The organism is Streptomyces sp. TAA204 (assembly GCF_000424965.1).
This window is the reverse complement of the sequence record NZ_AUKW01000010.1, coordinates 115344-341263: the sequence shown is the minus strand read 5'-3', so window position 1 is coordinate 341263 and position 225920 is coordinate 115344. Positions and strand designations below refer to the sequence as shown.

Genomic DNA, 225920 nt, shown 5'->3' with positions numbered 1-225920 from the left:
GGGGCGGGAGTTGTACGGGCGTTTTCCGGTGTTCGCGGAGGCGTTCGATGCGGTGGCGGCGTATGTGGATGTGGAGTTGGAGCGGCCGCTGCGGGATGTGGTGTGGGGTGGCGACGCGGGGGTTCTGGACCGGACGGGGTGGGCGCAGCCTGCGTTGTTCGCGTTGGAGGTGGCGCTGTTCCGGTTGGTGGAGTGGCTGGGTGTGAGTCCGGATCATGTGGCGGGGCATTCGGTGGGTGAGATTGCTGCTGCGCATGTGGCGGGTGTGTTGTCGTTGGAGGACGCCTGTGCTCTGGTGTCGGCGCGTGCGCGGTTGATGGATGCGTTGCCTTCGGGTGGTGCGATGGTCGCGGTCGAGGCGACGGAGGAAGAGGTCCGGCCGCTTCTGACCGCTGAGGTTTCTCTTGCGGCGGTGAACGGTCCGTCGTCGGTGGTGGTGGCCGGGGACGAGGCCGGTGTGCTGGAGGTCGCGGAGCGTTTTGAGGGTGAGGGGCGGCGGACGCGGCGGTTGTCGGTTTCGCATGCGTTTCATTCGCCGTTGATGGATCCGATGCTGGACGATTTCCGTGCCGTGGTGGAGGGGTTGTCCTTCTCCGCGCCGCGGATTCCGGTCGCGGCGTGGGGGGATGTGACCTCGCCGGAGTACTGGGTGCGGCACGTGCGTGAGACCGTCCGCTTCCACGACTCCGTCCGCACCCTGCACGACGCCGGAGTCAACGCCGTCGTCGAACTCGGCCCCGACGCCGTCCTGTCGGCCCTCGCAGCCGCAGTCCTGCCGGAGAACGCGCTGACCGTACCGGTGCTGCGCGAGGGCCGGGGTGAGGAGGCGGTCCTGGCCACCGCGCTGGGACTGCTGCACGCTCCGGGCACGGCCGTGGACTGGGAGGCCTACTTCGCCGGCACCGGCGCCCGCCGTACCCAGCTGCCGACCTACGCCTTCCAGCGCGAGCGCTACTGGCCCAAGACCGCCCCGGCCCCCGGTGCCGCGGCCGGCGACCCCGCCGACGCCGAGTTCTGGGCGGCCGTCGAGAACGAGGACCCGCAGTCGGTGGCCTCCGTCCTCGACCTGGACGAGGAGACGGCGAGCGCCGTAGCCCCCGCACTGGCCAGCTGGCGCCGCAGGCGTCACCAGGAGTCCGCCGTCGACGGCTGGCGCTACGAGGTGACCTGGACGCCGCTCGCCGCACCCGTCGCGTCGCCGGCGGAAGGCCGCCTCCTGGTGATCGTCCCGTCCGGGTCCGCCGCCGGGGACTGGACCACGGCCGCCGCCGACGCACTCGGCCCGGACACGCTGCGCGTACCGGCCGACCCGGCAGGGAGCGGCGAACTCGCCGACGCTCTGGCGGAGTTGGACGAGGAGGAACGGGCCGCGTTCACCGGTGTCGTCTCACTCCTCGCCACCGGCGCCGAGGATGTGCCGCCGCGGCAGGCATGGCCCGCGGAACTGCTGGCCGTCCTCGCCACGTCCGGCATCACCGCCCCGCTGTGGTGCGTCACGCGCGGTGCCGTCGCCGTCGGTGACGAACCCCTCGTCCACACCGGACAGGCCGCCGTATGGGGTCAGGGACGTGTCTCGGCGATCGAACACCCGGAGCGCTGGGGCGGACTGATCGACCTTCCCGCGGACCTCGGCCAGGGAACGTCCGGGCGGTTCGCCTCCGTACCCGTGCGCGGGGACGGCGAGGACGAGATCGCAGTACGGCCCTCCGGCACCTTCGCCCGGCGCCTGGTCCGCGCCACAGCCGACGGCAGCACCTGGACACCGTCCGGAACGGTGCTCGTCGTCGGTGGCACCGGGCCCACGGGCGGCCGCGTCGCCGCCTGGCTCGCCCGGCAGGGCGCCGGACACCTCGTGCTCACCGGCCGGGACGGTGACGGCGCGCCCGGTGCGCACGCCCTGAAGAAGGAACTGACCGCCCTCGGCGCCACCGTCACCATCACTGCCTGCGACGTCGCCGACCGCGACGAACTGGCCGCCGTGCTCGACGGCATCGGGGACGAACCGCCGCTGACCGCCGTCGTCCATGCCGGCGAGGAGGACACCGACGGCCCGGCCGCGGCGGACGGGAAGACCGGTGCCGACGACGCCGCGGGAGAGGCCGACGCAGACCCCCGCAGCGCCTTGAAGGCGTCCCTGGCCGGTGTGACCAACCTGGACGCACTTCTCGGGGACCGTCCCCTGGACGCGTTCGTCATGCTCGGCTCGGTCGCCGGGACCTGGGGCCTGCGGGGACAGGGCGCCCGGGCGGCTTCCGCCGCCTGCCTGGACGCGCTCGCCCGTGCCCGACGGGACCGCGGCGCCCCGGCCCTGTCGATCGCCTGGGGCCCGTGGGCGGAGACCACCGACGCCGGCATGGCGGCACATCTGCGGCTGAGCGGTCTGCCGGTCATGGACACCGAGTCCGCCCTCGCCGCGCTCGGCCGGGCCGGGACCGGCGCTGCCGGGGCCGTGACCGTCGCCGACGTACGGTGGGAGACCTTCGCGCCGGCGTTCACCGAGTCCCGTAGCGGGGCCCTCTTCTCCGCGCTGCCCGAGGCCCGCGCCGCGATCGAGGCCGCCGGCGGCGACGGCGGCGCCTCACCGGCCGCGGAGGAACTGCGCACCCGGCTGCTGGCCCTGCCCGGGAGCGAACGCGGCCGTGAACTGCGCGCCCTGGTGCAGGACAAGGCCGCGCGCGTCCTGGGCCACGGCAGCGCCGACGCCGTCGAGGCCGACGTGCCCTTCCGCGACCTCGGGTTCGACTCGCTGGCCGGGATGGACCTGCGCAACCAGCTCGTCGCCGAGACGGGTCTCAGCCTGCCCGCGACCCTGGTCTTCGACCACCCGACACCGCAGGAACTGGCAGCACACCTCGGTGACACGCTACTCGGCAAGCAGCCCGGTACGGCCGTTCCCACGGCCGTGAACGCCGCCGGCACGGCCGACGAGCCCATCGCCATCGTCGGCATGAGCTGCCGCTACCCCGGCGGTGTCCGCTCCCCGGAGGACCTGTGGCGGCTGCTGACCGCGGAGACCGACGCCGTCAGCGAGATGCCCACCGACCGCGGCTGGGACCTCGACGCGCTCTTCGACGGCCAGAGCACGACGCGGTACGGCGGATTCCTGCACGACGCCGCCGAGTTCGACCCGGACCTCTTCTCCATCTCGCCGCGTGAGGCACTGGTGATGGACCCGCAGCAGCGCATCATGCTGGAGGCGGCGTGGGAGGCCCTGGAGCGGACCGGAATCACCCCGGCCGCCCTGCGCGGCACCGGGACCGGCGTCTTCATCGGCGGCGGCAGCGGAGAGTACCGGGCGCCCGCCGAACTCGTCGGCCAGGAATGGCAGACCGCGCAGTCGGCCAGCCTGCTCTCCGGGCGGCTCGCCTACACCTTCGGCCTCGAGGGGCCCACGGTGTCGGTGGACACGGCCTGTTCGTCCTCCCTGGTGGCCCTGCACCTGGCCGCACAGGCGCTGCGCTCGGGCGAATGCGACATGGCTCTGGCCGGAGGCGTGACCGTGATGGCCACCCCGGTGGGCTTCGTGGAGTTCAGCGCCCAGGGCGCGCTGTCGCCCGACGGACGGTGCAAGGCGTTCTCCGACGAGGCGGACGGCACCGGCTGGGCCGAGGGCGCGGGCATGCTCGTCGTCGAGCGGCTCTCCGACGCGCGGCGCAACGGCCACGACGTGCTCGCCGTCGTCCGCGGATCCGCCATCAACTCCGACGGCGGTTCCAACGGTCTGACGGCACCCAGCGGCCCCGCCCAGCAGAAGGTCATCCGCCAGGCCCTCGCCAACGCCGGGATCGCTCCGTCCGAGGTGGACGCCGTCGAGGCGCACGGCACCGGCACGACCCTGGGCGACCCGATCGAGGCGCAGGCCCTGCTGGCCACCTACGGGCAGGAGCGCGAGAGGCCGCTGCTGCTGGGCACCGTGAAGTCCAACATCGGGCACACGCAGGCCGCTTCGGGCGTCGCCGGCGTGATCAAGATGGTCATGGCCATGCGTCACGGGGAGCTGCCCAGGACCCTCCACGTCACGGAGCCCTCGACGCACGTGGACTGGTCCTCCGGCGCGGTCGAACTGCTGGCGGAACGCACACCCTGGCCGCAGGCCGGACGTCCGCGCCGTACCGGCATCTCCTCCTTCGGCGCCAGCGGCACCAACGCCCACCTCATCATCGAGGAGGCCGAGCCGGCCCAGGCACCGGAGCCGACGTCCTCGCGCACGCCCGCGGTACTGCCCGTACTTCTCTCCGCCCGCACACCCGCCGCCCTGCGGGACCAGTCGCAGCGGCTGCTGGCCGCGCTGCACGGGACGGGAGAAGGGAAGAGCCGGCCGGGCCTCACCGATCTGGCGTTCTCCACCGCCACCACACGCGCGGCCTTCGACCAGCGTGCGGCCGTACTCGCCGCCGACCACGGCGAACTTCTCGACGGCCTCGCCGCGCTCGCCGCCGGCCTCGCCTCGCCGCACGCCGTACGTGGCGAGAGCGCCCCCTCCGGCAGGACCGCCTTCCTCTTCTCCGGTCAGGGCAGTCAGCGGCTGGGCATGGGGCGGGAGCTCTACGAAGGCTTCCCCGTCTTCGCGGAGGCGCTGGACGCCGTGCTGGACGGTCTGGACCCGGGCCTGCGCGAGGTGATGTGGGGCGAGGACCCGGACGCGCTCAACCGCACCGGTCACGCGCAGGTCGCCCTGTTCGCCCTCGAGGTGGCGCTGTTCCGGCTCCTGGAGTCCTGGGGCGTACGGCCCGACTTCGTGGCCGGGCACTCCATCGGAGAGATAACCGCCGCCCACGTGGCGGGAGTTCTCACGCTGCCCGACGCGTGCACACTGGTCTCCGCCCGGGCGGGCCTGATGCAGAAGCTGCCCGCATCGGGAGCCATGGCAGCCGTCCGCGCCGGCGAGGAGGAGGTGCGCGCACGGCTCGTCGACGGAGTGTCCGTCGCCGCCGTCAACGGTCCGGACTCCGTCGTCATCGCCGGTGACGAGAAGGCCGTCGAAGAGATCGCGGGACACTGGGAGTTCAAGCGTCTGCGGGTCTCGCACGCCTTCCACTCCGCGCACATGGACCCGATGCTGGAGGACTTCCGCACCGCCGTACGGGGCCTGACCTTCTCCGAACCGCGCATCCCCGTCATCACCACCGGTGAGGTCACCTCGCCCGACTACTGGGTCCGCCACGTACGGGACACCGTCCGGTTCGCCGACGGGGTGCACGAACTCGCCGAGCGGGGCGTGACCGCCTTCGTCGAACTGGGCCCCGACGCCTCGCTGTCGGCCATGGTGCCGGAGTCCGCGCCGGGCGCACTGGCGGTTCCCGTGCTGCGCAGGGACCGCGGTGAGGAGGCCACCCTCGTCGCCGCACTCGCCCGGCTGCACACGGCCGGGGTCGGCGTGGGATGGCGGGAGTTCTTCGAGGGGACCGGCGCGCGCCGCGTGGACCTGCCGACATACGCCTTCCAGCATCAGCGGTTCTGGCCCGAGCACTCCCCGAACCCCGCCGCGCCCTCCCGGCCCGGCGGCAGCGACGGCGCCTTCTGGTCCGCGGTGACCAGGCAGGACTTCTCCTCCCTGGAGTCCGTGCTGCAGGTCGACAGCGACTCGCTCTCCACGGTCCTCCCGGCGCTGCTGGAGTGGCGCACACAGCAGGAGAACCAGGCTGTCGTGGACAGTTGGCGCCACCGCATCACCTGGAAACCGCTCGGACGCCTCTCCGGCACCCTCTCCGGCACGTGGCTGGCGGTCGTGCCTCCCGGCGCCCCGGACGACGGCTGGGTCACCGCGGCGCTCGACGCGCTCGGGACGCACGGCGCCGACGTCGTGCGGGTCGAGGCTCCCGGACCCGACCGGGCCGCGCTGGCGGACGTCCTGCGCGGCGCCGCCGACGCGGCATCCGCGGACTTCGCTGGAGTGGTGTCACTGCTGGCAGCGCCGCATCCTCCCGCGGAAGGCGCGGGCGCCGGCGGGGCAGCCGCGGTGCGGGCGGCGGTGCTCACCGCCGGCCTGGTCCAGGCCCTCGGCGACGCGGGAATCGCCGGGCCGCTGTGGTGCGTCACCCGCGGAGCCGTCTCCGTCGGCAGGTCCGACCCGCCGGAGGCACCGGCACAGGCAGCCGTCTGGGGGCTCGGCCGGGTCGCCTCGCTGGAGTACCCCGAGCGCTGGGGCGGACTGGTGGACCTGCCCGGCACACTGGACGAACAGACCGCGAGCCGGTTCGCCTCCGTCCTGGCGGGAGAGGACGGCGAGGACCAGGTCGCGGTGCGTGTGAGCGGAGCGTGCGGACGCCGTCTGCTGCCGGCTGCCGCGGCGGACGCGGAACGCGTCTGGAAGCCCCACGGCACGGTGCTGATCACCGGTGGCACCGGAGCGCTCGGCGGGCACGTCGCGCGCACCCTCGCCCACGAAGGCGCCGGGCACCTGGTGCTGGCCAGCCGGCGCGGCATGGAGGCACCCGGCGCTGACGAACTGCGCAACGAACTGCTCAGCGCCGGTGTCGGCGTCACCGTCGCCGCCTGCGACGTCGCCGACCGCGACGCCCTGCGGTCGGTCCTGGCGGCCGTCCCCGAGGAGCATCCGCTCACCGCGGTCGTCCACGCGGCCGGAGTCCTCGACGACGGCGTCCTGGACCGGCTCACCCCCGACCGGTTCGAGGAGGTCTTCCGCACGAAGGTCGACTCCGCGTTCGTCCTGGACGAACTGACCCGGGAGCGCGACCTGTCGGCGTTCGTCCTCTTCTCCTCCGCCTCCTCGGCGGTGGGAAACCCCGGCCAGGCCAACTACGCGGCCGCCAACGCCGTCCTGGACGCCCTCGCGGAGGACCGCCGCTCCCGCGGACTGGCCGCCACCTCCATCGCCTGGGGCCCCTGGGGCGGAGGGGGCATGGCCGACGACGCCCGGGCGGACCACAGCGCACGGCGCGCCGGAGTCGCCGCGATGGACCCCGCGCTGGCGTGCACGGCGATGCGCCAACTGGCCGCGGAGAGCGAGCCGACCGCAGTGGTCGCCGCCGTGGACGGAGCACGCGCCGCGAGCGGCTCCGGCCCCGGCGCCCTCATGAGCGACCTGCCCGGAACGGCCGCCGGGACCGCGCCGGACGCGGCCTCCGCCGACGGCGCGCCACGGGAGAAGCTGCTGCGGCTGCCGCAGGGCCGCCGCGCCGAGGCCGTGCTGGACATGGTGCGCGCGTGCGCCGCAGGAGTGCTCGGGCAGCCGGACGTGGAGGCGGTACGGGCCGAGAGGCCCTTCCGCGACCTCGGGTTCGACTCCCTGGCCGTCGTCGAACTGCGCAACCAGCTCAGCGCCGCCACCGGACTGAGCCTGGCCTCCACGCTGGTCTACGACCATCCGACGCCCGCAGCCCTGGCCGGCCACATCCTCGAACAGCTCTTCCCGGACGACGCCGCCGGCGCCGGGGCGGAGCCCGAGGAGGCCGAGATCCGGGAGCTGCTGGCGGCCGTGCCGCTCGCGCGGCTGCGGGAGATCGGCGTGCTGGAACCGCTGCTCCAGCTCGCGGGCCGCGACGGCACCGCCGACGCGGACACGTCCGCACCGCACGACGGCAGCAGCTCGATCGATTCCATGGCCGTGGACGACCTGGTGCAGGCGGCACTAGAGACCCCCCACCTGTCGCAGGACTGACGGAGCAGACGATGAACACCTCCAGCGAAAAAGTTGTCGAGGCACTCCGTGCGGCCCTGAAGGAGGCCGAGCGGCTGCGGCGGCAGAACAGGCAACTCGTCGCCGCCGCCACGGAACCCGTCGCGATCGTCGGCATGAGCTGCCGCTACCCCGGCGACGTGGCCACCCCCGAAGACCTGTGGGACCTGGTCGCCTCCGGACGGGACGGGATCACCGGTCTGCCCACCGACCGCGGATGGGACGTGGACGCCCTCCACGGCAGCGGCGTCGACGAACGCGGCACCAGCCTCAGCCTCCAGGGCGGATTCCTGCGCGGCGTCGCCGAGTTCGACCCCGGGCTCTTCGGGATCTCGCCGCGCGAAGCACTCACCATGGACCCCCAGCAGCGGCTGCTGCTGGAGTCGGCGTGGGAAGTGATCGAACGGGCCGGCATCGACGCCACGACCCTGCGCGGCAGCCGCACCGGCGTCTTCGTCGGCACCAACGGCCAGGACTACGCCCACCTGCTCATCAGGTCGGTCTCCGACGCCACGGGCGACATCGGAACCGGTATCGCCGCCAGCGCCGAATCCGGCCGCCTCTCCTACGAACTGGGCCTGGAAGGCCCCTCCGTGACGGTGGACACCGCCTGCTCCTCGTCCCTGGTCGCGCTCCATCTGGCAGCTCAGGCCCTGCGCAGCGGCGAGTGCTCCCTGGCGATGGCGGGGGGCGTCAACGTGATGGCCACGCCCGGTTCGCTCGTGGAGTTCAGCCGCCAGGGCGGCCTCGCCCGTGACGGCCGGTGCAAGGCGTTCGCGGAGGCCGCCGACGGCACAGGCTGGGCCGAGGGCGTGGGTCTGCTGCTGCTGGAGCGGCTCTCCGACGCGGAACGCAACGGGCACGAGATCCTGGCCGTCGTACGGGGCAGCGCGGTCAATTCCGACGGCGCGTCCAACGGATTCACCGCCCCCAACGGACGGGCCCAGCAGCGTGTCATCCGTCAGTCCCTCGACCGGGCGGGCCTGGAACCCTCCGAGGTGGACGCCGTGGAGGCGCACGGCACCGGCACCCCGCTGGGCGACCCGATCGAGGCGACCAGCCTCCTGGCCGCCTACGGCCAGGGCCGTGAACGCCCGCTGCTGCTGGGCTCCGTGAAGTCCAACATCGGACACACACAGGCCGCCGCGGGCGTCGCCGGTGTCATCAAGATGGTCATGGCCATGCGCCACGGAGCGCTTCCCCGGACGCTTCACGTCGACGCGCCCTCCTCCCACGTCGACTGGGACCCGGGTGCGCTCGAACTGCTCACCGAGCACACCGACTGGCCGGAGACCGGACGCCTCCGCCGTGCCGCCGTCTCCTCCTTCGGCGTCAGCGGCACCAACTCCCATGTGATCGTCGAACAGGCCCCCCAGGTCCCGGTGGCCGAGGACGTCCGCTCCCCGGCCGGTGCGGACGCGGCAACCGCGACCACGCGGGAGCCGGGGCCCGCGTCCGTCCTGCCCTGGGTGGTCTCCGGTGCGACGGAGGCCGCGCTGCGCGACCAGGCCGCCGCGCTCGTGTCGTGGCTGGACCGCCGCCCGGACCAGCGCCCGGCGGACGTGGCACTCTCGCTGGCCACCTCCCGTACCCGCTTCGAACACCGGCTTGCGGTCGTGACGCCCCACGGCGGCACGCCGCGCGACGCCCTGGCCGAGTGGGCGGCGGGCCGTTCCGCGCCCGGTGTCCTGGAAGGCGCCGCCCCGGGCCGCGCGAAGCTCGGCGTGCTCTTCTCCGGTCAGGGCAGTCAGCGGCTGGGCATGGGGCGGGAGCTCTACGAAGGCTTCCCCGTCTTCGCGGAGGCGCTGGACGCCGTGCTGGACGGTCTGGACCCGGGCCTGCGCGAGGTGATGTGGGGCGAGGACCCCGACGCGCTCAACCGCACCGGTCACGCGCAGGTCGCCCTGTTCGCCCTCGAGGTGGCGCTGTTCCGGCTCGTGGAGTCCTGGGGCGTACGGCCCGACGCCGTGGCCGGGCACTCCATCGGAGAGATAGCCGCCGCCCACGTGGCGGGCGTCTTCCCGCTCGCTGACGCCTGCGCCCTGGTGACGGCGCGTGCCCGCCTCATGGACGCCCTGCCGGCCGGCGGCGCGATGGCCGCCCTGCAGGCGTCGGAGGAGGAAGCCGGTTCCGCGCTGACGGAAGGAGTGTCCCTCGCGGCCGTCAACGGCCCCCGGTCGGTGGTCGTCTCCGGTGACGAGGCAGCTGTGCTCGCCGTCGCCGCCCGTTTCGAGGAGCAGGGCCGGAAGACCTCGCGGCTGAGGGTCTCGCACGCGTTCCACTCCGCGCTGATGGAGCCGATGCTGGAGGAGTTCCGGCGCGTGGCCGGGACACTCACGTACGCGGAACCGGAGATCGACGTCGTCTCCAACCTCACCGGCGAGGTCGCCACCGGCACCGAACTGTGCGACCCCGACTACTGGGTGCGGCACGTGCGGGAGACCGTCCGGTTCGCGGACGGCGTGCGGACGATGGAGCGTGAAGGCTTCCGCGCCCTGCTCGAACTCGGCCCGGACGGCGCGCTCTCGGCACTGGCGGCCGAGTCGCTGCCCGCGGGCGTGGCGGCGCCGGCGCTGCACAAGGACCGCGGCGAGGAGCGCGCCCTGGTGACCGCGCTCTCCCGGCTGCACGTCACGGGTGTGCCCGTCGACTGGGCGCCCCTGTTCGACTCCACCGGCGCACGGCGGGTGGACCTTCCGAACTACGCCTTCCAGCACGAGCGGTACTGGCCCTCGGTGTCCGTCACCGCGGGCGACGCGTCCGGTGCCTCAGGTGAGGGCCACCCGCTGCTGGGCGTCTCCGTGTCCGTGGCGGCCTCGGAAGAGATGATCATGACCGGCCGTCTGTCGCGGGCCGCCCACCCCTGGCTGGGCGACCACGAGATCGACGGAACGGTGCACTTCCCCGCCACGGGATTCCTCGAACTCGCGCTGCGCGCCGCCGACGACATCGGCTGCGCATCGGTGGCCGAACTGGCCCTGGCCGAACCGCTGTCGCTGCCCGAGCACGGATCGGTGCAGATCCAGCTCCGGGTGGGAGGGCCGGACGAGAACGGCCGCCGCCCGCTGCGGTTCTTCTCGCGCCCCGCGGAAACGACGGACGGGGAATGGACCCGGAACGCCACCGGACAACTCGAGGGAGGCCACGGCGCCCCGGACGAGGACGACGGTGCCGACGCCTCCCTCGCGTCCCTCGACACCCGGGCGTGGCCGCCGCGCGGCTCCACCGTCGTCGGACTGGACGGCTTCTACGAGGAGTTCGCCGACGGCGGACTGCTCCACGGGCCGGTCTTCCAGGGCGTGAGGGCCATGTGGCGACGGGGCCGGGAGATCTTCGCCGAGGTCGCCCTGCCCGAACAGGTCCAGGACGGCGACGCGTTCGGCGTGCACCCCGCACTGCTCGACTCCGCGCTGCACCCCGCGGTTCTGCTGGGCCCGGACGGCGGCGCGGGAACACCGCACACCCCCGCGGAGTGGAGCGGCGTCCGGCTGCACGCCTCGGGGGCCTCGGTGCTCCGCGTCAGGCTGCTCGCCGAGGGAGACTCCTTCTCCCTCACGGCGGCCGACGTCGAAGGGGCTCCGGTGATCTCGGCCGAGTCCGTCGCTCTGCGACCCGTCACCGCTCCGACGGACGACGGCCACCGCACGGAGCGGGACTCACTCTTCCGGGTGGAGTGGTCCGGCCACACCGTCCCGGCGGTCCACGACGCGGGCGACGCGTCCGGTGCGGCGGTCTGGGAGCTGCTGGGGGAGGACACCCTCGGACTCGGCGGCCGGCCCGTCGACCCGTGGGCGCAGAGCCCCGTACCGCAGGTCGTCCTCGTGCCCGTGGTCGGTGACATCGACGGCGGACCGGGATCGGTGCACACCCTCACGGCGAAAGTGCTCGGCCTGCTCCAGCAGTGGCTGACGGAACAGCGGCTCTCCGGCTCCCGGCTGGTCTTCGTCACCCGCGGCGCCGTCTCCGGCGAGGACGTCGCCGCCGCGGCCGTATGGGGACTCGTGCGGTCCGCGCAGACGGAGAACCCCGGCCGGTTCCTCCTCGTCGACCTCGACGACGCCGCCGAGTCCGCCGCCGTACTGCCCGGCCTGCCCGCCCTGCTGGACTCCGGTGAGACCCAGGCCGTCGTACGCGACGGGCAGGTGCGCGTCGCACGACTGGCCCCGCGTGCCGCCCCCTCCGCGCAGGACAGCGCCGCACGGCACTGGGCGGCGGAGGGAACGGTGCTGGTGACGGGCGGTACGGGCGGTCTGGGTGCGGTGGTGGCGCGCCACCTGGCCGCCGAGCACGAGGCGCGGGATCTGCTGCTGGTCAGCCGTCGCGGCCCGGAGGCGGACGGTGCCGGTGAACTCGCGGACGAACTGTCCGCGCTGGGGGCCCGCGTCGAGGTCGCGGCGTGCGACGTGAGCGACCGGGACGCGCTCAAGCGCCTGCTGGAGCAGCACCCGGTGCGTGCCGTCGTCCACACCGCGGGCGTCCTGGACGACGGCGTGATCGGTTCGCTGACGCCGGATCGAGTCTCCGGGGTGCTGCGGCCCAAGGTGGACGGGGCGTGGCACCTTCACGAACTGACCAGGGACCACGACCTGTCGGCGTTCGTGCTGTTCTCGTCGGTCTCGGGCGTGCTGGGGGCAGCGGGGCAGGGCAACTACGCGGCGGGCAACGCCTTCCTGGACGCCCTGGCCGCCCACCGGCGGGGACTGGGACTGCCGGGCGTCTCACTGGCGTGGGGCGCGTGGAACCCGGGCACGGGGATGACCAGCGGCCTGGACGAGGCGGACCTGCGCCGCATGACCGACAGCGGCGCGCCCGCACTCACCGTCGAACAGGGCCTGGCACTCTTCGACACCGCTACCGCTCCCGGGACGGACGAACCGCTGCTGGTGCCCCTGGCTCCCGGCACGGGCACCAGCCGCGCCGGTACTGCCGCCGTCCCCGCCGTCCTGCGCGGCCTGGTCCGACCGGGACGCCGGCGTGCCGCGAGCGGAAGGGAGCTGACGCGCGAGGGCATCACCGAGCAGCTGGCCGCGCTCTCCGGGGCCGAGCGTGAGCGTTTCCTGCTCGATCTGGTCCGTACCGAAGGTGCCCGCGTGCTCGGGCACTCCTCGCCCGAACCAGTGGGTGCCGACCGGGAGTTCCGAGGGCTCGGCTTCGACTCGCTGACCGCCATCGAACTGCGCAACCAGCTCGCCCCGGTCACCGGCCTCAGCCTGCCCGCCACTCTCATCTTCGACTACCCCACACCCCGTGTCCTGGCCGGTCACCTCCTGGCCGAACTCTTCGGCGAGAGCGAGGAGCAGGGCGCCGCCCCGCAGGCCGTCCCGCTGACCGACGACCCCGTCGCGATCGTCGGTATGAGCTGCCGCTTCCCCGGGGGCGTCCGCTCCCCGGAGGAGCTGTGGCGGCTGCTGGCCGACGGCGGTGACGCCATCTCCGGTTTCCCCGCCGACCGCGGCTGGGAGTCGGGCTTCCTCCACTCGGACGGAACCGCCGAGGGCGGATTCCTCGACGGGGCAGGGGACTTCGATCCGGCCTTCTTCGGGATCTCGCCGCGTGAGGCGGTGGCGATGGACCCGCAGCAGCGGCAGCTGCTGGAGACGTCCTGGGAGGCGGTCGAACGGGCGGGCATCGACGCCGCATCCCTGCGCGGCAGCCGCACAGGGGTGTTCGTCGGCACCAACGGACAGGACTACACCAACCTCGTCCTGCAGGCGGGCGGAGACATCGAGGGCCACGCGAGCACCGGCCTGGCGGCGGCCGTCATCTCCGGCAGGCTCTCCTACACCTACGGCTTCGAAGGCCCCGCGCTCACCGTCGACACGGCGTGTTCCTCGTCCCTGGTCGCCCTGCACCTCGCCGTGCAGTCACTGGGCAGCGGCGAGTGCTCGATGGCGCTCGTGGGCGGCGTGACAGTCATGTCCACTCCGATGAACTTCGCCGGCTTCAACGCCCAGGGAGGTCTGGCGCCCGACGGACGCTGCCGGGCCTTCTCCGACGACGCGGACGGCACCGGCTGGTCCGAGGGCGTCGGTGTCGTGGTGGTCGAACGCCTCTCGGACGCGCGGCGCAACGGACACCGGGTACTGGCCGTCGTGGAGGGCAGCGCCGTCAACCAGGACGGCGCCTCCAACGGGCTGACCGCCCCCAACGGCCCGTCCCAGCAGCGCGTCATCAGGCAGGCGCTGGCCGGCGCGGGGCTCTCACCCTCCGACGTCGACGCGGTGGAGGCGCACGGCACGGGTACCTCGCTCGGCGACCCGATCGAGGCGCAGGCGCTGCTGGCCGCCTACGGCCAGGACCGCGAGCGGCCGCTGCTTCTCGGCGCGGTGAAGTCCAACCTGGGGCACACTCAGGCCGCAGCCGGTGTCGCCGGGCTCATCAAGACCGTAATGGCCCTGGAACACGGCGAGTTGCCCAGGACCCTGCACGTGACGGAACCCTCGACCCATGTGGACTGGTCCTCCGGCGCCGTCGAGCTGGTGACCGAGCAGACGGCCTGGCCGGAGACCGGACGTCCGCGCCGCGCCGGCGTCTCCTCCTTCGGCCTCAGCGGCACCAACGCCCACGTGATCATCGGGCAGCCGCCCCTGCCCGAACCCCCCACGGACGGCACGGACGATCCCGCGGCATCCGAGCCCGAGGCCGGCGGACCCGCCAGGCCCGCCGTGGTGCCCTGGCCCGTGAGCGCGAGGTCCGCCGCCGCACTCGACGCCCAGGTGGCCCGGCTGCGGTCGTTCGCGGAAGCACCCGGCAGCCCCGCCCCCGCCGACACCGGCCGCGCGCTGACCACGGGGCGGTCCGTGTTCGAGCACCGCGCCGTTCTCCTGGCCACGGACGAGGGGGTCACCGAAGCCGCCAGGGGAGAGGCAGCCGAGCGCTCCCTCGCGGTGGTCTTCTCCGGTCAGGGAGCACAACGCCTCGGCATGGGACGGGAGTTGTACGACCGCTTCCCGGTCTTCGCGGAAGCCCTGGACGCCGTGCTCGACCGGCTCGGCCCGGCCGTGCGCGAGGTGATGTGGGGCACCGACCCGGATGCCCTCGACGACACCGGACACGCCCAGCCCGCCCTGTTCGCCGTCGAAGTGGCCCTGTACCGGCTGGCCCGGTCCTTCGGCATCACTCCCGACTGCGTCGCGGGACACTCCGTCGGCGAGATCGCCGCCGTACACGTCGCGGGCGGGCTCTCACTGACCGACGCCTGCACGCTGGTGACCGCGCGGGCACGGCTGATGAGCGCGCTGCCGCCCGGCGGCGCCATGGTCGCCGTCGACGCCGCCGAGTCCGACGTGCTGCCCCTGTTGAAGGACGGCGTCGACATCGCCGCCGTCAACAGCCCGTCCTCCCTGGTGCTCTCGGGAGCCGAGACGGCCGTGCAGGAGGTCGCCTCCGGGCTCGAGGCGGCAGGCCGCAGGACGACTCGTCTGTCCGTGTCGCACGCTTTCCACTCGCCGCTGATGGACCCGATGCTCGAGGAGTTCCGCGACGTGGTCGCCGAACTCGCCTTCGCGCCCCTGTCCATGCCCGTCGTCTCCAACCTGACCGGCCGGATCGCCACCGACGCGGAGCTGAGCACCCCGGAGTACTGGGTACGCCACGCGCGCCGGACCGTGCGCTTCGCCGACGGCATCACGGCGCTGCACGAGGCGGGCGTGAACGCGCTGTTCGAGCTCGGCCCGGACGGCGTGCTCGCAGCGGCCGCACAGGAGTCGCTGCCGGCCGGCACCCCCGTGACGCCCGCGCTGCGCAAGGACCGCGGCGAGGAGCCGGCGCTGCTGGCCGCCCTTTCCCGGCTGCACGTCGCCGGCGTGGCCGTCGACTGGGCGCCGGTTTTCGCCGGGACGCGGGCCCGGCATGTGGACCTGCCCACCTACCCGTTCCAGCACGAGCGGTTCTGGCCGCAGCCCCCGCAGGACTCACCCGGCGCCGGACCCGCCCAGGACCCCGTCGATGCGGCGTTCTGGGCGGCCGTGGAGAGCGAGGACCTGGAATCACTCGCGGACACACTCGACCTCGACGGCGACACCGTCTCCGCCGTCGTGCCCGCGCTGTCCGCGTGGCGCGAGCGCCGCCTGGCCCGGTCCACCGTGGACTCCTGGCTCTACAAGGAGACATGGCAGCCGCTGACGGGCGCCTCCACGCACGCGCCACCGGCCGGCAGCGCCGGGTCGTGGCTGGTCGTCATCCCTGTCGGACTGGCCGACGACGAATGGGTGGCGGAGGTGACCTCCGCCCTGGGACCGGATGTCACACAGGTCGAGGTCATGGGCGACCGCGATCACATGAGGGCCCGGCTGGAGAGTGTCCCCGCCGGGGTCGGCGGTGTTCTCTCGCTGCTCGGACTCGTCGAGGCCCCCGGCCTCCTCGCCGAGCCCGCGCCCGCCGGGGTCGCCTGGACCCTCAGCCTGATCCAGGCGCTGGGGGACGCCGCCATCACCGCTCCGCTGTGGTCGGTGACCCGGGGAGCGGTGTCGGCCGGCCGCAGCGACGTGGTCACCAACCCCCTCCAGGCAGGAGTGTGGGGCCTCGGCCGGGTGGCCGCCCTGGAGCACCCCGAACGCTGGGGCGGACTCATCGACCTGCCCGAGGTACTGGACGAACGAGCCGTGCGCCGACTGGCCTCGGCGCTGACCAGCGACTCCGGCGAGGACCAGGTCGCCGTGCGGCGGTCCGGCCTCTTCGGCCGCCGTCTCACCCCCGCCCCGCCCCGGACGGCGTCCGGAGACCGGGAGCTGTCGGGGACCGTGCTGATCACCGGGGGGACCGGCGCTCTCGGCACACACGTCGCCCGCGACCTCGCCCGTCACGGTGCCGCACACCTGCTGCTCCTCAGCCGCCGGGGTCCCGACGCCCCCGGCGCGGACGCCCTGCGCGAGGAACTGGCCGCGCTGGGCACCGAAGTGGACATCGTCGCCTGCGACGTGGCCGACCGTGCCGCCCTCGTCGCGGCACTGGCAGCCGTTCCCCCCGAGCGTCCGGTGTCCGCCGTCGTGCACACCGCGGGAGTTCTGGACGACGGCGTGCTGGAGAGCCTCTCGCCCGAGCGCTTCGCGGAGGTCTTCCGCTCGAAGGTCGTCTCGGCCATGCTGCTGGACGAGCTGACCCGCGACCTGGACCTGTCGGCCTTCGTTCTCTTCTCCTCGGTGGCGGGTGCCGTCGGCAACCCCGGGCAGGCCAACTACGCGGCCGCGAACGCCGTCCTGGACGCGGTCGCACAGGCACGGCACGCCGAGGGACTGCCCGCCACGTCCATCGCCTGGGGCGCCTGGGCGGGCGAGGGCATGGCAGGCGGCACGAAGGCCGGCGACGCGATGCGCCGCAGCGGGTCGGTGACGCTCGACCCCGAACTGGCCGTCCCGGCACTGTGGCGGCTCGTCGCCGAACCCGAGGCCACCGCCGTCGCCGCGGATCTGCGCCAGCCGCACATGCTCGGCGGGCTGCTCAGCCTGCGGCCCGCCCCGCTGCTCTCCCGGCTCCCCGAAGCCCAGCAGGTGATCGACCGGGTCGAGACCGCCCGCCGGGAAGCCGAGTCGGCCGCCTCCGACTTCCACCGCAAGCTGCGCGGGCTGGCCGAGGACGACCGCCTGGCCGCGGTCCTGGACCTGGTGCGTACGCAGGCCGCCGCCGTGCTCGGCCACTCCGGGAAGCAGGACGTCAGCCCCGGCAAGGCCTTCCGCGACCTCGGATTCGACTCGCTCACGGCGATGGAACTGCGCAACCAGCTCGGAGCCGTCACGGGGCTGACCCTGCCCGCCGGCCTCGCCTTCGACCACCCCACCCCCGCTGCGCTCGCCGCGCACCTGCTGGACCAACTCCTCGGCGGGTCCGGCGGCCCGCGGACGGAGGAGCCCGGGCCGTCCGCCCGGGCCGCCGTCGAGGACGAGATCGCCCTCGTCGCCGCGGCGTGCCGCTTCCCCGGAGGGATCACGTCACCGGAAGACCTCTGGCGCGTGCTCGCCGACGGACGCGACGTGATCGGGGAGTTCCCCTCGGACCGGGGCTGGGACACCGGCGGACTCGAGAGCGCCACCGGCCGCGGCGGCTTCCTCGACGGCGTCGCCGACTTCGACGCCGGCTTCTTCGGCATCTCGCCGCGTGAGGCACTGGCGATGGACCCGCAGCAGCGTCTCCTGCTGGAGACCTCCTGGGAGGCCGTCGAACGGGCCGGCATCGACCCGGTGTCGCTGCGCGGAAGCCGCACCGCGGCGTTCGTCGGTACGAACGGGCAGGACTACCAGCACGTGGTGATGGCCTCCCGCGAGGACCTGGAGGGCCATGCCGGAACGGGACTTGCCGCCAGCGTCCTCTCCGGCAGGCTCTCCTACACGCTGGGCCTGGAGGGCCCCGCCGCCACGGTCGACACGGCGTGTTCCTCCGCGCTGGTCGCGATGCACTGGGCCGCCCAGGCGCTGCGGGCGGGGGAGTGTTCGCTCGCCCTGGCCGGAGGCGTGACGGTGATGTCCACCCCGACGAGCTTCTCCGGCTTCTCCCGGCAGGGCGGGCTGGCTCCCGACGGCAGGTGCAAGGCGTTCTCGGACGGCGCGGACGGTACGGGCTGGTCCGAGGGTGTGGGCGTGCTGGTGCTGGAGCGGCTGTCCGACGCGGAGCGCAACGGACACCGGGTGCTGGCGGTGCTGCGTGGGTCCGCGGTCAACCAGGACGGTGCGTCGAACGGTCTGACGGCGCCCAACGGCCCGTCCCAGCAGCGCGTGATCCGGCAGGCGCTCGGCAGCGCGGGACTGTCCCCCTCGGACGTGGACGCGGTGGAGGCGCACGGCACGGGAACGGCTCTGGGCGACCCGATCGAGGCGACCAGCCTCCTGGCCTCCTACGGGCAGGAGCGCGGCGGCCGGCCGCTGCTGCTGGGCTCGGTGAAGTCCAACCTGGGCCATACGCAGGCGGCCGCCGGGGCGGCCGGCGTGATCAAGATGGTGCAGGCCCTGCAAAACGGCCGGCTGCCGCGGACCCTGCACGTCGACGCGCCCTCGTCGCACGTGGACTGGGACACGGGCGCCGTCGAACTGCTCGTGGACGAACGCGAGTGGCCGCAGGTGGAGCGGCCCTGGCGTGCGGGTGTGTCCTCCTTCGGGATCAGCGGCACCAACGCCCATGTGATTCTGGAACAGGCTCCCGGGGCCGCGAACGCGCCGGAGGCCCCGCGGCCGCGCCCCGGCGCCGTGCCGGTGCAGGTGTCGGCCAGGAGCGCCGAGGCGCTCGACGAGCAGGTGGCACGCATCCGCTCATGCGCGGAAGAGCTCGCACCGCTCGATGTCGGCTACTCCTCGGCCGTCTCCCGTTCCGTCTTCGAGCACCGTGCCGTGCTCCTCGCCACGGACGGGGGCGACCTCCCGGAGATCGCCAGGGGAGAGGCCGCCGAGCGGACCCTGGCCGTGCTCTTCTCCGGGCAGGGCAGCCAGCGGCTGGGCATGGGACGGGAGCTGTATGACCGCTTCCCCGTCTTCGCGGAGGCGTTCGACGCCGTGCTGGCGCATCTCGACCCGGGACTGCGCGACGTCGTCTGGGGTGACAGCGAGCGGGAGCTGAACCGGACGGGCTGGGCTCAGCCCGCACTGTTCGCGCTCGAGGTGGCCCTGTTCCGGCTGGCGGAGTCGTGGGGCCTGCGGCCCGCGTCTCTTGCCGGGCACTCGATCGGCGAGGTCGCCGCCGTGCACGTGGCAGGCGTGCTGTCGCTGGCCGACGCCTGTGCGCTGGTCTCGGCCCGTGCCCGGCTGATGCAGGCGCTGCCCGAGGGCGGTGCCATGGTGGCCCTGCGCGCGGCGGAGGAGGAGGTGCTGCCGCTGCTGACCGACGAGGTCACCGTCGCTGCCGTCAACGGACCACGGTCCGTGGTGATCTCGGGCGCCGCCGAAGCCGTGACCCGGGTAGCGGAACGGTTCTCGAAGTCGACGTCGCTGACGGTCTCGCACGCCTTCCACTCGCCGCTGATGGACCCGATGCTGAACGGCTTCCGCGCGGTGCTGGAAGAGCTGACGTTCGCGGAACCCCGTATCCCGGTGGTCTCGAACCTGACGGGACGGACGGCGTCCGCCGAAGAGCTGTGCTCCGCGGAGTACTGGGTGCGGCACGTACGTGAGACCGTGCGCTTCGCCGACGGCATACGCACCCTGGAGGACCAGGGCACCACCGCATACGTCGAGTTGGGCCCCGACGGCACCCTCTCGGCCATGGCCGCGGAGTCCGCCGCCGCAGACGTGCCGATGGTCCCCCTCCTGCGCAAGGACCGGCCGGAAGCGGCGGCAGCGGCGACCGCCCTGGCCCGGCTGCACGTGAGCGGCGTCGGCGTGGACTGGGCCGAATGGTTCGCCGGCACCGGAGCCCGCCTGGTGGACCTGCCCACCTACGCCTTCCAGCGTGAGCGTTTCTGGCCCGCCGTACGCGGCGCGGGCCGTGGCGGAGACATATCGGGGCTGGGCCTGGCACCGGCCGGGCATCCGCTCCTGGGAGCGGCGCTGATGGTCGCCGGTTCCGACGAGGCCATGCTCACCGGGCGGCTCTCCGTGCCGACCCACCCCTGGCTCGCCGATCACGTCGTCGGCGGACAGGTGCTCTTCCCCGGCACCGGATTCCTCGAACTGGCCGTCCACGCGGGCGACGTCACCGACTGCAACCGCGTGGAAGGGCTCACCCTGACGGCCCCGCTCGTCCTGGGCGAGCACGAAGCGGTCGATGTGCAGGTTCGCGTCGGTGCCGCCGGCGAGACGGGCCGCCGCCCGGTGAACGTGTACGCCCGCAGCGCCGGTGCCGCCGACGGGGAGTGGACCTCACACGCCGAGGGCACCCTCGCCGCCGCGGCGCGACGGGAGGAGCCGGGAATCACCGGCCAGTGGCCGCCCGCCGGCGCCGAAGAGATCGATCTGAGCGGGTTCTACCCCCGCCTGGCCGACGAGGGCGGACTGGTCTACGGCCCCCACTTCCAGGGGCTGCGGGCCGCATGGCGGCTGGGCGAGGAGGTCTTCGTGGAGGCCGCGCTGCCCGAAGAGGCGGAGGACGCGGGCGAGTTCGGCCTGCACCCGGGCCTGCTCGACGCGGCGCTGCACGGCATCGGGCTCGTCGACGGCGGCGGCGAGGGCCTCCCCTTCGACTGGACCGGTGTGTCGCTGCACGCGGCAGGGGCGTCGGTGCTGCGTGCCCGGCTGGCACGTACGGGCGCCGGCACGGTCGCTCTCAGCGCCGTCGACGTCGAAGGCCGTCCGCTGATCTCAATCGAGTCGCTCGCCGTACGCAGGCCCGCCGCGCCGCAGGCCGCTGCGGCCCACGACGACGGCACACGGGACTCCCTGTTCCGTGTCGAGTGGGTTCCGGTCACCGTCGGCCCGGCGCCGGACGCGGACGCCGCGGCCATGGCCACGCTCGCCGCCGACACCCTCGCCGGTACCCTCGCCGCCGTCGCCGAGGGCACCACGGCACCGGACGTGCTCGTGATCCCGGCAGGCAGCGACGAGAGCGGGCCCGACGCGGTGCACGCGCAGACCCGGCGCGTGCTGGCGCTCCTCCAGGAAGCCCTCGAGGACCCGCAACTGGCCCGTACACGCCTGGTCTTCGCCACGCGCGGCGCGGTCGCCGCCCTCGGCGAGGAGACCGTGACCGACACCGCCGCCGCGGCGGTATGGGGCCTTGTGCGCTCCGCGCAGGCAGAGAACCCCGGCCGTTTCCTGCTGATCGACCTGGACGCCGCGGCAGCCGTCACACCGGAACTGCTCGTCACGGACGAACAGCAACTCGCCGTGCGCGACGGCGACGTGTACGCGGCACGGCTGGCACGGCTCGCCTCCGGGCCGTCCCTCACCCCGCCCTCAGGCGTCCCCTGGCGGCTGGACACCGCGAGCAAGGGCAGCCTCGACGACCTGGCACTCATGCCCTGCCCCGAAGTGCTGGAACCACTGACCGGACGTCAGGTGCGCGTCGCCGTGAGGGCGGCCGGCCTCAACTTCCGTGACGTGCTCAACGCACTGGGCATGTACCCCGGGGAGGCGGGGCTGTTCGGAGCCGAAGCGGCGGGCACCGTCGTGGAGACCGGGCCGGAGGTGTCCGGTCTGCGTCCGGGCGACCACGTCACCGGCATGGTCATCGGCGGAATGGGACCGCTCGCCGTCGTGGACGAGCGGTACCTCGCCCACGTGCCGCCCGGCTGGTCGTGGGAGGAGGCGGCGTCGGTGCCACTGGTCTTCCTGACCGCCCACCACGCACTGTGCGACCTCGCCGCCGTACGGCCCGGGCAGAAGGTCCTCATCCACGCCGCGAGCGGCGGCGTCGGCATGGCCGCCGTCCAGCTCGCCCGCCACCTCGGAGCGGAGGTCTTCGCCACCGCAGGAGAGAGCAAGTGGGACGCCGTGCGTGCCCTCGGTGTCGCCGACGACCACATCGCCTCCTCCCGCACCACGGAGTTCGAGGAACGGTTCCGCCGGGTGACCGGCGGTGAGGGCGTCGACGTCGTGCTCAACGCCCTCACCGGTGAATTCGTCGACGCCTCACTGCGGTTGCTGCGCCAGGACGGCACCTTCCTGGAGATGGGCAAGACCGACCTGCGAGACCCCGCGGAACTGCCCGGCGTGCGCTACCGGGCCTTCGACCTCGGACTGCTGGACCCCGACCACATCCGGCGGATGCTCGACGAGGTCCTCGACCTCTTCGGCCGGGGCGCCCTGCGGACGCTGCCCATCCGCAGCTGGGACGTACGCCGCGCCCGCGACGCCTTCCACCACATGAGCCGCGCCCAGCACACCGGCAAGATCGTGCTCACCCCGCCGCGGGCCTGGGACCCGCAGGGGACGGTGCTGGTGACGGGCGGAACGGGCGGTCTGGGCGCCGAGGTCGCCCGGCACCTGGTGGGCGAGCGGGGCGTGCGCCACCTGCTGCTGGCCTCACGCCGGGGCGAAGAGGCTCCGGGCGCGGTCGCGCTGCGCAAGGAGCTGAACGCACTGGGGGCAGAGGTCTCGGTGACGGCGTGCGACGTGGGGGACCGGAAGGCCCTCGCCGCGATGCTGGACGCTGTTCCGCACCGGCATCCGCTGACTGCCGTGGTGCATACGGCGGGAGTGCTGGACGACGGTGTGATCGGGTCGCTGACCGCGGACCGTCTGGAGGGCGTGCTGCGGCCGAAGGCGGACGGCGCCTGGTATCTGCACGAGCTGACGCGGGAGCAGGACCTGGCGGCGTTCGTGGTGTTCTCGTCGGTGTCGGGACTGCTCGGTACGCCCGGGCAGGGCAACTACGCCGCCGGCAACGCCTTCCTCGACGCGCTGGCCACCCACCGGCGGGGCCTGGGGCTGCCAGGGGTCTCCCTCGCCTGGGGCGCCTGGGAGGCCGGCGCCGGCATGACCAGCGGCCTCGACGACGCCGCGATGGAACGCATGAGGCGATCCAGCATGCCTCCGCTGTCCGTCGAGGCGGGACTGGCACTCTTCGACGCCGCCACCGGCGCGGACGAAGCCCTGGTCGTTCCGGCACGCGTCGTGACCGGCGAGGTGAAGGGCCGGGCACCGCACCCCGGTCCGGTGCCTCCCGTGCTGCGCGGGCTGCTGCGCACCGGCCGCCGCACGGCCGCGGGCGGCGAACGGGCCGCCGGGGCTCTCCACGACCTCCAGGCCGTACCTCCGGCCGAACGCGCACGCCACCTGACCGGACTCGTCCAGGCCGAGGTCGCCAAGGTGCTCGGCCACGCCGCGCCCGAAGCCGTCGACACCGGACGGGAATTCCGCCAGCTCGGCTTCGACTCGCTCACCGCCGTCGAACTGCGCAACCGGCTCGGCTCGGCCACCGGTCTGATGCTTCCCGCCACACTCGTCTTCGACTACCCGACGCCGCGGATGCTGGCCGCGCATCTCCTCGGTGAACTCTTCGGCGAGGAGCAGGAGGAACTCGACGCGGCCCAGCCGCAGACGTACACGGCCGACGACCCCGTGGTCGTCGTCGGCCTCAGCTGCCGCTTCCCCGGCGGGATCGACACGCCTGAGGACCTGTGGAAGCTGCTCGTCGAAGGACGGGACGCCATAGGGGAGTTCCCCACCGACCGGGGCTGGGACCTGGACGGCCTCCTCGGGGACGGCCCTGGGAACAGCATCACCTCGGAGGGCGGATTCCTGCGCGGGATCGGCGACTTCGACGCCGGCTTCTTCGGCATCTCGCCGCGTGAGGCGGTGGCGATGGACCCGCAGCAGCGGCTGCTGCTGGAGACCTCCTGGGAAGCCCTCGAACGGGTGGGCATCGACCCTGTGTCGCTGCGCGGCGGCAGGACCGGAGTGTTCGTCGGCGCCAGCGGCCAGGACTACGCCCACCTCGTCCTGGCCTCGCAGCAGAGCATGGAGGGCTACTCAGGCATCGGCACGTCGGCGAGCGTCATCTCGGGCAGGCTCTCCTACACGCTCGGGCTCGAGGGCCCGGCGATGACGGTGGACACGGCATGCTCGTCGGCGCTGGTGTCGCTGCATCTGGCGGCGCAGGCGCTGCGGGCCGGGGAGTGTTCGCTCGCCCTGGCCGGCGGTGTGCAACTGATGGCGACGCCGGGCGCGTTCATGGAGTTCACGCAGCAGGGCGGCCTGGCGCCGGACGGACGCTGCAAGACCTTCTCCGACGACGCGGACGGCACCGCCTGGTCCGAGGGCGTCGGCGTCATGGTGGTCGAACGGCTCTCGGACGCCCGGCGCAACGGCCACCGGGTCCTGGCCGTGGTGCGCGGCAGCGCCGTCAACCAGGACGGTGCCTCCAACGGGCTGACCGCCCCCAACGGCCCCTCGCAGCAGCGCGTCATCCGTCAGGCACTGGCGGGCAGCGGCCTTTCCGCGTCCGACGTGGACGCGGTGGAGGCGCACGGCACCGGCACCACCCTGGGCGACCCGATCGAGGCGCAGGCGCTGCTTGCGGCGTACGGGAAGGAGCGGCAGGAGCCGCTGCTGGTCGGCTCGGTCAAGTCCAACCTGGGACACACCCAGGCCGCGGCGGGTGCCGCGGGGATCATCAAGATGGTGATGGCGCTGGAACACGGCGTGCTGCCCAAAACCCTGCATGTGACGGAGCCTTCGTCGCACGTGGACTGGTCCTCGGGAGCGGTCGAGCTGCTGACCGAGCAGTCCGCGTGGCCCGCGCGTGAACGTCCCCGCCGGGCAGGCGTCTCCTCCTTCGGTATCAGCGGCACCAACGCCCACGTCATCCTCGAACAGGCCGGGCCGCCGGAAGGACAGCACGCCGACGAGCCGGAGGAACCAGCGGTGACCCCCGCCATGGTGCCGCTGCCCGTGTCGGCCAGGACGGACGCCGCGCTCGAGGCCCAGGTCGCCCGCGTCCGGGCCCGCACCGGGGAACAACCCGCCCTCGACGTCGGGTTCTCGCTGACGACGTCGCGTTCGCTCTTCGAGCACCGTGCGGTGCTGCTGGCCACGGACGAGGGCGCGGCTCAGATCGCCCGGGGTGCGGCGAAGCGGCGTCCCACGGCCGTGCTCTTCTCCGGCCAGGGTGCTCAACGTCTCGGCATGGGACGGGAGTTGTACGACCGCTTCCCGGTGTTCGCGGAGGCGCTGGAGACCGTGCTCGGCCGGCTCGACCCGGCCGTACGTGAGGTGATGTGGGGAGCGGACGAGGAGGAGCTGAACCGGACGGGGTTCGCGCAGCCCGCCCTGTTCGCGCTGGAGGTGGCCCTGTACAGGCTGGCCCGGTCCTTCGGCGTCGAGCCGGACTTCGTCGGCGGGCACTCGGTCGGTGAGATCGCCGCCGCGCACGTGGCGGGGGTGCTGTCGCTGGAGGACGCGTGCGCACTGGTCTCCGCACGGGCGCGGCTGATGCAGGCGCTGCCCGAGGGCGGCGCGATGATCGCCCTCGAAGCCGGCGAGGACGAGGTGACCGCGCTGCTCGGAGACGGCAGCACCGTCTCGCTCGCCGCCGTCAACGGCCCCATGTCCCTGGTGGTCGCCGGAGACGAGGACGCCGCGACGGACATCGCGCGGCGGTTCGAGGAGAACGGCCGCAAGACTAGGCGTTTGCCGGTCAGCCATGCATTTCACTCGCCCTTGATGGAACCGATGCTGGACGACTTCCGCGCGGTGGTCGAGGAGCTTTCCTTCTCACCGCCGCACATCCCGGTGGTCTCGAACCTCACCGGCCAGGTGACCGCCGGGGATGAGCTGTGCTCGGCGGAGTACTGGGTGCGGCACGTGCGGGAGACCGTCCGCTTCGCCGACGGCGTGAACGCTCTCGCGGCCCGGGGCGTGTCCGCGTTCCTGGAGTTGGGCCCGGACGGAGTGCTCTCGGCGCTTGCCGGAGAGGCCGTGCCCGACGCCGTGGCGGTACCGCTGCTGCGCAAGGACCGCGGCGAGGAACGCGCGGCCCTGTCCGGACTGGCCCGGCTGCACGCGTCCGGCGTCGACGTGGACTGGACCCCCTGCTTCGCCGGTACGGGCGCACAGCGCGTGGACCTGCCCACCTACGCCTTCCAGCACGAGCGTTACTGGCCCACCGGAACGGCCGCCAAGGGCGACGCAACCGGTCTCGGCATGGTCCCGGCGCAGCACCCGCTGCTGGGCGCGGCCATGCCCGTCGCCGGTTCCGGCGCGGTGGTCTTCACCGGCAGGCTCTCCGCGTCCACGCTGCCCTGGCTGAGCGACCACGCCGTGCACGGGGCGACGACGTTCCCGGCGGCCGGGTTCGCCGAACTCGCGGTACGGGCCGCGGACGAGGTGGGGTGCGACCACGTCCGGGAACTGCACGTGAGCACGCCTCTCGTTCTCGCGGAACGGGACGCGGTGGCCGTGCAGGTCTGGGTCTCCGAACCCGGGGAGGAGGGACACCGCACCCTCACCGTCCACTCCCGGCCCGCCGACGTCCCGGGGCAGCCCTGGACCCGGCATGCCGGCGGAGTACTGACCACCGGCGGCCCGGCTGCCGGCTTCACCGCCGAGCAGTGGCCGCCCGCCGGGGCTGCACCCGTCCGGCTGGAGGGCTGGTACGAGGAGTTGGAAGAGGCCGGGATCTCCTGCGGGCCCGTCTTCCAGGGCCTGCGCGCAGCATGGCGGAGCGGTGACGAGATCTTCGCCGAGGTCGAACTGCCCGAAGAGGTCTCCGACGCGCGCTCGTACGGGCTGCACCCCGCGCTCCTGGAGACCGCGGCCCGTGCCGCGGACGCCTCCTCCGGCACCGGCGCCGCCAGGGTCCCGGTGTCCTGGGAGGGCATGTCCCTGCACGCCTCGGGCGCCTCGCTGCTGCGGGTCAGGCTCGCGGCGAGGGGAGCGGACACCGTGTCGCTGGCCGCGGCCGACCACGAGGGCGCCCCGGTGATCTCGGTGGACGCACTGACTCTGCAGGCCCCTCCGGCGGAGCACGCCGGCCACGCCGCCCGGCAGGCGGCCGCGCCCGAGGCGATGCTGCGGCTCGAGTGGATACCCGCCGACGCCGAAGCGCGGGCGGCCACCACCCGCTGGGCGGTGGTCGGCAGCGACGAGTTCGGCGTCGGCGCGGCGCTGGAGGACGCCGGCCACACCGTCGGCGACCCTGTCACGGCGCTGGCTGAGACGGTCACCGACACCGGCGGGGCACCCGACGTGGTGGTCGCACCGCTTGCCGGGTCCGGTACGGGCGAGGCCGGCCGCGAGGCACGGAGGACGGCCGCTGCGGCACTGACTCTCGTGCAGGAATGGCTGGCGGACGAGCGGTTCGCCCACTCCCGGCTGCTGTTCGTCACCCGCGGCGCCGTCACAGCCACCCCCTTCCGCAACACCGCCGACGCCCTGACCGGTCTCGGCACGGCCACCGCCTGGGGCCTGGTGCGCTCCGCCCAGTCGGAGAACCCCGGAAGCATCCTCCTGGCGGACCTCGACGATGCCGGTGTCTCACTCGGCGCCCTGCCGTCCCTGCCCGGACTGCTCGACTCGGGCGAGACGCAGGCCGCGGTGCGCGAAGGGACCGTACACGTCGCACGCCTGGCCCGCCTCGACGCGCCCGAACCCGCCGCGGAGCGGGCCGAGACCGCCGGGGGTGCCACCGGGGACGAGTACGCACGTCCCTGGGACCCCGACGGCACGGTCCTCATCACCGGAGGCACAGGCGGACTCGGTGCGGAGCTGGCACGCCATCTCGTCGCGGAACGCGGCATGAAGCACCTGCTGCTGAGCTCCCGGCGCGGCCCCGACGCACCCGGCGCGCTCGAGCTGCGGGCCGAGCTGACCGCGCACGGCGCCGAGGTGACCGTGGCCGCCTGTGACACCGCCGATCCCGCGGCCGTGGCCGGACTGCTCCGCGCGGTCCCCTCCGAGCACCCGCTCACCGCCGTCGTGCACGCCGCCGGCGTCCTCGACGACGGCGTCATCGCCGGGCTGACCACCGAGCGGCTGGAGAGGGTGCTGCGCCCGAAGGTCGACGGCGCGTGGAACCTCCACGAGGCAACCCGCGGACTCGGTCTGGCCGCGTTCGTCCTCTACTCCTCCGTCGCCGGCGTGATGGGCGCCGCGGGCCAGGGCAACTACGCGGCGGCCAACGCGTTCCTGGACGCACTGGCCCACCACCGCCGCGCGGAGGGGCTTCCGGGGCTGTCCCTGGCCTGGGGCCCCTGGGCCCAGGCGGAGGGCACCCGCACGGGCGGGCTGACCAGCACGCTCGGCGACACCGGCATGCGCCGCATGGACCGCTCCGGCATGCCGCCGCTGACCGTCGAAGAGGGCCTCGCGCTCTTCGACTCGGCCACGGCGCGCGAGGACGCACTCCTCATGCCCGTCAGGCTGAACCCCGACTCGGGGCGCACCGGCGCTCCCGTACCCGCGCTCCTGCGCGGGCTCGTGCGCACCGGCCGCCGTGCGGCGGGTGAACGGGCCTCCGGTGCGGGCCTCGCGGAGAAGCTGACCGGGATGCGCGAGAGCGAACGGGTGCCGTTCCTGGTCGACCTGGTGCGCCACCACGCCGCGGGTGTGCTCGGGCACGCCTCTCCCGAGGCGATCGAAGCCGACCGCGAATTCCGCCAGGTGGGCTTCGACTCGCTGACGGCGGTGGAGCTGCGCAACAGCCTCGCCGCCGCCACCGGAGCCCGCCTGCCCGCCACGCTCGTCTTCGACCATCCCACCCCCGGTGGCGTCGCCGAGGAGCTGGCGGCCCAGCTGCTCGGCGCGGCCGGTGACGGAGCACCGCTCCTGGCAGAGCTGGAGCGGCTGGAGGCCGCGCTGTCCGCCCGAGGCGCCGAGGAGATCGCCGAGGCAGGAGTCGCGACACGTCTGCGGCAGCTCCTCGCCCAGTACGGCGGCAACGGTGCCCAGACGGAGGAGGCCGCCGTCACGGAGCGGATTCAGGCCGCGAGCACCGACGAGGTGTTCGCGTTCATCGACAACGAACTCGGCCGTCGCACAGACGCTGATCCCGACCCTGGATGAGGAAGGTTCCTGGCGATGCCGGACGAAGAGAAACTCGTTGAGTACCTGAAGTGGGTCACCGCCGATCTGCACAAGACCCGCCAGCGCCTGGACGAGGTGGAATCGGGCCGGCACGAACCCGTGGCGGTCGTCGGCATGGCATGCCGGTTCCCCGGCGGGGTGCGTTCCCCGGAGGATCTGTGGGAGCTGGTCGCCTCCGGCGGCGACGCGATCGGCCCGTTCCCCGCCGACCGCGGCTGGGACCTGGGCACCCTCGCCGGTGACAGCAGGGGACACAGCGCCACGCTCCAGGGCGGGTTCATCGACGGCGCGGGCGACTTCGACCCCGCCTTCTTCGGCATCTCGCCCCGCGAGGCGCTGGCGATGGACCCGCAGCAGCGGCTGCTGCTGGAGACCTCGTGGGAGGCGGTCGAACGGGGCGGGATCGACCCGGTCTCCCTGCGCGGCAGCAAGACCGGGGTGTTCGTCGGCACGAACGGGCAGGACTACGGCCACGTGCTCATGGCCTCCCAGGAGGACGTGGAGGGCCACGCGGGCTCGGGCACCGCCGCCAGCGTCATCTCGGGCAGGATCTCCTACGCCCTCGGGCTCCAGGGCCCGGCCGTCACCGTCGACACGGCGTGCTCGTCGTCGCTGGTGGCGCTGCACCTGGCGGCGCAGGCGCTGCGCGGAGGAGAGTGCACGCTGGCACTGGCGAGCGGGGCCACGGTGATGGCCACCGCCTCCAACTTCGCCGGCTTCACACGGCAGGGGGGCCTGGCGGCGGACGGCCGGTGCCGGGCGTTCTCGGACGACGCGGACGGTACGGGCTGGTCCGAGGGCGTCGGCGTGCTGCTCGTCGAACGCCTCTCCGACGCGCAGCGCAACGGCCACCGGATCCTGGCCGTGGTGCGCGGCAGCGCCGTCAACCAGGACGGCGCCTCCAACGGGCTGACCGCCCCCAACGGGCCCTCGCAGCGCGAGGTCATCCGGGCCGCCCTGGCCGGGGCGGGGCTCTCCGCGTCCGACGTGGACGCGGTGGAGGCGCACGGCACCGGAACCACCCTGGGCGACCCGATCGAGGCGCAGGCACTGCTTGCGACGTACGGACAGGACCGGAAGACGCCGCTGCGGCTGGGAGCCGTCAAGTCGAACCTCGGGCACACCCAGGCCGCCGCCGGTGTCGCCGGTGTCATCAAGATGGTGCAGGCGCTGCGGCACGAGACGCTGCCGCCGACGCTGCACGTCAACGCGCCGTCGTCACACGTCGACTGGGATGCCGGCGCTGTCGAACTGCTGACCGGGCCCGTCGGGTGGCCGCGCACCGAGCGGCCCCGCTGCGCGGGCGTGTCCTCCTTCGGGATCAGCGGCACCAACGCCCACATCATCCTCGAACAGGCCCCCGACGCCGAGGAGGAGACCGAATCCCGCGGCACGTACTCCGGGCCGGTGCCGCTGGTGGTCTCCGGCAGGAACGCGGCCGCGCTGGACGCCCAGGTGGAGCGTGTCCGGGACGCGGTCGGGCGCCGCGAACACCCTGCCGTCGATGTCGGGTTCTCGCTGGCCACCGCGCGTTCGGTCTTCGAGCACCGTGCCGTGCTGCTGGCGACGGACGACGGCGTACGGGAGCTGGCCCGCGGCGTGGCGGGCCGGCGGTGCAGCGCCGTGCTGTTCTCCGGCCAGGGTGCCCAACGGCTCGGCATGGGACGGGAGCTCTACGACCGCTTCCCGGCGTTCGCCGAGGCGTTCGACGGCGTCGTGGCCCATCTGGACATGCCGCTGCGTGAGGTGATGTGGGGCAAGGACGAGGAGGAGCTGAACCGTACGGGGTTCGCCCAGCCCGCCCTGTTCGCTCTGGAGGTCGCACTGTTCCGGCTCACCGAGTCCCTGGGATTCACCCCGGACTTCGTGGGCGGGCACTCGATCGGTGAGGTGGCGGCCGCGCATGTGGCGGGCGTGCTCTCGCTTGAGGACGCGTGCGCGCTGGTCTCCGCGCGGGCGCGGCTGATGCAGGCGCTGCCCGAGGGCGGCGCGATGATCGCCGTCGAGGCCGGTGAGGACGAGGTCACACCCCGGCTGACCGCTCAGGTCTCCCTCGCCGCGGTCAACGGGCCCCGCTCACTGGTGATCGCCGGAGACGAGGACGCCGCACTGGAGATCGCCGCCGGGTTCGAGACCGAAGGCCGCAAGACCTCGCGTCTGCGGGTGTCGCACGCGTTCCACTCGCCGTCGATGGACCCGATGCTGGAGGACTTCCGCGCGGTGGTGGAGGGGCTGACCTTCTCCGAGCCGTTGATCCCGGTCGTCTCGAACCTCTCGGGCGCGGTGGCATCGGGCGAGGAACTGCGCACGCCCGGGTACTGGGTCCGTCATGTGCGGGAGCCCGTCCGATTCGCCGACGGCATCCGTGCGTTGGCGGACGAAGGCGTCACCGACTTCGTGGAGTTCGGCCCCGACGGTGTGCTCTCCGCGATGACACAGGAGTGCCTGGAAGCGCCGGAACAGTCCGGCGGCTCCGGTCCGGCGGTGGCCACCGTGCCCACGCTGCGGCGCGGGGCAGATGAACGGGCCGCCGTGGCCGCGGCGTTGGCACGCCTGCACGTGGCGGGTCCGCGGGTCTCCTGGGCGCAGTGGTTCACCGGGTGCGACGCGCGGCCTGTGGATGTGCCGACGTACGCCTTCCAGCGCGAGCGGTTCTGGCCGTCCGGGCGGGTCGCCGGCCCGGCAGGGAACGTCGCCGGGCTCGGCCTGGCACCGGCCGATCATCCGCTGCTGGGCGCGGCGCTGTCGGTGGCGGGCTCCGACGAGACCGTGCTGACAGGGCAGTTGTCGCTGGCGGCTCTCCCGTGGCTGGGCGATCACGTGGTGGGGGGCGTGGTCTTCTTCCCCGGCACGGGGTTCCTGGAGCTGGCCGTCCGTGCGGGGGACGTCGTGGGCTGTGAGCAGGTGGAGGAGCTGACACTTCTCTCGCCGCTCGTGCTGGCGGAGCGGGAAGCCGTGGACGTGCAGGTGCGGGTCGGCGCCGCCGACGGCACGGGCCGCCGCGGGTTGAGCGTGCACGCGCGTGCGGCGGGCGCGGCACAGGCGCCGTGGGTGACGCACGCGGAGGGGACGCTGTCCTCCGGCGTCCGGGCGGGGGAGCCGGGTGCGCAGGCGTGGCCTCCCGCAGGCGCGGAGGAGATCGGACTCGAGGGCTTCTACCCCCGCTTGGCCGACGAGAGCGCGCTGGTGTACGGACCGCTCTTCCGCGGACTGCGGGGCGTGTGGAGGGACGGCGGCCACGTCTTCGTGGAGGCCGGACTGCCCGAAGACGCCGAAGGGGCAGAGCAGGCGGCCGGATTCGGACTGCATCCGGCGTTGCTGGACGCGGTGCTGCACGGCATCGAGTTCGTCGAAGGGGCAGCTCAGGGCCTGCCGTTCGAGTGGTCGGGCGTCTCGTTGCACGCGACGGGCGCGGCGGCGGTCCGGGCTCGGCTGACGCGCACGGACTCCGGCGCCGTTTCCGTGGCCGTCTTCGACACCGAGGGCCAGCCGGTGATCTCGGTGGACTCGCTGACGCTGCGCGCCCCCGCGGCCGGTCGCGGCGCTGCCGCTCTCGCCGGGGGCGACGGCGTGCCCGAGTCGCTGTTCCGGGTGGAGTGGGTTCCGGTCGGGGACCTCTCCGCGTACGACGGCGCACCGTTGCGGACACTGACGGGCGATTCGCTGGCGGACGCGTTCGGTGCGGACGGTGCCGTGCCCGAGGCCCTGGCAGTCCCGGTGGACCCGGGCACCCCGGGATCCACGGCGGCGCACGCCGAAACGGCGCGCGTACTGAAGCTGTTGCAGGAAGCGGTGGACGACGAGCGCTTCTCCCGTCTTCGGCTGGTGTTCGCCTCGCGTGGCGCGGTGGCCGTCGCGGACGAGGCGGTCTCGGACGTGGCAGCCGCGTCGGTGTGGGGACTGGTGCGGTCGGCGCAGGCGGAGCACCCGGGACGCTTCCTGCTGGTGGACGCCGACCCGCAGCTCCCGGGCCGCCCGGGTGAGGTGCCCTCGGGCGTACTGGAGGCGGACGAACAGCAGTTGGCGGTGCGTGCCGGAAGCGCGTTCGCGGGACGTGTGGTGCGGCTGGGCTCCGGAGGGCTGAGTGTCCCGCCCCCGGGTACGCCGTGGCGGCTGGCCGTCCGTGCCTCCGGAAGTGTGGACGGCCTGGGGTTCGAGGTTCTCCCGGAGGCGCTGGAGCCGCTTTCGGGGCGACAGGTCCGGCTGTCGGTACGGGCAGCCGGTCTGAACTTCCGCGACGTGCTGAACGTGCTCGGTATGTACCCCGGTGAGGCGGGAGCACTGGGCGCGGAGGCGGCGGGCGTGGTCGTGGAGACCGGGCCGGAGGTGTCGGGTCTGCGTGTGGGGGACCGGGTGCTGGGGATGGTGCCGGGCGCCATGGGCCCGGTGGGAGTGGTCGACGAACGGTATCTGGCGCGAGTGCCGGAAGGCTGGTCGTGGAGCGAGGCGGCATCGGTGCCCCTGGTGTTCCTGACGGCGTACCACGCGCTGGTGGACCTGGCGGACCTGCGCGCGGGCGAACGGGTGCTGGTGCACGCAGGTGCGGGCGGCGTCGGCATGGCGGCCGTACAGCTTGCCCGCCACCTCGGCGCGGAGGTCTTCGCCACGGCGAGCGAGAGCAAATGGGAGGCCGTGCGGGCGCTGGGAGTGCCTGGGGACCACATCGCCTCCTCGCGGACGACGGAGTTCGAGGAGCGCTTCCGTGAGGTCTCCGGCGGCGCGGGCGTGGACGTGGTGCTGAACGCGCTCACGGGTGACTTCGTGGACGCGTCGCTGCGGCTGCTGGGGGAGGGCGGCCGGTTCCTGGAGATGGGGAAGACGGACGTGCGCGACCCGTCGGCCCTTCCCGGTGTCGAGTACCAGGCGTTCGATCTGGGATGGGTGGAGCCGGACCGGATCGGCCGGATGCTGGAGGAGGTGCTGGAACTCTTCGGGCAGGGGGACCTGGCGCTGCTTCCGGTGCGTTCGTGGGATGTGCGGCGCGCGGGAGAGGCGTTCCGGCTGATGAGCCGGGCCGAGCACGTGGGGAAGATCGTTCTGGAGGTCCCCGCCGGTTGGGCCGGCGCGCGTGGCACGGTGCTGGTGACGGGCGGCACGGGCGGTCTGGGTGCCGTGGTCGCGCGGCATCTGGTGGCGGAGCACGGCGTGCGGGACGTGCTGCTGACCTCTCGTCGGGGCCCGGAGGCGGAAGGCGCCGGGGAGCTGCGGGAGGAACTGGCGGCGCTGGGAGCCTCGGTCTCGGTGGCGGCGTGTGACGTGGCCGACCGGGACGCGCTGGCCGCCCTGCTGGACGGGCGCGACCTGTCGGCGGTGGTGCACACGGCGGGTGTGCTGGACGACGGGGTGATCGGCTCGCTGACTCCGGAGCGTCTGGGGACGGTGCTGCGCCCGAAGGCGGACGGAGCGTGGAACCTGCACGAGCTGACACGGGAGTCGGAGCTGTCGGCGTTCGTGCTGTTCTCGTCGGTCTCGGGCGTGCTGGGGGCCGCGGGGCAGGGGAACTACGCGGCGGGGAACTCCTTCCTGGACGCCCTGGCCTCGCACCGGCGGGGGCTGGGACTGCCGGGGGTCTCGCTGGCGTGGGGTGCCTGGACTCCCGGCACCGGCATGACCAGCGGACTGGACGAAGCGGCGATGGAGCGCATGCGGCGTTCGCTGATGCCGCCTCTGAGCGTCGAGGACGGCCTGAGGCTTTTCGACGCCGCCACCGGCGCGGACGAACCCCTGGTCATCCCCGCCCACATCAACATCGCCGGCGCCGCGGGCGGTGCCGGCGGCCAGGCCGGTTCCGTGCCGCCCCTCCTGCGGTCCCTCCTGCCCACCCAGCGTCCCACTGCCGCCGCCGGAGCCAGGCCGTCCGCCGATACGGTCCGGGACCGTCTGCGTGAGAGCGATCCCGCCGAGCAGGAGCAGATCCTGTGCGAACTGGTCGTCAAGAGCGCCTCGGCCCTGCTCGGTCACACGGACTCCGGCGCGGTCGATCCCGAACGGGACTTCCTGGAGATGGGCTTCGACTCACTCATCGCCGTCGAACTGCGCAACCAGCTGTCGGAACTGCTCGACATGCGACTGCCCAGCTCGATGGTCTTCGACAACGGGACACCCGCAAAGCTCGCCCGTTCGCTGCGTGACGAGCTCACCCGGACCGGCGCTGCCGGGACGGGCCCCTCCGTGACGGGTGAGGTCGCCCCGGAGGACACGGTGCACGGGTTGTTCATGAACGCCGTGAACTCCGGCAACGCGCTCAAGGGACTGCGGATGCTGACGGCGGTGGCAGGGCTGCGGCCCATGTTCGACAACCCGGCCGAGCTGGAGGAACTCCCCGCCCCCACCACGCTCGCGGAGGGCCCGCAGAACCCGAGGCTGATCTGCGTCAGCGCCCCCGGCGCGAGTGCCGGTGTGCATCTGTACTCGCGTCTGGCGGCGCACATGCGCGGAACACGCCATGTCTCGGCGCTTCCCCTGATGGGGTTCGCCCACGGCGAGAGTCTTCCGGCGACGTCCGAGGCCGCGGCCCGCGTCGTGGCGGAGAGCGTCGTGCACGCCTCCGACGGCGAGCCGTTCGTGCTGGCCGGACACTCCTCTGGCGGCACAGTGGCCTTCTTCGCGGCCGCCGTCCTGGAAGAGACCTGGGGCATCAGGCCCGAGGCCGTCATCATGCTGGACACCCTGAGCCTGCGTTACGAGGGCAGCGAGGACATCAACTTCGTCGAGGTCTCCGACAGTTACTTCAACACCATGGACTCACCGGCCGTGAGCATGAACAGCGCACGCCTGTCGGCCATGGCCCACTGGTTCCTCAAGGTCACCGAAATGGATCAGGAACCCAAGGCACCCAAACTCCTCATCCGGTGCGGGCGCGACGTCGAGGGAGTCGACTTCGAGACGGCGTCCTCGGTGCCGGTGGCCGTGCCGGCGGACGACGTCCGTGTGATCCCCACCGACCACATGGCCATGGTCAAGGAGGACTCCCACCTGACGGCCCAGGTGATCGAGGAATGGCTCGGGACCCTGCCGGCCCTCGGGACGTGACGGTGGAGGTGGCTGCCGTCACGAGCCCCGCGGCCTGCGTGACGGCAGCTCCCAGGACCTTGTCCGCACGTCGTCGTGACGGCGGCACCCAAGACAGAGAGGTATCAGCATGACCACTTCGACCGATCCGCCGCTCCTGCCCTTCGGCCAGCCCGCCATCCTGACGTTCAGCCAGCTGCGGCTGGACCTGCAGGCCACCGCGCCCGTCTGCCGGATCAGCACCCCCGCGGGCGACGAGGGCTGGCTCGTGACGCAGCACGCCGAGGTGAAGTCGCTCCTCCAGGACGAGAGGCTCGGCCGGACCCACCCCGATCCGCCGTCCGCACCGAGGTACCTGAAGGACCCGATGCTGGACATGCTGATCACCGACACCGACGCCGAAGCCGAGCGCAAACTGCACGAGCAGAAGCGCATGCTGTACACGGCCAGCTTCGCGGCGCGGCGGATGCTCGCACAGCAGCCGAGGGTCCAGAAGATCGCCGACGCCACGCTCGACGCGATCGAGGCCAAAGGGCCGCCGGCCGACCTGCACACGGAGTTCTCCGCACGCTTCGCCCGCCAGTCCCTCGGCGACATCCTCGGCGTGCCCCTCAGTGAACTGACCACGCTCCTGGACCGCATGGAGTACGTCGGCACCGTGGACGAGGAAACCGGCCAGGAACGCGGCATGGACAGCGTCTTCTCCTTCACCGCCGAGCTGTCCCGCCAGAAGCGGGAGCAGCCCGGTGACGACGTGATGTCGCACTTCGCCGAGGCCGGGATGACCGACGACGAAGTCGGCATGCACGTCACGATGCTGCTCTTCACCGGACTCTCCGGCACCGCGGCCCATCTGGACTTCGGGACCCTGCTGTTCCTTCGGAACCCCGAAGAGCGAGAGAAGGCCATGCGCGACCCGGAGATCATGGCCCGCGGCGTGGAGGAGGTCCTGAGGGCCACCGTCGGCAGCCCGGTGCTACCGCGGTACGCCGTCGCGGACATCGACATCGGCGGCGTGACGATCCGCGAGGGCGACCTCGTCCTGCTCGACTTCTCCCTCGCCAACTTCGACCACCGCGTCTACGAGGCCCCGGACAAGTTCGACGTCTCGCGGTTCCCCAACCCCCAGATGTCCTTCGGCCACGGCATGCGGCACTGCACCGGTGCACCCCTGGTACGGATCCTGCTGAAGTCGGCGTTCACCACGCTCTTCGACCGGCTGCCCGGTATCCGGCTCGCGATACCGCAGGAGGATCTCAGGGCACATCCCGGAGGCCGTCTGGCCGGCGGCCTCGCCGAACTGCCCGTGAGCTGGTAGCCCGTAGGGGCACGGCGGGGAGGGAGACCCCATGACGGCTGTGCACGGGCCCCCTGCCGTACGGGCCCGGAGGGCGTTCCGGGCCCGTACGACGCGCACGGCCGCGCCGCCCGGCTGAGAGCTCTGCGGGAGAGGTACTGAGAGGACCGCACGAGCGTGCGGCCCGGGGCCATCGGGAGCGGGGCAAACCGACCGCGCGTGAAGGCACCGGCCTGCGGCTCGATCCCGGTTCCTTCCACGGGACCGGGCCGCTGCGGCGCCACCGCCGCGCCGGCGGATTCGGCACGGAGTACACACACCCCTGCCCGGACGGCGTCATCACCGGCTGGGGCGACGGCATGATCGACCCGCCCGGCCGAAGCCCGGTCCGCACCGACGGGCGCGCTCACGATGCTGCGCACCGAGTACGCGTCCCCGCCCGAACGCGGGCACGGCAACCCGCCCGTGTGACACGTCGCACCGCGGCGGCGGTGCGACGAGCGCGTGCCTCGTCAGCTCTGCTGAACCGGTGCCCGGCTGAGCACCCGTGTCAGAGCGTCGGTCAGCTCGGAGACGGGGTCCTCCGCCGGACCGTGCGACCGCCAGGCGACGAAGCGGTCCGGGCGGACCAGGACGGCGCCCTGAGGGCCGACGCCCCGTCGCGTGATCCAGGCGGAACGCGGGTCGAGGAAGTCCCCGTCGAGATGACCGATGCGCACCGCCTTGAGCGGAACCCCGAGCAGACTCGCGGCCTTCTCCGCGGCCGTCGTCCATTCGGCGTCCTCCTCGCCGGCGATGAGGAGGAAGCCGCCGGGCTCGAGCAGGTCCATGACCGGCAGCCGGGTCCCGCCGGCGTCCTCGAGCCACGCGTGCGGCAGCGGCGCGCCCGGCCGTGTGCCGGGCTGATAGATGCGGACGGGGTCGGGGTTCTCCGGCTCCGGGGTGCCGTCGCCGACGACGGCCGAGGAGACCTCGTAGGTGTAGCCGTAGTCGAGGTTGAGCGCGTCGAACTCCATCGACTGGCTGGCGATCGCCCGCCGCGCGGCCGCACGGAACTCCGCGTCCTCCTCTCGGCCGCTCCACAGGCGGCGCAGCGCGGCCCAGTTGGCGCCGGGATCGCTGCCGGGACCCATCCCCATGGTCTGAACCGCGACGAGATGGTTGATGGCGTTGTTCACGGCATGCTGCACATTGCGGCCCGCGATCCGCTTGCGCTCGTCCTCATAACTGTCGAGCAGAGTGTCACCCGCATGTCCGTACAGCACGGCGGCCAACTTCCATGCCAGGTTGTGGACGTCCTGCACCGCGGAGTTGAGACCGAACCCGCCCGTCGGGGGGTGCCGGTGCGCCGCGTCACCGAGAAGGAAGATCGGCCCGTGCCGGTAGCGGTCGGCGACCACGCCCTCCAGTCCCCAGCGGGTGATCCCGTGGATGTGCAGGTCGAGGTCTTCGAGACCGAGTGAGCCGCGCAGCTCGGCCACCACTGCCCCGTCGTCGAGTTCGGCGGTGGCGTCGTCGGTGTCGTTGAGGTGGATCACCCACTCCTCCGAGTCCGGACCCCAGCGCGTCGGCCCCATGGGTACGAGTGCGACACCGACCCCCGACTCGGGCAACCACAGCCACCGGACGAGCACTTCGGGATCGTGCAGCAGGTGCGACAGGTCGGCGGAGAGATGGATCGACACCATGCGGGCGATGTTCTCGGCACCCTCCACGCCGATTCCCAGGGAGGGGCCCACCAGCCGCCCCCCGTCACAGGCGAGCAGATACCGGCTGCGGACCCGGTATACGGTCCCGGCCTTCCTGTCGAGCACGGTCGTGGTCACGCCGTCCTCGGTCTGCTCGAAAGCGGTCACCTCATGGCTGAAGCGGACACGGCCCGGGGCGAGTTCCTCGGCACGCTCACGCAGCAGAGGCTCCAGCCGGATCTGAGGAAGGTTCGTCGGAGGGCAGGCGCTGGCGGTCGCCCACGCCGGATTCGTCCCGCCCGCGCCCCACGCCTCGATCTTCCCGCACAGCCGTCCGTACTCCTCCTGCGGGCCGCCGAGTCCCGCATACCACCCGGCGTGGGACATCTGCTCGGGAGGCGTACCACGTTCGTAGACCCGCTCCGCGAGGTTCACATCGCGCAGGATCTCCATCGTCCGCTGGTTGAGCACGTGCGCCTTGGGAAGTACGGAGGTGTCCTCGGACGCGCTGACGAGCCATGTCTCCACGCCGAGTTGGGACAGCAGCATCGACGCGGTCAGCCCCGCGCACCCCCCTCCCACGATCAGCACGGGCACGTCGAGGTCCGCGGCGGACGCCGCCGGGCCGCCGGACCCGGTGCCGCCGTCGGACGGGGTAGCCGTACCGTGACGGTCCGGGGGAGTGGCTGAGTCGGACACGGAGCCTCCTCGCGGTGTGACTGACGCGGCGAGCCTAGAACGCGGCGGGCTAGGTGAACGCTCAGTATCCGGCGCCGGCCGGCGGCTTCCGCCGCGAGGGCTGCGCGAGGGCCTACGGGATTTGTCAGACACCCCTTAGGGGTTTTCCGGTCCGTACTCCGGTGGACTGGACGGCGGCGCGTCCGGGCCAGAGATCTCCGGGCCGAGGATCCCCCGACGGCGAAGTCAGGAAGGGCATGCATGAGCGAGCGGACAGAGCCCGAGGACTCCCGGACGCAGGACGAACAGGAGGACACGGAGTCGCCGTTGGCGGGCGGACTCGCACTCCTGCTGGACGTGGGAGTGCCCGTGGCGTCGTACTACGTTCTCAGCAAAGGCGTCGGCCTGAGCGTTGTGGCCTCTCTGGCCTGGAGCAGTGTGGTCCCCGCGGTCCGCACCTCCTGGAGCGTGCTGGTGAGCCGCAGCACCAACCGCTTCGCCCTGACCGTGCTCGTGGTCACCCTTGTCGGTCTCGCGCTGAGTCTCTGGACGGGCGACGCCCGGCTGATGCTGGCCAAGGACAGCGGCGCCACGGCCGCGCTGAGCATCGCCGTACTCGTCTCGGCCGTGCGCGGCACGCCGTTGATGTCCGCCGCGCTCAAACCCTGGCTCATCAGGGGCGATCCGAAACGGAGCGCGGCATGGCGGCGACTGTCGGCCTCCTCGGACAGCTTCCGCAAGGCCGAGCGCCGCTACTCCGTCGTATGGGGCATCGCGCTGTTCACCGAATGCCTGCTGCGGGTGATCGGGGCGTACACGCTGCCGGTTGACTTCATGGTCTGGTTCAGCACGGTCATTCTCGCCGTGTGCGTCGTGATCGCCGTGCTCATCTCCACCTACGTGTCCACGAAGCCCATGGAACGCATGGTGGCGGCCGCGATCAAAACCCCGGCCGCGGCCCCCGGAGGCGCCGGGCCGGCCTGATAGAGCGCGACGGGGCGAACCCGCGGGGAGGGGCGCTGGAGGGGCCCTTCATTCCGTGGCCTCCGCAGGAGGGTTCATCGCCTCTCCGCCCGCCGGGCCGCGCCCGGGAACGGACCGGAGCCCTCCCGCAGCGCGTTCCGGAACGCCTCCGACGGCCCGGAGGCGTTCCGGCCTCCGCCCTACGCCTCCGCGGCTGCGGGCTTGCGCGCGACGACGGCCCCGTTGGCTCCCGCGGCCTCGAAGCGCACGACGTACGGCTCCTCGAATCCCGCGCCGGTGAGCCAGGAGGCGTACTCCGTCTCGGAGTAGTTCTGACCACCGGGGTGCGAGAGGAGCATGTTCATTCCCATGAGGGCCGCCGTCGACGGGCCGGTGCGGTCGGCGTTGAGCAGCAGTTCGCAGATCAGTACGGCTCCGCCCGGCTCCAGCGCATCCCAGCACTTCTTCAGCAGGGCACGGTTGGCTGCCTCGTCGCCGCAGTGCAGCACCTGGCTCAGCAGTATCGCGTCGTGTCCGCCCGGCAGTTCGGGATCACTCGTGAAGTCACCCGGCACGGAGTCGATGACGTCCTGCATGCCGGCCGCCTCGACCTTCTCGTTCACGATCTCGCAGACATGCGGCAGTTCGTAGACGGAGGCCACAAGGCCCGGTGTGCGGCGGCAGATCTCGATGGGGAAGCCCCCCGAGCCGCCGCCGACGTCGAGCAGGCGACGGTGCTGCCCGAAGTCGTAGACGCCAGCCAGCTCCCGTGCCGTGAAACCGGCGAGCGCGTGCATGGCGTTCCAGAAGAAGTCCATCAGGAAACGGTCCTCGGCCGAGTCGAAGACGCTGTCCTGCTTGTCGGAGTCCATGAACATCGGCCGGTTCGTGCGCAGCGAATGGACGACGTGCTGCCAGCCGGGATACATCGCGTGGTTGTAGAACTGGAGGTAGCCGCCGAAGAAGTACGGGCGCCCCTCGACCAGATACTCCTCCGCCACGGCGGAGTTGCGGTACCGCTCGCCGTCCTTCTCCAGCAGCTCGATGGAGGTGAGGGCGGTGAGGAGGACATCCGCCGGACGGCGGTCGATGCCGACGAGTTCGGCGAACTCCTCCACGGTGACGGCACGTCCGCCGGCAAGCCGGGTGAAGACGTTCAGCTCGACCCCGGCCGCGAAGGTCTTGAAGCTCATGAAGCCGTTGGTGAGTTCCAGAAGCGGCAGCTGCGACGGGCCTTGTTCCGAGCGTTCCATGACTTTTCTCCTTGCACTGCCGCGACCGATGGACACCGCTCCGATTGTCCGGACGAACCTACGGTGCGCCCGGTTAGTGGAATCCCTACATCGGCGGGCCGCTACGCTTGGCCGGGTGAGCGAGACGTGGGACCGGAGCGGCGCCGGAATCCTGCGCCTCCCCTCGGGACGGCTGGTGCGCGGCCGAGGACTGCGCCGCCCGCTCCCGCCCGGCCCCGAACCCTCCTTCTCCGTCTTCCTCCTGGGCCGGCGGCCGCCCGAAGTCCCCTGGGACGCCCGATGGCTGCGCTGGCCGGACTTCCGCCTGCCCACGAGCCGCATGCAGGCGCAGGCCCTGCTCAGCGAGGCGTGGTCCCGCGCGGAAGCCGAACGCGTGGAGGTGGCGTGCGGCGGAGGCCGCGGCCGTACGGGTACGGCGCTGGCCTGTCTGGCCGTACTCGACGGGGTGCCGGCGGCCGACGCCGTCTCCTTCGTGCGGCGCAGATATGACCCCCGAGCTGTGGAGACCCCGTGGCAGCGCCGCTTCGTGCTCCGCTTCACCGAGTGATTCCGCACCAACCGCGACACGCTCCGGAACTGCGGGGGCGCCCCGGCCCGTTCCGCCCGTCCGCCGCCGCCGACGGGCAGCGTGAGCCGTGACGCAGGCGGCTTCGTGGGGGCGCGGGCGGACGATCGCCCGCCTTCGTCAGGACGCGGGCGCTGCGGTCAGCGGGCTTGCCCGCCTCGTTCCGCCTGCTGCTTCGCCCGGTTCTTCTCCTTGATGCGCGCTGTTTCCTTCCGGACCTCGGCCTGGGTGGCGCGTTCCTGCCGCAGCCACTCGGGAAGTTCCTCCTTCAGCGCCTCGATCTGCTCGGTGGTGAGAGGTTCGGTGACTCCGCCACGCGCGAGACCCGAGGCGGAGACTCCCAGCTTCGCCGCTACGACCGGGCGGGGGTGCGGCCCGTTGCGGCGGAGCTCCACGAGCCACTGAGGCGGATCGGCCTGAAGTGCGTTCAGCTCGCTGCGCGAGACGACACCCTCCTGGAATTCGGGGGGCGTGGCCTCGAGGTACACACCCAGTTTCTTCGCCGCGGTCGCGGGCTTCATGGTCTGGGTGTTCTGGCGGGACGTCATGTGTCCAGGGTATCGAGTGAGTGCCGGGCCTCGGACCAGCGCCCGGTATTCTGGCGGCGTGACCAGCTCTGAGGCATCCCAGTCGTTCCGGGTCGCCTACGTGCCGGGCGTGACGCCGGCCAAGTGGGTGCGCATCTGGAACGAGCGGCTGCCCGACGTTCCGCTGGCCCTTGTCGCGGTGAGCGCCGCCGAGGCGTCGGATGTGCTGCGGGACGGCGGCGCCGACGCGGGCTTCGTACGGTTGCCGGTCGACCGTACGTACTTCAGCGCCATCCCCCTCTACACCGAGACGACGGTGGTCGTGGTCCCCAAGGATCACGTCCTGACGGTGGTCGACGAGGTGACGACCGAGAGCCTGGCCGACGAAGTCGTGCTGCACCCGCTCGACGACACCCTCGACTGGGAGAGTCTGCCGGGCCGGCCGGCGATCGAGCGGCCCGCCACGACAGCGGCTGCCGTCGAACTCGTGGCGGCGGGAGTGGGCCTGCTCGTCGTGCCGCAGTCTCTCGCCCGTCTGCACCACCGCAGGGACCTCACCTACCGGCCGGTCACGGACGCACCGCAGTCACGTGTCGCACTCTCGTGGCCGGAGGAGATGACCACCGACATGGTGGAGGACTTCATCGGCGTCGTCCGCGGGCGGACCGTCAACAGCACACGGGGGCGCGCAGCCAAGGGACGCGCAGCCACCCCGGCGCAGCCGAAGCGCGCCCCGGCAGGCGGTGCGCAGGGCAAGCCCGCGGGAAGGAAGCCACGCCAGGGGACCGGCCCTCGGGGCGGCAAGCGCCGCGGGCGTGGCCGCCGGTAGCAGGCCCCCGTGCCCGGCACCTGGACGGCCGGCACCTTGCGTGCTTGGCCCCGCCCCCTTCGGTGAGGCGGCGGGGCCGCGGTTCTGCGTTGGCGCCCGAGCCTCCCATGCCCTTCTGCACCGTCGGCGGCCTGGTCACCGCAGTACGTCTTCGGTCTCCGGTGGCCGGGGCGTCGGGTCACGGACACCGGTGTTCCGGAAAGTTGACACGCCCCCATGAAGAAACTACTTTCCTGACAGGAAACAGAGGCTGAGCCTGCTGCCCCTCTCCCCGATTTCATGGAGGTAATCATCATGTCCGCACATCAGACCCCCACGCCGGACGAGGCCGCACGTACTCTCCGGGACGTCGAGCAGCGCCGGATACAGGCTGCTGAGGACAGCGGAGGCGCGAGGTGGGTGTACGTCGTCCTCGGTCTTGCGGCCTTCCTGCTGCTGGCCGCCCCCGACTGGGTCGGCGATGAGGCGCAGGTCCTGGTGTCGATCGGATACGCGGCGCTTGCCGTGGCTTACGTCATCCTGTTGCGCACGCGGCGGGGCTCGGCGCTGCTCGGCCACCGCACGGGCCGCCGCAAGGAGGAACTGGACGGAGCGTTCCTGCGCAGGAGGCGGCTCGCGCTGCTCGCGGTGATGGCGGTCGGCTTGGTCCTCTCCGTGCTGGGCAGCCGCGTCTCGCTCGACCTGGCCTACTGGCACACCGCTACCGGGGCACTGCTGGGTGCCGCAGTCATCTTCCTGGGGCCGGCGTGGGACCGGGCGGTGAGGACCCGAGCAGTGCGCGGGGGCCGCACCGTGGGGGAGGGGCCCGGTGTCGCGAGCTGAATTCGATTCCGTGCTCCTGGACTCCACACGGCTGACCATCGTGTCGTTGCTGGCGGGTGCCGAGTGGGCGGAGTGGTCCTGGGTCAGAGAGGCGGCGGAGGTCTCGGCCTCCGCCCTCTCCAAGCAGATCGGCACCCTGGAGAACCACGGCTACGTCGACGTGAAGAAGGGCTACGTCGGCAAGCGCCCCCGCACCTGGGTGGCCCTGAGCAAGGCCGGGCGCACCGCACTGGAGAAACACGCCGCGGCCCTGCAGCAGATCGTGGACTCATCCCGCCGCGCGACGGGACAACTACCGGGCGAGGGGCGAGCGGAGAGCCCATGACCCTCCGCCCGCACCGGCGCGCAGGACCGCGGCGTGGAGGAACGGCCGCGGCCTCCGCGTACGCCCGGCGGATCAGCCGGGACGCCGGGACGGGGCGGGACCGGCAGCGGCACGGGCGCTCCGAAGACGGGACAGCGACCGGCCGGTGGCGGCTGCCGCCCCGCTCTTCGCAGGCAGAGCTCACGACAAGCGGGGCGGTTACAGCCGGGTGGGGCTCTTCGTTGCGGCGGGCAGTGCTCCTCCGCCCTGCGGCGGAGCGGCGTTCACCGGCTCCCGTAAGGCAGCAGAGCCATCTCGCGGGCGTTCTTGATCGCCCGTGCCAGCTGCCGCTGCTGCTGGGCGGAGACGCGCGAGACGCGGCGGCTGCGGATCTTGCCCCTGTCGGAGATGAACTTCCGCAGGAGGTCGGTGTCCTTGTAGTCGATGTAGGTGATGCCGGCTGCGTCCAGCGGATTGCGGCGCGGCTTGGCGGGCTTGCGGGCGGCGTTGTTGCGGGACACGGGATCTCCAGGGGCGGGGTGCGGGCGTCGGTGGTTTCCGTGGCGTCAGGTCGCGCGGTCGAGAAGCGGGGCGAAGGCGGGCGGCAGCCGTCGCCACCCTTCGGGGCCTTCGGCGTATTCGGCGTCGGTCAGCAGGCAGGAGTCGAGGGCTTCTTCGAGTCCGTCGCGGTCGAGGGCCGGTGAGGTGAAGACCAGGTGCTGGCAGCGGTCGCCGTGTTCGGGGTGCCAGTCGAGTGCGGCGGCGGCCGTGCGCTCCGCTGGGACCATTTCCCAGGCGGCGTCCGGGAGTGCGGCCAGCCAGGGGCCCGCCTCCTCGACGCTGAGTGCGCCTCCGGCGGCGTCCCATGCCAGCAGGGTGTCGGGGCGGTCGGCGAGCCAGAAGCGGCCTCGGCTGCGGGCGGCCGCGCAGGTGAGGTCCTCCAGTGCCTGGTAGAGCCGTTCCGGGTGGAAGGGACGGTCGCGGTGCCAGACGTAGGTGCTCACGCCGCTCTGGTCGGCATCCTGCGGCAGCAGGGCGCAAGCGGGTTCCTGGGCCGCTGCGGCGGCGCGTACGTCGAATCCGGCCAGGGCGGCGGCCGGCAGTTCCAGTGAGGCGGGATGTATGTGCCGGGCCGTGGGGTGGAGTTGGCTGAGCAGGGCCGCGTCCTCCTCGTCCGCGTCGTCGCTGTCGACGAGGGCGAGTACGGGGGCGTATTCCAGCTGACGGGCGAAGGTGTCGGCGACGGTCCGCTGGTCGGTGGGGGCGGCGGCGAGACCCGCGTCGGCCAGGTCGTCGCCGTTGCCGAGGCAGGGCAGAACCAGCGCGGGGTCGACGGCCGTGACGACATTGGTGAGGACCGCGTCTTCGGCGTGCGCGGCAACGACTTCGGCCATGGCCTGGGGCTCGACCGAGTCCCACAGTTCCACGACGGCGAGACGGGCCATGCCGTCCGCGGCCAGCCGCTCCAGTTCGGGGATCAGGTCCTCGCGCAGTGCGCAGCAGGCGCAGCCGTTGACCAACGGGGCTTCTCCTGCGTGCAGTTCGCCGGAGGCACTGCGTATGGTCCGCCGCACCGTTCCCTGTGAGGCCCTCGAGTGGTCGTGGTGCAGTGCGACGCTGCCGGGCACGGCAAGCAGCAGACGCTGTACGACCTCGGTGCGGGCCTCGGAGTGCAGACCGCACACGATGACGACGGGTAGCTTCGGCGGGCTCTCCATCAGCGGGCCTCCCGGCGGCCGTAGCGGCGCTCGAAGCGCTCGACCCGGCCTGCTGTGTCAAGTACGCGGGCCGTACCCGTGTAGAACGGGTGGCTCTCGGAGGAGATCTCGACATCGATGACGGGGTAGCTGTTGCCGTCCTCCCAGTCGGTCGTCGTGTCGCTGGTCGCGGTCGAGCGGGTGAGGAAGGCGAATCCCGCGGCCTTGTCCCGGAAGACGACGGGACCGTAGGCGGGGTGTATGCCCGGCTGCATGGCGCTCTCCTTTGCGTTGGGGGTCAACGGGTTTCGCGGAAGTCGACGTGCCGGCGGGCTATGGGGTCGTACTTGCGCAGGGTCAGGCGGTCGGGGTCGTTCCGGCTGTTCTTGCGGGTCACGTAGGTGTAGCCGGTGCCGGCGGTGGACCGGAGTTTGACGATCGGACGCTGGTCGGTGCTTGGCATGCGTGTAGTATATGGAAATGATTTCCATTAACAAAACCACCGACCATGAGAGGCAGGTCCCCGCTTGTCCGCCCGCTGCCAACTGACAGGCGCCGAGCCCCGATTCGGCAACGCCGTGTCCCACTCGCACCGCCGCTCCCGCCGCCGCTTCGACCCCAACATCCAGCGCAAGCGCTACTGGCTGCCGAGCGAGGGCCGCCACGTGCGGCTCACCCTCAGTGCGAAGGGGGTCAAGACGCTCGACGTGATCGGCGTCGAAAGGGCCGTCGCGAGAATCCGCGCACGAGGAGGGAAGGTCTGATGGCCAAGAAGAGCAAGATCGCCAAGAACGAGAAGCGAAAGGCCGTGGTGGAGAGGTACGCCGCGCGCCGGTCCGAGTTGAAGGAGATCCTTTCCCGGCCCTCCTCGGCGGAGGCGGAGAAGGAGGCCGCCCTGCGTGAATTGCGCCGTCAGCCCCGCGATGCCAGTGCCACGCGGGTCCGCAACCGCGACGCGGTGGACGGGCGGCCGCGCGGACATCTGCGGACCTTCGGGCTGTCACGCGTGCGCGTGCGCGAAATGGCGCACAAGGGATACCTGCCGGGAGTGAGCAAGTCCTCCTGGTGACCCTGGGGCCGGCGTCAGTGCGTTCCGCCGGAGCCGGCGGATCACATAGCGCTGACGCTCTTCGGTGGAGCGTTTCCTGTGGAGGCGCTCACCGGAGGCTCCGTTCCGTACGGCAACTGAGGGTTCAGGGGGCCGCACCCCGTACGGACCCGGCTGCGGGCCGTACGGGGGCGGGGTGACCAGAAGTGCTCTTGACAATCATTTCCATCTGGTCGATGCTCACTGACGCGAGGCAGCCGCTCGGATTCAGCCGTCCCGTATCGGGGCGTGCGCTGCTCCGGGCCGTGAGAACTGCGGCGGGCTGCCTCGGAGTTCACCTCCTGCGGGAGGCGCGCGTCGTGACGGAGCAGTGCAGCCGGACCGGCCGGACCCCGCAGGAAGTACCCCAGCAGGAGGAGCCATGGGCGAGCAGAACCGTACGAGGACAGCACTCTTCGCCGACGACCCGGCAGTGGCCAGGGCGTGGGCTCTTCACGAAACCCTTCCGCACACGCTTCCCGCGGACGAGGTGCAGACCCTGCTGTTCAAGTTGCGCCGAAGTGCAGCAGCCTGACGGGCGCCGGGAATGCACACACACATAGCGGAAGCGATCAAGCAGCCCGACCTGATCCGTCTTGAGCCGGGCCTGATCTGCCTGCGTTTCGAGACGATGAAGATCTACTCGGCCCTGGGAGCGGTTCGCCATCTGCTCGACTCCGGGGCCGTGAAGCCGGGCGACACGCTCATCGACAGCTCAAGCGGCATCTACGCGCAGGCGCTGGCGCTCGCCTGCCACCGCTACGGGCTCAAGTGCCACATCGTGGGGTCCACGACCGTGGACCGGACGCTGCGCGTACAGCTGGAGATCCTCGGCGCCACCCTGGAACAGGTCGAGCCGTCGAAGAATCTGCGGCTGGACCAGGAACTGCGGGTCCGCCGGATCGCGGAGATCCTCGAGGCGAACCCGTCGTACCACTGGATGCGGCAGTACCACGACGAGATCCACTACTACGGCTACCGCGAGGTCGCCGACTTCATGGTGGGGGAAATCCCCGCGGGGCCGGTCACCTTGGTCGGCGGCGTCGGCTCGGGTGCGTCGACAGGGGCCATCGCCACCTACCTGCGGGAATCCGGCAGGGACGTTTCCGTCGTGGGCATACAGCCTTTCGGCAGCGTCACGTTCGGGTCGGAGCACGTCTCCGACCCGGACATGATCATCGCCGGCATAGGCAGTGCCATCGAGTTCAAGAACGTCCGGCATGACCTGTACGACCGGATCCACTGGGTCAACTTCGAATGCGCGCTGTCGGGATCTGTCGAACTGCTGCGAAGCACCGGCATATTCGCCGGGCTCTCGGCCGGGGCGGCGTACCTGACCACCCTCTGGGAACGACGCGGGGACAGCTCTCGCACGTACGTCTTCATCGCGGCCGACACGGGTCACCGCTACGTCGAGGACGCCTACGCCCAGCACCGTGGCGCCAAGGGCATCGAGACTCTGAGGCCACACGAGATCGCCTCTCCCGGCGAGCTGCGACCTCCCTGGTCGGCGGCTTCCTGGCGTGACATGTCCCGGGCAGCGCCCGGCAGTTGAGACCACGCCGAAAACGAAACCAACCCGGCCGGGCCCCGAACGGCCGGCCTCCTGCTCGCAGAGCAGCCAGCAGCACACCCGCCATTGGACGAGAGAACTGAGAATGCCGTACCCGAAGCCGCACACCGTCGCGGAACTGACCGAGGGAATACTGAAGGGGGCCCATGGCCCGGATCCGAAGGACGTGACCGTCACCAGCGCCTTCTGGCTCTACCACACCACGCGGCTCGCGGGCGGCGACGTCACGTACCACAACCACTACCTCCTGCTGCGGGTCGGAGAAGGGTTTGGCGCCTGCTCCTTCGAAGCGGGCGAGGTGCGCCCCGATTTCTGCGAGAACGCCTCCGGCTCCACCCTGGATACACTCCTGCGCAGCGAGACCGCCTCCATACGTATCGCCGCACTGGACGCCTACCTCTCCCGCGTGCGGCCGCACCGGGAGGCCGGTGAGGCCGAGCCGGTCACACTCCCCACGGGAAGCCCGGAAATACGGGCAAGGGCGCGGGACGCCGCCGTCGCCGGGCTCCTCGACCTTGAGCCGGGCGCCAGGGTGGCTCTGATCGGTGTGGTGAATCCACTGATCGAAGCGATACGTGAGCGGGGCGGCGTCGCTCTGCCCTGCGACCTGAACCTGCGCACCACCCAGTGGGGTGAGCCCGTCTCGGACGACATGACCGAGGTTCTCGAGCAGGCCGACGCGGTGGTGGCCACCGGAATGACCCTCGGCAACGGCACGTTCGACCTGATTCTCGAGCGCTGCAGGCTGCACGACCTCCCGCTTGTGATCTACGCACAGACCGGCAGCGCCGTCGCCCGCGCGTTCCTGTCCAGCGGTGTCACCGCCCTCTCGGCCGAGTCCTTCCCGTTCTCGCAGTTCAGCGCTGACGCGACCGTCCTGTACCGCTACCGGGCCGACAGTTCCGCGGCGGCACTCGAGGAGGCATCGTGAGCGCCGGCACCGGGACTTCGCAGATGAAGCGGGACGACCATGACTCCGGTGAGCAGCTTCCGGGCGACCTGAAGATGACGCGCATGCTGTGGCCGATCCTCCTGGCCTCGGCCGTCGGGCTGCTGCCGTTCACCATCTTCAGCACGTATCTCGTACCGATCGCGGACGAGTCCGGGAGCAGCGTCGCGGCGATGGGCGGGCTCCGCGGACTCGGCGGGCTCGCGGCGCTGCTGGTGGGTACGGCACTGGCGCCGCTGATAGACCGTGTTCCGAAGGAGTGGGCGGCTGCCGGCGGGCTCGGCGTCCTTGCGGCCTCGGCCGCTCTCGGAGCGAGCGGAGAATACATCCTTCTGGTGGCGTTCTGCCTGCTCGTGGGGGCGGGGACGGCCGTACTCAACCCCGCTCTGACCGCGGCCGCCGCGGACCGGTTCGGTTCCGGGAAGGCGGCCGGCAGAGCGGCGACGCTGGTCACGGCAACCCAGTCCATGACCGCCATGCTGGCGGCGCCCCTGATCGCGCTGCCCGCGGTGTTCTGGGGATGGGAGGGGGACCTGCTGGCGGTCAGTGTCATCTCGCTGCTGCTCGCGGCCGTTCTGCTCTCACGGCGCGGGTGGTCCGGCGTGGACGGAGAGGGAGAGGCCGGCAGCGGTGAGAGGTTGACCTACCTCGCCTCCTTCAAGGCACTCGCCGCAGTGCGTGGTGCCGTGCCGCTGCTGCTGATCTCCTTTCTCCGCACGGCCGTGTTCATGGGGTATCTGGCGTATCTGGCCGCGTACTACGACAGCCGGTTCCAACTCGGCCCCGGCCTCTTCTCCTTCGTCTGGACGCTCAGCGGTGCATCGTTCTTCGTGAGCAACCTCCTCACGGGACGCCTGACGAACTCCGCCCGGCCACGGGTGCGTACGGAGCACTTGCTGGTCCTCGGCCTCGTCGCGGCTCTGGCGTCCGTGGTCGGTTTCTACTTCACGCACCGGCTTCCGCCGGCTCTTGTGCTCACCTCGCTCCACGCAGCCAGTCACGCGGTTGTCGCCGCGTGCGCCGTGAGTCTGCTCGTGAGGCGCTGCGGGACGCTGCGCGGATCCGCATTGAGCATCAACGCCGCCGGGATGAGCCTCGGCGTCTTCGTCGGCGCCTCCCTCGGCGGCGCCGGGCTCGGCCTCGCCGGTTACCCCGGAATCGCTCTGGTCTTCGGGGCGCTCATGGCGGCCGCGCTGGGAGCGGCCTTCCTGGTCTCGCGTCTGTCCCGCGACGAACACACCGGCGAGGACGGCACGGAGAACCCCGAGTCGTCCGGCACCTCCACGACCTCGTGACGGGCTCACTCGCGACGGTCATGTCGTCCACCATCCGTACCGGAAAGGACTGCGTATGCGCCCGTCAGCATCCTCCGCGCCGACGGTGAGCAGAGATTCCCGCATCCCGGAGGGGAAGGGGGGTCAGGCCCCCGGCGCCCGTGGTTCCCCTGCCTCACGCATGCGGTTGATGTTGGGCTGCGTCGCGCTGGCTGCCCTGCTGCTGGCGTCCGTCGTTGTCGCGATCGGGCTGGGAACCGCGGTGATCACTCCCGGCGACACGGCCCGGTACCTGTGGGCGGCCCTGAGCGGCGGGACGATCGGCGCGGGTGAGGCGACGGCGTATCAGATCGTCTGGGAGATCCGCACTCCCCGAGTGCTGCTGGCGGCGCTGGTCGGGGCAGGGCTGAGCGCCGTCGGGGCCGCCGTCCAGGCGATGGTGCGCAACGCGCTGGCCGACCCCTACGTCCTGGGCGTCTCCTCGGGAGCGTCCGTCGGCGCCGTCAGCGTCTCGGTCACCGGGGGGCTCGCGGGCCTGGGGATCTACGCGATGTCCGCCGGGGCCTTCCTGGGGGCTCTGGCGGCATCCGCTCTGGTGTACGCCGCAGCCGCCGGCCGGGCCGGGATGTCCCCACTGCGTCTCATCCTCACCGGCGTCGCCATGGCGCTCGGCTTCCAGGCCGTGATGAGCGTGATCATCTATCTGGTTCCCGACAGCGAGGCCACCAGCACGGTCCTGTACTGGACCATGGGCAGCTTCGGCGCCGCGACGTGGGCAGCACTGCCCGCCGTGGCCGCGGCGGTGCTGCTCGGCCTGGTCGTGCTGCGGCGCTACAGCCGCGCACTGGATGTGATGGCGCTCGGCGACGAGACGGCGGCGAGCCTGGGCATCGACCCCGACCGCCACCGCAAGCAACTCCTGCTCCTGGTCTCGCTCGTCACTGGCGCCATGGTCGCCGTGAGCGGTGCCATCAGCTTCGTCGGCCTGGTGATGCCGCACCTGGTGCGCATGGTCGTCGGGTCCGCCCACGCACGCGTGCTCGCCGTCACGCCTCTGGCCGGAGCGGTCTTCATGGTGTGGGTGGATCTCGTGGCCCGGACGCTCCTGGCTCCGCGGGAGCTTCCCCTCGGTGTCATCACCGCACTGGTCGGCGTCCCGGTCTTCATCACCCTGATGCGCCGCAGGGCCTACATGTTCGGAGGCCGCTGACATGCAACTCACCCTCGACCAGCTCTCCGTCGTCACCGACGGCAAGAAGCTGTTGAGCGACCTGTCGCTGACCGTGGCGGACGGCCGGTGCGTCGGCCTGGTCGGCCCCAACGGGAGCGGCAAGTCCACCGCCCTCAGGTGCATCTACCGTGCCCTGCGGCCGAGTTCCGGCACGGTGCGGATCGGTGAGGAGGAACTGCCGCGGCTGAGCATGCGCCGCAGTGCCCAACTGGTCGCCGCCCTGGCGCAGGACGGGGAGATCGATCTCGACTTCACCGTGGAAGAGGTCGTCGCGCTCGGCCGTACGCCCCACATCCGAGGCAATCACGCGCTCAGTTCCCGGGAGCGCGAGCTGTGCGAACAGGTCATGCGCCAGGTCGACATCAGCCACCTGGCCCGCCGCGGCGTACTGACGCTCTCGGGCGGGGAACGTCAACGGGTTCTCGTGGCCCGCGCTCTCGTCCAGGAGCCGAAGATCCTCGTGCTCGACGAGCCGACCAACCATCTCGACGTACGTCATCAGGTGGAGCTGCTGTCGCTGCTGCGCGGCACCGGCCTGACGACCCTGGTCGTCCTGCACGACCTCAACCTCGCCGCCGCGGCCTGCGACACACTCGGCGTTCTCTCCCAAGGACGCCTGGTCGCCTCCGGACCTCCCGGGAAAGTCCTGACGCCGGAAATGGTGCACGACGTCTTCGGCGTGCGGACCACGGTCGTCAGCCACCCGCTGACCGGCGATCCGCAGCTGCTGTACTCCCTCACCCCTCCATCACCGAACGGAAGTGACACCTCATGTCCCTCACCCGGCCACTGAACCACGCACGGCGAGGCGCCGTTGTCGGGTCGGCTGCGGCTGCCGCTCTCCTGCTCACCGGATGCGGTGCCGACGTCGCGACCGACGGGAAGAAGTCCGAGAAGGCCACCGTCAAGAGGTGCGGCGAGCCGGTCGAGTACACCGTCCCCGAGCGCGCGGTCGCCTATGAGGGCGGCAGCGCCGACAAACTCTTCAGCCTCGGACTGACGAAGCACGTCCACGGCTACGTGATGCCACCGGCCAACCCGCCTGTGAGCGAGTCGCCGTGGGCATCCGAATACGCCAAGGTCAAGAAGCTGAGCGACGATCTCCTCAACAAGGAACTCGTCGTCGACGCCAAGGCGGACTTCGTCGTGGCCGGCTGGAACTCCGGCTTCAGCGACCAGCGCGGCATCACCCCGGAGATCCTCGACAAACTCAGGATCCAGAGCTTCATGCACACCGAGAGCTGCTACAACTACCCGGGGTACCCCGAGAAGAAGACCCCCTTCGAAGCCCTCTACACCGACCTGGAGCGGCTGGGGAAGATCTTCGAAGTGGAGAAGAAGGCGAAGAAGGTCGTCGACGACCTCCGGCAGCGCGAGAAGGCCGTGTCCGCGAAGGCGCCCGAGGGCAGCTCCGTACCGGTCTTCCTCTACGACTCCGGCACGGACCAGCCCTTCACGGCAGGTAACCAGGTGCCGCCCAACGACATCATCGACAAGGCCGGTGGGAAGAACGTCTTCTCGAATCTCGACCAGCGCTGGACACAGGTGAGCTGGGAGAGCGTCACCAAGGCCGAGCCCGAGGTCGTCATCATCCTCGACTACGGGGACAAGCCTGCCGAGAAGAAGATCGAGTTCCTGAAGAACTCACCGCAGAGCAGGAACATGCCCGCCGTGAAGAAGGACAACTTCTTCATCCTCGACTACAACGAGGGCATCAGCGGACCGCGCAACATCGGCGGTCTGGAGAAGTTCGGCGAGTACCTGCGGAAACTGGAACGCTGACGCGGCAGGCGGCAGGCGGCGGGCCCACCCGGAGGGGTCAGGGTGCGTGCAACCGCATCGCCGCACGCTCCGCGCCCTCCGGCGGCACCCCGCGCCAGGACACCACGATCATGGTGAGGAAGGCCAGCGGCACCGTCCAGCACGCGGGCTGCGCCAGCAGCACCGTGACCACCCCGGAGTGCCAGTCCGTCGCCGCGGAGAGAAACGCGGCGCCCGTCGCCGCCGCCGCGCCCACCCCGAGCCCGGCGCCGGCCCCGGCGACCGTGAGCCGGGGCCACCAGATACCCAGCACCAGCAGCGGGCAGAACGTGGAGGCCGCCACGGCGAAAGCCCAGCCCACGAGGACGTTGATGTCCAGATGGGCGGCGGGCAGGGAGAGCAGCACCGCGACCAGGGCCCCCGCGGCGACGGCCACCCGCAGCCGGGAGATCCCGCTGCCGAAGAGGTCGTGCGACAGGCCGCCCGCCAGGGCGAGCAGCAGCCCGGAGGATGTCGAGAGGAAGGCGGCGAATGCTCCGGCCGCTACCAGGGCGGTCAGTACGCTGCCGAGCGCCCCGGGCACCGCGACCCCGGGCACGACGACGGTCACCGTGTCCGTGGCGTTGTTGAGCACCAGTTGCGGAGTGAGCACCCGTCCCAGCAGCCCGTAGACCACCGGGAAGAGGTAGAAGACACCCAGCAGGGCGATCACCCGGACCGCGACGCGTCGGGCGACCTGGGCACTGGAACTGGTGTGGAAGCGCATGATCACATGCGGCAGCCCGATCGCTCCCAGCGTCGTGGCCACCAGCACCGACCAGGTGGCCAGAAGCGGGTGGCCCGCACCCCCGATGTCCAGCAACGGACGGCTCCACCCCTCCGGCACCCTGACCGGTGTGAAAGCCTCCGCCCGCGTCTCCGCTCCGACATGGATCATCAGGAACACCGCGGGCACGGCGATGAACGCCAGCTTCACCAGGTAGTGGAAAGCCTGCACGTACGTGGCCGAGCGCATGCCTCCCAGCGCGATGGAGCCGCTGACCACCAGTCCGGCCAACACCACCCCCACCCAGTAGGGCGTGCCGCTGACCAGGTGGAGCACCACGCCCGCGCCCTTGAACTGCGGCACCAGGTACAGCCACATGATCACCAGCACGATCAGCCCGCACAGCCGCCGGATGCCGGGGGAGCCGAGCCGGTACTCCGCGAAGTCGGGCACGGTGAAGGCGCCCGAGCGCCGCATCGGGCCCGCGACCAGCGCCACCACGGCCACATAGCCCGAGGTGAAGCCCACCGCGAACCACATCGTGCCGATCCCGTCCTTGAGCAGCAGCCCGGCGAGCCCGAGCACCGACGCGGCCGAGACGTACTCCCCGGCGATGGCCATGGCGTTCCAGCCCGGTGCGACACGTCGGGAGGCGACCAGGAAGTCCGGTGTCGTACGGGCCGCGCGGACCCCGTAGAGGCCGATCGCCAGGCTCGCGGCCAGCAGGAATCCGATGGCCAGCAGTCCCGTCACGGTGCCACGCCCCCGAAGCCGTGCTCCTCCCCGGACCCGTCGTGCGCGGTGTCCGTGTCACGCGGCCCGGGCAGCACGATGTCCGGGCCCCGGTCGTGGGCGTCGGCGGAGTCGCCAACGTCCGGTTCGCCGCCTTCCCCGGCCTCCGTACGCTCCGCCACCCGCACATGCGCGATGGCGATCAGCAGCAGAAGCGGATAGGTCGCGATGGCCAGCAGCAGCCAGGAGACGGGGACACCGCCCGCGGTCACCCGGTCGAGCACGGGCAGGGCAGCGATCACCCCGCTGGTGCCGAAGAGCACCACCCCGAGCAGGCCCATGGTGCGCAGGGCCGTCCGCCGCTGGGCGGCGAAGACCCGGCGGGCCCGCTCCGGGTCGGCGGGACCGGGCAGCGGCAGCGGCCGGGGCCGCACCCGGTGGCGGCGTGCCAGAGCGATGCGGGTCTGCGGGCTGGTGACCTTCGCCCGGCGGGGCCCCGTCACTGCGCGGCCCGTCCCAGCTCTCCGCTGCGCGCCGCATCCATCAGCCGTTCGCGCAAGCCCCGCGCGTGCCGGCGGCTCACCGGTACGTCGCCGGCGGGCGTGCAGGCCACCAGCCCCGAGGAACTGGTCACGCGCAGGTCGTGCACCCAGCCGACGGCGACCAGGTATCCGCGGTGCGCCCGCACGAAGCCGACCGGCGCCCACACCTCCTCCAGGTAGGACAGCGACAGCCGGATCAGATGCGTGCCGTCGGCCGTGTGCAGCCGCACATAGTCGCCGTGGGCCTCCGCGAACTGCACCTCGGCGCGGCGGACGAAGACGGTGTGGCGGCTGTGCTCGATCTGCACGACGTCCAGATCGTCGTGCGGCGCCTCGTCCTCGGCCGTGCCCCCGCTCTGCCTGAGGACACGGGTGACGGACTCGGACAGCCGCTCCGGCCGCACAGGCTTGAGCAGGTAGTCGACCGCGCCGATCCCGAACGCCTCGATCGCGTGGGACTCGGAAGCGGTCACGAAGACGATGGCGGGCGGCGCGGAGAGCCTGCTCAGCACCCGTGCCAGGTCCATTCCGTCCAGACCGGGCATGGAGATGTCCAGGAAGACGGCGTCGAAGGCGGGTGTCCCCAGCAGCCGTACCGCCGCCTCGCCGCTCTCCGCGGACACCACGTCGGCGATCTCCGGCATGCCGCCGAGCAGCACCGCGAGCTCCTCCCTGGTGGAGGGTTCGTCCTCGACCACGAGGACGCGCAGCCGCGGGGACGTGTGGGCCGTGCCTGTCATTCCGCCAGCACTCCTCGCATGAACCGGGGCACCCGGATGACCACTTTGGTTCCGCTGCCGGGCGCCGTCTCGATGAGCAGACCGTGTTCCGGCCCGTACACCGCCCGCAGCCGCTGGTCCACGTTGGCCATGCCGACGCCGCGGGCCGTCGGGCCCTTCCCGGCGAGGATCGCGCGGGCGAACTCCGGCTCCATGCCGACCCCGTCGTCCTCGATCTCGATGATGCACAGCGGTCCCTCGCCGAAGCCGGACACGCTGATGTGACCGCGTCCTGACCGGCGCTCCAGCCCGTGCCGGACGGCATTCTCCACTATGGGCTGCACCACCAGGAAGGGGATGGCGACGGGCAGGACCTCCGGAGCCATGTGCACGGTGATGTCGAAGCGGTCGTCGAAGCGGGCCCGCTGCAGCTCCAGATACGTCTGGGTCGCCTGAAGCTCGGCCGCCAGGGTCGCGTAGTCGCCCTGCGTGGAGAAGCTGTACCGCAGATAGTCGGCGAAGTCCGTCAGCAGCCCGCGGGCAAGGTCCGGATCGCTGTGGATGCGGGCGGCGATCACGGCCAGCGCGTTGTGCAGGAAGTGCGGTGAGATCTGGGCGCGCAGGGTGCGCAGGTCCGCGGCGGCGATACGGGCGCGCGCGGTGCGCAGCTCGGCATGGTCCAGGGCGTCGGCGACCAGGGCCGCGGTTTCGGTCAGGTCCTCTTCGGCGATCTCGCCTGCGGCGATCAGGCAGCCCGCCAGGTCGTTGGCGACGAGCAGCGGGGCCGCCGACAGCGGGGGACGGCGCAGCACCGTCCCGTGTTCGTACACCTGGGAGAGGAGCGCGTCCGGCTCGCTGCCCGGCGGCAGCGCCCCGTGCCGGGCGACCGGCCCGTCGAGGTTGGCCAGGACGACGGCGTCGGCGCCCAGCAGCCGCCGTATGCGGCGCGCAGCCGCGGTGTTCCGGCCGCCGCGCAGTCCGTCCTGGAGGTCGCTGCCGAGCAGCCGGAGCTCGCGCAGCACGCCGCTGGTCGCGGCACGCGCCGCCGACGGCGGTGGCGCTCCACGTCGCCGGGGACGGCGGGCGAGGTGGTACCAGGGGGTCCTGTTCACGGGGCCGACGGTAACCCAGTGAGGGAGGAATGGAGCTGGTCGGGATGGGCGAAGGAGTGCGGGACCGTGCCGGCCGTCCGTACTCGTGGGAAGCCCGGGTCCGACGGGGCTCCGGGGCGCCGGCGCGGAGGGAGTGGCGCGATCCGGAGGGGGGTCACCGTCGGACCCGGACGTGTGGGCCGGTGCCGGTCCGTCAGTGCTGGGAGGCCCGTTCGGCGCCCGCACCGGTCAGGGCCCGCACCTGGAGCTGCGCGAAGCGGCGCGGGTCGTTCTCCCCGGACATCAGGGTTCCGACGATCGCGCAGAGCAGACCCAGCGGGATCGAGACCAGCCCCGGGTTGGCCAGCGGGAACCAGCTGAAGTCGGCGCCTGTGACCAGCGCCGTCTCCGAACCGGAGACCACCGGCGAGAAGATGACCAGGCCCACGGAGCTCACCAGACCGCCGTAGATTCCGGCCACCGCGCCCTGGGTGTTGAACCGCTTCCAGAAGAGGCTCAGCAGCAGGGTGGGGAGGTTGGCGGAAGCGGCGATGGCGAACGCCAGCGCCACCAGGAAGGCGACGTTGAGGCTCTGGGCGAAGATCGCCAGGACGATCGCCGCTGCGCCGACCCCGAAGGCGGCCAGCCGGGCGACCTTGACTTCCTCCTGTTCGGTGGCCTTCCCCCGGCGGATCACGCTGTTGTAGAAGTCGTGCGCCAGCGAGGACGAGGAGGCGATGGTCAGGCCGGCCACCGTGGAGAGGATGGCGGCGAAGGCCACCGCCGCGATGACGGCCAGCATGATCGCGGCCAGTCCGGCACCGCCGAAGTGGTCACCCGCCGCCTCGGCCAGCTGGGGAGCCGCCGTGTTCCCGGCGGGGTCCTGCTTGGTGATCGCGTCCTTGCCGACCAGCGCCGCCGCACCGAAGCCCAGCACCAGGGTCATCAGGTAGAACGTGCCGATCAGGCCGATGCCCCAGTTCACCGACTTACGGGCGGTCTTCGAGTCGGGCACCGTGTAGAAGCGGATCAGGATGTGCGGAAGGCCCGCGGTACCCAGGACCAGCGCCAGCCCCAGGCTGATCATGTCAAGCTTGTTCCACAGCGTCTGCAGTGCGTCACCGGGCACCTCGGTGCCGAACCTGAGCCCCGGTTCCAGGAACGCCTGGCCGAATCCGCTGGTTTCCGCCGCGTCGCCCATCAGTTCGCCGAAGTTGAAACCGTAGATCGCCAGCACCATGACCGTGAGCAGGAACGCGCCGCCCATGAGCATGCCGGCCTTGATGATCTGCACCCAGGTGGTGCCCTTCATGCCGCCGAAGGTCACGTAGACGATCATCAGGATTCCGACGATGACGATGCCCGCGACCTTGGCCGTGGCCGCGTCCATCCCCAGATAGGTCTCGCCGGGCTGGATGCCCAGCAGCAGCGCTATCAGCGCGCCCGCACCGACCATCTGGGCCAGCAGGTAGAAGACGGACACCGTGATCGTGGAGACCGCGGCGGCCGTACGGACCGGGCGCTGCCGCATCCGGTACGACAGCACGTCGGCCATGGTGAACCGGCCGGAGTTGCGCAGCAGTTCCGCCACCAGCAGAAGTGCCACCAGCCAGGCCACCAGGAAGCCGATGGAGTACAGGAAGCCGTCGTAACCGAAGAGCGAGATCATGCCTGCGATGCCCAGGAAGGACGCCGCCGACATGTAGTCGCTGCCGATGGCGAAGCCGTTCTGCATGCCGGTGAAGCCGCGGCCGCCGGAGTGGAAGTCGGTGGCCGAGCGGGTCTGTCTGCTCGCCCACACAGTCACCCCGAGGGTCACTGCGATCATCGCCAGGAAGAGCACCACGGTCCAGGTGCGGCCGCTTGACTCGGACGCCTGCGCGAGGAAGTTCATGCCCGCACCCCCTCGTCGCCGTCGCCGTCGAGTTCGCCGCGGAGCTGCCCGGCCAGCGGGTCCAGCCGGCGGGCGGCGAACCGCGAGTAGAGGACGGCGATGCCGAAGGTGGAGGCGAACTGCAGCAGTCCGAGGACGAGCGCCAGATTGACCCGGCCGAAGAGCACGGTGGACATCGCGTCCCGCATGTAGGCGGACATCAGGACATACAGCAGGTACCACGCGAAGAACGCGATGCTCATGGGCAGGACGAAGGTCGCGAGCCGGCGTCTGAGGTCCCGGAAGCGCGGATCGCTGTGCATCGCGACGGCGGGCTCCACCGCCTCCCCGGGGGAGTGTGGCGGTGCGGGGGGCTGGGTCGACATCTGCGCCTCCTGGTCGTCAAACGGGCGGCTTGAGCCCATCGAATGGAGGCAACGTAGGCAGCGACACCCCCGCGGGGAAGCGGCGCACAGTGCCGTGCGGCGAACGTTTCGGGTACGCGACGAACGGTCGGGGGCCGTGCGACGGACGGCCCATATCGGCGCCCAGCGGTCGTCGCACCGGCCGGGCGGCCTCCTGCGGGGACGGGCCGGGGCGGGGGCAGGCGCTGATCCTCACTCAGCGGGCGGGCCCTGCCCCGCGGCGAGCGCCCGGCGGGTGAGCGGCAAGCCGGGCCGCGCGGCAGGCTGTGCGCCGGGCCACCAGCCGTCAGGGCGAGGTAGCGTGGCCCGACAGCGCACTGCACTTTCGGGCTGCCCCCGCCCTACCTGGTTCGGTATGCCCGAAGAAAGGTCCGCACTCCCTCGACGACGAGTGGCCGGACGCGGGTGTCCTCCGCAGCGTTGGCGGAACCGAGCCTGTCCAGCGCGACGCCGAAGGTCAGCGCGATGAACTGGTCGGCCGCGAGCCGGGGGTCGGGGACGTCGAGCAGCCCGGCCGCGGCGAGGGCGGCGAACCGCTCGGCAAGTGCCTCGTCGGGGGTGTCGGCCATGGAGTTGTAGCCCCGGTGCGGCAGGTGGCCCGATTCCGAGCGGACCAGTCGTTGCAGCGTTGCGTACTCCGCCGAGCCGAGCATGTCGGTCGCGATGCGCATCGAGAACGTGACCAGTGCGTCCTCGAGTTCGGCGGCCTCGGTGGAGTCGGTGAGGAGGTCGTCGAGGGTGCGTCGGATCGTGGTGATCATCGACTGGCCGACGGCGTCGACGACTGCTTGCAGCAGCGTCTGCTTGTCGCCGAAGTAGTCGTAGACCGTCCGCTTGGACACCTGGGCCCGGGCGGCGACCGCGTCGACGCTGGACCGGTCGAAGCCTTCGGCGAGGAACAGTTCCCGGGCCGCCGAGAGGATGGCGGCCCGCTTCCGCGTGGACCCCTCGCGCAGTGTCTTTGTGGTCGGCATGGGCACATCGTAGCCGTCGGCCGACCTACACTGCACGGTGTAGTGTAATGTCGCTCCGGTGGGGTGCCGCACCCGTACACCCGCTCCGTCCGGACGACCTCGGACCTGTCCACAAAGCACCGTGCACACCGCGCCCTGCATGAATTGGTCGCTCGGCAATGACGGAAAGGACGACCATGACTGCAACCGCAACCCTGGCTCCCCCGGTCCGTATCGGGAAGGCCGCTGTCTGGGCTCTCGGCTTACTGGCAATCTCCACCGGTGCCCTGGAATCGGTGGTGGCGCCGACGCTCCCGCTCCTGCAACGCGAGCTGGACATCAGTCCATCCGCAGGGGCGCTGCTCAGCATCGTGCTGGCTGTCACCGGCGCGCTCGTCACACCGCTCGCAGGCAAGCTCGGCGACCGCTACGGCGGGAAACGAGTCCTGATCAGACTGATGGCGGTGGTCTCGGTCGGTGGACTCGTGTCAGCGCTGGCGCCCAACCTGCCGGTGTTGCTGCTCGGTCAGGTTCTGCAGGGAGTAATGATCGGCGCACTGCCCCTGTCGTTCATCGTGGTGCGCAAACACCTCCCCGCGGGAGAGTCGAAGGTTGCCATCGGGCTGGTCAGCGGGATGTTCGTGGGGGGCTCGATGGTGGGACTCCTGACGGCCGGGCCCGTGGCGGAAGCGCTCTCCCGGCACTGGATGTTCGCGGTGCCGACGTTCGCGGTCATCGGGTTCACCCTGCTGGTGAACAGGCTGATGCCGTCTGATCCGCCGGGCCGCACGGACGATGCCGGGATGGACTGGCCGGGCCTGCTTCTCTTGAGCGGGATGCTGGTCACGCTCATGCTCGTGTTCGTGGTGGCGCCCGAGGCCGGCTCGCGACCTCTCGTGCTCGGCGTCCTCATCGTGCTTCTGGCCGCCTTCGCGACCGGATGGGTCGCCGTTGAACGCCGTGCGGCCTCGCCGATGATCGATCTGCGCATGCTGGCACGGCCTGTGATCTGGAAGTCGTGTGCGCTGACGTTCGTGATCTGCCTCGGTACGGCGATGGGGGTCTTCCTCATTCCGCAGCTGCTCGGCGAGTCCGGCGACGGGTACGGATTCGGGGCCAGCGCCACCGGGATCGGCTTCATCCTCCTGCCCGGCGCCGTGGCCGGGACGCTGGCCGGGCCGGCCGGTGGGCTCGGGGAGCGGCGTTTCGGCTCGCGTGCCGTGGCCGTTGCCGCGGTCGTCATCATGGCCACCGCCCTGCTCGCCCTGTCAGTCGCACACACCGAGGTCTGGCACATCGTCGTCGGCAAGGCGCTGATCGCGCTTGCCAACGGCCTGTGCGTCACGGCCATGGTGACCAGCATCGTCTCCTCCGTCGACGAAAGTGACACCGGTATCGCCACCAGCCTCGTCCTGGTGACCCGCGTGTTGGGCTCCGCCGTGGGCGGGATGCTCGGTGGCGCGCTCCTCACCGCCGGGACCCCTTCCGGGTCGGACGTCCCGGCCGAATCGGCCTTCGTCACCGGCTTCCTCATCGCCGGCGTCGTCGCGCTGCTGTCCCTGCTTGTCGTCCGGACCATGAGCAAAGGAGCCAAGGAATGACCCGCGCTGACCTGATGACGGATACCCGTACGACGCCGAGGCGCAAGGTTCTGATATCCGGGGCCAGTATCGCGGGGCCCGCACTCGCGTTCTGGCTGAACCGCCACGGATTCGCGGTCACGGTGGTCGAGAAGGCGGGCGCGCTTCGTGACGGTGGTTACCCCGTGGACGTGCGCGGCACCGCACTTGAGGTCGTCCGGAGGATGGGGATCCTGCCGCGACTGCGGGACGCGCACATCGACCTGCGCCGGCTGACCTTCCTCGACGGGGACGGCAGCGAGGTGGCGTCGGTCAGCCCGCACACCGTCACCGGCGGGCTCGCGGGGCAGGATCTGGAGGTGCGGCGCGGTGATCTGACCGGCGCTCTCCACGCAGCGGTCCGTGACGATGTGGAGTTCTTGTTCGACGACTCCATCGACACCCTCGACCAGTCCGGCAACGGGGTCGACGTCACCTTCCGCGGGGGCAGCAGACGTACGTTCGACATGGTGTTCGGTGCGGACGGTCTGCACTCACCTACCCGTGAGTTCGTGTTCGGCCCCGAAGAGCAGTTCCACCGGTATCTCGGCTACTGCTTCGCCGGGTTCACCATGCGCAACACGTTCGGGCTCTCCCACGAGACCGTGATGTGGAACGCCCCGGGCAGGGCCGCGGCACTCTACGCCGTGGGGGACAACGACGACGTGCACGCCTTCCTGAACTTCGCCCAGCCGGAACCACCGTTCGACGCGTTCCGGGATCCGGAAGCCCAACGGGACCTGGTCGCCGCGGTCTTCGCCGACGCGGGATGGGAGGTCCCGGGCATGCTTGCCGCCATGCGTGACGCGGATGACCTGTTCTTCGACGCCGTCAGCCAGATCCGCATGCCCCGCTGGTCCAGCGGCAGGGTCGCGCTGGTGGGCGACGCCGCGTACGCGCCCTCGTTCCTCACCGGACAGGGCTCCAGCCTCGCGCTCGTCGGCGCGTACATGCTCGCCGGTTCGCTGGCCGACCGGGACCACGCCGCGGGCTTCGCTGCCTACGAACACAACACCCGTGAGTTCGTCACCGTGAACCAGGAGCAGGTCGGCGAGGGCGACGCCACACTCTTCCCGACCACCGCTCGAGCCCTGGAGCAGCGCAACGACATGTTGCGCAATCTCAGAGCCATGCCCTCCGCCGAGGGAAGACCGGCCCATTCGGCCCTCACCTTGCCCGAATTCGTGCCCACGACGTGAGCCCGGGCACGCGCGCCGACGACGGGCGTCACCGGCGGTCGGGCCCGCACTCCGGACCACCGGAACGCGGGCCGACCGGGACGGCGGTCCCGGCGAGGCCGGCGCGACCCGGCGACGTGGCCCGCCGCCGGGCGTCGTGCCGGTCAGGGGCGCAGAAGCGGTTTGACACAGCGCCGGGCGTCCATCGCGTGGAACGCCTTCGACGCGTCGGCCAGCGGGAAGACCGAGTCGAAAACGCGCTCCGGCCGCAGTGTGCGGTCGAGTACGTCGCCGAGCAGTCCGGGCATCGTGGCGCGCACGTTCGAGCCGCCGCCGCTGAGGGAGAGGTTCTTGGCGAACAGTTCCCACAGCGGAAGCGTCACGTCCCAGGGCAGGCCCACGTAGCCGATCCGGCCTCCCGGGCGTGCGCACCCGATCGCCTGCCGCACCGACTCGAGCGTGCCGACCGCCTCGATGACGTGTCCGGCTCCGCCGTCGAGCAGGTCGGCGACCTCCGCCGCGCCCTCCGCGCCCCTGCCGGTGACCACGTCGGTGGCCCCGTGGGCGCGGGCGAGTTCCTGCCGCCGCGGGTCGCGCGACATGGCCACGATCCGCCCGGCCCCGAGCCTGCGGCATGCCATGACCGCGCACTGACCCACGGCGCCGTCCCCGACGACCACGACCGTGACTCCCGGGCCCACCCCCGCGTGCAGGGCGGCCTCGTGTCCCGTGGAGAGCACGTCGGTCAGGGCCAGCAGCGGCGGAACCAGTTCGTCGGGTGGGGGCTCCGGGACGGCCAGCAGGGTGGTGCCGGCCAGCGGCACCCGGACGAACTCGGCCTGACCGCCGTCGAGCGCTGAGCCGTCCGGCCCGAACTCGCCGAACAGCCGGCCCCGTTCGCAGGCGATGGGCACCCCGCGGCGACAGTGCGGGCAGCTGCCGTCGGAGGTGCTGAACGGGGAGAGGACGAACTGCCCCTGGCGCAGGCCGGCCACGTCGGCGCCCACCTCCTCGACGACCCCGACGAATTCGTGCCCGCTCCGGACCGGCCGCGGCAACGGCGAGAGGCCCCGCAGCACGGAAAGGTCCGACCCGCAGACGCCGGCCGCCACCACCCGCACCAGCGCGTCCGTCTGCTCCTCGATGCGTGGTTCGGGCACCTCCTCGACACGTACGTCGCCCGGGGCGTGGATGACCACAGCACGCACAGCGTGTCCTCCTTTCAGATACGGGTCAGCGCGGTGCTGCGCATGAGGAACTCGGCCAGGAACCCGTCGTGCGGCATCCCCGGCGGCAGCCACCAGGTGGGACGGTCCAGGCCGTAGACATTGCGGACGGACGGATCCTCCAGCAGTGCGTCCACCAGTCCTGAGTCCTCGGTGGCGACGCCCACCACGAGCGAACCGCGCAGGGGTGCCGCGCCCTGCTCCGAGGACCAGGGCGCGACCCACGCACAGGGGAACGGCAGCTCCACACCGGTCTGTTCGGCCATGGCGTCCTCCAGCAGGTGCACGGCGGGCCGCAGGGCGGCGCTGCCGTCCCCGAGGTCGTGCACGCCGCCGCCGAGCACGGCTTCCGCACCGTCCGCGCAGTGCCGCAAGGAGTCCACGACCGAGCGGGCCTCGGCAAGCGGCAGGCACGGGAGCCCGGCCTCCTCCCGTTCCGGAGGCAGCGGCCGCAGCTCCGAGAGCCGCTGCGCGAGGGCCTCGGCGAAGCCGCGGGCGTCATGTTCGACCAGCACCGCGGTGGCGTTGAGGCAGGAGACCCCGCCGAGCCCGCAGACCGACTCGGCGATGACGTCGAGATGCGGCTCCCACTGCCCCGTGACCAGCACTTTGACTCTGCCGGGTCCCTGGGGCAGCACCGGTGTCCGGGACCAGCCGCCGGCGTACCGGTTCACCGTCTCGTCGCCACCGAAGACGATCGCGAGGTCGCCGCCGCGGACCAGTTCGTCGGCGGCGCCGTGGTCGCACGGCAGCAGGAGCACGTCCTCGTCGGCGAATCCCGCCGACCGCAGGGCGAGCACCAGCCGGTGGGGCGTGAACGGGTCGCGGCGGGAGGGCCGCACCGCGACCCGGTAGCCCAACGCCAGAGCCTCCGGCCACAGCGAGTGGACCGCGGGGTGGTTGCCGGAGGCGTTGACGCTCAACAGCCGTCCCCGCCGGCGCCACACGACGGCGCCCCCGTCCGGCACGTCCCGCGGGCCCCGCGGCAGCGCCGCCCGGGGGCGGGCCCGCTCGGTGGCGTCGACCGCGTTCGCCAGCACCCCGGCGACGGTCGCTGTCGCATCGCGGACCACCGCCACCGGGACGCCCGTCGTACGGGCCACCCGCACATGGTGCTCGTCGGGCGTCAGCCCGCCGAGCGTGCCCGAGGCGAAGAGCGCGGCCGCCGCCCGGAGCCGCTCGGCGAGCTCGGACCGTGGCTGGTCCGCCGCGTGAGCCGGCCGGCGCCGTGACCGGTCCAGAGCGCGGGCGACGAACAGGGCGGGGGCGAGCGTCAGTTCCGCGACGGGGACGCCCGCCACGTCCCGGACGGTCTCCCGCCTGCCCGTGCGATACGTGCCCTCCGGAGCGAGGGCGTCGATGAAGTACGGTGCTGCGGCTCTCTCTTGAACGGGCTCTTGCGCTACCACCGTCATCAGTAGGCTCCCGTGATCACGGGGACGCCGGTGAAGGTCTCCAGCGGGTGCACGTCGGCCACGGAGTGCCCCGGGGAGCCGTCCGGCGCGACCACCCGCCGTGCTGCGTCGCGTTCGCGGTTGTTGGGAAGCAGCGCCGACTTGCTCAGGTGGTGCATGACGACCTGGCCGGTCTCTCCCACCGCGACAGGCTTACCGGTGTCCGGGTCCACGACGGTGTACGAAACGTGCGGTGAGGGCGAGTCGAAGACGGAGTCGCCGTCATCGGTGGCGGTCCGCTCGAACGCGGCGCCGAGCGCCATCGTGCTGCCGTAGAGCCCGTACAGCGGGATGCCGGGGAAGACCTCGTCGCGCAGCAGATCCCGGGTGTCCCGGTCCATGCTGGCCCCGCACCAGGTGATCACCTCGACCTGGTCGCGCACCATGTCCACCAGCCGCCCGTCCCGTGCCAGCCGTTCCAGCAAGGGCGGGGGCGCCTGTATCGCCCCGATCCGCTGGCTGCTCAGCACGGTGGCGGTCTGGGCGAGCACGTGGTCCAGGTACCGCTCGGATTCCCCGGCCCGCCCGTCCCGCAGACACAGGCGCACCCAGCGGGGGTCGAAGTCGACGGCGAAGCGGACGCCGCCGCGGCGGCGCGCGTGCTGGCCGGTCAGTTCGGCGTAGTCGTGCGGGCCTGCGGGGCCCAGCGACAGCCAGTGCACCCCGCGTGGATAGCCCCGCTCGTCCATGGCACGCATGGCGCCCACCATTTCGCGTTCCATCCAGTCCGCGAGGTAGAGCACGCGCTTCGGGGCGCCGGTGGTGCCGCCGCTCTCGAAGACACCGATCACCTCGGCTGCCCCGCCGTATCCCCGGGGCAGCAGATCCTCCACCGGCACGTGGCGGAAGTCGTCGACGACTTGCGGGAACAGCAGCAGATCGTCGGCGGTGCGCACATCGGTGCGCGGGTCGAAGTCCAGCCGCTCCAGCCGGTCGAGCCAGAACGGCGTGCCCGTCTCCGGGGAGAAGTGCCACTCCATGGCCGCCCGGACGAGCTCGTCCGGGTCCACGTCCGCGTCAGGCGGTGCGTCCAGCACGGCCAGGGCGTCCTCCGTCTTCATCCTGCCTCCCGTCCGCCGTGGGGATGATCCGTTGCCGGGTGCGTGTGCTCGGTCACCGCAGCGTGATCCCGGCCGAGTTGACGGCGTGCAGGAAGTCGCCGCGCTCGACGGCACCGGCGACAGCCTCCAGTTCATCGGACATGTACCGGTCACGGTCGAGGGTCGGCGCCAGCGCGCGGACGGTGTCGTAGGTGGCCCGGCCCGCGGGGCCGAGCCGGTCGTAGCAGCCGTTCAGGTCCACGGCCTGGGCGGCGCCCAGGAACTCCACGGCCAGGATCTTGGTGTTGTTGGTGAGCACCCGGCGCGCGTTGCGCGCGGAGATCAGGCCCATGCTGACGATGTCCTGGTTGTCGCCGTTGGAGGGGACGCTCTGGGTGCTGGCCGGGCCGATGGTCCGGTTCTCCGCGATCAGCGCGGTGGCTGGGTACTGGGCGCCGGCGAAGCCGCTGTTGAGACCCGGTTCGCCGGCGACGAGGAACTCCGGGAGCCCGTAGCTGAGGTGCCGGTTGAAGAGGCGATTGCTCTGCCGCTCGGAGAGCACGCCGAGCTGGGTGAGGGCGATCGTGGTGAAGTCCATTGCGAACGCGACCGGCTGGCCGTGGTAGTTGCCGCCGTGGAAGACCTCCTTGCCCGGGAAGAACAGGGGGTTGTCGGTGGCGGAGTTGAGTTCGGTGTGGAGCGTGCCGGCTGCGTGCCGCAGGGTGTCCCGGACCGCTCCGAGCACCTGCGGTATGGCCCGCAGCGTGTACGCCTTCTGGAGGTAGACGTCGGTGCGGGTCACGTCGTCACCCGACCGCTTGCGCTCCACCTCACCGCGGAGCTCCGCGTGCGGGACGGCCAGCCCGCTGTCGGCCAGCAGCGCACGCAGATTGGCGGCCGAGTCGATCTGGCCGCTGTGCGGACGTGCGAGTTCGTGGCCCTCGGCCAGGAACGGGCTGGTGGAGCAGCTGAGAGCCTCCAGCAGCAGGGCGGAGACGATCTCCGCCTGGTGGAGCTGGTCGAGGGCACGGCTGACCACGAGGGACCCCAGTCCGGTCATCCCGGAAGTGCCGTTGATCAGCGCAAGGCCCTCCTTGAACCGCATCTCCAGCGGCTGGATGCCCCGTTCGCGCAGCACCTCGCCGGTGGGCACCGGAACGCCGTCGCGCAGCACGTAGCCCTCGCCGATGACGGTGACGGCGATGTGGGAGAGGGTCGCGAGGTCGCCGCTGGCGCCGAGTGAGCCGATCTCGGGAATCGCGGGGGTGATCCCCTCGTTGAGGTAGAGCGCCAGGCGCTCCAGCACCTCGGGCCGCACGGCGGAGTAGCCACGTGCGAGGGCGTTGAGCCGGGCGGCCAGGATGGCGCGGGCCTCGTGCTCGGCGAACAGCGGCCCGACGCCCGCGCTGTGGCTGCGGATCAGGTTCGTCTGAAGCTCCACCTCCTTCGACGGCTCCACCTGCATGTAGATCATCTCGCCGTATCCAGTGGTCACCCCGTACACCGAGGCGCCCTGGCGGACGATGTCCTCGAACTGCTTCCGGCTCGCGTCGGCCTTGGCCAGCACCTCGGGATTGACGGAGCAGGAGGCCTGCTCCTCCGCGATGCGGCGGACGTCCTCGATGCCGAGGGTCTCCCCGTCGAAGGCAATGGTTTCCGTGGCCGTGTCGATAGTGGTCATGGCGTGTCTTCTCCCTGGAATCGGAATGCAGGATCCGCTGATCCCCTGCGTCGGTGAAATTCCGGCGGACGTGGCGTGCCACCGGCCGGGCGGAATTCTCGTGCAAGCCGATCCCATCACCGAAGCCGCAATCCCCGGAACGGCCGCAGGGACACTCTGAAGTGGCTTTCCGGCCCCGCCAGTTCCGAGGAATGAGGACATGTGTGTGACCGTCGGGGCACACCCGGACACCCGAAAGGACATGCATCTCGGGCACTTCATCCGACATGCACTCGGCTCTGAACAGCGAAGATGCGTACACCGCGAACAGACGGACGGCAGCTGCCCCGGTGGGGTCTCCGATTTCCCGGTCTTTTTCCCGTGGTCGGCGGCGGGCTAGCATGCGGCCGGGCGCATCTCAGCGGACACGAACCCGTGCAATCGAATCCCGCAGTCGTCCGAATTCGCCCGGCGGAGCCTCTTCCGAAAGGTGACGGATCTCATCCGTGTGCCTGGGGATTCCCGCCGGTGCGGTCCCGTTCCATTCACGACAGGGAGGACCACCGTGAAACCCGAAGTCACCGACCGGTTCGACAAGGACGCCGGTCTCCCAGAGGTGATGCACAGCCTCCACGAGAACGGCTACGCCATCGTCGAGAACGTGCTGCCGCACGAGACGGTGGACGCGCTGCTCAGCGAGATGGAGTCCTGGATCGAGGCCACACCGTTCGGCCCGGACGCGTTCGCCGGGCAGCGGACCAAGCGGACCGGCAGCCTCGTCGCACGCTCGGCCGCCGGCCGGGACCTGATCACCCACCCGCTGTGCATGGACGTCGCGCGGGAGCTGCTGAAGTCCTCCACCGAGTTCCAGCTGTCCCAGACGCAGCTCATCAGCGCCTACCCGGGCTCCGTCGCACAGAAGATGCACAAGGACGAACTGATTTGGGACTTCTTCCCGTTCGCGGCCGACCACCACGTGATGTGCCAGTTCTTCTGGGCGCTCACCGACTTCACCGAGGAGAACGGCGCCACCCGCATGGTGCCCGGGAGCAACGCGCTCTCCCCCGGTGAGGTGGGCGAGGAGGAGTCCATACCCGCCGAAATGCCGAAGGGCTCGGTGTTGATCTTCACCGGGAAGGTCGTGCACGGCGGCGGCACCAACCGCTCCGACGCCGTCCGGCAGGGTCTGATCCTCAGCTACTGCTCGGGCTGGGTCCGTCAGGAGGAGAACCAGTACCTCGTGGCCCCGCCGGAGCTGGCCCGTACGCTCCCCGAGGATCTGCTCAAGGTCATCGGCTACCAGCAGGGCTGCTTCGCCATGGGCTACGCCGGCGACATCGAGGAGCCGATGGACGTGCTCTTCGGCCGCAAGGCAGCCACCCCGATCGTGCCGTCGGAGGCCACGCGCAACGCCGCCAACGATACGGCCCGCGAGTGGAGCCAGGACGTCGTACACCGCACCGTCTGACACGCCGCTCGACCCAACGAACCCGCGGCCGGACGGAGTTATGGATGGTGCCGGCCGTGACGAGACCCCCGCGCCGAGCCGAGAAGGTGACGATGACTGCTTCGCAGGAACAACCCGTGTCCGTTATGCCGATCATGAAAATGGTCTACGGCCTGTGGGTGTCCCAGACACTCGTGACCGCGCACGAACGCAACGTGTTCGGGCGCTTCGCCGAACGCCCTGGCATGACCCCTGCCCAACTGGCCGATGTCCTCGACCTGCAGGAGCGCCCGGTCGAGCAACTGGTCACCGCCTGCGCCGCGCTCGGCCTGCTGCAGCGCGACGGAGAGGGGTACCGCAACACCGCGATGACCGACCGGTATCTGCTCCGCGGCGGCGAGCACTACGTTGGCGGATGGGTGGAGATCGTCTCCCGCCACGACTACCCGGGCTGGCTCCGGCTGGATGAGGCGCTGCGCACCAACCGTCCGACCGCCTGGGACAGCGAGCAGCGCGATTCGCTGTTCGACGATGAGAACCCCGTGGTCGTGGAGTCGTTCTGGGAGGGCATGAGCGCGATCTCCCGGCCGACGGCCAGGGCGTTGGCGGAGACCGTAGACCTGTCGGGCGGACTGTCACTGCTGGACGTGGGCGGCGGCGGGGGCGCCTACGCGACCGAACTGAGCCGCGCCGTCCCCTCCCTGCACACGACCGTCTTCGACCTGCCCTTCGTCTGCGACCTGACACAGAAGAAGGTCGAGCAGGCCGGCCTCGCGGACCGCATCTCCTTCGCCCCCGGCGACTTCTTCGCCGATCCACTGCCCACGGGGCAGGACGTGGTACTGCTCTCGATGATCCTCCACGACTGGGACGTCGACCAGTGCCGGCACATCCTGCGCCGCTGCTACGACGCTCTGGCCCCCGGCGGGCGTCTGCTGATCAGCGAACTCCTGGTGGCCGACACCAAGGACGGCCCTCTCGACGCCACGCTCATGAGCCTGTCCATGCTGGTGGAGACCTTCGGCCGGAACTACACCGGTGCCGAGTACCGCTCCTGGCTGCTGGAGACAGGCTTCACGGACGTCGAGATCCGCCCGTTCGAAGCGCCGGCCGCCAACGGCGTCGTCATCGGCCGGAAGCCGTGACCGCACGGGGACAGGAATCCGACCCGCCGAGGCCGGTGTCCGCGATGTGCGATTGACGGAGCCGGTGTCCGGGCTGCGAAGTCGGGGACGACCCGTTCCGGTGTTCGTCGCCGACTTCGGCCGGCGGCTTTCCGAGGTCTCCGTGGTCCCCCTGGCCGGCGCATGCGCACAGGCCCCTCAGATGTATCCCTGCCGCAGCGCGTATGCCACCGCATGGGCGCGATTGCGCAGGTGGAGGCGGGTGGTGAGGCGGTGGATGACGTTTTTGATCGTGCGTTCGGAATAAGACAGGCTGGTGGCGATCTCGGCGGTGTCCAAGCCCTCGGCGATCAGGCGCAGGACGTCGACCTCACGGGCCCCGAGTACCGGGGCGGTGATGCCGGACCGGCCGCCGCCGGTGGTGCGGGACGACGGCGTTCCCATCTGGCGGATCAGGCGGCCGAGGAGGTCGGCGGGCAGGTGTCCGTCGCCGCGTGCGGTCGCCAGCACGGCCTGAACCAGGCTGTGCTGAGTGGCCTCGTGCCGCCAGACGACGGCGCCGACGCCGCATGCCAGGACACTGCGGAAGTCCTCCTCCCGCAGTGTTCCCACCACGAGAACCACTCGTGCTCCCTGCCTGCGCACGGCCCTGCGCAGGCGCGTGAGCCCGCCCCGGTCGAGTACGTCGTCGACCAGGAGAGCCACGGTGCCCGGCCCGGGCTCCTCACGCAGCTCGATGTGCGGGTGCCGCCGGAGCTGACTCAGGGCGCCTTCCCGGGAGATGGGGTCCGGGGCGTGCACGGCCACGGAGACCGGTAACGCGGGCCGCGCAGCCGAGGAGTGCCCGGAATCCTCCGGTCCTGCGGGGTCTGTGATGCTCAAGCTGGACAAACGGTTCCTCCGCGTAGAGATCCGTGTACACGCCACCGACGAGAGACAGGCGACAGGCAGGTCAACAACACCCTTGTGGGACACGAGTGGTGGGCACCGCCGTGGAGCCAGCGGCGGAACCACGAGTTCAGCCGTGAATGGTGTAAGGCGCTCGCGCCGACAGCCACCGGCGCCGAGCACGCCCACAGCGGCACCCGACGGCTCGTGGTACTGCGCGGGCTATCGGCACCGGCCGGACCGCTGTGCTGGACGCCGCGATTCAGGACGCGGCGGCAGACGGGTGCGGCAGACATGGGCCCGCGAGACGAGTGCACCGTGGCCATCACCGCGGTGCATCATCTTCTCCCGGCACCGGACTTCCCCGCCCCGCGGCGGCCGGACAGCCGACGAGCGTGACCACGCCGGCTTGTTGTGGGGGAACTGGGCACGCACACCGCCGGGGAGCTGCTGCTTCCGGCCGAGGACGACGCTCTGCCGGCAGAGACAGCAGACGCCACATGCAGGTCCGGATCTGCTCGCGGGCGCCTCACCGCTTTGTGCCCGCGACCAGCTCCAACAGCCCCAGCTTGCGGAACATTTCGACCTCCGACACCGACTGTTCAATGAATGGAAGACACGGATTGCCGTGTCAGACCGGATGCCGGGAAAGGGGTCTGAAACCGGCCGAAGATGCCGGCAGTGCTCCTGGAAACGCCCGCGCGGGGCCAGACGGCCACGGTGGGGGCACCGCGGTGGGAGAAACGGCAATCAAAGCGCCTCCTGGTCTGGTTATGTGAGGAGGCTACCCTCGCCCGCACAGTGAGCCAAGTCGTTTCCAGGAAATTCAGGACGTTTGCCGAGAGCCTGGCTGAAATCAATGCCCTGGAAGGCCGCACCGAATACCCGTCTTCGGTCTCCAAGTTTATCGACGGAATCGAGGAAACGATTACAAGGCCCTGGTGAACTGGAAATGCCCAGTTCAGGGGGTGGATCGGCCGGGGGCACCGTCTCGGGCAGCAAACGGGCACTTGAGCAGCACGAACGGACATGGCGGGCCCCCGAGTGGGTCCTGTGCCGGCACCCGTCGCGCCGGTCTCCGCCGCTGCGGCACGCCGGAATCGCGAGATCGCAGCGACGGACAGTTCTCTGCATTCTTCGCGGAGAAAGCAATCAGGCACAGACGGGCCGCCGGGAAAGAATCCGCCCCGTTAACCCCCGGTGGACAATAATTCAACAACCATTCCCGCCTCAGGGTTTCCCTGTTCCCGGGGATATTCCTGCCGGCCCCGAGGGAGACAGCGCTGCCGAACTGGGCGCGTACGTACGGCAGTGCAGGGCGAGGCGCCCAACGCTGGGACGGCCATGACGTGTTGGAGGTCCCGCGCATCGCCGAGGCGTGCGGACCATACCGGCGGGAGGGGCGCCGCCGGAATCGGAACCGGTTCGAGGGCGGGGCCAGCGCCGGGACCGGGCGGGCGGTCGGCGAGGAGGGCTCGGTGCCGAGGGACGCGGGCGGGCTCGTCCAACAGGGCGGGCGGGGCGGTCAGTTGCGCCTCGGGACATCGACCATGCGCCCGTTCGGGCTCTGACGAAGAAGCGGCGCACCCCCACTCCGGCCCGTGTGGAAACCGGCACCACCTGGAGGCCCGCACGGACGCTTACCCATCATGGGGCCCAACTCGCCGCACTCCGCCGGCGATCTTCTCGCCTCGTCGGCGGAGCGGATCCCCGGCACCGAGTACCACGCACGGGGAGAGAACGAAGGAGTCCTCACCCAAGGAGACGTGGGCCACGTGCTCACCCGCGCGGGCGGGCGAGCACGAGATGCAGGCACGCAAGCAGTCTCAATGGCCACGGGGCCCGGATCGCTGCGGCGCCGTTGACGAAACACCGGCAGACCTCATGCTCTGCAGTGCGTGCCTGAGTGCCCCCACCGCATCGACACTACCGGGCGCCGTCACCTTCCGCCTGGCGACTGACCATCAACCCCAGCCGCGACCACCAGCCCACCCGCCGAGCACCCACAGCAGCGGCACATGACAAAACTCCCGAACCCACAACCGTGGGTTCGGGAGTTTCCGATGTCCTGAGACATCACAGCGTCGGGACGGCGGGATTTGAACCCACGACCCCTTGACCCCCAGTCAAGTGCGCTACCAAACTGCGCCACGTCCCGGTGCCCGGTGGCTCGGGGTGGAACCCCTCGCCGCTCGCGCACAAAGAACAATACATGACGTCCGGCGGTGCTCGCGCACCCCTTCCGGGCTGTTCAAGTGCGTCACGCGTGGTCGGCGCCCAGGGCCGGGGCGGGGGGTTTCAGACGGGAGGCTGCGGGAACCGCGGGCAGGGTCGCGATGGTTCCCGAGGTCTGGAGACCCGACCGTGAGCCGGTCCCGCATTGTCATCGTCGGAGCCGGATTCGCCGGCTACCAGGCAGCCCGGACACTGTCCCGCAAGCACCGTGGTGTGGCAGACGTCGTCTTGGTGAATCCGAACGACTACTTTCTGTATCTGCCCCTGCTGCCCGAGGTGGCCGCCGGCGTCCTTGAGCCCAGGCGGGTGTCGGTGTCGCTCGCGGGGACGCTGCCCGGTGTGCGGCTGGTGCTCGGTGAGGTCGACGGTCTCGATCTCGCGTCGAAGAAGATCACGTACGTGGATCCCGAGGGCCGTGGCGGCGAATTGCCCTACGACCGGCTCGTGCTGACCGTCGGCAGTGTGAACAAGCTGCTGCCCATCCCGGGAGTCGCCGAGCATGCGCACGGCTTCCGCGGCATGCCGGAGGCGCTGTACCTGCGTGATCACATGACGCGCCAGGTCGCCATGGCCGCCGCGAGCGAGGACCCCGCCGAGATCGACGCGCGCTGCACGTTCGTGGTGGTCGGCGCCGGCTACACCGGCACGGAAGTGGCTGCACACGGAAAGCTGTTCACCGACTCGCTCGTGCGGCAGCACCGCAGGACCGGCAACGGCCTGAGCGGCGGCCGGCTGCCCCGCTGGCTGCTGCTGGACATCGCACCGCGAGTGCTGCCGGAGCTGGACGAGCGACTGTCCAGGACGGCCCACCGGGTGCTGGCCAAACGGGGCGTCGACGTGCGAACAGGCATGTCCGTCAAGGAGGCAACCGGGGAAGGAGTGCTCCTGGACGACGGTGAGTTCATCCGTACGCGGTCACTGATCTGGTGTGTGGGCGTGCGTCCCGACCCGCTGGTGGAGGATGTCGGGCTGCCCTCCCGCAAGGGCCGTCTGGTGGTCGACGAGTATCTCCAGGTGCCGGACCATCCCGAGGTGTTCGCGTGCGGGGACGCCGCCGCGGTGCCGGACCTCACGCGTCCGGGAGAGTGCACGCCGATGACTGCCCAGCATGCTGTGCGGCAGGGGAAGAGCGTGGCGCACAACGTCGCCGCCTCGCTCGGTGAGGGTGAGCGGCGCCCGTACAAGCACCACGATCTCGGCTTCACCGTGGATCTCGGCGGCCTCCAGGCGGCGGCGGACCCGCTGGGGGTGCCGTTGTCCGGGCCGGTGGCCAACGCGGTGATGCGTGCGTATCACCTGGCGGCGATGCCGGGGAACCGGGTTCGGGTGGCCACGGACTGGCTGCTGGACGCGGTGCTGCCGAGGCAGGCCGTGCAGTTGGGGCTGGTGCGGTCCTGGTCGGTGCCGCTGGAATCGGCTTCGCCGGAGCTGGCACACTCGCCTGCTTCCACTGGAGGGCCGGGGGATGACTCCGGAACGGAGAAGCGCCCTGAAGGGTGACTGCCGTATCCACACCGACCTCCCTGTCCACAGAAAGTAGCGGGTCGATACCTTCCGTGACGGTCGCGGGCTACCTTCTGCAGCATGCCCGGCGAGAGCCGCCGGGCGGGATGCGAGGGGGAGGTGGCCCATGCACGGGGGACTGCCCGTCATCGGGCTCAGTGTGCTCGTGTACGGGGTGGTGGGAGCCGTCGTCATTGCGCGCGAGGCGCTGCGCCGGTGCCGTCCGTGGCAGGGGAGAGGCCAGGCGGCAGCGCCGGGGGCGAAGAAGGGGGCGAGGGCATGCACAGCGGTGTCACGGTGATCGTCCCCGCGCACGACGAGGAGGAAGGTCTGCCCGCCACCCTGGAGTCGGTGCTCGGGCAGACGGTCCCGCCGGAGAAGGTCATCGTCGTCGACGACGCCTCACGGGACGGTACGGGTGAGGTGGCGCGCCGTTACGGCGTGCAGGTGCTGCGGCCGCCGAGGAACCTGGGCAGCAAGGCCCGTGCGCAGAACTACGCGCTGCCGCACTGCACCTCGGAACTCGTGCTGGCGGTCGACGCGGACACCGTTCTGGCACGGGACTACATCGAGCAGATCGCTCCCGTCTTCGACGATCAGCGAGTGGCCGTCGCCGCGGGCAACGTGCAGACGCGCTTCGCCCGGACGGTGTGGGAGCGCGGCCGGTCGGTGGAGTATCTCTTCGGCTTCCACTGGCACCGGCCGATCCAGCAGCGTGCCAACAGCCCGATGGTCTGCTCGGGCTGCTGCTCGGTCTTCCGCAGGAGCGTGCTGTCGGACTTCGGCGGGTTCCCCGAGCGGACGATCGTGGAGGACATGGACTTCACGTGGTCTCAGCAGATCGCGGGCCTGCGAGCGCGCTATGTCGCGGACGCGGTCGCATGGGCCGCGGACCCGGAGACCCTGCTGTATCTGCGCAAACAGGTGTGGCGGTGGATGGCCGGGTTCTGCCAGAACGTGCGGCTGCACACCGGGCAGTTGCTCCGCAGGAAACCGATGCTCGCGGTCTGGGTTCTGCTGGCGATGCTGGAGATCCTCACGGCACCGCTGTGGTGGAGCCTGCCGTTCGTACTCGTGCTGGGCCTGGACCGCCCTGCGGGGGTCACCGCTGTGTGGTGGTTCGGCGCGGAACTGCTCTTCACCCTGCCGCCGCTGGTCTATGCGGCACGCAGACGCAGAATCCCGCTGAGGCGCGTGCTGTTCAACATCCCCTGCGTCTACCCCGCCAAGATCGTGAACCTCTGGTACGCGTGGAAGGCAGTGGCGGTGGAGCTCGTGCTCGTGCCGTTGCGGCTCTCTCCTGGCCTGACCGTCTACGAGAAGGGCAGAGGTTCTTCGTTCTCGCCGGCGGGTCCTCGCGGGGGCCGAGCAGGGCAAGTGCCGCGTAGTTCCGGGTGAGTTCGGTGGCCTCGGGGTGAGAGGAGGGATGCGTTCCAGCGGGCTGAGAGGGTGAGCGGGACGAGGGCGGCGGCCTGACCAGACCTTACGGAACGCTGACACGCCATGGCGGAGCGTCCCTCCACCCGCTCTGCGGCCGTAGCGTGGCCCCATGCGTGTACTGGTCACAGGCGGAGCGGGATTCATCGGCTCTCACATCGTTTCCGTTCTCGAGGCTGCCGGGCACGATCCCGTCGTCCTCGACGCGGCGCCGGGGGAGCACGGCATCAACGGCGACGTACGGGACCCGGAGACCGTCGCGCGTGCCCTCAGAGGCGTCGGCGCCGTCTGCCACCAGGCGGCGATGGTCGGTCTGGGCAAGGGTTTCGCGGACGCGTCCGGGTACGTCGGAAGCAACGATCTGGGCACCGCGGTGCTGCTGGAACAGATGGCCGAGGCAGGCGTGGGCGAACTGGCCCTGGCCGGTTCGATGGTGGTCTACGGGGAAGGGCGCTACGACTGCCCGCTCCACGGCCACGTGCAGCCTGGCCCCAGGGCCGTGCGCGATCTGGACAACGGCCGTTTCGAACCGCCCTGTCCGCGCTGCGGCGCCGCGCTCGATCCCGGACTCGTGGGCGAGGAGGCGCCCGCCGACCCGCGGAACGTCTATGCCACGACCAAACTCGCCCAGGAGCATCTGGCGGCGTGCTGGGCGCGCGCGACGGGGGGCAGAGTGATCAGCCTGCGCTACCACAACGTCTACGGTGACGGGATGCCGCGGGACACCCCCTACGCCGGCGTGGCTTCCTTCTTCCGCTCCGCGCTCGAGCGCGGCGAAGCACCCCGTGTCTTCGAGGACGGGGCGCAGAGGCGCGACTTCGTCCACGTCGACGACGTGGCGGATGCGAACCTCGTCGCGCTGGAGGCCCTGGCCCAACGGCCGCCGGGGGAGCTGCGCGCGTACAACACCGGCAGCGGAGTACCGCACACCGTCGGCGAGATGGCCCATGAACTGGCGGACGCCTTCGGCGGGCCCAAGCCCGTGGTGACGGGCGAGTACCGCCTCGGCGACGTCCGACACATCACTGCCTCCTCCGAGCGAATCCACCGCGAGCTGGGATGGCGCGCGCGTGTGGAGTTCGCCGAAGGGATGGCACGGTTCGCCAAGGAGGACCTCGCCGGTGCCGGGGGCACTGCCATGGACAGGCGCTGAACAGCCGAGCACTCCGAGCATTCCGATCGCCGCCGAGCACTCCGAGCATTCCGATCGCCGCCGAGCACGCCGAACGCTCCGAACGCTCCGAACGCGCCCGTTCCGCTCAGTGCGCTCCGGGGAGGGTGACCTCGAAGCGGCAGCCGCCCGGAACGTTGCGCACGGCTGCCCGGCCCTGATGTGCCTCGACGATGCCGCGTACGATCGCCAGCCCGAGCCCGGCGCCGCCGGGCGGGGTACGGGCGTCGGTGCCGCGCCACCCGGTGTCGAAGACCCTCGGCAGGTCGTCGGCGGGGATGCCTCCGCACCCGTCGGTGACCGACAGCACCACCCTGCCCTCCTCCTGCCGTGCGCTGACCGCGACCGTGCCGTCGGCGGGGGTGCGGTGTATGGCGTTGACGAGGAGGTTGGCCAGGACGCGGGTCATCTCTTTCCCGTCCACCTCCACCGGCACCCGTTGCACGCCTTCGTCGGCGAGCCGTACCCCCCGCTCCAGGGCGAGGGCGTCGGCTCCCGCGATGGCGTCGCTGACGAGGTCGTAGGCCGACATGCGGGTGGGGGTCAGGGTGAGCGAACCGGCCTGGATGCGGGAGAGTTCGAACAGGTCTCCGACCATGCCGGTCAGTCGTTCCACTTCGCCCCGTATCTGGCGGTGGTAGCGCCCGGGGTCCTCGGCGATGCCGTCCTCCAGCGCTTCGGCCATGGCGCGCAGTCCGGCCAGGGGCGAGCGCAGATCGTGCGAGATCCAAGCCACGAGTTCACGCCGCGACGCCTCCAGCGCCCGCTCGCGCCCGCGTGAGGCGGCGAGTCTCGCGCTGGTGTCGGCCAGTTGACGGGACAGGGACGCCAGTTCGGCGGGCATGGGCGTGGTGGGCTCCTGGAAGCCGCCGCTCCCGTTACGGGCCTCACCGTCGCCCCGGTGCCCGCGCCGGCTCGCGTGACGTCCGTGGGTGGCGGAAGCGCTGTCGATGTGGGCCACGGGAGCGTTGCCGCCCTCGTCTCCTGGGTCCTCCGCGTCACCGAGAGCCCGTGCCGCCTGCTCGAGGGCGCGGTGTCCGCCGATCACCCACCGTCCGAGCAGCAGGGCGGTGACAGTCGCGGTGACGCCGGCCACCGCGCACACCGTCGTCACCACGCCCAGGTCGTGCTTGTTCAGCAGCATCGCCCAGCTCACGGACAGCGTTCCGGCCATCATCGAGCCGACCGCCACCGCGGTCAGCACGGCGAGAGAGGCGGCCACCGAGCGCCGCCGCAGCGCGCGCAGCGCCAGCAGGCCGGCCAGCCCCACGGCCGCCGCGCCCAGCGCCGCGTAGAGCGCGATGAAGAGCAGATCACGCACCTCGGCCTCCGGCACTGTCGTCGAAGCGGTAGCCGACACCCCAGACCGTGGTGATCAGCCGGGGATGTGCGGGGTCGGTCTCGACCTTGTGCCGCAGCCGCCGTATGTGCACGGTCACCGTCGACAGGTCGCCGAAGTCCCAGCCCCACACGTCGGCCATCAGTTGCTCGCGGCTGAACGCGCGGCCCGGATGGCGCAGGAAGTGTGCCAGCAGGTCGAACTCGCGCAGCGTCAGTGAGAGGGAGCCGCGTGCGTCGCGGACCGTACGGGCGGCGGGGTCGAGCGAGATGCCGCCGCCGCGCAGCAGCGGACCCCCTGGCGGCGGAGCACCGGCACGCCGGAGGACTGACTCCACGCGCAGGACCAGTTCACGGGGGCTGAACGGCTTGGTGACGTAGTCGTCGGCACCGACCTCGAGCCCGAGGATGCGGTCCTCCTCGTCGCCGCGTGCCGTGAGCATCACCACCGGTACGGGGCGCTCCTCCCGCAGCTGCCTGCACACCTGGAGGCCGTCCAGGCCGGGCAGCATCAGGTCGAGCACGACGAGGTCGGGGGGCGTGTTCCGGGCGTGGGCGAGTGCGTCCATGCCGTCGGCGGCGCGGTCGACGACGAAGCCTGACCGGTCGAGGTAGCCGGCCACCACTTCGGTCACGGTCGGATCGTCGTCGACGACGAGGACGCGGCGGGGCGGTGGCGTGGGCTGCGTTCGCATACGGAGGAGTCTGGCACCCGGCGTGGCGCCCCGGCGGGGTCGTGACGTCGCGGGGGATCGGATGTCAGTCTTCCGTAAGGTGCGTCGGTCCCCTATGTCCGTTCTGTGTTCGTAGGGTGAGGCAGATGACCAACTCCCAGTCCTGGCAGGGGGACCTCGTGCTCCCCTGCCTCAATGAGGCCGAGGCGTTGCCCTGGGTGCTGGAGCGTGTCCCTTCCGGCTGGCGGGCGATCGTCGTGGACAACGGTTCGAGCGACGGCTCCGCCGAGATCGCACGGGCGCACGGCGCCACAGTGGTGCACGAGGAGCGCCGTGGGTTCGGGGCCGCGTGCCATGCCGGACTGCTCGCGGCCGAGGCCGAGTTCGTCGCCTTCTGCGACTGCGACGCCACCCTCGACCCCGGCGCGCTGCCGCGTGTCTCCACACCGGTGCGCACAGGACAGGCCGATCTCGTACTGGCGCGGCGGCGCCCGACCGCGCGCGGGGCCTGGCCGCTGCATGCCCGGGTCGGCAACCACGCTCTCTCCCGGATGGTGCGTCGCCGTACGGGCGTGCGGCTGCACGACCTCGGGCCGCTGCGGGCGGCACGCCGCAGCGCACTGGTGGAGCTGGACCTGACGGACCGCCGCAGCGGATATCCCCTGCAGATGGTGGTGCGTGCCGCCGACAAGGGCTGGCGGATCACCGAGACGGAGGTCGAGTACCGGCCCCGGTCGGGAAAGTCGAAGGTGACGGGCACCTGGCGCGGCACCTGGCACGCGGTGCGGGACATGCAGGCGGTGCTTCGGTGACCCGTCCGCCGGGGGCGCGTGACGCGCGGCCCTCCTCCACGACCGTACTCGTGATCGCCAAGGAGCCTGTTCCCGGCCGGGTCAAGACGCGTCTGACACCGCCCTTCCGGCCGGAGGAGGCGGCCCGGCTCGCCGAAGCGGCGCTCAGAGACACCCTGGAGACCGTCGCCGGACTGCCCGCGCGCAGGCGCGTGCTGGTGCTCGCCGGGAGCCCCGGACCCTGGCTGCCCGACGGGTTCGAGGTGGTACCCCAGTGCCAGGGCGGCCTGGACGAACGTATCGCCGCCGCCTTCGCACTGTGCGACGGCCCCGCACTGCTGATCGGCATGGACACCCCGCAGATCACCAGCGGACTGCTGGCCCCCGCCACCCGCGCTCAAGCCTGGGACGACTGCGACGCGTGGTTCGGCCCGGCGGCGGACGGCGGCTTCTGGGCGCTCGGGATGGCCCGGCCGCGGCCCTCTCTGGTCCGCGGGGTGCCGATGTCCACCGACCGTACGGGCCAGAGGCAGCGGCAGCGGCTCGTGGAAGCGGGCCTTGCCGTACGGGATCTGCCCGTGCTGCGCGATGTGGACACCGCTTCCGATGCCGCCGAGATCGCGGCTCTCTCAGCGGGGCGCTTCGCCCAGGCCCACGCGGACCTGTACCGGGCGGTGGCGCGGTGAGCGCACCGGCGCCCCCCTGGTGCGCGGACCAGGACCCCTATGCCGACGCGCTGCGGGCGGGACGCGGCCCGCTGTTCCTGCGACGGTCCGACGGCTGGCTCCTGCCGCTGGAGGTCGAGCGGTGGTGTGCGGGTGCCGACGCGGCGGACATGAGTGTCCTGCGGCGCTGTACGGGCGCCGTGCTCGACATCGGCTGCGGTCCGGGCAGGCTGGTGACCGCGCTGTCCGGGCTCGGCGTGCCGGTGCTGGGCGTCGACACCTCACCGGCGGCCATTGTCCGTACCCGTCAGGCGGGCGGAGCGGCCCTGCAGCGCTCGGTCTTCGAGCCTCTTCCGGGTGAAGGCCGCTGGCAGAGCGCCCTGCTGCTGGACGGCAACATCGGTATCGGCGGCGATCCGTCCGCGCTGCTCGCCCGTGCACGTGAACTCATCGCTCCGGACGGACTGTTGTTCGTCGAGGCGGCGGCCGCCGAGGTGGAGGAACGGATAGAGGTCCGTCTGGACGACGGAACAGGAGGGCACGGCCCGGCCTTTCTGTGGGCGAGGCTGGGCCGTGAGGCGCTGCGCCGGCGCTCGGAGAACACGGGATGGAGGGTCGCGGAGGAGTGGCAGTGCTACGAGCGGCCGTTCCTGTGCCTGCGGCCCGTCCGCGCGCTGCGCACCGTTCGCACCAGCAGCACACAGACTGCCCCGATGACCGTCCCTGCCAGAGTCACTCCCCAGTTCAACCCGTAGTCGAGCGGCAGCACGGACGGATTGCCGCCCGAGCCGGCGCGCAGCACGAGCGGCAACGCCAGAAGGGTGAGGCAGCCCCCCGTCAGCAGAGCCCCCCGCCACACTGTCCGGGCGGGGGCCCGCCGCAGTGCCGCCCCGGTCAGCAGCACCAGCGGCACCAGCAGGAAGTCGTGCAGCGCGACGCTCCCGGCGAGCCACAGCAGCAGCTGCGGCACCGTCCCCTGACGCGTGTCGAAGAACAGCAGCCCGAGGCCCACGGTCAGCAGCACAACCCCCGTCGCCCCGAGTACCGCGCGCACAGCCGTCATCGCAGCACCTCGATCCGTCGCACCCATTTCGTCTGCAGCACCCCCGGACGGCCGGGCGCCATGACGCGCGCCGGGTAGCCGTGGTCGAGGTTGAGCACCTCGCCGTTGAGGCCGAGCGCCAGCAGGGTGAGCGGATCCCGTGCGTACTGCGGCCCCATCTCCGTCACGGCGAAGGCGCCGCCTCGCTGCATGGAGACCACACGCAGCGAGGTGCCCGGCGGTATCCCCGCACGGTCCAGCAGGTCGCTCAGTCGCACCCCCCTCCAGCGGGCCGACTTGCTCCAGCCCTCCACGCAGGCGATCGGCAGCTCCGCCTCGTGCTGCGGCAGTTCATGCAGGCCGGCGAGGGTGAGCGTGTAGGGGCGTGGTCCCTCCACGGATAGCCGCCACTCGCGAAGCTGTGCGGTGGACAGCCCTGCCGCAGCAGCGGTTCTGTTGACCGGAAGCCCCTGAGAGCCATGGTCGGCATGGCGGGGGGCGAGCAGAGTCAGCGGGCGAAGCGGTGTGAAGGTCTGTCCGGCCGAGACCACAGTGAGGGCGCCTGCCGCAGCCCCGGCCCCCAGCATCAGCGATCTGCGGTCGGGGCCGCTCTGCGGAGGAAGCCGCAGTGTCGCCGGGGCCTCCCGGCGCCAGTGGGCGGCTATGAGGGGTGCTTTGACCGCGAGGTGCAGCAGCAGCGAACCGGCCATCACCCAGGCCAGCCCCCAGTGCACCTGCCGGAACGAGAACGGCCACGGATACCACTGCAGGGTGTTGAGCAGCCCCATGAAGATCTCCAGCAGCACACTCGACACGAGGACCGCCACCGATATTCGCTCCAGCGCGTGCCGCACGCCGCGCACCGGCGGCCATGCGAACAGCCGCGGATAGACCGCCCACAGCTTCACCAGAAGCAGCGGGATCGCCGCGATACCGGTGGCGACGTGCAGCCCCTGAGTCAGCCGGTAGCCCCACAGCGGACGCGGCGGCGTACGGGTGGCCAGCCATCCGGGCGGCTCCTGGAGGACGTGACTGATCAGTCCGGTCACGAAGCAGACCACCAGGGCCGCCCCCAGCAGCCGGCCCGTCACCGTCGCCGTACGGGGGTCGTGCAGCGGGCCTTTGAACCGCGGAACCACTCTCGGCGTCGTCATCACACTCACCAGCCCGTGAACAGGAGATGGTTGACGGTCAGCGCGATGGCCGCCTGGGCGCCGAGCCACCAGCGCGCCGACCGGCGGGGCAGCAGCGCCGTCGCGGGCAGCAGCCACAGCGTGAAGGGAAGCCAGATGCGTTCCGTCTCCCCTTTGCTCATCCCTGACAGGTCGGCAGCCAGCACGCAGCACACCCCCGCCGCGACGAGTACGAGCAGTGCACCGCTGCGCTTCCTGAGATCCGAACGGAAGCCTGCGGCGCCGGCTCTGCGCAGCGCCGCGACGACGGCCGGGCCGGTGACGGCTGCCTGAGCCGCCAGGTTGGCCCACACGAAGTAGGCGTACGGCCGCACTCTGGCCGCCCCCTGGTAGTAGCGCTCGACGAGCGTGAAGTACCCCTCGAACCACCAGAATCCGGCGACGGTGAAGAGCACGAACCAGGGGAGGGCACCCAGCACCACGTACGGGACCGGCCGCACGGTCCGGGCGGCGACCAGCACACCCACGGCAAGGAGCCCGGTCAGGACGAGCCCGTACGACAGATAGCACGTCAGCCCGAACAGCACGCCGGAGCCCAGCGCGGCCGCTCTCGGCCACCGCACCTTCCGGCTCGCCGCCAGGGCCAGCAGTGCCAGGGCCCAGGCGCTGACCGCGGCGAAGTAGCCGTCCGCCGACACTCCCATCCACACCGCCGCGGGAGCGAGCACCAGGTACGGGGCGCACTTTCGGGCCGTCTCCTCCGTCGCCAGCGTCCGTACGGTCACCAGCACGGCGGCGACGGCCGACGAGCCGGCGGTGATGACGAAGGCGGCTGCCCATCCGCCGCCGCTCAGCCCGATCCGGTCGAGTCCGACGAACGTCAGCAGCGCGGCGGGCGGATGACCGGCGACGTGCGGGGGCCAGTTGTCCGGGGCGTCCATGAGGATGCGTGAGGTGAACTCGCGCAGCGTCGCACCGATGTCGTCGACCTCGCCCACGGACTGCAGGTACTCGTACTTGGCCTTCAGCCGCCGTGCAACTCCGCGGTGCCAGCCGTCGATGAGCGCCAGCGACCAGCTCCAGGCCATCGCACCCGCCCAACTGGCGTGCAGCAGACCGCGCCAGGGCAGCGCCCGTGCGAGAGCCGGCCCGTGGACGACGACGAGGACGGCCACGGCCACGGCGGCGAAAGTGCCGGGCCCCCAGTGCGGCATCCAGTACCCGTACAGCGGCGGCCAGCGCAGACGGAGCGTTTCCTGACTGTTGTCGTAGGAGCGGCCGGCCACCACGGCCGCGGTGAACAGCACAGCGGCCACCGCGACGGCGCTCAGGTCGAGGAGAGATCCGCGCCGGGCGGCGCCGCGTCCGCCCGCAGCGCCCGCACCTTTTGGGCGAAGGTGGCGGTGGCCGGTTCGGCGTTCAGGGCTGTCGGTGCCGCCGGCTGTGCCGCCCGCGGCTCGGGTGGAAGTGGTCACACGCTCACGGTAGGCCGCTGACCAGCCGACTCCCGGCTGCACAGGCCAGACGTCACGGAGACGTCAGATCTCCGCCGGACCCTGCGCGGGGTGCGGTCCGCAGGGGGTGCCGCCCGTCCCCGAGCCCCGCGGCATCACTCAGCCCGGCGGTTCCGCCTCGCGGACGCCGGCGGCCCGTACCGGCGGCAGGAACTCCCGTACGAGCGTGCGGTGCCACCACTGGCCCGTCTCCCGCCGCTCCTGCCACGTCGTGAAGCGGTAGCGGTACAGCAGCGCCCGTACGTGGGCCGGCGGCGCGTCCGGGAAGGGGTTGTGACGCAGCAGCCGCAGTGTGTCGCGGTCGCCCTCCAGCAGACGGGCGACGAACCGTTCGAACCAGCCGCCCGCGTAGCCGGGGGAGAGCGCGGCGAACCACATCTGCCAGTCCAGGCGAAGATGGTACGGGGCGAACTGGCGGGGAAGCCGCCGTACATCGCCGGGTTTGCCGCGGAAGCCGTACTCCCGCCAGACCGTCTCCCGTCCGGGCCGCTCCTCGTCCGTGCCCTCGACGACGATCTCGTGCCGCACGCGGGTCACACTGCCGAACGCCCCGTAGGTGTTGACGAGATGCAGGGAGTTGAAGGAGGCGTTCATCTGCTGGCCACGGCTGACCATGTTGCGCACGGGCCAGTAACTGAGCACCACCACCAGGGCCGTGACGGCGCAGACCAGCACCACGTACCACATCGGCGCGGGGGCGTACGTGCGTGTCCCGCCGGCGGCTGAGCTGTCCACCGCGGCGACGGCGAGGACGATCGTCAGCCAGTTCAGCCAGGAGAAGTTGCCCGAGAGCACCAGCCACAACTGGGTCACGATCACCACCGCGGCCGCGATGGTCGCGACGGGCTGCGGCAGCAGGAGCCCGAAGGGGACGACGAGTTGGGCGACATGGTTGGCGGCGGTCTCCACACGGTGCAGCGGCCTGGGCAGCCGGTGGAAGAACCAGCTCAGCGGCCCCGGCATCGGCTGCGTCTCGTGGTGATACTCCAGGCACGTCAGTTCGCGCCAGCAGGGATCTCCGCGCCATTTGATCAGACCGGCCCCGAACTCCACCCGGAAGAGCAGCCAGCGCAGCAGCCACAGCACCAGCACCGGGGGAGCGGTCTGCGCGTTGCCGAGGAAGATCGCGAGAAAGCCCGCCTCCAGCAGCAGAGACTCCCAGCCGAAGCCGTACCAGATCTGTCCCACGTTGACGATCGAGAGGTACACCAGCCACAGGGCCGCCCACATCAGCATCGACGCCCACAGCGGTACCGCGTCCGCCGCTCCGGCTGCCACCGCCGCCGCCAGTGCCGCCCCCGCCCAGCAGCAGCCCGCGAAGAGCCTGTCGGAGTAGCGCCAGTGGAAGAGGCTGGGCGCGGCACGGAAGGGCATCAGCCGTACGAACGCCGGTACGGGTGTCAGGCCGCGCATCCCGATCAGGGCACGGAACTGCAGCGCAGCCGATACGAAGGCGATCAGATAGACGCCCGCCAGCGCGCGCTGCAGCACGAGGCGGCTCAGCCAGTATTCGGATGCCGCGAACCAGTCCATGGAGCACGGATACCACTCCCGGGCGTCGGTCATGGGTCGCGACGGGCAGTCGGGCAGTCGGGCAGGCAGGCGGACGGGCGTCGGGGCGGGGCGGAGGGCCGTGCGATGCTGTGGCTCCCGCCGCGCCCGGCCGGCCCGGTGAACAGCACCCGCACGACGCGCGCGACGCTTCGAGCCCCCGCACGAGTGCGTCACGCGTACGACCCGCACGAGGGAGAGACATGCCCCTGACGGACATGCCGCTGGAGGACCTGCGTGCCTACCGGCCCGAGGTGGCCGAGCCCGGGGACTTCGACGCCTTCTGGTCCGAGACCCTCGCCGCCGCACGCGAAGCGGAACGCCGCGCGCCCGCGGCCGTCTTCCGGCAGCTGACGGATTCCCCTCTGCGCACCGTCGACGTGCACGACGTGCGTTTCCCCGGCTGGGACGGACAGCCCGTCGCCGCCTGGCTGCTGACACCCCGCGGCGCGCGGGGCCGGCTGCCCGCCGTCGTCAACTACATCGGCTACAGCGGCGGAAGGGGACTGCACACCGAGCATCTGCTGTGGAGCGCCGCAGGCTACGCCCACCTCGTCGTCGACAGCCGCGGGCAGGGTCACGACACCCCCGATCCGGACCCCGCCCCCGGGCCGCAGTACGTCGGCGGGTTCATGACCCGCGGCATCGACGGTCCCGCGCACCACTACTACCGGCGGCTGATCACGGACGGGGTGCGTGCCGTGGACGCGATCCGCGCCCACCCGGCCGTCGACCCCGCCCGCATCACCGTCACGGGCCACAGCCAGGGAGGCGGCACGGCGCTGGCCGTGGCGGGCCTGGCCGGGCAGGACGTGGCGGCGGCGCTGGTGGACCTGCCGTTCCTGAGCCACATACGGCGCGGTGCCGAACTCGCCTCGGTGGGCCCGTACCCGGAGATCACCCACTATCTCGGTGTCCACACGCCGGGGGATCCCGGAAGGGTCTTCGGTACCCTCAACTACTTCGACGGCCTGCACTTCGCCCGGCGTGCCACGGCCCCCGCGCTCTTCAGCGTCGCGCTGATGGACCCCGTCTGCCCGCCGTCCACCGGATTCGCCGCGTTCAACCACTACGCCAACCCGGACAAGGACGTCGTCGTCTGGCAGTTCGGCGACCACGGCGGCGGAGGCGCGTCGCAGACACCGCATGCGCTGCGCTGGCTGGACGCTCACGGTCTCGGGCCCCGGGGAGGCGCCGAGGACGAGGCCGACGGCGAAGAGGGCGGCGGCGCCTGAGGGGGCGTCACCGGCGCCGCTCGTGACATTGCCGAAGGCGCCGCCCGCACCCGCCCGCACGTCCGCACCGCCGCCACCGCCTCACCCGCGTTGCCGGCAGTGCCGCTACGGAGGGGATGCGGTCAGGGCACGCTCAGATCCCGCTTGAGGATCTTTCCCATGTCGTTGCGCGGCATGGCGCTCAGACAGTGCACCGCGCGGGGCCGCTTGTACGGCGAGAGCTGTCCGGCCACGAAGTCGGCCAGCTGCTCCGCCGACGGCGGCCGGGTGGGGTCGGCGGGCACGATCCAGGCGACGACGTGCTCGCCGAGGTCCGGGTCGGGTGCGCCGGTGACAGCGGCCTCGGAGACACCGGGGTGCTCCAGCAGCACGTTCTCGATCTCACCCGCACCGATCTTGTAACCGCCGCTCTTGATGAGGTCGGTCGCCTTGCGGCCCACCAGCCGGACATAGCCGTCCGCGTCCCGGGTCGCCATGTCGCCCGTACGGAACCACCCGCCGTCGAAGGCCTCCGTCGTCGCGTCGGGACGGTTGAGGTACTCGGTGAAGAGATTCGGGCCGCGCACCTGGACCTCGCCCACCACGTCCGGGTCCCCGCCGTCCGTGCCGATGCGCGCCCCCGACTCGTCGACGAGGCGCAGATCGACGTCCGGCAGCGGGACACCGACGGTCCCGGGACGCGGCTCACCGTCCGCGCGCACACTGGTGTTCATCAGCGTTTCGGTCATCCCGTACCGCTCGATGACGTGCCGGCCCGTCGCGGCCGCGATGCGCTGATGGTCGGTCAGCGGCAGCGGAGCAGAGCCCGAGACCAGCAGCCTCGCTCCGGTGAGCGCGGGGACCAGCCCGGGCTCGGACTCCAGCGCCTCGGCCAGCCGGTGGTACATCGTCGGCACTCCGAAGAGCATGGTCCCGCCGCCCGACAGGGCCTGCGCCACGCCCTGCGCGGAGAACCTTCCCAGATGGTGCAGGGTGCCGCCGCGGCGCAACGGGCCCAGGACACCCAGGATCAGGCCGTGCACATGGAAGAGCGGAAGTCCGTGCACGAGGACGTCGTCCTCGGTCCACTGCCAGGCATCCTGGAGCGCGTCGAGAGTGCTGCTGATCGCACGGCGGGAGAGAACGACGCCCTTGGGCGGCCCGGTGGTGCCGGAGGTGTAGACGATCAGGGCCGGGGATTCGGGGTTCGGCTCGGGGGAGAGCGCCCACCCGGAGACGTCGGTCTCCCCGGCCACGACGACGTCGGCACGGGGGAGACCCGCCAGTGTCTCGGGAAGTTCGGCGTCCGGCTCGGTGAGTACGAGCGAAGGGGTGCTGTCGGCGACGATGTGCGCGAGCTCCTGCTCGCCGCTGCGTGGGTTGACCGGCACTGCCGGAACGCCGGCTGTCAGCGCCGCCACCACCGCGACGGCGGTCTCCAGGGTGGGGGTCGCCCAGACCAGGACCCGGTTCGCGTCGCCCAGACGGGTGGCCACCCCGCCCGCTGCTGCGGCGAGTTGCCGGTGGCTGAGCTCGCGGTCGCCGAAGCGCAGGGCGGTGCGTTCGGACGCGGTGTGCAGCGCGGGGAAGAGCAGGGACACCCGTGCTCCCTTCAGGATCGGACTCTGGGACCGTCAGCATCTCATCCGCCGGCTGTGCTGCCGCCGGCCGTGCGGCGGGCATCTCCCGCGAAGGTCCCACGAGGGGTTCGGGCGTGCGGCCTTCAGCCCCCGCCGGCCCGGGGGAAGAGCTCGGTGAATGCCTCCACCGGGTCCGAGAGCCCCCGGGAGAAGGGCGAGTCGAAACGCCAGACCAGGAAGAGGAGGAAGGCGATGAGCGCGGTGAAGAGCACCGCCAGCAGCAGTTCCCTGCCCGAGCGCTGGATCTGCAGGGTGAAGAGCATTCCCACGGAGACCACCGCACCCGCGAACAGTCCCAGCCAGACCACCCACGGCAGGGTGGGCTCCGCGCTTCCTGCCCGGTCCGTACGGGCCGCGTCGGCGGCGGCGACCCGGTCGGCCAGAGCCGCGTAGGCCTGTTCCTCGCGCGGGGTGCGCGGTTCCTGGCCGAGTACGTCCTCGCGCAGGGTGGCCAGCAGATCCTCGCCCCGGGCGGTGAGTTCGCCGTGCTCGATCATGTGCGGCCACTCCTCGCGGACGGTGTGGCGCACGTAGGCGTCGACCGCCGACCTGATCCGGTCGCGCTCGGCCGCGGGGAGTGCCTGTGCCCGTTCGTGCACCTCGTGCAGTGCCTGTGCCTCGTTCCCGACGGCCTCGTCGGCGACGTTGCGGGCCTCCCAGACACCGGCGATGGCCAGACCGAGCACGATGGCGTAGACCACGCCGATCATCATCGTCATGTACTCGATCACGTCCGGGGTCTCGGACGGGTCGTCGTCGACGGCACGCCGCCCGCGCAGCACGACGAGGGCAGTCACCACCGCGCAGGCGGTGACGATACCGAGGAGGGGGACGAGCCAGTCGGGCATGTGCGGTCTCCCGTGTGGTGTCAGGGTGCGGTACGCGGAGCGAGCGGGGCGGGTGGTCGGCCGTGCGCGCAGGGCCGTCCTGATCAGCCGGCGAAGGGCGACGAGCCGGCGCCGTTGCCCGCTGAGGATGCCGACCGGCGGCTGCGGGCACGCAGCGCCGCTGCCGCCAGCACGGCGGGGGCCACGATCAGCAGGGTGCGGGTCACCAGGGGCAGGCGGCTCTCGGTGGGGCGCTCGACGGGGGTGAGGCGGGCGGGAACGGGGAGGGCGCCGGTCGAGGGTGCCTGCGGGGATCTCTCCTCCGCCTCGCGGGACGGTTCGGGAGACGGTGCGGACGGTGCGCGCTCCGTCGCCGTCGGCGGTGCTGTGAGCCGGTGGTCAACCGGCTTCGGGGCGGGCGGCGTTCGGACGGTGGGCGACTCGGGAGCAGGGGTGGGCGTCGGTGTGGGGGGAGGATCGGGCCTCTGCGTGGGCGGAGACGGCGGGGGTGTCTCCGCAGGCGGGGGTGCGGGAGGCGGCTGCGGTGGCGGCACGCACGCGCCGTGCGCGGCGGTCACCGCGACCCTGAGCCCTCCGGCCACCACGACGAGCCGTGCTCCGTGGCACTTTCCGTGGCGTACCGCGATCTCGGCGCGCGCCCCGCCCGCTTCGACGCCGAGCCTCGCTCCCTGAGGCCAGGAGTGCCCGTGAACCTTCACCCCGCCCCGCCCGGCCGAGGCCGTGCCGGACGCGGCGGTCCCGGGGTCCGGTTCCGGACCCGGTACGGAGCGGGCCGCCGCGGGCGCGGCGCAGATGAGAACAAGTGCCGTGCTGCTCAGGGCTGTTGCTGCCGCGCAGCGCCATCGGTGCCGTCGTGTCACACGGTCGAGCATGTGCTTCGGCGTGCGGGTGCGACGCGGCATCCTTGCTGTAATCGCCCGAAGTGCTGAATTTTGCGGAGATGTTTGTCGAGCGGGGGGCGCCGGGGTGTACGCCCCCGCGGGTCTGCCGCAGTGCGGGGCCGCACCGGAACACGCCTGCTGCGCGCGGCTCGGAGCGTTCTCCAGAAGCCTTCTCAGCGCGCTCTCAGCGCGCCGCCGCGTAGGGCAGCGGGTCGTTCAGCACCGTCCGTACGACGGAGTGTGCCGCCCCCAGCGACGGCCCCTCGGACCCGATCGCCGAGACGGCGAGCTGCGGCACCGCGCCGGGAGCCGCCATGCGCTGCCGCAACTCCGTCTCCAGCGCGGGCAGCAGCCACGGAGCCAGCCCGGCGAGCGTGCCGCCGATCAGCACCGCCCGCGGGTCGAGCAGGTTCACCGCTCCCGCGAGCGCGATGCCCAGCGCCCGTCCTGCGCGTTCCAGGGCCCCTACGGCGTCCGCGTCGTCCTCCTCGGCCCGGCCGCGAAGCCTCGCCAGCGCCGCGCTGCGGCCGCCCGCCCCGCGCGCGGTGATGCCCGCGGCGTGCAGCAGGGCCGCTTCACCCGCGTACTGCTCCAGGCAGCCGGACCCGCCGCAGGCACACCGCGGCCCGTCGGGCTCCACCGGTACGTGTCCCAGCTCACCGGCGAATCCGCGCCTGCCGCGCAGCAGTTCACCGTCGAGCACGATCGCGGCGCCGATGCCGACCTCAGCGGAGACGTGGATGAAGTCGCCGGGGGCCGCGCCGTCCTCCTTGAGCCAGAGTTCGGCGAGGGCGCCGAAGTTGGCCTCGTTCTCCACGGTCAGCTGCAGCGGTCCGTCCAGGTGCCGGGCGAGGTCGGTCTCGTACCAGCCGAGGTTCGGGGCCCGTACGACGGTCGTCGAGGAGCGGGCGACGAGGCCGGGGACGGCGACGGCAAGGCCTGCCGGGCGCAGTCCTGCCGCACCGGCGTCGGCGACGACGTCCTCGACGAGTGAGCCGAGCCGCCGCAGTACCGAACCAGGGTCCGCCCCCCTGTTCGGAGCCTCCTCGCTCTTACGGGCACGCACGCGGCCGCGCAAGTCCACGGCGCACACGGTGAGATGGTCCACCCCGATCTCCGCGCCGAGGCCGCACGGCCCCAGGCCGGTGAGAGTCAGCGGGCTCCCCGGCCTGCCGACACCGCCGGAGCGCCCCGGCCCCAGCTCCACCAGGAAGCCCGCGCGCAGCAGTTCGTCGGTGAGCGTGGAGACGGATGCCCGGGTCAGTCCGATCCGCGCGGCGATGGCGGCGCGTGAGACGGGACCGGCCGCGGCCACCGCATACAGCACCCGGGAGAGGTTGCGCTGCCGCATCTCCCGTTGTGAGCCGGGCGCCGGGATGGCCATCAAGTTCCGTTTCTCACCGAGCGTTTCAGGGCGTTCGGACGTTGTTCGCAGGGCTTCGGGGCGGTTTCCCGGGTGCGGAGACGGACGTCAGCGCTGCCGCAGCAGCGTATCCGCTCCGGAGAGGGTGTCCGCGATACGGGTGAGTTTCTCCCCGTCGCGGGGAACGGCCTCGTAGGAGGGACCCTCGGCCGTTCCCCAGCGGCGTGCCACCGCCGCGGGGTCCTCCTCCAGCAGCAGTCCAGCGGCCTGCGCGGCGGCGCCCAGCGCCACCAACTCCTCGGCGCGGGGCACCTGTACGGGGCGCCCGGACAGGCGCCGTACCGTCTCGCACCAGGCGGTGCCCCGCGCGCCGCCCCCGATCAGCAGCAGCGGAACGTCCTGGGCGCTCTCTGCGCCCAGGACTTCGTCGAGTGCCTGCAACAGGGCGAAGACCGCACCGTCGTAGGCCGCCTGCAGAACCTGGCCGCCGGTGGTGTCCTGGCGCAGTCCGCTCAACAGCCCTGAGGCGTAGGGGAGGTTGGGTGTGCGTTCCCCGTCGAGGAAGGGCAGGAGAGCGACCTCGCCGCCGCTCTCGACGGCCTCGCGGTCCAGTCCGAGCAGTGCGGCGACGCGGTCGACGGCGAGCGTGCAGTTGAGCGTGCAGGCGAGCGGCAGCCAGTCGCCGCGCGCGTCGGCGAAGCCGGCGACCGTACCGGTCGGATCGGCCGGGCGCCGCTGTGAGACGGCGTAGACGGTGCCGGAGGTGCCCAGGCTCAGTACGGGCTGTCCCGGCCGCAGCCCGAGGCCGAGGGCTGCTGCCATGTTGTCGCCGGTGCCCGCGGCGACCAGCGCGCCCGCGGGCAGCGGCAGCCCGGGACGTACGGTGCCCGCTGCCTCCCCCGGGGACAGCACGCGGGGCAGCAATCCGGGGGAGAGGCCCACCAGTTCGAGCAGTTCCTCGTCGTAGGACCCTCGCGGGGCCGCCCACCACCCGGTGCCCGAGGCGTCGCCCCGGTCGGTCGTGCCCTGGCCGGTGAGTCGTCCGGTCAGGTAGTCGTGCGGCAGCCGGACGGCCGTCGTGGCAGCCGCGGAGTGCGGTTCGTTCTCGCACAGCCATGCCCACTTGGTGACGGTGAAGGCGGGAGCGGGGACGCTGCCGATCCGCTCCGTCCAAGCCGCGGGGCCGCCGAGCTGCTCGATGAGACGGTCGCTCTGCGGTGCGGAGCGCACGTCGTTCCACAGCAGGGCCGGACGCACGGGCCGTCCCGCCGCGTCCAGGGTGACGAGCCCGTGCTGCTGGCCGCCCACGGATACCGCCGCCGCCTGCTGTGCCGCCCGGCCGCACTGCTCGAGTGCGGATTCGAGCGCCGACCACCACTGTTCGGGGTCGCTCTCGTGCCCCGGCCCCGGGGTCACGGTGTGCGGCGCCTGGCCGCGGGCGACCACCTCGCCGGTCGCCGCGTCCACGACGAGTGCCTTTGCCGACTGCGTGGAGCTGTCCACGCCGATGACGAGCGGTCCTTCTGGTGCGGACATGAAACCCCTCAGCCTCCTCTTCCCACTGTGCGGCCGTGCCCGCATACTAATTTGTCAACGCTCATTACGAATAGCTCCGGGCGTGACGGAACCGCCCGCAGAGAGGGGCCGCGAGATGAACCTTCAGCCGACGCCCGAGGACAAGTTCAGCTTCGGTCTGTGGACCGTGGGCTGGCTGGGCCGTGACCCCTTCGGCGAGGCGACCCGGGCACCGCTGGACCCGGTGGAGGCCGTGCACCGCCTCGCCGCGCTGGGTGCGTACGGAGTCACCTTCCACGACGACGACCTCATCCCCTTCGGCTCCGGGCCCTCCGCCCGCGAGGGCCACGTCAAGAGGTTCCGGCAGGCACTGGAGACCACCGGCATGACCGTGCCGATGGCGACGACCAACCTCTTCTCCCACCCCGTCTTCAAGGACGGCGCCTTCACCGCCAACGACCGGGACGTACGCCGCTACGCCCTGCGAAAGACGATGCGGAACATCGATCTCGCCGCCGAACTGGGCGCCCGGACCTACGTGGCCTGGGGCGGCCGGGAGGGCGCCGAGTCGGGGGCGGCCAAGGACGTACGGGCCGCGCTGGACCGGATGAAGGAGGCATTCGACTTCCTCGCGGACTACGTCACCGAGCAGGGCTACGACCTGCGTTTCGCCATCGAGCCCAAGCCCAACGAGCCGCGCGGCGACATCCTGCTGCCCACGGTGGGCCACGCCCTGGCCTTCATCGACCGGCTGGAGCGGCCCGCGCTCTTCGGCGTCAACCCGGAGGTGGGTCACGAGCAGATGGCCGGACTCAACTACCCGCACGGCATCGCCCAGGCCCTGTGGTCGGGCAAGCTCATCCACCTCGACCTCAACGGCCAGTCCGGAATCAAGTACGACCAGGACCTCCGGTTCGGGGCCGGGGACCTGCGCTCGGCGTTCTGGACGGTGGACCTGCTGGAGAGCGCGGGCTACGAAGGCCCCCGGCACTTCGACTTCAAGCCGCCCCGCACCGAGGACTACGACGGAGTGTGGGCGTCGGCCGAGGGCTGCATGCGCAACTATCTGATCCTGCGCGAGCGGGCTGCGGCCTTCCGCGCGGACCCCGCCGTCCAGGAGGCGCTGCGTGCCTCACGGCTGGACCAGCTCGCGCGGCCGACGCTGAGGGAGGGCGAGACCCCCGCGCAACTGCTCGCCGACCGCTCCGCGTTCGAGGAGTTCGACGCCGAGGCGGCAGCCGAGCGCGGTATGGCCTTCGAACGTCTCGACCAGCTGGCCATGGACCATCTGCTGGGTGCGTGACGCGCCGCCCGCCGCAGCACCCCCCGCGCGGCGGCGCGCACGGTGGGGCCCCGCACACCCGCCCCGCAGCCGCGGCTCAGCTGCGGGGCGACTCGGCGGGGACGCTCCCGGGCAGTCCGAACGTACGGAAGAGGTCCTCACCGAAGAAGGCCGCGACCCTCTCGACCCGCCCGCCGCGGATCGTGAGCACGTGCAGCTGGAAGGGCAGGTAGTCCCCGCCCTCGTGCCGGCTGTAGAGCGCGAAGGCCGGCTGGCCGTTGGCCTCGGTGGGCAGCATCAGACCCTCGCCCGGTCCTATGGGGCACTGCGCGCCGATGAGCCGCGCTATGTTCTCGCGACCCCGGAACCACTCGGGGAACGGAGGCATCTCCCAGACCGCGTCCTCCTTGAACAGCTGCACGATCGCCGTGACGTCGGAGTTCTCGAAAGCGGCGGCGTAGCGGTCGAGCAGTTCGCGCTGGCCCGGATCGGTCGGTTCGGAGAGCTGGTCCTCGGCGGGCGCGGCCTGCTGGAGCTGCGCCCGCGCCCGCTGCAGGGCGCTGTTGACGCTCGCGGTCGTGGTCCCGAGCAGTTCGGCGACCTCGGCGGCACGCCACTTCAGCACCTCCCGCAGCAGCAGTACGGCGCGCTGTCTGGGCGGCAGGTGCTGAAGTGCCGCGACGAGGGCGAGACGCATGCTGGAGCGGGAGACGACCACCGCCGCCGGGTCAGTGGGCTGCTCCGAGCGGAAGAGCGCGTCGGGCACCGGTTCCAGCCACGGCACCTCGGGCGCCTCGATCACGGGGCGCTCCGGGTCGTCACTGGGCGCGCCCAGGCCGGACGGCAGGGGGCGGCGGCCACGGCTCTCGATGGCGGTCAGGCAGACGTTCGTCGCGATCCGGTAGAGCCACGTACGCAGTGAGGAGCGTCCCTCGAACCGGTCCGCCGCGCGCCACGCCCGCAGGTAGGTGTCCTGTACCAGGTCCTCCGCGTCGTGCACCGAACCCGTCATGCGGTAGCAGTGGGCCAGCAGCTCACGGCGGTAGGGCTGCGCGCGGTCCAGGAGGGCGTCGCGGTCGAGCGGGGCGTCACCGGCAGGCGCTGTTCGGGAGTCGCTGAGCATGCCGTCTGTCATGGTCTCGCCTTTCGCTCTTTCCGAAGCTGCGCACGATTCTCGCAGGTGCGGCACGTTTGTATCGCAAGAACGTACGAATATGGGGAGAGGTCTCTGTCCATACTGCTACTGATAAGGACATTCTCCGCCCATATGGTGCCGGATCGGAATGGGACGGGCGGTAAAGACGAGACGGGCGAGCGCGCCCGCGGCGGGAGGGGGTTGGCCGCGGGCGCGCTCAGCCGCGCCTTCCGCCCCGCTCAGGGGGCCGGAAGGCGGCATGGCCGTACCGCACGGCAGCGGCACGGAGGGGGCGGCGGGCCGTCAGCCGCCCCGGCGGCGGCGCTTGCGTGACTTGCGTCGGCTCTTGCTGAAGAACCAGCCTGCCGGAGGTTCGTCCGCGCGCCAGGGCTGCGGCTCGGGTGGCTGGTGACGCCAGCGCTCCCTGAGCATCCGTGTTCGTGCCGCCGGCTCGCTCACTTCGGCACCACGGATGAAGTCCTCGTCCAGAACAGGCTCCTCCCAGCTCTCCTTCCCCTCGTCCGGGTCGTTGCCGCGGCCCCGTGGCTCGCTGTCCATGGGCCTGCCTCCGTCCGGTGTCCCGCTGATCAGACCTGGTAGGAGAACGCCTCGCCGCGTGCCTGGGTTCCGGGCGCGCACCCCGGCCCGGGCTCCGCCCTCCCGGGGTCCGTGAGTGCGGGGCCCCGGCGGCGGGCGGTCCGGCCCTGCCGGCCACCCGCCGCCTGTGCGTGTCAGCGCCCGTCGGCTGTCGGCGCCGCGGATCCGCGTGCCGAGACGGTGAGCACGAGAAGTCCGGCGAGGACCAGACCCGTACCCGTCCAGGCCCAGACGCCCAGCCGCTCCCCGACGACAGCCACCCCGAGCACCGCCGCGACGACCGGCTCGAACAGGGAGAGCGTGGTCGCGGAGCCCGCCGTGACGCGGGCCAGCCCGGCGCCGAAGAGGACGTACGCCAGGCACATCGGCACCACGGCCAGGTAGCCGCTCACGAGCAGCCCGCGTGGTTCGCTCAGCAGCGGCCCGCCCGTGACGGCCAGCACGGGAAGCAGCACCAGGGCACCCAGTCCGAACAGAGCGCCCATCGCGGCGCGTGAGGAGTGTCCCGCTCGGATGACGCGGGCGCCGTAGCAGGTGAAGACGGCGTAGGCGGCGCCGGACACGAGCCCCAGGGCCACACCGCCCGGCACGTCCCGGCCGGCGGCGGCCGAGTCGCTGCCGGTGAGCGTCAGCAGCGCGCAGCCCGTCCCGGCGCAGACTGTCGCGGCGAACCAGCGCAGGGTCAGTCCGACCCCGACCAGGAACCGCTCCAGCAGTGCGGCGAAGACGGGCGAGCAGCCGATGGTCACCACGGTGCCGGTGGCCACCCCGGCCCTGGCCATGGAGGTGTAGAAGGCCAGCGGGTAGACCGCGACGGCGATGCCGCCCAGCAGCGCCCACCACAGCACCGGCCGGCCGGAGCGCAGGACGCGCAGCGCCGAGCCTCCGGCCAGCAGCAGGGTCAGCAGTCCGCCGACACCCATGGTGACGGCACCGATCGAGAGAGGGGACGCCTCAGCGGGGGCGAAAGTCGCGGCGGTGCCGGTGGTGCCCCACAGCGTTGCCGCCGCGAGGACGAGCACGGGACCTTCCGCACCCCGTCGGCGGGCGGAGGGAGAGGGGCCGGAAGGAGAAGGGCCGGAAGGAGAGAGGGAGGACGAGCCGGGGCGGGAGCCCGCGGCGGTGGACGCGCGCGGAGTACGCAGGCGCGCGCGTGCAGAGGAACTGGCAGAGAAGGATGGCATGCGAAGTGCGTCCTGATCCGTTGAAGGCCGGTGATGACGGTCATCGGAAGGGCGCGGGTACGGCTGGCGGCGAGGTCGCCCTCAGGGCGTGACCTCGGCGGCCGGAGTGCAGGCGGCTGGAGCCGCTCTGTTCACACCTGCGCCCTCAGCGGGACGCGGGGGGCGGTGTGACTGCGTGCCAGTACGTGCTGTCCATGGCGGTCAGCGTAGCCGAACCGGCGGCCGGCGGGAACGCCGGTGCGTGGGCGGTGCGGGGCGGGGGCCGGCGGGTGGAGCACCGGGGGAGAGCACGAACGACGAGACGCAGCACAGCACAGCGCCACCGCCCAGGTGTCGGGCGGTGGCGCTGTGCTGTGGCAGTGACGGTGAGAGAAGGGCCTCGCGTCAGTGGTCCGTGTCCCCGCGCGAGCACGCCAGCTCGGCCCATACGGCATGGCCTCTCCGGGGCCCGCCGTTGAGGCTGCCGGGTCGGATGCCCCAGTCCGTTGCCAGGACGCTGACCAGCAGAAGACCGCGTCCGCTCTCCCCCTCGGTGTCCACGGGGGCTCCCTCGCGTGGTGCCATGGGGTGGGGTCCGCCGCCCTGGTCGGTCACCTCGAGGCACAACCGCATGCCGATCAGCCACAGTTCGCAGCTGACCTTCTGGCTCGCGGTGTGCCGCACGGCGTTCGTGAAGAGTTCGGAGATCAGCAACTGCGCGTCGTCGCATGCCTCTTGATCGACGCGCCATTCGTGCAGGCGGTCGAGGACTCGTCTTCGCGCCTGTGCCACCGAGGTGTCGAGGGCGGGGAGACGGAACGCGTCCCGGAGCGGGCGTGCCGACACAGCAAAGGGCCGATCTTCTAACGACAGGGCGTCATGGGGGGAAGCCACAACTCCACTATGGGGTGGGTCAGTAACACCTGGCAAGGATCAGTCTGCAAATTACAGAATCGTTCGGGCCAGGCTGTCCCCGCACGTGTGGTCCATGCCAAACTGCTTGCCCATGCCAGCAGTTGGAGGCGAGCGATAGTGGTGGACTCGCGTGCGGGCGGTGGCGCACCCACCGTCCTGCGTGTGGTGCTCGGCAGGCGTCTGCAGCACCTGCGGGAGAACCGTGGTCTGTCCTACGAGGAGGCGGGGCGGGCGCTTGACGTCACTCATGCCACCGTCCGCCGTATGGAGAAGGCCGAGGTCGGCCTGAAAGTCGTCTACGTCGAGAAGCTGCTGCAGACCTACGGAGTGACCGAGGAGTCGGAGGTCGAGGAGTTCCTCGCGCTCGCGCGGCAGGCGAACCAGCCCGGGTGGTGGCACCGCTACCGCGATGTGCTGCCCGACTGGTTCAGCGCCTTCGTCAGCCTCGAGAGCGAGTCGCGCATCATCCGTGCCTACGAGCCGCACTACGTGCCGGGTCTGCTGCAGACCGAGGCGTACGCGCGGGCCGTACTGCGGGCGGGGATGCCCCACCTTCCCGAGGAGGAGGTCCGTCGTCAGGTCTCGCTCCGGCTCGAACGCCAGACCGTGCTGCAGCGGGAGGACCCGCCCATGCTGTGGGTGGTGATGGACGAGACCGTGCTGCGCAGAGCCATCGGCGGCCCCGAGGTGATGCGGGAACAGATCGACAGGCTCATCGACGCCGTCCGGCAGCCTCAGGTCCGGTTGCAGATCATGCCGTTCGACGTCGGACCGCACCCGGCGATGTACGGCCCCTTCCACATCTTCCGCTTCCCCCTCGACGAACTGCCGGACGTCGTCTGCTCGGAGAGCCTGGTAGGCGCCGCCTACCTCGACCAGCGAGACGACGTGACGGTCTTCCTGGAGGCACTGGACCGGATGTGCGCCCAGGCCGCGCCCGTGTCGCGGACGGAGGCGATCCTCAGTGCGATGCGCAAGGAGCTTTGAACGATGGGTCCCATCTACAACGGCATGCCCGCCAAACACCTGGGCAACGAGGGCTGGCACAAGCCCTGGAGCGGCGGCAACGGCGGCAGCTGTGTGGAGGCACTGAAACTCGCCGACGGACGGGTCGCCCTGCGTCAGTCCGCGGACCCGGACGGGCCCGCGCTCATCTACACCCCTCACGAAATCAGGAAGTTCATCCAGGGAGCGAAGGCCGGCGACGCCGACTTCCTGCTCGCGTGACCGGCCGAGAAGCATAAGGAGCAACGACGTGTCGGAGACGGGCTTCACCCCCGACCAGATCGACACCAACAAGCCGCATCCGGCCCGTATGTACGACTACTACCTGGGCGGCATGGACAACTACGCGGTCGACAGGGAGGCGGCCGAACGAGTCCTGTCGATCGCCCCGTTCATCCGGCCGACCGCGCAGGGCAACCGGGGCTTCCACCACCGGGCCGTGCGTGCCGTGGTGGACCGCGGCATCCGGCAGATCATCGACATAGGCACCGGTATCCCCACCTCGCCCAACACGCACGAGGTGGCACGGGAGACGGCGCCGGACACCCGCGTCGTCTACATCGACAACGATCCGATCGTGGCGACCTACGCCGGTGCCAAGCTCACCAATTCCGGGAACGCCGGCTTCGTACTGGGCGACCTGCGCGACACGGAGGCGATCCTCGACCATCCCACGACGCAGCGGCTGATCGACTTCGACCAGCCGGTCGCCCTGATGCTCGTCGCGGTCCTCCACTTCGTGCACGACGACGAGGACCCGGGCGCCATTCTGCGGACGCTCACCAGCCGCCTGCCCGAGGGGAGCTGCCTGGTCCTCTCGCACATCACCTCCGACTTCGACGGCGGCGAGGCGCTCAAGCAGGTGGCACAGGTCTACAAGAACAACTCCACCGCCGAGCTCATCATGCGCAGTCACGACGAACTGCTGCCGCTCTTCCAGGGGTTCGAGCTGGTGGAACCGGGCCTGGTCCGGCCGCCGCTGTGGCGCCCCGACGGCCCCGTCCCGGGAGCCGAGGAGCTGTACCAGCACCGCGGGTACGCGGGCATCGGGGTCAAGGGCGGCGCGTAGCCTGCCGCCGGCCCGCGGCGGCGCCCGTCACCGGGCCGCCGCGGGTGCCTCCCCGGCCGTCAGGGCGCTGAAGACGAGCGCGAACCGTGCGGACCGTGCTGCCAGCCGGTGCTGCGGCAGCACGCCGGGCCCGCAGGACTGCGACCCGATGCCGTGCTGGGCGTGGTCGAGGTTCAGCCAGACCGTGTCACCGGCGGCGAGGTCCGTGGTGTGCTGTGCGGCGTCGAGCTGTTCGCTGGTCCAGCGGCGCGCGGTGAGTGCGAAGGGGTCCGTGTCCGCCTCCACGCGCAGTCCCACGCCGACGTACGCCGAGCCCTCCGCGCCGGTGCCGCGCTCGCGCAACTCGGCCCAGCGGACGTCGGGACGCGCGCCGTTCTCCTGGGGGCGCACGTACGGAGTCTGCATGGCGTCCACCGTGCTGTGCCACAGGCCCGTCATGCAGGCCGCACGGGTGTCGGGGTACGCCTCGCCCGGTCCGCCCCCGAACCATGTGACGTACCCCAGTGCAGCGGGCACGCCCATTCGGAGCCCCAGGCGTGGGAGGGGGAAGTCCCAGTCGCCCTCCGGCTCCACCGAGACCTCCAGGCGCAGCAGGCCGCCGGAGGCGCTCCAGCGGTGGACCGTGCGCAGGGCCAGGTCGGTGGCTGCGGGCGCCACCCGGCTGCGTACCAGCAGAGCGTCCGCACCGGCCTCGACGGCGTCCGTACGGTGGCGCATCCGGTGCAGTCCGTGCCGCCGCCAGAGCGGGCCGTGGCGGGTTTCGGGCTGCCACGGCGCGCCGTCGTCGTTGTCGGTCGTGGCCCGCCACACATCCAGCCGCGGGCCGGTCACCGGCAGGGGCCCGAGACGGGTGAGGACGCCGGTGGAGGCGTCGAAGACGCCGGGGCCCAGGATGAGGGAATCCCCCTCGCGGCGTGCCGGTTCGGCGGGTCCGGGCAGTCCGGGCGGGCGGCCTCCGGGGACGGGTGCACCGGTCAGCAGGCCCCAGGCAAGGGTGTGGCCCTGGCCGGCCCAGCCGGTGTCACGGGCGAGCACCGCCCGTACCGTCCACTGCGTCTCGCCCCACCGCCGTCCGGCCGGACGGCCGTGCCCGCGGGCGGTGTCCGGGGTCCCGGGGGCGGGAAGCGGCACCACGGCGGATTCGCCGGGCCCGAGTGCCGGTACGGGCAGCGGGCCTTCGGCGACGGTCTCGCCCTGCACCTGGTACGACCATGTGAAGTCAAGGTGCGAAAGCCCGGCGAAGTCATGCTGGTTGGTGACGCGCACGGCGGCCGCAGGGGGGCCGTCAGGGACCGGCTCGATCCGGACCGGCTCGATCACCTTCTTGTACTCGGTCAGGCCGGGGGAGGGCGTCCGGTCGGGGAAGAGCAGCCCGTCGCACACGAAGTTGCCGTCGTGCACCTCCTCGCCGAAGTCCCCTCCGTAGGCGAAGAACGCCCGGCCGTCCGCGGTCCGCCGGGCCAGACCGTGGTCGATCCACTCCCATACGAACCCGCCCTGGCAGCGCTCGTAGGTCTCGAACAGACGCTGGTACTCACTGAGTCCGCCGGGTCCGTTGCCCATGGCGTGCGCGTACTCGCACAGCACGAACGGCAGGGAGCGTCGCCGCGCGTCGGCTCCCGGGTCCTCCAGCCCGGGCTCCTGCCGCCTGCCGATCTGCTCCACCTCCTCGTGGGTGGCGTACATCCGCGAGTAGAGGTCGGAGTCGGGGCAGACCTCGTCGTTCTCGTAGTGCAGGGGGCGTGAGGGGTCGCGCTCACGTATCCAGCGGGCCATCTCGCCCAGACCGCGCCCGGAGCCGCACTCGTTGCCCAGCGACCAGACGATGACCGAGGGGTGGTTCTTGTCGCGCTCCACCATGCGCCGGGCGCGGTCGAGCAGGGCGGGCGTCCAGAGCTCGTCGTCGACGGGGTTGCCGCGCCATCCCACTTCGGCGAAGCCGTGCGTTTCCAGGTCGCACTCGTCGACGACCCACAGGCCCATCTCGTCGCACAGGTCGAGGAAGGCGGGATGCGGCGGGCAGTGGCTGGTGCGGACGGCGTTGATGTTGTGCTGCTTCATCAGTTCCACGTCGCGGCGCATCGTGGCCTCGTCGAGCGTCCGCCCCGTGTCGGGGTGGAACTCGTGCCGGTTGACGCCGCGGAGGAGGATGCGCCTGCCGTTGACCTTCAGCAGTCCGTCCTCGACCACGACCGTACGGAAACCGAGGCGCAGCGGTACGCTCTCGCCCCCGGTGGTCAGGCGGGCCCCGTACAGCCGGGGCGTCTCGGCCGTCCACGGTTCGACGGGCAGCCGCACCGTCTCGCCCGTGGGCACGTCCACGTCCAGTTCGGGCACCGTGAGCCGGCCGTGCGGGGCGCAGTCCACACGCAGAATGCCCTCGCCCGTGAGGTGGTCGTACCCCGACGTGACGGTGAAGTCCTCCACGGCCTCTTCCGGCCGGTGCAGCAGGGTGACCTCACGGAAGATGCCCGGCAGCCACCACATGTCCTGGTCTTCCAGATAGCTGCCCGCAGACCACTGGTGGACGCGTACGGCCAGCACGTTCTCACCGGGCCGCAGCACGTCGGTGACGTCGAACTCGTGGGGCAGCCGCGAGCCCTGGAAGGTGCCCAGTTCCTGCCCGTTGAGCCAGACGCGGGCGCAGGACTCCACGCCGTCGAAGCGCAGCACGGACCTGCCACCTTCGGGCCAGTCCTCCGGCAGGCCGAAGAGGCGGCGGTGGTCGCCGGTCGGGTTCTCCTCGGGTACGTGCGGCGGGTCGACCGGGAAGGGATAGCGGACGTTCGTGTACGCGGGTGTCCCGTGTCCCTGGAGCACCCAGTGTCCGGGGACAGCGATCCGGGCCCAGCCCGAGATGTCGTGGCCGTCCTCGGTGAAGGCGGTGTCCGCGCCGGCCGTCGGTGAGAGCCGGAACGCCCAAGTGCCGTTCAGGGAGAGCCGGGAGGCGTCGGAGGAGGCGTACCAGGCGCGCGGAGCGAGAGTTCCGGCGCAGGGAGAGACGTCCTGGATGTAATCCGTGCTCATCGATCTCCCATGTGCGGTCCTGTGCGGCGGTGTCCGGTCCTGTGATGGTACCTACGCGCGTAAAACTGCCAACTGGGCCGGCGTGTAGAGATCTTGGGCCGGTGGAAGTTTCCTGCGGGTACCGCTCCGCGGGCTGAGAGGCCGGTGGTGAGGGCGTTTTCGTGCCGTGAGCGCCAACATCCCCTGCTGCGCCGAGGGTTCACGCCGACGAAAAGTTTGGCATGGACACTTCCAGTCAAGGCCGGGACCTGTTAGTTCTACATCAGCACCCTCCATGTCGACCCCCCACGACGAGTCGACCCCCCACCATGAGAGGTTCCATGAAGCGCAGAATGACGACCGCGGCTGCCGTGGTCTCAGCCCTCGGAGTCACCGCCCTGTCAGGGGCCGCGCCCGCTTTCGCGCAGGACGCGGCCCCCTCGTATGTCGCCCTCGGTGACTCGTACTCCTCCGGACTCGGAGCGGGCGACTACGACGCCGACAGCGGCGACTGCAAGCGGAGCGCCAACGCCTACGCCGAGCAGTGGGCCGCGGCCAACGCCCCCGCCTCCTTCGACTTCACCGCGTGCTCGGGCGCCCGTACCGGCGATGTGCTCGCCGACCAGCTCGGGCCGCTCAGCGCCTCGACCGGTCTGGTGAGCATCAGCATCGGCGGCAACGACGCCGGCTTCGCCGACACCATGCAGGCGTGCGTCCTGCAGGGTGAGAGCGTGTGCCTGACCAAGATCGAAGAGGCGAAGGGCTACATGGAGGGCACGCTGCCCGGCGAGCTCGACTCCGTCTACAACGCCATCAGCGACAAGGCTCCCTCCGCCAACGTCGTGGTGATGGGCTACCCCCGCATATACAAGCTGCAGGGGGAGTGCTCCGTCGGCCTCAGTGAGACATCCCGCGCGGCCATCAACTCCGCGGCCGACGTGCTCAACGACGTCATCTCCAAGCGGGCGGCCGACCACGGCTTCGCCTTCGGCGACGTGCGCGACAGCTTCACGGGCCACGAGATCTGCTCCGGCGACTCCTGGCTGCACAGCGTCACGTTCCCGATCGGGGAGTCCTACCACCCGACCACGACCGGCCAGTCCAGCGGATACCTGCCGGTCATGAACGCTTCCGCGTAGGACGGCGGTTCCCCCGCCCGGCGCGGAGGCCGGGCCGGAGGCTCACGCCGAAGCCGTGACGGAAGGAGGCCCCGGCCGGGGCGGGCAGCACTCACCTGCTCCCGGCCCGGCCGGGGTCCTCATTCCCGGGGGCATTCCGGGGGTCCTCACTCCCGGGGTCCTCCGCCCCGGTGGCGACCGCCAGCGCCGCTGCCGGATCGTGCTCGGGCGGGCCCGCCGGCCACCACGTACCGCTCTCCCGCCGGTACGGCCACCAGCGTCCGTCGCGCCCACGGCGCAGCTGCGCCGAACCGTCCGGCGTGCTCCAGCGGTTGGCCGTCTCATGAACGGGCCGGGGTGTCTTCGGGCGGGCCCCGCAGCGGTCCTCGTCCTCCTGCCGGCTCCCTCCGCCGCCTTCCCGGTTCTCGTCCCCGTCGCGGGCCGTCGCGAACTGGTCCCGTATGCGGGCCATCTCCTGCGGGGAGGGCGTCCACGGCTCCTCCCACAGCGACAGCGCGGCCGCCCCGCCCAACTCCCAGGCGCGCACCGCCGACCGGTACTCCGCGAGTGTGAGCCCGCAGCCCGCGGCCAGCCGTTCCGCGACGGGCGCTGCCGCTCCCGCCGCTCCCAGGCGTACGGCGTCCTGGCGGTGCGTCAGTGCCGCGGGCCACGGCGGTGGCGGCGCACTGCCGGCATGGCCGGAGCCGAGCGCTTCACCGAGCATCCGCGCCGCCCGCAGTGAGGCGTCCGCCGCCAGGAACTCCAGCGCCGCCGGGTCCACACCGTCCTGCGCAGGAGCTCCGCTCCGCAGCGAAGGTGTCCCGCCCGGCTCACGTACGGGCGGCGGCGGGGCGGGCAGCGGAGGCAGAACTGCCGTCAGCGCGAAGGCTTCTTCGGCCGGCACTCCCGCAGGCTCCGCTGCCGCCCCGCCGCCGGCGCCGCGCCGGCCGAGGTCCTCCAGCAGCACCTGCTGAGGACGGCCGCGCAGCAACAGCAGCACGAACGGGTCCTGGTCGAGCAGCCGCGCCGTCTGGTAGCACAGTGCCGCCGTGTGTGGACAGTGGTCCCAGGCGTCGCAGCCGCACGTCGGTTCCATATCGCCGACGCCCGGCAGGAGTTCTACACCGGCGCCCTCTGCGTCCTCCACCAGACGCGGCGGCATCTCTCCGTCCAGCAGCGCCGCGAGGTGTCCCGACTCGCCGGACGCCACGTCCAGCACCAGATCCCACTCGGCCGGTGTCAGCTTCTGCAGCAGCACATCGGCGCGGTGCGGCGTGCCGTCCCGTCCTCTCACCACGGCGGTGATCCGCCCGGGCCGGACGGAGACCGCGCCCACCGCGCCCTGGCGTGCGAGACCGCGTCCTCGGCGCAGCTGTTCGGCCTCAAGGGCACCCTCCTCCAGCGCCTTGAGCCACCGTGCGCCCCACCATGTCCGTGCCAAGGCACGCCCCCGTGCGGGCGGAAGGGCGGCGAAGGTGCGCTCGCCGTCCGCGGCGGAGTGTCCGGTGGAGGTGTCCTGCGGCTGTGTCACGGCCGGCTCCTTCGCAGCTCGACGAGGTCGGCGAGTTCGCTGTCGGTCAGTTCGGTCAGGGCCGCCTCTCCCGCGCCGAGCACCGACTCCGCGAGTGCCTGCTTGCGCCGGAGCATCCCGGCGATGCGGTCCTCGACCGTGCCTTCGGCGATCAGCCGGTGCACCTGCACGGGCTGGGTCTGCCCGATGCGGTATGCGCGGTCGGTGGCCTGTTCCTCGACGGCGGGGTTCCACCAGCGGTCGTAGTGGACGACGTGTGCGGCGCGGGTCAGATTCAGGCCCGTACCGGCCGCCTTCAGCGACAGCAGGAACACCGGTGACCGCCCGTCCTGGAAGTCGCGCACCATCTCCTCCCGCCGTGCGACGGGAGTACCGCCGTGCAGGAGGAGGGCGACCACCCCGCGTTCGGCCAGATGCCGCTCCAGCAGACGGGCCATCTGCACGTACTGCGTGAAGACCAGGACGCCGCCGGGGTCGTCCTCGGCGAGGATCGCCGTGAGCAGTTCGTCCAGCAGTTCCAGCTTTCCCGAGCGTCCTCTCAGCGCGGGAGCGTCCTCCTTGAGGTACTGGGCGGGATGGTTGCAGATCTGCTTCAGGGAGGTCAGCAGCCTGACGACGAGCCCGCGGCGAGCGAAGCCGTCCGTGCCGGAGACGCCGGCCAGCCCTTCGCGCACCACCGCCTCGTACAGTCCGGTCTGCTCGGCGGTCAGTGACACGGCCCGGTCGGTCTCGGTCTTCGGGGGCAGTTCCTCGGCGATGCCGGGGTCGCTCTTGCGGCGGCGCAGCAGGAACGGACCCACCAGCCGGGCCAGTCGCTCCGCGCTCGCCCGGTCGCCGCCTTCCGCAGCACTGGCATGGCGTCTGCGGAAGGTGCCAAGCCGGCCGAGCAGCCCGGGAGTGGTCCAGTCGAGGATCGACCACAGCTCGGAGAGGTTGTTCTCGACGGGGGTCCCTGTCAGGGCGATCCGGGCACGCCCGGGGACGGTGCGCAGCGCGCGCGCCGTCGCCGAATACGGGTTCTTCACATGCTGGGCCTCGTCCGCGACGACCATTCCCCAGCCGGGGGAGGGCAGTTCGCACAGCCGGGCCGCGTCCAGCCGCGTCGTCCCGTACGTCGTCAGGACGAACTCATTGGAGGCCAGTCCCTCCAGGCTGCGCGCCGTCCCGTGGAAGCGGCGCACGGGTGTGCCCGGAGCGAAGCGCTCGATCTCCCGCTGCCAGTTGCCCAGCAGGGACGCCGGGCACACGACGAGCGTGGGACCCTGCGTGCCGCGCGCCTCCTGCCGGTGCAGGTGCAGGGCGATCAGGGTGAGGGTCTTTCCCAGCCCCATGTCGTCCGCGAGGCAGCCGCCCAGGCCCAGCGACGTCATCCGCTCCAGCCAGTCCAGTCCGCGCAGTTGGTAGTCCCGCAGGGTCGCCTCCAGCCCGTCCGGCTGCCGCAGTGCGGGACGGTCGGCCGTGTGCGGCTGCGACAGCCGGGCGCGCAGCGACTCCAGCCAGCCCGATGCGCGTACGTCGACCGGCTCGCCCCGGTCCTCCGTGACGCCGGTGAGGACTTCGCGCAGCGCTTCGAGCGGAGTGACCTCACGGCTCAGCCGCTCATGCGCACGGTGCACCGCTGCGGGATCGAGAAGGACCCACTGTCCGCGCAGGCGGACCACGGGTCTTCCCGCCTCGGCCAGCCGGTCCAGCTCGTCACGGGTCAGTTCCGTCCCGCCGACGGCCAGGCGCCAGTCGAAGCTGAGCACGGCCCCTGCGGACAGCGGGGAGGGAGGTGGTTCCCTCTCCTCCGTCTTCCCGGCGGGGCCGGTTCGCGCACCCGGTCCGACGACGGCGCGCGCCCGGATGTCCCGGGTGAGCTGCCGGGGCCAGTGCACCCGCACCCCCGCCGCTTCCAGGGCGTCGGAGACCCGTGCGGACAGCAGCTCGGTGATCTCCTCCTCGGCCAGTTCGACACGGTCCGGCACGGCGGCGGACAGCAGAGGAGTCAGGGCGTCCCAGGCCGCGGCGGCCCGGCGCAGTGCCAGCAGCGTGTCCGTCCGTACGCGGGGGCCGAAGGCCTCAGCGGTGCGTGCGGCGTCCGACCACACCTCGGACACGTCGGCGACCAGAGCGGGGTCGCTCGGACTGTGGAGCTGGAGGACGGCGAGAAAGCGCGGCGTGCCGAAGGAGACCGCAGCGGCCTCCTCGGGCACTTCCGCCGTCTCAACTGGCGGCCCCGCCGTCTCCGCCGTCTCCACCGTGTCTGCCGTGTTCGCGTCCGTGCCCGTGCCACCGGTGTCCGGCAGCCCGGTGACCTCGATCCGCAGCGACAGCCGTACGCCCGCGTCATGACCGTCGGCGATCCGGGCTGCCCACTCCCGCAGTCCGGGGACGGTCTGCGGCTCCCTGGCGGCGAAGGCGTGGTGACCCGCCGCGAGGACGGCCGCAGGCGTACGGGGCAGCCCGTCGGCGACGGCGTCGAGGAAGGCACGCAGCAGCGCGGCCGGGTCGGGCAGCCGCAGAGGGGAAGCACCGGCGAGGGGCATGGCGTGCGCGTACGGAGGCATCACGGCGGCGAGATCGCGCAGCCGCTCGGCATCGTCGGCGTCGAGAGGACCGAACCGCCAGGCGTCGTGCCCGGCGGGGCTCAGCCCCGGGAGCAGCCGTCCGCGCGCGGCCAGCCGCAGGGCGAGGAGGCCGGCGGCGCCCCAGAAGGCCGCTGCCGAGGGTGGTTGCCCGCTGTGCCCGTACTCAGCGTGGGCGCGGGTCAGTACGGGCAGCGCGTCGTGCACGGACAGTTCGAGGGCGGGGACTGTGCGCGTGACCACGGAGCCGGGGGCGTGGCCGTCGCTGCCGCGTTCGGGCAGGGCGACCGTCAGCTGCCCGGGGGCGTCCCGGCCGGGCAGTGGCGGAGCTCCGTCCGTACGCCAGAAGGCCATCCGGGAGGAGCGCGGAGGGTCGGCGGGCAGGAGCAGGGCGGCAGAGTGCGTGAGATGCGGGATCAGGGAGGGCGTCGGCACGTTCCGGGGCACGCTTGGAGTCAGGGTGTCCACGCATTCCTCAAATTTGACTAGTGGGCTCCGAAGTTGCCGAGGCTACCTCAGAGGCATGAGCAAACCGAATCGATGAGGGAACCCGGAAGGCCGAACCGGCGTTCTTATAGACAGTGGCGGATGTGATGACGCCGCCACGGAGGAGGACCAAGATGACCAACAGAGGAAAGATCGCCGTCGGCGGTGTGGCCGTGGGGCTCCTGCTGTGGTGGCTGACATCGTTCTGGATCGCTCTGGCGGTGATCGTGGGCGTCCCCGCCATCGCCTACTTCACGCTCGACCCCTCGCAGCGGAGCCGGCTCCGCCGGGTGAGCCGCAAGGAGCTGCGCCGCTGAGCGCGGACCCTCCGGTCCGCTGACGCACCGGTCCGGCGAAGCCGCCGGACCGGCCCTGCCGCTGCCCGGTGCTTCCGGTTCCGGCGGGCGAGGCGGGCGCAGCGCGAACCTTCCCGTTCAGGGCCAGGAACTCCGGCCCTGTACCTGGGCCCCGATCCCGGGCCCGGTCAGGCTGCCGGACGCAGCGCCATGCCGTCCAGCGCCTCCAGCAGTCCGGGAAGTTCCGACCCGCGCCCCACCGGCAGAACCTCTCCCGGTTCCTCGTCCACGAGCAGGAAGGCGATGTCGTCGGTGCGGGCCACCAGGCTCCAGCCGGGTCCGTCGATGCGCAGGGTGCGGGCCTCGCCGGAGGCGAAGGCGGAGCGGACCCGTCCGGGCGGCGGAGGAGTGCTCAGATACTCCCGCACCTCATCCAGTACGCGCCGGACCGTCCCGTTCGGGCTCTCGCCGGTTGCCACGAACTCGACGTCCTCATCGACCTGTTCGCGCCAGACAGCCCACTGCAGCGCGATCTCGTCCGCGCCGAGCCTCCGCTGGGCGGGCCCCCACGTCTCCGTGTCCGGCGGGACGAGCACACCCGCCCCGCCGGCCTGCGGATCCGCCTCCGGGTCGTGGGGTGCGGGCACTCCGGGAGCGGCGACCGCCAGTGCCAGTGGCCAGCCGGGGAGCACGGCAGCCACGGAGTGCTCCGAGGGCGAGAGGTCGTACTCCATCCCGCAGTCCCAGGCGGCTATCGCGCATGCCACGAGCGTGACGTCCTCGGTGGCGACGGTCCAGCGTGCGCCCGCGCCGTCCTGGCCGAGTACCAGCCCGTAACCCTCCGCGTACGGCTCCAGCCCCAGCCGAGCGCACGCCTGCGGATAGTCGTCGCCGAGGACGCTGGGGAACTGGGCGGGAGTCAGCAGTACGGCCGTCAACACATACAGCGCGTCGTCTTCCTGGTCGGCCTCGGCCACCGTGTCTCCCTTCCATCGGTTGCCGGGAACCTTAACTCCTGAGTCAGTGGCCCGGACAGGGCAGGGCTGGGGACGCAGGCGTGCGCACACGCGCCGCTGCGACAGCCCCGGGCACGGCCGCGAATCGACCCGAACGAGGACTTCGCGGAGATCTACCGCCTGTGGTGACCGAAGAGAGCCCGGCTTCCCCTGCGGCCCCGGTGCCGCGCACCGAGGTCACCCGGTCCGGGCTGCCAGTGCGAGGTAGCGGTCCTCCGCGTCGGTGAACGAGGTGAGCCGCCAGCCTGAAGCGTCCAGCAGCGTACGGAGGTTGGACTCTGCCCGGATGTCGTCGGCGCGCAGCGTCCTGCCCTTGTGTGCGGCGAGGGCTGCCCGTCCCACGGGATGGAAGAGAGCGAGGGTTCCGTGCGGGCGTACCACGCGGGCGAATTCGCGCAGTCCGCGCGCCGCGTCCGGGAGGTGCGAGATCAGCCCGGCGGCGAAGACCGCGTCCAGACAGCCGTCGGTCAGCGGCAGACGGGCGGCGTCGGCGAGCATCAGCCGGGCGTCGGAGCGCCGGGCGGCGTCGGCCGCGGCCGTGAGCATCTGCGGTGTCAGGTCGGCCCCGAGTACGGTGCCCCGCGCGCCGGCTGCGGCACGGAGGGCCGGCAGTGCCCGTCCCGTGCCGCAGCCGGCGTCGAGCACCGCGTCACCCTCGTGCAGGTGGAGTTCGGTGACGGCGGCGGAGTAGGCGGGCCCGTCGTCGGGGAACCTCGTGTCCCACCCCGCCGCGCGGGCGCCGAAGAACTCACGCACCGACCCGCTGCCGCCGTCCGTGCGGTCGTACGGCCCGGTGCCCGTCCCACGTCTCGTTCCGTCGTGCGGCATGGCCTCATCATGCCGCACGGGGCAGCGGGGGACGGCCCCGCGGGTTCGTCAGTCCGCGAGGCCGGACAGCGCCACCACCTTCTCGATGCGGACCCGCACGAGGAGTTCACCCGGGACGGCGTTTCGCGCGCCGTACCGCTCGGCAGCCTGCTCGCCCACATACCGGGCGGCGATGCGTGTCGCCCAGTGGCGCATCTGCGCCATGTCACTGCTCAGCTCTGCCCGGCCCTGTACCACGGCGAACGAGAACGGGGGCCGCTCGTCGTCCACGCACAGCGAGACCCGCCCGTCGCGGGCGAGGTTGCGTCCCTTGACGGTGGCCTCGCCGGTGTTGAAGACCAGATCGTCGCCGTCGAGAACGAACCACACCGGGGCCACGTGGGGACTCCCGTCTGCGCGCACTGTCGCCAGTTTCCCGGTGCGTGTGCCTCCGGAGAGGAAGGCCCGCCACTCGTCCTGCGTCATCTTCTCAGCCATTCGCCCATACTGCGCCAGTCGTACGTGGTTCGTGGCTGTGAGTGCGTCACGTAAGCGAGTGGTTGCTCCCCGCGTTGTCGTGGGTAAGGGTGGCACGGCAGCTGCTGAGAAGAAGGGGGAACGCCGGGATGGCGCTGAACACAGGGCTCGACTGGCTGCTCGACGACCTGACGGAACGGGTCTCGTCGGTGCGGCACGCGATGGTGCTCTCGACCGACGGTCTGGTCACGGCGAGCAGTCAGAGCCTGGAGCAAGCGGATGCCGAGCATCTCGCGGCCGTCGCGTCCGGACTGCAGTCCCTGGCGAAGGGATCGGGCTCGCATTTCGGATCGGGGCGCGTGCGGCAGACGATGATCGAGTTCGAGGAGGGGCTTCTCTTCGTGACCTCCGCGGGAGAGGGAAGCTGCCTGTGCGTCCTGACCGAGGGCGAGGTCGACGTCGGAGCTGTGGCGTACGAGATGACGCTGCTGGTCAACCGCGTCGGTGAACACCTGGGGCTGCCCGCCCGCAACGGCTCATAGCGGCCGGGCCCTTGAGGGGTGCCCGGGAGGCGGGCGTCCGGGGCGCGGGAGATTTCGGAGACCGCCGGTGCCGGGAGGTACGGACGGGGCGCCCCGGCGCCCGGAATCCCCGGGCCTTCAGGAGCCTCAGGGCTCCGGCGGGGCGGGCGCCGGCGAAAGTTATCCACAGGGGAGGCGGGATCTCTTCCACCTGTCTAGTGTCCTCACTGTCAGTAGCCGAGCAGTGGCGGAAAGACGGGGAGAGGACCATGCCGGACAATGTCGCGATGCGTACGGCCGCGCGGGAACTGGGGCTGAAGCCCAAGCTGTTGGAGCTGGCAGCGCAAGTGGGAGAGATCCGCACCGTCCGCGGTGCGGCAGGCGGGCCGCTGCGGGTGCCGCATGAGGAACTGGGGCGCCTGAAGGCGACGGAGGGTTTCCCGGACAGCTTCCGGGAGCGGCTTCGCGTCGTGGATGCCGCGGGGGGAGCCCAGATGCTGGGTATCGGCGTCGCCCGGTTCACGCGGCTGGCGCGCGGCGGCTGTTTCAGCCCGGTGCGCTTCTGCGTGAACCGCTACCGCACCGTGGTGTGGCTGTACCTGGCGCGGGAACTGCGGGCTTTCGCGCAGCGCCGCCCGGAGCTGCTCACGGGAAGCGCCCCGCGGGGGTTGAGCGTGCTGCTGCAGGAGGGGGTGGACTTCCGGCCCCGCCACTGGCGCGGCCGAAGGGTCGGCCAGCTGTGCCGGCAGGCGGAGGACCCCTGGGAGGCCGCCGCCGCCCGGGCGGCGGTGCTGGACGCCGGCACGCTGGAGCAGGCCGTCCCCGATCCCGGTGAGCGGGCCCGGCTGGTCGCGCTCGCACCGGAGCTGACGGTCCTGCGGGGCGCGTCGCCCGCCACTCGCGAGGTGGCGGAGGCACTCTGCGTCGCCACCGAGGAGGACGAGATCCTCTGGCACCGGCTGATGCTGGATGCGGACCTGGAGGACGCCCGCGTCTCCCGGCCGGAGCTGTCCCCCGAGAAGGCCACCGCCGCAGTCGAGCGGTGCGCCGCAGCCGCGGGCCCGGCGGTGCCAACCCCCGCGGATCAGTCCCGCCGGGTGAAACCCGCCCGGAGATCGCACGTGGCGCGGCCCGGCCGCCCGCCCGTCCCGTCCGGCAGCGCACTCCCCGGCAGCGGCCGGCCGGCACAGCGGGCTTCGTGTACGGGAGCGGGCCCGGACGGGCGCCGCAGGCGGGCGGACATGCTCTCCAGGCTGCGCGGCCCCCGTCTGCGCCCCGCCTGGTGGCGCCGTGAGAGGGACCTCAGCCGCCCAGCTTTCTGAACAGGCCCTCCTGCATGACCGAGACGATCAGCTTGCCCTCGCGGTCGAAGATCTGGCCGCGGGCAAGCCCGCGGCCGCCCGTGGCGATGGGTGATTCCTGCTGGTACAGGAACCACTCGTCCGCGCGGAACGGCCTGTGGAACCACATCGCGTGATCGAGAGAGGCCATGTCGAAGCCCCGCGGACCCCACAGGGGCTCGACCGGGATGCGCACGGCGTCGAGGAGTGTCATGTCGCTGGCGTAGGTGAGGGCGCAGGTGTGCACCAGCGGGTCGTCGCCCAGAGACCCGATGACACGCATCCACACGCCGCTGCGCGGCTCGACGTCCCTGAGCTCGCCGGCGTCCCAGCGCAGCCTCTCCACATAGCGGATGTCGAACGCCATGCGGCGCTCCATCCGCTCCAGGGATTCGGGGAGTTCGCCCAGGTGCTCACGGAGTTCGTCGGCCAGCCTCGGCAGGCTCTCCGGGTCCGGCACTCCGGGCATCGGGACCTGGTGGTCGATGCCGGGTTCCGGCTGATGGAAGGAGGCGGTGAGATTGAAGATGGTCCGGCCCTGCTGTACGGCGATGACGCGCCGCGTGGTGAACGAGCGCCCGTCCCGCACCCGTTCGACCTGGTACACGATGGGCACACCCGGCATGCCCGGCCGCAGGAAGTACGCGTGCAGCGAATGGACCGGACGCTTCCCGTCCGTGGTCCGCCCCGCGGCGACCAGCGCCTGTCCGGCGACCTGCCCGCCGAAGACACGCTGGAGGTTCTCCTGCGGACTGCGGCCCCGGAAGATGTTGATCTCGATCTGCTCCAGGTCGAGAAGCCCGGCGAGCTGCTCGGCGGGGCTGGTCATGGTGCGTGCTCCCCTGTCGTGGCCTGCGCACTGCTCACAGCTGGCCCACCGACGTCACCTTGATCACGGCGCGCCCCTCGTCGTCGGAGGCCGTGAGGTCGACCTCGGCGGAGATGCCCCAGTCGTGATGGTCCGAGGGGTCGGCGAAGGTCTGACGGACACGCCAGAGGGCGTCCTCGGGAACCTCCTCGATGTGCAGGAGCCTCGGGCCACGGGCGTCGGGGCCGGTGCCCAGGTCGTCGTACTCGTCCCAGTAGGCGTCCATGGCCTGCGCCCAGGCGTCCTCGTCCCAGCCGGACTCGGCGTCCATCTCGCCCAGTTCACCGACCTTGTCCAGCGCGGCGAGCTCCACCCGCCGGAACATGGCGTTGCGCACCAGGACGCGGAAGGCACGCGAGTTGGAGGTGACGGGCTTGACCTGGTCGGCGCGTTCCTGGGCCTCCTCGGCGCTCTCGTCCTCCGGGTTGGCCAGCTGCTCCCATTCGTCCAGAAGACTGGAGTCGACCTGACGCACCATCTCCCCGAGCCACTCGATGATGTCCTGGAAGTCCTCGGACTTCTTCTCGTCGGGGACGGTGTGCTCCAGTGCCTTGTAGGCACTGGCGAGGTAGCGCAGCACGATGCCCTCGGTGCGGGCCAGTTCGTAGAAGGCGACGAACTCCGTGAAGGTCATGGCCCGTTCGTACATGTCACGGATGACCGACTTGGGGGACAGCGGGTGGTCGCCCACCCAGGGGTGGGACTTGCGGTAGAGGCCGTAGGCGTGGAAGAGCAGCTCCTCCAGCGGCTGGGGATGGGTGATGTCCATCAGCCGCTCCATCCGCTCTTCGTACTCGACCCCGTCGGCCTTCATCTCGGCGACGGCTTCGCCCTTGGCCTTGTTGGTCTGCGCGGCCAGGATCTGGCGCGGGTCGTCGAGCGTCGACTCCACGACCGAGACCATGTCCAGCGCGTAGGAGGGGGATTCGGGGTCCAGCAGCTCGAAGGCGGCCAGCGCGAAGGTCGACAGGGGCTGGTTGAGTGCGAAGTCGTGCTGGAGGTCGACGGTGAGCCGGACGGTGCGTCCCTGCGCGTCGGGCTCGTCCAGCCGTTCGACGACTCCGCCGTCCAGCAGAGAGCGGTAGATGGCGATGGCCCGGCGGATGTGCCGCAGCTGGGAGCGGCGGTCCTCGTGGTTGTCCTCCAGCAGCTTGCGCATCTGCGTGAAGGCGTCGCCCGGCCGGGCGATCACCGACAGCAGCATCGCGTGGGTCACGCGGAAGCGGGAGTTGAGCGGCTCGGGATCGGACGCGATGAGCTTCTCGAAAGTCTGCCGGCTCCAGTTGACGAAACCCTCCGGCGCCTTCTTGCGTACGACCTTGCGGCGCTTCTTCGGGTCGTCTCCCGCCTTGGCCAGCGCCTTCTCGTTCTCCACGACGTGCTCCGGGGCCTGCGCCACCACGAATCCGGAGGTGTCGAATCCGGCACGCCCCGCGCGGCCGGCGATCTGGTGGAACTCCCGCGCCCGCAGCGTCCGCACGCGCGTGCCGTCGTACTTGCTCAGCGCGGTGAACAGCACGGTGCGGATGGGGACGTTGACCCCGACACCGAGAGTGTCCGTGCCGCAGATGACCTTCAGCAGACCTGCCTGCGCCAGCCGTTCCACCAGCCTTCGGTACTTCGGCAGCATCCCCGCGTGGTGCACCCCGATGCCGTGCCGGACATAGCGGGAGAGATTCCGGCCGAACCGCGTGGTGAAGCGGAAGTTGCCGATGATCTTGGCGATCTCGTCCTTCTCCGCGCGAGTGCACATGTTGATGCTCATCAGCGCCTGCGCCCGCTCCACGGCCTGTGCCTGCGTGAAGTGCACGATGTAGACCGGCGCCTGATGCGTCTCCAGAAGCTCCGTCACCGTCTCGGTGAGCGTGGTGGTGCGGTATTCGTAGGACAGCGGCACGGGGCGGCTGGCGGACCGGACGACCGCGGTCTCGCGGCCCGTACGGCGCGTCAGGTCCTCCTCGAAGCGGGTGACGTCGCCAAGCGTCGCCGACATCAGGACGAACTGCGCCCGGGGCAGCTCCAGCAGCGGGATCTGCCAGGCCCAGCCGCGGTCCGGCTCCGCGTAGAAGTGGAACTCGTCCATCACCACCTGCCCGACGTCCGCCTCGGCGCCGTCCCTGAGGGCGATCGAGGCCAGCACTTCGGCCGTGCAGCAGATGACGGGGGCGTCGGCGTTGACGGAGGCGTCACCCGTGAGCATGCCGACGTTCTCGGTGCCGAAGATCTTGCACAGGTCGAAGAACTTCTCCGAGACCAGCGCCTTGATCGGGGCCGTGTAGAAGGTGACCTCGTTGCGGGCGAGTGCGGCGAAGTGCGCGCCTGCGGCGACCAGGCTCTTTCCGGAGCCGGTCGGGGTGGAGAGGATGACGTTCGCGCCGGAGACCACCTCGATCAGCGCCTCCTCCTGCGCCGGGTAGAGCGAGATACCCCGCTCCTCGGCCCACCCGGAGAAGGTCTCGTACAGGGCGTCGGGGTCGGCGTCACTCGGCATCTGGTCGATCAAGGTGGCTGTCACGCCCTCCATCTTGCCTTCCGCGGCGCCCGATACGGGAACCGGTGGCCCGTGGTTGATCATCCGGCGATACGCTGTGGCGCCGGCCGAGTGTGGGCGCACCGGGTGACCGGAGCGCCCACAGCGGTGAGTTGGCCCCGGAGCGGGGTCTGCACCGGGCCCGGGCGGGCGGCAGTGCGGCAGCGACAGGGGTGGGGAACGATCATGATGGGACCGGCACACTCGCTGTCGGGCGCGGCGGCATGGCTGTGTGCGGGAGCCGCCGCGGCGGCGCTGGACCACCCGATGCCCTGGCCCGTGCTCCTCGCGGGCGCGCTCATCTGCTCGGGCGCGGCCCTGGCTCCGGACCTCGACCACAGGTCGGCGACCATATCGCGGGCCTTCGGACCGCTCTCCAGAGTGCTGTGCGGGGTGACCGACAAGATCGCTGAAAGCGTCTACAACGCGACCAGGGGCAAGGGCGAGCGCCGCCGCTCCGGCGGTCACCGCACCCTCACCCACACCTGGCCCTGGGCGCTTTTCCTCGGCACCGGGTTCTCGGCGGCAGCCGTCTTCGGCGGGCGGTGGGCCGTGCTGGTGATCCTCTTCATTCACATGGTGCTCGCCGTGGAGGGGCTGCTGTGGCGGGCGGCCCGGGTCTCCAGTGACGTGCTGGTGTGGCTCCTGGGAGCGACCAGCGCCTGGAGCCTCGCCGGAATGCTGGACAAGCCGGGCAACGGTGCGGACTGGCTCTTCAGCGCCCCCGGACAGGAGTACCTGTGGCTCGGACTGCCGATCGTCCTGGGCGCGCTGGTGCACAACATCGGTGACGCGATCACCATATCCGGCTGCCCGATACTCTGGCCCGTCCCGATAGCCGGGAAGCGCTGGTACCCGGTGAGCACACCGCAGTTCATGCGCTTCCGCGCGGGCTCGTGGGTGGAGACGAAGCTGCTGATGCCCCTGTTCATGCTTCTCGGCGGCGGGGGAGCACTCGTGGCGCTCGGCGTGATCTGACGGCGCGTCCCACGGGCCGGAGGCGGACTCCGGGGGTGGCTGTGTCCTCCCCGTGTGCTCCGCGTCCTCTCCGTTGCCCCCGCCCGCTCTCTCATCCGTGCCAGGAGCGCCACAGAGCGGCGTACGTCCCGTCCGCTTCGACGAGGGCGTCGTGTCCGCCCAGTTCGCTGATCCGGCCGTCCTCCACGACGGCGATCACATCCGCGTCGTGAGCGGTGTGCAGCCGGTGGGCGATGGCGACCACCGTGCGCCCTTGGAGCACCTGCGCCAGCGAGCGCTCCAGATGCCTGGCCGCCCGCGGGTCCAGCAGCGAGGTGGCCTCGTCCAGCACGAGCGTATGCGGGTCGGCGAGCACCAGCCGGGCCAGCGCGATCTGCTGTGCCTGGGCCGGAGTGACGGGCAGTCCGCCGGAGCCGACGTCGCTGCCGAGACCGTCGGGCAGGGCACGGGCCCAGGAGCCGGCGTCCACCGCGCCGAGCGCGGCCCACAGCTCTGCGTCGCTCGCGCCGGTTCGGGCAAGCAGCAGGTTGTCCCGCAGGGAGCCGACGAAGACATGGTGCTCCTGATTGACCAGGGCGACGTGGCTGCGCACCCGCTCCGCGGGCATCCGTGACAGCTCGGCGCCGCCCAGGGCGACATTGCCCGTACGCGGCTCGTAGATTCCCGCGAGCAGCCGCCCCAGCGTGGACTTGCCCGCTCCGGAGGGCCCGACCAGCGCGACGCGTGTGCCCCGCGGCACCCGCATCGTCACCCCGTGCAGCACGTCCGTCCCGGTGCGGTACCCGAACCGCACCTGTTCGGCCCGCAGATCACGGCCGTCGGGGGAGAGGTTCTCGTCACCGGAATCCGGCTCGATCTCCCGCACCCCCACCAGCCGGCTCAACGAGACCTGGGCGACCTGGAGTTCGTCGTACCAGCGAAGGATGAGCGAGACCGGCTCGATCAGCATCTGTGCCAGCAGCGCACCCGTCGTCAGCTGTCCCACGCTGATCCAACCCCGCAGCACGAAGACGCCCCCCAGCATCAGCACGGCGCTCAGCAGCAGCACGTTGCTGACATTGACGACGGGGAAGAGCACGGAGCGCAGCCAGAGCGTGTACCGCTCCCAGGCGGTCCATTCGGTGATCCGCTGTTCCGACAGCGCGACCCGGCGCGGGCCCAGGCGGTGTGCCTCCACGGTGCGCCCCGCGTCGACGGTCTCGGCCAGCGCACCGGCGACCGCCGCGTAGCCCGCGGCCTCGGAGCGGTAGGCGCTGGGCGCGCGGCGGTAGTACCAGCGGCACCCGGTCAGCAGCAAGGGCAGCGCGATCAGCACGGCGACCGCGAGCGGCGGCGCGGTGGCCGTCAGCGCGCCCAGCAGCAGCGTCGTCCACACGACGCCGATCGACAGCTGCGGCACGGCCTCTCTCATCGCGTTGGCCAGCCGGTCGATGTCCGTGGTGATGCGGGAGAGCAGATCGCCCGTCCCCGCCCGCTCCAGCACCCCGGGCGGAAGGGCCACCGACCGTACGAGGAAGTCCTCGCGCAGGTCGGCGAGCATCTGTTCGCCCAGCATCGCTCCGCGCAGCCGCACTTCGCGTACGAAGAACGTCTGGATCACCAGCGCCAGTACGAACAGGGCGACCACACGCCCCAGTTGGAGGTCTCGCGAGCCCGCGGAGAGGTCCTCGACGAGGCCGCCCAGCAGATACGGGCCGGCCATGGAGGCGAGCACCGCGGTGGAGTTGACCAGGATGAGCGTGGCGAAGGCGCGCCGGTGCCGCCTGAGAAGTTCGCGCACGTAGGCGCGAACCGTGCGGGGGCCGCCGACCGGAAGGGTCGTGGAGTTCTCCGACGCCGCCGGGTCGTAGGCCGGCGGCCGGATGCCGGCTGCGGAGACGGTGTGCCCCGTCCTGCGCTTCATGAGTTCTCCGCTCCTTCGGCCCCGGCGAGTTGCGACCGGTCCTCACCGGGGTCGCCGGGCAGGACCGCTGGAACCCCGGCGGGGACGTCTGCGCCGGCAGCCTCGTGCGGGTCGCCCTTGTCGTGAGCTTCGTGCGCCTCGTGCGTCTCGTGCCTCTCGCGCTCGCCGTGCACCCCGGGTTGCTCGTGCGCGACGGGCTCCCGGGTGACCACGGACCGGTAGAGGGAGTGGGTCCGCAGCAGATCGCGGTGCGGCCCCGAGGCGACTGCCCGGTCCCCGCGGACGAGGACGACCCGGTCCGCCCGGTCCAGCATCAGCGGGCTGGAGGTGAGGACGACGGTGGTGCGTCCGGCGCGCAGCCCGCGCAGTGACAGTGCGATGCGGGCCTCGGTGTGCGTGTCGACCGCCGAGGTCGGCTCGTCCAGCACCAGTACCTCCGGGTCGGTGACCAGCGAGCGCGCCAGAGCCAGCCGCTGGCGCTGCCCGCCGGAAAGGGACCGTCCGCGCTCGGTGACACGCGCGTCGAGCGGATCGCCGTCCGGCTCCTCGACGTTCTCGGCCAGGGCGTCCAGCACGTCACCGCACTGCGCCGCCTCCAGCGCCCGCCGCAGCGGGACCAGGCCGGAGGCGGGCACGTCGAGCAGTTCGCGCACCGTGCCCGACAGCAGCACCGGGTCCTTGTCCTGGACGAGTACCGTGCTGCGCGCCTTCGCCAGCGGCACGTCGTCCAGAGGCACACCCCCGAGCCGTACCGAGGCGGCCCCGCGCCCGGAAGGGGGATGCCCGCCGAGCCTTTCGGCCAGTCTGCCCGCCGCGTCCGGATCGCCGCACACCACGGCGGTCAGCTCCCCGGCGGGTGCCAGCAGGCCGGTGACCGGGTCGCACAGGTCGCCCTCGAGTGCGTCCCCGCAGGGGCCGGGGGCAGCCGGAGGCGCGGCCGGTTGCGGGCTCTGCCCTCCGTCGACGCCGTCCGCGCCTGCGTCCGCGCCTGCGTCACCCGCCGCCGGACCGTCGGCTGCCGGCAGGCCGTCACCGGCGGTGCCCCGGCGCAACGACAGCACACGCACGGCCCGTTGTGCTGACGGCCGCGAGAAGGAGTACGCCATGGCGAACTCCTGGAAGAGCCTGAGCGGGAAGAGCAGGAATGTCACCGCGCCGTATACGGTGACCAGTTCTCCCACGCCGATTCTTCCCTCCAGCGCGAGACCGGCGCCGTGCCAGACCACCACGGCCAGCAGCAGGCCCGGCAGGGCGACCTGCACCGCTTCGATCAGCGCCCACATCCGCGCTGTACGCACCGCCGCGCGCCGCACCTCCTGCGAGGCCCGCCGGTAGCGCGTCAGGAACAGCTCCTCACCGCCGATGCCGCGCAGAACACGCAGTCCGGCCACGGTGTCCGCCGCCAGTTCCGTGGCGCGTCCGGCCTTCTCGCGCTGCAGGTCGGCGCGGCGGGTGGCACGCGGCAGCAGCGGCAGCACCGTCAGTGCCAGAACGGCCATCCCGATGGCGACGGGCAGGCCCAACTGCGGTTCGTAGAAGACCAGTCCGGTGCACACCCCGACAGCGGCCAGCAGCGCGGCGCTGAACCGTGAGGCCGACTCCACGCACCACCCGATCTTCTCGATGTCGCCGGTGGAGACCGCCACGACTTCGCCCGCCGCGACGCTCCGGGTGAGGGTGGCGCCCAGCGCGGCCGTCCTGCGGGCGAGGAGCTGCTGCACGCGCGCGGCGGAGGTGATCCAGTTCGTCACGGCGGAGCGGTGCAGCATGGTGTCGCCGACCGTGACCGTGACCGCGATGACCGCCAGGAACGCCCCGGCCCCGGCCAGCGCGGAGCCCGAGCGTGTGACGACTGCCTCCACGGCGAGTCCCACGACGGCCGGAACGAAGGCCACGGAGGCCATGTGCAGGCAGCCCCAGCCCAGCGACCTGGCCTGTCCACCCAGTTGCATGCGTCCGAGCCACAGCAGGAACCGGGCGCCCGAGCGGACGTCGGGTACGCCGGGATCGGGATACGGAAGATCGCGAATCTGCATGACGTCCCAGGGTCGTTCGGCGCGAGTGGTGGCTCGGTGCGGGATCGGTGCGAGGGGCGTGGCCTGTCGGGGTGGGGGCCGCCCGGGCCAAGACTCGCTGCGCCGTCCCCGGCGTGCAACGGGTTTTCCGGTTCCTGCGGCCAGGTGGGCGAACTCGTGTCCACCTGCTGCGATGCGCGGGCTTCACCTACGGGCGCCCTGCGGTACGGGCCGCCCCCGTACTTCCTCCGGTGAGTGGGACCATGGGGGTATGCGTGAGACTGGGGCGGGCGGGATGCCACGCGGACGGGGGCCGGTGTCCGCGGGCCGGGCAGAGAAGGGTGAGCCGCGCGCGGGTGGGGGCAGGCCCTCCGCGGGAGTGCTCTCCCCAAGTCCGGCGCCGGCGGGCCCCGTGAGGGCCGGAGCGGTTGCGGCGGCTCTCGTCCTGGCCCTGACGCTGACCGCGACCCTGACCGCGTGCGGCGGCGGGGCGACGGAGGAGAAGCGCGACAGGGCTCGCGGGGGCTCCGCTGAGCGTGAGCCGGACCCGACGCGCATCCCCGGTGTGGGTGACCCGTTGCAGAAGAAGATCCCCCGCGAGGCCCGTCAGGTCGTGGCGGTCCACGGCGAGGGCAGGAACTCCGCGGACGCGACCGTACGCCTGTACACCAAGCGCGGCGGGAAGTGGATCCGGGAACGCACCTGGCCCGGGCACAACGGGCGCAAGGGCTGGACCCGCGATCACCGGGAGGACGACAAGCGCAGCCCCGTGGGGGTCTTCACCCTCACCGACGCGGGCGGCGTGGTCCCCGCCCCGGACGCGAAACTCCCGTACACCAACAGTGCGGCGTTCACCCCGCCTTCGTACTGGCCGAAGAAGACACGGCACGATTTCGACCACGTCATCGCCGTGGACTACAACCGGGTCAAGGGCACCTCGCCCCTCGATCCCACCCGCCCGCAGGGCAAGTCCAAGGGCGGCAGCATCTGGCTCCACCTGGATCACGGCAGCGGCACTTCCGGGTGCGTCAGTATCTCCCGGTCCGGCATGGAGTACCTGCTGCGCACCCTCGACCCGCGGGCACATCCCGCGGTGGTCATGGGGGACAAGGCGGCGCTGGCCGCAGGATAGCGAGGGGCGCTCCGGCTTCCCGGCAGGGCTTGCCAGTTGGGCGCCCGTGCCGGAACGGGCACTCCAAGTGGTGTCCGCCGGGAGCGGTGTTGGCACTTCGACGGCCGAAATGCGCAGGGCGGCAAGAATTTTCAGCAACAGATGGAAAGACTTGCGTCACGTCTTGACGCGTCCACGACGTAACGGCAGGCTCCGTTACGCACCCCCCGGCGGCCTGGCGCGTGGCTGCTTTCTTCGGCACTTGCTGTTCGACGACGAAGGAGCCGCACACGATGAGAAAGCGTCTGACCGGAATGACCATGGCCGGGGTCGTTGCCGCCGGCGGTCTCACCGCCCTCGCGCCCTGGCAGTCACAGGCGACACCCCCCGGCGAAAAGGCCGTCACCGCCACCCTGTTCGAGAGGCCCTTCGCATCCGTGGGCCAGGCGTGCACCGACACCCTCGGTCCCGCCGGATACGGCTACGTCGAGGTCTCTCCCGCCACCGAGCACATCGAGGGCGAGCAGTGGTGGACCTCGTACCAGCCCGTCAGCTACAAGATCGCCGGCCGGCTCGGTGACGCCGACGCCTTCAGGGCGATGGTGGACGCCTGCCACGAGGCGGGCGTGAAGGTGATCGCCGACGCGGTCATCAATCACATGTCCGCCGGATCGGGTACGGGCACGGGCGGCACCCAGTACGGCAAGTACGACTACCCGGGCATCTACGGGGACGCCGACTTCCACGGCTGCCGCAAGGACATCTCCGACTACACCAGCCGCGACGACGTCCAGAACTGCGAACTCGTGGGCCTGTCCGATCTGGACACCGGCAGCGACAAGGTGCGCTCCACCATCGCCGCCTACCTCGACAGCCTGCGCGGGATGGGGGTGGACGGCTTCCGTATCGACGCCGCGAAGCACATGGCCGCGAGCGACGTGGAAGCCGTCAAGTCCAAGATGGCCGATCCGGGCTTCTGGGTCTCCGAGGTGATCTACGGCGGCGGCGAGGCGGTCCAGCCGGAGGAGTACACCGGGCTGGGCGACGTGGACGAGTTCCGCTACGGCTCCCACCTCAAGAGCGCCTTCCAGGGCGGAGACCTGGGAGGGCTGCAGAACATCGCCGAGGGCAAGCTCGCCTCCGGCCAGGCCCGCACCCACGTCGACAACTGGGACACCGAGCGCAACGGTTCGACGCTCACCTACAAGGACGGCGACCTCCACGGTCTCGCCAACGTCTTCATGCTGGCGCACCCCTACGGCTCCCCCAACGTCTTCTCCGGCTACGAGTGGAGCGAGAAGGACGCCGGCCCGCCCAGCGGCGGCGAGGGCTGGACCGACGTGCACGCCCGTCCGGAGATCACCGGCATGGTGGGCTTCCGCAACACCGTCGGCGACGCAGAACTGACCGACTGGTGGTCGGAGGGCGGCGCTCTCGCCTTCGCACGTTCCGGCAAGGGCTTCGTCGCCCTCAACACCGGCGACGGTGAACTGAGCCGGACCTTCTCGACGTCCCTTCCCGCCGGAACGTACTGCAACGTCGCCGCACCCTCCGGCGGCTGCGAGGGCGGCACCGTCACCGTCGGCGACGACGGCACGGCCGCGGTCACCGTCCCGGCCAGGGGAGCCGTGGCCCTGCACACCGGCGCGACCTCGTAGCGTCCCGTCAGCTTCTCCTTCACAGCCGCTGCCGGGGACGGGGCGGATGCACCCAGGCATCCGCCCGTCCCCGGCAGCGGGGCGCACCGCCCACGTGCCGGGACGTGACGGCACTCAGGACGGCCGTGTCGCCCGTTCCAGCTCCATCAGCACCGAGCGGTAGCCGCGCCCGCCCGTCGCATGGTCCATGCCGACCTCGCACATACGGTTCGCCGACAGATGCGCGTCGAAGTGCCGCGCCGTGACCTCTGCGGCCTCCCGTGCGGTCGCCGAGGCGGTCAACTCCTCGTGCAGCATGCCCCGGTCGCCCGCGAAGCCGCAGCAGCGCGTGTCCACCGGGACCACGACCTCCTCCGCGCACGCCTGAGCCACCGTGCGCAACTGTTCCGTGTCGCCCAGGTGCTGCATGGAGCACGTGGGGTGCAGGACGGCCGAGCCGGTGCGCCGTTCGACCGTCAGATGCGGCAGCAGCTCCTCGGCCGCCCACACCACCGAGTCGATGACCGTCAGCCGCTCGTGCAGCTTGCGGTTGGCCGGGCTGAGATACGGGAGCACCTCCTCGCCGATCCCCAGCGTGCAGGAGGAGGCGTCCACGATCAGCGGCAGTTCACCGCCGTCCGTCCAGCGCCAGGCAGCCTCAACGATCCGGTTCGCCATCAGCTCGTTGCCCGAGCGGTATCCCTTGGAGTGCCAGATCGTGGCGCAGCACGTGCCCACGACATCCTCGGGAATCCACACCGGACGCCCCGCGCGTGCCGAGACGATCACCAGCGACTCCGGCAGCGAGGGCCCCTCGTAGTTCTCGCCTTCGCCGAAGACGCGGTTCACGCACGCCGGATAGTAGACGGCTGCCGCGCCCGAACGGTCCGTGGCGGGCAGCCGCTTGGCTGCCGCTCCGGGAAGCTGCGGCAGCCACCGCGGTACGAGGTCGGGGCGCACGGTCCTGCGCGCCGCGCCCGTCACTGACCGGAGCAGCCGGTCGCCCCGGCCCGGCATCCGGCTGCGCAGCCCGTCGGCGGCGGCCACCGCCAGCCGGGCCGCCCGCTCCACGGCGGCGAAGTGCTTCGCTGCGCGCGCGGCCGTACGCTCCTCGCGCGCGGAGTACCGACGGTGCCGGAAGTCCTTCATCATGGCGCCGGTGTCGATGCCGACCGGGCAGGTCAGCGCGCAGGTCGAGTCGCCCGCGCAGGTGTCGACCGCGTCGTAGCCGTAGGATTCGAGCAGGTTCTCGTTGACGGGGGAGGAGGGCGCCTGGCGCAGCATCTCCCGGCGCAGCACGATGCGCTGACGGGGTGTGGTCGTCAGGTCGCCGCTGGGGCAGGTGGGTTCGCAGAAGCCGCACTCGATGCAGGGGTCGGCCACGTCCTCGACCTTCGGGATGGACTTCAGGCCGCGCAGATGCGCCTTCGGGTCGCGGTCGAGCAGCACGCGCGGAGCGAGTACGCCGTCCGGGTCGACAGTCTGCTTGATGCGCCACATCAGTTCGGTCGCCCGCTCGCCCCACTCCAGCTCCAGGAAGGGGGCGATGTTACGGCCGGTGGCGTGCTCCGCCTTGAGGGAACCGTCGAAGCGCTCGACCACCAGCCGGCAGAACTCGTCCATGAACGCGGCATAGCGCGCCACGTCCGCCTCCTTGCCGGCGTCGAACGCGAGCAGGAAGTGCAGATTGCCGTGGGCGGCGTGACCGGCCACCGCCGCGTCGAAGCCGTGCCGCCGCTGCAGCTCCAGCAGCGCCTCGCAGGCCTCGGCGAGCCGGGAGGGCGGTACGGCGAAGTCCTCCGTGATGAGTGTCGTACCCGCCGGACGCGATCCGCCGACCGCCGAGACGAACGCCTTGCGCGCCTTCCAGTAGAAGCCGATCGTCCCGGCGTCCCGCGTGAAGGTGTTGGTCACCGACGCCACGGGTGCGACGAGTTCGAGCTCCTCCATCACCCGCGAGGCCGCCTCCTCCCGCGCGAGCTGTGCCTCTTCGTCCGGCGCCCGGAACTCCACCAGCAGGGCGGCCGTCTCCTTCGGCAGCTCCGCCCAGTCGGCGGGTACGCCCGCGACGCTGACCGAGGCCCGCAGTGTGTTGCCGTCCATCAGCTCCACGGACATCGCGCCCGCCTCGTTGAACCGTGGCACGGCCGCGGCGGCGGCCGACAGCGAGGGGAAGAACAGCAGCCCGGTCGAGGTGTGCCGGTGCAGCGGAAGCGTCTCGAAGACGATCTCGGAGATGAAGCCGAGGGTCCCTTCGGAGCCGACCGTCAGCCCGCGCAGAATGCTCACGGGGGTGTCCCCGTCGAGGAAGGCGTCCAGACGGTAGCCGTTGGTGTTCTTCAGCTCGTACTTGGCCCGGATACGGCGCACGAGCCCGGCGTCCGACTCGATGTCGGCCTTCAGCGCCATCAGCCCTTCGCACAGGGCCGGTTCCGTCCGCGCGAGCTGCTCGTCGGCGTCGTCCGCGCCGGTGTCCACGACGGTGCCGGAGGGAAGGACGAGGGTGAGGGAGGCGACCGTCCGGTAGGAGTTGCGGGTCGTTCCGGCGGTCATCCCGGAGGCGTTGTTGGCGACCACGCCGCCGACGGTGCAGGCGATCGCGCTCGCCGGGTCCGGGCCCAGCAGCCGCCCGTAAGGGGCCAGGGCGGCGTTCGCCCGTACCACCGTCGTACCGGGCCCGATGCGTGCGCGGGCGGCGTCGTCGCCGAGCACCTGCACACCCGCCCAGTGGCGCCGGACATCGACCAGGATGTCCTCGCCCTGCGCCTGCCCGTTCAGGGACGTCCCCGCCGCGCGGAAGACGACTTTGCGGGCGTTGTCGCGGGCGTGGGCGAGCACGGCGGAGACGTCCGCGAGGCCCTCGGCCATCACCACCACCTGCGGCACGAAGCGGTAGGGGCTGGCGTCCGAGGCGTAGCGCACCAGATCGGAGACCTTCCACAGCACCTTGTGCGCGCCGAGCAGCCGGGTCAGTTCGCCGCGCAGCGGCTCGGGCGTACCCCCGGCCAGCGAGTCCGGGACGCGGTCGGGCGCGGGGGCGGGGGCGGCGCCCGCCGACGGCCGCAGCGCGCCGGAACCGGGTTCGAGAAGCGGCATGGTCTCTCCAGGAGCGCGTGCGGACGGGTGTGCGACCCATGCTAGGCGCAGGTCAAGGCCGCGGTCCGGGCCCGGTTTCCGCCCGGTGCGAGGCGGGCTCCGCGTAGGCTCGAACGACCGGCGCAGCAGCACAGCGAACCCGCACCCCGAGGAGCCCATTGCACCGCGACGCCCCCGAGTGGACCCCCTCCCCGTCCCTGTCGCCCGATGACGACGACGGTACGGACGGGCAGCACACTCCCCAACTGAGGCGGATCCTGCGCATCTTCCGCCCCTACCGCGGGCGGCTCGCCCTCGTGGGAGGGCTGGTCGGGGCCTCTTCACTCGTCTCGGTCGCCTCGCCGTTCCTGCTGCGCGAGATCCTCGACGTCGCCATCCCCGAGCGGCGCACGGCACTTCTGGGCGTACTCGCTCTCGGGCTGATCGCCATCGCGGTGGTCAGCAGCGTCTTCAACGTGCTGCAGACCTACATCTCCACCACCGTCGGACAGCGCGTCATGCACGATCTGCGCACCGACGTCTACGCCAAACTCCAGCGGATGCCGCTCGCCTTCTTCACCCGCACCCGCACCGGCGAGGTCCAGTCCCGCATCGCCAACGACATCGGCGGCATGCAGGCCACCGTCACCTCCACCGCGACCTCGCTGGTCTCCAACCTCACCGGCGTCGTCGCCACCATCGCCGCCATGCTCGCCCTGGACTGGCGGCTGACCCTCGCCTCGCTGCTGCTGCTCCCGTTCTTCGTCTGGGTCAGCCGCCGTGTCGGACGGGAGCGCAAACGGATCACCACACAGCGGCAGGCACAGATGGCCGCGATGTCGGCGCTGGTCACCGAGTCCCTGTCGGTCAGCGGCATTCTGCTGGGGCGCACGATGGGGCGGGCCGAGGCGCTCACACGGGACTTCGCCGGGGAGTCGGAACGTCTGGTCGGGCTGGAGATCCGCTCGCACATGGCGGGCCGCTGGCGCATGTCCACCATCGGCATCGTGATGGGTGCGATCCCGGCGCTGCTGTACTGGACGGCGGGCATGCTCGTCCACTTCGGCGGGCCCGGCTTCTCCATCGGCACCCTCGTCGCCTTCGTCACGCTCCAGCAGGGGCTGCTGCGGCCGACGGTCTCCCTGCTGTCCACCGGTGTGGAGATGCAGACCTCGCTGGCGCTCTTCCAGCGCATCTTCGAATACCTCGATCTGCGCGTGGACATCACGGAACCCGCCGCCCCGGTCGTCCTTCGGCGGGTACAGGGCCGCGTCCGCTTCGAGGACGTGGACTTCTCCTACGGGGAGGAGGACGCCGCTCCCACCCTGAGCGGCATCGACCTGGACGTCCCCGAGGGCAGTTCGCTGGCGGTCGTCGGGGCGACGGGGTCCGGCAAGAGCACCCTGAGCTACCTCGTGCCACGCCTGTACGACGTCACCGGCGGCCGGGTCACCCTCGACGGCGTCGACGTACGCGACCTCGACTTCGCCACCCTCTCCGCGGCCGTCGGCGTCGTCTCCCAGGAGACCTACCTCTTCCACGCGTCCGTCGCCGAGAACCTGCGCTTCGCCAGACCGGAGGCGACACCGGCGCAACTGCGCGCCGCCGCGGAGGCCGCGCAGATCCACGACCACATCGCCGCCCTGCCCGACGGGTACGACACCCTCGTCGGCGAGCGCGGCTACCGCTTCTCGGGCGGCGAGAAGCAGCGCCTCGCCCTCGCGCGTACGATCCTGCGGGACCCGCCGGTGCTCATCCTCGACGAGGCCACCAGCGCCCTGGACACCCGCACCGAACGCGCCGTGCAGCAGGCGATCGACGCCCTCTCCGCGGGCCGCACCACCCTCACCATCGCCCACCGGCTCTCCACCGTCCGCGACGCCGACCAGATCGTCGTACTCGACAGGGGACGCATCACCGAGCGCGGCACCCATGAGGAACTCCTCGCCGCCGACGGGCAGTACGCGGCGCTCGTACGCCGCGACGCCCGCGCCGGGGGGCCGCGCTCCGGCAGCGGGGCGGACAGCGCACCGGCCGCGGCCGGCGCCGCCGACTCCGCTCCCGGTTCCGAGTCCGCTCCCGCCGCCGGCGGGAAGACGAGCCGGGCCGCGTCCCCGGCGGACGCGCCGGTGCACTGACGCGCCGGTGCACTGAGACACGCCGCCCCCCGGCGCCGCGGGGCCCGGACCGCCGGAGGGATGTGTTCCGGTTCGATGGCGGAGAATGGCGAGTTCTGTGCGCATGCGTGGAGACACGTGTGCGCACACGCATCCCGGGGAGACGACGGGTCATGACTGAGCCCACCGACGCAGGGCCCACCCGTGAGGGGCCCACCGGGGCACCCCGGCAGGCGCCGCCCGCACGCCCCGGACGCCAGCTGCTCGCCGCTTCCATAGGCAACGCGGTGGAGTGGTACGACTGGCTCGCCTACACCTTCCTGGCCACGTTCATCGCGGCCGAGATCTTCCCCGAAAGCGCCGGTAACTCCCTCGTACCGCTGCTGTCGACCTTCGCCGTCTTCGCCGTCGGGTTCTTCATGCGCCCCGTCGGCGGACTGCTGATGGGAGCGGTCGCAGACCGCAGCGGACGGCGCGCCGCCCTGACGGTCACCATCCTGCTCATGGGCGGCAGCAGCCTGCTGCTGGCGCTGACCCCCACCTACGCCGCGGCCGGGCTGCTCGGCCCGGTCGTGCTGGTGATCGCCAGGCTGCTCCAGGGGCTGTCGGTGGGCGGCGAGTTCGCCGCGGCCACCACCTTCCTCGTCGAGTCCGCCCCGAAGGGCAGGCGCGGCCTCTTCTCCAGCTTCCAGTACGTCTCGACCACGGTCGGACAGCTCGTCGCCTCGGGCGTCACCGCGCTGCTCGTCGCCCGTATCGACGACGATCAGATGCACCAGTGGGGGTGGCGGGCCGCGTTCGTCCTCGGTGCCGTGCTCAGCCTCGTGGGCTTCTGGATCAGGCGGGGCGCCGAGGAGACCCGCAGCACCGAGATGCAGGCGGGGCCGCGTCCCGGCCTGTTCGAGGCGCTGCGCACGCATCCGCGCGAATCGCTGCTGATCTGCGGCATCACGACCGGCGCGACCATCGCCTACTACACCTGGACCTCGTACCTGCCCACGTACGCACAGGTCAACGTCGGCTTCGACAAGGGCGACTCGCTCCTGATCGGCACGATCTCGCTGGCTTTCTTCGCCCTGCTCCAGCCGCTGGGCGGGTTGCTCTCCGACCGGGTGGGACGCAAGCCGCTGCTGCTCACCTTCTCCGTCGGCTTCGCCGTACTGTGCGTGCCGCTGCTGAACTCGATCACCGACTCGTTCATGTCACTGCTGCTGGTGCAGTGCGCGGGCATGATCCTGCTCACCGGCTACACCTCCGTCGCCGCGGCCGTGAACGCCGAGGTCTTCCCGGCGCGGGTGCGGGCTGCCGGAATCGGCTTCCCCTACTCGCTGACCGTCGCTCTCTTCGGCGGGACCGCACCGTACATGGGCACCCTGTTCAAGGACCTGGGCACGCCGGGAGCCTTCCCCTGGTACGTCGCCGCGCTGTGCCTGGTCTCCGCCCTGGTCTACCTGCGGCTGCCGGAGGGCTCGAAGAAGCCGCTGGAGCGCTGAGAGCCGCCGCTGGAGCGACGGGTGCGGCCGCCCCTGTCCGGCACCGCCCGCGACCTGCGTGCACGACCGTCCCGTGCGGCACCAGCCGTACGGGACGGTCCCTCCGCGGGCGTCTCACCGCCTCACTGCGCTGCCGCCCGCAGCTCCCGCCAGAAACGGTTCCACGGCTCTCGCGGGAAGCGGTCCTCGGTGATCTTCCTGTTGGCCTCCAGCCGGCCGCGCAGGGACGCGTCGCCCTCCCGGAAGGCTGCGAGCGTCCGCAGGAACTCCACCGCTCCGGCCCGGACCGACTCGGCCGAGGTCTCCATCCGCACCCGCCAGAACTCCGGTCCGTAGACGGGCTCGAACACCTCGTACTCCGTCGTCGCGCACGGCACCCCCGCCATCGCTGCGAGCCCCGGGCCGAGCCCGACGGTCTCCACATCGCGCACGCCGGGAGTGAAGACGACCCCGCCGCAGGAGGCGGAGGCCACCCTCAGCAGATCGACCTCGTCCAGCCGCCAGCCGCCCCCCTCCTCGCGGAAGCTGCTCAACGGCACGCCGTCGAGGAAGCGGACGTCCTCCTCCACGCCGAGGGAGGCGGCGAGCGCGACCACCTCTCCCGCGTACTCCGGGTCCTCGTCCAGGCCGCCGAAGACCAGCAGATACGGCACGGGCTCGCCCGCCGCGAGAGCGGCCTCCTTCATCCCGGCGAGCAGGCGGAGCGCCACGTCGACGCCCTTGACGGGGAAGACCCGCACAGGGTCCAGCAGCACGGGCCGCCCCGGCTCCAGCCGCTGCTCGCGCAGGAACTGGGTGTGCCGCTCCTCCAGCTCCCCGCCGGGCACCTCGGGCAGCAGATTGGAGACGACCTCGGGCACGGCGTCCGTCGGGTAGGAGGCAGCCTCCCGGGCGAGACCGTCGGAGATGACGATCCACCGGGTGTGGTCGTCGTCCTGGGGGAGCGGCGTGAGGCCGTTGGGCGCCTCCGGATAGACGCGCAGCCCCGTGTCCGGGTCGTGGATGGCGCAGCTGCCGAAGAGGTCGTGGTCCCAGAAGACCATTCCGCCCGGACGGCCCGTGAAGTGGTCGCGCACCGCGGCGTGCAGCCCCGCAGTGGCCGGTACGGCGTCGGAGAGCGTCATGTTGAGCCCGAAGATCCAGTCCGGTCCCGTCTCCTCCAGCCACGCGGCGAAGTACGCACGGTAGGACTCGGAGAGCCGCGCGATCCGGTCAGCCAGCCGCCTGCCGTCCTCGGCGCCGGCAGAGCCGTGGGCCGCGACGGCGTCCCGCACGGACAGCAGCTCCCGCGCTCTCTCCGCGTCGGACATGCCGTCCTGGACGCGGTGGCCGGTGACCTCCATCCACGGGGAGTGGACGGGCCGGGCCCCGCCGGACGGGAAGAACCCGGCCTTGTCCGGGCGCCACGCGTACCCCAGGTCGGTGGCGACCGGCAGATCCACGCATCCGAGATCGCGGCCGGTCTGCAGGACGTTGCGGAAGACGGTCAGCAGTCCGGACGTGGGCAGGCCGTCGCCCGAGACGAGTGCTATGCGCACGGTGGTCCTCCTCGTGTGAACACCGGTGGTCGGACGTGGATTTCCGGCGCGTGTCAGCCGCGCAGCACGCGGGAGCGGGGGCCCGCGCGCTGCCCGGCCGACTTGCGCAGGTCCCGTGTCACGGTCACCTTCCTCAGCCATCGGTCCGTGCCGTCCAGCCGGGCCCGGAAAGGTCCGCGGCCGTGCACGCACCGCTGGTTGTCGATGATCAGCACGTCGCCCGGCTCCAGGGCCACGCCTGTGAGGCGGGACTCCAGCCGTGCGCACAGGCGTGCCAGCGCGGACGCGGCCTCTCCGTCGTCCGGCAGCGCCTCCATGTAGGGAGGGTCGATCCTGATGCCCGGATCGTCCCGGTCTCCGAAGAGGACGGCGACGGGCCGTTCGTGGGAGCCGGTCTCCGCCGGTGTCATGTGGCGGCGGTGCTCCGCGTCCGGTCTGATGACGAACCGCGGCTGGGAGAGCACCTCCCGGTCACCGGCGCTCAGCTCCAGGGCGCCGGCCGTCGCGATTGTGGTCGGCACGCGGTCGTGGTTGCGCAGACACAGCAGCAGGATGTGGTCACAGCGGTGCTCGTGGAAGGCGTCCTCGGTGTGGAACTCCAGCATTGACTCGCTGCCGTGCCCGGTCTGCCGGCGCTCGTTCCCCTTGATCGGGTGAATGTCGTTGTACAGCCTGCCGTCCTGCAGGGTGGACCAGCAGAACGGGTCGCCGAGAAGGGACGCCAGCAGGCCGAGCCAGAAATCCTCCCGGAGGGTGCGGTCCGCCTCGCGGTCCCTCCAGTGCGAAGGGGTCGGCCCGATCGCCGCGTCGTCCACGGGGAAGCCGCGCACCAGCGTCGTCGCGGGGCCGTCGTCGTAGCGCATCGCCCGCACTCCCGCGGACAGGTGCCGCGGCAGGGAGAGCGACGACGGTAAGGCGGAACGGAGGAATTCCTCGCTGTCGGGCCTCGTGCGGCGGGCTGCGAGGTCCTCCACGAGTTCCCGTGCGGAGGCGGCCTGAGCGGCGTCCAGGCCGATGATTGCCGAAGGGTCTCGCAACAACGGAAGTCCCATGGTCTGCGGAGGTCTGCCGCAACAGCAGACGTGGACGGAAGCGGGTTCGCGGTGCCGGGAGGGCTACCCCCGGGCACTGTGCGCACCCCCGCCGCCCAGCGGGTCTGGTGAAACCCCCAGTTGTCGGTCCGGCTTGTCCCGTACACGGCGCATCGGCGGTCCGCGGCGCGCACGGGAAGCACCGCGCCCCGGACGGAAGCCCGGGGCGCGGTGCAGGGAGAGCTGCCTTCGGCGCGTGCCGCTCTCAGCGGTAGAGGAGGTACTGGCGCCGGGTGCGGTCGAAGTCGCGCACCTCCGAGTCCCAGGCCGCGGTCACCGCCTCGGTGTCCTCACCGGCGTCGAGCATCGTGCGCAGGCGCGTCGACCCGGACAGCTTGTCGATCCAGTACGGGCGGGGGGCGTCGTCCTTGCGCCAGGCGAAGCCGTCGTACTTCATTGCTTCGGCGAGCATGGCGACGGCGGTCGGGATGGCCCTGTAGCTGCGCGGATCGGTGATGTGCAGCTGTACCCCCGCGCAGGTCTCGCCCTCGTGCTTGCTGAAGGTGGGCACGAAGTAGCCCTCGCGGAAGCGCACGCCCGGCAGGCCGCGGGCGTTGAGCCGGTCGCTGTAGTGGTGGTCGAGGTAGGGGGCGCCGATGAGTTCGAACGGGCGGGTCGTACCTCGCCCCTCGGAGAGATTGGTGCCCTCGAAGTAGCCGGTGCCCGCGTAGGCGGTGGCGGTGTCGGGGAAGGGCATGTTCGGTGACGGAGGCACCCAGGGAAGCCCCGTGTCCTGCCCGGTGACCGAGGGATCCCAGCCGCGCACGCGCACCACCTCCAGCTCCACCTTCCCGCCGTCGCCCTCGCCGGGCAGGAGTTCGCCGTTGAAGTAGCGGGCCAGCTCACCCACCGTCATGCCGTGCTGCTGGATGATCGGCTTCAGGCCGACGCCGGAGGTGAACTCCTCAGTCATCAGCGGTCCGTCCGCGCTCCGCCCGAGCGGGTTGGGGCGGTCGAGCACCACGAAGGAGGCGCCGATGTCCCGCGCCGCCGCCATCGCGTGGTACATCGTCCAGATGTAGGTGTAGAAGCGCACGCCGACGTCCTGGATGTCGAAGACGACCGTGTCCGCTCCCGCCTTGCGGAACAGCTGCGCCATCTTCGCCGTGTCCGCGCCGTAGGCGTCGTAGACGGTCAGTCCGGTGCGCGGGTCCTCGAACTCCGGCTCGGACTCACCGGCCTGCGCGCTGCCGCGGAAGCCGTGCTCGGGGCCGAAGACGCCGACGATGTCCAGCTCCTCGCGTGCGGCCATCGAGTCCACGATGTGGCTGGTGTCCCGCAGTACGCCCGTGGGGTTGCTGACCACGCCCACCTTGCGTCCGCGCAGGAGCCTCCAGCCGTCCGCCGCGGCCGCGTCGGCCCCCGGCGTGATGCGTCTGCCCGCGGCCGACCGGGCCGTGGTGGCGGCGGAAGCCGCGCTGGAGGTGAGCAGCGGAGCGCTGAGGGCGGCAGCCGTGCCGCCGAGGAAGAGCGAACGGCGGGAGGGGGCGCTGGACATCGCGGACGTCCTTCCGGAGGGTTCTGAGCGGGCACGGCTGGTCACGCAAGTTATCCCAAGGCAATGGTCACTGCCAGAGTGCGCGCGCGCTGCCACAGGTACGCACAATGACGGCGACCCGGTGCGAGGATGACCCGTATGCCGAATGCGACCGTCACGTGTGTCCGGGGCGACATCACCGAACAGACCGTCGACGCGGTGGTCAACGCCGCGAACTCCTCACTGCTGGGCGGTGGGGGAGTGGACGGCGCGATCCACCGCAAGGGCGGTCCCGAGATCCTGGCTGAGTGCCGTGAGCTGCGGGACGGGCGCTACCCCGAGGGGCTGCCCACGGGCCGGGCCGCCGCGACGACGGCGGGGCGGCTGCCCGCACGCTGGGTGATCCACACGGTCGGTCCCGTCTGGTCAAGGAGCGAGGACCGCTCTGCGCTGCTGGCGTCCTGCTACCGCGAATCGCTGCGTGTGGCGCGGGAGCTGGGGGCCGGTACGGTCGCGTTCCCGGCCGTCTCCACCGGCGTGTACGGCTGGCCGCTGGAGGACGGTGCCCGCATCGCCGTGTCGGCCGTGCGCGAGGAGGGGGAGGGCCTGGAGGAGGTGCGCTTCGTACTGTTCGACCAGCGCTCCTACGACACCTTCGCCGCCGAGATGTGAGCCGGCGGGCTCGCGGGCCGGCCCGCTCCCGGGAAAGAGGGCGGCCGGACGAGGACGCTCACTGACCGGCTCGGTCCGGCGAGACCAGGATCACCTCAAGAGTGCGCGGCCCGTGCACACCCTCGACCCGGTCGAGTTCGATGTCGCTGGTCGCCGACGGACCCGAGATCCATGTCTGGGGACGGGCGGGGTCCAGGCGTTCGAGCGCCTGCGGCACCGAGTCGACGACCTGCCGGGGAGCGTGGACGACGCAGATGTGGTGGTCGGGCACGAGCGAGATGCGCCGCCGGCCCTGGTCCTTCCCGGCGTCCAGGACGATCGTGCCGGTCTCCGCGACGGCCACGGCACAGCCGGTCACGACGCTGTCGAGCGCGTCGAGGTCGCGGGCGGTCATGGAGGGGGAGTCGGCGACGCGTTCGACGTCGTCCGGCAGCCAGCCGGCGGGGACGCCGGGGGGCGCGACGACGCTGCGGGCGCGGCGTGCACGCAGCAGTTCCGCGATCGTGCCGGGCAGCTGAGCGGACGTACAACGGTGCACCAGGGCGCGGTAGTCGGCGAGGTTCTCCGCGAGCAGATCCAGTCGCTGGGCGTCGGTGCGTTCGTCGTGAGTGCGCCAGTAGCCGCGCGCTACCGGACTCTCTCCGGGGCCCTCGCCGGACGGCACGTCGCTCAGGGCGCGTCGGATACGGGCGAGGACGACGTCGCGGCTGCTCACTTCCCGCCCCTCTCCCCGGGGCCACCGGCGCTGTGACCGTCCGGGCCGCTGTCCCCGCGGGTGCGCCGCCACCAGTCGCGGAAGGACTCGGCTGCCGCACGCGGCACGTCCCGGCTGTCGGACCAGGCACGGCCGGGACCGGGCAGCGGGACACGCCGAGGCGTCAGGCGGCGCGTACGGGCGGCGAGCCGCTGTCCGGTCCGCATGGCCCGGGGGTGCTCGAACGTCCAGCGGGCCGCACGCATCACGGCACGCTCGGCGGCGTGGCCCTTCGCGGGCCTGATGGTGGTCTTCTGGCCGCGGACGCTGACCGTGCCGCCCTCCACGACCCGTTCGCGCAGGTGGACCAGGACCTCCGGGATGTCGATGGCCACAGGGCAGACCTCGTAGCAGGCGCCGCACAGCGACGACGCATACGGCAGTGAGGCGTCGACCTCGTTGTGCACGCCGCGCAGCTGGGGACTGAGGATGGCGCCGATCGGACCGGGATAGGGGGAGCCGTAGGCGTGGCCGCCGGCCCGTTCGTAGACGGGGCAGACGTTCAGGCAGGCCGAGCAGCGGATGCAGCGCAGTGCCTGGCGGCCGACGGTGTCGGCGAGCGCGTCCGTGCGGCCGTTGTCGAGCAGCACGAGGTGGAAGGCGGAGGGGCCGTCCTCGTCGGCGGTGCCCGTCCAGGTGGAGGTGTAGGGGTTCATCCGCTCCGCCGTGGAGGAGCGGGGCAGGGTCTGCAGGAAGACCTCCAGGTCCTGCCAGGCGGGCACCGTCTTCTCGATCCCCACGACGGAGATGAGCGTCTCGGGCAGGGTCAGGCACATGCGGCCGTTGCCCTCGGACTCCACGACGACGAGTGTGCCCGTCTCGGCGACCATGAAGTTGGCGCCGGAGATGCCGACCTTGACGCCGAGGAACTTCTCCCGCAGGTGCAGCCGTGCCGCCTCGGCGAGCTGCGCGGGCTCGTCGGTGAGGTCTCTCGGTGCCGCCCGTCCCCAGTCGCCCATCCTCTCCCGGAAGATGTCGCGGATCTCGTCACGGTTGCGGTGGATGGCGGGGACGAGGATGTGCGACGGGAGGTCGTCCCCGAGCTGCACGATCAGCTCGGCCAGGTCGGTCTCGTACGCCGAGATGCCCTCCTGCGCCAGCGCCTCGTTGAGCCCGATCTCCTGCGTGGCCATGGACTTGACCTTGACCACTTCGCTCTCGCCCGTCTCACGGACCAGCCCGGTCACGATCCGGTTGGCCTCGGCCGCGTCGGCGGCCCAGTGGACGACACCGCCCGCCGCGGTGACCGCCTCCTCCAACTGCTCGAGGTAGTGGTCGAGATGGCGCAGCGTACGGTTCTTCAGCGCCGCCCCGGCCTCGCGCAGCTGCTCCCAGTCGCCCAGCTCGTCGACGGCCTGGGCGCGCTTGGCGCGGATGGTGTGCGTGGCGTGCCGCAGGTTTCCGCGCAGCCGCATGTCACGGGTCGAGGCGGCGGCGGCGCGCGGGAAGGAGGGCATCCCCAGATACGTACTGTTCGCGGTGGTCACAGCGGTGCCTCCTCGGTGCCGGCCAGGATCTCGGCGATGTGCACGGGACGGACCGCGGCGCCGCGGCGGGAGAGCGTGCCGCCGATGTGCATGAGGCAGGAGTTGTCGACCGTGCACACCGCCTCGGCGGCCGTCTCCTCGATGTGGCGTGCCTTGTCCGCGCCCATGGCGGCGGAGACGTCGGCGTTCTTCACTGCGAAGGTGCCGCCGAAGCCGCAGCATTCCTCCGCGCCCTCCAGCTCCCGCAGCCGCAGCCCCTTGACGGCCTGGAGCAGGCGGCGTGGACGGTCGCCCAGGCCGAGCATCCGCAGCCCGTGGCAGGTGGGGTGGTAGGTGACGGTGTGCGGGTAGTACGCGCCCACGTCCGTCACCCCCAGCACGTCGACGAGGAACTCGGTCAGCTCGTAGGTGCCGGCGACGGCCTCCCGGGTGGCTTCGGCGTCCATCCGCGGGTAGTTGTCCCGCACCATCGCCGCACACGAGCCGGAGGGGACCACGATGTGGTCGTAGCCGCGGAAGACCTCCGCGTAGCGGTGCGCGAGCGGCTCGGACTCGCTGCGGTAGCCGGTGTTGAACTGCGGCTGCCCGCAGCAGGACTGGCCCGGGGGGAAGTCCACTTCCACGCCCAGGCGTTCCAGGAGGGTGACGACCGCCTGCCCGGTGCGGGGGTAGAGCGTGTCGTTGATGCAGGTGATGAAGAGCGCGACCCGCAAGGCCCCTCCTCTCGTCCTCGTCCGCCTGCTCCGTGCTGCCGGCCGCGGACCGTCCGCACCGACCGGGCTTCGGTCAGTCCCGGCCGCGGACCGTCCGCGCCGCCCGTGACCACTCCTGCTCGCTGCCGTGCGCCCCGGACGGTTCGTACGTCCGCAGCGGCAGGGTGTCATACAGCAGCCGTCTGACATCCCCACTGTCGCCGTGAATCACACCGTGTGCCCGTGCCTGGACGACGACGTTGCCCAGCGCCGCCGCCTCGGCCGGGCCCGCGATCACCGGCAGCCGGCAGGCGTCGGCGGTGAGTTGGCACAGCAGTTCGTTGTGCACGCCGCCGCCGACCACGTGCACCGAGTCGACCTCGCGGCCCGAGAGGCGCTGCGCGTCCTCGACGGCGAGACGGTGCGCGAGGGCGAGGGAGTCCAGTACGCACCGTGCTGTGGCCGCCGGACCGTCCGGCACCGGCTGGCCCGAGAGGCGGCAGGCCTCCTCGATGCGCCGCGGCATTCCTCCCGGCGCGAGGAATGCCGGGTCGCCCGCGTCGAGCACGGACCGCAGCGGCGGGCACGCCCCTGCCGCGCGCAGCAGCCGGTCCAGGTCCTGCGGCTGCCCCTGCGACTCCCATGTGCGCAGGCACTCCTGGAGCAGCCACAGCCCCATGATGTTGCGCAGATAGCGCACCGTGCCGTCGATGCCCAGTTCGTTGGTGAAGTTGGCCAGCCGGCTCTCCTCGGACAGGACGGGCGAGGCCAGTTCGAGCCCTGCGAGCGACCACGTGCCGGTGGCGATGTAGGCGAAGCGGTCACCCGGTGCCGGAACGGCGGCGACCGCTGAGGCGGTGTCGTGCGAGGCGACCGTCGTGACGGGCAGGGGGCCTTGCAGACCCGTCTCCTCCAGCACCTCCGGCAGCAGCTCGCCCGCCGGGTCGCCGGGGTGCCGCAGCGGCGGGAAGAGCGAGAGGTCGACACCGGCGGCTTCGGCGACCACGGGTGAGAAGCCGCGGGTGACCGGGTCCATCAGCTGCGTCGTCGAGGCGTTCGTCAGCTCGGTGCCGCGCACGCCGGTGAGCCAGTACGAGAGCAGATCGGGTATGAGCAGCAGCTCCCGTGCCGCCGCCAGTTGCGGTGAGCCCCGTGCGGCGGTGAGCTGGTAGAGGGTGTTGAAGGGGAGGTACTGCACGCCGGTGTGCGCGTACAGCTCCCCGGGCGGCAGCGACTCGGCGACGCGTTCTGCCATGCCGTCCGTACGGGCGTCCCGGTAGTGCACCGGATTGCCCAGCAGCGTGCCGTGGGCGTCCAGCAGGCCGTAGTCCACAGCCCAGGAGTCCAGTCCGACCGAGTCGACCTGTCCGGCACGGCGCAACCCGTCCAGCACGCCCTGATGGAGGGCGAGGATGTCCCAGTGCAGGGTTCCGCCCGTACGCACCGGCCTGTTGGGGAAGCGGTGCACCTCCCGCAGCCGCACCGAGCCCGGGCTCACCCGGCCCGTCATGACGCGGCCGCTCGACGCGCCGAGGTCGACCGCCGCGAACGTGCCGGAGGCGGTCGGAGATGCGGACGGGGAGGCGGACGGGGAGGGGAGCTGCGGCACGGCGGCGGACCTCGTTCCTCGGCGGCGGGAGGGTTGTTCAGCGCAGGAAGGCGGCGGCCACCCCGGCGTCGACCGGTACGTGCATGCCCGTGGTGCGGCTCAGATCGCCGCCCGTCAGGGCGAAGACGGCGTTCGCGACGTGTTCCGGCAGAACTTCGCGCTTGAGGAGGGTGCGCTGGGCGTAGAACTCGCCGAGCTCCTCCTCCGGCACGCCGTAGACCGCCGCCCGCCGGGCGCCCCAGCCGCCGGCGAAGATGCCGGAGCCGCGCACGACACCGTCGGGGTTGACGCCGTTGACGCGGATGCCGTGGGACCCCAGCTCGGCCGCCAGCAGCCGCACCTGATGCGCCTGATCGGCCTTGGCGGCGCCGTAGGCGATGTTGTCGGGACCGGCGAATACACCGTTCTTGGAGGCGATGTAGACGATGTCGCCGCCCATGCCCTGCGCGGTCATCACGCGCACCGCCTCCCGAGAGGTGAGGAAGGAGCCGCGCGCCATGATGCCGTGCTGGACGTCCCAGTCCTGGGCCGTCGTCTCCAGCAGCGGCTTGGACAGGGAGACGCCCGCGTTGTTGACGACCAGGTCCACCCCGCCGAAGGCGAGCACCGCCTCCCGGAAGGCGTCCTCGATCTGCTCCTGGGAGGTGACGTCGACGGTGACGGCGACCGCCCTGTCCGCTCCGCCGAGTTCGTCGGCGACCGAGGCGGCGCTCTCCGCGGCCCGGTCGGCCACGACGACGCTCGCGCCCTCGTCCGCCAGCCGGTGCGCTATGGCCCGTCCGATGCCCGACCCGGCGCCCGTCACCAGCGCCACCCGGGCCGCAAGCGGCCTGGGAGCGGGCAGGCGGCGCAGCTTGGCCTCCTCCAGGTCCCAGTACTCGATACGGAACTTCTCCGACTCCCCGATGGGGGAGTAGGACGAGACAGCCTCCGCGCCGCGCATCACATTGATTGCGTTGACGTAGAACTCGCCGGCCACCCTTGCCGTCTGCTTGTCCTTGCCGAAGGAGAACATCCCCACGCCGGGCACCAGCACGATCGCCGGGTCGGCGCCCCGCATGGCGGGGGAGGCGGGCGTGGCGTGCCGCTCGTAGTACGCGCGGTACCCGCGCCGGTAGTCCTCGTGCAGCTCGCGCAGCCGCTCCACTGCCTCCTCCAGCGGCGCGTGCCCGGGCAGGTCGAGAAGCAGCGGGCGGACCTTCGTGCGCAGGAAATGGTCGGGGCAGGACGTGCCCAGCGCGGCGAGCCGGGGGTGCTCCTCGCGGGAGAGGAAGTCCAGCACCTCCTCGCAGTCGGTGAAGTGGCCGACCTGCTGACGGTCGGTGGAGACCAGCCCACGGATCAGCGGCGCGAGCGCGGCGGCCCGCTCGCGGCGCGCCCCGGCCGCCAGCGGCCGGTATCCCTCACGTGCGGGGCCGAAGGGCTCGGCGCGGCCGTGCTCGGTGAGGTAAGCCTCGGCCGTGCGGATGATGTGCAGCGAGTTGCGTTCGCACTCCTCGCTCGTCGAGCCCCACGCCGTGATGCCGTGGCCGCCCAGCACGCAGCCGACCGCCCGCGGATTGGCGTCCTTGACGGCGGCGATGTCCAGGCCCAGCTGGAAGCCGGGGCGCCGCCAGGGCACCCACACCACGCTCTCCCCGAAGCACTCCCGTGTCAGCCTCTCGCCGTCTTCGGCGCAGGCCAGCGCGATGCCCGAGTCCGGATGCAGATGGTCGACGTGCGCGGCCTCGACCAGTCCGTGCATGGCGGTGTCGATGGAGGGGGCGGCACCGCCCTTGCCGTGCAGGCAGAAGTCGAAGGCGGCGACCATCTCGTCCTCGCGCTCGACGCCCGGGTAGACGTCCTTCAGCGCCCTGAGCCGGTCCAGGCGCAGCGCGGCGAGACCGCCCGCGGTCAGGGTACCGAGGTCGCCGCCGGAGCCCTTCACCCACAGCAGGTCGGTCTGCGACCCGGTCACTGGGTCGGGGGCGGAGCCCTTGGCGGAGGTGTTGCCGCCCGCGTAGTTGGTGTTGCGCGGATCGGCGCCGAGCCGGTGCGAGCGCTCAAGGAGCGCGTCGACGGCGGGGTGCTGTGCTGTCATGACCGGCTACGCCCCCCAGCCGGCCTGCCGGCCGCCCTTGCGCTCTTCGGTGATCCTGCTCGCCCAGCCGGAGCGGTGGTAGGCCGCGACGGGGTCCGCGTCCAGGCCCTGCTCCTGGCGCACTTCGGCGAGCAGCGGGCGTACGTCCGTGTTGTAGGCGTCCATCAGGACGGCGTTCGCCCCGAGCACGTCGCCCGAGCGCTGCGCGGCGCCCAGTGCCTCGCGGTCCACGAGGAGGGCCTTCGCGGTGGCCTCCTGGACGTTCATCACCGAGCGGATGACCGCCGGAATCTTCGGTTCGACGTTGTGGCACTGGTCGAGCATGAAGGCGATACCGGCGGTGCTCTCCAGGCCGCCGCCACGCACCACTTCGTACATGATGCGGAAGAGCTGGAAGGGGTCGGCCGAGCCGGCCATCAGGTCGTCGTCCGCGTAGAAGCGGGAGTTGAAGTCGAAGCCGCCGAGTTTCCCCTCCCGCAGCAGCAGCGCGACGATGAACTCGATGTTGGTGCCCGGCGCGTGGTGACCGGTGTCCACGACGACCGCGGCCTTGGGGCCCAGCTTCAGGCAGTGCGCGTAGGCCGTTCCCCAGTCGGGGACGTCGGTGGTGTAGAAGGCCGGTTCGAAGAACTTGTACTCCAGCAGCATCCGCTGGTCCTCGCCCAGGCGTTCCCGGACTGCCGTCAGCGCCTCGGCCAGCCGGTCCTGACGGGCACATATGTCGTCCTGGCCGGGGTAGTTGGTTCCGTCGGCGAACCAGAGCTTCAGGTCCCGGGAGCCGGTCGCGTCCATGATGTCGACGCACTCCAGCAGATGTGCCAGGGCCTTGCGGCGTACGGCCGGCTCGGGGTGGGTGACGGAGCCGAGCCTGTAGTCGTCGTCCTGGAAGACGTTGGAGTTCACGGTGCCCAGGCGAAGCCCGCGCTCGCGCGCGTACTGAGCCAGCGCGCCGTAGTCCTCCACCCTGTCCCAGGGGATGTGCAGGGCGACGGTGGGTGCGACGCCGGTGTGCTCGTGGACGCGTGCGGCGTCATCCAGCTTCTCCTCGGGCGTGCGGGGCACGCCGGGCTGGGTGAACACCTTGAACCGCGTGCCGGAGTTGCCGTAGCCCCACGAGGGTGTCTCTATCCGCTGTGACGTGAGGGCGGCCTTGACGGCCGTCAGGTCCGGGTCCGGCATGCGTCTCCTCGGGTGCGTGCGGCGGTACAGGGGTCACATATTCATGAAACGATTCAGGAAACGTACTTGTGCAGGTGACCGCCGTCAAGAGCCCGAACTGCCCTTCCCCGGACGGCGGTCGGGAGGCCGCCCGTCACCGGACGGCTTCCCGCCGCGGCCTCTCAGCCGCCGCTGCTGAAACGGTGGGTGCCCGAGCCGGCCTCGAAGACCGCGCAGCCGTCCTCCCGGCGCAGCGGGCGCACTCCCTCCGCCCTCACTTCCGCCCCGCGCGCCGCCGGCACCCACACCTCGGCCGTGGTGTTGACCGGGACCGAGACGGTCAGCGTGAAGCGGTCCTCGCCGTCCAGACTCCAGTGGGTGCGAACGGGCCCGTACGGCGAGTCGAACCGGGCGCTCGCGGTGCGCACCCCGCCGCCCGGCCGCGGCCGGACCACCGTGTGGCGGAAGCCGGGCTCGCCGGGCACGATGCCGGCCAGGTGCCCGTACATCCACTCGCCGACGCTGCCGTAGGCGTAGTGGTTGAAGGAGTTCATCCCCACGTCCTGGAAGCTGCCGTCGGGCTTCACGGAGTCCCAGCGCTCCCACATGGTCGTGGAGCCCCTGTCGATCTGGTAGCCCCAGGAGGGGAACGTCCGCCGGTGCAGCAGCCGGTGGGCCACCTCGGCGTGACCGGCCTCCGTCAGAGCGGGCAGCAGCCGCGGCGTGCCGAGAAAGCCGGTCGACAGGTGGCCGTCCCGCTCGGCGATCAGCTCGACGAGACGGTCCGAGGCGGCTCGCCGGGCCGCCGCCGTCGGCAGCAGATCCATCGACAGCGCCAGTACGTACGCGGTCTGGGTGTCGCCCTTGATCCTGCCGCCGTCGCCCGCGTAGGCGCCGGTGAACGCCGAACGGATGCGCTCGCGCAGCTCCCGGTACGGTCCGGGGTCCTCGCCCACAACTGCCGCCGTGCGTGCCACCAGGCCGGTGACATGGGCGAAGCAGGCGGTTGCGATGACGTCCTTGGGCGTCTCGTCCTCGACGTTCAGCCAGTCCCCGTAGCCCTCGGCGGGGCGCAGCAGCCCGTCGCTGTGCTTCTCGAGGTAGGTGATCCAGCGGCGCATGGCCTGCCAGTTCTCCTCCAGCACCCGTTCGTCCCCGTACGCGCGGTACAGCGCCCAGGGCACGGTCACCCCGGCATCGCCCCAGCCCGCCGTGCCCCGTCCGACGGAGCCGACGAAGGGCGCGACGTCCGGGAAGGCGCCCTCCTCGTCCTGGCCGTCGCGCAGGTCCTGGAGCCACTTGGCCAGGAAACGCGCGGACTCCATGGTGTAGGCGGCGGTCGGGGCGAAGACGTTGATGTCGCCGGACCAGCCGAGCCTCTCGTCCCGGGCCGGGGTGTCGGTGGGCACCGAGAGGAAGTTGCCCCGCTGGCCCCAGGTGATGTTGCCGTGCAGCCGGTTGAGCATCGCGGAGTCGGTGGAGAACTCCATGGTGAAGGGGGCGGAGGTGTGCATGACCCGGCCCACGAGTGCGTCCTTGCCCAGCCTGCCCGGAGCGCCCGTGACCTCGGCGTAGCGGAAGCCGTGGAAGGTGAAGCGGGGTTCGCAGGTCTGTGTACCGCCCCCCTTGAGGACGAAGGTGTCGACGGCGCGCGCGGTGCGCAGGTTGGCGACGTAGAGGGAGCCGTCGCGGTCCAGGACCTCGCCGTGCCGGATGTGGACCCGCTGCCCCGCCCGGCCGCCCGGGACGGTGAGGCGGACGTCGCCGACCATGTTCTGGCCGAGGTCGAAGAGGAAGACGCCGGGGCGTACTTCGCTGACCCCGACGGGGGCTATCTCCTTCATCACCCGGGTCGGTGCGTCCGTCATGGCCACGACCTCGGTGCCGGTGCCGGAGGCCGCTTCGGCGTCCTGCCAGCCGGAGTCGTCGAATCCGGGTTCGGTCCAGCCGGAGGTCTCCGCGCGGGCGTCGTACTCCTCGCCCATCATCAGGTCGGAGGTCACCAGTGGCCCGGTGGCTGCCCGCCAGTCCTCGCCGGTGACGACGGTGGTGCTGCCGCCGTCGGTCACCACCTCCAGCTGTGCGAGCAGGGCGGGGCGGCTGCCGTACTGATGCTGTCCGAACCAGCCGACGTTGCCCGCGTACCAGCCCGGGGCGAGGGTCACGGCGAGCGCGTTCTCTCCTGCCCGCACGGCGCCGGTGACGTCGTAGGTCTGGTACGCCACGCGCTTGCCGTAGTCCGTCCAGCCGGGAGTGAGCCGGTCGTGCCCGACACGCTCGCCGTTCAGGTGCGCCTCGTAGAGCCCCAGGGCGGTCACGTACAGGCGGGCGCGGGAGACGGCCCCGCGGGGCAGGCGGAACGAGCGGCGCAGCTGGGCGGGCGACTGCTGCGGCAGCACCTCACCCCACGGGTCCGCGCCCCAGGGGGCCACCTCCCGCGCGGAGGACCAGCCGCTGTCGTCGTAGCCGGGGGAGTGCCAGTCGCCGGAAGGCCTCTCGTCCGTGGCCTTCCAGCCCGCGTCCGCGCGGAAGCGGGTGGTGCCCTCGTCGGTCGTGACCTCCAGCAGGACCAGCAGACCCGCGGGCCCCTCCTCGGCGTTGGTGGCTGAGACGGCGAAGGTGTTGGTGCCGCGGCGCAGTTCACGGGTGACGTCCAGCAGGGAGGGACGGCTGTGGCCCTTCTGCACCGCGAGGGCCTCACGGTCGGCGATGCCCGTGCCGTTGAGGTGCGCGGTGAAGCCGTCGTCGGCGGCGATCACCAGCCGCGCCCTGCGTACCGTGCCGGGCACTTCGGCGCTGCCGCGGAACCAGCGGGTCGCGGCCGGTGCCCGCGAGGCCGGGTCGCCCTCGGGGAACCAGATCCAGGACGTCCCGGCCGGGGCAGGTGGCGCGGTCACCTCCTCCGGTGCGTTGATCCAGCCGGCCCGCCACCGCTCTGCGCCCATCAGCCCCGTCTCCCACCAGCTCGGCGCGCTCCAGGCGGAGGGCCGTCCCTCGCCGTCCCACACCCGGACCGACCAGTGGTAGCGCGTTGCGGGGCGCAGTGCGGGGCCGTCGTAGGGGACGAGGACCGACTGCCGTGAGGTGATCTCGCCGCTGTCCCAGACGTCGGGGGCGGACAGCCGGTCAGGGCTGCCGGCGACCCGGATCTGGTAGGCGTGCTGGAGCTGGTCCGGCGCGTTCGAGCTCAGGGTCCAGCTCAGCCGGGGGCGCGGGACGTCCAGGCCGAGCGGACGGTCGGCGTACTCCGTCGTGACGCTCTCGACCCTCAGGTTCGTGCTGGCCCGGTCACCCTCGGCGGCCTGTGCGGCGGGGGCGGGGAGTTGGGTGACGGCGGTTCCGGATGCGGCGGCGGTGGCGAGCAAGTGGCGTCTGCTGATCATGTGCACCTCCTGGGGCGGCCGCGGAAGGCAGCCGGAGTCTGAGGGTAAAACGATTCAATACGCGGCGCCAGGAACGTAGAGCGGTATCTCCACGGGCGTCAAGAGAGCCGATGCAGCCGCCATTTGCCTGCCGCGCACCCTCTTGACGAGCCTCCGGTCGAGGGCTAGCTTCCCTGAAACTCCGGTTGAAACATTTCATTTCACGCCGCGTCGCGCGTCTCCGTTCAGCACCCGCCAACCTGCGCACCGCACCACAGGAGGAGCAGGACCATGACCCAGCCCGAGCCGGGAGCGAGCCCGGCGCCGGTCCTCGCACTGGAGGAGGTGACCAAGTCCTTCGGCAATGTGCGTGCCCTGCGGGGCGTCTCCCTCTCCCTGCACCGCGGAGAGGCACACGCCCTCGCCGGGGAGAACGGCGCGGGCAAGTCCACGCTCATCAAGATCCTCGCCGGGGTGCACGCCCCGGACGCCGGCACCGTGCTGCTCGACGGCGGCCCCGTGCACTTCTCCGGACCCGCGGACGCCCGCCGCGCCGGCATCGCCGTGATCTACCAGGAGCCCACACTCTTCGCCGACCTCTCGATCGCGGAGAACATCTTCATGGGCCGTCAGCCCCGCCGCGCACTGGGCCGCATCGACCGTTCCGCGGTGCGGGAGGCGACCGCCGCCCTCATGCGCCGGCTCGGCGTCGACCTCGACCCCGACCGTCCCGCACGCGGACTCTCCATCGCCGACCAGCAGATCGTCGAGATCGCCAAGGCGCTCTCCTTCGACGCCCGGGTGCTGATCATGGACGAACCCACCGCGGCGCTCACCGGCACCGAGACGGCACGGCTCTTCTCAGTCGTCGGCACGCTGCGCGCCGAGGGCGCCGCCGTGCTGTTCATCTCCCACCGGCTGGGCGAGATCTTCGAGTTGTGCTCCCGCGTCACCACACTCCGCGACGGCGCGCCCGTGGCCACCGAGGCGCTGGAGGCCCTCACCGAGGACGACCTCGTACGCCGCATGGTCGGCCGCGATCTGCAGGAGCTGTACCCCAAGCAGGACACGACGCCCGGCCCGCCGGCGCTGACCGTACGCCGGCTCACCCGCGAAGGCGTCTTCCACGACGTCTCCTTCGAGGTGTGCCGCGGAGAGATCGTCGCGCTGGCGGGACTGGTCGGGGCCGGGCGCAGCGAAGTCGTACAGGCGGTCTTCGGAGTCGACCGTGCGGACGCGGGAGAGGTCGAGGTCGAAGGCACCAGGCTGCGGCCGGGCTCGCCGACCGCAGCCATGGCGGCGGGAGTCGCGCTCGTACCGGAGGACCGGCGGCAGCGGGGCCTGGTGATGGAGATGTCCATCGAGCGGAACATCGCGCTGACCGGGCTGGACCGCATCGGCCGGGCGGGGGTGGTCCGGCGGGCCCTGGAACGCGCGCGTGCGGCGGACTGGGCCGTGCGGCTCCGGCTGAAGTACGACCGGCTCTCCGACACCGTCGGTGTGCTCTCCGGCGGCAACCAGCAGAAGGTCGTGCTCGCCAAGTGGCTCGCCACACAGCCGGGCGTCCTCATCGTCGACGAACCCACCCGGGGCATAGACGTCGGCACCAAGGCCGAGGTGCACCGGCTGCTGTCGGCCCTGGCGGCCGACGGGATCGCCGTGCTGATGGTCTCCTCCGACCTGCCCGAAGTCCTCGGCATGGCCGACCGTGTGCTCGTGATGCACGAAGGGCGTCTCGTCGCCGGGATACCCCGCGGCGAGGCCACCGAGGAGTCGGTGATGGCGGCGGCCACCGGACGCGGCACCAGGGAGGCGGCGTGAGCGGGTCACTGCGGCAGGGGCATGAGCAGGGACAGGGTCAGGGACACGGCCAGGGACAGGGCGCCGGGCAGGCACGGACGCGGGAGGTGCAGCACCGGCAGGGACCGGGAAACCCGCCGTCAGCCGAACCGGCCGCCGCACAGCCGGTGAAGGGCCGCTCCGCCCGCTCACTGACCGACCTGGTCCTCCGGGTACGGGAGTTGAGCATCGGCGGCGCCCTGGTGCTGCTGATCCTGGGCACCTGGCTCGTCAACCCCGGCTTCCTGGACGAGCAGGGCGTACGGGACCTGTTGCTCAACTCGGCGATCCTGGTGCTGCTCGCGACGGGGCAGTCCGTCGTCGTGCTGACCCGGAATATCGACCTGTCCGTCGGTTCCGTCGTCGGGCTCACCGCATTCGCCTGCGGCAGCTTCGTCTCCGGCACGCAGCACAGCGCACCGGCGGTGGTCCTGCTGGGCACGGCGCTCGGCGTGCTGTGCGGACTGGTCAGCGGCCTGCTCGTCAGCTTCGGCAGGGTGCCCGCCCTCGTGGTCACCCTCGGCATGCTCTACGTCATCCAGGGCGTCGGCCACGTGTGGGCGCACGGCCGGCAGATCAACGCTGCCAACGTGCCCGACGGGGTGCTGGAGATGGGCAGCGGCAGCGTGCTCGGCGTGCCGTATCTGCCGCTGATCTCGGCGGTCGTGCTGGCGGCCACCGCGTACTACCTGCGCACCTACCGCAGCGGGCGCGAGCTGTACGCGATCGGCTCCAATCCCGAGGCGGCACGGTTGGCCGGCATCCCCGTCCGGCGCCGCGTGCTCGCCGCGTACGCCTTCTCCGGCGCCGTCGCGGGCTTCGCCGGCGCGCTGTGGCTCGCACGCTTCGGGACGGTCGTCGCCGATGCCGCGAACGGCTGGGAGCTGACGGTCGTCAGTGCCGTAGTCGTCGGCGGCGTCGCCATCACCGGCGGTGTCGGCACCGTATGGGGCGCCGCGCTCGGCGCCCTGCTGCTGACCACGATCGGCAGCGCGCTCGTCGTTCTCAAGGTCAACCCCTTCTGGGAGCAGGCCATCACGGGTGTGCTGCTTCTGGCGGCGATCAGCGCCGACCGTGTCGTGCGCAGCCGTACCACCGAGGCGCTGAGGAAGAGGAGCCGGCATTGAACGCCCCGACACCACTCATCGACCCGGCGGGCCCCTCCGGCGAAGGCGCAGGCGGAGGCGGAACCGCGGGCGCGGTGCGCCGTGAACGCGGCGGCGGCCCGGGGCGGTTCCTGCGGTGGGACACGGCGGTCGGTGTGCTGCTGGTCGCCGTCCTCCTCGCCGGCAGCGGGACCACGGAGGGCTTCGCGGACGTCACCAACCTCTCCGCCGCGCTCAACGACACCGCCGAGATCGCCCTCATCGCCCTTCCGATGACTCTGCTCGTGGTGGCAGGCCAGGTCGACCTGTCCGTCGCCTCGATGCTGGGGCTCTCCAGTGCGCTGGCGGGCTCGCTGTGGGACGCGGGCTGGGCGTTCGAGATGATCGTCCCGCTGTGCCTGCTCGTCGGCCTGCTGGGCGGCCTGCTCAACGGCTGGCTGGTCACCCGCGTCGGGCTGCCCTCGCTCGCCGTCACCATCGGCACCCTCACCCTCTACCGGGGCCTGGCCTCGGTCGTACTCGGCAACAAGGCCGTCGCCGACTTCCCCGAGACGTACGCGCGGTGGACGTCCTACACCGAACCGGTGCCGGGCACCTTCGTCCCCTATCCGGTGGCCCTGTTCGTCGTGCTCGCCGTACTGGCGGCCTTCGTGCTGCACTGCACCGCCGCCGGACGCTCCCTGTTCGCCATCGGAGCGCAGGAGGACGCGGCCTGGTTCGCCGGCATCCGGGTGCGCAGGATCAAACTGGTGCTCTTCGCGGTCACCGGACTCACCGCCTCCTTCGCCGGGATCGTCTACACGCTGCGCTACGGGAGCGCACGCGCCGACAACGGGCTCGGTCTCGAACTCCTCGTCATCGCCTCGGTGCTGCTGGGCGGCGTCGACTTCAACGGCGGCAAGGGAACGCTCGGCGGCGCGGTCGCCGGCGTGCTGCTGATCGGAGTGCTCAACAACCTCCTCACCCTCAACGACATCTCCAACGAGATCCAGGTCATCGTCACCGGCGTACTGCTGGTGATCTCCGTGCTCACGCCACGGCTGATCGCCGTGGTCTCCGAGCGCAGACAGCGCCGCGCGGCCGCCGTGCCCTGACGGGTCTCCGCGCCGCGCCCGCTCTCCATCTCCGCGGCCCCGCCCCGCGACCCTCTGCCGACCCCGACCTGCTGACCCCGACGACTTCCTTCGTGCGACAACCGCCTGAAAGGCCCAGCCATGCGACTGCACACCCGCCCCCGCGTGCTCGCCGCCACCGCCGCGGCCTGCGCGCTCTCCCTCGCCCTTGCCGGCTGCTCCGGCACGACGAAGAGCGACGCCAAGGACGACGCCGCGGACAAGGCGCAGGGCGCCGAGGCCGATCCCGACGCGCCGCTGAAGAAGGGCCTGAAACTGGCCTTCCTGCCCAAGCAGATCAACAATCCCTACGAGAAGATCGTCGACGAGGCCGGCATCGCCGCCGCCGGGGAGTACGGCGGCAAGGCCAAGGAGGTCGGGCCCTCCGACGCCAAGGCCTCCTCCCAGGTCAGCTACATCAACACGCTCGTGCAGCAGCGCCAGGACGCCATCCTCATCGCCGCCAACGACCCCAACGCCGTGTGCGGGCCGCTGAAACAGGCGATGAAGCAGGACATCAAGGTCGTCGCCTACGACTCCGACACGGCCACCGACTGCCGTCAGCTGTTCATCAACCAGGCCAGCTCCGAGGAGATCGGCCGCTCGCTGGTACGGCGCACCGCCGAACAGGTCGGCCACAAGGGGGAGATCGCGATCCTCTCGGCCACCCAGAACGCCACGAACCAGAACACCTGGATCGAGTTCATGAAGGACGAGCTGAAGAAGCCCGAGTACAAGGACATGAAGCTGGTCAAGACCGCCTATGGCGACGACGACGACCAGAAGTCCTTCCAGGAGACCCAGGGCCTGCTCAAGGCGTACCCCGACCTGAAGGCCGTCATCTCGCCCACCACCGTCGGCATCGCCGCCGCGGCGCGCTACATAAGCGGCTCCTCCTACAAGGACGAGGTCGTCCTCAACGGCCTCGGGACACCCAACCAGATGCGCAAGTACGTCAAGGACGGGACTGTCGAGGAGTTCTCGCTCTGGGACCCCGAGAAGCTCGGCTACCTCGGCTCGTACGCCGCCGCCTCGCTCGCCTCGGGGCAGATCACCGGCAAGCAGGGCGAGAAGTTCAAGGCCGGGAAGCTGGGGGAGCGCACCGTGGGCAAGGACGGCGAGGTCATCCTGGGACCGCCCACCGTCTTCGACAAGAAGAACATCGACGAGTTCGACTTCTAGGAGGGCGGAGGCGTGCGGCGAGTCTGCTTCGTGCTGAAGGTCCGCGCCGACCGGGTGGCGGAGTACCGTGAGCGGCACAAGGCCGTGTGGCCGGAGATGCTCACGGCGCTGGCCGAGTGCGGCTGGCACAATTACTCCCTCTTCCTGCGTGAGGACGGCCTGCTCGTGGGCTGTCTGGAGACGGAGGACTTCGCGGCGGCGCGGGCGGCGATGGAGGAGCGTGAGGTCAACACCCGCTGGCAGCGGGAGATGGCGCCCTTCTTCGAGTCCCCGGACGGAGAGCGCCCCGACGAAGCGATGACACCGCTGACCGAGGTGTTCCACCTCGACGGCAGCCGCACGGCCTGAGTTCGCGAGGAGCGAGAGTCGATGAGCACAACCCCCTCCGTCCCCTCGGCCGGCCCCGCGCCCGCGGGGGCGCGCAGGCCCAGAATCGGTCTGGTCGCGGGCGGACTGGGCGCGTACTGGCCCCAGTTCCCCGACCTGCTGCCCCGCCTGCGCCGCTCCGCGGACCGGGTCGCGCAGCGGATGGGCGAGTTCGACGCCGATGTCGTCGACGCCGGCTTCGTGTCGGACGCGCAGGAGGGGGCACAGGCGGCCGAGAGGCTGCGCGCCGCCGACTGCGACCTCATCGTCGGTTTCCTCACCACCTACATGACGGCGACGATGCTCGTCCCCGTCGCTCAACGCAGCGGCGCCCCCGTGCTGCTGATCAACCTCCAGCCGACCGAGGCGATGGACCACGCGAGTTTCGACACGGGGCAGTGGCTGGCCTACTGCGGGGCGTGCCCGCTGCCGGAGATGGCCAACGCCTTCGAACGTGTCGGGGTCGAATTCCGCTCCGTCTCCGGCTACTTGGAGGACGAGCGCGCGTGGCGCAGGATCGGCCGGTGGGTGCGTGCCGCAGGTCTGAGGGGGTCGCTGCGCTCCGCACGCCACGGGCTGATGGGCCATCTCTACCCCGGGATGCTCGACGTCTCCACCGACCTGACGATGGTGCCCGCCACCTTCGGCGGGCACGTCGAGGTGCTGGAGTTCGACGATCTGCGCGTACGGGTCGAGGACGTGACGCAGGAGCAGACGGCGGCGAGGGTCGCCGAGGCGCGGGACCTCTTCGAGGTCGACGCCTCCGTCGACGCGGACGACCTGGCCTGGGCGGCACGGGTGTCGACCGGGCTCGACCGGCTCGTGGACGACTTCGGCCTGGACTCGCTCGCGTACTTCCACCGTGGTCTGGGCGGCGAGGTGCACGAACGCCTCGGAGCGGGGATGATCCTCGGCGCCTCGCTGCTCACCCACCGCGGCGTCCCCGCGGCGGGTGAGTACGAACTGCGTACGTCGCTGGCCATGCTGATCTGCGAACGGCTGGGCGCGGGGGGCTCCTTCACCGAGTTCCAGGCCCTCGACTTCCGCGCCGGCGCCGTCGAGATGGGCCACGACGGGCCGGCCCACCCCGGTCTCGGCGGACGCCGCCCGCTGCTGCGGGGCCTGGGCGTCTACCACGGCAAACGCGGCTGGGGCGTGTCCGTCGAGTGCACCGCACGCCACGGCCCGGTCACGCTCCTCGGCGTCGGCCAGACCCGCGAGGGACGGTACCGGCTGGTCGCGGCCGAGGGCGAAGCCGTCCCCGGACCGCTGCTGGAGATCGGCAACACCACCTCCCGCATCGATTTCGGAGCCGACCCCGGTGAATGGACGGACGCGTGGAGCGCCAGCGGAGTCGGCCACCACTGGGCCCTGGCTCCCGGGCAGCTGCTGCCCGAGCTGCGTGCCCTGGCCTCCCTGACCGGAGTGGAACTGACAGAGGTGCGCCCCGGATGAGCGGCCGTCAGGTGGGCATCAAGCAGGTCGCACAGGCAGCGGGGGTCTCCGTCGGCACGGTCTCCAACGTCATCAACAGACCCGAGTCCGTCTCCGACAACACGCGCACCCGCGTGCTGTCCACCATCCAGCAACTGGGCTATGTGCGCAGTGAGTCGGCGCGCCAGCTGCGTGCCGGGCAGAGCCGGATCATCGCACTGCTCGTGCTGGACATGGCGAACCCGTTCTTCGTGGACGTCGCCAGGGGCGCCGAACGTGCCGCGCGCGAGGCGGGCCTGGGCGTGATGCTCTGCAACAGCGCGCAGAGCCCGTCGGAGGAGGCGGAGTACCTCTCGCTCTTCGCCGAGCAGCGTGTGCGGGGCGTCCTGGTCACCCCCGCCGACAGCGGCTCGAATCTGGTCGGCTTCCGCCGGCACGCCATCCCCTACGTCCTCGTCGACCGCTTCGACGGCGACTCCGACCGCTGCTCGGTCTCCGTCGACGACGTGGTGGGCGGCGAGCTGGCGGTGGCGCACCTCCTCGAACGGGGCCACGGCGACCTCGCCTACGTCAGCGGGCCGATGCAGCTGACACAGTGCCGCGACCGCCACACCGGGGCGCGGAACGCCCTGCGAGCCGCGGGCAGCGGGGCGACGCTGCGGCAAGTGGAGACGGAGCGGCTGGATGTGGCGGCCGGCAGGGACGCGGGAGCGCGCCTGCTCGGGATGTCACCGCGCCCCTCGGGGGTGTTCTGCGCGAACGACCTGCTGGCACTGGGCGTGCTGCAGTCGCTGTACGGGGCGGGAGTGCAGGTTCCCGACGAGGTGGCGCTGGTCGGCTACGACGACATCGAGTTCGCGGCGGCGGCCGCGGTGCCGCTGACGTCGGTGCGGCAGCCGGCGTTCCGCATGGGGAGTACGGCCGCGGAGCTGCTGATCGAGGAGACGGGCGACAGCGCGGACACGCACGAGCACCGGCGGATCGTCTTCCAGCCCGAACTCGTCGTCCGCGGCTCGACCATGACCTTCAAGGGCTGACCCACCCCGGGCGGCACGGACGCTGCGGGCGCTGCGGCGCGCGGCCCGGCAGGCGACCGCACACGAGGGCGCCGCCCGCCGGAAGGCTTCCGGCAGGCGGCGCCGAAGGGGACGTACGTCAGACGAGCCGGCCGGCATGGTGGACGAGGCAGGCCGGAGCGTGCGTGATGACGTTCAAGGGGTGCGTTCCCTTGTTCCCGATGGGGACAACTCACCGGCCTTCGTGGGACGTTCGGGCCGGATGCGCCGCGTGGTCTGCAGCCCGCGCCTGCGCACCGCAAGCATTCACGGGCGCAGAGTCATCACGGGGCGGAACCCTGCACGGCCACGCGTCCGGGCGAAGACCCGCTCCCGTGTTCGCCCGCGCTCCCGCCGGCCGGGCTCGCCCACCGGGACGCCGGGCCCTCCGGGCCGTACCTGAGCAGGCGGTCGACTCCGACGGCGGCCGCACGGCCCGCACGGTTCGCCCCGATCGTGCTGGCCGAAGGGCCGTAGCCGACAAGGTGGATGCGCGGGTCGGCCACGACGCGCGTGCCGTCCATGCGGATGCCGCCGCCCGCCTCGCGCAGCCGCAGCGGTGCCAGATGCTCCACGGCGGGCCGGAAGCCCGTCGCCCACAGCAGGGTGTCCGCGGCCATCATCCTGCCGTCCCCCCAGACGACACCGTCCGGGACGATCCGCTCGAACATCGGCTCGCGCCGCAGCACCCCGCTCTCGCGGGCGCGGCGCATCGCCTCGGTCACGGGCAGCCCCGTCACGGACACCACACTGCGCGGCGGCAGCCCGCGCCGTACCCGCTCCTCGACGAGTGCCACCGCCGCACGGCCCAGGTCCTCGTGGAACGGGGCGTCACGGAAGACCGGTTCGCGGCGCGTCACCCACGCCGTCGCGGCCGCCACCTCGGAGACCTCCAGCAGATGCTGCACGGCCGAGGTCCCGCCCCCGACGACGACCACGCGCCTGCCGGTGAAGATCTCGGAGTGCGGCCCCGGGTACTGCGCCGTGTGCAACTGCCTTCCGAGGAAGCTGTCCTGGCCGGGGTAGCGGGGCAAGAAGGGCCTGTCCCACGTCCCGGTCGCGCTGATCACCGCGCGCGCCGACCACGTGCCGTGCGAGGTCTCCACGCTCAGCCGCCCGCCGCCGCCCTCGCGCACCGCACGCACATGGACGGGACGCCGCACGGCCAGGTCGAAGGTGTCCTCGTACGCGCCGAAGTACTCGCCGATCACCTCGGAGGAGGGGCGGTCCGGGTCCGCCCCGGTCAGCTCCATGCCGGGCAGTGCGTGCATGCCGTGGACCCTGCCGTAGGTCAGCGTCGGCCAGCGGTACTGCCAGGCGCCGCCCGGACGCTCCGCGTGGTCCAGGACGACGAAGTCCCGGCCCGGTTCGTACCCCAGGCGCCGCAGATGGAAGGCGCTCGAGAGTCCTGCCTGACCCGCTCCGGCGATCACCGCCGCCACGTCGTTCATGTACCTGCAAACCACACGGACGCCTCGAAGCTTCCCGCGCCGCACGGGCGTGGAGGATGGGGAGCATGACCAACGGAATGCAGACCAACGTCATCCGCATCACCACCGGATCGAGTGAGACCGTCACCGACCTGACCCGCGAGTGCGAAACGTTCCTGAGCGGAGCCGCGCAGGGCCGCGACGGGCTGCTGAACGTCTTCGTGCCCCACGCGACCGCCGGGATCGCCGTCCTGGAGACCGGCGCCGGCAGCGACGACGACCTGCTCGCCGCCCTCCGTGACCTGCTCCCCGCGGACGACCGCTGGCGCCACCGCCACGGCAGCCCCGGGCACGGCCGCGACCACGTGCTGCCCGCGATCGTGCCGCCGCACGCGACGCTGCCCGTGATCGGCGGCAAGCTGGAGCTGGGGACCTGGCAGTCGGTCTGCCTGGTGGACACCAACCGCGACAATCCGAACCGCGGGGTGCGGCTGTCCTTTCTCGGTTAGGCGTCGGTCAGGCGGCGCCCGGGAAGGTCCGCGTCCTGAGCCGGGCGTCCTGAGCCGGGTGTCCTGAGCCGGGCGTCCAGAGCCGGGCGTCCTGAGCCGGGCGTCCTGAGCCGGGTGTCCGGGCCGCCGACGGTCACAGCACCGGCCCGGCACGGGGAGCCGGCGGGAGACCGCAGCCCGCCCCCTCACATATGGGGCAGGCCGTCGCTCACACGTTCCGCGGCGCGGACGACGAGCGCGCCCAGCCGCCGCGCACGCGCCGCGTCGTAGCGCTGCACCGGCACGGAGACGGCGATCGCGCCCACTGGCCGCCCGTCGCCGTCCAGCAGGGCCGCCCCCACGGCGCCGACGCCGGGGCGCCAGGCGCAGTCGTTCGTCGCGTAGCCCACCTCCCGCACGGTGCGCAGGTCCGCGGCGACCGCGTCGCTGTCGGCGGGGGTGGTCTCGGAGAAGCGTTCCAGATCGCCGTTCAGCAGCCGCTCCACCTCCTCGTGCGGCAGCCGCGCGAGGATCGCCCGGCCGCTGCAGCTCGCGTGCAGCGGCACGCGCACGCCCAGGCGGACCCAGGTGCGCACGGGCTCGTCGCTGTCCACCCTGTCCACCACGACGAGGTCCTGGCCGCCGCCGTAGCTGATCAGGTGGATGGTCTCGTGCGTCTCGTCGCGCAGCTCCCGCATGACCGTCAGGGCCGCCTCCCGCAGGCCGAGCTCCACCGAGGCGTGTATGCCCACGGACAGGGCGCGGCCGGTGAGAACCCACTGCGTCCTGTCCGTGCGGGAGGAGGTCAGCCAGCCTGCTTCCCGCAGTGTGACCAGACACCGGTGCACAGAACTTTTCGGGGTGCCGGTCGCCCTGGCGATCGCCGAGACACCGACGGGCTGCAGCTCCGCAACTGTCTCCAGAATGCGCAGAGTTGTGATGACGGTGCGCATCGCCTGGCCGTTGTTCGGCATCGGTCTTCGGCCCCCTCGCTCTCAGTGCCGCGCCGGATGACGCACGCACGACCCTTGACAGTACGTGAGGGGCGTCACCAGGGTGAGTGCCACTGTACCGCCAGGTGGTACATGTTCCATTACACGGAACAGGAGCTCTCATGGACGTCGGACGAGCCGTGCTGTTCGTCCCGGGCGACCGGCCCGACCGGATCGTCAAGGCGCTGGCCACACCCGCCGACGCGGTCGCCGTCGACCTCGAGGACGCGGTCGCCGCGCCGGAGAAGGCCGCCGCGCGCACCCGCACGGCCGAGACGCTGAGCGGCATCACGGACGGCTCCGGCCCCGGCCTGTTCGTGAGGATCAACCCGCTGGAGACCGCCGAGGCGGAGGAGGACCTCTCCGCGCTCCCCCCGGTGCTCGCCACGAGGTGCCTGACCGGCCTGATCGTCCCCAAGGCCGGCTCCGCCCCCGCACTGGCCCGGCTCGGTGCGCGACTGACCGCACTCGAACGGGCGGCGGGCGCGACGCCCGGAGCGCTGTGCGTGGTGCCGGTCGTGGAGACCGCCCGCGCCGTCCTCGAATCCTTCGCCCTCGCCACCGCCTGCCCGCGGGTGCGGACGCTCCTGTTCGGCACGCTCGACCTCGCCGCCGAGCTCGGGGTGCGCCCCAGCGCCGGGGGAGCCGAACTCGCGCACGCCCGCTCGCAGGTGGTGCTCGCCGCCCGTGCGGCCGGACTCACCGGCCCCCTGGACGGGCCATGGGCGTCCCTGGACGACGAGGAAGGGCTGCTGCGCTCCAGCCGCGCCGCGCGCGAACTCGGGTTCACCGGCCGCGTCGTGCTGCACCCACGTCAAGTGGGCCCCGTCCGGCGGGCGTTCGCACCGACGGACGAGGAGCTCGTCCGCGCCCGCGAGATCCTCGCCGCCGACCGCGCGGCACGGGAGCGAGGTGTGGGCGCGATGCGGCTGCCCGACGGTACGTTCGTCGACCGGCCGGTGGTGACCCGGGCGGCCGCGCTGCTGCACGCGGCCGGGGCCGACGAGGAGGTCACCTCATGACCGGCCGCCTGCGGCTGCCGCTGGAGGGCATCACCGTCGTCGCCGTGGAACAGGCCGTCGCGGCTCCCTTCGCCACCCGCCACCTCGCCGACCTCGGCGCACGGGTCATCAAGGTGGAGAGGCCCGACGGGGGCGACTTCGCCCGCGGCTATGACCACGCCGTGCAGGGCGGGTCCAGCGCGTTCCTGTGGCTCAACCGCGGCAAGGAGTCCCTTCAGCTCGACCTGAAGGAACCGGCCGCCCGCGAGGACCTGCACCGGCTCCTGGAGGGCGCCGACGTCGTGGTGGCCAACCTCGCCCCCGCCGCACTCGACAGGCTCGGCCTCGACGCCGACAGCCTCCGCGCCCGCCACCCCCGCCTGATCGTGTGCCTGATATCCGGCTACGCACCGGACGGGCCCCTCGCCGCGAAGAAGGCCTACGACGCGCTGATCCAGGCCGAGACGGGCCTGATGTCACTGACCGGCACCCCCGCCGCACCCGCCAAGACCGGCATCTCCATCGCGGACATCGCCGCGGGCAGCTACGCCTACAGCGGCGTGCTCGCCGCCCTGCGCCACCGCGACGTGACGGGCGAGGTGCTGCCCGTCCACGTCTCGCTCTTCGGCGCACTCGCCGAGTGGATGGCGCACCCGCTCTACCTCACTCTCCACGGCGGCTCCGCCCCGTCCCCCATGGGGACCTCGCACCCCTCGATCGCTCCCTACGGTGCCTTCACCGCCGCGGACGGCACGCCGGTGATGATCGCCGTGCAGAACGAACGCGAGTGGGAGCGGCTGTGCGCCGAGGTGCTCCAGGAGCCCGCCCTCGCCGCCGACGAGCGCTTCCGCTCCAACCCCGGCCGGGTGGCCCACCGGGAGGCCCTCGACGCCGAACTCGCCCGGCGCTTCCGGGCGTGCGCCCCGCTGGAACTGACGGGACGGCTGGACGCCGCGGGCATCGCATGGGGACGGATCACCCCGCTCGCGGAACTGGCGGCACACCCCGAACTGGACCGGGCCGACCGCTGGATGGACACCCCCACCGAGCACGGCACCGTACGCACCCTGATCCCGCCCGGCACCCCCGGCCGACGCTTCGCCGAAGGCGGCGGGGTGCCGGGTCCGGGCAGCCACACGGCGTCCGTGCTCGACGGACTGCGCACCGAGGAAGGCGAGTGATGACGACCCACACCGGCTGGCACGGACGGTTCTACGAGGACTTCGTCGTGGGCGACGTCTTCGAGCACCCGCTGGGCCGCACCGTGACCACGACGGACAACGTCTGGTTCACGCTGCTCACCCAGAACACCGCACCGCTGCACTTCGACCACGAGTACGCGCGGCGCACCGAGTTCGGCAAGCCGCTGGTCAACTCCACCTTCACGCTCTCGTTGGTGGCCGGCCAGAGCGTCACGGACGTCTCCCAGAACGTCTACGCCAACCTGGGCTGGGAGGAGATCACCCTGCCGAACCCCGTCTTCGAGGGCGACACCATCCGTTCCCGCTCGGCCGTGCTCAAGGTGCGGGAGTCGGCCTCCCGGCCCGCGCTGGGCGTGGTCACCGTCCGCACCACCGGCCACAAGCAGACCGGAGAGTGCGTCATCGAGTTCACCAGGACGCTGCTGGTCTACAAGCGCGGGCACGGCCCGCGGCACGAACTCGGGGAGGAGGGCGCGTGACAAGCGAACTGCGCCGCGATCTGCGCCAGTTGATCGACAGAATCTGCGCCGACTACCCCGACGAGTACTGGCGCGGGGTCGACGCCGAGCGCCGCTACCCCGAGGAGTTCGTCGACGCACTGACCGGTACGGGCTGCCTCGGCGCCCTCGTACCGGAGGAGTACGGCGGTCTGGGGCTCGGACTCGGCGACGCCTCCGTCATCCTGGAGGGCATCAACGCCGCCGGCGGCAACGCCGGCCCCGTGCACGCGCAGCTCTACACGATGGGCTCGCTGCTGCGGCACGGAAGCGAGGAGCAGAAGAGGCGCTATCTGCCCGGCATCGCCTCCGGAGAGCTGCGGCTGCAGGCGTTCGGTGTGACGGAGCCGACCGCCGGAACGGACACCACCAGCATCCGCACCACGGCCACCCGCACCGGTGACGGCTACGTCGTCAACGGCCAGAAGGTCTTCATCTCCCGCGTGCAGCACTCCGACCTGATGCTGCTGCTGGCCCGTACGGCGCCGCAGGAGACGTGGGCGAAGAAGTCGGAGGGCATGTCGCTCTTCCTCATCGACCTCCGTGAGACGCAGGGCGTGCAGTTGCGCCCCATCAGGACGATGGTCAACCACGAGACGAACGAGGTCTTCTTCGACAACGTCCGTATACCGGCGGACAGCCTCATCGGCGAGGAAGGGCGCGGCTTCCGCTACGTCCTGGACGGGATGAACGCCGAGCGCATCCTCATCGCCGCCGAATGCGTCGGCGACGGCCGGTGGTTCATCGACCGTGCCGCGCGGTACGGCAGTGAGCGGGTGGTCTTCGACCGGCCCATCGGCCAGAACCAGGGCGTGCAGTTCCCCATCGCCAGGGCTCACGTGCACGTCGAGGCCGCCGACCTGATGCGCTGGCGTGCCTGCGACCTCTTCGACGCGGGCGAGTCCTGCGGCGCCGAGGCCAACATGGCCAAGCTGCTCGCTGCCGACGCCTCCTGGGAAGCGGCAAACGCCGCACTGCAGACCCACGGCGGCTACGGCTTCACCGCCGAGTACGACATCGAGCGCAAGTTCCGCGAGACGAGGCTCTACCAGGTCGCGCCCGTCTCGACCAATCTCATCCTGTCCTACATCGGCCAGCACGTGCTGAAGATGCCCCGCTCGTTCTGAGCTCCCGCCCGAGAGACCGTCCCAGAGACCCCCGCCCCAGAGACCCCGCCCGTGAGTGAGAAGGGAGGCCCGGCCGACATGCGCCAAGGCCCTGCGTACGGACTGGTGCTGTGCAGCCAGTTCACCTCCGAGGACGACGTGGTGGCGCGCTTCGCCGAACAGGTGGAACAGGTGCGCTTCGCCCGCGACGCCGGATTCTCCTCCGTGTGGGCGACGCAGCACTACCTCGCCGACCCCTTCCAGTACCTGCATCCCCTCGCCGTGCTCTCCCGCATCGTGCCCGAGTCCGGCGACATGCGGATCGGCACGGCCATCACGCTGATGGCGCTTGGCAACCCCGTCGACCTGGCCGAGGAGCTCGCCACGCTGGACATCATCAGCGGCGGACGCCTCACCGTCGGCGCCGGACTCGGCTACCGCGACGTGGAGTTCGACGCCTTCGGGGTGCCCCCCAGGGGCCGGCTGCGCCGCTTCGAGGAGAACCTGGACCTCGTCCGCCGGCTGTGGACCGAGGACGAAGTGACCTTCAGCAACGACGCCGTCAAGCTGGAGGGCGTCCGCCCCGTCCTCCGCCCCGTGCAGCGCCCCCATCCGCCGCTGTGGCTGGCGGGCCACACCGACAGCGCGCTGCGGCGCACGGCACGGGCGGGCCTGCCGTGGATCGCCGCGGCGGCGCACGTGGACCGCGACTACCTGCACCGGCAGGTCGCCACCTTCCGGAACGCGTGCGCCGAGTCCGGCACGGGCGATCCGCGCATCCAGGTGCTGCAGGAGATCTACGTCGGCGAGAGCGACGAGTCGGCCGTGGAGGACGTACGGGCCGCGATGACGGTGAAGTACGAGGCATACCGCGCCTGGGGACAGGATCAGGTGCTGCCCGAATCCCAGAGCTTCGACAAGGAGTTCGACAAGCTGCGGCAGGGACGGTTCATCCTCGGCGACGCCGCCACGTGCCGCGCGCAGCTCGCCGATCTCATCGAGCACGTCGCTCCGGAGAACATCCTGCTGAGGCCGCAGTGGCCCGGGATGCCCCAGGAGCAGGTCATGGCCAGCCTGAAACGCCTTACGGACGAGGTGCTGCGATGAAGAACAAGAAGATGGGCCGGCGTGACTTCCTCACCGCCGCCGGCGCGGGCCTGGCAGCCGCGGGGGTGGCCTCGTGCTCCCCGGCGAGCGCCGGGTCCGGGCGCACCTCGACGGTGGCCACCTACATCCCCGCCTCCTACGACGATCTCTACCCCGGCATCGAGAAGTTCGTGGACGTGGTGACCCGGGAGAGCGGCGGGAAGCTGTCCTTGGACATGTTCGACTCGGGCACCCTGCTCGGCGCCGAGCAGTTGCTGCCGGGACTGCTCGCCGGCGTCGCCGATGTGATCTTCCAGACCAGCTCCTACGTGTCCTCGACCTACCCGGTACTGGGCGCCATGGAGCTGCCGTTCATCACGGAGGACTACGCCAAGACCCGCCGGGCCGCCGACCCGTCGGGCCCGCAGCACAAGCTGATCAACGACAACCTCGGGCCCAAGGGCGTACGCATCCTCGGCGGCATGCCGACGACCTTCGAATACCTGTGGACCGTCGACAAGCCGATCCGCGAACCGAGGGACGTACGCGGCATGCGCCTGCGCGTCGCCGGCGAGATCGAGGGCGAGACCGTCAAGGCCCTGGGCGGCGCACCCGTCTCCATGGGATCGGCGGAGGTCTACCAGGCGCTGGAGCGCCGCACCATCGACGGGATGGTCAGCTACGTGGGCACCGTCGTCTCCCGGGACCTGCAGAACATCATCAAGTACGGAACGGCCGGCCACTTCGGCACGTACACCGTCGACGCCTACTGCCGCAGCGACTGGTACGCGAAGCAGTCCCCCGCCGTGCGGCGGGCGCTCGACGCCGCCGGGCAGGCCCTCTACGAGGAGGGCACCGCCCACATGGTCAAGGTCCACACCGAGGACTACCTGCCCGCCGTGGAGGACGGGGGAGTCGAGATGATCAGGCCGGACGCCGCGGCCTTCCGCGACGCCGTCGCCCCGGTGCACGCGCGGTGGAAGAAGCTTCTCGGCGACGCCGACACAGCCGAACGGGCCGTCCAAGAGATCCGGAAGGCGTGAGGGGCCCGGCATGAGCGCACTGAACCGAATCCGCAAGTACGTCCTGGCGTGCGCCCTGGGACTGGCCGTGGTCTCCATGGCCGTCGTCGCACTGATGATGGTCTCCATCACCTACGACGTCCTCGTCCGCTACGCCTTCGCCGCACCGACCGACTGGGCCTACCCGCTCAACGCCGCCGGGGTGCTGGTGGCCACCGCGCTGGCGATCCCCTACTTCTACGCCAACGGCCGGCACATCTCGATGGACCTGGTGCACCGTTCGCTGCCCGCGCGGGCGCGCAGGGCCTCTGACGTGGTCACCGCGGCGGCGACCGCGGTGTTCGGACTGATCCTCGCCGTCACCGCCTTCCGCTCGATGACCACCGCCATCGAGGGCGGACTGACCGGATCGGGCACCTTCAGCATCCCGCTGTGGATTCCCGACGCGGTGCTGGCCCTGACCGGCGCCCTGCTCGTCCTTGTCGCCCTGCTCTTCCCACCGGGCGGCCCGCGCGAGGGAACGGAAGCCGAACCGCCCGCCGGGGGCGCCGAGCCCGGCCCGGCCGGCACGGCCGACAGGGGCGTCGCCGACGCCGGTGAAGGAGCGCCGAACCGATGATGTCCGAAGCTGTGATCGCGGGTCTCGCGGTCGTCGTCCTGCTGCTCCTCATCGCCCTGCGGACACCGATCTTCGTGGCGCTGGCGGTCTCCGGCGCCGCCGGACTGATCGGCATGAACGGCCTGTCCGGGGTGGAGCTGATACCGCTGTCGCTGGTCGCGCAGCTGCAGAACTACGCGCTCGTCGCGGCGCCCCTGTACATCCTGCTCGGCGAGGTACTGGCGGTCAGCGGTCTGGGCCGCGACCTGTTCGGCGCGTCCTACAGGTGGTTCAACCGGATACCCGGCGGGCTGGGCGCCTCGGCCATCGGCTCCTCCACCGTGTTCGGGGCGATGTCCGGCGTGAGCATCTCCTCGGTCGCGGTCATCGGCCGGATGGCCGTCCCGGAGATGCTCCACCGCGGCTACCGTCCGGCGTTCGCCAGCGGCACCGTGACGGCCTCCGGGGCGCTGGCCATGCTCATCCCGCCGAGCCTGATGTTCATCCTGTACTCGTCGGTGACGGGCGTGAGCATCGCGGAACTGTTCGCCGGCGGGCTGCTGCCCGGCCTGCTCCTCGCCGCGATGATGATCCTCTACGTCGTGCTGCGGGCCAAGGCGTCACCGTCCGAGGCGCCCGTCGCGGCCGAGGACTTCACCTGGCGGGAGCGCTTCGCCGCGCTGGGGAAGATCTCGCCCGCGCTGGCGCTCATCGTCCTCGTCCTCGGCTCGATCTACACCGGATTCGCCACACCCACCGAGGCCGCAGCCGTCGGTGCCCTCGCGGCTTTCGGGGTGACCGGAGGGATCTACCGCAAGCTGGGCTGGGAGAACCTGAAGACCATCTTCGCCTCCACGGCACATGTGACCGCATCCATCCTGGCCATCGTCGGCGCCGCCTTCGTCTTCACGCAGATGCTCGTCTCGGCACGGGTGCCCGACGCGGTCTCCGGATTCGTGGCGGGCCTGGACATCTCGCCCTATCTGGTGATCGCCGCGATCATGCTGGTGCTCGTCCTGCTCGGCTGCCTCGTGGACGCCGCGTCCCTGCTGCTGGTGGTGACGCCCATCCTGGTTCCCGCGATCGAGGAACTGGGCTTCGACCCCCTGTGGTTCGGCGTGCTGCTGGTCATCAACCTGGAGATGGCGGTGATCACGCCCCCGGTCGGACTGAACCTGTACACGATGAAATCCGTCGTGCCCGAGCTGGACCTGGCCGACATCTTCCGCGGCGTCCTGCCCTATCTGGCCATCGAGGCCGCGGTGCTGGCACTGGTGGTGGCCGTACCGGAGATCGCGACCTGGTTCCCGGGGCTGGTCCTGTGATCGCCGGTCTCGCGGACTGGGCGGTGGCGCTCCGCCCGGACGACGGGGACGGCGAACTCGCCCGCAGGGCACTGGTGGACACCGTCGCCGTGACGCTCGCCGCTGCCGGCGACCCCGTCGCGGAGATGACCGCGCAGTCGCCGGAGGTGCTGCGCTGGGCCGCGACCGGTCATGTGCTCGACTTCGACGACGTGCACCTGCCCTCGACCTCCCACGTCAGCGTCGTGTGCGCCGCCGCGGCGCTGGCCACCGGCGGCGGAACCCGCGAATACCTCGCCGGCGCGGGGGTGATGGCCCGGCTCGGCACCGCCCTCGGGTGGCGCCACTACAGCGACGGCTGGCACACCACCTGCACCGCGGGAGCACCGGCCGCCGCAGTCGCCGCGGGGCTCTCACTGGGCCTGGACGCGGACGGTCTCAAGCGGGCGATGGCCCTGGCCGTGCCCGCCGCGGGCGGCGTTCAGCGCGCGTTCGGCACCACCGGCAAGTCCCTCCAGGTGGGCTTCGCGGCGGAGGCCGGGGTACGGGCGGCGCACCTCGCGGCGGCCGGAGCATCGGCCGAACCCTCCGCGCTGGACCAGTGGTTCGCGCTCGTCGGCGGAGAGTCGGACCCCGATCTGTCCGGGCCGGCCGTTCCCGGCGGGCTCGCCCTGAAGCTGCACCCGTGCTGCTACGCGATGCAGCGGCCCATCAGCGCGGCCCGCACGCTGGGGACGGACGGGCTGCGTCACGAGGACATCGGCCGGATCGTCGTCTCCACGCCCCGGGCGGGCATGCAGCCGCTGATCCACCACCGTCCCCGTACCGGACTGGAGGCGAAGTTCAGCATGGAGTACGCGGTGGCGACCGCGCTCCTCGACGCCTTCCCTGGCCTCGCCGACTTCACCGACGCCGCCGCCCGACGCGCCGAGGCACAGCACCTGATGGAGCGGACACACCTCGAACTCGTCGCCGGCGGCGGGCAGGACCTCATGGCGGGCGAGACGCGGATCGTGCTCGAACTGACGGGCGGCGGGCGGGCCGAGACCGCGCTGGACCTGCCCCAGGGCCACCCCGGCCGGCCGCCCTCCGAGGCTGAGGTCGCCGCCAAGGTGGCCTCCTGCGTGGGCGAGGAGCGCGCCGAGGAGGTCATGGGAGTGACCTGGGAGGCGGCACCGCGCTTGCTCCGCAGAACCTTTCCCCGCCCCTCCGCGGGTCTCAGGGCGCGCCCTCCCGGCCGGGCCCCGCGAGGTCCGGAGCGTCCGGGACGCCGCCACCGGTGATCCAGTCGAAGGTGCGCCGGGCGTCGAACTCGTCCTGCCCGCCCGCGAAGAGCAGCCCGGCGGAGGCGAAGGCCGGATCGCCGGCACTCTGCGGCAGGTACGGAACGGCGACGCACCGCATGCCGGCCCGCCGCGCCGCCTCCGCGCCGGGCGGCGCGTCCTCCAGCACGACACAGCCGGCCGCGTCCGTGCCCAGGCGCCGCGCTGCTTCCAGGAACACGTCCGGCTCCGGCTTGCCGCGGGCGACCTCCTCCGCCGAGACCCGTACCGGCAGCAGGGCGTCCAGCCCCGCCCCGGTGAGTACGGCCTCGATGGCCGCCGCCGACGAGCCGGACGCCACGGCCGCCGGACAGCCGGCGGCGTGCAGCTCCTCAAGGAGGACGCGCATCTCGGGGAAGACCCGCGTGGAGCGGGCGAGCCGCAGATAGAGCTCGTTCTTCTCCGACAGCAGCTGCTCGACGGAGGCGTTGATCCCGTGCCGCTCCCGCAGCGTCCGGATCGTCTCCCGGGTGCTGATGCCGATGAACTCCTCGTGCTCCCGCCAGGTGAACTCCGGTACTCCGTGGGCAGCCAGCAGGCGGCGGCCCGCCTCGTAGTAGCTGGGCTCGCTGTCCACGAGGGTGCCGTCGAGGTCGAAGATCACGGCGGTGGCGGGGGAGCTGTCCATGCCCACCAGGGTGCCAGGACGGCCCGGGGGCCCCTCGCGCGGTGTGATCCACGGCGCCACCCGTCCCCGCAGCCGCTGCTACGGTCCCTTCAAGATCGCTGCAACGTTTACGGTCCGGGTATCAATCCGGCACAGGGGAAAGGGCGCAGGCTGTGAGTGACACGAACGGACAGTGGGCCGACCGGGCGTACATCGGATCGTTCACCTCGGCGGGCGGCCGTGGCATCACCACCGCCTCCGTCGACGGGGCGAGCGGTGCCCTCACGGAACTGCACCACACCGAGACCGCCGTACCGGACACCTCCTTCCTCACGCTCGCGGACGGCCCCGGCGGAAGCGGCACACCCGGCGGGCACCTCTACGCCGTCAGCGAGCGGGACACCGGCGGAGCCGCCGCCTTCACGCTGGAGGACCGGGACAGACCCGTGCTGCTGGGCGATCCCACTCCGGTCAGGGGCGGCGGCCCGACGCATCTGACCATCGCGGCCGGCCACGTCATCACCGCCAACTACGGCTCCGGCAGCATCAGCGCGCTGCCCGTACGCGCCGACGGCACCCTCGGAAGCCGCGCCTCCGTCCACGAACACACGGGCAGCGGCCCCGACAAGGAGCGGCAGAGCGGACCGCACGCACACGCGGTCGTGCCCGACCCGTCCGGCCGCTGGCTGCTGGCGGTGGACCTGGGCACCGACTCGGTGTGGGTCTACGACCTGCGCGACGCCTGTCCGGAGGGTGAGCCGCTGCCGCAGACGGAGGCACTGCTGCGGCCCGGTACCGGACCGCGCCACCTCGCCTTCCACCCCGGCGGTGAACACGCCTACGTCATCAACGAACTGGAGCCGACGGTCACGGTGTGCCACTGGGACGCCGACAGCGGGGCGTTGGAGGCGCTGGGGGAGACACCCACCGTTCCGGGCGTCGCGGGAGGCCCCACGCAGGAGCGCAACCATCCCTCGGCGCTGGTCGTCTCCGCCGACGGCCGGTTCGCCTGGGCCGCGAACCGCGGCCACGACAGCATCGCCGTACTGTCCCTGACGGCCTCGGGCGATGCCATGGAGTTGACGGGGACCGTGCCCTGCGGCGGACACTGGCCGCGCGACCTGGCCCTGCACCCGTCGGGCCGGTGGCTGTACGCCGCCAACGAACGCTCCGGCGATGTCACCTGGTTCGAGATCGACCAGGCCACCGGCACTCCGCACCGCACGGGCAGTCTTCGCGCACCGGCCGCGAGCTGTGTGATCTTCGGCTGACCTCTGACCTCTGACCTCTGACCTCTGACTTCTGACCCCTGACCCCTGACCGACCGGGCAGTGGCGGGTGTGGATACGGGCCCCGCTCCCGGCCCGGCATCCGCGGCGGCATTCCGCCGCACCGCGCCGTACTCCGCGAAAGTCCGCCGCCCTGCGCGGGCGTTGCCTGCCGGAGGCCGGGCTGCTCGGCTCGGGGCCGGGCCCGGCGCTGTCGCCGACCCCTCTCACCGGCCCCTCTCACCGGTCCTGCCGTCCGCGGGGACGTCACGGAAGCGAAGCGGCGGTGCCCCGTCCTGCCCGACGGGCCCCGCCCCAGCGGCGTACCGCCTGCCTCCGCCTCCGCCCGTCCCGCGTCCGTCCGTTCGGCCGTGCGTATCGCCTCACGGCTGGTTCGTCTCCCGGGCGGGAGACGGCCTCAGCGGGCCGCCATGCCCTGCGGCGACTGCTGCTGGGCGATCCCCAGCTTGGCGGCGTACGTGGACGCCACCAGCTTGCCCACCGCCGTATAGGCCCCCAGCGGCTCGGCGACCTGGCAACCGGCTTCCTCCGCCGCCGCATCCAGCAGCCCCTCGGAGACCTCCGGCCCGATGAGGCAGGGAGCGACGGCGAGTTGGGCGGAGCCCGACTCGCGGAGCTGTTCGGCGATGCGCGCCACGCCCCCTTCCTCGTCCAGGCCCGCGGCGAGCACCGGGACGGCCAGACGCGCCGCCAGGAGCATGCCGGTGATCCCGGCCGCCTGCACGGCCTCCTCGCCGCCGACGGTGGCCAGGACGATGCCGTCCGCGGCCGTGGCGACGGTGAAGAGCCGGGCGCGGTCGGCGCGGGCGAGACCCGCCTCGGAGAGCTTGACGTGCACCCCCTCGGCGAGCAGCGGGTGCGGGCCCAGCACATCGGTGAGTTCGGCGCCCGTGCCGCTGGAGAGCACAGCCTGCCGTATCTGGCGCATCCGCGCCGCGTCCGGCCCGGCGAGCAGCGGAATGACCACGGCGACCAGCCGCTCCTCCGCCTGAGACCTCGCCGCCTGAGCCGCGGCCTCCACCTCGGCCGCAGCGGTGGCCGGGGCGGCGCCGTCCCCGTCCGTGCCTTCTTCCGCGGCCGCCGCCTCGACGGCGGCCAGTTCGGCGGCATGGACGGCGGCGGCCCGCTGCTCCTCAGCGGTCTGTGCGAGGACGCCCTCCAGGGTCGGGAAGTCTTCGCCGTCGCCCTCCACATAACCGATCCGCGCGTCCATTCCGGGCAGTTCCGAGCGGGCGATGCTCAGAATCTCCTCGGCGAGGCTGCGGACCGCGCCGGACGGGGTGCCGGGGACGGCGAGGACCAGCGCGGGGGCGTTCTCGGGTGCGACGACAGGTTCGGGCCGGCGGTGCCTTCCGGGCCTGCGCGGACGCGGCATTCGTACTGGCAGGCCGTTGTCCGGGTCAGTGGGGGAGCTCATGCGCCCGCATGTTAACCCCTCGCGGGGCGTCCCTGCTCAGGCGGGGGAGACTGGCAGGAAATGCCCGCTTCGCCCTGGCGTGGATTGCCGGTGTTTGCCGGATTTCTCAACCGAGGGACAGCAGCGCCGAATCCAGCGGCAGCCGCAGCGAACCCGACGCCAGCCGGGCCGCGACGAGCAGTGCGCCATCCAGCGGATCCCCCGCGGGGGCCTGGAAGCGCGCGTGGGGCAGCCGGGCCTCCAACTCCCCTCTCAGCGGCCCCAGAAGCGGCTCGCCGATCCGGAACAGCCCGCCGGTGAGAGCGACCGACGCGCGCTCCTCGCGCGGGCACACGGCCGCAGCCGCCGTGGCGATCTCCTGCGCCGCCGCGCGCAGTACCTCGCGGGCCACGGGGTCCTCCGCGGCGCAGCGAGCGACCTCGGGTGCGAACGACGCCAGCACGGCGGGCCGGTCGGTGCGGGGATAGAGCTGTCCCGGAAGCCCGCTCAACGGCGCGCCGAAGACGGCCTCCGCGCGCTCACGGAGTGCCGCCGATCCGCCTTCCCGCCCGTCGTAGGCGCGCATCGCGGCCTCGAGTCCGGCCCGCCCCATCCAGGCACCGCTCCCGCAGTCGCCCAGGAGATGCCCCCAGCCGTCGGCACGGTGCCAGGACCGCAGATCCGTGCCCATCGCGATGAGTCCCGTGCCGCCGGCGACCACAGCGCCCGGCTGCTCGCCGAGCGCCCCGGCGTACGCGGTCACCGCGTCCGCGGCCAGTGCGACGCGCCTTGCGCCGAACTCCCGCGCGAGAGCCGGGGGGAGCGTGCGTCGCAACTGCCCGCCGAGGGTCGCCATCCCCGCCGCGCCGACGCACACGGCGCTCACGCTCTCCCGCGCCGCCCCTGCGTCGGTGAGCAACTCACGGGCCATGGGGATGAACAGGGACAGCATGTGCGCGGCGTCGATGCCCTCCGGGCCCGTGCGCACCGGTTCGTCCGCGGTGCGCGTGCCCGTCGGCACAGGGTCCGGTGCAGGGCCCGCCGTGGCCAGGGTGACCCGCATGCCCGATCCGCCGGAGTCGGCACCGAGCACCCACGCCCGCTGAGCGTCACCGTCTCCCGGTGCCGGTGCCGGTGCCGGCGGACTGGAGGGCGCCTCCTGCGGGCCGCTCACGGCAGTCGCCAGTCCACCGGGCCGGCCCCCTGCTGGGCGAGCAGATCGTTGACGCGGCTGAAGGGCCGGGAGCCGAAGAAGCCCCGGTCCGCCGACATGGGGGAGGGGTGGGAGGACTCGACCGCCGGGCGGGCGCCCAGCAGGGGACGCAGGTTGCGGGCGTCTCGCCCCCACAGGACCGAGACCATCGGCTGATCCCGTTCGGTCAGGGCCCGGATGGCCTGCTCGGTGACCTCCTCCCAGCCTTTGCCGCGGTGCGCTGCCGGCTTGCGCGGAGCCGTGGTCAGCGCCCTGTTGAGCAGCAGGACACCCTGCTCGGTCCACGGTGTCAGGTCACCGTTGGAGGGCCGGGGCAGCCCCAGGTCGCTGTGCAGCTCGCGGAAGATGTTCTCCAGACTGCCGGGCAGCGGCCGCACATCGGGTGCGACCGAGAACGACAGCCCCACGGCGTGACCGGGGGTGGGATACGGGTCCTGCCCGACGATGAGGACGCGCACCTCGTCGAAGGGCTGCTGGAAGGCACGCAGGACGTTCGCCCCCGAGGGGACGTAGGTTCTGCCCGCCGCGATCTCCGCGCGGAGGAACTCGCCCATGGAGGCGATCTTTTCAGCGACCGGCTCCAGCGCCTTGGCCCAGCCCGGTTCGACGATCTCGTTCAACGGTCGTGCAGCCACGGGCGGTTACTCTACTGGCTCCGTGACACTCCTCCGGCTCCGCCGGGTGCTCAGCCGATCACCGCCGCCCGTACGCACAGCACGTCCGGCAGATGACCGGCCAGCTGCTGCCAGGTCTCCCCTTCGTCCGCGCTGGCGAAGAGCTCACCGTTGCGGTTGCCGAAGTAGACGCCCGCCGTCTCGGCGTCGTCCGCGCACATGGCGTCCCGCAGCACCGGGCCGTAGTGCGCGTCATGGGGGAGGCCCGCGCCCAGTTCCTGCCAGCTCGCCCCGGCGTCATCCGTACGGTGGACACGGCAGCGGCGCCCCGCGGGAACCCGGTCGGAGTCGGCGTTGAGCGGGAAGACGTACGCGGTGCCCCCGCGGTGCGGGTGGGCGACCACGGGGAAGCCGAAGTCCGAGGGCAGGGTGCCGCCGATGGAGGTCCAGCTCGTGCCCGCGTCGTCGCTTCGGTAGACCCCCCAGTGGTTCTGGAGGTAGAGCCGGTCGGGGTCGGCCGCGTCGCGGTCGACCTTGTGCACGCACTGTCCGTATTCCGGGAAGCGCTGGCTCTCCGGCAGGAACACCGCCTCCACGCCGCGGTTGCACGGCTCCCAGCTCTTGCCGCCGTCGGCCGTGCGGTACGCGCCGCCGGTGGAGACCGCGACGGTGACCCTGCGGGAGTCCCGAGGGTCGACCAGGACGGTGTGCAGGCCCAGACCGCCGCCGCCCGGCACCCAGTCCCTGCGTGTGGGGTGCTCCCACAGGCCCCGCACCAGCTCGAAGCTTCCGCCGCCGTCCTCCGAGCGGAAGAGCGCGCCCGGCTCCGTGCCGGCGTAGACCACGTCGGGCTCGTCCGCGCCGCCCGGATTCAGCTGCCAGACGCGTTCCAGCGAACTCCCGGTGTCCTGCGGGAACTTCACCGGGGGCTGCGACGGCTCCGTCCAGGTGGCGCCCAGGTCGTCGGAGTGGAAGACCGACGGGCCCCAGTGGGCGCTGTCACCGCCGACGAGCAGTCTCGGCCCGGACGCGCGCCGGGTGTCGAGTGCGACGGAGTAGACGGCCTGTGCGTTGAAGTGGGGGCCGTCGAACTCCCAGCCCGCCGACCGCCGTGCGTCCACCGCCCTGCGGGCCAGGAACAGACCCTTCCTGGTGCCTACCGCGAGCAGTACATCTGTCATGTCGATCCTGCCTTCCAGACGCCGTTGTCCGAGGTCGGGATCAGTCTGCACCCGGCCACTGACAATGGCTCCCCGGCGGACGAGGGCAGGCAGGAGCGTGTCCTGTGCCGCCGCGCCCAGGCGCCCCTACGCGTTCCCCGCGGCGCCGGCCTGCCTGCGCGGTTCGGCGGGCTGCCTGCCATGGGGCAGGCGCACGGACGCGACCGTCTGCTCGCCGGGAGGGCTGCCGAGCTCCCACTCCAGTCCGTACCTGGCGAAGAGTTCGGCACGCAGCCGGGACACCGGCATCGGCGCTCCGGGAATCAGCACCGCCACCACGCTGCCCATGAGCAGCGCTCGCAGCAGCGGATAGTCGGTGTGCGGGTCCGCGGAGCCGTACCGCTGGACCGTCTCCAGCAGCAGCGTCGCCAGCCGCTGCTGCTCGGGGCACTGGACGAACCCCTCCTGCTGGAGGATTCCGGCCATGTGCGCCCTCATCAGCACCGGACGGTCCACGGCAAGCCCGAGGATCGCGTCGATGGCGCGGGCGAGCGACTCACTGCCCGCCTCGGGGCCCTCCGGGACGGGGGCGCGCTCCAGCGCTTCCTGCAGTGTGAGGTGCATCAGCCGGTGCACTGCCGACTGGAACAGCTGCCGCTTGCCCGGGAAGTAGTACGAGATCAGACCGCGTGCCGACCTGGCCCGCTCCGCGATGTCGCCGAGCGTGGTCGCCTCGAAGCCGCGTTCGCCGACCAGGTCGACGGTCGCCTGCAGCAACCGTTCACGCGAGCGTCGGCGCAATTCTTCATTGACCGAAGCGCTCCGAGGGGACATCCTGTACTCCTGTGTTGACTGGCTCCCAGCCAATATACTCAGGATGACTTCGGACGCGCGTCCCGCCCGGGACGCCTCCGGTTCGACCACCGGTATTGGGCGACGCGGGGGATCGCCCAATACCGGTTCGCTTCGGGTGGCCCTGCGGCTGTGCCGGCAGGAGCGGGCCCGGCACCTGCCCGCGGGGCCCGTCCGGCCGGCACGCGCTCGCCGCGCGCCGGCCACCGGGGGCCGTGAACCGCCCCTGCGTCACCCGTTGTTACGCGCCGCGGACGTCCGTAGAATGCTGAACCGGATCCCGTGGGCGGGCAGCAGGCCGGGAACAGCCCCTCCACCCGCGGAGGTACGGCAAGGCAGTGCCAGCCGGCTCACAAGGAGAGCGCATGCCGTTAGCGGTGGTCTCGCTCATCTGGGACGCGGAGAAGTCCTCAGGCTCGCAGCGTGTGACGTACGACGAAGACGGCTACCACCTCGTCCGGTTCCCCTACGAAGGGGAGTCCTACGACCCGTGGAAGATGCACGACCCCGCCAACGGCGGCGGTGACTCGGAGGATTTCCCCCACCCCACCTCAGGGCTCGTCTACCCCAGCCACGACGGCTGGGGCCTTCTCTCCGCGATGGTCCACTGGGAGAAGGACGGCGAGCCGCACGAATACCGCGCGCGCTTCGTGCGCAACCCGCTGGCCGAGGAGTACGACTCGACGGCCACGACCGACTGGGCGGAGACGGGAGGCGGCCAGTACAAGTCCTTCCTGTGGCAGTTCTTCGTCTACAAGGACGTCCCGCTCGGCCTGAAGGTCTCCGCACGCGGCAAGGGCGACACGAAGCTCGGCACGCCTCTCATGCACGCCCAGTTCAAGCTCGCCATCCACACGGACGTGGCCGAACCCTAGGGGCCACCAGGGCGGACCTGGACGTGGGCCGGGGCCGCAGAGGGGCGGTGCTCCGTGCCCACCCCGCCACCCCGCTCACCCCGCGAGTCCCAGGACCGGCAGCAGTCCCTCCGGGCGTTCGCCGGGCGGCAGATGGTGCACCAGATGCACCGCACAGCCGATCCGGGCCGCTCCCGCGTCCGCGTGTTCGTCGTCGCCGACCATCAGCACCTCCTGCGGCTCCAGGCCCAGTGCCGCGCACCCCGCCCGGAACAGGCCGGGGTCGGGCTTGTGCACGCCGTGCTCGAAGGAGAGCACGTACTCCCGCACCAACGGGGCGAGCCCGTGTTCGCGGAAGACGGGACGCAGATCCCAGCCGATGTTGCTCACCACGGCGACGGGCACCTCCATCTGCCGCAGCGCGCCGAGCACCTCGGCGGTGTCGGGGTAGGGCTGCCACGCCTCGGGCTTCATGTGCCGCTCGTACAGGGCGTCGTAGAGGCCGGGGTGCGGCAGCGGGACCTGCCGCGCGAGCCCGGTGTAGGCGGCCCGGTGCCTGCCGGGGTGCACGTCGCGCTCCTCCCACGCCCGCCGCAGCTCAGGAGGGACGGAGGAGGGTGACGCACCGCCCGGCAGCGCACCGGCCGACTCCAGCTCCCTCGCCAGCGCCGCGCTCTGCCGAGGCGGCATGCCGATGCCCGCCTCGGCCAGTACGGCGCGCAGCCACCGCACCGCCGGCTCCACGCGCAGCAGCGTTCCGGAGAAGTCGAAGAGGACGCCCCTGACCGTCATGTGTGCCTCTCCCCGTCCCTGCCTCTGTACCCGTCGCCGCTGTCGTCGCTGTCAGTGCCGGCAGGCAGGGTGAAACCGTGCACGTGCGTGTTCCACAGCGCCGCGGTCGCGGCGGCCAGCGCGATACCCAGCAGCGCTCCCACGAGCGTGTCCGTCAGCCAGTGCACACCGAGCACGATCCGGGTGACGCACACACCGGCCACCGACACGCAGGCCATGGCGAGGACAGCTCCCCGCACCGGCGGCGCCGCCCCCGTCCGCCCCACCAGCCACACCACGAGGGCGCAGGTGAAGGCGGCCGTCATCGCGTGCCCCGACGGCATCGCGGCGAAATGCGCGGTGTCGACCGGCACCTGCCACTGGGGACGCTCCCGGCCGACCAGCGCCTTGAGGCCCTGCTGCACACCGGTGCAGACGGCCGACGCGGCCACGCACCACACGGCGAGTGTTCTCTCTGCGCGCCGCCACAGCCACACGGCCGCCGCGGCGGTCAGCAGCCTCATGGTGACCGGGTCCCACACCCAGTCCGTGAGCACACGGTTGGCATGTGTCCATCCGGGATGCTGGAGGGCTCCCGCGTGCAGCCGGTCCGCGACGTCGCCGTCCACGCCCAGCAGGGGCCGCCAGCCCAGCGCCACGAGCACCAGGAGCGTGAGCGCCGCCCCGCCCAGCGCGAGCGCGGTCCACATCCACGGGGCGGCGGACGTGCCGGAGGCGTAGGAGTCCTGGGTGGGGGCGTCGGCCTGTCCGTACATGGTCCGATCCTCACCCACCGCGAACGCCCGCGGCCATCAGAGCGCGGAAAGTCCCGGTACGAAAGCGACCAGCAGCGGCACCACGGGGACGAGGGCCGCCCCCGCTGTCATCCGCAGCCGCCGTGCGACGGGCAGCCGCGGCGGCGCCGTCAGCAGCCGGTGGACCCGGTGCGGCACTTGAGCCAGGGGCGTGGGGCACGGCCCGAACACCCCGCTGTGCTCGTTGAGTTCCACCAGCGCCAGTGCGATCGTCAGCCGTCCGAACCGTCGGGAGGCGGTGTCGTCCGCCGCCATCTCCACCAGGGCGTGCACCTGGTCCCGGAAGGCGGCGAAGACAGGTACACGGGGGAATCCCGCCGCCAGCGCGGACGAGCAGTGCAGCAGCCAGTCGTGCCGGGCTCGCGCGTGTCCCTGTTCGTGCTCCAGCACCGCGTCCAGCTGCCGGCCCTTCAGCCTGCGCAGCGCGGCTGTCGTGACGACGAGTTGGGGCGCGCTGCCGGGCAGCCACCACGCGTCCGGCTTCTGGCCCTCCAGCACGACGAGACGGTCGCCCTCACCGGCCTCCTCGCCGGGCAGCCGGGGGGCCCGCTCACGCAGTTCGGCGCGGCGCCTGCGGCGCCTGACCCGGGCCTCGTGCACCTCGCGCAGCAGCATCGCGCCCGTCCACGCCCCGCCGCAGGCCAGTACCACGGCCAGAGCTCCGGCCCACGGCCCGTACGAACCCAGCCCGTACGCCGCCTCGACCCCGCTCGGTGCCGGCGCGAAGACGTGCCCCCGCACGACCTGCCAGGCGGCCGCGGCCGAGAGTGCCATGGCCAGCACGCAGCACAGCAGCACGGCGGCGATCACGCACTGCCACACCCACAGCCCGAGCACCGGCTCGCGCTCCGGCCAGGTGGATCGGGCCAGCACGCGGGGTGCCACGACGGCGGCCAGTCCGGCCATGACGAGCAATGCCAGCGGGACCATCATGAGTGACACACTATGAGCCGTCTGCTGCACGGTGGTACGGCGGTGTCCCCGGAAGTGACCGATGCCTCACAGCATCAGCAGCATCGCCAGCATGCCGGTGCCCATCGCCAGGCGGCACGCCGTGATCACCGGGGGCATGTCCCGTACCGCGCACGCACCCCCCGCCGCGCCCCCGTCCACGGCGAGGGCGGTGGTCGCCTCCGCGGGCACAGGCAGCAGCCGCAGCCCCGACCGCAGGACGTAGGCGGCGAAGTACGCGAGCAGCACACCGGTCAGTACCGGCACACCCGCCCCTGTGCCCGCGTGGCCGTGGCCGGCCGCGGCGCCCCCGTGCGCGGCCTGCATCGCCACCGCCATGTAGACCATCGCCAGGGCGCCCACAAGATGGTGGAGCCGGTGGCCGGCGGCCCGCCGCTCCCGGCGCAGCAGCGTCAGCTCCCAGGCGGCCAGGGCCCCGAAGAGCACGGTGAAGGCGAGCGGGGGTACGGCCACGGGCGCGCTGCCGGACAGCGCCATCGCCGCCATCGAGATCCCCATCAGGGCCTCGCCACAGGCGGCGCGCCGCTGTATCCCCCCGGCCGCCCCCCACGCCCGCAGCAGACACGCGCCGCTGGTGACCACACAGAGCGCCGACAGCACCCAGCCGACTGTCGCCGTGCCGTGCATCACCGACCTCCCCGCTCGCCCCCGGGGGAAGGCTGCCCGGCCGCGCGCCCGCACACGGGAGCGCACGGGCGCAGCGGGGGAGCGCTCAGATTCCCGGCCGGTAGCGCATGGGGTGGTCCTCGGGGACCTCGACGACGCAGATGCGCACCCCGTCCGGGTCGGCGATCCACATCTCCACCAGCCCCCACGGTTCCTTCACCGGGGGACGGAGCACATCGGCCCCGGCGGCGGTCAGTTCGCTGTGCGCCGCCCCGGCGTCCGGTACCTGCAGCCACAGCTGCAGGCCGGGCGCGGGAGGGTTCCCGGACCGTCCGGAGACCTCCAGGAAGCCGCCGCCGAGAAAGTAGACCGTGCCCCGCTCGGCGCCGGTGCCGAACTCACGGTGGACCGCGAGCCCCAGCACCTGGCCGTAGAAGGCCCGTGTCCGTTCGGGGTCGGTCGGACGCAGCAGAACGCGGCTGCTCAGTACGTGCACCATGCCGGGCGACTCTATTCCCACCGCACGCGGATCACCGGGTGCGCGTCCCCGGGGCGCCGCGGCCGGTCTGCCTCTGCGGCGGTGCCTTAAGGTCGGTCGGCATGGAGAACGTCAAGGAGTCCGGACCCGGCGAGCTGACCTTCCGCGAGGCTGCCGAGGACGACATCCCCTTGCTTGTGGCCCTGCTGGAGTCCGCCTACCGCGGTGAGGCCAGCAGGGCCGGCTGGACCACCGAAGCGGGCCTCCTGGACGGGCAGCGCACCGACCCGGACGGCGTCGCGGCCGTGCTCGCGAGCGCCGACAGCATGATGCTGGCCGTCGAGCGGGACGGTGGGCTGGTGGCCTGCTGCCAGCTCGAACGGCGGGCAGGGCACGTCTACTTCGGGATGTTCGCCGTCCGCCCCGTGCTGCAGGGCGCGGGAGTGGGCAGGCTGGTGCTGGCGGAGGCGGAGCGCAGGGCCGTGACGGAATGGGGCGCCGGGCAGATGCAGATGACGGTGATCCGGCAGCGGGAGGACCTGATCGCCTGGTACGAGCGCCGCGGATACCTGCGCACAGGGGAGCTGAGTCCCTTCCCCTACGGCGACGAGCGCTTCGGCATCCCGCGCCGCGACGACCTCGCCTTCGAACTGCTGGTCAAACGGCTCGGCCGGCAGCCCTCTTGATCTCCGGCATGTCGGTCACGACGCCGTCGAGCCCCAACTCGCGTGCGCGGGCCAGTTCCTCGGCGGTGTTCACGGTCCAGCTGATGACCTCGATGCCCTCGGCGTGGCAGCGTTCGACGGTCTCCGCCTCCAGATGCCGCAGTTCGCAGGAGACCATCACGGCTCCCAACTCCCGTGCCCGTTCGGGTGCGGTGGGGGTGGAGCGGCCGGTGACGAGCACCAGCGGCATCTCCGGCAGGTGGGCACGGGTCTCGCGGAGCGCGTCGTCGTGGAAGGAGATGACGGTCACGCGGTCGTGCAGCTCCAGCTCGCCGATCACTCCGGCCAGTACCCGGGCGGCGGCGCGGTCCTTGATCTCGGCCTGGAGCGGCGCCCGTACGGCCTCGACGACCTCTTGGAAGACGGGGACGCGCTCGCCGAGTCCCGCGTCCAGCTCGCGCAGTTCGGCCAGTGTGAAGTCGCCGATGGCGCCGGAGGAGTCGGTGGTGCGTGAGACGTCGGCGTCGTGCATGACCACCAGCGCCCCGTCCTTGCTCAGGTGCAGGTCCAGTTCGATCACGTCGAACCCTTCGCGCTCGGCGCGGACGAAGGACCGCAGGGTGTTCTCGGGCTCCACGCCCATCACTCCGCGGTGGCCGACGGTGAGCAGTGACACGGCGGGCTCTCGCTTTCCTGGGGCGTGGACGCACGGGGCGGCGTGCGCCGCGGACAGACTATCGGCCCGCGCGTGGCGTTCCCCCCGGCCGCGGGCCACGTGCGCAGGCACCGCGCGGGGCACCGCTGTGAGGACCTGACCCGGGCGCGTGAGGGCGCCCCGACCGAGACACGAAGGAGCACACAGGTGACCGAGACCGCCTCCCAGGGCCCCGACCGCCTCGACCCCGCGGCACGTCCGCTGATGGAGACCATGGCGGCCCTCTTCCCCGACGTCGGAGGCGCCGTCACCGACCCCGCCGAGGCCCGCCGGCACCTGGCCCGCTCGATTCCCGCTCCCATACGCGAGCCCGCCGTGGGGGAGGTCACGGACGTGAGGATTCCCGGACCGCCGGGAGCCCCCGAGCTTCCGCTGCGGATCTACCGTCCCCCTTACGGCGGGCCGGCGGGTGAGCGGGAGAGGCCGCTGCCGACCGTCGTGTTCCTCCACGGGGGCGGCTGGGTGCTGTGCAGCGTCGACAGCCACGACGCGATGGTGCGGTCGATGTGTCTCGCCTCGGGCGCGGTGGTGGTCTCCGTCGACTACAGGCTCGCGCCGGAGGCCCGCTTCCCCGGGGCTGCCGAGGACGCGTACGCGGCAGTGCTCTGGGCGGCGGAGCACATCGCGGAGCTGGGCGGCGATCCCGGGGCGCTGGTGGTCTGCGGAGACAGCGCGGGCGGGAACCTGGCCGCCGTGTGCGCACTGATGGCGCGTGACCGCGGCGGGCCGCGCATCGCGCACCAGTCGCTGATCTATCCCTCCACCGACCCCTCCGCCCGGACCGACTCCCGCAGGATCAACGCGCAGGGCTATTACCTCACCGACCATGCGATGCGCTGGTTCGGCGAGCAGTACTTCGGTCCGGGCGGCGACCTCACGCACCCCTACGCGGCCCCGCTGCGCGCCGAGCTGTCGGGGCTGCCCCCCGCGCACGTCGTCACGGCGGGCTGCGACCCGCTGTGCGACGAGGGGCGTGCGTACGCGGCGAAGCTGGCGCGGGCGGGTGTGCCGGTGAGCGAGGCGCACTTCCCGGGGATGTTCCACGGGTTCCTCGGTCTCGGCGGACTGCTGCCGGACGCCCTGGAGGCCATGACAGGACTGGGCGAAGTCATTGCCGCAACCGCCTCTGACAGGAAGATCGCCGGTGGAAGTGGGGTGTCTGACGGATAATTTCCTGCCTCTCCGCTTGAGAGCGTGACCCGGCCCGGCTACGGTTTGAAGACGCCAGGTTCTTCTGTGGAGGGGTAGTCATGACGGAAATTCTTTCGTCCCGGGCCGTGGACACCGGGGGTACGTCCGCTGAGCGCGTGATCGAACACCCTGCGTGGCCCGTACTGAAGGACGCTGTGGAGGCCATCCGTCCGGCCCAGTCCAAGGACGGTTCGGTCGACTTCGCGGCACAGGACGCGCCCACCCGCGACGCCGTGGAGGCCGAGGTGGAGAAGGTCTGCTCCGCCGTGGGCGAGATCGCCCCGCTGCTGCCGCACGACGCCGCCTACCTCGAGGCCCTCGTCGCCGATCTGCGCCGCTGGGCGCGGGACGGATTCGGCGTCCCCGACTTCCTCGACTCCCTGCTCGCCTTCCAGCCCGCCCACGACCGTAGGCACGGCCTGCAGCACCTGGTCGTCTTCCCCATGTACACCCAGAACGGCAATCCCGACCGCAACCTGGAAGCCGTCGTCCTGCGCATGGTCTGGCCCGACTGGCTCGCCGAGCTGGAGCGCACCCGCTACGACAACCCCCTCTTCTGCGGCATCACCTTCGAGGACTTCACCGCCGGCTACGACACCAACTCCGCGGTGCTCTTCCCCGAGACCGTCGCCGTTCGTGAGGCGCCCCCGCGCTTCTCCTGGGGCGGCATCTTCTGCGACCGCGAGGCAGCCCGCTTCCGCCGCGTCGTCGACGCCGCCTGCGAGGTCACCAGCCTGGAACTCCCCGACGCCGCCCGCGAACTCGTCGCCGACCAGGCGCGCTGCCAGCACACCTTCGTGCTGTGGGACATGATCCACGACCGCACCCACAGCCACGGCGACCTGCCCTTCGACCCCTTCATGATCAAGCAGCGGCAGCCGTTCTGGATGTACGGGCTGGAGGAGCTGCGCTGCGACCTGACCGCCTTCCACGAGGGCGTACGACTCGAGGCCGACGGTTACCAGCAGGGACGTGACGTGCAGTTCGCGGTGCTGCTGGACCGCCTCTTCCGCTTCCCGGTCACCGGGGAGCGCAACCGCAACTACGACGGCCTGGGCGGTCAGCTCCTCTTCGCCTACCTCCACCAGCACGACGCGCTGCTGTGGAGGGACAACAAGCTCTCCATCGACTGGGAGCACGCCCGCCGGGTGACGGTCCGGCTGCGTGAGGAGATCGAGACCCTCTACCGGGCGGGCATCGACCGTCCCAAGATCGTGCACTGGTTCAAGGCGTACGAGCTGGTCTCCTCCTACCTCTCCCCGCACCCCGGCTCGACGTGGGCCAAGGGGCCCGAGGCGCTCGACCTGAGCCTGCCGCCCCGCAAGCTCGTGGACGATGTGCTTCCGGATGAGTTTCCGCTGAGCATGTTCTACGAGGCGCTCGCTAAGAAGCTCCGTTCCGTGATCGCATCGACCAAGGGCATCACCGCGGACACCCCGGTCCTCGCCGCCGCCTGAGCGGCGGACGCGGAGGGCCGCGGACGGCCGCGGACGGAGAACGGGAGAGGGCGCGCCGGGGCGTGACCACCGGCGCGCCAGGACCAGGAGGCAACAGCAGATGAGCAATTCGACGGCACGCGGGTACCAGGGCAACGGCAGGGGCTCCCTCGAGGGCTCTGTCGTCGCTGTCGCGGGGGCGGCGGGACCCGCCGGGGCGGCGGCGCTGCTCCGGCTCGCCGAGGAGGGAGCCACGGTCGTCGCCGCGGACGCGGACGCCGAGCGCCTCGCGCAGGCCGTCGACGCGGCCCGCTTCGCACACGGCGGGGCGAGGGTCACGGGCGACACCGTCGACCTGCTCGACATGGGAGCGACCCGTGAGTGGGCCTCCCGTATCGAGAAGGAGTTCGGACGGGTGAACGGTCTGGTGCACCTCGTGGGCGGCTGGCGCGGGTCCGCGACGTTCGCCGAGACCGACCTGGAGGACTGGGACACCCTGCACGAACTGCTCATCCGTACGGTTCAGCACACCTCCCTCGCCTTCGAGGGCGCGCTCCGGCGCAGCGGCGACGGACGGTATCTGCTGGTCAGCGCCGCGGGTGCGAGCAACCCCACCGCGGGCAACGCCGCCTACTCCGCCTCCAAGGCGGCGGCGGAGGCGTGGACGATGGCGCTCGCGGACGCCTTCCGCAAGGCCGGGGGCGAGTCGGGCCCCCCGGCCGCGGCTGCCATCCTGGTCGTCAAGGCACTGGTGCACGACCAGATGCGGGCCGACCGCCCGAACGCGAAGTTCGCGGGCTTCACCGACGTCAAGGACCTGGCAGAGGCCATCACCGGGACGTGGAGCAAGTCCGCCGAGGAAGTGAACGGAACACGCCTGTGGCTGACCCCGAAGCCGTGACCACCGACGCCAAGCGCCGCCACGACCCCGCGGTCCGCGGATTCGCCAGTGACAACTACGCGGGTGCGCACCCCGAGGTCCTGGCGGCGCTGGCGCTCGCCAACGGCGGCCATCAGCCCGCCTACGGTGCCGACGCGTACACGGCGGACCTCCAGCGCACCGTGCGAAGCCACTTCGGTTCCCGCGCCGAGGCGTTCCCCGTCTTCAACGGCACGGGTGCCAACGTGATCGCGCTGCAGGCCCTCACCGACCGCTGGGGTGCCGTCGTCTGCGCCGAGAGCGCGCACATCAACGTCGACGAGTGCGGTGCACCCGAGCGCGTCGGCGGACTGAAGCTGCTCACCGTCCCCACACCGGACGGCAAGCTCACCCCCGAGCTCATCGACCGCGAGGCGTACGGCTGGGACGACGAACACCGCGCGATGCCGCAGGTCGTCTCCATCACGCAGAACACCGAACTGGGCACGCTGTACACGGCGGAGGAGATCCGGGCGATCTGCGAGCACGCCCATGAGCGCGGCATGAGGGTCCACCTCGACGGTGCCCGCATCGCCAACGCCGCGGCGGCCCTCGACAGGCCCATGCGGGCCTTCACCAACGCCGTGGGAGTCGACGTGCTCTCGCTGGGCGGCACCAAGAACGGGATGCTCTTCGGCGAGGCCGTCGTCGTCCTCGATCCCGGCGCCGTCCGCGCCATGAAGCATCTGCGCAAGCTGTCGATGCAGCTGGCCTCCAAGATGCGCTTCATATCCGCGCAGTGGGACGCGCTGCTCTCCGGTGACCTGTGGCTGCGCAACGCCCGGCACGCCAACGCGATGGCACAGCGCCTCGCGGAGGGCGTCAAGAGCGTCGACGGCGTGCAGATCCTTCACCCCGTACAGGCCAACGCCGTCTTCGCCCGCCTCCCGCACGAGGTCAGCGAGCGACTGCAGAAGCGCTACCGCTTCTACTTCTGGGACGAGGCGGCGGGGGACGTGCGCTGGATGTGCTCCTTCGACACCACCGAGGAGGACGTCGACGGCTTCCTGACGGCCCTGCGCGAGGAAATGGGCCGCTGACGCCTCACCGGGGCCCCGAGGCACCGCCCCCGCCGCACGGGCTACATGGAAGCGGCCTCGGCGGGGGTCGGAGCCGTGCCTCCCATGTGGGCCGGCAGCCACCAGGAGTCGTGGTCGCCCTTGGGGGTGGCGGGGTAGGCGCGCTGTGCCGACTCCAGTAGTTCGTTCACGCGCGTACGCAGCCGTGCGGTCAGGCTCGCCACCGGCTCGTCCGCACCCGCGTGCAGCGGTTCGCCGACGCGGATGCTGATGGGGAAGTGGTTGCGTCCGAAGTCGCGCTTGCGGCCCTTCGTCCACAGCCGCTGCGTGCCCCACAGGGCCATGGGCACCACCGGAACCCGTGCCTCCTGTGCCAGCCTGGCCGCCCCCGACTTGAAGTCCTTGACGGTGAAGGAGCGGGAGATCGTCGCCTCGGGGAAGACCCCGATGATCTCGCCCGAGCCGAGTGCGTCCAGTGCGTGCCGGTAGGCGCCCTCACCCTGCGCGCGGTCGACCGGTATGTGCTTCATGGCGCGCATCAGCGGCCCGGACACCTTGTGCCGGAAGACCGACTCCTTGGCCATGAAGCGCACCAGCCGCTTGGCGGGCAGGGCCGTGAGACCGGCGAAGACGAAGTCGAGATAGCTGATGTGATTGCTCACCAGAAGGGCGCCGCCCCGCTGCGGCACGTGCTCGGTGCCCTCGATGTCGAAGCGCAGGTCGAGCGCCTTGAACCAGGCGCGCGCCGTCGCTACCACCGGTGGGTAGACGAGTTCTGCCATGTCGGGAAGCCCTTCCTGTCGGTGCCTGGGGAGGGAGAGATCCCGCCAGGTCCGTTCAACCACCTACGCATCCGTAACTTCGATCCGCCGCCGATGGTTCCCCATGGGTACGCTCCTGACTACCCCTTGCCCGTTGCCGGGCTGCTCCCGCCTCCGCCGACCCGCCCGGAAGCCGACGGAGGATCACCACGGCTTCCGCGCCGGCAGGCGCTGACACCCGGGCGGCCCTTGGACCCGGCGGGGGCCGCTCTGCCTCCACGGACGGCGAAACGCTGTGGCCCGCGCCGCCGCGCGCCGTCAGAATGGCCGCATGCGCCGCATAGTCGTCATCGACGCCCCGTCCAACCTCGGGCTCCGTCCGCCCGCCGAAGGCACCGTGCCCGGGTGCTACAAGCTGGCGGGTGCGCTGCGCGAGCAGCGCCTGTTGCAGCGACTCGGGGCGTACGAGGGCGGAGTCGTCGTCCCGCCCCGCTATGACCGAGGCGGCTGGAGGGAGGGTGACGGCGTGTTCAACGCCGGGGCGATCGCCACGTACACCTCCAAGCTCGCCGACCGCATCGAGCACCATGTCCGGGCGGGGGACTTCCCGGTCGTCCTGGGCGGGGACTGTTCGATCCAGCTCGGCGCCTCACTCGCCCTCCGCCGCATCGGGCGGTACGGACTCGCCGTCATTGACGGTTCCGCGGACTTCCGGCACCCCGGGAACTCCGGCCGTATCGGTGCCGCAGGCGGTGAGGGGCTGGCCATCGCGACCGGCCGCGGCCAGACGGACCTGACGGATCTGGAAGGGCTGCGGCCGTACATCAAGGATGAGGACGTACGGGTCTTCGGCCTCCGGGACTACGACGAAGAGCGGGCCGAACTCACGGAGTTGAAGATCACGAACGCGACGGTGGGGGAGATCCGGGAGCGGGGTGCCGGGGAGCTGGCGGACGAGGTTCTCAGGACTCTCGAAGTGCCCGTGACCGAGGGGTTCTGGGTGCATCTGGACGCGGACGTATTGGACCCGTCCGTCATGCCCGCCGTCGACAGCCCCGACCCGGGAGGGCTCTCTCCCGGCGAACTCGCCACGCTGCTGGGGACCTTGCTGCGCTCGGAACGCTGCGTCGGCTTCAACCTCACCATCTACGACCCCGACCTGGACCCCGACGGCTCCTGCGCGGCCCTCCTCGCCGGCCTCCTCCAGACGGCCTTCACCCGGCCCTGACCGGGCGCGGACTCCGTCAGCCGCCCCATGCCGGAAGCGTGGCGCACTGCGCCGTGTCGTCACGGGCTTGCCAGATCCGACGGCGGGCGTGAATCCTGCGGAGGACCGAAGGTGGACCAGTACGCCGGATGAGGAGACGGTGAGCGAGTCCGACCCGGTCGGCTGCGACCGGGACCAGGTCCTCAAGGACAGGACAGGACCGCTCCACCGCGCGCACCGGACGGGCAGGCGGCGGGGGCAGGGACGGTGGAGAGCGCAGTGACACGCGGGGAGGAGGGCGCACCGGTGGAGGACGCACCGCTGGACGCGGCCACGCTCGGCCTGGAACGGCTCGGCGACCGGGCGACGCTCGTGCATTTCTCCAGCGCCTTCTGCCAGCCCTGCCGGGCCACCCGGCGCGTTCTCACGGAGGTCGGCGCGATGGTGGAGGGGGCCGCCCACGCCGAGATCGACGCGGAGGAGCGCCTGGACCTCGTGCGCCGTCTGGACATCCGGGGCACCCCCGCCGTGCTCGTCCTCGACGCCGCCGGCCGTGTGGTCCGCCGCGCCTACGGGCAGCCGCGCAGGGCCGACGTCATCGCCGCGCTCGGTGCGGCCGTGGACGAGGGTGCCCGGTGAGCTGCCGTGATTGATCTCGCATCCCGGGGGCCTTGCTTGACGCTCACGAGACCCCGTCGGCACGGTGACGGTACGCGGTCACACGTGCCCGCGCCGCGCAGCCGCCGTGATTGAGTTGGGCCCGTGCCCCGGCGTGCCCGGCGTTGGCAAGGTCACAGTTCCCGGCCTTGAGAACGGGGTACGCGCTGTGTGTACTGGCGAGTAATATATCGACCGGGGTGCCGGTCCGGCGACGGGCCGGAACCGTAGGACAAGCAGTAGGAGAGCCGGCGTGAGCTTGAGGATCGTTGTCTGTGTGAAGTACGTGCCCGACGCCACCGGCGACCGGCACTTCGCCGAGGACCTGACGACCGACCGCGAGTCGGTCGACGGCCTGCTCTCGGAACTCGACGAGTACGCGGTGGAGCAGGCGCTGCAGATCGGTGACGACTCCGAGGACGCGGAGATCACCGTGCTCACGGTCGGCCCCGAGGACGCCAAGGACGCGCTGCGCAAGGCGCTTTCGATGGGCGCCGACAAGGCCGTGCACGTCGAGGACGACGACCTGAACGGCACCGACGCCCTGGGCACCTCCGCCGTCCTTGCCAAGGCGATCGAGAAGACCGGTTACGACCTGGTGATGTGCGGGATGGCCTCCACCGACGGGACCATGGGTGTGCTGCCGGCGCTGCTGTCCGAGCGTCTGGGCGTTCCGCAGGTGACCCTGCTGTCCGAGGTCTCCGTCACCGACGGCAAGGTCAACGGGCGGCGTGACGGCGACACCGCCACCGAGCACCTCGAGGCCGCGCTGCCGGCCGTCGTCTCGGTCACCGACCAGTCCGGCGAGGCGCGTTACCCCTCCTTCAAGGGCATCATGGCGGCCAAGAAGAAGCCCGTGGAGTCCCTGGACCTGGACGATCTGGACATCGACGCGGACGAGGTCGGGCTGGAGGGCGCCTGGACCAAGGTCGAGGAAGCCACGCCGCGTCCGGCGCGCACCGCGGGCACCGTCGTGACCGACGAGGGTGAGGGCGGCAAGCAGCTCGCGGAGTACCTCGCGGGCCAGAAGTTCATCTGAGCCTCCGCCCGAGCGTCCCCACGCCCCAGAACCGCCTCACACTTCCCGCAGGAGCAACCCCATGGCTGAAGTCCTTGTCCTCGTCGACCACGTGGACGGTGCCGTCCGCAAGCCGACCCTCGAACTGCTGACCCTGGCCCGCCGCATCGGCGACCCCGTGGCCGTGCACCTCGGCCCCGGCGCCGAGGAGGCCGCGAAGACGCTCGCGGAGTACGGCGCGGTGAAGGTGCTGGCCGCCGACGCCGGCGAGTTCGCCGACTACCTCGTCGTGCCCAAGGTGGACGCGCTGCAGGCCGCCTACGACGCGGTCTCCCCGTCGGCCGTGCTGGTGCCCTCCTCCTCGGAGGGCAAGGAGATCGCCGCCCGCCTCGCGGTGCGCATCGGCTCCGGCATCATCACCGACGCGGTGGACCTGGAGGCCGGTGACGGGGGGCCTCTCGCCTCGCAGACGGTCTTCGCGGCCGCCTTCACCACCAAGTCCCGCGTCAGCAAGGGCACTCCGGTCATCACGGTCAAGCCCAACTCCGCCGCTCCGGAGGCCGCCCCCGCCGCCGGGAGCCTCGAGCAGCTCCCGGTGTCCTTCGGTGAGAAGTCCACCGGCACCAGGGTCGTCTCCCGCACGCCGCGCGAGTCGACGGGCCGTCCGGAGCTGACCGAGGCCGCGATCGTGGTCTCGGGCGGCCGTGGCGTGAACGGCGCCGAGAACTTCCACGTCATCGAGTCCCTGGCCGACTCCCTCGGCGCGGCCGTCGGCGCCTCCCGCGCCGCCGTGGACGCCGGCTGGTACCCGCACTCCAACCAGGTCGGCCAGACCGGCAAGACCGTCTCCCCGCAGCTCTACGTCGCGGCGGGCATCTCCGGCGCGATCCAGCACCGGGCGGGCATGCAGACGTCCAAGACGATCGTCGCCGTCAATAAGGACGCCGAGGCCCCGATCTTCGACCTCGTCGACTACGGCGTCGTCGGTGACCTCTTCGAGGTCGTCCCGAAGCTGACCGAGGAGGTCAAGAGCCGCAAGGGCTGAGGCCCAAGCCCGGCCGTGCTGCGGCACCCGGCAGGCGTGCCCCGCTCCCGCGCCCGCGGCGCAGGGGCGGGGCACGTTCTTCTCCGTCCTGGCAGCGGCCGTCCGTCCTGCGCTGCTTCCCTCGCTCCGCCCGGGGCCGTGCACGGTTGACCCGTGGAGCGGGCCGCGGATAACTTCATTTCAACGAATTGTTGATTCCGCTGTGCGGAAAGAGGAGGCGCTGTGAGCGAGCGCGGCAGTGTGGCCACGAGCCTGACAAGCGGCGTGAGCGCGGACATCGCTGCCCGGCTCGCCCCGGTCGACGCCGAACTCGCCCGCCGCTACCCGGGCGATCCGGGCAGCCGCCAGCCCGTGCACACCGTCTACGTCCCGGCTGATGTCTTCGCGGCGGACACGGTGACCCGCTGGGGCGCGCAGGCACGGGACCTGCTCGGCGAACACGCCCCGGACGCCGCTTCGTTCGCGTCCGCGCTCGGACTGTCACGGGAGCTGGCCGCGCCCGTGTACGAGCGGGTGTGCGCCAAACTGGTGCGGGAGCCGGTCGAAGACCTGCGCATCGACTTCGAGGACGGCTACGGCGCCCGCTCCGACGCGGAGGAGGACGCCGACGCCGAGCGTGCCGCACGGCTGATCGCCCACGCCCGCGACGAGGCCGGTGCGCCCCCGTACGCCGGCATCCGCATGAAGTGCATGGAAGCGGCTGTGCGCGAGAGGGGCATCCGCACCCTCGACATCTTTCTCACCGCTCTGCTGGACGCAGGACCCCTGCCCGCCGGACTCCACCTCACGCTGCCCAAGGTCAGCCACCCCGAACAGGTCGCGGCGATGGCCCGGCTGTGCGAGGAGTTCGAGAGGGCGCGCGGACTCCCGCAGGGACGGCTGGGCTTCGAGATCCAGATCGAGACCACCCAGTCCGTCCTCGGACCCGACGGCCGGGCCACTGTCGCCCTCATGATCGATGCCGCCGCGGGACGCGCCACCTCGCTGCACTACGGCACGTTCGACTACAGCGCGGCATGCGGGGTCAGCGCCGCCCACCAGTCCATGGACCACCCCGCGGCCGATCACGCCAAGGCGGTGATGCAGGTCGCCGCCGCCGGCACGGGCGTCCGTCTCTCGGACGGCTCCACCAACGTCGTCCCCACGGGGTCGCGGCAGCAGGTCCACGACGCGTGGAGGCTCCATCACGGGCTGGTGAGGCGGTCGTTGGCCCGCGCCTACCACCAGGGCTGGGACATGCATCCCGGCCACCTGCCCAGCCGCTACGCCGCCGTCTACGCCTTCTACCGTGAGGGCATGGAGGACGCCGCGGCCCGGCTCGCCGCGTACGCCGGCCGCTCCGGCGGCGACGGCGCGGTGATGGACGAGCCCGCCACCGCCCGTGCCCTGAGCAGCCACCTGCTGCGCGGCCTGGATTGCGGCGCCCTCTCCGCCGGCGAGGTCGCCCGGCACTCCGGCATGACCCGTGCCGATCTGGATCACCTCGCGGGGCGCAACCCGGCTCCGCAGGGCACCGGCACTTCCCTGCGGAGCTGACGAAGAGGATCAGTATCCGAGGGCGCGCTCTATGTCCGCCACGGCCGCGAGCACCCGCGGGACGAAGGCCCGCAACTCGTCCTCGCCGACGACCACGTTCGGCACGGCCAGGTCGACCGCGTACTGCACGCGCCCGTCCGGTTGCCTGATCGGCGCCGCGGCTGCGGAGACGACCGCTTCGTGTTCACCGAGGTTGAGTGCGTAGCCCTGCTCCCGGACGGTCTCCAGCTCGCTGAGGTAGTCCTGAGCGTTGGTGATCGTGCGGTCGGTGCTGACCGGGTAGTCGAGACCCGCCGCGAGCGCGGTCCGTTCGGCCTCCGGCAGGGACGCGGCGACCGCCTTGCCCATGGCCGTGCAGTGCAGCGGTGCGGGCATGCCGATCCGTGAGTACATCTGGACCGGCGAACTCCCCGTGTACTTGTCCACGTAGATGACCGTGGGGTTCTCGAAATAGCCCAGGTGCACCGTCTGTCCGGTCAGTGCGTTGAGCCGGCGCAGGATCGGGGCCGCCACCTCACGGACGTCCATCGCCGCGACGACGTGGTAGGCGACCTGCAGCAGCTGGCTCCCGACGTGGTACCTGCCCGTCTCGTCACGTCTGGCGAAGCCTTCCTCGGCGAGAAGCTGGAGCAGCCGCACGGCTGTGGAGAGGCTGACGCCGTGGGACTCCGCGATCCGGCTCGCGGTGGCCGGTTCGTCGGACAGCGCGGCAAGGACTCTCAGTCCGCGCCGGAGGCTCTCACTCATGGATCCGTTCTCCTCGCTACTTCCTGCCGGCATGGGCCGGCTCTTGACGGCGTCAAGGCGACCCGACTAGCTTCGCGTCATTATACGCAAGGCACTTGCAGAATATGCAAGTGATCGGTTCTGTACCGCCACCTCAGCGTGTTCCGTGAGCAGGCGTGGAGGAATGAGTTGACACAGCCCGGATCGACCGCAGCCACCGGCGGATGCACCATGTGCGGGCGCACCCAGGACATGGCGTTCCCGGACTACTGCGCGCACTGTGGCGGGGCGGTCGTACTCCCTGCCGCCGCGCACCCCTTGCCGGACACCACGGACCTGCCGGGCATGTGGCGCTACACGGGCCGGCTGCCGATCGCACCGGACACCGCGTGGCTGAGCATGGGGGAGGGCGACACTCCGATCGTCCCGGCTGCCGGCGCGGCCGGCTGGTGCGGCGTCGAACGCCTGGTCTTCAAGCTCGACCACCTCAATCCGTCGGGCTCCTTCAAGGACAGGGCCACCGCGGTGGGGATGGCACAGGCTGTGCGGCAGCGGGCGAGCGCCGTCGTGTGTGCGTCGAGCGGCAACGCGGCGGGCTCGACGGCCGCCTACGCGGCCCGGGCGGGACTTCCGGCGGTGGTACTGATGCCGGAGGCGGTTCCGCCGGGCAAGGCCGCCGTCGCCCGCGCGCACGGCGCAGCGGTGCTGCGGGTGCGCGGGGACTACAGCAACGCCTTCCGCGCGGCCCGGGAACTGGCCGGCCGCTTCGGGTGGATCAATCTCACCACGACCTTCGTCAATCCGGTCGCCGTCGCCGGACTGAAGAGCGCCGGATACGAACTGGCGAGCCAGCTGGCCGGCCCGCCGGACTGGATCGTGGTGCCGGTCGGCGCCGGCCCGCTCGTGCACGGCATCGTGACCGCCTACCGGGAGATGCGCGACTCCGGCGAGGTGGCGGCGGTGCCGCGGATCCTCGGGGTTCAGGCCGAGGGCTGCGCTCCGGTCGCGGAAGCCTTCGCCCGCGACGCGGCGGAAGTCGCCCCGTGGCAGGACGTACGGACGCGGATCTCGGCGATATCCGACCCGCTGCGCGGCTATCCGTCCGACGGCACGTACACCCTGCGGCTGGTGCGGGAGACGGGCGGAGCCATGACGGCGGTGGACGACGCCGAAGCGGATGAGGCCGTGACCCAGCTCGCGCACCGGGAGGGACTGCTCATCGAATCCGGTGCCGCGGCCGGCCTGGTGGCGGTCCGTGCGTTGCGCGGGAACGGAACGGTCCGCGCGGAGGAGACCGTGGTGTGCATGCTCACCGGGAACGGCGTCAAGACGCTGTCCGCCGACGTCGATTCGGGCCCCGTGGTCACCGACGCCGATGAAGCGGTGGACCGGCTCCGGGCGAACACCGCGCTGGCGGAAGGAATGACGGCGTGAACGCGGGCCGTGTCCTGCTGCACGGCGGCGAGGTCGTCGACGGAACAGGTGCCGAACGCCGCCGGGCCGACGTGCTGGTGGAGGACGGCCGGATCAGTGCCGTTGCCGACATCCCGCCCGGCATCGATGCCCACATCCACGACATTTCAGGTTCGGTCGTCTTTCCGGGCTTCATCGACGTGCACGCACACGACGATCTGGCGCTGCTGAGGCAGGGCGGCGTCGAGCCGAAGGTCATGCAGGGTGTGACGGTCGATGTGATCGGCAACTGCGGGCACGGTTGCGCACCGGTCGCCACCGACCCGCAGATGCAGGCGTCGTATTCGGGGCCGGTCCTCGGCCGTTTCCCGGACGCGCTGCCCTGGAGAAGCTTCCCGGAGTACCTGGACCGGCTGAGCGCGGCCGGGCTGCGGACGAACGCCGTGGCTCTGGTCCCGCACGGAGCACTGCGCGCCTCGGTCTCCGGATACGCCCGCAGGCCGCTGGACGCCCGTGAACTCGCCCGCGCCACAGATGATCTGGACGAGGCGCTGGAACGGGGCGCGGCAGGCCTTTCGCTGGGCCTGATGTACGCACCGGGCGATGTGGCCGACCACGCCGAACTGGTTGCGCTGGCGCGCGGCGTCGCTGCCCGCGGCCGGATTCTCGCTGCCCATGTCCGCAGCGAGGGGGACGACATCATCGGCTCCCTGCGCGAACTGCTCGACATCGCACGGCGCAGCGGGGTCAGGGTTCAGCTGAGTCACCTCAAAGTGGTGTCGCCGCGCAACAGAGGCCGCATGCCGGAAATCCTGGCTCTGCTCGACGCCGCGCGGTCCGAGGGAATCGACATCACCGCCGACGTCTACCCGTACACGGCAGGCAGTACGACCGCCGCGGCGCTGTTTCCGAACTGGACGCTCGCGGACGGTGTTCCGGGTCTGCTCGCCTCGCTGGAAAAGCCCTCGGAACGGGCGAGGATCGTGGCAAGCATGTACCGGCCGTGGGAGCAGCGGGAGAACAGCTTCCACGCGCTGGGTGCGCAAGGCATCCTGCTGGCCGGTTTCCGGCAGCCCGGAAACGAAGCCTATGAGGGCGCCCGGCTGTCCGACGTGGCGGACGAGCGCGGGATCGACGCCGCGGAATGCCTCTGCCGGCTCATGACCGAGGAGCACGGCGAACTCACGGTCGTCATGTTCCAGATGGACGAAAGCGATGTCACGACCGCTCTCTCCTGGCCGTGGTCCCTGATCGGGTCGGACGGCCTGCCCGTTCAGTCGCCGTACACCCATCCGCGAATGTACGGCACTTTTGCCCGGGTGCTTTCCGAATACGTCCGCAAGCGCGGGTTGCTCACCCTCGAGGAAGCGACCCGGCGAATGACCGCGTTGCCGGCCGAGCGCTTCCGGATTCCCGCAAGAGGCGTCATCCGAGCGGGTGCCGCCGCTGACCTGGTCGTCGCCAGTCCTGAACGAATCGAGGATCACGCGACATTCGCGGCTCCGCGCCGGTCCCCGGAACACGTCGGGGCCGTACTGGTCAACGGTGCGTACGCGGCGCTGGACGGGGTCGCCACCGAAAGCACGGTGGGCGTCCTGCTGCCGATCGAGAGAAGCTCCACTGCCTGACGAACAGAAGGTTCGCCCATGAACATGACCGCCGAATCCCATCCCGTATACCTCTTCGCGTTCTTCGGCTCGCTGGTACTCATGCTCGGCCTGGGTGTCTGGGTCGCCCGCCGCAACCGCACCGGGGAAGACTTCCTGCTCGCCGGACGGCGGCTGACCACGCCCCTGGTCGCCGGGAGCGCGCTGGCCACGTTGGTCGGCACCGGATCGAGTCTCGGTGCTGTCAGCCTGTCGTACACCAACGGCTGGGCAGGCGCGCTGTACGGACTGGGCGGCGCGGTGGGCATCTTCTTGCTGCTCTGGCTGTTCGCCGACGCCCGTGAGCACGGCTTCATGACGTTCCCGGAAGAGATGAGCTTCTACTACGGAGCGAACCGGGTCATCAAGGGCGCGGTCGCCGTGGTCCTCTTCCTCGCGACGATAGGCTGGCTCGGCGCGCACATTCTGGGCGGAGCGCTGTACCTGTCCTACCTCACGGGTATGAACATGGTCCTCGCCAAGGTCGTGGTCGCGGTCGGTTTCGGCCTGTACACGGTGATCGGCGGCTACATGGCGGTCGTGGTCACCGACATGGTCCAGGGCACCATCCTGTTCATCGGATTCTCCGTGATCGCCGTACTCGCACTGGACAAGGCCGGCGGCTTCGGCGCCATCAACGAGAAGGCGCCTGCCGAGGCGACGTCCTTCCTCGGCATGGAGGCACTGGGGACCATGCCGGCGATCTCGCTGGCCGTGGTGATCGCGGTCGGTGTCCTCGCCACGCCCTCGCACAGGCAGCGCATCTACTCGGCGAACAGTACGCGGACAGCGCGCCGCAGTTTCGCGCTGGTCGGAGTGCTGTTCGCGGCCTTCGCGATGGCCCCGCCCATAGTCGGGCTCTCCGCGAAAACCCTGAGTCCGGGAATGGACAACCCCGACCTGGCCTTCCCCGCTCTGGCCACGGATGTCTTTCCCCTGTGGATCGGCGCGCTGCTGCTCGTCTCCGGACTTTCGGCGACCATGTCCTCGGGGGACTCCGAAGCGATCACCGGCGTGACGATATTCCTGCGCGACGTCGTCCAGATGGTCACCGGGAAGCTGCCGCAGGCACACAACATGGTGACCTATTCACGGATCGCGCTGGTTGCGGTGCTGGCCCTGGCGCTGACGGGAGCCCTGCTGGCAGAAACGATCATCGAGTACATCACGACGATGATCGCGACGGTGCTCACCGGCCTGCTGATCGCCGCGCTGCTCGGCAAGTTCTGGAGCCGTACCACCTGGCAGGGTGGCCTCGGTGCGATCATCGGCGGTGCCGCCGCGGCCACCACCGTCAATGTCAGCGACTCCCTCACCGCATACTGGGGCAACCCGGTGATCCCCTCGCTCGTCGTGGCACTGATCGTCGGTGTGCTGGTCAGCCTGGTGACCCCGCGCCGGACGATCAGCGACGCGGAGGCCCTGCGGCTGCTCGCAAACGAACGGGCGGAGCTCGACGTGGGAACGCAGCTGCGCGCCGGCGACGGCAAGGCTCCCGGCACGAGCGGACCGGAGGAGGAGCGGCCCTGACCTCAACGGGCAGCCACCGCCCCCAGGGACCGAGCTTCTAGGCTGTCCCCCTGAGCGAGCGGCGAAGGGGACGGGCAGTGCCGACACCGGGGGAGCAGAGGCCGGAGCACGACGCGGAGGGGGCGGGCCGGGTCCTTGCCGGGCGCTACCGCGTGACAGGAAGGCTCGGCCGCGGCGGCATGGGCGTGGTCTGGCGCGCGGCCGACGAGGTGCTCGGAAGGCAGGTCGCGGTCAAGGAGCTGCGGACCTGGACCGACGCAGGCAGGAGCGAACTGGAGGATCTGCGCACCCGGATGCAGCGAGAGGCCCGGGCAGCGGCCCGTGTGCGTCACCCCGGGGTGATCGCGGTGCACGACGTCGCCCAGCACGAGGGACGCCCCGTCATCGTGATGGAACTGGTCGAGGGCCGCTCACTCGAAGACGTGCTGCGCGAACGCGGCCCGCTCGCACCGCGTGAGGCCGCCGCCGTCGGCGCCAGGGTCATGGACGCCCTCGCCGCCGCCCACCGGGCCGGTGTGCTGCACCGCGACGTCAAGCCCGGCAACGTACTGCTGGAGGACGGCACGGAGCGCGTCGTCCTCACGGACTTCGGCATCGCCGCGGTGGAGGAGCCGGACGACGGCGCCGCCACGCAGCTGACCGGCAGCGGCGAACTGATCGGCTCCCTGGACTACATGGCGCCCGAGCGGGCCCGCGGCGAGCCCCTGGGCCCGGCCTGTGACGTATGGGCCCTGGGCGCGACCCTCTTCGCGGCCGTCGAGGGCGGCGCCCCCTTCCGCCGGACCTCGACGTGGTCGACGCTGACGGCCATCGTCGTCGATCCTCTCCCCGAGCCCCGGCGGGCGGGCGAACTGGCCCCGGTTCTGGTCCGGCTGATGGAGAAGGACCCCGGCAGCCGCCCGGACGCCCCACGTGCCGCGGAGCTTCTGGAGGCGGTGGCGGCCGGCGCCGCACCGCCGGCGGACTCCGGGACCGTCCGGCTCACGAAGGGCGGCACGCCTCGCGCGGACGCGGCTTCCGGGCAGCCGCCGCACCGCCCGGCCGAGCACGGTGCCGCGCGTCCGGCGCGGGAGGACACCCCGCAGGGCTCCTTCTTCCCCGGGACGCCGGCCCCCGGTCAGCAGCAGGGCGGGGAAGCCGGGCCGGTCCCCCGCGCAGGAGCCGGAGGTCCCGGGCGACACCCCGGTGCGCAGGGCGGCTTCGGCGGCCCGTACGCGCCGGAGCCCCACCGACCGGACGGTGCCCCGGACACCGACCGGGGCACCGTGCCCACGCGTGAGTCAGCGGCGGTCGGCCGCCGCCGGGCCGTCGTCGCCGCGGCTGTCGGCGCTGTCGTGCTCGCCGGTGCGTCGGTGACCTGGGCCCTCATGACCGGGGACGCCGGGGAGGACGGAGTCCGGGCGGAGAAGGGGGCGGCCCGGACCGGGAGCGCGGACCCGCGTGAGCAGGGCGGGGAGAAGGACGAAGGCCGCAGGTCCCAGGGCAGCGATCCCTCTCCGGACGGCCGGGGGGAGGAGGGGGGCAAACCCGGTGCTGCGGCCGGCGGTTCGTCCGGTGAGCGGGACGGCGGCGACGGCGGCGGGAGCGGCACGGAACCCGGGGGAACGGACGGAAGCACCGGCGCGGAGGGTGGCGGCTCCACCGGCGGCGGGCAGTCCCCGCTTCCCACGTGCCACCCCCGGGGCGGCGGCAAGTTCGACTGCTCGGTGTGGAAGACGGCGACCTCCTACGACGCCGCCCACGAGCCGGCCGGGAAGCTCAACGCCGGCACCAACTACTTCTACTGCCAGAGGAAGCTCCCGCACCGTGAGACCTCCGGGCGCTGGACGAACGTCTGGTGGGCCAGGACCGACGACGACAGCGGCAACACGAACGTCGACGTCAGCGTCGTCTACATCAGGGGCGGCGACAACGACAGGCCCGTCCCCGGACTTCCGGTCTGCTGAACCCGCCGCGCTCGGGGGTGAGTCGCGCGGCTGGCGCGTGCCGGGGCGTGAACGGCACGGCAGCAGCGGGGACGCGCGCTCCCTGCCTCGGCGGGCGGGGCCTATCCGGAGGGTGGCAGTTCCCCCGAGCCCCGGACGACGAGTCTGGTCGGGTGCGTCATGCGGCGCGGCGGGTCGTTCGCGCCGTCCAGCCGGCGGAAGAGCAAGTCGGCGGCCGTGCGTCCGAGTTGGGCAGGGTCCTGGGCGACGACGGTGACGGCGGGCGAGAGCAGGTCGGCCAGTTCGAAGTCGTCGAACCCGACCAGTGCCACGGGACGGTCCGCCGCGGCCAGCACCCTCACGAGCGTCACCGTCACCCGGTTGTTGCCCGCGAAGAGCGCCGTGACGGGCTCGTCACCGCTCAGCATGCGCTCGGCGTCGGCCCGTACGCGCTCCGGGTCCGTCCCTCCGGGCGCCGTCCAGCTCTCGTGGACCGGGAGCCCGGCCCGGGCCATCGCGTCCCGGTAGCCGCGGAGCCTTTCGTCTGCGGTGTGGATGCCCGGCCTGTCCCCGATGAACCCGATGCGCCGGTGTCCGTGTGCGACCAGATGAGCGACGCCCTCGCGCGCTCCCGCGAAGTTGTCGGTGAGTACCTGGTCGGCCTCTATGTGCCCCGGTGGGCGGTCGACGAAGACCGTGGCCACCCCGGCTTCGATCTCCGGCTGGAGATACCGGTGGTCGTCGCTGGCCGGGACGACGACCAGTCCGTCCACCCGGCGGGCGCACAGCGCGAGGACCAGTTCCTGCTCGCGGCGCGGGTCCTCGGCGCTGGAGCCGTTGATGAGCAACGCGCCGTGCGCGCGGGCGACTTCCTCCACGGCTCGGCTGAGCGGTGCGTAGAACGGGTCGGCGAGGTCTTCCAGTACGAGGCCGATGCTGGCGGTGCGGCCCTTGCGCAGGATGCGGGCGCTGTCGTTGCGCCGGAAGCCCAGCGCGGCGATCGACTCCTGCACGCGGCGCTCGGTGTCGGGGGAGACTCCCGCCTCGCCGTTGACCACCCGGGAGACGGTCTTGAGGCCGACGCCGGCGCGGGCGGCGACGTCCTTCATGGTGGGCCTGTTCCCGTAGCGGTGCTGGGGGGTACGGGCGGCGGCGGAGCGCGCGGTCTGGGGCACGGCGGTCGATTCCCTCTCCGGGACTGTGCAGGGGCCGCGAGCAGCATAGCCCGCCCGCACGGAGTCTGGACAACGTTGTCACCAGCCGCCAGACTGATTCCCGACCGTTCCCGGCCGGGGGCGGGTATCCCGCCCCGTCCCCCAGGAGACATCGCCCCATGCACTCGGACCTCGTGGTCGCGCTCGACATCGGCGGTACCAAGATCGCGGGAGCACTGGTGGACAGGGCCGGCGCACTGATCGTACGGGCACAGCGCCCCACTCCGCCCCGGGGGGACAAGGATCAGGTGATGTCCGCGGTCGCCGGGGTCCTGGACGAACTCGCCGCGTCCCCGGACATGGCGCACGCCCGCGCGGCGGGCATCGGCAGCGCGGGCCCGGTCGACGCCAAGGCGGGCACGGTCTCGCCCGTCAACATCCCCGGCTGGCGCGAGTATCCACTGGCCGAGGGCGTGCGGGAGCTCACGGGCGGGCTGCCGGTCACACTCGTGGGCGACGGGGTCGCCATGGCGGCGGCCGAGCACTGGCAGGGCGCGGCGCGGGGGCGTACCGGCGCGCTGTGCATGGTGGTCTCCACCGGTGTCGGGGGCGGGCTCGTGCTCGGCGGTGAACTCCACCCCGGCCCCAGCGGAAACGCGGGCCACATCGGGCACATCAGCGTGGACCTGGACGGTGACAGCTGCCCCTGCGGCGGACGCGGCTGCGTCGAACGCATCGCGAGCGGCCCCAACATCGCCCGGCGGGCCCTGGAGAGGGGCTGGCGGCCCGGTGCCGACGGGGACGCCAGCGCAGCCGCCGTCGCCTCCGCGGCCCGACGGGGGGACCCGGTGGCCACAGCGTCGTTCGAGCGTGCAGCACGGGCACTGGCCGCCGGAATCGCCGCGACGGCGACGCTGGTCGAGGTCGAGATAGCCGTCGTGGGCGGAGGTGTCGCCAGGGCGGGGGAGGTCCTCTTCGCGCCGCTGCGGCGGGCGTTGGGTGATTTCGCGACCCTGTCGTTCGTGAAGGGGCTGGAGATCGCACCCGCTCAGATGGGTACGGACGCGGGACTCATCGGAGCGGCGGCGGCCTGTTGGGGCCCGCAGCGGTGCTGACGGACCGGAGTCCCCTCTCCCGCGTGATGTTGGAACATGTTGGACTCAGTTGGACTCGGTGCTGTAACTGTTGTCATAACTCCGGTCGGCGGCCTTGACGGCGCTTTGACCGTGGAGTGTCATCACTCTCCTCGCGTTCGTTTCTGTGCGGTTCGACGCCAGGAGGGTGCAAGGTCATGGCACAGTCATCGCTCGACCAGAGTTCCATACCGGGCCGTTCCGGTCCTTCCGACCCTTCCAGGCGATCTCTGCTGCGAGGCTCCGCCGCCGGCGCGGGGGCCCTGGCACTGCCCACGCTGCTGAGCGCGTGCGGTGGTCCGGGCGGTGACGGAAAGACGGTCTCGATGGGGTCCAACGCCTCGGACGCGGTGCCCCGCAAGGCGTACGCCAAGGCGTTCGCCGCGTTCGAGGAGAAGTCCGGGAAGACGGTCGAGGTCAACACCGTCAACCACGAGTCGTTCCAGGAGAACATCAACCGCTACCTCAAGGGCAGCCCGGACGACGTCTTCACCTGGTTCGCCGGCTACCGCATGCGCTTCTTCGCCGAGCAGGGCCTGCTGAGCGACATCAGCGGACTGTGGGAGAACTTCGACGGGTTCAGCCCGGCGATGAAGAAGCAGGCCACGGGCGAGGACGGCAAGCAGTACTTCGTGCCCTTCTACCTCTACCCGTGGGCCGTCTTCCACCGGAAGAGCGTCTTCGACAAGTACGGCTACGAAGTCCCCCGCACACTGGATGAGTTCCGCGCCCTGGCGAAGCAGATGGAGAAGGACGGCCTCGTTCCCATCGCCTTCGGCGACAAGGACGGCTGGCCAGCGATGGGCACCTTCGACTACCTCAACATGCGGGCCAACGGCTACGACTTCCACCTCGACCTGATGCGCGGCAAGGAGTCCTGGACCTCCAGGCGGGTCCGTGACGTCTTCGACCTGTGGCGCGGCCTGATGCCCTACCACCACAAGGGCGCCAACGGACGTACCTGGCAGGAGGCCGCGCAGACCCTCGCCGGGAAGGAGTCGGGCATGGCCGTCTTCGGACTCCCGCACCCCGGCCAGCAGTTCCCCGTGGACGAGAGGGACGACATCGACTTCTTCCCCTTCCCCGAGATCGATCCCGCGGTCGGAACGGACGCCGTCGAGGCCCCCATCGACGGATTCCTGATGTCGAAGAAGGCCAGGAACACCGCGGCGGCCGAGGAACTGCTGACCTTCCTGGCCACGCCCCGGGCCGAACTGGCCTATCTCGACGGCGATCCCAGCAACATCGCCGTCAACGAGAAGGCCGACACCGGCGGTTACGACGCCCTGCAGAAGAAGGCGGCCGAACTCGTCGCCGGGGCGAAGCAGATCAGTCAGTTCATGGACCGCGACACCCGCCCCGACTTCGCCTCGACGGTGATGATCCCGGCCATCCAGCGGTTCGTCGGCGAACCCGACGACATCGACGGCCTGCTGCGCGACATCGAAAGCCAGAAGAAGAACATGTTCAAGACCGACTGACCGGAAAGCGACGCGCCCGTGCAGAACAGCAGTGCGCAGCGCGCCCGACGCCGGGGCACGCGCCGCTACTCCCCGCGTGACCTCGCCGTCCTGGGCCTGCTGCTGGGAATACCGGTCCTGATCGACCTCGTCGTCGTCTGGGGCCCCACCCTCGCCTCCGTCGCGCTCTCCTTCACCGACTGGGACGGCCTCTCGGAGCTGTCGTGGGTCGGGACGGACAACTACCACAGCCTCTTCACCGACTACCCGCCCTTCTGGCCCGCCGTGGGCAACAACCTGCTCTGGCTGGCCTTCCTCGGCCTCGTCGCCACCCCGTTCGGGCTGCTGCTGGCCGTACTCGTCGACAGAGGGGTGCGCTTCAGCCGCTTCTACCAGTCGACGCTGTACATGCCGGTGGTGCTCTCGCTGGCCGTCGTGGGATTCATCGCCCAGCTCGTCTTCTCCCGCGACCAGGGCGCCCTCAATGCCGTGCTGGGCCGCCAGGACAACCCCGTCGACTGGCTCGGCGACCCCGGCCTGAACATCTGGATGATCCTGCTGGCCGCCGCGTGGAGACACGTCGGCTACGTGATGATCCTCTACCTGGCGGGCCTGAAGGCGGTCGACCCGACGCTGAAGGAGGCCGCGTCCATCGACGGGGCGAGTGAGCGGCAGACCTTCTTCTCGGTCGTCCTTCCCACGTTGCGCCCCGTGAACGTCGTCGTCGGCGTCATCACCGTCATCGAGGGACTCCGCGCCTTCGACATCGTCTACGCCGTCAACAAGGGGCGCAACGGGCTGGAGCTGCTCTCCGTCCTGGTCACCGACAACATCGTCGGCGAGGCCAGCCGCATCGGCTACGGCTCCGCCATCGCCACCGTGCTGCTCGTCGTCTCGCTGGGGTTCATCGTGACGTATCTGGTCCACGAACTCAGAGGGGAGCGTGAGCGATGACCGCGCCGCCCGCCGCCTCGCAAGAGGCCACGCCGTCCGTCCTCCCGCCACGTCCGCCCGCTGCGCCGGCCGGGCGGGGCACCGCCCGCCGGGGCGGCTGGGGCACGCACCTCTTCCTCGCCGCCGTCTCACTGGCCTTCCTCGCGCCGCTTCTGCTGGCGGTCTACGCCTCCCTGCGGCCGTACGAGGAGACCGCGAGGGACGGCTACTTCTCCCTGCCCAGCAGCCTCTCCCTGGACTACTACCGGCAGGCGTTCGTCGACTCCGGCATGACCAAGTACTTCGTCAACTCGCTGCTCGTCGCCGTGCCCGGCGTGCTCATCGTGCTCTTCCTGGCCTCCTTCGTCGCCTTCGCCGTGGCCCGGCTGCGCCTTCGCGGACAGTTGCTGCTCCTGGTGATGTTCACCGCGGGCAACCTGCTGCCGCAGCAGGTGATCGTCACCCCGCTGTACGTGCTCTTCAACCGGGTGCCGCTGCCGTACTGGATGTCGGATTCGATGACGATGTACGACTCGCTGTGGGCCGTGCTCGCCGCGCAGGTCGGATTCCAGCTCGGCTTCTGCGTCTTCGTGCTCTCCAACTTCATGCGCGCCCTGCCGCAGGAGATCCAGGAGGCGGCGATCGTCGACGGCGCCGGAGTGTGGACGCGTTACTGGCGCATCACCCTCCCGCTGTGCCGCCCCGCCCTGGCGGCCCTGGGCACCCTGGAGTTCACCTGGATGTACAACGACTTCCTGTGGGCGCTCGTCTTCGTCTCCGACGGTGACAAACTGCCCATCACCTCCGCGCTGAACAACCTGCGGGGCCAGTTCTTCACCGACTACAACCTGCTGGCCGCCGGTTCCGTCCTCGTGGCCCTCCCCACGCTGCTGGTCTTCCTGCTGCTCCAGCGGCACTTCATCGCGGGGCTCACCCTGGGGGCGAGCAAGAACTGACGCCGGCGGCACGGGCGTACTCGGACGGCGGGACGCCCACCGTCGCGGTGAAGTCCCGTACGAGATGGGCCTGATCGCTGTAGCCCAGTTCCGCCGCCAGACGTGCCCAGTCCGGTCCCGGGCGCGCGGCAGCCGCCTCGAGCGCCTCGTGGATGCGGTAACGCAGGATCACCCACTTGGGACTCACGCCGACGCAGGAGGAGAAGAGCCGCTGCAGCGCGCGCACCGACATCCCTTCGCGGTCGGCGAGCTGGCCGACGCGCCGGATGCCGCGGTCGGTGCGCACCCGGTGCGCCAGCTCCATCGCACGCTCCGCGGCCGGGTCCGCCGCCGGGCCGAGAGCGAGCAGGAACTCGTCCACGGCGGCGACCCTCGCGTCCTCGTCCTCGGGCGTGAGGACGGCCTCCGGTGTGTCCTGCGCCGCCGGGAAGCAGGCGCCGAGCGGCAGCCGCACACCCGTCAGCGCCGAGAGGGGCCGGCGGTCCTCCGCGGGCAGGAACGGGCGGAAACCGCCGGGACGGAACTGCACGCCGCACACCCGGCCCGTGCCCTGCAGCGTGATCGAGAACAGCCCGAGGCCCACGCCCGAGACCTCTGCGGCGGGCGGCGACGAACCGTGGCGCTGGAAGACCAGATTCACCGACGGGTGCGGCACGACCTGCGAGAGACAGGGCGCAGGAAGATCCCAGTCGATCAGCCAGTAGTGCTCCACGTGCGGGCGCAGCGCCGCGGCGGCCGGGCGGCGCCGGAAGCGGACGCGGGAGAAGAGCTCGGACGCGCCCAGAATCCCCCGTGTGTCCCGCCGGGGCACTCGCCCGTACGGTCCGTCCTGCCCGTCCTGCCCGTCCTGCCCTTCCTGTCCGCCGGGGCCCGGGCGCCGGCCCGGCGGCACCGGACCCTCCTGAGGGTGCCCACCTGCCATGACGGCGATCCTATGCCCGGCGGTGTCGCGTTTGTTCAAGCCGCGGTCCTTGCGGCGGCCGTAGCGTCCCGGCCATGAGAGACGATTTCGCCGGTCTGCTGGAGGGCGCCGCCCGCCGGGCCCGTCCCGTCGTGCGCGAGGTGGAGGACGGACTGCTCGGCGCCCCCACGCCGTGCGCGGAGTACGACGTGCGCGCCCTGCTCAATCATCTTCTGCTCGTGGTGGTCAACTTCCAGGCCCTCGCCGTCAGGGAAAGCGCGGATTTCTCCGCCACGCCCGACTACGTGGGCGAGGGCGGCTGGCGCACGAGATTCGAGGAGGAGACCGCACGCCTGGTGGAGGTCTGGTCGGCACCCGGAGCGCTGGAGGGAACCTCCCCGGGGATGGGGCTGCCGCAGCGCACGGTGGGCGGGATGGTGCTGGGCGACCTGACCGTGCACGCCTGGGACCTCGCACGCGCCACCGGCCGGGAATACGCCCCGTACGGGCCCGGCGTGCCGTTGCTGGAGGAGAGTCTGGGAGCGCTGGCCCCCACGGCACGGAGGATGAAGGTCTTCGGCGAGCCCTTCCCCCTCCCGGACGGCGCCTCCGCCTTCGAGCGGGTCCTCGCCGTCACGGGCCGCGACCCCGGCTGGAGCCCTCCCGCGACGGTCTGAACCCCCGGGCGCACGGCGCTTCACCGCCCGTCTTTCCAGGCGGGCCCCGGCCGTCCCTCCGCCCGCACCCCCTTCCGTCCGTGCGGAGCGGGCCGTTCCCTGTACGGAGGCGGCCCGCTCTGCCGTGATGCGGCGGAATACGCCGCGTGCGCCGGGTTTTGCGACGGCGGCGCCCCCGCGCGTTTCCGTGGCAGGGTGGAACGGGCAGCGTGAAACGGGGGGCGACACAAGAGGGGGAACCGACCGTGATCGTGTGGCTCAACGGCGCCTTCGGCGCGGGCAAGACCACAGCGGCGCACGAACTGTTGGATCTGCTTCCGGGAAGCACACTCTGCGACCCGGCGCTTGTCGGCAGGGGGCTGAGATGCATGCTCCCCAAGGAACGCCTCGCGCAGATCGACGACTACCAGGAGCTGCCCTCCTGGCGTCGGCTGGTGGCCGACACCGCGGCCGCGCTGCTCACGGAGGTGCCGGGACCTCTGATCATTCCGATGACCCTGCTGCGGCAGGAGTACCGGGACGAGATATTCGGTGCGCTCGCCGCCCGCCGCATACCGGTCAGGCATGTGCTGCTGCACGCGGATGAAACGATCCTTCGCGCACGTATCGAACAACGTGCGGACGCCGACGGAAAGCTGGACCACGTCTGGTTCGGCAGCAAGCTCCCCGACTACGCGGCGGCTCTGCCCTGGCTCACCGAGGACGCCCACACCGTGGAGACCTCCGGGCTGACCCCGCGGCAGACCGCGGAAGCCGTCGCGGGCGCGCTGCGCGAGGGCGCAGGGAACCTCGACATCGTGCAGACGCCCGAGCCGACCGCCGAGACCGTGGCCGCCGGGGTGCTCCTCTTCGACGAGCGGGGCCGTGTGCTGCTGGTGGACCCGACCTACAAGCCCGGCTGGGAGTTCCCCGGTGGCGTCGTCGAACCGGGTGAGGCACCGGCCCGCGCCGGGGTCCGCGAGGTCGCCGAGGAGCTGGGCCTGCACCTGGACGCCGACCCGCGGCTGCTGGTCACCGACTGGGAACCGCCGCGGCCGCCCGCGTACGGCGGTCTGCGTCTCCTCTTCGACGGCGGACGCCTGACACGGGAGGAGATCAGGGGGCTGCTGCTGCCCGGCGCCGAGTTGCGCGAATGGCGCTTCGTGACCGAGGAAGAGGCCGCCGGACTGCTGCCGCCCGTGCGCCTGGAGAGGCTGCGGGGGGCGCTGCGTGCCCGCGCGAGGGGCTGCCCCCTCTACCTGGAGGCCGGCGTCCCGGTCGGTGCCCCGGCGGGACCCCCGGAGGCAGCCGGCGGCGGGGAGCCCGCGGGATAGCTCCCCGGACGGCCCCTGCCGTCAGGCGCGCTGCGCGTACCCCAGCAGGAAGAGTGCCTCCGCAACCGACAGCCGCTCCAGCTCCTCCGGCGAGACGCTCTCGTTGACCGCGTGGATCTGCGCCTCCGGCTCGCTCAGCCCGATCAGCAGGATCTCCGCCCGCGGATAGAGCGAGGCGAGGGTGTCGCACAGCGGGATCGAGCCGCCCTGCCCCGCGATCTGCATCTCCTGCCCGTCGTAGGCCGCACGCAGTGCCGCGGCCATCGCACGGTAGGCCGGACTGCCGGTGTCCGCGCTGAACGGCTGCCCCTGGCCCGTCACTTCGGCGCTCAGCCGCGCACCCCACGGCACGTGCGACTCCAGGTGGGAGATGAGGGCCTCGGTCATCTTCACCGTGTCCGCGCCCGGCGGCACCCGCAGGCTGACAGCCGCACGCGCACTGGCCTGGACGGATGCCGTGGCCCCCACGACGGGCGGGCAGTCGATGCCCAGCACCGTGACCGACGGCCGCGCCCAGATGTCCTCGGCGACGTTGCCGGTGCCCGTCAGGGCGACACCGTCGAGTACGCGCGCGTCCCTGCGGAAGTCCTCCTCCGGATACTCCAGACCCTCCCAGCCCGCGCCCGGCTCCACACCGTCGATGACCGTGGCACCGTCGGCGTCACGCACCGAGTCGAGAGTGCGCAGGAGCGCCGCCAGCGCGTCCGGGGCGGCGCCTCCGAACTGGCCGGAGTGGAGGTTGCCCTCCAGCGTCTCCACCCGCACGTGGAGCACGCACATCCCGCGCAGCGAGGCCGTCACCGTCGGCAGGCCCGCGCGGAAGTTGCCCGTGTCGCCGATGACGACGGTGTCGGCCTCCAGGAGCTGCGGGTGCGCCTCGGCGTACCGCTGGAGACCGCCGGTGCCCTGCTCCTCCGAGCCCTCCGCGATGAACTTCACGGTCACCGGGACGCCGCCGGCGGCGCGCAGCGCCCGCAGCGCCAGCAGATGCATGACGATGCCGCCCTTGCAGTCGGCGGCGCCGCGCCCGTACCAGCGTCCGTCGCGCTCGGTCAGCGTGAACGGCGGCGTGTGCCAGGCGTTCTCGTCCAGCGGGGGCTGAACGTCGTAGTGCGCGTACAGCAGGACTGTCGGAGCGCCCTCAGGGCCGGGCAGCACGCCGTAGACGGACTGGGTGCCGTCCGGGGTGTCGAGCACGGACACGTCCTGGAAGCCCTCGGAGCGCAGCGCGCCGGCCACCCAGCTCGCCGCTGCCTCGCACTCGCTCACGGGGAACTGGGCCGGGTCCGCCACCGACTTGAAGGCGACCAGCTCGGCCAGTTCTGTACGGGCACGCGGCATGAGACCGGCGACGGCCGCGGCGACGGCACCGCCGGGGTCCGTGTGCTCTTCCGTGCCGCTGGACTGGCTGAGTGTCATGGGAACGCTCCTCGTGGGCGCGGCGTTGGGCACCTGTGTATGCGGTCTGTGTGCGGTGCACGCGCACAGAAGACGCCGTCGATCCTCCCACAGCGAGTCGCGGGGGCCCGGGGCCGTAGGATGCGACAGGCCGCAGCAAAGCCGAGGTCGAGCGGAGCGGAAGCACATCGTGAGCAGCGAGAACGCAGCCGGGGCAGAGGACCGGGGCGGAGACGGGAACGCGGAGGCGGCCCGGAGCGATCAGCGGCGCCCGGGTGGCGAGCGGGAGCTGAGCGGGGGTCAGGATCCGGGCGGGGAGCGTCTCCCGGACGAGGAGGGGCACAACCCGGTCTGGGACGTCGTCGTGGTCGGCGCCGGTCCCGCAGGCGCCTCGGCGGCCTATGCGGCGGCAGTCGCCGGCCGCCGCGTGCTGCTGCTGGAGAAGGCCGAACTGCCCCGGTACAAGACCTGCGGCGGCGGCATCATCGGCCCTTCACGTGACGCGCTGCCCCCCGGGTTCGACCTGCCGCTGCGCGACCGCGTGCACGCGGTGACGTTCTCGCTGAACGGCAGACTGAGCCGCACCAGACGCTCCCGGAACATGCTCTTCGGACTGGTCAACCGGTCCGACCTCGACAACGAACTGGTCCAGCACGCCGTCAAGGCCGGGGCCGAGGTGCGTACCGGCGTGTCCGTCGCCCGCGTCGAGCAGCACGGTGCCTCCGTGCCCGACCGGCGCACCGTCGCCGTCGTGCTCGCCGGGCAGGAACAGCCCGTACTCGCACGCGCCGTGGTCGGCGCCGACGGCAGCGCCGGGCGGATCGGCGCACATGTCGGCGTCAAGGCGGACCAGGTCGACCTCGGGCTGGAGGCCGAGATCCCGGTGCCCGCCAGCGTCGCCGAGGACTGGGCGGGCCGGGTGCTGATCGACTGGGGCCCCATGCCCGGCAGTTACGGCTGGGTCTTCCCCAAGGGGGACACGCTCACCGTCGGAGTCATCTCCGCACGCGGTGAAGGCGCCGCGACCAAGCGGTACCTGGAGGACTTCGTGGACCGGCTCGGACTGGCCGGATTCGAACCGAGCATCTCCTCCGGGCACTTGACCCGCTGCCGCTCCGAGGACTCCCCGCTCTCCCGCGGCAGGGTGCTGGTGTGCGGCGACGCGGCAGGGCTGCTGGAGCCGTGGACACGCGAGGGCATCTCCTTCGCGCTGCGCTCGGGGCGCCTGGCGGGGGAGTGGGCCGTACGTATCGCGGAGTCGCACGACGCGGTGGACACCCGCAGGCAGGCGCTGAACTACGCCTTCGCCCTCAAGGCCGGATTGGGCGTGGAGATGGGGGTCGGACGGCGGATGCTGAACGTCTTCGCACGCCGTCCAGGGATGCTGCACGCCGCGCTCACCGGCTTCCGGCCCGCGTGGAACGTCTTCGCGCGCTTCACACGCGGGGCGACGTCGCTGGCCGACGTGGTGCGCACGCATCCGGTCGCCCGGCGCGCGCTGGACACGCTGGACAAGCAGTGACGCGCTGACCCGGCTGCGGGGGCCGCCCGCCGGTGGCCCGCCCGGGGCCCCGGGCGGCGGGGCCGCTCCCGCTCCAGTTGCCGGCCGCTCCCGCCCGGCACGCTGTGCTGAGCCGGCTCAGACGCCGGGCGCTCCCCGCTGCCCCGCCGCCCCGGGGCCCCCGGAGTGCTGCGTGTCCTGCGTGATCCGGAAGACCGGGTACTTGGGGGCCGCCGCGAGCAGTTCCTCGTCGGTCGACTCCGCGCTGAGCCCCTTGAAGAACGCGGAGACCTCCCAGCTCCACTTCTTGATGTAGGCACGCAGTACGTCGGGCTTGTCCTCGTCGGCCAGTTCCACCGCGCGGAAAGCCTCGACGTGCTTGCCCTTGTGCAGTTCGCCGCCGCCGGCCGCGCGCATGTTGTGGGTCCACTGGACGTGGCCGCGCGGGGCGACGAGGTACCGGCTGCCGTGGAGGGGGAGCGGGTTGACGGGCGTACGGCGCCACTCACCGCTCTTGCGGCCGCGGACGGCGAGTACGCGGGAGCCGGCGAGGCTGACTCCGCGGCGGGCGAGCCAGGCGACGGTGGGGTTGAGTACGCGGCGTGTGAACCGGTCGGGTCTGATGAAGTGTGCGCTGGTCATGGCGGTGGGCCTTTCGTGAGCGGTCGCAGAGGGGCCGGAGGTAACCAGTGAGAGAGAGCACTGCTCTCACTCAAGTGCAGTGTTGCATGATCGGTGCACTGATTCAAGAGCACTGCTCTCGTTATTGGTCACTGCTCCGAAAGCTGGCACACTGAGGCACATGACCGGGATCCAGGGAGCCAGGGAGCGGGCGCGCGGCGAGATCACCGCCGCCATCAAGGACGAGGCGCGCAGACAGCTCGCCGAGGGCGGCGCGGCCAAGCTCTCCCTCCGCGCGGTCGCCCGCCGCCTGGGCATGGTCTCCTCGGCGCTCTACCGCTACTTCCCCGGCCGTGACGACCTGCTCACCGCCCTGATCACCGACTCCTACGACGCGCTGGGCGCCGCCGCCGAGGCGGCCCTGGCGGACTCCACGGCACAGGGCGACTCCCACCTCGCGCGCTGGCAGGCGGTCTGCCGCGCCGTACGGGCATGGGCCCTGGCTCACCCGCACGAGTACGCCCTCATCTACGGCTCACCCGTCCCCGGATACGCGGCCCCCGACTCCACCACGGGGCCCGCAGCCCGAGCGGCCCTGACGCTGGTCGCCGTCGCCGCGGACGCTCACGCCGCCGGAGCCCTGCGGGTCAGCGGTCCCGACGGCTCCGCTGACGGTCCCCTCCACCCCGGGACCCCTCACCCGCCTCCCGCGCCCGCGGCCGTCATCGAGGACGCACGCGCGCTGACCGAGCGGCTCGGCGTCGCACTGCCCGCGTCCGCGATGGCCGAACTGGCCGCCGCCTGGGCGCAGTTGTTCGGCCTGCTGAGCTTCGAGCTGTTCGGCCAGCTGGAGCGCGTCATCGACGCGCGCGACGCCTTCTTCGACCACGCCGCCACCGGTCTCGCCCGTCAGGTGGGCCTGGCCTGACCGAGGGGATGTCCGGGTCCGTCCCGGGCCGGCTCGGCCGACGGCTCCGCCCCGTCCCGCCGGCGGCGGGCCAGCGGCCCGGCGGCACGCCGAACAGCCCTTCCCCGGGCCGTGTTCGCGCTGCCGGTCACCATGACGCGTGGGGCGCCCGTGACTTCGGTGAATGAAGACATGGTCGCGCTCCCACGCAATCAGAGCGCTTTCCCTTTTCATCTCTTGACCGTTCTGGCCCTCCGGGATTGACTGCCCTGTCGTCAAGTGCCGGGTGCACCGGTCCCCATGACCGCAGAAGGAGATCCGAGTGGCCGAAAACGTCAGCCGACGCAGCGTGTCCAGGTCATCCACGGGCGCCGCCGTCCTCGGCCCGCAGGCGTCCGCGGCACCGTCCGCGGCCACGCCCGCCGCTGCCGAACCGGCCGCCCGCACTCTCTCCGGGTCTTCCGAGCCTTCCGGGCCGTCCGGACGGCCGGCGGCCCCCGGCACCCGCGGCGACGACAGGACCGAGCACCGCGTGCGGGAACTGCTTGCCCGGATGACGGTCGAGGAGAAGTTCGGGCAGCTGCAGCAGCTGACGTGGAACCCCGACACCGGCCCCGGAGAAGGCCAGAACGAGGCCGCCCGCGAGGCCGCCGCCGAGGGCCTGCTGGGATCGGTCCTCAACATCACGGGGGCCGCGGAGTGCAACGAGCTCCAGCGGATCGCCGTCGAGGAGTCACGGCTGGGAATACCGCTGGTCTTCGGGCTCGACGTCGTCCACGGCTTCCTGACCACCTTCCCCGTGCCGCTGGCACAGGGCGCCAGCTTCGACCCGGAAGTGGTGATACGGGACGCGGAGGTGAGCGCCCGCGAGGCGGCGTCCTGGGGCGTGCACTGGACGTTCGCGCCGATGGCCGACGTCAGCCGCGAGCCCCGCTGGGGGCGCGTCGCCGAGGGCAGCGGCGAGGACCCGTATCTGACGGCGCGTCTCACGGCGGCAAAGGTGCGCGGCTACCAGGGCGAGGACTACGGCGCCCCGGGCCGTCTCGCCGCCTGCGTCAAGCACTTCGTCGGCTACGGCTTCCCCGAGGGCGGCCGGGACTACAACACCGTCGACATCTCCGAACGGCGGCTGCGCGACGTGGCGCTGCCGCCGTTCAAGGCCGCCGTGGATGCCGGAGTGGCCACCGTGATGGCCGCGTTCAACACGGTCAACGGACTTCCCGCGCACGCCAACGCGCACCTCCTGTCCGGAGTCCTGCACGAGGAGCTGGGCTTCGACGGCTTCGTCGTCGGCGACTACAACGGAGTGCGGGAGCTGATCGCGCACGGTGTCGCCGCAGGCGGGGCGGACGCAGCACGGCTCGCGCTCGGGGCCGGTGTCGACATGGAGATGGTCAGCACCACCTACGCCGAGAACGGCAAGGAGCTGCTGGAATCCGGGAAGATCACCCCCGAACGGCTGGACGACGCCGTCACCCGCATCCTGCGCGTCAAGACCCGGCTCGGCCTGTTCGAGAACCCCTACGCTGACGAGGACGGCCAGATCGCGCGTCCCACCGACGCGGCACGGCGTCACGCGCGCGAGGCCGCCGCCGGCTGCATGGTCCTGCTGAAGAACGAACAGCGCACTCTCCCCTTCGGCAAGGATGTCTCCTCGCTCGCCGTCATCGGCCCGCTCGGCGACGACTCCTGGGAACTGCACGGCACATGGGCCGGTCCGGGCTCGCGCGAGTTCCCCGCGGTGTCCGTGCTGGAGGGGGTCAGGAGGGCCGTACCGGAGGCGGAGGTGACCTTCGTCCGCGGGTGCGAGGTCACCGGCGGCGACACCGGCGGGTTCGCCCGTGCCGCGGCGGCCGTACGGGCGTCCGAGGCCGCGGTCGTCGTGGTGGGGGAGAGGGCGGGGGACAGCGGAGAGGCCGCGGCCCGCAGCGACATCACTCTCCCCGGCGCCCAGGCAGCGCTGGTGCGTGAAATCGCACGCACCGGCAAGCCGTTCGCGGTGGTGGTCCTCGCGGGCCGTCCGCTGGCGCTCTCCGGTGTCGAAGAGTCCTCGCCGGCGATCCTCAACGCCTGGCACCCCGGTCTGGAGGGCGGCAACGCCGTCGCCGACGTCCTGTTCGGCGAGGTGAACCCCGGCGGGAAGCTTCCCGCGACCTTCCCCCGTGCGGTGGGCCAGCTCGCCGAGCACTACGCGCACGAGAACACGGGCCGCCCCTACGACCCGGACGACAAGTACACCTCCAAGTACCTCGACCTGCCCCACGGCCCCCTCTTCCCCTTCGGCCACGGCCTCAGCTACACCACTTTCGGCTACTCCGGGCTCACGCTGAGCCGGGAACGCGTGAGCGCGCGGGACGTGCACGAGGGCTCGGCGAGGGTCGAGGTGACGGTGGAGGTGGCCAACACCGGGCAGTGCGCGGGTGATGAGGTCGCACAGCTCTACGTCCGGGACAAGGTCGCCAGCCTTGCGCAGCCGGTGCGGCGCCTGCGGGGCTTCGAACGGGTCACGCTGGAGGCGGGTGAGCGGCGGACGGTCGTCTTCGAACTGGGCGCCGACGACCTGGGTTTCCACACCAACGACCCCAGGGGCGAACTCCTCGTCGAACCCGGGGAGTTCGAGATCTACGCCGGAGGCAGCTCGGAGGCGGACCTGTGTACGACGCTCACGCTGACCTGACCTGACCTGACCTGACCTGACCTGACCTGACCTGACCTGACTTGGCACAGCACAGCACAGCACAGCACAGCACAGCACAGCACAGCACAGCACAGCACGGCAGGCACGCAGGCCGTACGGGCGGTCACCGGACGGGGCGGAGACGCCCGTCCGGTGACCGTGCGCGGGTGTGCCGGGCGTGTTTGTGGCGGTGACCGGACGAAGCCGTCAGGGCAACCCCGCCGGTCACCTGCGGGTCATTCGGCGATCTCCGCCCGTACGGTCCAGGCGACTCCGGCCGCGAGCACGGCCAGCAGGGCGACCGTCGTGAGCGCAGCCGTCAGGGAGAACCACTCCGCGAGGAACCCGATAGCGACAGGCCCCAGCAGCATCCCGCCGTAGCCGAGGGTCGAGGCCGCCGCCACCCCGCTCGGGCCCGCGAGAGCGCCGGCGCGGGCCACAGCGACGGGGAAGAGGTTTGCCAGGCCCAGTCCGGTGATCACGAAGCCGGTCAGGACGAGCCACACCGAGGGCGCCAGCGAGCCCAGCAGCATGCCCGCTCCGGCCGTGAGGCCGCCCGCGGTCAGTGAGCGGCTCTGGCCGAGCCGTTCGAGCAGCGCCGTGCCGCTCAGACGGCCCACCGTCATGGCGAGCGCGAAGACGGAGTACCCGGCGGCGGCGAGTCCGGGACCGGCGCCGAGGTCGTCGGCGAGGTGCAGGGCGCTCCAGTCGGCGAGGGCACCCTCGCCGTAGGCCGTGCACATCGCGATCAGCCCCAGCCCCAGGACCAGCTTGCGGGTCCGGCCCTTCAGGGAACGGGCGCCGGGGGCATGTTCACTTCCCGGACCGGAGTCCTGGGCGGTGCCCGCCCCGTCCCGCGTGGACCCGGCCGGTTCCGGCGGCGGTGAGCCGGACGGCCCCGGGGGTGCCGGGTGTCTCAGCAGCGTGGGCCCCGCAGCAGCGGTCACGGCGAGGCCGACGGCGGTGAGCAGCAGCAGATGGCGGGTGGGCGTCAACTGGCCGGCCACCAGGCCGCCCAGGCCCGCGCCGAGCATCCCGCCCAGGCTGAACGCGGCGTGGAAGGCGGGCATGACGGGACGGCGCATGGCGGCGATCAGATCGACGGCCGCGGCGTTCATCGCCACGTTCAGTGCTCCGTAGGCCGCTCCGAAGACGAGGAGTACGACTCCCAGCCAGAGCGCGGAGCGGGTCAGGGGCGGCAGGGCGACGCCCAGCGCGAGCAGGACGCCGGCGGCGACGGTCACGGCATGGCTGCCGAAGCGGTGGCACAGTCGTCCTGTCGCCATCATGGTGATCACGCCGCCCGCGGACACGCCGAGCAGGGCGAGTCCGAGAGTGCCCGGGGACGCCCCGGTCTGCTCCTTGATCGCCGGGATGCGCACCACCCAGCCGGCGAAGAGGAAGCCGTCCATGGCGAAGAAAGCGGTGATGGCGATACGGAGGCGGCGCCTGACCGGATCTGCGGGGGCGGCCCCGGCGGGAGCACCGCCGCGCCCCTTCGGACCGGCAAGCGCCGACCGTATTTTGTTCAGTGTCGACACAAAGCGACAATAGAGGGGTGACCCCCACGCGTACAAGCAAACTGGAGAGAGGCCGCAGCGCCCTCGGCCCGGCACTGGAACTCGTCCACACCGGCAGAGCGCCCACGCGCGCCGTCCTCACCGCCGAACTCGGCGTGACACGGGCGACCGCCGGGGCAGTCGCCGCCGAGCTGGAGACGCTCGGTCTGATCACGGTCGACTCCCGGCCCGGCGGCGCCTCCGGCACCCAGGGCCGCCCCTCGCACCGGCTCTCCGTCAACCCTGACGGGCCCGTCGTGCTCGCCGCGCAGGTGCACGCCGACGGCTTCCGCGCGGCGCTCGTCGGCCTCGGCGGCCGGATCGTCGCCACGGCGCCCGGATCCGGCACGGTCGCCGCCGACCCGGCACACGTGCTGCGCGAAGTCGTCGGGGCAGGAGCCGGGCTGCTCCGGGAGACCGGGCGCCGCTGCGTGGGAGCCGGGCTCGCCGTCCCCTCCGCCGTCGCCGAGCCGGAGGGGACCGCGCTCAACCCGCTGCACCTCGCCTGGGAAGCAGGCGCCCCCGTACGGGAGATCTTCACCCGCAGCCTGGCGGACGCCCGCATTCCCGGGCTCTGCGGCAGCAGGCCCGCCGCCGGCTTCGCCGCCAACGACATCAACCTCGCCGCACTCGCCGAGCACCGTCACGGGGCCGGCCGCGGCGCCCAGGACCTGCTCGTCGTGGGCACCGGCCACCGTGGCGTCGGCGGTGCTCTGGTGCTCGACGGCCGTCTCCACACCGGCAGTTCGGGGCTCGCCCTGGAGGTCGGGCATCTCACCGTCGACCCCGGCGGACGCCCGTGCCACTGCGGCAGCCGAGGCTGCCTGGACGTGGAGACCGACCCGCTGGCGTTCATCGAGGCGGCCGGGCGTGAACCGGGCCCGGAGGTCTCGCTGCTGCAGCGCTCGCAGGAGCTGATCCGCACCGGGTACGCCACGGACCCGGCGGTCCGCACCGCCGTCGGGACACTCATCGACCGGCTCGGCCTCGGTCTGGCCGGACTCGTCAACATCCTCAACCCCGACCGCGTCATCCTCGGCGGTCTGCACCGCACCCTGCTGGAGACGGACGGGGACCGGCTGCGTGCCGTGGTCGCCGACAGGAGCCTGTGGGGCCGGAGCGGCGGTGTGCCGGTGCTGCCGGGCTCGCTGCGGCACAACAGCCTGGTGGGAGCGGCGGAGTTGGCGTGGCAGCCCGTCCTCGACGATCCGCTGGGAACACTGGCAGCATGATGGCCGTGTGCATCAGAGCCGGGCGTGAAGCGGATCTGAGGCGCCTTCAGGACGTCGAACGGGCCGCGGGCCGCTGCTTCCGCGACGTGGGCATGGATCCGGTCGCGGACGATGTGCCGCCTCCGCTGAGTGCCCTGCGGCGCTACGCCGCCGACGGCGGACTGTGGGTGGCCGCGGAGGGCGAGGAGGAACCTGCCGTGGCCTACGTCCTGGCCGAGTCCCTCGACGGCAACGTCCACATAGAACAGGTCTCCGTCCACCCGGACGCCGCGCGGCGGCGCATCGGCAGATCACTGATCGAGCACGTGGCGGCTCGCGCGGAGGCAGCGGGGACGCCCGCGCTCACCCTGTGCACCTTCGCCGAAGTGCCGTGGAACGCGCCGTACTACGAGCGCTGCGGTTTTCGCGTCCTCGCCCCCGCCGAACTGACGCCCGGACTGCGCAGGATCCGCGCGGAGGAGGCGCTGGCGGGCCTGGACCGCTGGCCCCGGGTGTGCATGCGCCGCGATCTGCGAGCGGGGTGACCGCCCGGACTCCGGTGCCGCAGTAGCGCACTCCCCGCCCGGACGGCGGCACGGAGGTGCCCTCCCGGCGCTCGCGGTACTACTGTCGTGCGGTGACCAGAGCTCAGATCGCCGCCAGCCGGTACGTCAGCCTCGTGACCTTCCGCCGCAACGGCACCGCCGTGCCCACGCCCGTATGGGCCGTCGAGGACGAGGGCGAACTCCTCGTGTGGACCCGCGCGGACAGCGGGAAGGTCAAACGCGTGCGCAACGGTACCCGCGTCACCGTGACCGCGTGCGACGTCCGTGGACGCACCGCCGAGGACGCCCAGCCGGTGGAGGGCACCGCGAGGCTGATGACGGAGCCCGGCGGGCTGGAGCGGGTGCGCAGGGCGATGACCCGCAAGTACGGCTGGCAGTTCCGTGTGACCGACTCGGGCGGCGCGCTGCTCAGGTTCGGCAAGCGCCCGCACGTCGGGATCGCCGTCTCCCTCTGACGCGCGGCGCGGCCGCACAGGTACCCCGGGCCTCCCGTGACGTCGGCGTCGGCCGCTGGCGACGCGAGCACTACCCGCGGGGGCTACGCGGCCCGCCGGCCGCGGGACGAGGCGAGTGCCCCTCCGCGGCGGCTCCCGGCGCAGAGGCGCAGCCCCGGCCCGTCCCCGTCACCGGGGAGCTGACCGGCGTCCTCAGGCGTGTGCCGCGCGGGGATCCCGCATCTGCTGTGCCGCGGACACGGTCTCGCCGGAGGCGTTCGCCTCGCCGGCCGCCCCTCCCGGCAGGGCGCCCGCAGCGGCGAGCGCGGGCAGTGCGGGCGTCGTACCGGGAACGGCGGCGGGACGCAGCGGCGTACCGAGGACGACGGGAAGCGTGAACCACACCACCTTCCCCGAACCGTCGTTCTGCGCACGCATGCCCCAGGTGTCGCTGACGGCCTCGATGAGGGCCAGGCCACGGCCGTTCGTCGCGCTCGACTCCGCCGCCCTTACGCACGGCAGCCGCGGATCGTGGTCCCGCACGGAGACGGTGAGCCGGTCGCGCAGCCAGACCAGTTCGACGGTGCAGTGCTTGTCGGGGCCGGTGTGGCGGTGGACGTTCGTCAGCAGCTCGGTCACGCCCAGCGCCGCGGCGTCGATGAGCGGGTCCAGCCGCCAGTGGCGCAGCTGCGCCGTGATGATCCGGCGCACCTGCCCGATCCGTGAGGGCAGCGCCTCGAACTCGACCGCGCAATGGGTGCGCGACCGTGCGGCGGCCCTGCCGGTCATGGCAGCGGCTCCCCGGTCGTGCGTGCGCCGGGGAGGCGCGAGGGGCATGTGATGAAGGACACACGGCCAGGATGGGCGGCGCCCGGCCGTCCCGCAACGCGAGCCCGCCGGCGGCCGACCGTCACCCGGCTGCTGCCGGGCTGCCGCCGTACGGCCGTCCGTACGGTTTCAGGCTCCCAGGACCCCGCGTTCGGCTGCGGCCTTGGCACGGGCCGTGCGCACCGCGCTCAGCAGGCCCGCCCGTCTGCCGAGGCCGAACCGCAGCACGTAGCGCGTGCCGCCGAGGGTTGCCAGAGCGCTGTCCTGCATGCCGTAACCGCTGATCCGCACCTTTTCCACGGGAGCGCTGTCGATCTCGCTCCCGTAGCTGGTCATCAGCACCAACTGTCCGTCCCGTACCTGGACATGGCCCGCACGGGTGAGTGAGCGCATCATCCGCCGTATCCGGACCCCGCCCGTGTCGTACTCCGGCTCCGCCACGGTTACCTCCCACCAGTCCACAGCGGCCCCGGTACCCCCAGCAGGCCGCCATATACCCTCTGTGAAGTGTGCCCGCAAGCTGCGGGCTCCGCCAGAGGGCCCTCCTATGATCGGCATGTGAGCACCATCGATCCACCGCCGGCCCCACGGCACACGAAGCCCTCCGCCACGCTCGACGTCGACCGCAGCGACGCCGAGCTCCGCGGCTGGCTCAAGGAAGCCGTCCGAAGGGTGCAGGCCGACAACAACCGCAGCGCAGACACCCACCTGCTGTCCTTCCCGCTCCCCGAGGAGTGGGGCATCGACCTGTACCTCAAGGACGAGTCCACCCACCCCACCGGCAGTCTCAAGCACCGGCTGGCCCGCTCCCTGTTCCTCTACGGGCTGTGCAACGGCTGGATCCGGCCCGGCAGGCCGGTCATCGAGGCGTCGTCGGGCTCCACCGCGGTCAGCGAGGCCTACTTCGCGAAGCTGATCGGCGTCCCCTTCATCGCGGTGATGCCGCGCACGACAAGCCGGGAGAAGACCAGACTCATCGAGTTCCACGGCGGCCGGTGCCATCTCGTGGAGGACCCCCGGACGGTGTACGAGGTCTCCGCCGCGCTCGCGGAGGAGACCGGAGGCCACTACATGGACCAGTTCACCTACGCGGAGCGGGCCACGGACTGGCGGGGCAACAACAACATCGCGGAGTCCGTCTACGAACAGCTGCGCCTCGAACGCTTCCCCGAGCCCGCCTGGATCGTGGCCACCGCGGGCACCGGCGGAACCTCCGCGACCATCGCCCGCTACGTGCGCTACACCCAGTCCGACACCCGTGTGTGCGTCCCCGACCCGGAGAACTCCTGCTTCTTCGACGGCTGGCTCGGCGGCGACCCCGGCGCATCCAGCGAGGACGGCTCCCGCATCGAGGGCATCGGACGTCCCCGGATGGAGCCCAGCTTCCTGCCCGCCGCGGTCGACCGGATGATGAAGGTCCCCGACGCTGCGAGCATGGCGGCGCTGCGAGCCCTGGAGGAAGCCATAGGGCGGCGCGCGGGCGGCTCCACCGGCACCGGCCTGTGGAGTGCCCTCAAGATCGTCTCGGAGATGGTCCGCGAAGGCGCCACGGGCAGTGTGGTCACCCTGATCTGCGACCCGGGCGAGCGATACCTCGACAAGTACTACTCGGACGCCTGGCTCGCCGGCCAGGGCCTCGACATCGCCCCCTTCCTGCGGACCATCGAGACCTTCCTGGCGACCGGAGAGTGGCGGGAGGGCTGACAGCCCGTCACCGGCGGGTGTCTGCCGGGCGGCCCGTCCGGGCCGGGGCGGGAGCTCAGCCCTCCCGCGGCTGTCTCTCCCCGGCCTCGCCCTCCGGCTCGCCGGCCACCACCAGGCCCGGCAGGTGCTCCTCCATCTCTGCACGTGCTCCGGCGGGCAGTCCGCTGTCGGTGACGAGAGTGCCTACCTGTTCCAGCGAGGCGAACGAACTCAACCCCACCGTCCCCCACTTGGTGTGGTCCGCGACGACGACCACGCGCCGCGCGGAGCCGACGAAACGCCGGTTCGTCTCGGCCTCCGCCAGGTTCGGCGTCGAGAGCCCGGCCTCGGGGGATATGCCGTGCACGCCGAGGAAGAGGACATCGAAGTGGAGCGAGCGGATCGCCGCGTCGGCGACCGGACCTACCAGTGAGTCCGAGGGCGTGCGCACACCGCCGGTGAGCACCACCGTCGCGGCACCGGGCCGTGGCGTGCGCACGCCGCCCGGGCCGCGCTGGCGGGTGTGGAAGATGTCCGCGACGCGCACCGAGTTGGTGACCACCGTCAGCTCCGGCACGTCGACGAGCTGCTGCGCCAGCGCGTACGTCGTCGTGCCGCCGGAGAGCGCGATGGCGCTGCCGGGCTGAGCCATCGTGACCGCCGCCCGGGCGATGTCCGCCTTCGCCGACAGCTCCAGCGACGACTTCGCCTCGAACCCGGGTTCGTGCGTGCTGGCCTCCGCCAGTGGAACCGCGCCGCCGTGCACCTTCTCCAGGGCGCCCTGGCGGGCCAGCGTGTCCAGGTCCCGGCGCACCGTCATGTCGGAGACCATCAGCTTGCGCGTCAGCTCGCCCACCCGGGCTCCGCCGCGGCGCCGCACCTCCTCCAGGATGAGCGCCCGCCGCTGCTCCGCGAGCAGGTTCTGGTTGTCGCCCACGCCGTCTTCCGTCCCTTCGTCACCGCACGTCCCGCCCGCTCATACTCCCATGCGGCGCGGGAGCGGCCGACGTCACGATTTCGCGTGGCTTCTGTGTGGAGGGACTGAGCGGTGCACCCACCCGGGCAGGATGGTCCGGCGAGGGACCACACGTGACGCCTCGGGGGAGCGGGACATTGCAGCAGGACGAGCACGGCGGACCGGAAGCCGGGACCGTACGAACGGTCGCGCCCGACTCGGGAGTCGACCCGCCTCCGGGACTGAACCTGGAACTGCTCGTGCACGGGGTGGGCGGCACCAGCCCGCAGGAGATGCTGGGCGACCCGCGCATAGAGCGCGTCACCGGCGACACCACGGCAGCGGTCTACCGGCGCACCGACGACACCGGCGCCGAGGCCCGCCCGCACGAGTACACCGACAAGCCCGTGCCCGAGGCCTACTCCTGGTCCAACCTGACCTCCGGGAACGGCGCCCGCGCCCTGTGGCTGATCCTGCTGCCCTTCATGGTGGCCAACCTCGCGCACTGGATGCGTCCCGCCGTCCACGGCCGCCGGCTTGCCGTACGTCTGCACGGTGTGCTGGTGCGGCTGGTCGCCCTGAGCCTGACCGTGCTGCTGGTCGCCGCCGCCTGCGAGGTCGCTCTCGACCTCGTCGCCTGGCAGTGCGCGGGCTCCTCCGCGTGCGCGGAGGAGCGCTCCTGGCTGGGCTTCATGGCGCAGGACGAGGCGGGGCAGGGCGGCTGGTGGAGCCAGCCGGGCCGCCGCCTCGCGCTGGCCGCCGTGGTGCCCTTCGTGCTGACCGTGCTGCTGTGGTGGCTCTCCCACCGCACGTGGGCGGCGTACGAGTCGCAGCCGCCGCTGAAGCGGCCCGTGGCCGAGGACGACGTGCAGGCGGGGGAGCGGCCCGCCCTGTGCCTGCCCGGGTTCTGGTACGGCAAGCGGCTGGTGGCCCGGCTGCGCGCGGCGCACACCGCCGCCGGGTTCCTCACCGTCGCCGCCGCGCTGGCCGCCGCCACGACCCGCTACGACCGTAAACCGGGCGGCAGCGGAGCACTCGACGCGCTGGGCTGGCTGATCGAGGTGCTGATCGTCGCGTGCGCCGTGTGGGTGCTGTACGTGGTGTGCCGGCGCGGCCGCAAGGAGAGCGAACCCGACGACGCCCTCGACAAGGTCACCGTGCGGGCTCTTCCCGGTCTGACGGTCGCCGTGCTGCTGCTCGCCGCCGTGCACGCGGCCTGGTCGCGTCCGCGGTGGGTCTCGGCCGGGGGAGAGCTGCCGGGGGACGAGACGTTCGGAGTTCTGACGGTGGGACAGGGTGCGCTCGTCGCCGCCCTCGGTGTGCTGGGCGTGTGGCTGCACCGTCAACGGCCCGTCCCCCGCACGGTGCTGAAGGGGCTGGGTGCCTCGGCCGTGGCGATGCTGGCCTGTGCGCTGGGGAGCGTGATGTCCGGCGGGGTGACCCAGCGGGTCGGGGACTGGCTCGACGGCCCCGGCACCCCCGGAATGGGCAACGGGCTCATCGAGGGGCCGCCGGTACTGCTGACCTGGCAGTCCTCCGCCATCCCCGTACTCCTCGGTGCCGTGCTCCTGCTGCTGGTGGGGTTCCTGCTCCGAATCGCCCGCCGCAGCCGGGAGCTGACGCACGACGTGGAGCGCGGCTACCCCGACTCGCTGCCCGACGCCTCCCGTTCGCGCCGTATCGCCTCCGTGATCGCACGCGCCGCGGTCACCGACTCCGCGCCGTGGGTGGTGGGCGCCGTCGCCCTGACGACGCTGCTGCTCGGCGCGGCGGGCGTCCTCGGCACCTGGCTGACGGGAGAGGTGCCCGGCCGTGCCGCGAACGGCGCTCCCGCCGCCCTCGACGGATTCGCCGACACCGCGCAGGCGCTCGGCTCCTGGCTGATCGGCCTCGCCTTCGTCCTGCTCCTCACCTGGGGCCGCCGCGCCTACCGCGATCCCTCCGCCCGCCGGACCATCGGCATCCTGTGGGACGTCGGCACGTTCTGGCCGCGCGCCGCCCACCCCTTCGCCCCGCCCTGCTACGCCGAGCGCGCCGTGCCCGACCTGGCGTGGCGGATGGCCACCTGGACGCAGCAGACCGGGGGACGCCTGGTGATCTCCGGGCACTCCCAGGGC

Annotated in this window: 167 protein-coding genes, 1 tRNA gene and 2 pseudogenes (1 of these 170 only partly in view); 91 read left to right on the top strand and 79 right to left on the bottom strand. The window is 71.8% G+C overall.

The features are described 5' to 3' along the window. The 5 genes and pseudogenes from H343_RS31225 to H343_RS0117670 all read left to right on the top strand — a co-directional run. On the top strand, nucleotides 1-7621 hold a 7621-nt coding region (locus H343_RS31225; protein ID WP_037904170.1), incomplete at its 5' end, for a type I polyketide synthase. Between the two features lie 11 nt (nucleotides 7622-7632). Beyond that, nucleotides 7633-7686, top strand: a pseudogene (locus H343_RS35970) (polyketide synthase docking domain-containing protein); the annotation flags it as partial. A gap of 9 nt (nucleotides 7687-7695) precedes the next feature. Next, complete coding sequence (locus tag H343_RS31220) at nucleotides 7696-28998, top strand: type I polyketide synthase (protein WP_486586937.1); 21303 nt, start codon at nucleotides 7696-7698, stop codon at nucleotides 28996-28998. A 15-nt stretch (nucleotides 28999-29013) separates the two neighbouring features. Beyond that, nucleotides 29014-35991: pseudogene (locus tag H343_RS0117675) on the top strand (SDR family NAD(P)-dependent oxidoreductase); the annotation flags it as partial. A 169-nt stretch (nucleotides 35992-36160) separates the two neighbouring features. After that, nucleotides 36161-37348 (top strand): cytochrome P450, encoded by a 1188-nt coding sequence (locus H343_RS0117670; protein WP_028432249.1) that lies wholly within the window; start codon nucleotides 36161-36163, stop codon nucleotides 37346-37348. Nucleotides 37349-37839: 491 nt separating this feature from the next. On the opposite strand, the gene H343_RS0117665 is transcribed toward H343_RS0117670, so the two are convergent. Next, nucleotides 37840-39714 (bottom strand): FAD-dependent monooxygenase, encoded by a 1875-nt coding sequence (locus H343_RS0117665; RefSeq protein ID WP_078505786.1) that lies wholly within the window; start codon nucleotides 39712-39714, stop codon nucleotides 37840-37842. A 240-nt stretch (nucleotides 39715-39954) separates the two neighbouring features. Between H343_RS0117665 and H343_RS0117660 the strand changes: the two genes are divergently transcribed. Further along, nucleotides 39955-40677: a VC0807 family protein gene (locus H343_RS0117660; RefSeq protein ID WP_486586936.1), complete on the top strand. Its 723-nt coding sequence runs from the start codon at nucleotides 39955-39957 to the stop codon at nucleotides 40675-40677. A 179-nt stretch (nucleotides 40678-40856) separates the two neighbouring features. Here the strand turns inward: H343_RS0117660 and H343_RS0117655 are convergent, their stop codons facing one another. Continuing rightward, nucleotides 40857-41909: a methyltransferase gene (locus H343_RS0117655; protein WP_037904072.1), complete on the bottom strand. Its 1053-nt coding sequence runs from the start codon at nucleotides 41907-41909 to the stop codon at nucleotides 40857-40859. 115 nt (nucleotides 41910-42024) lie between these two features. On the opposite strand from H343_RS0117655, the gene H343_RS0117650 reads away from it, so the two are divergent. Then, nucleotides 42025-42456 carry a phosphatase domain-containing protein gene (locus H343_RS0117650; protein WP_028432245.1) on the top strand — a complete coding sequence of 144 codons (432 nt, stop codon included), beginning with the start codon at nucleotides 42025-42027 and terminating at the stop codon, nucleotides 42454-42456. A 158-nt stretch (nucleotides 42457-42614) separates the two neighbouring features. On the opposite strand, the gene H343_RS0117645 is transcribed toward H343_RS0117650, so the two are convergent. Then, complete coding sequence (locus tag H343_RS0117645; RefSeq protein WP_028432244.1) at nucleotides 42615-43022, bottom strand: DUF5997 family protein; 408 nt, start codon at nucleotides 43020-43022, stop codon at nucleotides 42615-42617. Between the two features lie 58 nt (nucleotides 43023-43080). Between H343_RS0117645 and H343_RS0117640 the strand changes: the two genes are divergently transcribed. From H343_RS0117640 to H343_RS0117630, 3 genes are all read left to right on the top strand, one after another. Continuing rightward, on the top strand, nucleotides 43081-43830 hold the full coding sequence (locus H343_RS0117640; protein ID WP_028432243.1) for a LysR family transcriptional regulator substrate-binding protein: 750 nt from the start codon (nucleotides 43081-43083) through the stop codon (nucleotides 43828-43830). A 294-nt stretch (nucleotides 43831-44124) separates the two neighbouring features. Beyond that, a complete protein-coding gene (locus H343_RS0117635) occupies nucleotides 44125-44652 on the top strand; it encodes a hypothetical protein (RefSeq protein WP_028432242.1) in 528 nt (175 codons plus the stop codon). Next, a complete protein-coding gene (locus tag H343_RS0117630; protein WP_028432241.1) occupies nucleotides 44639-44977 on the top strand; it encodes a transcriptional regulator in 339 nt (112 codons plus the stop codon). The genes H343_RS0117635 and H343_RS0117630 overlap by 14 nt, the downstream gene beginning before the upstream one ends. Before the next feature lie 263 nt (nucleotides 44978-45240). Here the strand turns inward: H343_RS0117630 and rpsR are convergent, their stop codons facing one another. From rpsR to rpmG, 4 genes are read right to left on the bottom strand one after another with little or no spacing between them, the layout of a single operon-like run. Beyond that, a complete protein-coding gene (gene rpsR, locus H343_RS0117625) occupies nucleotides 45241-45477 on the bottom strand; it encodes a 30S ribosomal protein S18 (RefSeq protein ID WP_028432240.1) in 237 nt (78 codons plus the stop codon). Between the two features lie 45 nt (nucleotides 45478-45522). Next, the gene (locus tag H343_RS0117620) at nucleotides 45523-46674 is read right to left on the bottom strand and encodes a CobW family GTP-binding protein (RefSeq protein ID WP_028432239.1); all 1152 of its coding nucleotides are present in this window, start codon (nucleotides 46672-46674) and stop codon (nucleotides 45523-45525) included. Then, nucleotides 46674-46928 carry a type B 50S ribosomal protein L31 gene (locus tag H343_RS0117615; RefSeq protein ID WP_028432238.1) on the bottom strand — a complete coding sequence of 85 codons (255 nt, stop codon included), beginning with the start codon at nucleotides 46926-46928 and terminating at the stop codon, nucleotides 46674-46676. The genes H343_RS0117620 and H343_RS0117615 overlap by 1 nt, the downstream gene beginning before the upstream one ends. A gap of 23 nt (nucleotides 46929-46951) precedes the next feature. Next, entirely contained in the window at nucleotides 46952-47116 is a 165-nt protein-coding gene (rpmG, locus tag H343_RS0117610) for a 50S ribosomal protein L33 (protein ID WP_028432237.1), read from the bottom strand. Nucleotides 47117-47180: 64 nt separating this feature from the next. On the opposite strand from rpmG, the gene rpmB reads away from it, so the two are divergent. From rpmB to H343_RS0117565, 9 genes are all read left to right on the top strand, one after another. Beyond that, nucleotides 47181-47417 carry a 50S ribosomal protein L28 gene (gene rpmB / locus H343_RS0117605; protein ID WP_028432236.1) on the top strand — a complete coding sequence of 79 codons (237 nt, stop codon included), beginning with the start codon at nucleotides 47181-47183 and terminating at the stop codon, nucleotides 47415-47417. Then, nucleotides 47417-47722 carry a 30S ribosomal protein S14 gene (gene rpsN / locus H343_RS0117600; protein ID WP_028432235.1) on the top strand — a complete coding sequence of 102 codons (306 nt, stop codon included), beginning with the start codon at nucleotides 47417-47419 and terminating at the stop codon, nucleotides 47720-47722. The genes rpmB and rpsN overlap by 1 nt, the downstream gene beginning before the upstream one ends. Before the next feature lie 400 nt (nucleotides 47723-48122). Next, nucleotides 48123-48275 carry a hypothetical protein gene (locus H343_RS35320; protein ID WP_158679575.1) on the top strand — a complete coding sequence of 51 codons (153 nt, stop codon included), beginning with the start codon at nucleotides 48123-48125 and terminating at the stop codon, nucleotides 48273-48275. 12 nt (nucleotides 48276-48287) lie between these two features. Continuing rightward, nucleotides 48288-49295: a pyridoxal-phosphate dependent enzyme gene (locus H343_RS0117590; protein ID WP_028432234.1), complete on the top strand. Its 1008-nt coding sequence runs from the start codon at nucleotides 48288-48290 to the stop codon at nucleotides 49293-49295. 103 nt (nucleotides 49296-49398) lie between these two features. After that, complete coding sequence (locus tag H343_RS0117585; RefSeq protein ID WP_028432233.1) at nucleotides 49399-50244, top strand: Rossmann-like domain-containing protein; 846 nt, start codon at nucleotides 49399-49401, stop codon at nucleotides 50242-50244. Next, nucleotides 50241-51557 carry an MFS transporter gene (locus H343_RS0117580; RefSeq protein ID WP_028432232.1) on the top strand — a complete coding sequence of 439 codons (1317 nt, stop codon included), beginning with the start codon at nucleotides 50241-50243 and terminating at the stop codon, nucleotides 51555-51557. Before H343_RS0117585 ends, H343_RS0117580 begins: the two co-directional genes overlap by 4 nt. Nucleotides 51558-51717: 160 nt before the next feature. Continuing rightward, nucleotides 51718-52746, top strand: coding sequence for a FecCD family ABC transporter permease (locus H343_RS0117575; protein ID WP_486586935.1), 1029 nt, complete (start codon nucleotides 51718-51720; stop codon nucleotides 52744-52746). A gap of 1 nt (nucleotide 52747) precedes the next feature. Then, nucleotides 52748-53560, top strand: a complete 813-nt coding sequence (locus H343_RS0117570; RefSeq protein WP_028432230.1) for an ABC transporter ATP-binding protein — start codon at nucleotides 52748-52750, stop codon at nucleotides 53558-53560. Continuing rightward, on the top strand, nucleotides 53539-54549 hold the full coding sequence (locus H343_RS0117565; protein WP_028432229.1) for an ABC transporter substrate-binding protein: 1011 nt from the start codon (nucleotides 53539-53541) through the stop codon (nucleotides 54547-54549). The genes H343_RS0117570 and H343_RS0117565 overlap by 22 nt, the downstream gene beginning before the upstream one ends. A 37-nt stretch (nucleotides 54550-54586) precedes the next feature. Here the strand turns inward: H343_RS0117565 and H343_RS31215 are convergent, their stop codons facing one another. From H343_RS31215 to H343_RS0117530, 7 genes are all read right to left on the bottom strand, one after another. Beyond that, a complete protein-coding gene (locus H343_RS31215; RefSeq protein ID WP_037904070.1) occupies nucleotides 54587-56047 on the bottom strand; it encodes a sodium:solute symporter family transporter in 1461 nt (486 codons plus the stop codon). Continuing rightward, nucleotides 56044-56529 carry a hypothetical protein gene (locus H343_RS31210; RefSeq protein WP_106958873.1) on the bottom strand — a complete coding sequence of 162 codons (486 nt, stop codon included), beginning with the start codon at nucleotides 56527-56529 and terminating at the stop codon, nucleotides 56044-56046. Before H343_RS31210 ends, H343_RS31215 begins: the two co-directional genes overlap by 4 nt. Beyond that, nucleotides 56526-57308 (bottom strand): LytR/AlgR family response regulator transcription factor, encoded by a 783-nt coding sequence (locus H343_RS0117550; RefSeq protein WP_037904068.1) that lies wholly within the window; start codon nucleotides 57306-57308, stop codon nucleotides 56526-56528. Before H343_RS0117550 ends, H343_RS31210 begins: the two co-directional genes overlap by 4 nt. Further along, nucleotides 57305-58399, bottom strand: coding sequence for a sensor histidine kinase (locus H343_RS0117545; RefSeq protein ID WP_486586934.1), 1095 nt, complete (start codon nucleotides 58397-58399; stop codon nucleotides 57305-57307). The genes H343_RS0117550 and H343_RS0117545 overlap by 4 nt, the downstream gene beginning before the upstream one ends. 193 nt (nucleotides 58400-58592) lie before the next feature. Then, on the bottom strand, nucleotides 58593-60272 hold the full coding sequence (locus tag H343_RS0117540; RefSeq protein ID WP_028432226.1) for a sodium/solute symporter: 1680 nt from the start codon (nucleotides 60270-60272) through the stop codon (nucleotides 58593-58595). Continuing rightward, nucleotides 60269-60637, bottom strand: coding sequence for a DUF485 domain-containing protein (locus H343_RS0117535; protein WP_028432225.1), 369 nt, complete (start codon nucleotides 60635-60637; stop codon nucleotides 60269-60271). Before H343_RS0117535 ends, H343_RS0117540 begins: the two co-directional genes overlap by 4 nt. A gap of 380 nt (nucleotides 60638-61017) precedes the next feature. Then, complete coding sequence (locus tag H343_RS0117530) at nucleotides 61018-61650, bottom strand: TetR/AcrR family transcriptional regulator (RefSeq protein ID WP_028432224.1); 633 nt, start codon at nucleotides 61648-61650, stop codon at nucleotides 61018-61020. A gap of 176 nt (nucleotides 61651-61826) precedes the next feature. On the opposite strand from H343_RS0117530, the gene H343_RS0117525 reads away from it, so the two are divergent. Both H343_RS0117525 and H343_RS0117520 read left to right on the top strand, forming a co-directional pair. Then, nucleotides 61827-63230, top strand: a complete 1404-nt coding sequence (locus tag H343_RS0117525) for an MFS transporter (RefSeq protein WP_037904066.1) — start codon at nucleotides 61827-61829, stop codon at nucleotides 63228-63230. Further along, entirely contained in the window at nucleotides 63227-64447 is a 1221-nt protein-coding gene (locus tag H343_RS0117520) for an FAD-dependent monooxygenase (RefSeq protein WP_028432222.1), read from the top strand. Before H343_RS0117525 ends, H343_RS0117520 begins: the two co-directional genes overlap by 4 nt. A 143-nt stretch (nucleotides 64448-64590) precedes the next feature. On the opposite strand, the gene H343_RS0117515 is transcribed toward H343_RS0117520, so the two are convergent. The 4 genes from H343_RS0117515 to cmdF are packed head-to-tail and all read right to left on the bottom strand — an operon-like array spanning nucleotide 64591 to nucleotide 69827. Next, on the bottom strand, nucleotides 64591-65634 hold the full coding sequence (locus H343_RS0117515; protein ID WP_028432221.1) for an alcohol dehydrogenase catalytic domain-containing protein: 1044 nt from the start codon (nucleotides 65632-65634) through the stop codon (nucleotides 64591-64593). A 14-nt stretch (nucleotides 65635-65648) separates the two neighbouring features. After that, nucleotides 65649-67067, bottom strand: a complete 1419-nt coding sequence (locus tag H343_RS0117510; RefSeq protein ID WP_051265430.1) for an aldehyde dehydrogenase family protein — start codon at nucleotides 67065-67067, stop codon at nucleotides 65649-65651. Further along, nucleotides 67067-68167 carry an AMP-binding protein gene (locus H343_RS0117505; protein WP_028432219.1) on the bottom strand — a complete coding sequence of 367 codons (1101 nt, stop codon included), beginning with the start codon at nucleotides 68165-68167 and terminating at the stop codon, nucleotides 67067-67069. The genes H343_RS0117510 and H343_RS0117505 overlap by 1 nt, the downstream gene beginning before the upstream one ends. 52 nt (nucleotides 68168-68219) lie before the next feature. Next, nucleotides 68220-69827, bottom strand: a complete 1608-nt coding sequence (cmdF, locus tag H343_RS0117500; protein WP_028432218.1) for a tyrosine 2,3-aminomutase — start codon at nucleotides 69825-69827, stop codon at nucleotides 68220-68222. A 544-nt stretch (nucleotides 69828-70371) separates the two neighbouring features. Here cmdF and H343_RS0117495 point away from each other — a divergent pair. Then, nucleotides 70372-71274: a phytanoyl-CoA dioxygenase family protein gene (locus tag H343_RS0117495; RefSeq protein ID WP_028432217.1), complete on the top strand. Its 903-nt coding sequence runs from the start codon at nucleotides 70372-70374 to the stop codon at nucleotides 71272-71274. A gap of 125 nt (nucleotides 71275-71399) precedes the next feature. Next, nucleotides 71400-72398, top strand: a complete 999-nt coding sequence (locus H343_RS0117490) for a methyltransferase (protein ID WP_078505784.1) — start codon at nucleotides 71400-71402, stop codon at nucleotides 72396-72398. Between the two features lie 177 nt (nucleotides 72399-72575). Here H343_RS0117490 and H343_RS0117485 read toward each other — a convergent pair whose 3' ends face one another. Together H343_RS0117485 and H343_RS0117475 are read right to left on the bottom strand one after the other, a co-directional pair. Next, nucleotides 72576-73184 (bottom strand): response regulator transcription factor, encoded by a 609-nt coding sequence (locus H343_RS0117485; protein ID WP_028432215.1) that lies wholly within the window; start codon nucleotides 73182-73184, stop codon nucleotides 72576-72578. 2165 nt (nucleotides 73185-75349) lie between these two features. Then, nucleotides 75350-75423, bottom strand: a tRNA-Pro gene (locus H343_RS0117475). Between the two features lie 206 nt (nucleotides 75424-75629). Here H343_RS0117475 and H343_RS31205 point away from each other — a divergent pair. From H343_RS31205 to H343_RS0117460, 3 genes are all read left to right on the top strand, one after another. Continuing rightward, nucleotides 75630-77000 (top strand): NAD(P)/FAD-dependent oxidoreductase, encoded by a 1371-nt coding sequence (locus H343_RS31205; protein ID WP_037904064.1) that lies wholly within the window; start codon nucleotides 75630-75632, stop codon nucleotides 76998-77000. 282 nt (nucleotides 77001-77282) lie between these two features. Beyond that, the gene (locus H343_RS0117465; protein ID WP_028432213.1) at nucleotides 77283-78401 is read left to right on the top strand and encodes a glycosyltransferase family 2 protein; all 1119 of its coding nucleotides are present in this window, start codon (nucleotides 77283-77285) and stop codon (nucleotides 78399-78401) included. A gap of 151 nt (nucleotides 78402-78552) precedes the next feature. Next, the gene (locus H343_RS0117460; RefSeq protein WP_028432212.1) at nucleotides 78553-79593 is read left to right on the top strand and encodes an NAD-dependent epimerase/dehydratase family protein; all 1041 of its coding nucleotides are present in this window, start codon (nucleotides 78553-78555) and stop codon (nucleotides 79591-79593) included. A gap of 106 nt (nucleotides 79594-79699) precedes the next feature. Here the strand turns inward: H343_RS0117460 and H343_RS0117455 are convergent, their stop codons facing one another. Next, nucleotides 79700-80932, bottom strand: a complete 1233-nt coding sequence (locus H343_RS0117455) for a sensor histidine kinase (RefSeq protein ID WP_028432211.1) — start codon at nucleotides 80930-80932, stop codon at nucleotides 79700-79702. Next, entirely contained in the window at nucleotides 80925-81644 is a 720-nt protein-coding gene (locus H343_RS31200) for a response regulator transcription factor (RefSeq protein ID WP_037904062.1), read from the bottom strand. The genes H343_RS0117455 and H343_RS31200 overlap by 8 nt, the downstream gene beginning before the upstream one ends. 125 nt (nucleotides 81645-81769) lie before the next feature. Between H343_RS31200 and H343_RS31195 the strand changes: the two genes are divergently transcribed. The 3 genes from H343_RS31195 to H343_RS31190 are packed head-to-tail and all read left to right on the top strand — an operon-like array spanning nucleotide 81770 to nucleotide 83834. Continuing rightward, the gene (locus H343_RS31195; RefSeq protein ID WP_051265428.1) at nucleotides 81770-82435 is read left to right on the top strand and encodes a glycosyltransferase family 2 protein; all 666 of its coding nucleotides are present in this window, start codon (nucleotides 81770-81772) and stop codon (nucleotides 82433-82435) included. Next, the gene (locus H343_RS0117440; RefSeq protein ID WP_051265426.1) at nucleotides 82432-83100 is read left to right on the top strand and encodes a DUF2064 domain-containing protein; all 669 of its coding nucleotides are present in this window, start codon (nucleotides 82432-82434) and stop codon (nucleotides 83098-83100) included. The genes H343_RS31195 and H343_RS0117440 overlap by 4 nt, the downstream gene beginning before the upstream one ends. After that, complete coding sequence (locus H343_RS31190; protein WP_078505782.1) at nucleotides 83097-83834, top strand: methyltransferase domain-containing protein; 738 nt, start codon at nucleotides 83097-83099, stop codon at nucleotides 83832-83834. Before H343_RS0117440 ends, H343_RS31190 begins: the two co-directional genes overlap by 4 nt. A gap of 304 nt (nucleotides 83835-84138) precedes the next feature. Here the strand turns inward: H343_RS31190 and H343_RS0117425 are convergent, their stop codons facing one another. The 3 genes from H343_RS0117425 to H343_RS31180 all read right to left on the bottom strand — a co-directional run bounded on the left by H343_RS0117425 (nucleotide 84139) and on the right by H343_RS31180 (nucleotide 88301). Next, entirely contained in the window at nucleotides 84139-85275 is a 1137-nt protein-coding gene (locus tag H343_RS0117425) for a molybdopterin-dependent oxidoreductase (protein ID WP_028432208.1), read from the bottom strand. A 5-nt stretch (nucleotides 85276-85280) separates the two neighbouring features. Then, nucleotides 85281-86729 (bottom strand): hypothetical protein, encoded by a 1449-nt coding sequence (locus H343_RS31185; protein WP_078505810.1) that lies wholly within the window; start codon nucleotides 86727-86729, stop codon nucleotides 85281-85283. Nucleotides 86730-86867: 138 nt separating this feature from the next. Then, the gene (locus tag H343_RS31180) at nucleotides 86868-88301 is read right to left on the bottom strand and encodes a lipase maturation factor family protein (RefSeq protein WP_037904060.1); all 1434 of its coding nucleotides are present in this window, start codon (nucleotides 88299-88301) and stop codon (nucleotides 86868-86870) included. A 221-nt stretch (nucleotides 88302-88522) separates the two neighbouring features. Here H343_RS31180 and H343_RS0117410 point away from each other — a divergent pair, with 221 nt between their 5' ends. Next, nucleotides 88523-89554, top strand: coding sequence for an acetylxylan esterase (locus tag H343_RS0117410; protein ID WP_028432207.1), 1032 nt, complete (start codon nucleotides 88523-88525; stop codon nucleotides 89552-89554). A gap of 122 nt (nucleotides 89555-89676) precedes the next feature. Here the strand turns inward: H343_RS0117410 and H343_RS0117405 are convergent, their stop codons facing one another. From H343_RS0117405 to xylB, 5 genes are all read right to left on the bottom strand, one after another. Beyond that, nucleotides 89677-91134: an acyl-CoA synthetase gene (locus H343_RS0117405; RefSeq protein ID WP_028432206.1), complete on the bottom strand. Its 1458-nt coding sequence runs from the start codon at nucleotides 91132-91134 to the stop codon at nucleotides 89677-89679. A gap of 122 nt (nucleotides 91135-91256) precedes the next feature. Continuing rightward, the gene (locus tag H343_RS0117400; protein ID WP_028432205.1) at nucleotides 91257-92021 is read right to left on the bottom strand and encodes a bestrophin-like domain; all 765 of its coding nucleotides are present in this window, start codon (nucleotides 92019-92021) and stop codon (nucleotides 91257-91259) included. A gap of 83 nt (nucleotides 92022-92104) precedes the next feature. Continuing rightward, nucleotides 92105-92227: a hypothetical protein gene (locus tag H343_RS35965; protein WP_486586933.1), complete on the bottom strand. Its 123-nt coding sequence runs from the start codon at nucleotides 92225-92227 to the stop codon at nucleotides 92105-92107. Between the two features lie 859 nt (nucleotides 92228-93086). Further along, complete coding sequence (locus tag H343_RS0117390) at nucleotides 93087-94286, bottom strand: ROK family protein (protein ID WP_051265424.1); 1200 nt, start codon at nucleotides 94284-94286, stop codon at nucleotides 93087-93089. A gap of 87 nt (nucleotides 94287-94373) precedes the next feature. Continuing rightward, nucleotides 94374-95801, bottom strand: a complete 1428-nt coding sequence (gene xylB, locus H343_RS0117385; RefSeq protein WP_028432203.1) for a xylulokinase — start codon at nucleotides 95799-95801, stop codon at nucleotides 94374-94376. 115 nt (nucleotides 95802-95916) lie between these two features. Here xylB and xylA point away from each other — a divergent pair, with 115 nt between their 5' ends. Further along, nucleotides 95917-97083 (top strand): xylose isomerase, encoded by a 1167-nt coding sequence (gene xylA / locus H343_RS0117380; RefSeq protein WP_028432202.1) that lies wholly within the window; start codon nucleotides 95917-95919, stop codon nucleotides 97081-97083. Between the two features lie 76 nt (nucleotides 97084-97159). On the opposite strand, the gene H343_RS0117375 is transcribed toward xylA, so the two are convergent. The 4 genes from H343_RS0117375 to H343_RS31170 all read right to left on the bottom strand — a co-directional run bounded on the left by H343_RS0117375 (nucleotide 97160) and on the right by H343_RS31170 (nucleotide 100803). Next, complete coding sequence (locus H343_RS0117375) at nucleotides 97160-98197, bottom strand: sigma-70 family RNA polymerase sigma factor (RefSeq protein WP_028432201.1); 1038 nt, start codon at nucleotides 98195-98197, stop codon at nucleotides 97160-97162. Between the two features lie 303 nt (nucleotides 98198-98500). Continuing rightward, on the bottom strand, nucleotides 98501-98755 hold the full coding sequence (locus H343_RS0117370; protein ID WP_037904058.1) for an SGM_3592 family protein: 255 nt from the start codon (nucleotides 98753-98755) through the stop codon (nucleotides 98501-98503). A gap of 173 nt (nucleotides 98756-98928) precedes the next feature. Beyond that, a complete protein-coding gene (locus tag H343_RS31175; protein ID WP_051265420.1) occupies nucleotides 98929-99816 on the bottom strand; it encodes an EamA family transporter in 888 nt (295 codons plus the stop codon). A gap of 546 nt (nucleotides 99817-100362) precedes the next feature. Then, a complete protein-coding gene (locus H343_RS31170) occupies nucleotides 100363-100803 on the bottom strand; it encodes an ATP-binding protein (RefSeq protein WP_486586932.1) in 441 nt (146 codons plus the stop codon). Between the two features lie 186 nt (nucleotides 100804-100989). On the opposite strand from H343_RS31170, the gene H343_RS0117355 reads away from it, so the two are divergent. From H343_RS0117355 to H343_RS0117345, 3 genes are read left to right on the top strand one after another with little or no spacing between them, the layout of a single operon-like run. Next, nucleotides 100990-101859: a Scr1 family TA system antitoxin-like transcriptional regulator gene (locus H343_RS0117355; RefSeq protein WP_028432198.1), complete on the top strand. Its 870-nt coding sequence runs from the start codon at nucleotides 100990-100992 to the stop codon at nucleotides 101857-101859. Between the two features lie 3 nt (nucleotides 101860-101862). Continuing rightward, nucleotides 101863-102099 carry a DUF397 domain-containing protein gene (locus H343_RS0117350; protein WP_028432197.1) on the top strand — a complete coding sequence of 79 codons (237 nt, stop codon included), beginning with the start codon at nucleotides 101863-101865 and terminating at the stop codon, nucleotides 102097-102099. 28 nt (nucleotides 102100-102127) lie between these two features. Beyond that, entirely contained in the window at nucleotides 102128-102946 is an 819-nt protein-coding gene (locus H343_RS0117345; RefSeq protein ID WP_028432196.1) for an SAM-dependent methyltransferase, read from the top strand. 27 nt (nucleotides 102947-102973) lie between these two features. Here the strand turns inward: H343_RS0117345 and H343_RS0117340 are convergent, their stop codons facing one another. Beyond that, complete coding sequence (locus H343_RS0117340) at nucleotides 102974-105973, bottom strand: glycoside hydrolase family 2 TIM barrel-domain containing protein (RefSeq protein ID WP_028432195.1); 3000 nt, start codon at nucleotides 105971-105973, stop codon at nucleotides 102974-102976. Nucleotides 105974-106305: 332 nt separating this feature from the next. On the opposite strand from H343_RS0117340, the gene H343_RS0117335 reads away from it, so the two are divergent. Further along, nucleotides 106306-107091: an SGNH/GDSL hydrolase family protein gene (locus tag H343_RS0117335; protein WP_486586931.1), complete on the top strand. Its 786-nt coding sequence runs from the start codon at nucleotides 106306-106308 to the stop codon at nucleotides 107089-107091. Between the two features lie 91 nt (nucleotides 107092-107182). On the opposite strand, the gene H343_RS31165 is transcribed toward H343_RS0117335, so the two are convergent. Both H343_RS31165 and H343_RS0117325 read right to left on the bottom strand, forming a co-directional pair. Next, nucleotides 107183-108601, bottom strand: a complete 1419-nt coding sequence (locus H343_RS31165; RefSeq protein ID WP_051265416.1) for an SWF or SNF family helicase — start codon at nucleotides 108599-108601, stop codon at nucleotides 107183-107185. Then, the gene (locus tag H343_RS0117325) at nucleotides 108598-111615 is read right to left on the bottom strand and encodes a DEAD/DEAH box helicase (protein ID WP_028432193.1); all 3018 of its coding nucleotides are present in this window, start codon (nucleotides 111613-111615) and stop codon (nucleotides 108598-108600) included. The genes H343_RS31165 and H343_RS0117325 overlap by 4 nt, the downstream gene beginning before the upstream one ends. A 173-nt stretch (nucleotides 111616-111788) precedes the next feature. On the opposite strand from H343_RS0117325, the gene H343_RS0117320 reads away from it, so the two are divergent. Further along, nucleotides 111789-111971 (top strand): hypothetical protein, encoded by a 183-nt coding sequence (locus H343_RS0117320; RefSeq protein WP_028432192.1) that lies wholly within the window; start codon nucleotides 111789-111791, stop codon nucleotides 111969-111971. Between the two features lie 167 nt (nucleotides 111972-112138). Here H343_RS0117320 and H343_RS0117315 read toward each other — a convergent pair whose 3' ends face one another. The 3 genes from H343_RS0117315 to H343_RS0117305 form a co-directional block, all read right to left on the bottom strand. Beyond that, nucleotides 112139-112927 carry a hypothetical protein gene (locus H343_RS0117315; RefSeq protein WP_028432191.1) on the bottom strand — a complete coding sequence of 263 codons (789 nt, stop codon included), beginning with the start codon at nucleotides 112925-112927 and terminating at the stop codon, nucleotides 112139-112141. 216 nt (nucleotides 112928-113143) lie between these two features. Then, nucleotides 113144-113794, bottom strand: a complete 651-nt coding sequence (locus tag H343_RS0117310) for a class I SAM-dependent methyltransferase (RefSeq protein ID WP_078505778.1) — start codon at nucleotides 113792-113794, stop codon at nucleotides 113144-113146. Nucleotides 113795-113842: 48 nt separating this feature from the next. After that, on the bottom strand, nucleotides 113843-114271 hold the full coding sequence (locus tag H343_RS0117305; RefSeq protein ID WP_028432189.1) for a PPOX class F420-dependent oxidoreductase: 429 nt from the start codon (nucleotides 114269-114271) through the stop codon (nucleotides 113843-113845). Nucleotides 114272-114399: 128 nt separating this feature from the next. Here H343_RS0117305 and H343_RS0117300 point away from each other — a divergent pair, with 128 nt between their 5' ends. Continuing rightward, a complete protein-coding gene (locus H343_RS0117300; RefSeq protein WP_028432188.1) occupies nucleotides 114400-114792 on the top strand; it encodes a roadblock/LC7 domain-containing protein in 393 nt (130 codons plus the stop codon). A gap of 248 nt (nucleotides 114793-115040) precedes the next feature. Continuing rightward, nucleotides 115041-116093, top strand: coding sequence for a DUF6397 family protein (locus H343_RS31160; RefSeq protein WP_051265414.1), 1053 nt, complete (start codon nucleotides 115041-115043; stop codon nucleotides 116091-116093). Here the strand turns inward: H343_RS31160 and H343_RS0117290 are convergent. Then, the gene (locus H343_RS0117290) at nucleotides 116074-116940 is read right to left on the bottom strand and encodes an acyl-CoA thioesterase (protein ID WP_028432187.1); all 867 of its coding nucleotides are present in this window, start codon (nucleotides 116938-116940) and stop codon (nucleotides 116074-116076) included. The two genes, H343_RS31160 and H343_RS0117290, sit on opposite strands and share 20 nt — an antisense overlap. Before the next feature lie 34 nt (nucleotides 116941-116974). Continuing rightward, a complete protein-coding gene (locus H343_RS0117285) occupies nucleotides 116975-119503 on the bottom strand; it encodes a DEAD/DEAH box helicase (RefSeq protein WP_028432186.1) in 2529 nt (842 codons plus the stop codon). 192 nt (nucleotides 119504-119695) lie between these two features. Here H343_RS0117285 and H343_RS0117280 point away from each other — a divergent pair, with 192 nt between their 5' ends. Beyond that, entirely contained in the window at nucleotides 119696-120487 is a 792-nt protein-coding gene (locus H343_RS0117280) for a metal-dependent hydrolase (RefSeq protein ID WP_028432185.1), read from the top strand. A gap of 91 nt (nucleotides 120488-120578) precedes the next feature. Here the strand turns inward: H343_RS0117280 and H343_RS0117275 are convergent, their stop codons facing one another. Then, entirely contained in the window at nucleotides 120579-122390 is a 1812-nt protein-coding gene (locus H343_RS0117275) for an ABC transporter ATP-binding protein (RefSeq protein WP_051265413.1), read from the bottom strand. Beyond that, nucleotides 122387-124426 carry an ABC transporter ATP-binding protein gene (locus H343_RS31155; protein WP_051265411.1) on the bottom strand — a complete coding sequence of 680 codons (2040 nt, stop codon included), beginning with the start codon at nucleotides 124424-124426 and terminating at the stop codon, nucleotides 122387-122389. Before H343_RS31155 ends, H343_RS0117275 begins: the two co-directional genes overlap by 4 nt. A 391-nt stretch (nucleotides 124427-124817) precedes the next feature. On the opposite strand from H343_RS31155, the gene H343_RS0117265 reads away from it, so the two are divergent. Further along, nucleotides 124818-125537 (top strand): L,D-transpeptidase family protein, encoded by a 720-nt coding sequence (locus tag H343_RS0117265; RefSeq protein WP_028432183.1) that lies wholly within the window; start codon nucleotides 124818-124820, stop codon nucleotides 125535-125537. Nucleotides 125538-125809: 272 nt separating this feature from the next. Continuing rightward, nucleotides 125810-127174 carry an alpha-amylase gene (locus H343_RS0117260; protein WP_028432182.1) on the top strand — a complete coding sequence of 455 codons (1365 nt, stop codon included), beginning with the start codon at nucleotides 125810-125812 and terminating at the stop codon, nucleotides 127172-127174. A gap of 114 nt (nucleotides 127175-127288) precedes the next feature. Here H343_RS0117260 and H343_RS0117255 read toward each other — a convergent pair whose 3' ends face one another. Beyond that, on the bottom strand, nucleotides 127289-130249 hold the full coding sequence (locus H343_RS0117255) for an FAD-binding and (Fe-S)-binding domain-containing protein (RefSeq protein ID WP_028432181.1): 2961 nt from the start codon (nucleotides 130247-130249) through the stop codon (nucleotides 127289-127291). Nucleotides 130250-130446: 197 nt separating this feature from the next. Here H343_RS0117255 and H343_RS31150 point away from each other — a divergent pair, with 197 nt between their 5' ends. Beyond that, on the top strand, nucleotides 130447-132366 hold the full coding sequence (locus H343_RS31150) for an ABC transporter ATP-binding protein (RefSeq protein ID WP_078505808.1): 1920 nt from the start codon (nucleotides 130447-130449) through the stop codon (nucleotides 132364-132366). A 152-nt stretch (nucleotides 132367-132518) separates the two neighbouring features. Next, the gene (locus H343_RS0117245) at nucleotides 132519-133838 is read left to right on the top strand and encodes an MFS transporter (RefSeq protein WP_028432180.1); all 1320 of its coding nucleotides are present in this window, start codon (nucleotides 132519-132521) and stop codon (nucleotides 133836-133838) included. Between the two features lie 122 nt (nucleotides 133839-133960). On the opposite strand, the gene H343_RS0117240 is transcribed toward H343_RS0117245, so the two are convergent. The 3 genes from H343_RS0117240 to H343_RS0117230 all read right to left on the bottom strand — a co-directional run bounded on the left by H343_RS0117240 (nucleotide 133961) and on the right by H343_RS0117230 (nucleotide 137965). Beyond that, nucleotides 133961-135376 carry a glycosyltransferase gene (locus H343_RS0117240; RefSeq protein WP_051265409.1) on the bottom strand — a complete coding sequence of 472 codons (1416 nt, stop codon included), beginning with the start codon at nucleotides 135374-135376 and terminating at the stop codon, nucleotides 133961-133963. Nucleotides 135377-135429: 53 nt separating this feature from the next. Further along, on the bottom strand, nucleotides 135430-136416 hold the full coding sequence (gntD, locus tag H343_RS0117235; RefSeq protein ID WP_028432178.1) for a guanitoxin biosynthesis L-enduracididine beta-hydroxylase GntD: 987 nt from the start codon (nucleotides 136414-136416) through the stop codon (nucleotides 135430-135432). Between the two features lie 256 nt (nucleotides 136417-136672). After that, nucleotides 136673-137965 carry a DUF1343 domain-containing protein gene (locus H343_RS0117230; RefSeq protein ID WP_028432177.1) on the bottom strand — a complete coding sequence of 431 codons (1293 nt, stop codon included), beginning with the start codon at nucleotides 137963-137965 and terminating at the stop codon, nucleotides 136673-136675. 138 nt (nucleotides 137966-138103) lie between these two features. Here H343_RS0117230 and H343_RS0117225 point away from each other — a divergent pair, with 138 nt between their 5' ends. After that, nucleotides 138104-138616: an O-acetyl-ADP-ribose deacetylase gene (locus tag H343_RS0117225; RefSeq protein ID WP_037904055.1), complete on the top strand. Its 513-nt coding sequence runs from the start codon at nucleotides 138104-138106 to the stop codon at nucleotides 138614-138616. A 58-nt stretch (nucleotides 138617-138674) separates the two neighbouring features. Here the strand turns inward: H343_RS0117225 and H343_RS0117220 are convergent, their stop codons facing one another. The 7 genes from H343_RS0117220 to H343_RS0117190 all read right to left on the bottom strand — a co-directional run bounded on the left by H343_RS0117220 (nucleotide 138675) and on the right by H343_RS0117190 (nucleotide 149779). Next, nucleotides 138675-139331, bottom strand: coding sequence for an LUD domain-containing protein (locus H343_RS0117220; protein WP_028432175.1), 657 nt, complete (start codon nucleotides 139329-139331; stop codon nucleotides 138675-138677). Next, entirely contained in the window at nucleotides 139328-140827 is a 1500-nt protein-coding gene (locus H343_RS31145) for a lactate utilization protein B (RefSeq protein ID WP_037904146.1), read from the bottom strand. Before H343_RS31145 ends, H343_RS0117220 begins: the two co-directional genes overlap by 4 nt. A gap of 26 nt (nucleotides 140828-140853) precedes the next feature. After that, nucleotides 140854-141570, bottom strand: coding sequence for a (Fe-S)-binding protein (locus tag H343_RS0117210; protein WP_028432174.1), 717 nt, complete (start codon nucleotides 141568-141570; stop codon nucleotides 140854-140856). Nucleotides 141571-141643: 73 nt separating this feature from the next. After that, nucleotides 141644-143059: a rhamnulokinase gene (locus H343_RS31140; protein ID WP_078505804.1), complete on the bottom strand. Its 1416-nt coding sequence runs from the start codon at nucleotides 143057-143059 to the stop codon at nucleotides 141644-141646. A gap of 136 nt (nucleotides 143060-143195) precedes the next feature. Next, on the bottom strand, nucleotides 143196-145238 hold the full coding sequence (locus tag H343_RS0117200; protein ID WP_028432173.1) for a bifunctional rhamnulose-1-phosphate aldolase/short-chain dehydrogenase: 2043 nt from the start codon (nucleotides 145236-145238) through the stop codon (nucleotides 143196-143198). 6 nt (nucleotides 145239-145244) lie between these two features. Continuing rightward, a complete protein-coding gene (rhaI, locus tag H343_RS0117195) occupies nucleotides 145245-146417 on the bottom strand; it encodes an L-rhamnose isomerase (protein WP_028432172.1) in 1173 nt (390 codons plus the stop codon). Nucleotides 146418-146578: 161 nt separating this feature from the next. Next, nucleotides 146579-149779: an alpha-L-rhamnosidase gene (locus tag H343_RS0117190; protein ID WP_028432171.1), complete on the bottom strand. Its 3201-nt coding sequence runs from the start codon at nucleotides 149777-149779 to the stop codon at nucleotides 146579-146581. A 270-nt stretch (nucleotides 149780-150049) separates the two neighbouring features. Between H343_RS0117190 and H343_RS0117185 the strand changes: the two genes are divergently transcribed. The 7 genes from H343_RS0117185 (at nucleotide 150050) to H343_RS0117155 (ending at nucleotide 157834) form a co-directional block, all read left to right on the top strand. Further along, nucleotides 150050-151579, top strand: a complete 1530-nt coding sequence (locus H343_RS0117185) for a sugar ABC transporter ATP-binding protein (protein ID WP_028432170.1) — start codon at nucleotides 150050-150052, stop codon at nucleotides 151577-151579. Nucleotides 151580-151725: 146 nt separating this feature from the next. Next, complete coding sequence (locus H343_RS31135; RefSeq protein ID WP_051265444.1) at nucleotides 151726-152724, top strand: ABC transporter permease; 999 nt, start codon at nucleotides 151726-151728, stop codon at nucleotides 152722-152724. Between the two features lie 74 nt (nucleotides 152725-152798). Further along, nucleotides 152799-153797 carry an ABC transporter permease gene (locus tag H343_RS0117175; protein ID WP_028432169.1) on the top strand — a complete coding sequence of 333 codons (999 nt, stop codon included), beginning with the start codon at nucleotides 152799-152801 and terminating at the stop codon, nucleotides 153795-153797. 120 nt (nucleotides 153798-153917) lie between these two features. Further along, nucleotides 153918-154997 carry a rhamnose ABC transporter substrate-binding protein gene (gene rhaS, locus H343_RS0117170; protein WP_028432168.1) on the top strand — a complete coding sequence of 360 codons (1080 nt, stop codon included), beginning with the start codon at nucleotides 153918-153920 and terminating at the stop codon, nucleotides 154995-154997. 12 nt (nucleotides 154998-155009) lie between these two features. Further along, nucleotides 155010-155345 (top strand): L-rhamnose mutarotase, encoded by a 336-nt coding sequence (locus H343_RS0117165; RefSeq protein WP_028432167.1) that lies wholly within the window; start codon nucleotides 155010-155012, stop codon nucleotides 155343-155345. Nucleotides 155346-155366: 21 nt separating this feature from the next. Beyond that, complete coding sequence (locus tag H343_RS31130) at nucleotides 155367-156818, top strand: L-fucose/L-arabinose isomerase family protein (protein ID WP_051265404.1); 1452 nt, start codon at nucleotides 155367-155369, stop codon at nucleotides 156816-156818. Next, nucleotides 156815-157834 carry a LacI family DNA-binding transcriptional regulator gene (locus H343_RS0117155; protein ID WP_028432166.1) on the top strand — a complete coding sequence of 340 codons (1020 nt, stop codon included), beginning with the start codon at nucleotides 156815-156817 and terminating at the stop codon, nucleotides 157832-157834. The genes H343_RS31130 and H343_RS0117155 overlap by 4 nt, the downstream gene beginning before the upstream one ends. 302 nt (nucleotides 157835-158136) lie before the next feature. On the opposite strand, the gene H343_RS31125 is transcribed toward H343_RS0117155, so the two are convergent. Then, nucleotides 158137-159303: an NAD(P)-binding domain-containing protein gene (locus H343_RS31125; RefSeq protein WP_078505776.1), complete on the bottom strand. Its 1167-nt coding sequence runs from the start codon at nucleotides 159301-159303 to the stop codon at nucleotides 158137-158139. A gap of 65 nt (nucleotides 159304-159368) precedes the next feature. On the opposite strand from H343_RS31125, the gene H343_RS0117145 reads away from it, so the two are divergent. Then, a complete protein-coding gene (locus tag H343_RS0117145) occupies nucleotides 159369-159791 on the top strand; it encodes a YjbQ family protein (protein WP_028432165.1) in 423 nt (140 codons plus the stop codon). A gap of 185 nt (nucleotides 159792-159976) precedes the next feature. Here the strand turns inward: H343_RS0117145 and H343_RS0117140 are convergent, their stop codons facing one another. Further along, complete coding sequence (locus tag H343_RS0117140; RefSeq protein WP_028432164.1) at nucleotides 159977-160744, bottom strand: IclR family transcriptional regulator; 768 nt, start codon at nucleotides 160742-160744, stop codon at nucleotides 159977-159979. A 140-nt stretch (nucleotides 160745-160884) separates the two neighbouring features. Here H343_RS0117140 and H343_RS0117135 point away from each other — a divergent pair, with 140 nt between their 5' ends. From H343_RS0117135 to H343_RS31120, 9 genes are all read left to right on the top strand, one after another. After that, complete coding sequence (locus tag H343_RS0117135; protein WP_028432163.1) at nucleotides 160885-161784, top strand: HpcH/HpaI aldolase/citrate lyase family protein; 900 nt, start codon at nucleotides 160885-160887, stop codon at nucleotides 161782-161784. Further along, complete coding sequence (locus H343_RS0117130) at nucleotides 161781-162944, top strand: CaiB/BaiF CoA transferase family protein (RefSeq protein ID WP_028432162.1); 1164 nt, start codon at nucleotides 161781-161783, stop codon at nucleotides 162942-162944. Before H343_RS0117135 ends, H343_RS0117130 begins: the two co-directional genes overlap by 4 nt. Next, complete coding sequence (locus H343_RS0117125) at nucleotides 162944-163444, top strand: MaoC family dehydratase (protein WP_028432161.1); 501 nt, start codon at nucleotides 162944-162946, stop codon at nucleotides 163442-163444. The genes H343_RS0117130 and H343_RS0117125 overlap by 1 nt, the downstream gene beginning before the upstream one ends. Then, nucleotides 163441-164589, top strand: a complete 1149-nt coding sequence (locus H343_RS0117120) for an acyl-CoA dehydrogenase family protein (RefSeq protein WP_028432160.1) — start codon at nucleotides 163441-163443, stop codon at nucleotides 164587-164589. The genes H343_RS0117125 and H343_RS0117120 overlap by 4 nt, the downstream gene beginning before the upstream one ends. A 78-nt stretch (nucleotides 164590-164667) precedes the next feature. Next, nucleotides 164668-165675: an LLM class flavin-dependent oxidoreductase gene (locus H343_RS0117115; protein ID WP_037904052.1), complete on the top strand. Its 1008-nt coding sequence runs from the start codon at nucleotides 164668-164670 to the stop codon at nucleotides 165673-165675. After that, the gene (locus H343_RS0117110; RefSeq protein WP_028432158.1) at nucleotides 165672-166697 is read left to right on the top strand and encodes a TRAP transporter substrate-binding protein; all 1026 of its coding nucleotides are present in this window, start codon (nucleotides 165672-165674) and stop codon (nucleotides 166695-166697) included. Before H343_RS0117115 ends, H343_RS0117110 begins: the two co-directional genes overlap by 4 nt. Before the next feature lie 10 nt (nucleotides 166698-166707). Next, nucleotides 166708-167295, top strand: coding sequence for a TRAP transporter small permease (locus tag H343_RS0117105; RefSeq protein ID WP_028432157.1), 588 nt, complete (start codon nucleotides 166708-166710; stop codon nucleotides 167293-167295). Next, entirely contained in the window at nucleotides 167292-168599 is a 1308-nt protein-coding gene (locus H343_RS0117100) for a TRAP transporter large permease (RefSeq protein ID WP_199778939.1), read from the top strand. Before H343_RS0117105 ends, H343_RS0117100 begins: the two co-directional genes overlap by 4 nt. Beyond that, on the top strand, nucleotides 168596-169861 hold the full coding sequence (locus H343_RS31120) for an MmgE/PrpD family protein (protein WP_199778938.1): 1266 nt from the start codon (nucleotides 168596-168598) through the stop codon (nucleotides 169859-169861). Before H343_RS0117100 ends, H343_RS31120 begins: the two co-directional genes overlap by 4 nt. Here the strand turns inward: H343_RS31120 and H343_RS31115 are convergent. Beyond that, nucleotides 169797-170528 (bottom strand): HAD family hydrolase, encoded by a 732-nt coding sequence (locus tag H343_RS31115; protein ID WP_051265402.1) that lies wholly within the window; start codon nucleotides 170526-170528, stop codon nucleotides 169797-169799. The two genes, H343_RS31120 and H343_RS31115, sit on opposite strands and share 65 nt — an antisense overlap. 152 nt (nucleotides 170529-170680) lie before the next feature. Here H343_RS31115 and H343_RS0117085 point away from each other — a divergent pair, with 152 nt between their 5' ends. Then, the gene (locus tag H343_RS0117085) at nucleotides 170681-171778 is read left to right on the top strand and encodes a lactonase family protein (RefSeq protein WP_028432155.1); all 1098 of its coding nucleotides are present in this window, start codon (nucleotides 170681-170683) and stop codon (nucleotides 171776-171778) included. 415 nt (nucleotides 171779-172193) lie between these two features. Here the strand turns inward: H343_RS0117085 and H343_RS0117080 are convergent, their stop codons facing one another. The 5 genes from H343_RS0117080 to H343_RS31110 form a co-directional block, all read right to left on the bottom strand. Next, on the bottom strand, nucleotides 172194-173213 hold the full coding sequence (locus H343_RS0117080) for a hypothetical protein (RefSeq protein WP_199778937.1): 1020 nt from the start codon (nucleotides 173211-173213) through the stop codon (nucleotides 172194-172196). Between the two features lie 106 nt (nucleotides 173214-173319). After that, nucleotides 173320-174255, bottom strand: a complete 936-nt coding sequence (locus H343_RS0117075; RefSeq protein ID WP_051265440.1) for a BadF/BadG/BcrA/BcrD ATPase family protein — start codon at nucleotides 174253-174255, stop codon at nucleotides 173320-173322. A 107-nt stretch (nucleotides 174256-174362) separates the two neighbouring features. Then, nucleotides 174363-175040, bottom strand: coding sequence for a uracil-DNA glycosylase (locus H343_RS0117070; protein WP_037904050.1), 678 nt, complete (start codon nucleotides 175038-175040; stop codon nucleotides 174363-174365). A gap of 50 nt (nucleotides 175041-175090) precedes the next feature. After that, nucleotides 175091-176200 (bottom strand): glycosyl hydrolase, encoded by a 1110-nt coding sequence (locus H343_RS0117065; RefSeq protein ID WP_028432151.1) that lies wholly within the window; start codon nucleotides 176198-176200, stop codon nucleotides 175091-175093. A gap of 126 nt (nucleotides 176201-176326) precedes the next feature. Beyond that, a complete protein-coding gene (locus tag H343_RS31110) occupies nucleotides 176327-177013 on the bottom strand; it encodes a TetR/AcrR family transcriptional regulator (protein WP_078505774.1) in 687 nt (228 codons plus the stop codon). Between the two features lie 383 nt (nucleotides 177014-177396). On the opposite strand from H343_RS31110, the gene H343_RS0117055 reads away from it, so the two are divergent. Then, nucleotides 177397-177906, top strand: coding sequence for a hypothetical protein (locus tag H343_RS0117055; RefSeq protein WP_028432150.1), 510 nt, complete (start codon nucleotides 177397-177399; stop codon nucleotides 177904-177906). Nucleotides 177907-177981: 75 nt separating this feature from the next. On the opposite strand, the gene H343_RS0117050 is transcribed toward H343_RS0117055, so the two are convergent. The 5 genes from H343_RS0117050 to H343_RS0117030 all read right to left on the bottom strand — a co-directional run bounded on the left by H343_RS0117050 (nucleotide 177982) and on the right by H343_RS0117030 (nucleotide 181548). Beyond that, complete coding sequence (locus H343_RS0117050; RefSeq protein ID WP_028432149.1) at nucleotides 177982-178677, bottom strand: HAD family hydrolase; 696 nt, start codon at nucleotides 178675-178677, stop codon at nucleotides 177982-177984. Beyond that, nucleotides 178674-179432, bottom strand: a complete 759-nt coding sequence (locus H343_RS31105; RefSeq protein ID WP_078505772.1) for a phosphatase PAP2 family protein — start codon at nucleotides 179430-179432, stop codon at nucleotides 178674-178676. The genes H343_RS0117050 and H343_RS31105 overlap by 4 nt, the downstream gene beginning before the upstream one ends. A 36-nt stretch (nucleotides 179433-179468) precedes the next feature. Then, nucleotides 179469-180404: a M56 family metallopeptidase gene (locus H343_RS0117040; RefSeq protein ID WP_028432148.1), complete on the bottom strand. Its 936-nt coding sequence runs from the start codon at nucleotides 180402-180404 to the stop codon at nucleotides 179469-179471. 66 nt (nucleotides 180405-180470) lie between these two features. Beyond that, complete coding sequence (locus tag H343_RS0117035; protein ID WP_028432147.1) at nucleotides 180471-181070, bottom strand: DUF5134 domain-containing protein; 600 nt, start codon at nucleotides 181068-181070, stop codon at nucleotides 180471-180473. Between the two features lie 85 nt (nucleotides 181071-181155). Next, the gene (locus H343_RS0117030; RefSeq protein ID WP_028432146.1) at nucleotides 181156-181548 is read right to left on the bottom strand and encodes a VOC family protein; all 393 of its coding nucleotides are present in this window, start codon (nucleotides 181546-181548) and stop codon (nucleotides 181156-181158) included. 101 nt (nucleotides 181549-181649) lie between these two features. Here H343_RS0117030 and H343_RS0117025 point away from each other — a divergent pair, with 101 nt between their 5' ends. Further along, a complete protein-coding gene (locus H343_RS0117025) occupies nucleotides 181650-182213 on the top strand; it encodes a GNAT family N-acetyltransferase (RefSeq protein ID WP_028432145.1) in 564 nt (187 codons plus the stop codon). Here H343_RS0117025 and H343_RS0117020 read toward each other — a convergent pair. Next, nucleotides 182185-182868 carry a glycerophosphodiester phosphodiesterase family protein gene (locus H343_RS0117020; RefSeq protein WP_028432144.1) on the bottom strand — a complete coding sequence of 228 codons (684 nt, stop codon included), beginning with the start codon at nucleotides 182866-182868 and terminating at the stop codon, nucleotides 182185-182187. The two genes, H343_RS0117025 and H343_RS0117020, sit on opposite strands and share 29 nt — an antisense overlap. 186 nt (nucleotides 182869-183054) lie before the next feature. Here H343_RS0117020 and H343_RS0117015 point away from each other — a divergent pair, with 186 nt between their 5' ends. The 4 genes from H343_RS0117015 (at nucleotide 183055) to H343_RS0117000 (ending at nucleotide 187493) form a co-directional block, all read left to right on the top strand. Continuing rightward, entirely contained in the window at nucleotides 183055-184077 is a 1023-nt protein-coding gene (locus H343_RS0117015; protein WP_028432143.1) for an alpha/beta hydrolase fold domain-containing protein, read from the top strand. Between the two features lie 80 nt (nucleotides 184078-184157). Continuing rightward, nucleotides 184158-185555 carry a DUF6421 family protein gene (locus tag H343_RS0117010; protein WP_037904047.1) on the top strand — a complete coding sequence of 466 codons (1398 nt, stop codon included), beginning with the start codon at nucleotides 184158-184160 and terminating at the stop codon, nucleotides 185553-185555. A 100-nt stretch (nucleotides 185556-185655) separates the two neighbouring features. After that, nucleotides 185656-186435, top strand: coding sequence for an SDR family NAD(P)-dependent oxidoreductase (locus H343_RS0117005; protein ID WP_028432141.1), 780 nt, complete (start codon nucleotides 185656-185658; stop codon nucleotides 186433-186435). Further along, nucleotides 186414-187493, top strand: a complete 1080-nt coding sequence (locus H343_RS0117000) for a threonine aldolase family protein (protein WP_028432140.1) — start codon at nucleotides 186414-186416, stop codon at nucleotides 187491-187493. The genes H343_RS0117005 and H343_RS0117000 overlap by 22 nt, the downstream gene beginning before the upstream one ends. A 41-nt stretch (nucleotides 187494-187534) precedes the next feature. Here the strand turns inward: H343_RS0117000 and H343_RS0116995 are convergent, their stop codons facing one another. After that, nucleotides 187535-188254: a lysophospholipid acyltransferase family protein gene (locus H343_RS0116995; RefSeq protein WP_028432139.1), complete on the bottom strand. Its 720-nt coding sequence runs from the start codon at nucleotides 188252-188254 to the stop codon at nucleotides 187535-187537. Between the two features lie 310 nt (nucleotides 188255-188564). On the opposite strand from H343_RS0116995, the gene H343_RS0116990 reads away from it, so the two are divergent. From H343_RS0116990 to H343_RS0116970, 5 genes are all read left to right on the top strand, one after another. Then, nucleotides 188565-189461 (top strand): arginase family protein, encoded by an 897-nt coding sequence (locus H343_RS0116990; protein ID WP_028432138.1) that lies wholly within the window; start codon nucleotides 188565-188567, stop codon nucleotides 189459-189461. 258 nt (nucleotides 189462-189719) lie between these two features. Next, nucleotides 189720-190079: a thioredoxin family protein gene (locus H343_RS0116985; RefSeq protein ID WP_199778936.1), complete on the top strand. Its 360-nt coding sequence runs from the start codon at nucleotides 189720-189722 to the stop codon at nucleotides 190077-190079. Between the two features lie 271 nt (nucleotides 190080-190350). Then, nucleotides 190351-191136, top strand: a complete 786-nt coding sequence (locus tag H343_RS0116980) for an electron transfer flavoprotein subunit beta/FixA family protein (protein WP_078505771.1) — start codon at nucleotides 190351-190353, stop codon at nucleotides 191134-191136. A gap of 61 nt (nucleotides 191137-191197) precedes the next feature. After that, complete coding sequence (locus H343_RS0116975; RefSeq protein ID WP_028432135.1) at nucleotides 191198-192160, top strand: electron transfer flavoprotein subunit alpha/FixB family protein; 963 nt, start codon at nucleotides 191198-191200, stop codon at nucleotides 192158-192160. Between the two features lie 222 nt (nucleotides 192161-192382). Continuing rightward, nucleotides 192383-193696, top strand: coding sequence for a DUF6986 family protein (locus tag H343_RS0116970; protein WP_028432134.1), 1314 nt, complete (start codon nucleotides 192383-192385; stop codon nucleotides 193694-193696). Nucleotides 193697-193705: 9 nt separating this feature from the next. Here the strand turns inward: H343_RS0116970 and H343_RS31100 are convergent, their stop codons facing one another. After that, nucleotides 193706-194443 (bottom strand): IclR family transcriptional regulator domain-containing protein, encoded by a 738-nt coding sequence (locus tag H343_RS31100; protein WP_037904045.1) that lies wholly within the window; start codon nucleotides 194441-194443, stop codon nucleotides 193706-193708. A 168-nt stretch (nucleotides 194444-194611) separates the two neighbouring features. Here H343_RS31100 and thrC point away from each other — a divergent pair, with 168 nt between their 5' ends. The 4 genes from thrC to H343_RS0116945 all read left to right on the top strand — a co-directional run bounded on the left by thrC (nucleotide 194612) and on the right by H343_RS0116945 (nucleotide 200957). Beyond that, on the top strand, nucleotides 194612-195856 hold the full coding sequence (gene thrC / locus H343_RS31095) for a threonine synthase (protein ID WP_158679573.1): 1245 nt from the start codon (nucleotides 194612-194614) through the stop codon (nucleotides 195854-195856). Between the two features lie 71 nt (nucleotides 195857-195927). After that, on the top strand, nucleotides 195928-197463 hold the full coding sequence (locus tag H343_RS0116955; protein ID WP_158679572.1) for an amidohydrolase family protein: 1536 nt from the start codon (nucleotides 195928-195930) through the stop codon (nucleotides 197461-197463). A gap of 24 nt (nucleotides 197464-197487) precedes the next feature. Continuing rightward, entirely contained in the window at nucleotides 197488-199011 is a 1524-nt protein-coding gene (locus tag H343_RS0116950) for a sodium:solute symporter family protein (protein WP_028432132.1), read from the top strand. Between the two features lie 77 nt (nucleotides 199012-199088). After that, nucleotides 199089-200957: a serine/threonine protein kinase gene (locus H343_RS0116945; protein WP_028432131.1), complete on the top strand. Its 1869-nt coding sequence runs from the start codon at nucleotides 199089-199091 to the stop codon at nucleotides 200955-200957. 101 nt (nucleotides 200958-201058) lie between these two features. Here H343_RS0116945 and H343_RS0116940 read toward each other — a convergent pair whose 3' ends face one another. Further along, nucleotides 201059-202045, bottom strand: coding sequence for a LacI family DNA-binding transcriptional regulator (locus H343_RS0116940; RefSeq protein ID WP_199778942.1), 987 nt, complete (start codon nucleotides 202043-202045; stop codon nucleotides 201059-201061). 224 nt (nucleotides 202046-202269) lie between these two features. On the opposite strand from H343_RS0116940, the gene H343_RS0116935 reads away from it, so the two are divergent. From H343_RS0116935 to H343_RS0116920, 4 genes are all read left to right on the top strand, one after another. Then, nucleotides 202270-203205: an ROK family protein gene (locus H343_RS0116935; RefSeq protein ID WP_028432129.1), complete on the top strand. Its 936-nt coding sequence runs from the start codon at nucleotides 202270-202272 to the stop codon at nucleotides 203203-203205. Nucleotides 203206-203381: 176 nt separating this feature from the next. Beyond that, nucleotides 203382-204704, top strand: coding sequence for an ABC transporter substrate-binding protein (locus H343_RS0116930; RefSeq protein WP_051265397.1), 1323 nt, complete (start codon nucleotides 203382-203384; stop codon nucleotides 204702-204704). Nucleotides 204705-204722: 18 nt separating this feature from the next. After that, entirely contained in the window at nucleotides 204723-205637 is a 915-nt protein-coding gene (locus H343_RS0116925) for a carbohydrate ABC transporter permease (RefSeq protein WP_028432127.1), read from the top strand. Then, a complete protein-coding gene (locus H343_RS0116920) occupies nucleotides 205634-206572 on the top strand; it encodes a carbohydrate ABC transporter permease (protein WP_028432126.1) in 939 nt (312 codons plus the stop codon). The genes H343_RS0116925 and H343_RS0116920 overlap by 4 nt, the downstream gene beginning before the upstream one ends. On the opposite strand, the gene H343_RS0116915 is transcribed toward H343_RS0116920, so the two are convergent. Further along, entirely contained in the window at nucleotides 206547-207494 is a 948-nt protein-coding gene (locus H343_RS0116915) for a helix-turn-helix domain-containing protein (protein ID WP_078505765.1), read from the bottom strand. The two genes, H343_RS0116920 and H343_RS0116915, sit on opposite strands and share 26 nt — an antisense overlap. A gap of 74 nt (nucleotides 207495-207568) precedes the next feature. Here H343_RS0116915 and H343_RS0116910 point away from each other — a divergent pair, with 74 nt between their 5' ends. Next, a complete protein-coding gene (locus H343_RS0116910) occupies nucleotides 207569-208150 on the top strand; it encodes a TIGR03086 family metal-binding protein (RefSeq protein WP_037904043.1) in 582 nt (193 codons plus the stop codon). Nucleotides 208151-208395: 245 nt separating this feature from the next. Next, nucleotides 208396-209463 (top strand): NUDIX domain-containing protein, encoded by a 1068-nt coding sequence (locus tag H343_RS31090; protein WP_051265395.1) that lies wholly within the window; start codon nucleotides 208396-208398, stop codon nucleotides 209461-209463. Nucleotides 209464-209484: 21 nt separating this feature from the next. On the opposite strand, the gene H343_RS31085 is transcribed toward H343_RS31090, so the two are convergent. Then, the gene (locus H343_RS31085; protein WP_037904112.1) at nucleotides 209485-210804 is read right to left on the bottom strand and encodes a M20/M25/M40 family metallo-hydrolase; all 1320 of its coding nucleotides are present in this window, start codon (nucleotides 210802-210804) and stop codon (nucleotides 209485-209487) included. Nucleotides 210805-211150: 346 nt separating this feature from the next. Here H343_RS31085 and H343_RS0116895 point away from each other — a divergent pair, with 346 nt between their 5' ends. Then, nucleotides 211151-212383 (top strand): geranylgeranyl reductase family protein, encoded by a 1233-nt coding sequence (locus tag H343_RS0116895; RefSeq protein ID WP_028432123.1) that lies wholly within the window; start codon nucleotides 211151-211153, stop codon nucleotides 212381-212383. Nucleotides 212384-212500: 117 nt separating this feature from the next. Here H343_RS0116895 and H343_RS31080 read toward each other — a convergent pair whose 3' ends face one another. Next, complete coding sequence (locus tag H343_RS31080) at nucleotides 212501-213004, bottom strand: nitroreductase/quinone reductase family protein (protein WP_051265391.1); 504 nt, start codon at nucleotides 213002-213004, stop codon at nucleotides 212501-212503. 160 nt (nucleotides 213005-213164) lie between these two features. On the opposite strand from H343_RS31080, the gene H343_RS0116885 reads away from it, so the two are divergent. Both H343_RS0116885 and H343_RS0116880 read left to right on the top strand, forming a co-directional pair. After that, nucleotides 213165-213911 (top strand): TetR/AcrR family transcriptional regulator, encoded by a 747-nt coding sequence (locus H343_RS0116885; protein WP_028432122.1) that lies wholly within the window; start codon nucleotides 213165-213167, stop codon nucleotides 213909-213911. A 532-nt stretch (nucleotides 213912-214443) separates the two neighbouring features. Beyond that, complete coding sequence (locus H343_RS0116880) at nucleotides 214444-216567, top strand: glycoside hydrolase family 3 N-terminal domain-containing protein (protein ID WP_078505800.1); 2124 nt, start codon at nucleotides 214444-214446, stop codon at nucleotides 216565-216567. 236 nt (nucleotides 216568-216803) lie between these two features. Here H343_RS0116880 and H343_RS0116875 read toward each other — a convergent pair whose 3' ends face one another. Beyond that, a complete protein-coding gene (locus tag H343_RS0116875) occupies nucleotides 216804-218108 on the bottom strand; it encodes an MFS transporter (RefSeq protein ID WP_037904039.1) in 1305 nt (434 codons plus the stop codon). A 17-nt stretch (nucleotides 218109-218125) separates the two neighbouring features. Between H343_RS0116875 and H343_RS0116865 the strand changes: the two genes are divergently transcribed. The 3 genes from H343_RS0116865 (at nucleotide 218126) to H343_RS0116855 (ending at nucleotide 220358) form a co-directional block, all read left to right on the top strand. After that, entirely contained in the window at nucleotides 218126-219358 is a 1233-nt protein-coding gene (locus H343_RS0116865) for an ROK family protein (RefSeq protein WP_037904037.1), read from the top strand. Continuing rightward, entirely contained in the window at nucleotides 219355-219882 is a 528-nt protein-coding gene (locus H343_RS0116860; protein WP_486586930.1) for a GNAT family N-acetyltransferase, read from the top strand. Before H343_RS0116865 ends, H343_RS0116860 begins: the two co-directional genes overlap by 4 nt. 92 nt (nucleotides 219883-219974) lie before the next feature. Further along, on the top strand, nucleotides 219975-220358 hold the full coding sequence (locus H343_RS0116855) for a PPOX class F420-dependent oxidoreductase (protein WP_028432117.1): 384 nt from the start codon (nucleotides 219975-219977) through the stop codon (nucleotides 220356-220358). A 192-nt stretch (nucleotides 220359-220550) separates the two neighbouring features. Here the strand turns inward: H343_RS0116855 and H343_RS31075 are convergent, their stop codons facing one another. Both H343_RS31075 and H343_RS0116845 read right to left on the bottom strand, forming a co-directional pair. After that, nucleotides 220551-221126: an ATP-binding protein gene (locus tag H343_RS31075; RefSeq protein ID WP_078505763.1), complete on the bottom strand. Its 576-nt coding sequence runs from the start codon at nucleotides 221124-221126 to the stop codon at nucleotides 220551-220553. Nucleotides 221127-221294: 168 nt separating this feature from the next. Beyond that, a complete protein-coding gene (locus tag H343_RS0116845) occupies nucleotides 221295-221606 on the bottom strand; it encodes a hypothetical protein (protein ID WP_028432116.1) in 312 nt (103 codons plus the stop codon). A 117-nt stretch (nucleotides 221607-221723) separates the two neighbouring features. Between H343_RS0116845 and H343_RS31070 the strand changes: the two genes are divergently transcribed. After that, complete coding sequence (locus H343_RS31070) at nucleotides 221724-222869, top strand: PLP-dependent cysteine synthase family protein (RefSeq protein WP_051265389.1); 1146 nt, start codon at nucleotides 221724-221726, stop codon at nucleotides 222867-222869. A gap of 55 nt (nucleotides 222870-222924) precedes the next feature. Here H343_RS31070 and H343_RS0116835 read toward each other — a convergent pair whose 3' ends face one another. After that, a complete protein-coding gene (locus tag H343_RS0116835) occupies nucleotides 222925-223785 on the bottom strand; it encodes a DeoR/GlpR family DNA-binding transcription regulator (protein WP_028432115.1) in 861 nt (286 codons plus the stop codon). A gap of 176 nt (nucleotides 223786-223961) precedes the next feature. Here H343_RS0116835 and H343_RS31065 point away from each other — a divergent pair, with 176 nt between their 5' ends. Continuing rightward, nucleotides 223962-225920, top strand: the 5' portion of a protein-coding gene (locus tag H343_RS31065; protein WP_486586929.1) for a hypothetical protein. 603 nt of this gene lie beyond the right edge of the window; 1959 of the gene's 2562 nt are visible here — the first part of the coding sequence; the start codon lies at nucleotides 223962-223964; the stop codon falls past the right edge of the window.

What these genes read in the sequence shown, in the direction of transcription:
- H343_RS0117670 (WP_028432249.1), top strand. Translation starts at nt 36,161, where the DNA reads ATGACCACTTCGACCGATCCGCCGCTCCTGCCCTTCGGCCAGCCCGCC.
- H343_RS0117660 (WP_486586936.1), top strand. Translation starts at nt 39,955, where the DNA reads ATGAGCGAGCGGACAGAGCCCGAGGACTCCCGGACGCAGGACGAACAG.
- H343_RS0117655 (WP_037904072.1), bottom strand. Translation starts at nt 41,909, where the DNA reads ATGGAACGCTCGGAACAAGGCCCGTCGCAGCTGCCGCTTCTGGAACTC.
- H343_RS0117645 (WP_028432244.1), bottom strand. Translation starts at nt 43,022, where the DNA reads ATGACGTCCCGCCAGAACACCCAGACCATGAAGCCCGCGACCGCGGCG.
- H343_RS0117635 (WP_028432242.1), top strand. Translation starts at nt 44,125, where the DNA reads ATGTCCGCACATCAGACCCCCACGCCGGACGAGGCCGCACGTACTCTC.
- H343_RS0117620 (WP_028432239.1), bottom strand. Translation starts at nt 46,674, where the DNA reads ATGGAGAGCCCGCCGAAGCTACCCGTCGTCATCGTGTGCGGTCTGCAC.
- H343_RS0117615 (WP_028432238.1), bottom strand. Translation starts at nt 46,928, where the DNA reads ATGCAGCCGGGCATACACCCCGCCTACGGTCCCGTCGTCTTCCGGGAC.
- rpmG (WP_028432237.1), bottom strand. Translation starts at nt 47,116, where the DNA reads ATGCCAAGCACCGACCAGCGTCCGATCGTCAAACTCCGGTCCACCGCC.
- rpsN (WP_028432235.1), top strand. Translation starts at nt 47,417, where the DNA reads ATGGCCAAGAAGAGCAAGATCGCCAAGAACGAGAAGCGAAAGGCCGTG.
- H343_RS35320 (WP_158679575.1), top strand. Translation starts at nt 48,123, where the DNA reads ATGGGCGAGCAGAACCGTACGAGGACAGCACTCTTCGCCGACGACCCG.
- H343_RS0117590 (WP_028432234.1), top strand. Translation starts at nt 48,288, where the DNA reads ATGCACACACACATAGCGGAAGCGATCAAGCAGCCCGACCTGATCCGT.
- H343_RS0117585 (WP_028432233.1), top strand. Translation starts at nt 49,399, where the DNA reads ATGCCGTACCCGAAGCCGCACACCGTCGCGGAACTGACCGAGGGAATA.
- H343_RS0117575 (WP_486586935.1), top strand. Translation starts at nt 51,718, where the DNA reads ATGCGGTTGATGTTGGGCTGCGTCGCGCTGGCTGCCCTGCTGCTGGCG.
- H343_RS0117570 (WP_028432230.1), top strand. Translation starts at nt 52,748, where the DNA reads ATGCAACTCACCCTCGACCAGCTCTCCGTCGTCACCGACGGCAAGAAG.
- H343_RS0117565 (WP_028432229.1), top strand. Translation starts at nt 53,539, where the DNA reads ATGTCCCTCACCCGGCCACTGAACCACGCACGGCGAGGCGCCGTTGTC.
- H343_RS0117550 (WP_037904068.1), bottom strand. Translation starts at nt 57,308, where the DNA reads ATGACAGGCACGGCCCACACGTCCCCGCGGCTGCGCGTCCTCGTGGTC.
- H343_RS0117540 (WP_028432226.1), bottom strand. Translation starts at nt 60,272, where the DNA reads ATGAACTTCCTCGCGCAGGCGTCCGAGTCAAGCGGCCGCACCTGGACC.
- H343_RS0117535 (WP_028432225.1), bottom strand. Translation starts at nt 60,637, where the DNA reads ATGTCGACCCAGCCCCCCGCACCGCCACACTCCCCCGGGGAGGCGGTG.
- H343_RS0117530 (WP_028432224.1), bottom strand. Translation starts at nt 61,650, where the DNA reads ATGCCGACCACAAAGACACTGCGCGAGGGGTCCACGCGGAAGCGGGCC.
- H343_RS0117525 (WP_037904066.1), top strand. Translation starts at nt 61,827, where the DNA reads ATGACTGCAACCGCAACCCTGGCTCCCCCGGTCCGTATCGGGAAGGCC.
- H343_RS0117520 (WP_028432222.1), top strand. Translation starts at nt 63,227, where the DNA reads ATGACCCGCGCTGACCTGATGACGGATACCCGTACGACGCCGAGGCGC.
- H343_RS0117510 (WP_051265430.1), bottom strand. Translation starts at nt 67,067, where the DNA reads ATGACGGTGGTAGCGCAAGAGCCCGTTCAAGAGAGAGCCGCAGCACCG.
- H343_RS0117505 (WP_028432219.1), bottom strand. Translation starts at nt 68,167, where the DNA reads ATGAAGACGGAGGACGCCCTGGCCGTGCTGGACGCACCGCCTGACGCG.
- cmdF (WP_028432218.1), bottom strand. Translation starts at nt 69,827, where the DNA reads ATGACCACTATCGACACGGCCACGGAAACCATTGCCTTCGACGGGGAG.
- H343_RS0117490 (WP_078505784.1), top strand. Translation starts at nt 71,400, where the DNA reads ATGCCGATCATGAAAATGGTCTACGGCCTGTGGGTGTCCCAGACACTC.
- H343_RS0117465 (WP_028432213.1), top strand. Translation starts at nt 77,283, where the DNA reads ATGCACAGCGGTGTCACGGTGATCGTCCCCGCGCACGACGAGGAGGAA.
- H343_RS0117460 (WP_028432212.1), top strand. Translation starts at nt 78,553, where the DNA reads ATGCGTGTACTGGTCACAGGCGGAGCGGGATTCATCGGCTCTCACATC.
- H343_RS31200 (WP_037904062.1), bottom strand. Translation starts at nt 81,644, where the DNA reads ATGCGAACGCAGCCCACGCCACCGCCCCGCCGCGTCCTCGTCGTCGAC.
- H343_RS31195 (WP_051265428.1), top strand. Translation starts at nt 81,770, where the DNA reads ATGACCAACTCCCAGTCCTGGCAGGGGGACCTCGTGCTCCCCTGCCTC.
- H343_RS0117425 (WP_028432208.1), bottom strand. Translation starts at nt 85,275, where the DNA reads ATGACGACGCCGAGAGTGGTTCCGCGGTTCAAAGGCCCGCTGCACGAC.
- H343_RS31180 (WP_037904060.1), bottom strand. Translation starts at nt 88,301, where the DNA reads ATGGACTGGTTCGCGGCATCCGAATACTGGCTGAGCCGCCTCGTGCTG.
- H343_RS0117410 (WP_028432207.1), top strand. Translation starts at nt 88,523, where the DNA reads ATGCCCCTGACGGACATGCCGCTGGAGGACCTGCGTGCCTACCGGCCC.
- H343_RS0117400 (WP_028432205.1), bottom strand. Translation starts at nt 92,021, where the DNA reads ATGCCCGACTGGCTCGTCCCCCTCCTCGGTATCGTCACCGCCTGCGCG.
- H343_RS0117390 (WP_051265424.1), bottom strand. Translation starts at nt 94,286, where the DNA reads ATGGCCATCCCGGCGCCCGGCTCACAACGGGAGATGCGGCAGCGCAAC.
- xylB (WP_028432203.1), bottom strand. Translation starts at nt 95,801, where the DNA reads ATGTCCGCACCAGAAGGACCGCTCGTCATCGGCGTGGACAGCTCCACG.
- xylA (WP_028432202.1), top strand. Translation starts at nt 95,917, where the DNA reads ATGAACCTTCAGCCGACGCCCGAGGACAAGTTCAGCTTCGGTCTGTGG.
- H343_RS0117375 (WP_028432201.1), bottom strand. Translation starts at nt 98,197, where the DNA reads ATGACAGACGGCATGCTCAGCGACTCCCGAACAGCGCCTGCCGGTGAC.
- H343_RS0117370 (WP_037904058.1), bottom strand. Translation starts at nt 98,755, where the DNA reads ATGGACAGCGAGCCACGGGGCCGCGGCAACGACCCGGACGAGGGGAAG.
- H343_RS0117350 (WP_028432197.1), top strand. Translation starts at nt 101,863, where the DNA reads ATGGGTCCCATCTACAACGGCATGCCCGCCAAACACCTGGGCAACGAG.
- H343_RS0117340 (WP_028432195.1), bottom strand. Translation starts at nt 105,973, where the DNA reads ATGAGCACGGATTACATCCAGGACGTCTCTCCCTGCGCCGGAACTCTC.
- H343_RS0117335 (WP_486586931.1), top strand. Translation starts at nt 106,306, where the DNA reads ATGACGACCGCGGCTGCCGTGGTCTCAGCCCTCGGAGTCACCGCCCTG.
- H343_RS0117320 (WP_028432192.1), top strand. Translation starts at nt 111,789, where the DNA reads ATGACCAACAGAGGAAAGATCGCCGTCGGCGGTGTGGCCGTGGGGCTC.
- H343_RS0117310 (WP_078505778.1), bottom strand. Translation starts at nt 113,794, where the DNA reads ATGCCGCACGACGGAACGAGACGTGGGACGGGCACCGGGCCGTACGAC.
- H343_RS0117305 (WP_028432189.1), bottom strand. Translation starts at nt 114,271, where the DNA reads ATGGCTGAGAAGATGACGCAGGACGAGTGGCGGGCCTTCCTCTCCGGA.
- H343_RS0117300 (WP_028432188.1), top strand. Translation starts at nt 114,400, where the DNA reads ATGGCGCTGAACACAGGGCTCGACTGGCTGCTCGACGACCTGACGGAA.
- H343_RS31160 (WP_051265414.1), top strand. Translation starts at nt 115,041, where the DNA reads ATGCCGGACAATGTCGCGATGCGTACGGCCGCGCGGGAACTGGGGCTG.
- H343_RS0117290 (WP_028432187.1), bottom strand. Translation starts at nt 116,940, where the DNA reads ATGACCAGCCCCGCCGAGCAGCTCGCCGGGCTTCTCGACCTGGAGCAG.
- H343_RS0117285 (WP_028432186.1), bottom strand. Translation starts at nt 119,503, where the DNA reads ATGGAGGGCGTGACAGCCACCTTGATCGACCAGATGCCGAGTGACGCC.
- H343_RS0117280 (WP_028432185.1), top strand. Translation starts at nt 119,696, where the DNA reads ATGATGGGACCGGCACACTCGCTGTCGGGCGCGGCGGCATGGCTGTGT.
- H343_RS0117275 (WP_051265413.1), bottom strand. Translation starts at nt 122,390, where the DNA reads ATGAAGCGCAGGACGGGGCACACCGTCTCCGCAGCCGGCATCCGGCCG.
- H343_RS31155 (WP_051265411.1), bottom strand. Translation starts at nt 124,426, where the DNA reads ATGCAGATTCGCGATCTTCCGTATCCCGATCCCGGCGTACCCGACGTC.
- H343_RS0117260 (WP_028432182.1), top strand. Translation starts at nt 125,810, where the DNA reads ATGAGAAAGCGTCTGACCGGAATGACCATGGCCGGGGTCGTTGCCGCC.
- H343_RS0117255 (WP_028432181.1), bottom strand. Translation starts at nt 130,249, where the DNA reads ATGCCGCTTCTCGAACCCGGTTCCGGCGCGCTGCGGCCGTCGGCGGGC.
- H343_RS0117245 (WP_028432180.1), top strand. Translation starts at nt 132,519, where the DNA reads ATGACTGAGCCCACCGACGCAGGGCCCACCCGTGAGGGGCCCACCGGG.
- H343_RS0117230 (WP_028432177.1), bottom strand. Translation starts at nt 137,965, where the DNA reads ATGTCCAGCGCCCCCTCCCGCCGTTCGCTCTTCCTCGGCGGCACGGCT.
- H343_RS0117225 (WP_037904055.1), top strand. Translation starts at nt 138,104, where the DNA reads ATGCCGAATGCGACCGTCACGTGTGTCCGGGGCGACATCACCGAACAG.
- H343_RS31145 (WP_037904146.1), bottom strand. Translation starts at nt 140,827, where the DNA reads ATGCCCTCCTTCCCGCGCGCCGCCGCCGCCTCGACCCGTGACATGCGG.
- H343_RS31140 (WP_078505804.1), bottom strand. Translation starts at nt 143,059, where the DNA reads ATGACGGGCCGGGTGAGCCCGGGCTCGGTGCGGCTGCGGGAGGTGCAC.
- H343_RS0117200 (WP_028432173.1), bottom strand. Translation starts at nt 145,238, where the DNA reads ATGACAGCACAGCACCCCGCCGTCGACGCGCTCCTTGAGCGCTCGCAC.
- rhaI (WP_028432172.1), bottom strand. Translation starts at nt 146,417, where the DNA reads ATGCCGGACCCGGACCTGACGGCCGTCAAGGCCGCCCTCACGTCACAG.
- H343_RS0117190 (WP_028432171.1), bottom strand. Translation starts at nt 149,779, where the DNA reads ATGATCAGCAGACGCCACTTGCTCGCCACCGCCGCCGCATCCGGAACC.
- H343_RS0117185 (WP_028432170.1), top strand. Translation starts at nt 150,050, where the DNA reads ATGACCCAGCCCGAGCCGGGAGCGAGCCCGGCGCCGGTCCTCGCACTG.
- rhaS (WP_028432168.1), top strand. Translation starts at nt 153,918, where the DNA reads ATGCGACTGCACACCCGCCCCCGCGTGCTCGCCGCCACCGCCGCGGCC.
- H343_RS31130 (WP_051265404.1), top strand. Translation starts at nt 155,367, where the DNA reads ATGAGCACAACCCCCTCCGTCCCCTCGGCCGGCCCCGCGCCCGCGGGG.
- H343_RS0117155 (WP_028432166.1), top strand. Translation starts at nt 156,815, where the DNA reads ATGAGCGGCCGTCAGGTGGGCATCAAGCAGGTCGCACAGGCAGCGGGG.
- H343_RS31125 (WP_078505776.1), bottom strand. Translation starts at nt 159,303, where the DNA reads ATGAACGACGTGGCGGCGGTGATCGCCGGAGCGGGTCAGGCAGGACTC.
- H343_RS0117145 (WP_028432165.1), top strand. Translation starts at nt 159,369, where the DNA reads ATGACCAACGGAATGCAGACCAACGTCATCCGCATCACCACCGGATCG.
- H343_RS0117140 (WP_028432164.1), bottom strand. Translation starts at nt 160,744, where the DNA reads ATGCCGAACAACGGCCAGGCGATGCGCACCGTCATCACAACTCTGCGC.
- H343_RS0117135 (WP_028432163.1), top strand. Translation starts at nt 160,885, where the DNA reads ATGGACGTCGGACGAGCCGTGCTGTTCGTCCCGGGCGACCGGCCCGAC.
- H343_RS0117130 (WP_028432162.1), top strand. Translation starts at nt 161,781, where the DNA reads ATGACCGGCCGCCTGCGGCTGCCGCTGGAGGGCATCACCGTCGTCGCC.
- H343_RS0117125 (WP_028432161.1), top strand. Translation starts at nt 162,944, where the DNA reads ATGACGACCCACACCGGCTGGCACGGACGGTTCTACGAGGACTTCGTC.
- H343_RS0117115 (WP_037904052.1), top strand. Translation starts at nt 164,668, where the DNA reads ATGCGCCAAGGCCCTGCGTACGGACTGGTGCTGTGCAGCCAGTTCACC.
- H343_RS0117110 (WP_028432158.1), top strand. Translation starts at nt 165,672, where the DNA reads ATGAAGAACAAGAAGATGGGCCGGCGTGACTTCCTCACCGCCGCCGGC.
- H343_RS0117105 (WP_028432157.1), top strand. Translation starts at nt 166,708, where the DNA reads ATGAGCGCACTGAACCGAATCCGCAAGTACGTCCTGGCGTGCGCCCTG.
- H343_RS0117100 (WP_199778939.1), top strand. Translation starts at nt 167,292, where the DNA reads ATGATGTCCGAAGCTGTGATCGCGGGTCTCGCGGTCGTCGTCCTGCTG.
- H343_RS31115 (WP_051265402.1), bottom strand. Translation starts at nt 170,528, where the DNA reads ATGGACAGCTCCCCCGCCACCGCCGTGATCTTCGACCTCGACGGCACC.
- H343_RS0117080 (WP_199778937.1), bottom strand. Translation starts at nt 173,213, where the DNA reads ATGAGCTCCCCCACTGACCCGGACAACGGCCTGCCAGTACGAATGCCG.
- H343_RS0117075 (WP_051265440.1), bottom strand. Translation starts at nt 174,255, where the DNA reads ATGCGGGTCACCCTGGCCACGGCGGGCCCTGCACCGGACCCTGTGCCG.
- H343_RS0117065 (WP_028432151.1), bottom strand. Translation starts at nt 176,200, where the DNA reads ATGACAGATGTACTGCTCGCGGTAGGCACCAGGAAGGGTCTGTTCCTG.
- H343_RS31110 (WP_078505774.1), bottom strand. Translation starts at nt 177,013, where the DNA reads ATGTCCCCTCGGAGCGCTTCGGTCAATGAAGAATTGCGCCGACGCTCG.
- H343_RS0117055 (WP_028432150.1), top strand. Translation starts at nt 177,397, where the DNA reads ATGCCGTTAGCGGTGGTCTCGCTCATCTGGGACGCGGAGAAGTCCTCA.
- H343_RS0117050 (WP_028432149.1), bottom strand. Translation starts at nt 178,677, where the DNA reads ATGACGGTCAGGGGCGTCCTCTTCGACTTCTCCGGAACGCTGCTGCGC.
- H343_RS31105 (WP_078505772.1), bottom strand. Translation starts at nt 179,432, where the DNA reads ATGTACGGACAGGCCGACGCCCCCACCCAGGACTCCTACGCCTCCGGC.
- H343_RS0117040 (WP_028432148.1), bottom strand. Translation starts at nt 180,404, where the DNA reads ATGATGGTCCCGCTGGCATTGCTCGTCATGGCCGGACTGGCCGCCGTC.
- H343_RS0117035 (WP_028432147.1), bottom strand. Translation starts at nt 181,070, where the DNA reads ATGCACGGCACGGCGACAGTCGGCTGGGTGCTGTCGGCGCTCTGTGTG.
- H343_RS0117030 (WP_028432146.1), bottom strand. Translation starts at nt 181,548, where the DNA reads ATGGTGCACGTACTGAGCAGCCGCGTTCTGCTGCGTCCGACCGACCCC.
- H343_RS0117025 (WP_028432145.1), top strand. Translation starts at nt 181,650, where the DNA reads ATGGAGAACGTCAAGGAGTCCGGACCCGGCGAGCTGACCTTCCGCGAG.
- H343_RS0117010 (WP_037904047.1), top strand. Translation starts at nt 184,158, where the DNA reads ATGACGGAAATTCTTTCGTCCCGGGCCGTGGACACCGGGGGTACGTCC.
- H343_RS0117005 (WP_028432141.1), top strand. Translation starts at nt 185,656, where the DNA reads ATGAGCAATTCGACGGCACGCGGGTACCAGGGCAACGGCAGGGGCTCC.
- H343_RS0116995 (WP_028432139.1), bottom strand. Translation starts at nt 188,254, where the DNA reads ATGGCAGAACTCGTCTACCCACCGGTGGTAGCGACGGCGCGCGCCTGG.
- H343_RS0116990 (WP_028432138.1), top strand. Translation starts at nt 188,565, where the DNA reads ATGCGCCGCATAGTCGTCATCGACGCCCCGTCCAACCTCGGGCTCCGT.
- H343_RS0116975 (WP_028432135.1), top strand. Translation starts at nt 191,198, where the DNA reads ATGGCTGAAGTCCTTGTCCTCGTCGACCACGTGGACGGTGCCGTCCGC.
- H343_RS31100 (WP_037904045.1), bottom strand. Translation starts at nt 194,443, where the DNA reads ATGAGTGAGAGCCTCCGGCGCGGACTGAGAGTCCTTGCCGCGCTGTCC.
- H343_RS0116950 (WP_028432132.1), top strand. Translation starts at nt 197,488, where the DNA reads ATGACCGCCGAATCCCATCCCGTATACCTCTTCGCGTTCTTCGGCTCG.
- H343_RS0116940 (WP_199778942.1), bottom strand. Translation starts at nt 202,045, where the DNA reads ATGAAGGACGTCGCCGCCCGCGCCGGCGTCGGCCTCAAGACCGTCTCC.
- H343_RS0116935 (WP_028432129.1), top strand. Translation starts at nt 202,270, where the DNA reads ATGCACTCGGACCTCGTGGTCGCGCTCGACATCGGCGGTACCAAGATC.
- H343_RS0116930 (WP_051265397.1), top strand. Translation starts at nt 203,382, where the DNA reads ATGGCACAGTCATCGCTCGACCAGAGTTCCATACCGGGCCGTTCCGGT.
- H343_RS0116920 (WP_028432126.1), top strand. Translation starts at nt 205,634, where the DNA reads ATGACCGCGCCGCCCGCCGCCTCGCAAGAGGCCACGCCGTCCGTCCTC.
- H343_RS0116915 (WP_078505765.1), bottom strand. Translation starts at nt 207,494, where the DNA reads ATGGCAGGTGGGCACCCTCAGGAGGGTCCGGTGCCGCCGGGCCGGCGC.
- H343_RS0116910 (WP_037904043.1), top strand. Translation starts at nt 207,569, where the DNA reads ATGAGAGACGATTTCGCCGGTCTGCTGGAGGGCGCCGCCCGCCGGGCC.
- H343_RS31085 (WP_037904112.1), bottom strand. Translation starts at nt 210,804, where the DNA reads ATGCCGCGTGCCCGTACAGAACTGGCCGAGCTGGTCGCCTTCAAGTCG.
- H343_RS31080 (WP_051265391.1), bottom strand. Translation starts at nt 213,004, where the DNA reads ATGACCAGCGCACACTTCATCAGACCCGACCGGTTCACACGCCGCGTA.
- H343_RS0116885 (WP_028432122.1), top strand. Translation starts at nt 213,165, where the DNA reads ATGACCGGGATCCAGGGAGCCAGGGAGCGGGCGCGCGGCGAGATCACC.
- H343_RS0116880 (WP_078505800.1), top strand. Translation starts at nt 214,444, where the DNA reads ATGACGGTCGAGGAGAAGTTCGGGCAGCTGCAGCAGCTGACGTGGAAC.
- H343_RS0116860 (WP_486586930.1), top strand. Translation starts at nt 219,355, where the DNA reads ATGATGGCCGTGTGCATCAGAGCCGGGCGTGAAGCGGATCTGAGGCGC.
- H343_RS31075 (WP_078505763.1), bottom strand. Translation starts at nt 221,126, where the DNA reads ATGACCGGCAGGGCCGCCGCACGGTCGCGCACCCATTGCGCGGTCGAG.